The organism is Noviherbaspirillum sedimenti, assembly GCF_003590835.1.
In the GTDB taxonomy this organism is placed as follows: Bacteria; Pseudomonadota; Gammaproteobacteria; order Burkholderiales; family Burkholderiaceae_D; genus Paucimonas; species Paucimonas sedimenti.
Window position 1 is genome coordinate 4,818,157 of the sequence record NZ_QYUQ01000002.1, and the last position, 187,594, is coordinate 5,005,750.

157 protein-coding genes, 3 tRNA genes, 2 other RNA genes and 3 pseudogenes (1 of these 165 cut by a window edge) are annotated in these 187,594 nt (G+C 59.5%); 71 read left to right on the forward strand and 94 right to left on the reverse strand.

Going from position 1 to position 187,594, the window contains the following annotated elements; translation table 11 throughout:
* The 5 genes from putA to D3878_RS22390 form a co-directional block, all read right to left on the reverse strand.
* Nucleotides 1-834, reverse strand: partial view of a trifunctional transcriptional regulator/proline dehydrogenase/L-glutamate gamma-semialdehyde dehydrogenase gene (gene putA, locus D3878_RS22365; RefSeq protein WP_119788090.1) — the beginning only. Its footprint begins 3,144 nt before the window's first position; only the first 834 of its 3,978 coding nucleotides appear in the window; it begins with the start codon at nucleotides 832-834; the stop codon falls past the left edge of the window.
* 416 nt (nucleotides 835-1,250) lie between these two features.
* Nucleotides 1,251-1,991, reverse strand: coding sequence for a beta-ketoacyl-ACP reductase (phbB, locus tag D3878_RS22375; RefSeq protein ID WP_119787477.1), 741 nt, complete (start codon nucleotides 1,989-1,991; stop codon nucleotides 1,251-1,253).
* 205 nt (nucleotides 1,992-2,196) lie between these two features.
* Nucleotides 2,197-2,841, reverse strand: coding sequence for a response regulator (locus D3878_RS22380; RefSeq protein ID WP_119787478.1), 645 nt, complete (start codon nucleotides 2,839-2,841; stop codon nucleotides 2,197-2,199).
* On the reverse strand, nucleotides 2,831-4,873 hold the full coding sequence (locus D3878_RS22385; RefSeq protein WP_119787479.1) for an MEDS domain-containing protein: 2,043 nt from the start codon (nucleotides 4,871-4,873) through the stop codon (nucleotides 2,831-2,833). The genes D3878_RS22380 and D3878_RS22385 overlap by 11 nt, the downstream gene beginning before the upstream one ends.
* A gap of 158 nt (nucleotides 4,874-5,031) precedes the next feature.
* Entirely contained in the window at nucleotides 5,032-5,955 is a 924-nt protein-coding gene (locus tag D3878_RS22390; RefSeq protein ID WP_119787480.1) for a helix-turn-helix domain-containing protein, read from the reverse strand.
* A gap of 1,044 nt (nucleotides 5,956-6,999) precedes the next feature.
* On the opposite strand from D3878_RS22390, the gene D3878_RS22395 reads away from it, so the two are divergent.
* The 5 genes from D3878_RS22395 to D3878_RS22415 all read left to right on the forward strand — a co-directional run bounded on the left by D3878_RS22395 (nucleotide 7,000) and on the right by D3878_RS22415 (nucleotide 15,401).
* Nucleotides 7,000-8,718 carry a DUF1302 domain-containing protein gene (locus tag D3878_RS22395; RefSeq protein WP_233556433.1) on the forward strand — a complete coding sequence of 573 codons (1,719 nt, stop codon included), beginning with the start codon at nucleotides 7,000-7,002 and terminating at the stop codon, nucleotides 8,716-8,718.
* 26 nt (nucleotides 8,719-8,744) lie between these two features.
* Nucleotides 8,745-10,112, forward strand: a complete 1,368-nt coding sequence (locus D3878_RS22400; RefSeq protein ID WP_119787481.1) for a DUF1329 domain-containing protein — start codon at nucleotides 8,745-8,747, stop codon at nucleotides 10,110-10,112.
* Nucleotides 10,113-10,173: 61 nt separating this feature from the next.
* The gene (locus D3878_RS22405; RefSeq protein WP_119787482.1) at nucleotides 10,174-11,253 is read left to right on the forward strand and encodes a WD40/YVTN/BNR-like repeat-containing protein; all 1,080 of its coding nucleotides are present in this window, start codon (nucleotides 10,174-10,176) and stop codon (nucleotides 11,251-11,253) included.
* Nucleotides 11,254-11,259: 6 nt separating this feature from the next.
* Nucleotides 11,260-13,683: an efflux RND transporter permease subunit gene (locus D3878_RS22410; RefSeq protein ID WP_119787483.1), complete on the forward strand. Its 2,424-nt coding sequence runs from the start codon at nucleotides 11,260-11,262 to the stop codon at nucleotides 13,681-13,683.
* A gap of 65 nt (nucleotides 13,684-13,748) precedes the next feature.
* Nucleotides 13,749-15,401, forward strand: coding sequence for a methyl-accepting chemotaxis protein (locus D3878_RS22415; protein WP_119787484.1), 1,653 nt, complete (start codon nucleotides 13,749-13,751; stop codon nucleotides 15,399-15,401).
* 364 nt (nucleotides 15,402-15,765) lie between these two features.
* On the opposite strand, the gene D3878_RS22420 is transcribed toward D3878_RS22415, so the two are convergent.
* On the reverse strand, nucleotides 15,766-16,719 hold the full coding sequence (locus tag D3878_RS22420; RefSeq protein WP_119787485.1) for a PDR/VanB family oxidoreductase: 954 nt from the start codon (nucleotides 16,717-16,719) through the stop codon (nucleotides 15,766-15,768).
* A gap of 4 nt (nucleotides 16,720-16,723) precedes the next feature.
* Nucleotides 16,724-17,761, reverse strand: a complete 1,038-nt coding sequence (locus D3878_RS22425; RefSeq protein WP_119787486.1) for an aromatic ring-hydroxylating oxygenase subunit alpha — start codon at nucleotides 17,759-17,761, stop codon at nucleotides 16,724-16,726.
* A gap of 127 nt (nucleotides 17,762-17,888) precedes the next feature.
* On the opposite strand from D3878_RS22425, the gene D3878_RS22430 reads away from it, so the two are divergent.
* Both D3878_RS22430 and D3878_RS24750 read left to right on the forward strand, forming a co-directional pair.
* Nucleotides 17,889-18,491, forward strand: coding sequence for a TetR/AcrR family transcriptional regulator (locus tag D3878_RS22430; RefSeq protein WP_119787487.1), 603 nt, complete (start codon nucleotides 17,889-17,891; stop codon nucleotides 18,489-18,491).
* A gap of 308 nt (nucleotides 18,492-18,799) precedes the next feature.
* Nucleotides 18,800-19,552 (forward strand): IS4/Tn5 family transposase DNA-binding protein, encoded by a 753-nt coding sequence (locus D3878_RS24750; RefSeq protein WP_119787488.1) that lies wholly within the window; start codon nucleotides 18,800-18,802, stop codon nucleotides 19,550-19,552.
* A gap of 238 nt (nucleotides 19,553-19,790) precedes the next feature.
* Here D3878_RS24750 and D3878_RS22440 read toward each other — a convergent pair whose 3' ends face one another.
* From D3878_RS22440 to D3878_RS22460, 5 genes are read right to left on the reverse strand one after another with little or no spacing between them, the layout of a single operon-like run.
* On the reverse strand, nucleotides 19,791-20,645 hold the full coding sequence (locus tag D3878_RS22440; RefSeq protein ID WP_119787489.1) for a fumarylacetoacetate hydrolase family protein: 855 nt from the start codon (nucleotides 20,643-20,645) through the stop codon (nucleotides 19,791-19,793).
* Nucleotides 20,642-21,061, reverse strand: a complete 420-nt coding sequence (locus D3878_RS22445) for a GlcG/HbpS family heme-binding protein (RefSeq protein ID WP_158592359.1) — start codon at nucleotides 21,059-21,061, stop codon at nucleotides 20,642-20,644. Before D3878_RS22445 ends, D3878_RS22440 begins: the two co-directional genes overlap by 4 nt.
* 4 nt (nucleotides 21,062-21,065) lie before the next feature.
* On the reverse strand, nucleotides 21,066-21,869 hold the full coding sequence (locus tag D3878_RS22450; RefSeq protein ID WP_158592360.1) for an alpha/beta fold hydrolase: 804 nt from the start codon (nucleotides 21,867-21,869) through the stop codon (nucleotides 21,066-21,068).
* A gap of 10 nt (nucleotides 21,870-21,879) precedes the next feature.
* Nucleotides 21,880-23,046, reverse strand: coding sequence for a VOC family protein (locus D3878_RS22455; protein ID WP_119787492.1), 1,167 nt, complete (start codon nucleotides 23,044-23,046; stop codon nucleotides 21,880-21,882).
* 11 nt (nucleotides 23,047-23,057) lie between these two features.
* On the reverse strand, nucleotides 23,058-24,650 hold the full coding sequence (locus tag D3878_RS22460) for a bifunctional 3-(3-hydroxy-phenyl)propionate/3-hydroxycinnamic acid hydroxylase (protein WP_119787493.1): 1,593 nt from the start codon (nucleotides 24,648-24,650) through the stop codon (nucleotides 23,058-23,060).
* Nucleotides 24,651-24,769: 119 nt separating this feature from the next.
* Between D3878_RS22460 and D3878_RS22465 the strand changes: the two genes are divergently transcribed.
* Nucleotides 24,770-25,747 carry a LysR family transcriptional regulator gene (locus D3878_RS22465; RefSeq protein WP_233556434.1) on the forward strand — a complete coding sequence of 326 codons (978 nt, stop codon included), beginning with the start codon at nucleotides 24,770-24,772 and terminating at the stop codon, nucleotides 25,745-25,747.
* Nucleotides 25,748-25,758: 11 nt separating this feature from the next.
* Here D3878_RS22465 and D3878_RS22470 read toward each other — a convergent pair whose 3' ends face one another.
* From D3878_RS22470 to D3878_RS22510, 9 genes and pseudogenes are all read right to left on the reverse strand, one after another.
* Nucleotides 25,759-26,418 carry a flavin reductase family protein gene (locus D3878_RS22470; RefSeq protein WP_119787495.1) on the reverse strand — a complete coding sequence of 220 codons (660 nt, stop codon included), beginning with the start codon at nucleotides 26,416-26,418 and terminating at the stop codon, nucleotides 25,759-25,761.
* Nucleotides 26,419-26,453: 35 nt separating this feature from the next.
* Entirely contained in the window at nucleotides 26,454-27,980 is a 1,527-nt protein-coding gene (locus D3878_RS22475; protein WP_119787496.1) for a carboxylesterase/lipase family protein, read from the reverse strand.
* Nucleotides 27,977-29,251 carry an amidohydrolase family protein gene (locus D3878_RS22480; protein ID WP_119787497.1) on the reverse strand — a complete coding sequence of 425 codons (1,275 nt, stop codon included), beginning with the start codon at nucleotides 29,249-29,251 and terminating at the stop codon, nucleotides 27,977-27,979. Before D3878_RS22480 ends, D3878_RS22475 begins: the two co-directional genes overlap by 4 nt.
* Nucleotides 29,252-29,262: 11 nt before the next feature.
* Complete coding sequence (locus tag D3878_RS22485) at nucleotides 29,263-30,201, reverse strand: VOC family protein (protein ID WP_119787498.1); 939 nt, start codon at nucleotides 30,199-30,201, stop codon at nucleotides 29,263-29,265.
* A 22-nt stretch (nucleotides 30,202-30,223) separates the two neighbouring features.
* Nucleotides 30,224-31,978 carry an FAD-dependent monooxygenase gene (locus D3878_RS22490; RefSeq protein WP_119787499.1) on the reverse strand — a complete coding sequence of 585 codons (1,755 nt, stop codon included), beginning with the start codon at nucleotides 31,976-31,978 and terminating at the stop codon, nucleotides 30,224-30,226.
* A gap of 115 nt (nucleotides 31,979-32,093) precedes the next feature.
* Nucleotides 32,094-32,747, reverse strand: a complete 654-nt coding sequence (gene maiA / locus D3878_RS22495; protein WP_119787500.1) for a maleylacetoacetate isomerase — start codon at nucleotides 32,745-32,747, stop codon at nucleotides 32,094-32,096.
* Nucleotides 32,748-32,759: 12 nt separating this feature from the next.
* Nucleotides 32,760-33,458, reverse strand: coding sequence for a fumarylacetoacetate hydrolase family protein (locus D3878_RS22500; protein ID WP_119787501.1), 699 nt, complete (start codon nucleotides 33,456-33,458; stop codon nucleotides 32,760-32,762).
* Between the two features lie 73 nt (nucleotides 33,459-33,531).
* Complete coding sequence (gtdA, locus tag D3878_RS22505; RefSeq protein WP_119787502.1) at nucleotides 33,532-34,575, reverse strand: gentisate 1,2-dioxygenase; 1,044 nt, start codon at nucleotides 34,573-34,575, stop codon at nucleotides 33,532-33,534.
* Between the two features lie 185 nt (nucleotides 34,576-34,760).
* Nucleotides 34,761-35,433: pseudogene (locus D3878_RS22510) on the reverse strand (sodium:solute symporter family transporter); the annotation flags it as partial.
* Between the two features lie 339 nt (nucleotides 35,434-35,772).
* Here D3878_RS22510 and D3878_RS22515 point away from each other — a divergent pair.
* Nucleotides 35,773-37,536, forward strand: a complete 1,764-nt coding sequence (locus D3878_RS22515) for a bifunctional metallophosphatase/5'-nucleotidase (protein WP_233556435.1) — start codon at nucleotides 35,773-35,775, stop codon at nucleotides 37,534-37,536.
* 101 nt (nucleotides 37,537-37,637) lie between these two features.
* Here D3878_RS22515 and D3878_RS22520 read toward each other — a convergent pair whose 3' ends face one another.
* Nucleotides 37,638-38,687 carry a Fic family protein gene (locus D3878_RS22520; RefSeq protein WP_119787504.1) on the reverse strand — a complete coding sequence of 350 codons (1,050 nt, stop codon included), beginning with the start codon at nucleotides 38,685-38,687 and terminating at the stop codon, nucleotides 37,638-37,640.
* A gap of 85 nt (nucleotides 38,688-38,772) precedes the next feature.
* Between D3878_RS22520 and D3878_RS24520 the strand changes: the two genes are divergently transcribed.
* The 4 genes from D3878_RS24520 to D3878_RS23605 all read left to right on the forward strand — a co-directional run bounded on the left by D3878_RS24520 (nucleotide 38,773) and on the right by D3878_RS23605 (nucleotide 41,773).
* Entirely contained in the window at nucleotides 38,773-40,089 is a 1,317-nt protein-coding gene (locus tag D3878_RS24520; RefSeq protein WP_233556436.1) for a phage capsid family protein, read from the forward strand.
* Between the two features lie 575 nt (nucleotides 40,090-40,664).
* Nucleotides 40,665-40,964, forward strand: coding sequence for a type II toxin-antitoxin system Phd/YefM family antitoxin (locus D3878_RS22540; protein WP_119787505.1), 300 nt, complete (start codon nucleotides 40,665-40,667; stop codon nucleotides 40,962-40,964).
* Nucleotides 40,939-41,196, forward strand: coding sequence for a Txe/YoeB family addiction module toxin (locus D3878_RS22545; protein WP_119787506.1), 258 nt, complete (start codon nucleotides 40,939-40,941; stop codon nucleotides 41,194-41,196). The genes D3878_RS22540 and D3878_RS22545 overlap by 26 nt, the downstream gene beginning before the upstream one ends.
* 349 nt (nucleotides 41,197-41,545) lie before the next feature.
* Nucleotides 41,546-41,773 (forward strand): hypothetical protein, encoded by a 228-nt coding sequence (locus D3878_RS23605; RefSeq protein WP_147384077.1) that lies wholly within the window; start codon nucleotides 41,546-41,548, stop codon nucleotides 41,771-41,773.
* 386 nt (nucleotides 41,774-42,159) lie between these two features.
* On the opposite strand, the gene ssrA is transcribed toward D3878_RS23605, so the two are convergent.
* The 4 genes from ssrA to ompA all read right to left on the reverse strand — a co-directional run bounded on the left by ssrA (nucleotide 42,160) and on the right by ompA (nucleotide 44,725).
* Nucleotides 42,160-42,520: a transfer-messenger RNA gene (ssrA, locus tag D3878_RS22560) on the reverse strand.
* A 92-nt stretch (nucleotides 42,521-42,612) separates the two neighbouring features.
* Nucleotides 42,613-43,275, reverse strand: coding sequence for an HAD family hydrolase (locus D3878_RS22565; protein WP_119787509.1), 663 nt, complete (start codon nucleotides 43,273-43,275; stop codon nucleotides 42,613-42,615).
* 7 nt (nucleotides 43,276-43,282) lie between these two features.
* Nucleotides 43,283-43,978: a bifunctional 2-polyprenyl-6-hydroxyphenol methylase/3-demethylubiquinol 3-O-methyltransferase UbiG gene (ubiG, locus tag D3878_RS22570; protein WP_119787510.1), complete on the reverse strand. Its 696-nt coding sequence runs from the start codon at nucleotides 43,976-43,978 to the stop codon at nucleotides 43,283-43,285.
* Nucleotides 43,979-44,068: 90 nt separating this feature from the next.
* The gene (gene ompA, locus D3878_RS22575) at nucleotides 44,069-44,725 is read right to left on the reverse strand and encodes an outer membrane protein OmpA (protein WP_119787511.1); all 657 of its coding nucleotides are present in this window, start codon (nucleotides 44,723-44,725) and stop codon (nucleotides 44,069-44,071) included.
* A gap of 593 nt (nucleotides 44,726-45,318) precedes the next feature.
* On the opposite strand from ompA, the gene gyrA reads away from it, so the two are divergent.
* From gyrA to cysM, 14 genes are all read left to right on the forward strand, one after another.
* Complete coding sequence (gene gyrA / locus D3878_RS22580; protein ID WP_119787512.1) at nucleotides 45,319-47,931, forward strand: DNA gyrase subunit A; 2,613 nt, start codon at nucleotides 45,319-45,321, stop codon at nucleotides 47,929-47,931.
* Nucleotides 47,928-49,028: a 3-phosphoserine/phosphohydroxythreonine transaminase gene (serC, locus tag D3878_RS22585; protein WP_119787513.1), complete on the forward strand. Its 1,101-nt coding sequence runs from the start codon at nucleotides 47,928-47,930 to the stop codon at nucleotides 49,026-49,028. Before gyrA ends, serC begins: the two co-directional genes overlap by 4 nt.
* Before the next feature lie 36 nt (nucleotides 49,029-49,064).
* Nucleotides 49,065-50,135, forward strand: coding sequence for a prephenate dehydratase (pheA, locus tag D3878_RS22590; protein WP_119787514.1), 1,071 nt, complete (start codon nucleotides 49,065-49,067; stop codon nucleotides 50,133-50,135).
* A gap of 20 nt (nucleotides 50,136-50,155) precedes the next feature.
* The gene (locus tag D3878_RS22595) at nucleotides 50,156-51,052 is read left to right on the forward strand and encodes a prephenate dehydrogenase (protein WP_119787515.1); all 897 of its coding nucleotides are present in this window, start codon (nucleotides 50,156-50,158) and stop codon (nucleotides 51,050-51,052) included.
* 5 nt (nucleotides 51,053-51,057) lie between these two features.
* Complete coding sequence (gene aroA / locus D3878_RS22600; protein WP_119787516.1) at nucleotides 51,058-52,383, forward strand: 3-phosphoshikimate 1-carboxyvinyltransferase; 1,326 nt, start codon at nucleotides 51,058-51,060, stop codon at nucleotides 52,381-52,383.
* A 3-nt stretch (nucleotides 52,384-52,386) separates the two neighbouring features.
* Nucleotides 52,387-53,070, forward strand: coding sequence for a (d)CMP kinase (gene cmk, locus D3878_RS22605; RefSeq protein ID WP_119787517.1), 684 nt, complete (start codon nucleotides 52,387-52,389; stop codon nucleotides 53,068-53,070).
* Nucleotides 53,071-53,185: 115 nt separating this feature from the next.
* Nucleotides 53,186-54,898: a 30S ribosomal protein S1 gene (gene rpsA, locus D3878_RS22610; RefSeq protein ID WP_119787518.1), complete on the forward strand. Its 1,713-nt coding sequence runs from the start codon at nucleotides 53,186-53,188 to the stop codon at nucleotides 54,896-54,898.
* A 23-nt stretch (nucleotides 54,899-54,921) separates the two neighbouring features.
* A complete protein-coding gene (locus D3878_RS22615) occupies nucleotides 54,922-55,227 on the forward strand; it encodes an integration host factor subunit beta (protein ID WP_119787519.1) in 306 nt (101 codons plus the stop codon).
* 131 nt (nucleotides 55,228-55,358) lie between these two features.
* Nucleotides 55,359-55,676 (forward strand): LapA family protein, encoded by a 318-nt coding sequence (locus tag D3878_RS22620; RefSeq protein ID WP_119788093.1) that lies wholly within the window; start codon nucleotides 55,359-55,361, stop codon nucleotides 55,674-55,676.
* Nucleotides 55,677-55,717: 41 nt separating this feature from the next.
* Entirely contained in the window at nucleotides 55,718-56,893 is a 1,176-nt protein-coding gene (gene lapB / locus D3878_RS22625) for a lipopolysaccharide assembly protein LapB (RefSeq protein ID WP_119787520.1), read from the forward strand.
* 164 nt (nucleotides 56,894-57,057) lie between these two features.
* Complete coding sequence (locus tag D3878_RS22630; RefSeq protein WP_119787521.1) at nucleotides 57,058-57,444, forward strand: ComEA family DNA-binding protein; 387 nt, start codon at nucleotides 57,058-57,060, stop codon at nucleotides 57,442-57,444.
* Nucleotides 57,445-57,602: 158 nt separating this feature from the next.
* Complete coding sequence (locus D3878_RS22635) at nucleotides 57,603-58,655, forward strand: glycosyltransferase family 4 protein (RefSeq protein WP_119787522.1); 1,053 nt, start codon at nucleotides 57,603-57,605, stop codon at nucleotides 58,653-58,655.
* Nucleotides 58,656-58,658: 3 nt separating this feature from the next.
* A complete protein-coding gene (locus D3878_RS22640; protein WP_119787523.1) occupies nucleotides 58,659-60,845 on the forward strand; it encodes an amylo-alpha-1,6-glucosidase in 2,187 nt (728 codons plus the stop codon).
* 88 nt (nucleotides 60,846-60,933) lie between these two features.
* Nucleotides 60,934-61,836 (forward strand): cysteine synthase CysM, encoded by a 903-nt coding sequence (gene cysM, locus D3878_RS22645; RefSeq protein WP_119787524.1) that lies wholly within the window; start codon nucleotides 60,934-60,936, stop codon nucleotides 61,834-61,836.
* Nucleotides 61,837-61,887: 51 nt separating this feature from the next.
* Here cysM and D3878_RS22650 read toward each other — a convergent pair whose 3' ends face one another.
* Both D3878_RS22650 and D3878_RS22655 read right to left on the reverse strand, forming a co-directional pair.
* Nucleotides 61,888-62,220, reverse strand: coding sequence for a hypothetical protein (locus D3878_RS22650; protein ID WP_119787525.1), 333 nt, complete (start codon nucleotides 62,218-62,220; stop codon nucleotides 61,888-61,890).
* Nucleotides 62,221-62,639: 419 nt separating this feature from the next.
* Nucleotides 62,640-63,200, reverse strand: coding sequence for a DUF1415 domain-containing protein (locus tag D3878_RS22655; protein WP_119787526.1), 561 nt, complete (start codon nucleotides 63,198-63,200; stop codon nucleotides 62,640-62,642).
* A 149-nt stretch (nucleotides 63,201-63,349) separates the two neighbouring features.
* On the opposite strand from D3878_RS22655, the gene D3878_RS22660 reads away from it, so the two are divergent.
* Both D3878_RS22660 and rnk read left to right on the forward strand, forming a co-directional pair.
* On the forward strand, nucleotides 63,350-63,898 hold the full coding sequence (locus D3878_RS22660; RefSeq protein WP_119787527.1) for a YaeQ family protein: 549 nt from the start codon (nucleotides 63,350-63,352) through the stop codon (nucleotides 63,896-63,898).
* A gap of 157 nt (nucleotides 63,899-64,055) precedes the next feature.
* Nucleotides 64,056-64,457 carry a nucleoside diphosphate kinase regulator gene (rnk, locus tag D3878_RS22665; protein WP_233556437.1) on the forward strand — a complete coding sequence of 134 codons (402 nt, stop codon included), beginning with the start codon at nucleotides 64,056-64,058 and terminating at the stop codon, nucleotides 64,455-64,457.
* 120 nt (nucleotides 64,458-64,577) lie between these two features.
* Here the strand turns inward: rnk and gdhA are convergent, their stop codons facing one another.
* From gdhA to D3878_RS22720, 11 genes are all read right to left on the reverse strand, one after another.
* Nucleotides 64,578-65,930 carry an NADP-specific glutamate dehydrogenase gene (gdhA, locus tag D3878_RS22670; RefSeq protein ID WP_119787528.1) on the reverse strand — a complete coding sequence of 451 codons (1,353 nt, stop codon included), beginning with the start codon at nucleotides 65,928-65,930 and terminating at the stop codon, nucleotides 64,578-64,580.
* Nucleotides 65,931-66,166: 236 nt separating this feature from the next.
* Nucleotides 66,167-66,526 carry a monovalent cation/H(+) antiporter subunit G gene (mnhG, locus tag D3878_RS22675; RefSeq protein WP_119787529.1) on the reverse strand — a complete coding sequence of 120 codons (360 nt, stop codon included), beginning with the start codon at nucleotides 66,524-66,526 and terminating at the stop codon, nucleotides 66,167-66,169.
* Nucleotides 66,523-66,804 (reverse strand): K+/H+ antiporter subunit F, encoded by a 282-nt coding sequence (locus D3878_RS22680; protein WP_119787530.1) that lies wholly within the window; start codon nucleotides 66,802-66,804, stop codon nucleotides 66,523-66,525. The genes mnhG and D3878_RS22680 overlap by 4 nt, the downstream gene beginning before the upstream one ends.
* Entirely contained in the window at nucleotides 66,801-67,286 is a 486-nt protein-coding gene (locus D3878_RS22685) for a Na+/H+ antiporter subunit E (protein ID WP_119787531.1), read from the reverse strand. Before D3878_RS22685 ends, D3878_RS22680 begins: the two co-directional genes overlap by 4 nt.
* Complete coding sequence (locus tag D3878_RS22690; protein WP_119787532.1) at nucleotides 67,283-68,926, reverse strand: monovalent cation/H+ antiporter subunit D; 1,644 nt, start codon at nucleotides 68,924-68,926, stop codon at nucleotides 67,283-67,285. Before D3878_RS22690 ends, D3878_RS22685 begins: the two co-directional genes overlap by 4 nt.
* Entirely contained in the window at nucleotides 68,923-69,267 is a 345-nt protein-coding gene (locus tag D3878_RS22695; protein WP_119787533.1) for a Na+/H+ antiporter subunit C, read from the reverse strand. Before D3878_RS22695 ends, D3878_RS22690 begins: the two co-directional genes overlap by 4 nt.
* Nucleotides 69,267-72,221: a monovalent cation/H+ antiporter subunit A gene (locus D3878_RS22700; protein WP_119787534.1), complete on the reverse strand. Its 2,955-nt coding sequence runs from the start codon at nucleotides 72,219-72,221 to the stop codon at nucleotides 69,267-69,269. The genes D3878_RS22695 and D3878_RS22700 overlap by 1 nt, the downstream gene beginning before the upstream one ends.
* A gap of 133 nt (nucleotides 72,222-72,354) precedes the next feature.
* Nucleotides 72,355-73,482 carry a lytic murein transglycosylase B gene (gene mltB, locus D3878_RS22705; protein WP_119788095.1) on the reverse strand — a complete coding sequence of 376 codons (1,128 nt, stop codon included), beginning with the start codon at nucleotides 73,480-73,482 and terminating at the stop codon, nucleotides 72,355-72,357.
* Between the two features lie 26 nt (nucleotides 73,483-73,508).
* Nucleotides 73,509-75,551, reverse strand: coding sequence for a transglutaminase TgpA family protein (locus D3878_RS22710; RefSeq protein ID WP_119787535.1), 2,043 nt, complete (start codon nucleotides 75,549-75,551; stop codon nucleotides 73,509-73,511).
* Nucleotides 75,548-76,567: a DUF58 domain-containing protein gene (locus D3878_RS22715; protein ID WP_119787536.1), complete on the reverse strand. Its 1,020-nt coding sequence runs from the start codon at nucleotides 76,565-76,567 to the stop codon at nucleotides 75,548-75,550. Before D3878_RS22715 ends, D3878_RS22710 begins: the two co-directional genes overlap by 4 nt.
* Before the next feature lie 27 nt (nucleotides 76,568-76,594).
* Nucleotides 76,595-77,515, reverse strand: coding sequence for an AAA family ATPase (locus D3878_RS22720; protein WP_119787537.1), 921 nt, complete (start codon nucleotides 77,513-77,515; stop codon nucleotides 76,595-76,597).
* Between the two features lie 214 nt (nucleotides 77,516-77,729).
* Here D3878_RS22720 and D3878_RS22725 point away from each other — a divergent pair, with 214 nt between their 5' ends.
* Both D3878_RS22725 and ylqF read left to right on the forward strand, forming a co-directional pair.
* The gene (locus D3878_RS22725; RefSeq protein ID WP_119787538.1) at nucleotides 77,730-78,662 is read left to right on the forward strand and encodes a histone deacetylase family protein; all 933 of its coding nucleotides are present in this window, start codon (nucleotides 77,730-77,732) and stop codon (nucleotides 78,660-78,662) included.
* Nucleotides 78,663-78,737: 75 nt separating this feature from the next.
* The gene (ylqF, locus tag D3878_RS22730; RefSeq protein ID WP_119787539.1) at nucleotides 78,738-79,658 is read left to right on the forward strand and encodes a ribosome biogenesis GTPase YlqF; all 921 of its coding nucleotides are present in this window, start codon (nucleotides 78,738-78,740) and stop codon (nucleotides 79,656-79,658) included.
* Nucleotides 79,659-79,793: 135 nt separating this feature from the next.
* On the opposite strand, the gene groL (D3878_RS22735) is transcribed toward ylqF, so the two are convergent.
* Nucleotides 79,794-81,443, reverse strand: a complete 1,650-nt coding sequence (gene groL, locus D3878_RS22735) for a chaperonin GroEL (protein ID WP_119787540.1) — start codon at nucleotides 81,441-81,443, stop codon at nucleotides 79,794-79,796.
* Nucleotides 81,444-81,486: 43 nt separating this feature from the next.
* On the reverse strand, nucleotides 81,487-81,777 hold the full coding sequence (gene groES / locus D3878_RS22740; RefSeq protein ID WP_119787541.1) for a co-chaperone GroES: 291 nt from the start codon (nucleotides 81,775-81,777) through the stop codon (nucleotides 81,487-81,489).
* 369 nt (nucleotides 81,778-82,146) lie between these two features.
* Here groES and D3878_RS22745 point away from each other — a divergent pair.
* The 4 genes from D3878_RS22745 to D3878_RS22760 all read left to right on the forward strand — a co-directional run bounded on the left by D3878_RS22745 (nucleotide 82,147) and on the right by D3878_RS22760 (nucleotide 86,937).
* A tRNA-Asp gene (locus D3878_RS22745) sits at nucleotides 82,147-82,223 on the forward strand.
* A 6-nt stretch (nucleotides 82,224-82,229) separates the two neighbouring features.
* Nucleotides 82,230-82,305: transfer RNA gene (locus tag D3878_RS22750), tRNA-Glu, on the forward strand.
* Nucleotides 82,306-82,755: 450 nt separating this feature from the next.
* Nucleotides 82,756-83,778, forward strand: coding sequence for an efflux RND transporter periplasmic adaptor subunit (locus D3878_RS22755; protein WP_158592361.1), 1,023 nt, complete (start codon nucleotides 82,756-82,758; stop codon nucleotides 83,776-83,778).
* Between the two features lie 15 nt (nucleotides 83,779-83,793).
* Nucleotides 83,794-86,937: an efflux RND transporter permease subunit gene (locus D3878_RS22760; protein WP_119787543.1), complete on the forward strand. Its 3,144-nt coding sequence runs from the start codon at nucleotides 83,794-83,796 to the stop codon at nucleotides 86,935-86,937.
* 126 nt (nucleotides 86,938-87,063) lie between these two features.
* On the opposite strand, the gene D3878_RS22765 is transcribed toward D3878_RS22760, so the two are convergent.
* The 7 genes from D3878_RS22765 to trxA form a co-directional block, all read right to left on the reverse strand.
* Nucleotides 87,064-87,148: transfer RNA gene (locus tag D3878_RS22765), tRNA-Leu, on the reverse strand.
* Nucleotides 87,149-87,224: 76 nt separating this feature from the next.
* A complete protein-coding gene (locus D3878_RS22770) occupies nucleotides 87,225-88,136 on the reverse strand; it encodes a sugar kinase (RefSeq protein WP_119787544.1) in 912 nt (303 codons plus the stop codon).
* 19 nt (nucleotides 88,137-88,155) lie between these two features.
* The gene (locus D3878_RS22775) at nucleotides 88,156-89,514 is read right to left on the reverse strand and encodes an MATE family efflux transporter (RefSeq protein WP_119787545.1); all 1,359 of its coding nucleotides are present in this window, start codon (nucleotides 89,512-89,514) and stop codon (nucleotides 88,156-88,158) included.
* Nucleotides 89,515-89,517: 3 nt separating this feature from the next.
* On the reverse strand, nucleotides 89,518-91,227 hold the full coding sequence (locus D3878_RS22780) for a glycosyltransferase (protein WP_119787546.1): 1,710 nt from the start codon (nucleotides 91,225-91,227) through the stop codon (nucleotides 89,518-89,520).
* A 143-nt stretch (nucleotides 91,228-91,370) separates the two neighbouring features.
* Nucleotides 91,371-91,637 (reverse strand): type B 50S ribosomal protein L31, encoded by a 267-nt coding sequence (locus D3878_RS22785; protein WP_119787547.1) that lies wholly within the window; start codon nucleotides 91,635-91,637, stop codon nucleotides 91,371-91,373.
* A gap of 149 nt (nucleotides 91,638-91,786) precedes the next feature.
* Nucleotides 91,787-93,052, reverse strand: a complete 1,266-nt coding sequence (rho, locus tag D3878_RS22790) for a transcription termination factor Rho (protein ID WP_119787548.1) — start codon at nucleotides 93,050-93,052, stop codon at nucleotides 91,787-91,789.
* 111 nt (nucleotides 93,053-93,163) lie between these two features.
* The gene (gene trxA / locus D3878_RS22795) at nucleotides 93,164-93,490 is read right to left on the reverse strand and encodes a thioredoxin TrxA (protein WP_119787549.1); all 327 of its coding nucleotides are present in this window, start codon (nucleotides 93,488-93,490) and stop codon (nucleotides 93,164-93,166) included.
* 389 nt (nucleotides 93,491-93,879) lie between these two features.
* Here trxA and D3878_RS22800 point away from each other — a divergent pair, with 389 nt between their 5' ends.
* The 6 genes from D3878_RS22800 to D3878_RS22825 all read left to right on the forward strand — a co-directional run bounded on the left by D3878_RS22800 (nucleotide 93,880) and on the right by D3878_RS22825 (nucleotide 98,547).
* A complete protein-coding gene (locus D3878_RS22800; protein ID WP_119787550.1) occupies nucleotides 93,880-96,318 on the forward strand; it encodes a bifunctional diguanylate cyclase/phosphodiesterase in 2,439 nt (812 codons plus the stop codon).
* Nucleotides 96,281-96,541 carry a DUF904 domain-containing protein gene (locus D3878_RS22805; protein ID WP_338016820.1) on the forward strand — a complete coding sequence of 87 codons (261 nt, stop codon included), beginning with the start codon at nucleotides 96,281-96,283 and terminating at the stop codon, nucleotides 96,539-96,541. Before D3878_RS22800 ends, D3878_RS22805 begins: the two co-directional genes overlap by 38 nt.
* Nucleotides 96,538-96,849: a cell division protein ZapA gene (locus tag D3878_RS22810; RefSeq protein WP_119787552.1), complete on the forward strand. Its 312-nt coding sequence runs from the start codon at nucleotides 96,538-96,540 to the stop codon at nucleotides 96,847-96,849. Before D3878_RS22805 ends, D3878_RS22810 begins: the two co-directional genes overlap by 4 nt.
* Nucleotides 96,850-96,895: 46 nt before the next feature.
* Nucleotides 96,896-97,076, forward strand: a non-coding RNA gene (gene ssrS, locus D3878_RS22815) — 6S RNA.
* A 177-nt stretch (nucleotides 97,077-97,253) separates the two neighbouring features.
* A complete protein-coding gene (locus D3878_RS22820; protein ID WP_119787553.1) occupies nucleotides 97,254-97,715 on the forward strand; it encodes an EVE domain-containing protein in 462 nt (153 codons plus the stop codon).
* 28 nt (nucleotides 97,716-97,743) lie between these two features.
* Nucleotides 97,744-98,547 carry a sulfite exporter TauE/SafE family protein gene (locus D3878_RS22825; RefSeq protein ID WP_119787554.1) on the forward strand — a complete coding sequence of 268 codons (804 nt, stop codon included), beginning with the start codon at nucleotides 97,744-97,746 and terminating at the stop codon, nucleotides 98,545-98,547.
* Here D3878_RS22825 and D3878_RS22830 read toward each other — a convergent pair whose 3' ends face one another.
* The 4 genes from D3878_RS22830 to lgt form a co-directional block, all read right to left on the reverse strand.
* Nucleotides 98,548-100,071 (reverse strand): malonate--CoA ligase, encoded by a 1,524-nt coding sequence (locus tag D3878_RS22830; protein WP_119787555.1) that lies wholly within the window; start codon nucleotides 100,069-100,071, stop codon nucleotides 98,548-98,550. It lies immediately after the preceding gene.
* Complete coding sequence (locus D3878_RS22835; protein ID WP_119787556.1) at nucleotides 100,068-100,892, reverse strand: M48 family metallopeptidase; 825 nt, start codon at nucleotides 100,890-100,892, stop codon at nucleotides 100,068-100,070. Before D3878_RS22835 ends, D3878_RS22830 begins: the two co-directional genes overlap by 4 nt.
* Before the next feature lie 78 nt (nucleotides 100,893-100,970).
* Nucleotides 100,971-101,744 (reverse strand): enoyl-CoA hydratase/isomerase family protein, encoded by a 774-nt coding sequence (locus D3878_RS22840; protein WP_119787557.1) that lies wholly within the window; start codon nucleotides 101,742-101,744, stop codon nucleotides 100,971-100,973.
* Nucleotides 101,745-101,793: 49 nt separating this feature from the next.
* Complete coding sequence (gene lgt / locus D3878_RS22845; protein ID WP_119788096.1) at nucleotides 101,794-102,609, reverse strand: prolipoprotein diacylglyceryl transferase; 816 nt, start codon at nucleotides 102,607-102,609, stop codon at nucleotides 101,794-101,796.
* A 151-nt stretch (nucleotides 102,610-102,760) separates the two neighbouring features.
* Here lgt and ilvD point away from each other — a divergent pair, with 151 nt between their 5' ends.
* On the forward strand, nucleotides 102,761-104,434 hold the full coding sequence (gene ilvD / locus D3878_RS22850; protein WP_119787558.1) for a dihydroxy-acid dehydratase: 1,674 nt from the start codon (nucleotides 102,761-102,763) through the stop codon (nucleotides 104,432-104,434).
* Between the two features lie 64 nt (nucleotides 104,435-104,498).
* Here the strand turns inward: ilvD and D3878_RS22855 are convergent, their stop codons facing one another.
* Nucleotides 104,499-104,726 carry a TIGR04438 family Trp-rich protein gene (locus tag D3878_RS22855; protein ID WP_119788097.1) on the reverse strand — a complete coding sequence of 76 codons (228 nt, stop codon included), beginning with the start codon at nucleotides 104,724-104,726 and terminating at the stop codon, nucleotides 104,499-104,501.
* A 167-nt stretch (nucleotides 104,727-104,893) separates the two neighbouring features.
* Here D3878_RS22855 and D3878_RS22860 point away from each other — a divergent pair, with 167 nt between their 5' ends.
* Entirely contained in the window at nucleotides 104,894-105,202 is a 309-nt protein-coding gene (locus D3878_RS22860) for a c-type cytochrome (RefSeq protein ID WP_119787559.1), read from the forward strand.
* A 60-nt stretch (nucleotides 105,203-105,262) separates the two neighbouring features.
* Here D3878_RS22860 and D3878_RS22865 read toward each other — a convergent pair whose 3' ends face one another.
* Nucleotides 105,263-106,408, reverse strand: coding sequence for a branched-chain amino acid ABC transporter substrate-binding protein (locus D3878_RS22865; protein WP_119787560.1), 1,146 nt, complete (start codon nucleotides 106,406-106,408; stop codon nucleotides 105,263-105,265).
* 122 nt (nucleotides 106,409-106,530) lie between these two features.
* Here D3878_RS22865 and D3878_RS24525 point away from each other — a divergent pair.
* Nucleotides 106,531-106,676 (forward strand): annotated as a pseudogene (locus tag D3878_RS24525) (Lrp/AsnC family transcriptional regulator); the annotation flags it as partial.
* Between the two features lie 47 nt (nucleotides 106,677-106,723).
* Here D3878_RS24525 and D3878_RS22875 read toward each other — a convergent pair.
* From D3878_RS22875 to folD, 6 genes are all read right to left on the reverse strand, one after another.
* Complete coding sequence (locus D3878_RS22875) at nucleotides 106,724-108,043, reverse strand: D-amino acid dehydrogenase (RefSeq protein ID WP_119787561.1); 1,320 nt, start codon at nucleotides 108,041-108,043, stop codon at nucleotides 106,724-106,726.
* A 136-nt stretch (nucleotides 108,044-108,179) separates the two neighbouring features.
* Nucleotides 108,180-108,779, reverse strand: a complete 600-nt coding sequence (locus D3878_RS22880; protein ID WP_119787562.1) for a hypothetical protein — start codon at nucleotides 108,777-108,779, stop codon at nucleotides 108,180-108,182.
* Nucleotides 108,772-109,197, reverse strand: coding sequence for a DNA polymerase III subunit chi (locus tag D3878_RS22885; RefSeq protein WP_119788098.1), 426 nt, complete (start codon nucleotides 109,195-109,197; stop codon nucleotides 108,772-108,774). The genes D3878_RS22880 and D3878_RS22885 overlap by 8 nt, the downstream gene beginning before the upstream one ends.
* A 19-nt stretch (nucleotides 109,198-109,216) precedes the next feature.
* Entirely contained in the window at nucleotides 109,217-109,855 is a 639-nt protein-coding gene (locus D3878_RS22890) for a glutaredoxin family protein (RefSeq protein ID WP_119787563.1), read from the reverse strand.
* A 31-nt stretch (nucleotides 109,856-109,886) separates the two neighbouring features.
* Nucleotides 109,887-111,956, reverse strand: coding sequence for a M3 family metallopeptidase (locus D3878_RS22895; protein WP_119787564.1), 2,070 nt, complete (start codon nucleotides 111,954-111,956; stop codon nucleotides 109,887-109,889).
* Nucleotides 111,957-112,068: 112 nt separating this feature from the next.
* Nucleotides 112,069-112,914 carry a bifunctional methylenetetrahydrofolate dehydrogenase/methenyltetrahydrofolate cyclohydrolase FolD gene (folD, locus tag D3878_RS22900; RefSeq protein WP_119787565.1) on the reverse strand — a complete coding sequence of 282 codons (846 nt, stop codon included), beginning with the start codon at nucleotides 112,912-112,914 and terminating at the stop codon, nucleotides 112,069-112,071.
* 132 nt (nucleotides 112,915-113,046) lie between these two features.
* On the opposite strand from folD, the gene D3878_RS23610 reads away from it, so the two are divergent.
* From D3878_RS23610 to lpdA, 5 genes are all read left to right on the forward strand, one after another.
* A complete protein-coding gene (locus tag D3878_RS23610; RefSeq protein ID WP_147384079.1) occupies nucleotides 113,047-113,244 on the forward strand; it encodes a hypothetical protein in 198 nt (65 codons plus the stop codon).
* Nucleotides 113,220-115,916, forward strand: coding sequence for a pyruvate dehydrogenase (acetyl-transferring), homodimeric type (aceE, locus tag D3878_RS22905; protein WP_119787566.1), 2,697 nt, complete (start codon nucleotides 113,220-113,222; stop codon nucleotides 115,914-115,916). The genes D3878_RS23610 and aceE overlap by 25 nt, the downstream gene beginning before the upstream one ends.
* Nucleotides 115,917-116,019: 103 nt before the next feature.
* Nucleotides 116,020-117,366, forward strand: coding sequence for a dihydrolipoyllysine-residue acetyltransferase (aceF, locus tag D3878_RS22910; protein ID WP_119787567.1), 1,347 nt, complete (start codon nucleotides 116,020-116,022; stop codon nucleotides 117,364-117,366).
* Nucleotides 117,367-117,397: 31 nt separating this feature from the next.
* Nucleotides 117,398-117,970 (forward strand): Ntn hydrolase family protein, encoded by a 573-nt coding sequence (locus D3878_RS22915; RefSeq protein ID WP_119787568.1) that lies wholly within the window; start codon nucleotides 117,398-117,400, stop codon nucleotides 117,968-117,970.
* 15 nt (nucleotides 117,971-117,985) lie between these two features.
* Nucleotides 117,986-119,776, forward strand: a complete 1,791-nt coding sequence (gene lpdA / locus D3878_RS22920; RefSeq protein WP_119787569.1) for a dihydrolipoyl dehydrogenase — start codon at nucleotides 117,986-117,988, stop codon at nucleotides 119,774-119,776.
* 81 nt (nucleotides 119,777-119,857) lie between these two features.
* Here the strand turns inward: lpdA and D3878_RS22925 are convergent, their stop codons facing one another.
* From D3878_RS22925 to D3878_RS22940, 3 genes are all read right to left on the reverse strand, one after another.
* Nucleotides 119,858-120,256 (reverse strand): PPC domain-containing DNA-binding protein, encoded by a 399-nt coding sequence (locus D3878_RS22925; RefSeq protein ID WP_119788099.1) that lies wholly within the window; start codon nucleotides 120,254-120,256, stop codon nucleotides 119,858-119,860.
* A gap of 67 nt (nucleotides 120,257-120,323) precedes the next feature.
* Nucleotides 120,324-120,950: a dihydrofolate reductase family protein gene (locus D3878_RS22930; RefSeq protein WP_119787570.1), complete on the reverse strand. Its 627-nt coding sequence runs from the start codon at nucleotides 120,948-120,950 to the stop codon at nucleotides 120,324-120,326.
* A 544-nt stretch (nucleotides 120,951-121,494) separates the two neighbouring features.
* Nucleotides 121,495-122,574 carry an IS630 family transposase gene (locus D3878_RS22940; protein WP_119783788.1) on the reverse strand — a complete coding sequence of 360 codons (1,080 nt, stop codon included), beginning with the start codon at nucleotides 122,572-122,574 and terminating at the stop codon, nucleotides 121,495-121,497.
* A 444-nt stretch (nucleotides 122,575-123,018) separates the two neighbouring features.
* Here D3878_RS22940 and D3878_RS24755 point away from each other — a divergent pair, with 444 nt between their 5' ends.
* Nucleotides 123,019-123,474: a phage integrase N-terminal SAM-like domain-containing protein gene (locus D3878_RS24755; protein ID WP_233556438.1), complete on the forward strand. Its 456-nt coding sequence runs from the start codon at nucleotides 123,019-123,021 to the stop codon at nucleotides 123,472-123,474.
* 31 nt (nucleotides 123,475-123,505) lie between these two features.
* Here the strand turns inward: D3878_RS24755 and D3878_RS22950 are convergent, their stop codons facing one another.
* The 4 genes from D3878_RS22950 to D3878_RS22965 all read right to left on the reverse strand — a co-directional run bounded on the left by D3878_RS22950 (nucleotide 123,506) and on the right by D3878_RS22965 (nucleotide 129,038).
* Nucleotides 123,506-125,761, reverse strand: a complete 2,256-nt coding sequence (locus D3878_RS22950) for an arginine/lysine/ornithine decarboxylase (protein ID WP_119787572.1) — start codon at nucleotides 125,759-125,761, stop codon at nucleotides 123,506-123,508.
* A gap of 124 nt (nucleotides 125,762-125,885) precedes the next feature.
* Entirely contained in the window at nucleotides 125,886-126,371 is a 486-nt protein-coding gene (locus D3878_RS22955) for a dihydrofolate reductase (protein WP_119787573.1), read from the reverse strand.
* A gap of 80 nt (nucleotides 126,372-126,451) precedes the next feature.
* Nucleotides 126,452-128,113 carry a PHA/PHB synthase family protein gene (locus D3878_RS22960; RefSeq protein ID WP_119787574.1) on the reverse strand — a complete coding sequence of 554 codons (1,662 nt, stop codon included), beginning with the start codon at nucleotides 128,111-128,113 and terminating at the stop codon, nucleotides 126,452-126,454.
* A gap of 88 nt (nucleotides 128,114-128,201) precedes the next feature.
* Nucleotides 128,202-129,038 (reverse strand): universal stress protein, encoded by an 837-nt coding sequence (locus D3878_RS22965; protein WP_119788100.1) that lies wholly within the window; start codon nucleotides 129,036-129,038, stop codon nucleotides 128,202-128,204.
* Nucleotides 129,039-129,338: 300 nt separating this feature from the next.
* Here D3878_RS22965 and D3878_RS22970 point away from each other — a divergent pair, with 300 nt between their 5' ends.
* Nucleotides 129,339-129,989, forward strand: a complete 651-nt coding sequence (locus tag D3878_RS22970) for a phasin family protein (protein WP_119787575.1) — start codon at nucleotides 129,339-129,341, stop codon at nucleotides 129,987-129,989.
* A 91-nt stretch (nucleotides 129,990-130,080) separates the two neighbouring features.
* Here D3878_RS22970 and D3878_RS22975 read toward each other — a convergent pair whose 3' ends face one another.
* The 5 genes from D3878_RS22975 to D3878_RS22995 all read right to left on the reverse strand — a co-directional run bounded on the left by D3878_RS22975 (nucleotide 130,081) and on the right by D3878_RS22995 (nucleotide 135,359).
* Nucleotides 130,081-130,935, reverse strand: coding sequence for a Crp/Fnr family transcriptional regulator (locus D3878_RS22975; RefSeq protein ID WP_119787576.1), 855 nt, complete (start codon nucleotides 130,933-130,935; stop codon nucleotides 130,081-130,083).
* Nucleotides 130,936-131,318: 383 nt separating this feature from the next.
* Nucleotides 131,319-131,963, reverse strand: a complete 645-nt coding sequence (locus D3878_RS22980) for a response regulator (protein ID WP_119787577.1) — start codon at nucleotides 131,961-131,963, stop codon at nucleotides 131,319-131,321.
* A gap of 1 nt (nucleotide 131,964) precedes the next feature.
* A complete protein-coding gene (locus D3878_RS22985) occupies nucleotides 131,965-132,444 on the reverse strand; it encodes a universal stress protein (protein ID WP_119787578.1) in 480 nt (159 codons plus the stop codon).
* A gap of 400 nt (nucleotides 132,445-132,844) precedes the next feature.
* Nucleotides 132,845-133,612: a general secretion pathway protein GspB gene (locus D3878_RS22990; protein WP_119787579.1), complete on the reverse strand. Its 768-nt coding sequence runs from the start codon at nucleotides 133,610-133,612 to the stop codon at nucleotides 132,845-132,847.
* A 4-nt stretch (nucleotides 133,613-133,616) separates the two neighbouring features.
* Nucleotides 133,617-135,359 carry an ExeA family protein gene (locus tag D3878_RS22995; RefSeq protein ID WP_119787580.1) on the reverse strand — a complete coding sequence of 581 codons (1,743 nt, stop codon included), beginning with the start codon at nucleotides 135,357-135,359 and terminating at the stop codon, nucleotides 133,617-133,619.
* Between the two features lie 270 nt (nucleotides 135,360-135,629).
* On the opposite strand from D3878_RS22995, the gene D3878_RS23000 reads away from it, so the two are divergent.
* The gene (locus tag D3878_RS23000) at nucleotides 135,630-136,055 is read left to right on the forward strand and encodes an OsmC family protein (protein WP_119787581.1); all 426 of its coding nucleotides are present in this window, start codon (nucleotides 135,630-135,632) and stop codon (nucleotides 136,053-136,055) included.
* Nucleotides 136,056-136,209: 154 nt separating this feature from the next.
* Here D3878_RS23000 and D3878_RS23005 read toward each other — a convergent pair whose 3' ends face one another.
* From D3878_RS23005 to D3878_RS23020, 4 genes are all read right to left on the reverse strand, one after another.
* On the reverse strand, nucleotides 136,210-136,737 hold the full coding sequence (locus tag D3878_RS23005; protein WP_147384082.1) for a hypothetical protein: 528 nt from the start codon (nucleotides 136,735-136,737) through the stop codon (nucleotides 136,210-136,212).
* 193 nt (nucleotides 136,738-136,930) lie between these two features.
* Nucleotides 136,931-138,130 (reverse strand): EAL domain-containing response regulator, encoded by a 1,200-nt coding sequence (locus D3878_RS23010; protein WP_119787583.1) that lies wholly within the window; start codon nucleotides 138,128-138,130, stop codon nucleotides 136,931-136,933.
* A gap of 14 nt (nucleotides 138,131-138,144) precedes the next feature.
* Nucleotides 138,145-140,169: an acyl CoA:acetate/3-ketoacid CoA transferase gene (locus D3878_RS23015; protein ID WP_119787584.1), complete on the reverse strand. Its 2,025-nt coding sequence runs from the start codon at nucleotides 140,167-140,169 to the stop codon at nucleotides 138,145-138,147.
* A gap of 219 nt (nucleotides 140,170-140,388) precedes the next feature.
* Nucleotides 140,389-141,240, reverse strand: a complete 852-nt coding sequence (locus D3878_RS23020) for a class I SAM-dependent methyltransferase (RefSeq protein ID WP_119787585.1) — start codon at nucleotides 141,238-141,240, stop codon at nucleotides 140,389-140,391.
* 200 nt (nucleotides 141,241-141,440) lie between these two features.
* On the opposite strand from D3878_RS23020, the gene D3878_RS23025 reads away from it, so the two are divergent.
* The gene (locus D3878_RS23025) at nucleotides 141,441-141,644 is read left to right on the forward strand and encodes a hypothetical protein (RefSeq protein WP_119787586.1); all 204 of its coding nucleotides are present in this window, start codon (nucleotides 141,441-141,443) and stop codon (nucleotides 141,642-141,644) included.
* A 33-nt stretch (nucleotides 141,645-141,677) separates the two neighbouring features.
* On the opposite strand, the gene D3878_RS23030 is transcribed toward D3878_RS23025, so the two are convergent.
* Nucleotides 141,678-144,218 (reverse strand): sensor domain-containing protein, encoded by a 2,541-nt coding sequence (locus D3878_RS23030; protein WP_119787587.1) that lies wholly within the window; start codon nucleotides 144,216-144,218, stop codon nucleotides 141,678-141,680.
* Nucleotides 144,219-144,412: 194 nt separating this feature from the next.
* Entirely contained in the window at nucleotides 144,413-145,117 is a 705-nt protein-coding gene (locus D3878_RS23035; protein ID WP_147384085.1) for a hypothetical protein, read from the reverse strand.
* A gap of 207 nt (nucleotides 145,118-145,324) precedes the next feature.
* Between D3878_RS23035 and D3878_RS23950 the strand changes: the two genes are divergently transcribed.
* A complete protein-coding gene (locus tag D3878_RS23950; protein ID WP_158592362.1) occupies nucleotides 145,325-145,483 on the forward strand; it encodes a hypothetical protein in 159 nt (52 codons plus the stop codon).
* A gap of 528 nt (nucleotides 145,484-146,011) precedes the next feature.
* On the opposite strand, the gene D3878_RS23045 is transcribed toward D3878_RS23950, so the two are convergent.
* A complete protein-coding gene (locus tag D3878_RS23045) occupies nucleotides 146,012-146,296 on the reverse strand; it encodes a DUF378 domain-containing protein (RefSeq protein WP_338016821.1) in 285 nt (94 codons plus the stop codon).
* Between the two features lie 241 nt (nucleotides 146,297-146,537).
* Here D3878_RS23045 and D3878_RS23615 point away from each other — a divergent pair, with 241 nt between their 5' ends.
* The 4 genes from D3878_RS23615 (at nucleotide 146,538) to D3878_RS23060 (ending at nucleotide 150,078) form a co-directional block, all read left to right on the forward strand.
* Nucleotides 146,538-146,735 carry a hypothetical protein gene (locus tag D3878_RS23615; protein WP_147384088.1) on the forward strand — a complete coding sequence of 66 codons (198 nt, stop codon included), beginning with the start codon at nucleotides 146,538-146,540 and terminating at the stop codon, nucleotides 146,733-146,735.
* Nucleotides 146,736-146,886: 151 nt separating this feature from the next.
* Nucleotides 146,887-147,114: a hypothetical protein gene (locus D3878_RS23050; RefSeq protein WP_119787591.1), complete on the forward strand. Its 228-nt coding sequence runs from the start codon at nucleotides 146,887-146,889 to the stop codon at nucleotides 147,112-147,114.
* A 287-nt stretch (nucleotides 147,115-147,401) separates the two neighbouring features.
* Nucleotides 147,402-148,991, forward strand: coding sequence for a methyl-accepting chemotaxis protein (locus D3878_RS23055; RefSeq protein WP_119787592.1), 1,590 nt, complete (start codon nucleotides 147,402-147,404; stop codon nucleotides 148,989-148,991).
* Nucleotides 148,992-149,085: 94 nt separating this feature from the next.
* Nucleotides 149,086-150,078: a ribose-phosphate diphosphokinase gene (locus tag D3878_RS23060; protein ID WP_119788101.1), complete on the forward strand. Its 993-nt coding sequence runs from the start codon at nucleotides 149,086-149,088 to the stop codon at nucleotides 150,076-150,078.
* A 20-nt stretch (nucleotides 150,079-150,098) separates the two neighbouring features.
* Here the strand turns inward: D3878_RS23060 and D3878_RS23065 are convergent, their stop codons facing one another.
* On the reverse strand, nucleotides 150,099-151,121 hold the full coding sequence (locus D3878_RS23065) for a hypothetical protein (RefSeq protein WP_119787593.1): 1,023 nt from the start codon (nucleotides 151,119-151,121) through the stop codon (nucleotides 150,099-150,101).
* A 141-nt stretch (nucleotides 151,122-151,262) separates the two neighbouring features.
* Between D3878_RS23065 and D3878_RS23070 the strand changes: the two genes are divergently transcribed.
* From D3878_RS23070 to groL (D3878_RS23080), 3 genes are all read left to right on the forward strand, one after another.
* Nucleotides 151,263-153,053 (forward strand): adenosylcobalamin-dependent ribonucleoside-diphosphate reductase, encoded by a 1,791-nt coding sequence (locus D3878_RS23070; protein ID WP_119787594.1) that lies wholly within the window; start codon nucleotides 151,263-151,265, stop codon nucleotides 153,051-153,053.
* Between the two features lie 10 nt (nucleotides 153,054-153,063).
* Entirely contained in the window at nucleotides 153,064-154,668 is a 1,605-nt protein-coding gene (locus tag D3878_RS23075) for a bifunctional aminoglycoside phosphotransferase/ATP-binding protein (RefSeq protein WP_158592363.1), read from the forward strand.
* A 66-nt stretch (nucleotides 154,669-154,734) separates the two neighbouring features.
* On the forward strand, nucleotides 154,735-156,354 hold the full coding sequence (gene groL, locus D3878_RS23080; RefSeq protein WP_119787596.1) for a chaperonin GroEL: 1,620 nt from the start codon (nucleotides 154,735-154,737) through the stop codon (nucleotides 156,352-156,354).
* Nucleotides 156,355-156,357: 3 nt separating this feature from the next.
* Here groL (D3878_RS23080) and rpoD read toward each other — a convergent pair whose 3' ends face one another.
* From rpoD to D3878_RS23095, 3 genes are all read right to left on the reverse strand, one after another.
* Nucleotides 156,358-158,922, reverse strand: coding sequence for an RNA polymerase sigma factor RpoD (gene rpoD, locus D3878_RS23085; RefSeq protein ID WP_119787597.1), 2,565 nt, complete (start codon nucleotides 158,920-158,922; stop codon nucleotides 156,358-156,360).
* A gap of 323 nt (nucleotides 158,923-159,245) precedes the next feature.
* Nucleotides 159,246-160,475: a nucleoside recognition domain-containing protein gene (locus D3878_RS23090; protein ID WP_119787598.1), complete on the reverse strand. Its 1,230-nt coding sequence runs from the start codon at nucleotides 160,473-160,475 to the stop codon at nucleotides 159,246-159,248.
* A gap of 93 nt (nucleotides 160,476-160,568) precedes the next feature.
* The gene (locus D3878_RS23095) at nucleotides 160,569-160,946 is read right to left on the reverse strand and encodes a PilZ domain-containing protein (protein ID WP_119787599.1); all 378 of its coding nucleotides are present in this window, start codon (nucleotides 160,944-160,946) and stop codon (nucleotides 160,569-160,571) included.
* A 257-nt stretch (nucleotides 160,947-161,203) separates the two neighbouring features.
* On the opposite strand from D3878_RS23095, the gene D3878_RS23100 reads away from it, so the two are divergent.
* On the forward strand, nucleotides 161,204-162,949 hold the full coding sequence (locus tag D3878_RS23100) for a methyl-accepting chemotaxis protein (protein ID WP_119787600.1): 1,746 nt from the start codon (nucleotides 161,204-161,206) through the stop codon (nucleotides 162,947-162,949).
* A gap of 414 nt (nucleotides 162,950-163,363) precedes the next feature.
* Here D3878_RS23100 and D3878_RS23105 read toward each other — a convergent pair.
* Nucleotides 163,364-164,473: pseudogene (locus tag D3878_RS23105) on the reverse strand (PilT/PilU family type 4a pilus ATPase); the annotation flags it as partial.
* 152 nt (nucleotides 164,474-164,625) lie between these two features.
* Nucleotides 164,626-165,495, reverse strand: coding sequence for a Dyp-type peroxidase (locus D3878_RS23110; RefSeq protein ID WP_119787602.1), 870 nt, complete (start codon nucleotides 165,493-165,495; stop codon nucleotides 164,626-164,628).
* Nucleotides 165,496-165,780: 285 nt separating this feature from the next.
* Between D3878_RS23110 and D3878_RS23115 the strand changes: the two genes are divergently transcribed.
* Nucleotides 165,781-166,029 carry a hypothetical protein gene (locus tag D3878_RS23115; RefSeq protein WP_147384091.1) on the forward strand — a complete coding sequence of 83 codons (249 nt, stop codon included), beginning with the start codon at nucleotides 165,781-165,783 and terminating at the stop codon, nucleotides 166,027-166,029.
* 64 nt (nucleotides 166,030-166,093) lie between these two features.
* Here D3878_RS23115 and paeA read toward each other — a convergent pair whose 3' ends face one another.
* The 4 genes from paeA to D3878_RS23135 form a co-directional block, all read right to left on the reverse strand.
* On the reverse strand, nucleotides 166,094-167,401 hold the full coding sequence (gene paeA / locus D3878_RS23120) for a polyamine export protein PaeA (RefSeq protein WP_119787604.1): 1,308 nt from the start codon (nucleotides 167,399-167,401) through the stop codon (nucleotides 166,094-166,096).
* 128 nt (nucleotides 167,402-167,529) lie between these two features.
* The gene (locus D3878_RS23125) at nucleotides 167,530-168,438 is read right to left on the reverse strand and encodes a DUF6999 family protein (protein ID WP_119787605.1); all 909 of its coding nucleotides are present in this window, start codon (nucleotides 168,436-168,438) and stop codon (nucleotides 167,530-167,532) included.
* Nucleotides 168,435-170,351 (reverse strand): StlD/DarB family beta-ketosynthase, encoded by a 1,917-nt coding sequence (locus D3878_RS23130; RefSeq protein ID WP_119787606.1) that lies wholly within the window; start codon nucleotides 170,349-170,351, stop codon nucleotides 168,435-168,437. Before D3878_RS23130 ends, D3878_RS23125 begins: the two co-directional genes overlap by 4 nt.
* Nucleotides 170,352-170,417: 66 nt before the next feature.
* Entirely contained in the window at nucleotides 170,418-171,290 is an 873-nt protein-coding gene (locus D3878_RS23135) for a metal-dependent hydrolase (RefSeq protein ID WP_233556440.1), read from the reverse strand.
* 473 nt (nucleotides 171,291-171,763) lie between these two features.
* On the opposite strand from D3878_RS23135, the gene D3878_RS23140 reads away from it, so the two are divergent.
* Nucleotides 171,764-172,036: a hypothetical protein gene (locus D3878_RS23140; RefSeq protein WP_147384094.1), complete on the forward strand. Its 273-nt coding sequence runs from the start codon at nucleotides 171,764-171,766 to the stop codon at nucleotides 172,034-172,036.
* A 5-nt stretch (nucleotides 172,037-172,041) separates the two neighbouring features.
* Here D3878_RS23140 and D3878_RS23145 read toward each other — a convergent pair whose 3' ends face one another.
* Both D3878_RS23145 and D3878_RS23150 read right to left on the reverse strand, forming a co-directional pair.
* Complete coding sequence (locus D3878_RS23145) at nucleotides 172,042-175,530, reverse strand: ATP-binding protein (RefSeq protein WP_119787609.1); 3,489 nt, start codon at nucleotides 175,528-175,530, stop codon at nucleotides 172,042-172,044.
* The gene (locus D3878_RS23150) at nucleotides 175,527-176,795 is read right to left on the reverse strand and encodes a metallophosphoesterase family protein (RefSeq protein WP_119787610.1); all 1,269 of its coding nucleotides are present in this window, start codon (nucleotides 176,793-176,795) and stop codon (nucleotides 175,527-175,529) included. Before D3878_RS23150 ends, D3878_RS23145 begins: the two co-directional genes overlap by 4 nt.
* A gap of 722 nt (nucleotides 176,796-177,517) precedes the next feature.
* Between D3878_RS23150 and D3878_RS23160 the strand changes: the two genes are divergently transcribed.
* Nucleotides 177,518-178,603, forward strand: coding sequence for an AAA family ATPase (locus tag D3878_RS23160; protein ID WP_147383884.1), 1,086 nt, complete (start codon nucleotides 177,518-177,520; stop codon nucleotides 178,601-178,603).
* 4 nt (nucleotides 178,604-178,607) lie between these two features.
* Nucleotides 178,608-180,824, forward strand: coding sequence for a S8 family peptidase (locus tag D3878_RS23165; RefSeq protein ID WP_119787612.1), 2,217 nt, complete (start codon nucleotides 178,608-178,610; stop codon nucleotides 180,822-180,824).
* 44 nt (nucleotides 180,825-180,868) lie between these two features.
* Here the strand turns inward: D3878_RS23165 and D3878_RS23170 are convergent, their stop codons facing one another.
* Genes D3878_RS23170 through D3878_RS23180 form a run of 3 tightly spaced genes read right to left on the reverse strand, consistent with a single transcriptional unit; the run spans nucleotide 180,869 to nucleotide 182,683 of the window.
* Nucleotides 180,869-181,639, reverse strand: a complete 771-nt coding sequence (locus D3878_RS23170) for an ImmA/IrrE family metallo-endopeptidase (RefSeq protein WP_119784428.1) — start codon at nucleotides 181,637-181,639, stop codon at nucleotides 180,869-180,871.
* Nucleotides 181,623-182,078 carry a hypothetical protein gene (locus D3878_RS23175; protein WP_119784427.1) on the reverse strand — a complete coding sequence of 152 codons (456 nt, stop codon included), beginning with the start codon at nucleotides 182,076-182,078 and terminating at the stop codon, nucleotides 181,623-181,625. Before D3878_RS23175 ends, D3878_RS23170 begins: the two co-directional genes overlap by 17 nt.
* Complete coding sequence (locus D3878_RS23180; protein WP_147383883.1) at nucleotides 182,078-182,683, reverse strand: hypothetical protein; 606 nt, start codon at nucleotides 182,681-182,683, stop codon at nucleotides 182,078-182,080. Before D3878_RS23180 ends, D3878_RS23175 begins: the two co-directional genes overlap by 1 nt.
* Before the next feature lie 225 nt (nucleotides 182,684-182,908).
* Between D3878_RS23180 and D3878_RS23185 the strand changes: the two genes are divergently transcribed.
* From D3878_RS23185 to D3878_RS23210, 5 genes are all read left to right on the forward strand, one after another.
* The gene (locus tag D3878_RS23185) at nucleotides 182,909-184,012 is read left to right on the forward strand and encodes a multiubiquitin domain-containing protein (protein WP_119784425.1); all 1,104 of its coding nucleotides are present in this window, start codon (nucleotides 182,909-182,911) and stop codon (nucleotides 184,010-184,012) included.
* Nucleotides 184,009-185,409, forward strand: coding sequence for a ThiF family adenylyltransferase (locus D3878_RS23190; protein ID WP_119784424.1), 1,401 nt, complete (start codon nucleotides 184,009-184,011; stop codon nucleotides 185,407-185,409). The genes D3878_RS23185 and D3878_RS23190 overlap by 4 nt, the downstream gene beginning before the upstream one ends.
* 10 nt (nucleotides 185,410-185,419) lie before the next feature.
* Nucleotides 185,420-185,743: a ubiquitination-like system serine protease family protein gene (locus D3878_RS23195; protein WP_199688232.1), complete on the forward strand. Its 324-nt coding sequence runs from the start codon at nucleotides 185,420-185,422 to the stop codon at nucleotides 185,741-185,743.
* 229 nt (nucleotides 185,744-185,972) lie between these two features.
* Nucleotides 185,973-186,293: a hypothetical protein gene (locus D3878_RS23200; protein ID WP_119787613.1), complete on the forward strand. Its 321-nt coding sequence runs from the start codon at nucleotides 185,973-185,975 to the stop codon at nucleotides 186,291-186,293.
* Nucleotides 186,294-186,897: 604 nt separating this feature from the next.
* Nucleotides 186,898-187,452, forward strand: a complete 555-nt coding sequence (locus D3878_RS23210; RefSeq protein WP_119787615.1) for a hypothetical protein — start codon at nucleotides 186,898-186,900, stop codon at nucleotides 187,450-187,452.
* The last annotated feature ends 142 nt before the right edge of the window (nucleotides 187,453-187,594 follow it).

Below are 187,594 nucleotides of genomic sequence, written 5' to 3' on the forward strand. Positions count from 1 at the left end.
GGCTTCGTGGCTGCCGGCATTGGCGAGCGCTTCGCCAATGGTTTCGCCAGTGACGAACTGCTCGCCCATCAGCCGCATCGCCATGTCCACGCCCTTGCGGATCAACGGCTCGCCGCTCTTGCCGATGATGCGGTTGAGCGTACTGGACAGGCCGCTTTCATTGTGGGTCGAGACCAGCTTGCCGGTAATGAGCAATCCCCATGATGCCGCGTTGACGAACATCGAAGGGCTGTGGCCGAGGTGCTGCTGCCAGTTGCCGTTGCTGATCTTGTCGCGGATCAAGGCGTCGCGGGTACCCTTGTCGGGAATGCGCAAAAGCGCCTCGGCCAGGCACATCAGCGCCACGCCTTCCTGCGACGACAGCGAAAATTCCTGCAGCAAGCCCTGCACCACGCCGGGACGGCCGCCGGCACTCTTTTGCTTGCGCAGCCGCTCGGCCAGGCCATACGCCACTTTGTTCGTGGCGGCTGCCAGTTCGGCGGGCAGGCGGGCCTGCTCCAGCAGCATCGGCACGAGTTCCTGTTCGGGGCGGCGATACGCGCCGGTGATGGCGGCGCGCAGCACCGATTGTGGCAGGATGCTCTCGGCGAATTCGAGGAAAGGCTGGTGCATGGCTGGCGGCAAGGACTCCACCGCATCGACCTCGCCTGCGGCCACGCGTGCCGCCACGCTTTCCAGTTCGGGCAGGGAAATCCCGCTTTCCACCGATTCGAGGTAGCTGTAAATGGATTGCTTGATTACCCAGTGCGGCGTGCGGTCGATCTTGCGGGCTGCTTCCTTGAGGCGCGCGCGCGTCGCTTCATCGAGTTTTACGCCGAGAGTGGTGGTCGTCATGGGGGTGGCCATTGCCGTTCATTGCCGGTGATTTTGAATGTGTTGCGGGGAATGTCAATGAGGCAAATGTAGCTGAATTCAAAATAAAGTGCAACCAAGTGCAACCGGCGGAGGGTTGTTATGTTGTTGAGTTGCACCTTGGGGTGCTTGCCCCTGCTGTCATATCGGTCGTTCTGGCTGAGCTTCTGCGTGCGCCGCATCGGCGGCTTCATTTTTGCCTACTTCGGCGACCGCATCGGCCGCCTTCTGGGGCCGGGTGCGCGATGCCGGACCCAGCTCAGGCTTTACCAGCGGCAATGAATTGTGCAGCAGATCGTCATGGGGGAAATGAGTTCCGCCAGGCCATCGGACAGATGGCCTGATGCGCTGTCTGCTCAGAAAAACAAGCGTCCGGCGAGACCGGACTGCCTGGCACATCACTGCATGTGCTGGCCGCCATTGATGGCGATATTGGCGCCAGTGACGAAGGCCGCCTCGTCCGAAGCCAGATAGGCAACCAGTCCCGCCACTTCTTCCGGCTTGCCCAGACGTCCCATCGGGATTTGCGGAATGATCTTGCTGTCGAGGACCTCCGCCGGAATCGCCATCACCATCTTGGTGCCGATATAGCCCGGCGAAATGGTATTGACCGTCACCCCTTTGCGGGCCACTTCCAGCGCCAGCGCCTTGGTGAAACCATGCATGCCGGCCTTGGCGGCGGAATAGTTGGTCTGGCCGAAGGCGCCCTTCTGGCCATTGACCGAGGAAATGTTGATGATGCGGCCCCAGCCGCGCTCGGTCATGGCATCGCACACCGGCTTGGTCATGTTGAAAACCGAATCCAGGTTGGTGCGGATGACCGCATCCCAATCTGTCTTGTCCATTTTCTTGAAGGTCGTGTCGCGTGTGATGCCGGCGTTATTGACCAGCACATCGATGGGTCCCAGTTCCTTGGTAATCTGGGTGACGCATGCCTGGGCCGCATCGTAATCAGCGACATCGCATGGATACGCCTGGAAATTGTATCCCTGCCGTTCCATGTCGGCCAGCCATTGCGATGCCTTGCTATTGCCCGGCGAGTAGGTGGTAATCACCTTGTAGCCCAATGCAGCGAGCTTCATACAAATCGCTTCGCCGAGTCCGCCCATGCCGCCAGTTACCAGTGCAATTCGTTTCATGTCTTCTTTCCTTGGTTTCGGTAGTGCGCAAGAACAGGGTCGTCGCATGCGCTTTCCCTGTGTTGCGTTAAGGGAAAGTATCTACAAAGTGAGGAGAGGGGACTATCGGGGAAAAAGCGAATTTTCGTGAGGGAAGTTATGGTTGTTGGTTAGGAAATTTCCTACGCGATATCGCAAACTGCTGATTTGATGGCGAGGCGCATGCTCACATCAGCAGGCCGTTGGCGCGGGCATAGCGGGCCAGTTCGGCATTGGTGCTCAAGTCCAGTTTTTCCAGAATCCGCGTGCGGTAAGTGGTGATGGTTTTCGGACTCAGATGCAGCGTCAAGCCAATCTTGACCAGGCTCTCGCCCGCGGCGATCAGTTTCAGAATCTCCAGCTCGCGATCGGACAGGGTTTCGTGCGGCATCCTGCTTTCATTGCCGAGCATGTCCGCTAGCTTTTCCACCAGGCTCGGGCTGATGTACTTGCCGCCCGCAGCGGCCTTGCGCACTGCGGCAACCATGGTCGCAGCCGGGTTGCTTTTAGTCAGATAGCCGGCCGCTCCCAGCTTGAGTGCCCTGAGCGCATACACTTCTTCCGAATACATCGACAATATCAATACCGCCAGTTTCGGATGTTCAATATGCAATAGCTTCAGCAGGTCCAGGCCATTTTTCCCCGGCAGGGCGATATCCAGCAGCGCAACATCGAATTCGTGCTCGCGCACCAGGCGTATTGCTTCCTCGGCGCTTTCGGCTTCGTATTTCACCTCGATATCCTGCGCTTCGCTGAGCATGAGTCGCACGCCATTGCGCGCGACAGTATGGTCATCCACCAGCAAGACCCTGATCATTTTATTATTTGACATCTTCTTGCTCCAGCGGCAGGCGCAACAATACTGCCGTGCCCTTTCCGAGTGTTCCATCTATATTAATGTTGCCGCCGAAGTGGCGAGTGCGCTCATGCATGCCCAAGATGCCCCATGACTGGCCATCGAGCAGCCTTTGCATATCCATGCCTTTGCCATCATCCCTGATTTCGACGACGATGTCGTCCTGTTCGCGCAGGACACTGATTGTCACATGCGATGCCGCGGCATGGCGCACGACATTGGTCAGCGCTTCCTGAACAACACGGAACAGCATGGTGCTGCGTTCAGGGTCAAGCTCGGTAATCGCCGCGCTATTGCTGACGACGCAACGGCATTGCAAGCCTGTGCGTTCCTGAATTTGTCCTGCATACCAGTCCAGTGCCGCCCACACGCCCAACTGGTCCAGGACGCTGGGACGCAGGTCGGTGATCACGCGGCGCACGGTTTCAATTGCTGCATCGGCCAGGCTGGCGGAATCCACCAGCAGCGGATCGGGGAGGCGACCGGCGCCGGCGGCACGGGCAAGAGACACGGAGATATTGGCCTTGATGCCAGTCAGAACCCCGCCCAGCTCATCGTGGATTTCACGGGCAATGCACTTGCGCTCTTCTTCCTTGATATGTTCCTGATGTGCAGCCAGCTGGCGCAGATCTTCCTGTGACTGTCGCAAGGCAGCTTCGGTGCGTTTGCGCTCCGTGATATCGCGGGCTACCACCACAATGATCCAGTCCTGGCCGGAATGCAGTGCGTGGCGCTGCATTTCTACCGATAATCGTGAGCCATCCTTGTGGCGCATCCAGATCGTTTCCACGCCCCGGTCCTTGCCCCGGACCAGGTCCTCGGACAGTGAACGCAGAACCTCCGGTGAAACTGAGCCAAGGTCTGCGCCGCTCAAGCGCAGCAACTCCTCACGGGTATAGCCTACCAGGCGGCAAGCGGTTGCATTGGCATCGACAAACATCAGGCTGCCATGGTCAACCAGAAAAATGGCGTCGGCAGTTGCGTCCATGGCCGCGCGAAAGCGCCGCAAGTCTTCAATATTGCGCACATGCTCGGTGACCTCCTTGGTGACGCCCTGGTAACCGATGAACTGCCCAGCCGCGTCGAACATCGGTTGCCCACTGCTGCGGAAATGACGCGTGGGGCTGCCAGGAGTGTTCAGGCAGGATTCCAGATCATGATATGGCTGTCTGCTTACCCAGGCGGTCTCGAACGCGAGCTGCTTGGATGCATCCCAATGCGTCGAGAGTTTTATTGGTGCCATTCCCACCATCGACTCGGGTGCGACGCTGGAGGCGCCGGCCCGATGCGCGAAGACGCGCGTAAAACGCATTTGCGCATCCTGTTCCCAGTACCAGTCGGATGACATGTGCACCAGGCTGCGAAAACGCTCTTCGCTTTCCTGCAACAGTTGTTGCGCCTGTTGGCGCCTGGCTACCTCGGTTTCAAGGGCGTGGGTTCTTTGCTGGAGCAACGCAATCGACCGTTGGAGATCGGCCGGGCCGGGCGACTCCTGCTTGCCTGGTGCCGGACAGACCTCGGAATGCGCGGTACAAACGTGAAAGAAGGACTTGCAATGCTCCTCGCCGGAAAAAGCCGCCATCGGGTAAGCGCACAGCAGGGAAAAAGCATAATCTTTGGCGAGATCATTCCACAGTTGTTCGAGGCGGATTGCCGCTGCGTGATTTTCCGTTGCGTACAACAAGGCCGCCATTTCGCCAAAAGCGCGCACGCGACGGCTGCCGTTCGCCGATGCCTGCGTGAGAATGTCGCCCATGACCTCCCTGAAGCGCTGCTCATGCGGCCTGCCGTCAATCATGAATTTTGACAGCAGGCTTTCTGCTTCCAGTGCAATATAATTTTCTTGATCCGAGCTTATCCGCAAGCTTTTCTCAAGCGCCTGCAGATGGACAGCGGTCGCAATGACGATACCTGCGGCTCCGGCATCCAGGCCCGCGCTGATAAAGTCTGAAACTTTTTCTATGAGAAATTGATCATTCTCGTAAAATTGAACGACATGTTCCGCCATCACGCCTCCCGCGCAACTTCACACAGTAACGTAAGTGCCATGCAAAACTCTTCTAACTGGCAAGTATATCTGCAATTTCAAATTTGTGAGTTGCATCCATTCGTATCTTGACCGACAAGACCGGCGAGAATTTTCCGAGATGCCCGGCGCATTTTTAGTTACACAGCTTGTTCACGGAAATTCTTGGGAGTTGTGCCCGTAAGACGCTTGAAAACCGTTGTAAGATGAGCTTGGTCACCGAATCCTAAGCAGGTGCTGAGTTCCCCGATGGACATAGGGCTGTGTGCGAGCAATTCCTTTGCCCGTGCAACTCGACGCTCCATGACGTAGCGATGTGGTGTCAGTCCGGTGCTGAGCTTAAACATCCTGCTGAAGTGGTAGTCGCTAAATCCTGCGACAGTAGCTATGTCCGTGAGACCAAGCTCGGCGCCAATATTTTCCTCAATGAAATCTATCACTCGGCGAAGTCGCCATGCGGGTAGCCCCGTTTTTTCACCGGGCAGATTCAGTGGGTGAGATGAATAGCAGGTGACTAATCTTGCCGCTAGAGCAATAGCCAATGATTCGCCGTAAAGCCGTCCGGACGAGAACCCGCTCCGGCATTCTGCAAGGATGGCAAGCCCAATTTGTCGAATCTGTGCATCCTGCACGTAACTGGAACGCATCAACTCGAATCTTGATGGAACGCTGCGCAGCTCTCCAAGTACTCGCTGGAATGTCGACTCTGAAGGCATGAGAAATAGTACATTCAACGGATCCCTCCAGCGAGCCCCCGTCAATGAACCAAGAGGGTCGATGTGGATCACGCCCTCTACTGAGCCTGTCTCATAGAGACTTCGTGCGCCAAGTCGTTGAACTGCGATGTGTTGATCTACCAGAGGCTGTACGATTGTCGTGCGGCCGATGTAACAGTCTTCCATTTCGCACGGCGCGACCAGTACATGCTCGGCAGACAATGCGTCGTCCCATGGCGCACCGTGGCTTGATACTTTGATATCGAGGCTGTCGATGAAAGGGCGCAATACACCAGATGGAGTGTTGCGCACCTGCACTCGCGTTTGAACTGGGCTGAGTTGCGACATCGAACAGCGTGGAGACGAAAATTGAGATTTTAAGAGTAATGCATTTGCAGGAAAGATGCAATGGACGTGCCTTCTCTTGGATTTTTTGCGAAGCTTCGCTCCACGCCTTCCGGCGAGCTTCACCCGTTTCCCAATCTTGGTTTCTCTTTGGTGCAGCCTAAGTATTTTGCACGCCAGGATTCTTGTACCTGACTGCTGCTACCTGTTTCTTGCATCATTTCGCCGGCGGTGCACGACCGTCGATTGATTGAAGTGCAATTCAGCCGCAATTGGTCGAGTGTTCTTTCCCAACATCGCCATGAGCCGAACACTGGCGCGCTTGCCTCCATTAGTGGCCACCCGCTTTGACAGCGGCAACCCCACCTTCCGTAACTTACCCTACTTGACTCGCACGAAAACCTTCCGGGTGGTGTGGCGCGTGTCCATTCAGCGATGCAGAGAGGTCATGCCGGCATACCAAGGGCGCTATTAACACACAGCAATAGCCCTTTACTCAGGCCGGATACAAGAAAAACCGAGTGCCGTGGAAATGCGCAGTTTTTAGCAAAATAAAACAAGCAAGAGCAAAAATCTGCAAGAGATAGGCGGAGTCAATATGTACTCTCTCCGTTAAGCCATTCGGCGTACTACAAAGAAAAATGGAGATGAGAATTGCCCAAAGGGTCAAAACCATATAGATGAAGACGAATTTCTCGGAAATTCTCACTCATGCCTGAAGGTGACCGCTCGAATGGCTCGACAGGTGACTTGTCGAGCTGGGGGCGAGCATCAGCTCCATGGGGGCTTGTCGCGAACCGTGCCCATTTACCACTCAACATATCGACACTATCGATTTGTCATTGCTGGAAGTGATGACGGTGATATAGCACAGTCGATTGATAACCGGGTGAGCTGGCCATAGGCTTGCATTGTTGGTTGTGAATTAGGGTGCTGGGGAAAACCCTGATCGTAGCAAAAGAAATTTCAGTGCGGGAGAGACTGGACTTAAATACTTTTTCTAACCGGTAGCACATTCTTATAACTAGATAATTAGTAGGAGACAAAATGACAAATCTGCAGTCCCACTACCGCTTCACCACGCACCGTGTAGTAAAGCGGAAGGCAATCGCTCTCGCCATCACCGGAGCCTTTATGAGCATTGGCTCATCCGTCAATGCATTCACCATCGAGACGGATACGCCTGGCCTCAAGATGACATGGGATAACACGATCAAATACAGCAATGCATTTCGGGTCAAGGGCCAAAATCCGGTCCTGCTAGGCAATCCCAATGCAGATGATGGTAATCGCAATTTCAATAAGGGGGTGATTAGCAACAGGCTCGACATTCTGAGCGAATTTGACGTTCAGTATGAGGACATGGGAGCGCGTATCAGCGGTGCGGCATGGTACGACAGTGTGTACAACCGCAGTAATGACAATCCCGGCTTTGCTGGGGGAGCTTTCCCCAATAATAGCTCGCGGCCATACAACAACTTCACTGAACGCACCAGGGATCTCCACGGCCAAAAGGCAGAGCTCCTCGATGCGTTCGTATTTACCCGCTTTGATTTGGGGGATTCCCGGGCATTGGTGCGCCTCGGCCAGCATGGAATGGTTTGGGGGGAGAGCCTCTTTTATGGGGGCAATGCAATTGCCGGGGGAATGGCGCCAGTTGACGTCACGAAGTTGATTTCCGTGCCGGGCACCCAATTCAAGGAAGCGATCCGCCCTGTACCTCAGGTGTCCGGGCAAATCCAACTGACGCCGAATCTCGCATTAGGCGCCTACTACCAGTTCCGCTATCAGTCGAACCGGCTGCCAGCCGTAGGGAGTTATTTTTCCCAGGTCGATACCAATGTCGATGGTGGAGAACAGATACTGCTGGGCCCATTAGGTGCAGCACCGCGGCAGGCAGACCTTCTGCCGAAAGATTCCGGCCAAGGTGGTGTGCAGCTTCGTTTCCGGCATGCTGATACAGACTACGGTCTATATGCAATTCGCTTCCACGATAAATCGCCGCAACTGGTCACGAACCTGATCAATTTGACGCCGGGTGGTGCCCCTACACTTGTTCCGGGTAGCTACTACGTGACCTACCAACAGAAAATCACTGCGATGGGCGTCAGCGCGAGCCGCACATTCGGCCCTGCAAACATCGCGGTGGAGGCGTCAATTCGCAACAATCAGGACCTGGCAAGTGCCGGTCACGCTGTCGATGTGAGCCGTGCTTTTGGGTCCCCGGCAACGAATAACACGAATAATCCTTCTTACGCTGTCGGGCGTACTGCGCACGTCAACGTATCCATGCTCTGGAGTATGGATCCGACGGTTCTCTTTCGAGAAGCCAACGTCGCAGCGGAGCTTGCCTGGAACCGGGTCTTGAGCTGTAAAACCAACTGCTCGGTGTTTGACCCGCAAACTCGTCAAGGCGTGATTGACAATAACGCTACCCGTGATGCTGTGGCGCTGCGCATCTTGTTTGAGCCGAAGTACCGGCAGGCGCTGCCAGGCCTGGACCTGAGTGTGCCGATCAGTATCGGTTTTGCCCCACATGGATCACGGTCCATGGCGCTCGGTTCAGGAGCGTTCCCCGCAGATGGGGGCGGTGATCTGACGATCGGTGTGAACGGCAACTATCTCGACGCCTGGCAATTCAGCCTCGCCTACACGCACTACTACGGGGGCGCGAAGACTTTCCTCGACAGCAATAACTCGTTCAGCTATGGCCAGAGTCTGAAGGACCGCGATTTCGTGGCCTTCTCTCTGCGCCGCACTTTCTAATTACTCACAATATTCACGGAGACAACATGAATAGTAAAAACGTCATATGGCAGGCTGCAGTAGTGGCGCTTGGCGGCGCGCTTTCGTTCGGCGCTTTGGCTGCAGTGCCAGCAAGCGAGGCTGAACAACTGAAAAGCACCTTAACACCCTTCGGCGCAGAGAAGGCGGGTAACAAGGATGGAAGCATTCCTGCCTGGAGTGGGGGCTACACGACGGCCATTTCGGGCTTCAAAAACGGTGGCCGACGTGACGACCCGTTTGCCGAAGACAAACCTCTTTTCAGTATCACTGCGAAGAACGTCAATCAATACGCTGACAAGTTGACGGACGGCGCCAAAGCACTTTTCCAGAAATATCCGGGGACGTACCGCATTGATGTCTATCCCACGAGAAGGACCGCAGCCGCTCCACAGTGGGTGTATGACAACACGTTCAAGAACGCCACACGTGCAAAGATTGTTGAGGGGCCGCTCGGAGCGATACCGGAGGGCGCATATGGCGGCATTCCATTCCCGATTCCCAAGACGGGCGTGGAAGTGCTCTGGAATCATTTGCTGCGCTGGCGCGGGGAGTCGATCTCTTACTTGATGCAAGGCGTACTTGGTACAGCAGACGGCCGCAAAGTCATGACCGTTGATGCGCAAGCCAATCAGCAAATGCCTTACTACGCCAAAGATGGATCAGTCGACAAATTCGGTGGCGATTATTGGACGTTACGCGTGATGAATAGCGGTCCCGCGGTGCGAGCTGGGGAGGGGATTGTTGCCCGGTTCAATGTGAATGGGGAAGAGCAGACCTGGGTTTATCTTCCAGGGCAGCGGCGTGTTCGCAAGCTCCCGAATGCCTGCTGTGATACCCCAACACCCGCGACAGCCGGCGTAATGAGCGTCGACGATATCGAGGTCTTTGCCGGTCCCAACGGGCGTTTTAACTGGAAGCTGTTAGGGAAAAAGGAAATGATCATTCCCTACAACAGCAATAAGCTGTTGAAGCCGACCAAACAGGACGAAGTGCTTAGTCAGCACCACATCAATCCGGACGTCATGCGTTGGGAATTACACCGGGTCTGGGTCGTGGAAGCTGAGCTCAAAGAGGGTAAACGCCACCAGGCACCGAAGAGCAAGTATTACTTCGATGAAGATACCTGGAATGGTGTTTTGGCTGACCGCTGGGACGCTAACGGTCAGTTATGGAAAACGATGTGGATGAGTTCCATCGTCATGCCCGATCTTCCGGCAACTTCATCTGCAACGTTCGGCTTCTACGATCTTGTAACTGGAACGTCCTACACTAACGTGCTGGTTAATGAAAAGTCGACGCAGTTCAAAGTCATGCCGCGCTATCCCGATTCAGTGTTCACACCTGACGGGCTCATCACCGAAAGCATTCGCTAAATTTCCTCTCCAGGCGCCGGCCCCCTGGGCCGGCGCGCGCATCAAATGAGAACGACATAGTATGACTTTTTCACGAATTTTCACGATTGCAGTGTTGTTTGCGATTTTTGCAATCTCGCGGGGGGCGATAAGCGCTCCGCAGTCTTCCACTGATCCACTGCGGCGAGAAGCCACACTCGCGCCGAAGGCGAGTCATGCGGTAATGCTTGCGGTCGCAACCGCCGGCAACCGCATTATCGCTGCGGGCGAGCGGGGAATTATTCTGCTATCGGACAATGGAGCAAAGACCTGGAAACAGGCCAAGGTGCCGGTCTCGGTTACGCTCACCGCACTTGCATTCCCGACCCCATCCGAAGGCTGGGCCGTCGGCCATGGTGGAGTCGTACTGCATACCAGGGATGGCGGACTAAGCTGGGTCCATCAGTTGGATGGACGTGCCGGTGCTGAAATTGAGCTGAAGGCAGCACAGGAAAGCGGAGATCAAGCCCGCTTGAGAGACGCGGAACGGCTCGTGGCCGACGGTCCGGACAAACCCTTCCTGGCGGTGCATTTCTGGGACGCGCAGCGTGGATTTGCCATTGGCGCGTACGGCATGGCCTACGGAACCGAAGATGGCGGCGCGACATGGTCTTCGTGGCGTGCTCGCATGGACAACCCGAAGAGCCTGCATCTCAATGCGCTGTACGTCAAGGGCAGGACCGTCTTCCTGGTCGGCGAACAAGGGCTTATCCTGCGCTCAACCAATGGCGGTACACATTTTAACCCGATACCCACTCCTTACCGCGGCAGTTGGTTTTCCGTTGGCGGAATCGGCGACCGGATCATCATCGCCGGACTCCGCGGTCAAATCTACCGGTCCGATGCTAACGGGGAAGAGTGGACGCCAAGTAGCATTGATGTGCCGATCACAATTGGGCAGACGCTCGTAACCAGGGGCGGTGGAATCCTTTTCGTCAACCAGGCCGGGGCGCTACTTGCCAGCACTGATCAAGCGAACTCATTGAATCGATTGCCGTCATTGGAAGTCGCTCCAATCACCGCAGTCGCACAGTCCCCTGATGGCAGTCTGTTTGCTGCCACTTATGCCGGCCCAGTACGGTTGCCTATCACCGAAGCCAATGGCTTCCGCATTCGTCAATAAATCTCAATGCAAACTTCAGCGTCCACAAAAAACGAGGCGAGCACCGATCTCGCTGCATTCGACCGCCACTCCGGTTCCTTGTTGGAGCGTGCGCTGTTCAACCACCGTCTCATTGTCTTGATACTGTGCCTGTTCGTCACAATCGTGCTCGGCTTGCAAATTCCACGGCTCCAACTGAACGCGAGCTTCGAGAAAATGATCCCGACGGACCATCCGTATATCGCAAACTACCTGAAGTATCGTGGCGATTTGAGCGGCCTTGGCAATGCGGTTCGCCTTGTCGTGGTGGCAAAAAATGGAACGATCTACGACGCGCATTACCTGGACGTTCTACGCAGGCTTAGCGATGATGTCTTTCTATTGCCAGGAGTCGATCGTACATACATGAAGTCGCTGTGGACGCCGACGACAAGATGGGTCAGCGTCACAGAGGAGGGCCTGGAAGGCGGTCCGGTGATCCCTGACGACTACGACGCCTCCGCCAATTCTATTGAGCGCTTGAAGCGCAATGTGGATCGATCCAACGAGATCGGCCAACTGGTCGCGCGTGATCAGCGGTCAAGCATCATTTATGTCCCTCTTCTCGCGAAGACCCAGGACGGCAAGCCGCTCGACTATGCTGCCTTCTCCTTGGGCCTCGAGAAATTGCGGAAAAATTATGGCGGTGAAGTCGTTGATATCAGGATCACTGGCTTCGCCAAGGTGGTCGGCGATCTCATTGACGGATTACGGGGTATCCTCGGGTTCTTCATTGCCGCTATCGCCATTACCACGGGAATGCTTTATCTGTACACCCGCTGCATTCGCAGCACGGTGTTGGTGGTTTCTTGTTCCCTCATCGCCGTTGTCTGGCAACTGGGGCTGCTACCGCTGCTTGGCTATGAATTGGATCCGTACTCGGTCCTGGTGCCGTTCCTGGTGTTCGCAATCGGGATGAGTCATGGTGCACAGAAGATGAATGGCATCATGCAGGACATCGGACGCGGGATGCACAATGTCGTTGCAGCGCGCTTTACTTTCCGGCGCCTGTTTCTGGCGGGGCTTATGGCATTGCTGGCCGATGCAGTCGGATTTGCCGTGCTCATGTTGATTAACATCGAGGTGATTCGCGATCTGGCATTGATCGCGAGTCTTGGCGTGGCCGTACTGATTTTTACAAACCTCATCCTGCTCCCGATTCTGCTGAGTTTCCTCGGCGTGAGTCGCACTGCTGCGGCGCGCAGCTTGCGCGAAGAAGTGGCGGAAGAGAACGGTGCTGCGCAACCGGCGCTCTGGCGCTTTCTTGACCTCTTCACCCGTCGACGCGGGGCGAGTGTGGCGGTTATTCTGAGTGCAGGTTTGACGCTTGCCGGTGTGATCGTCAGCGCTCATTTGAAAATCGGCGACCTTGATCCTGGTGCACCGGAACTGCGGCCCGATAGTAGATACAACCGCGACTCGGCATACCTGACAGAGCATTATGGTGCCAGTAACGACGTGCTGGCTGTGATGGTCAAGACGCCTGAGCAAGAATGCTCGAACGTGGATACCTTGATGAAGGTTGATAGATTGGAATGGGAGTTGGCGCAACTGCCTGGTGTGGAAGCGACCAATTCCCTGGCTCGCTTGAACAGATCGATGAGCGCTGGCCTGAACGAAGGCAATCCGAAATGGTATGACGTGTTGTACAGCCAAAGCATGGCCAATACGATTACAGCGGGTGCGCCGCGAGGCTTGTATAACGAAACATGCAATCTGCTCACCGTGTATGCCTATCTTAAGGACCACAAGGCAGACACGCTCACAAGCGTTGTGGACGCCGTCGAGAAATTCGCCTCCGTGCACAACACTCCAGACGTGCAGTTCATGCTGGCCGCAGGTAATGCCGGGATCGAGGCAGCAACCAATATTGTCGTCAAAAAGGCCAACCGGGACATGTTGCTGTGGGTTTATGGAGCCGTCGTAGTTCTGTGTTTCATCACTTTCCGCTCCTGGAGGGCAGTCATTTGTACGGTTATCCCATTGGCGGTGACCTCAATTCTCTGCGAGGCTCTGATGGTCGCCTTGGGCATCGGAGTAAAAGTCTCTACGTTACCCGTTATTGCGCTTGGCGTAGGGATCGGTGTTGATTACGCCCTGTATGTCATGAGCATTCTGCTTGCACGGTTACGCGAGGGCGCATCTCTGTCCGAAGCCTACCGCACGGCTCTAAGATTCACCGGAAAGGTGGTCCTCCTCACCGGAGTCACGCTTGCAATCGGTGTTCTGACCTGGGTCCTTTCTCCTATCAAGTTCCAAAGCGATATGGGAATCCTGCTTGCATTCATGTTCCTCTGGAACATGGTTGGTGCGCTGGTCTTGCTGCCGGCACTGGCTCACTTTCTGTTGAAGCCGCAACCGCAACCGCTAAAGGAGCTTGGTGTGCCCCGCTTAAGAGAGTTGGCCGTCTAGGTCAAATCGCGGAGGATTTAATATCGTTGCCGCGCGAGTATCTGACAAGGAAGGTGGATAGGAGAATGAACCTTAAGCTCGAGCGACTTACCATTGCGACCCGGCTCAGGATGGGGTTTGCCTTGATGGTTTTCATGCTGGGGATCGTTTCGGTTCTTGGTATCACGCGCATGGCGCAGAACCAGCACCGCATGGACGAAATCACCACGGGCAACAATGTAAAGTCGAAGCTTGCCATAACGATGCGAGAAACCGTCTATGAAAGAATGGTCGCATTGCGCAATATGGCACTCGTCGGCTCGCGCTCGGAGATGGAGCCGGAAATCGAGCGTATTGCGGCAGAGAAGAAAAAATACGCGGATGCCCGTGACCAGCTGGAGCAGATGATCGCCGCACAAAAGGGTGCTTCTACGAATGAAGCATCACTGCTAAGGAGGATCAGGGAACTTGACGGCAAAGCATTGCCGTTGATTGAACAGGCTTCGGAACTGGCGATGGCGGCACAAGCGGATCAAGTCTATACCGTCTTGATCAGGGAATTGCTCCCTGTTCAGACCATATGGATGCGGTCGCTGGGCGAACTGATTTCCCTGGAAGAGCAATTAAGTGCGCAAGCAGCGCGGGACGCGCAGTCTTCCTACGCAGACGCGCGCCTGATGATGATCATCATGGGGATAGCGGCGGTCGTCGTCGCCACCGCAGTTTCACTCGTTCTGGCTCGCGGCATGCTCGCCCAACTCGGTGGCGAGCTATCTTACGCAATGGACATCGCGGAAAGGATTGCCTCTGGCGATCTTGCCGTTGATGTGCGGACCAGGCCCGGCGACGAAAGCAGTTTGCTGGCGGCGATGGGCCGCATGCGCGATAGTCTTGCCGGCCTTGTAGGGCAGGTGCGAAATGATGCCGAGACGATTGCGGCGACTTCGAGCCAGCTTGCGGCGGGGAATGTCGATCTCACGGCGCGAACCATGGAGCAAGCACAAGGCCTGAAACAGACTGCTGCTCTGATGTCGACATTTACTGAAGCGGTCAGGCAGAATGCTGCGAATGCCGAGTTGGCGAATACGACGGTCAGCGCTGCTGCGGAAGGCGCGAAAAAAGGGAGCGCAGTCGTACTGGAGGTCGTCGAAACAATTAACTCCATCAGCGAATCCGCCAACAAGATCGTGGACATTATCAGTGTGATCGATGGAATTGCTTTTCAGACGAATATCCTGGCATTGAATGCGGCAGTGGAGTCGGCGAGGGCTGGCGAACACGGACGTGGATTTGCGGTGGTGGCAGCCGAAGTGCGCGCGTTGGCGCAAAGATCCTCAGGGGCGGCGAAGGAAATCAAGATGCTGATCGGCGATTCATCCGCCAAAGTGCGTATTGGCACAAGACTGGCCTCCGAAGCAGGAAATTCCATGATGCAGATCATGTCGGATGTGGAGCAGGTCACGCAAATCATGGCAAGCATTGCCGCCGCAAGTGCTGATCAAAGAAATGGGATCATGCGCGTCGATCAGGCCGTAGCACAGATGAACAATGTAACGCAGGAAAATTCAGCGCTGGTTGAGAGCGCCGCAGCAGCAGCCCGCTCACTGGAAAGGCACGCTGTTACGCTGGCCGAAGCAGTTCTGGTGTTTAAGCTTGCTACTGACCCCGGGATGAAGAATCGTACTAAAATTCAAGGGGAACACCGCCATGTGGCGCCTATGGCGCCAATGCAGGCGTAACCGGCCCGGCAGATCGTAAACTCCGGTCCGGGCGTTGCTGCAAGTGCATAGGGGCGTCGAGCGATACTGGCGCAAAATGCTGAGTAGCCGAAGCCGTTCAGGTGGTGTTACGTGGGAAGCGTTTCATCAAATTAAGACGCGGTTTCCGTTGATGCGACCAAAGCTGCATTTGCCCTACCGGGCTTTGCAAGCTATCGCTGTACTGTAAATCAACTGCTGAAGAGCGTAGTGCGGGAAATCCGCACGCTACGTTCTGTGGGAACCGGAGGCGGGTGACTGCCTCCGGTGACCCGGTGGGCGCGGTCATTGTGGCCGCCCCCTATCCCGATTAATGCGTTTTTCGCAATATTTGATCTTAGAAAGCTCAAAGAGCCAGGGTCAGTCGATTTGATTTGGATCGCGAGCAACACAAGGTCATCTGGTTGTTGGCGGAACGTTCTTGATCGGTGAGAAATGTGTCTCGATGATCGGGAATTCCGCTAATAACCTTCGTCAAGCATGTCCCACAAATTCCTTGCTCACATGACATCGGAACGTCAATTCCACACTTGAGTAAAGCATCGGCTATCGACTGGCCCGGTGCGACCGGGATGATGCGCCTAGTGCTTGCGATTTCAACTTCAAAAGCGTCATCATCTTTGTCTAATTTAGCAGCTTGAAACAGCTCGCTATGAATGCATCGTTCATCCCATTCCGCTTTGAGGGCCGTGTCGATAACGTAGTCGATGAATCCCACCGGACCGCAGACATAAAGATGGGTCTCTACATGATTCGCTTGAAAGATTTCCCCAAGGTCCATTCGTTGGTGATCTTCTCCGGTATCGTAGTGAAAGTGAACCTTCTCAGCGAAGCTACTGCAGGCGATCCGTGAACGATACGCGACACGATCTGGTGAACGAGCGCAGTAGTGCATCCTGAAAGAAGCGCGGGTTTTACTCAGGTGTTCCGCCATGCTGAGAAGTGGTGTGATCCCAATGCCCCCAGCTACGAGCAAACTGTGCGCGGCAGTTACCAGTGGGAATTGATTTCTGGGAGCACTAATCTCGAGAACGTCGCCCTCTCGTAGCTTCGTGTGCACTGCTGTCGACCCGCCACGCGAGGCCGGGGCAAGAAGGACGCCCAGGACGTAACGATGGGTTTCGTGTGGTGCATTGCAAAGCGAATATTGGCGTATCAAACCCTCACCAAGGTGGACGTCGATGTGCGAGCCCGCGGTAAATGGCGGCAGGCTTCCTCCATCCAGACTCGCCAGTTCGATGCCCATGATTTCCGTGGCTTCGAGCGACATGCGGGCTACTTTAACCGGTATGCGTTCCATGAACTTACCCCGCCGATTGTTCGTCGGCGATCATCCTGTCAATCGCGCGCCGGGCCCGTATGGCAGGTGCATCGCTAGGCAGCAGCACAGGTTTCATCGCCCAGAAATCTGTATTTCCCATCGACTGTTGTTGCGCTTCAAGCATGGGCAAGTCTTCGTTGGTGAATGGACCTGTCACACCACATATATTGAATTCCACCAGCTCGGCGCCGGCTTCACCCGTTTGCCTTGGAAGGGCGACGGAAAACCAATAATGCGTGGTGGTCTCGGATTCAGGAGTGAACAGATGTGCAGCCGAAATTTCGCCGGTTTTTCCCCGTGGTGTGCCGGTCGCCACGGCGCCGGTAAACAAGGCCATGTTCGCTGGCGCATTCCAACGGACATCGATCCATCGATCCACTACCGCTCCCTGTGGTAGTCCGAATGCACGGTAAAGAAAGTCAGGCAAGATTTCGCCGTGAACCAGCCGGTTCGACCAAATGGTATCGCCGTCCTGCTTCAGTTCAATAGTGGCAGTCGCCACATTGTCACTTCCCAATGACCCGGGATGGAGATATTGGATATGGCTCAGGTCCATGATGTTGTCGGTCTCGAGCAGGTAGTTTGCTTTCGCGAGCAGATATCGTTTCCCGACAAAATTAGCTTCCGGATCGTTGAAGCTGAAGTCCGGGATCAGGTCGGGATTCGCTAACGCCGGGTCGCCCATCCAGATCCAGATTGCACTATGGCGCTCGTGAACCGGGAAACTCCTGACGACTGCCGCCTTAGGGATGGCGCCATCGCCATGCGGGTTATGAACACACTGTCCTCGCCCATTGAACTCCAGCCCGTGGTAACGGCACTGGACATTGTCCCCGACGCGCTGCCCCATATGTAGGGGGGCGAATCGGTGCACACAGCGGTTAATAATTGCTTGAACCGTATTTTTGCTGTCGCGAAACAGCAAGATCGACTCGCCCAACAGGATGCGATGAAATAAATTGCTACTGGACACTTCGTGGTCCCATGCTGCAACGTACCAAGTGTTTTTGAGGTAGGGCATCTTGCTTTCTCCTTTGTATCGCATTGCGAACGCGCTTGTTTTAAAAAATTTTCTGCATCAATGTAAGCGGCGCTTACATGTTCGTATAGTGGCATAATTAAATTTTTCTGGCAAATCACATCTACCTATGACCCGCTCCTACCACCATGGCAACTTGCGCAACGAATTGATCCAGGCTGCCCGCGTCATTGTCGAAAGGGATGGCCACGAACTAGTCTCGTTGCGCGGGATTGTCGAGGAGTTGCAGGTGTCGCGCGGAGCGCCATATCGGCATTTTTCCGACAGGAGCGCGCTACTGGCGGAGGTCGCGATACTTGGTTTTCAGGAATTGGAAATGATTCGTCGGAAGTGCGAAGCACTTCCGATGGACGACCTCGGTCGATTGAAGGCAGCATTAAGGGGCTTCTTTAGTTTCGTCGATGCCCACCCGCGCATGTTCATCCTGATATATGAGGGCGGACTACTTGAAGAACCCGGGCGGTATCCCGAAATTGATGAGTGCCAGAAGCAGATTTACGATAACCACTTCCGCATGCTTGGCGCTGCCGTCCCGCATTTGGATGCGCGAGAGCGGCGTTTGCGCATGATTTCTTTGTGGGCGACGTCGTATGGGTACGCCAAAATTCGCCAGTTGAAGATGCTTCAACCATATATGGTTAAGGCCTTGAGCTGGAGCGAGATTGAAAATGCGGTCTTGAAAAGCGCTATCGGACTAACGCCGCACAACTGAACCGGTCTCAAAACCTCGGAGGCCGATTTGATTTTCTCATCGTCTTTTTCGTCAAGGCGGTACAGCCATAACCTGTTCCGCTGTGTTGCGGAGATGCGCGGTGCCGCGCCCACAATGGACAATTGCCAGTACTCACGTCGGGACGAGTCCATGCGGCATACGCGATATAGTCGGTAGGCCGATAAAGGCACCTCGTTATACACAACTCTGCAGCCAACATCTGACGCCTTGAAAAATGTGTTTACATTCAACGGCTTAGCGGCGCACTTGTAAACTGCGCCGAAATCGCGTTTACTCTTGCCTTTTGCATGGCGCAAATGGCAAGTAGATCGACAGCATGGACGGCAACAGAATTCGGACAACTCGATCTGGGCGATGTGCGCCTGAACCGGCGAGCGAGGACACTGATGGAGAGCATGGCGGCGGCACCGACGGCCAGCGTTCCCAAGGCATGCAACGGATGGGGCGAGACAATGGCGGCGTACCGCTTCTTCGACAACGCGAACGTCCAATACGAGTCCGATGCACGCCGTGTTCAGAACGCTCTGCGTAAACGGTTGGAAAAGTTTGGTTTGACCCTTGAACCAAGCAAGACCAAGCTGGTTGCATTTGGTCGATTTGCACCGAGGAATGCAGGCAACAGCGGGCGGAAGAGGCCGGAGACGATCTACTTCCTGGGATTCACCCTGTATTGCACGCAAAACCTGAAGGGCAGATTCAAGGTAGGGATGCGTACAGAGAAATCGCGATTGCGACGTAGTCTGGCAAACCTACAAGACTTGATGCGACAGGCGAGGCACTTGTCGATTCGGGAACAGAGCGAAAAGCTCAACCGGGTATTGCGCGGCCACTATGCTTACTATGGGATCGCCGGGAACTTCCGGGCGTTGCTGCAAGTGCATAGGGGCGTCGAGCGATACTGGCGCAAAATGCTGAGTAGCCGAAGCCGTTCAGGTGGTGTTACGTGGGAAGCGTTTCATCAAATTAAGACGCGGTTTCCGTTGATGCGACCAAAGCTGCATTTGCCCTACCGGGCTTTGCAAGCTATCGCTGTACTGTAAATCAACTGCTGAAGAGCGTAGTGCGGGAAATCCGCACGCTACGTTCTGTGGGAACCGGAGGCGGGTGACTGCCTCCGGTGACCCGGTGGCGGCGAGGGTGACCTCGCTCCCTACTCGATCGCAGCCTTATTGTGGTTGCTGATCTGTCTCCATGCTTACTCACAAATCGGTAAATAAGACGACTTGAATCCTCTCTCGCCGCAGGGAAACGGCTGGAACTGTCGTCTAAGTTGGCGACTCATGAGTAAGCAGTGTCGTCTCGCACGATATTGCGCAGCGTACCGACTTGACCGACTTCCACCTCAATCGTGTCGCCGGGCTTCATCCACAAGGGTGGCGTGCGCTTTCCGCCCACACCGCCTGGCGTACCGGTCACGATGACATCGCCCGGTTCGAGTTCGGTAAACGTGGAACAGTAAGCGATGATTGCGGGGATCGAAAAAATCATGAGCGCTGCACTTGAGCGCTGGACCTCTTGTCCGTTGAGGCGGGTCACAAGGCTCAGGTCAGCGCCATCTGGAATCTCGTCGCGGGTAACCATCCACGGCCCGAATGCGCCCGTTGCCGGAAAATTCTTCCCGGGAATCCACTGGTGAGTATGGCGCTGCCAATCACGAATCGTGGCGTCGCAGTAAGGTGCATAGCCGGCTATATAATCCCAGGCCTGCTCCTCCGAAATGCGCCGGCCGCGGCGACCAATGATCACTGCAATTTCACCTTCAAAATCGAATTGTTCGGACTCACGCGGCCGAAGCAGAGGTTGGCCGTGTCCCACCTGTGAATTAGCGAAGCGCGAAAAAATCACCGGCTTCTCCGGTACCTCGCGGCCAGTCTCAATACGATGATCGTGATAATTTGTTCCGACGCAGAAGATCTTAGGCGGATTTGGAATGACGGCAAGCAGTTCAACCGATTCCAGGCGGTGCTCGGGTTGCCCATTTTGAAGCAAGCCTGCAAGCGTCGGCAGGGCATCGGCTTCGATGGCTTGTTGCAGAGTGGCGAACCCGCTGCGGCGCCCCAAGTCAACAATGCCATCGCCTACGACCGCACCCCAAGAAGTTGTACCAGCAACACGGAAACTAAGTAATTTCATTGATGTTCTCCTGAATTGATTTGAAACAGTGAAATAGCACTCTCGGCAATTTTCGCGTCAAGATGTGGTGGTGCTCCCGCCACACCTACTGCACCGACGCATTCGCCATTGACCATGACGGGAAGCCCGCCTTCAATTGGTGTATGGGGCAGCTTCAACATCGAAAACCGGCCTTCATTGAGAGGTTTTTCGAAGAAAGTCGTCGGGTGTCCGCCTTCAGCGGAAGTACGCGCCTTGTCAAAGGCGCCTTGCGCGCTCATCAGCGGGGCGCCGTCCATCCGCACCATGGCTTGCATATAGGTGCTTGCGTCCACAACAACAATCGATACCGGCAACTTGAGCGCTTCTGCCGCCGATCGTGCCGCGTCCACAAGATAGATGGCGTCCCTTAAAGACAACGAAGTCTTGTTAAGCATGTAGTTATTCCTTGTTTGATGGAGCATGCCCATTCGCGTGCAGGAATTCTTCGACGACGCGGTTATAGTGCTCCGGCTCTTCAAAATATGATGAGTGTCCCGACTCAGTGAAGGTGTAGGCTTGCGCGCCCGGAATGCAGCTTGCTGCCACCATGTGGGTGTTTGGGCCAAGTAGTTTGTTTTGCAATCCTCCCATGACCAATGTAGGAATCTGATAGTCAATGAAGTGTTCCGGCATCAGGCGCAGCTCCGGATCGGTGATGGTGGAAAGATCCAGCTTCTGGTTCATACGGGCTAACATCTGATACAGCGCGATCAATTCCGGATGCTCGCGCACAAAATGCTCGCTGAAACCCAAGTCTTGCGGCGGCACCTTTTCGCCCGCTGCAACGCGCCGGAATCGCTCCGACACTACCTCAAGTACCTTGTGATGCGGCCCATAGGCAGGCGTTGGCGAACCTGACAATACCAATGCGTGAAACCGATCCGGTTCACGGACCGCCAGCGGGAGGCCGGCCCATGCACCCATCGACTGACAAACTGCAACAACTGGTCCATCCACCTCAACATCAAGGATGCGGGCGAGGTCCTCACTGAACTGGCGAGGATGGAAACTCTCCGGATCCGCATATGAGCGGCCAAAGCCACGCATATCGAGACAAATTACCCGGTACTGCTTGTTGAAATGCGCAACCTGCTGAAAGAACACCGTGGAGTTGGCGCCGGCACCATGCACAAACACCAGGGGAAGCCCTTCACCACTCACGTCGTAATACAGTTGTGCGCCAGGTACGTTAAGAAATGACACAGTAATCTCCTTAAGCCATCGGGCCCATGTATGGCAGCTCATACCACCCGGAGTCTCCATGGGCGATAGCGTCTGGCCATGAGTCCGGGGGGAGGGGGGTAGTTGTTGGCTGAGGTGCGCTGCCGTCGCGTTCCACCCGATCCATACCGTAGAAGATCTGAACCGCGATTTGGTCAGGACCCTGTACCCAGAAGCCATAATGAACACCCGGCGAAATCTCGGCGGGGAGGTCAAGGATCCGAATGCCTTGCTGCTGCATGTACTGGTAAGCTTCGCGTAGCTGCTGGTAATTGGCTGCTTCGAATCCGATGGCCGCAGCGAAGCCGAGACTTGCCTTTAACGCCGCAGGCAGCAACATCAGTGTGTGGTGTTCATCGCCGGCTCGCATGACGACGGCAGTGTGTTCGCCTACTTTTACTTTCTCCGATGGCTGCAGGCCCATGACGTCACGATAGAATGCGACCGAAACATCGAGATCTTCCACGAACAGCGTAATCCGGCCCAGGCGGGTGAGCTTGAACGGGCGCGGCATCAGGATCCCATCGACGGAGTAGCTCGCCGTCTGCTCCAGGACTGGCCGGAACCCGGCTAATTGGTCGCCGCTGTCCAGCGCATCCTGAACCTCTTCATATTCCGGGATTTGTGGCAATGACGGGCATTCATGAAATGCCCGGCCATACATTGACTTCGGCTTGCTGTAGCCATCCCAGCCGATCTGCTCCATCCCATAAAATACTTCGTTGATATATCCGTCCGGGTCGTATGCATATGCGTGCCAATTCGAGCCCGGCGCGTCGCGCCCGATCCGTCGAATGCGTGCTTTCCGATCGAGATAGGACACGCCATCGACAACTTCCTGCAGGCTGCCGACCTGCCAGGAAATCTGGCCGACAATAGCCCCCTTGCGATTCGGCTCTCGTGTGTCCACCAGCATCTGGCTGCCGATCACGATGGTGTGGTGATCCGTGCCACACCGCAGAAAGTAACCTGATCCATGCTCTTTTGGCAGCTGCGGGACCTTCGATGAAAAGTCCTCGACATCGCTGATGACGAGTCCGAGATGGCGAGTGAGGAACCCGAGCGTGCCCGCCAGGTCGGGAGTGTGATAGCCGAAATGACCAACACGGCGAATGCGGAATGGTTGGGCCAAGCGTAGCCCGCCGACCTTATATGCCATCGTAGTACTCCTTAAACGGATTCAAGCAACTGGTCCGGGGTGAGTGTGCTGTGGAGGCGTTGTGCCAATTCCTGGAGCAGAGCAGAGACCTGGTCCTGTCTGCCTGCACCGAAGACATAGAAATCCGGGCGGATAATGACCACATCCACGTCGTGGCGATTGAGAAAGTCGCGATAGACACCTTCGACGTCTTCGACTGCGTTGGCAGAATCTGGCTGATCGAAGACAGCAATCGAACAGTCGATCAGCTTTAGCCAGCAGCGCTCGGCGCTGCTCAGGAAACTTTTCGGGTCGCTCCGGCTCCACAGTTGGAACGTGCCGCCGAGAATGTCGTCGCCGCGTCCTTCATGGTCATTGCGACGCAGGATGCCTTGTGGGGCAAAGGTGCCGCTCGGTGCGGCGATGGTTCCATCGCTTTCACGATGCACGACGCCAGTCGACAGGCTGGGTAAATCCGGCGGCTGCGCCTCACCCTTTAGCCGCATATTCATGTTGCGTTCTGCCGCCTTCTCGGGGGCGGTGATATTGACCATGTGGGACAGCATGTCGGATGCCATCACGATAGCTTTGGCATGTGGTTCACGTTCGGCGCGATATTCATCGAGCAAGCACTCCGAACTCCTGCCGGCGAGAACTTCGTTGAGCTTCCAGCCAAGATTGCGTCCATCCCGAATTGCGGAACATGCGCCTTGGCCCATATAGGGAGGCATGGTGTGCGCGGCATCGCCGGCCAGGAACACGCGTCCAACCCGCCATTCCATTGCCAGACGAGTACGGTAGTGATAGACCACCTGACGGAGAATGCGCACGTCCTCCGGGCCAATCCCGTGCTTGCGTGCCATGAATTCCCAGGCGACGGTTGGATTGGTCATCTGCTCGTCATTCTCACCTTCCATCACGCGGAATTCCAGACGCAGCCTGTGCTTGCCTATCGGCATATGCATATGGGGCCGTTCAGGATCCATGAAGATTTTCAGGGACATGAGATGTGGTGGAAGAGGGCGCAGATTCTCGGCATCGAAGTTGAGCCAGCGCTGATGCATATTGAAATCATGCATGCCAACCCCGAGCATCTGACGTACAAAGCTCCGCGCGCCATCAGAACCGACCAGATATCTGGCTTGAATCGTACGAGGACCGGCCCCGGCCGTGGCCCGATCAAGCGGGCTAATCGTCAGGTGGGCAAACTCGTCATCTTGCCAGAGCTCCGCAGCTTCCCAGCCGCGGAGCAATTCAACATTTGGCATCGAATCGACTTTGTCCAATATTGCCTTTTCAAAGTCTGGCTGGAACATCGATACACGGCTTGGCCATCCGCCGAGTTTGCCAGGGAACGGGACTACTAAAACCGGTTCGCCATCTGCATCGACGAATTTGCAGGACTCCTGGACCAGTGTTCCTTCAAATGCGGCGTCGATATTCGTGCTCGTTGCCTGGATAACGCGGCACACTTCGCCATCAAGCGTGGTAAGGCGTGGTAGCGGATAAGGTTGTGGCCAACGTTCCACTATGAGAACGCGCGCCCCTGCAGCGCCTAATGTTGATGCCAGGACCTCACCTGCCGGGCCATAGCCAACAATGGCAACGTCGTAAATTTCTCTCATAGCGCCTTATCTCCTCGTTGTTCGGCTTGTCGAAGGTAATCATGTTAGGTACACTCGCATCATCAATCAATCGACTGAGAAATATAATTATCATCACCAAGGGTGATTACGGAGACACGATGGATATGGCAAGCAAAGCACAGGGGATTCTTTCTGCGGCACCGGCAATGACACGTGAACAGGTTGACCTGAATCTTCTCTATGTTTTTGATGTTGTCATGACCGAGCGCCACGTAACCCGTGCTGCCGAACGTCTTGACATGACGCAGTCCGCAGTGAGCAATGCGTTGAACCGACTGCGCAGGCAGTTTCAGGATCAGTTGTTCGTCAAGGCGGCGCGCGGCGTGAGTCCCACCCCGCGTGCCCTGGCGCTATGGGCCTCGATCCATCAATCCATTAAGGATCTACATGCTTCGATGCAGCCGGAAGTCTTTGATGCCGCGCATGCAAACCAACGCTTCCGGATCGCATTGGTAGACATTACGGCATCCCTGCTGACGCCACATCTGTCGCACGCCGTGCATTCGCTTGCGCCAGGGGTTTCATTCTTCTTTGTTCCCTATGACCCGGCGCTGACCGCTGCACGCTTGATGCGGGGCGAGATCGATTTCGCGATCGGGGTCGAACCCGCTCGCGCAGCTGTATTGCAAACCCTGCCTCTTTGGTCGGATACATTTGTGGTCGCTGCCCGGCGCGGACATCCGCTATTGGATGGCGACCTTTCCCTGGAGGATTTTTGCGCTGCACCGCAGATCGCGATCAACGAACCGGGAGATGAAGATGCGCCTAATATGATCGACGATGCACTTGCCAATTTGGGCCGCAAGCGAAACATACGGCTGTCGGTGAACCAGTTTTCAGTGATCCCCCCCATCCTGCACGACTCCGACCTGATCGCAGTATTGCCGACCCGATTCGTTGAGACCCCGTATGCGCGAGGTGCACTGGCGAGTCGTTCGCTTCCGTTCGCAGTTCCGGAGGTGACCCTTTATCTTAGCTGGCATCAACGGAGTAACACGCTCCCCTCTCACCAGTGGCTCAAGCAGAGGATGATTGAGGCGGCCGGTGCGCTGAATCGAGCCGCGACAGCGCGATAGTCCCCATCTGGTTATTTCTTGTGCTTGTAGTCTTCCGGCTTCATCATTGCGAACCGGCTGGCTTCGATGATCTCGAAGAAATCGGATAGGCCACCGCCGCGAAGTACAGGGCGTCCTTTGACCGTGTCGTAAATACCATCGACCAGCAAATCCTTGCGAATGTGGACGTACACGACTTCACCGTAAACGAACCAGGTATCCACTTCCTTGCCTTGCGAACTCTTGAGCCGGATGATTTCCGAGAGTCGGCATTCAAGACTGACGGGAGATTCCGCTACCCGGGGCGCCTCAACCAGCCGGCTAGGTGCCTTGGTCAACCCGGCCAGCATGAACTCATCCACATCTGGAGGCGCGGAAACGCTGGACTGATTCATTTTTGCCGCAATGTCGCGTGAAACCAGGTTCCAGGTGAATTCACCGGTTTGCTCGATGTTCCGGACAGTGTCTTTGTAGCCAATGCTGGCAAAGCCGAGCAAAGCCGGTTGATGGTTCAGCGCATTGAAAAAGCTGTACGGGGAAAGATTCGAAATTCCCTCTTTCGACTTCGTTCCCATCCAACCGATCGGGCGCGGTCCAACGATCGCTGCGTAGGGGTCGAACGGCAAAGTATTCAAGACGGAATTTTGCTCGTACGAGATGAAATTATCAGCATGCGTGATATTGGTGGTCATGACTTCCTCTTCTTCATCAGTTGGTTACTTTTCAATCACTGCTTCGCACGAAAGTACATCTCGTCGAATATGTCAAAAGCCTCACGGCGTAAGGCGAATCCCGGTTTCGTTGTCGTGCCAAACACCATCAGATGCTCCTCATGCGATGCATCGAACTGATCCCACTTCGGCAGACCATTGCCATTGGGGTCGCCCATGGCAATAAACCTGCCCCAGGTATCTGCGAGATTTTTCGCAATGGCATGATCGGCGTCGCGCCACGCCCACGGTCGGGCAGCGAGCTTGTCCCAGGTATAGGGCAACTCCGCTGTGTGGAACGTCCCGTATTCCTCTTGACCATCAGGCGGAGGCGGCAGGTCATCTGGCAAGGGAAGCCGATGCTCGAATTTGTAGAGCCACGTCGGGGCGCCCGTGGTTTCGGCGTGCGTGCGTGCCCACCGCCATACCGGATAGACAAAGCGGCGATCACCGACCAACGCACATCGATCTGCGTGCCCGTCCATGTCAAAAGCGCGGGGATAGATATGCTTCAGCGTTGTTAGTGCATGCTCGGAATGCGATGTCAGTTTCAGATCGTCCACGGCACGCGAAGAGGCATACAAACTGCCTTCATCCGCGTTCCAACCGACAAGCAGCGGGATCCTGGCCTGGCGTCCTGCCATGAAGACATCGGTGGTGTCTTCGCTCAACAGGCGTCCGTCGATAATGACGCCCTGGGGCGCGATGCGCAGGAATGCCGTCGCAGGCAGGTCGCGAAGCTGTTCAAGCGAAGGCCCCAGCGAAGATACGGCTGCGCAGCCGCGCTCGGCGGCTTCTGCATGATGCGTCATGCGAAGTTCGTGGCGGAATATTCCGGACAAACTCTGGCCGATGGCAGCCCGGAACAGACCACGTGCTGCAGGGGCGGCCATCAGGTGGGTCACGGTCGCGGCGCCCACCGAGTTGCCCGCGATGGTTACACGTGCCGCATCGCCCCCGAACGAAGCGATATTGTCTTGCACCCAGCCCAGTGCAGCAACCACGTCCTGCACACCATAGTTTCCCGATGCGCCAAGCGGATCTTCCGCTGCCAATTCCGGCAACGAAAGAAAACCGAGCGCGCCGAGACGCATGTTGACTGTCACCACGACCATGCCGCGTGCGGCGAGGCGGCTGCCATCGAACAAATCCTGGCCGCCGTGGCCGGTTTTGTACCCGCCGCCATGTATCCACACCAGCACCGGCAGCTTGGCTCCCTGCGAAGGCTCCGGACTCCATACGTTAAGATACAGACAATCCTCGCTCATCACCAACGCACGGGCATCGTCGTTGTTAAGCCGGTAGAACAATGAGGACCGCGGAGGCAACTCCTGGATTGGTGCGGGCCCTGGTTCGAGGGCCAGACGTTCCCCCTCCCAACGCGGCTCGCGCTGCGGCGGTCGCCAACGCAGCGCGCCAACCGGCGGCGTTGCATAGGGAATGCCCTTAAACACACTGACAGGACCGCACCTTCTACCAACGAGACATCCACTGGCAGTCGAAATGCGGACAAAAGCGTCCTCCGTGCTCCCCGCTGCACTCATGCAGCAACCGGAGTTGTGGCACGATCACTGCTGCGCTTGCTCGCCAACTTGTACAGGTTGCCATCCTGCATGATCATCGACAAGTTCCCCGGATCTTGCAGAATCGTGATGTCACTGGTCGGGTCACCTTCGACCAACAGCAAATCGGCCAGATAAGCTTCTCGCACCAGGCCAAGCTCATCGCCCATGCCCATCAACTGACCACCGTATTCGGTCGCGGAGCGCAGCGCCTCAGCCGGCGTCATGCCGAACCATTCCACGAACAGTTCGAGATCCTTCGCGTTCAGTCCGATGGGATTGAAACCGAAACCGTAATCGCTCCCTGGCACGACGCGAATGCCAGCCTTGAGCAGCTTCGGCACCACTTCGCGAATGCTCGCGGTCGCCACATCGACTTCCATGCCTGGCGTCGGTGGCTTGCCCATGTTGTCCATCATCCACAGGCTTCCCGGCGAAGGCGCTATAAAGATCGGATCCTTTGCATTTGCGGCCATTGCGATGGACTCGTCATCCATGTAGGTCGCATGGTAAATGGCGCGAAAGCCGTGGCGAATTGCCATCTGGATGCCTTCCGGCGAATGCGCGTGCGCAGTGAGCCACACGCCTCGCTCGCGAGCGACTTCACCAGCCGCCGCCACTTCTTCTTCTTTGAATTCAAGTATGCGCGAGGTGTATTCGATGAGCGCGCTTTCGCCGGTGATCGGCATCTTGACGATGTCTACGCCGACGTCGGCCATGTCGTGCACGAACTTGCGGACCTGATCGGTAATCGGGGCGCGATCGTTCGCACCGACGTGGCCTTCTATGGAGTTGGGATTGAGCGTGGCGGATGGCGACTTCATCGTGTCCGCGCTGACTTCCCACGATGCCGCGCGCATGCGCGGGCCGGGCATCCATCCTTCGCGGATCGCCTTGCGCAATGCGACTTCCACGCGCGGACGACGATTGCCGCCGGAGTAGATACTGGTGTAGCCGTGGTCAAGCATCACCCGCGCGTTGTGGCTGACGATGAGCGCCTGCTCCTCCTCCGGTTCGTTGCGTGGCGAGCGGTGCTCGACAGTGGAGCCGATGCCAAGGTGGGTGTGCCCGTCCACCAGGCCCGGCATTAATGTGGCGCCGGCAGCGTCGATGACCCGGACATCGCTTCCCTCGGGTCGGTCGATGTGGTCGGCAATGCGCATGATGCGGTTGCCGTCGATGAGCACATCAGCCTTGCGTCGCGGGCTGCCGCTGCCGTCGAAAACCTGTGCGTTTGCGATGAGCGTTTTCATTGTTGCATTCCTTAGAGTGGAGGAGCGACGAACAAACCCTCGTCCGGGGTGTTGAAGTGGCTGCGCATGACGTTTTCACCCCAGGCGTTGGAAGTGCCCCACACATCGAGTACAGCCGGATCGGAGAGGTCACCTTCCGTTGCCGTCCATGAATCGCCGAGCTGGCTCATGCCAGCGGTGTATTCGACCGTATTGCCTGCCGCATCCTGAAAATAGCCATACGCGTTGTCGCCAGTCTGGTGACGCCCCGGGCCCCAAATCAGCTCCTTGCCGTCACGCTGTAAGCGTCCGACGCCACGAAGGAATTCGTCGATGCCACGCATGTCGAATGAGACATGATGCATCGCCACATGCGGCCCATTGCCCACGGCTAACACATGGTGCTGCGGATGGCTGCAACGCATGAACCACATCAGGGTGTTGCCGTGGATGTGCAAGGTCTCCACCACCTGAAAACCAAGACATTTCTCGTACCAATCCACCGTCGCTTGTGGATTCGGCGAATTGATCACGCAATGCGAAAGCCGCGCAGGAATCGACTCGCCCGGCTCCAGGTCGCGGTACTCGCGCGGCGCGACGTCAGCCGAGACTTCGACGACACGACCATCGAGATCGAAAAGACGTACGCCATAGCCGCCGCCAGGTGCGGAAAGTTCGCGCGGCTCATGGATGAGCTGGACGCCATCTTGCTTCAACTGCTTCGCCAACGCATCGACATTCTCCCGGGTGGCGGTGCCGAAACTGATGACGTCCGCACGCTTCTTATCGTCCTTGCGCAAGCGGATGACATACGGCTCCGGCGAACCTTCCGCAGCGAAGTAATGCACACCATCTTTCTCCGCGACTTCGGTAAGGCCCCATTCCTTGCTGTAAAAAGCACGTTGTTCTTCTAGCTGCGGCATCGCAAAACCCACGTGGCGCAGGTGGGTAATCAGATTCGTATTGCTCATGATGTCTCCTTGATCAGTGTGATTAAACCGCGGTCGACCAACCAAGAATGCTGGCCATGGCTTGCGATAGTGCTTCTGTCGGATCACCCGGCAGTTGCTGGTGGCGCCAGCCGACGATCAGATCGGGACGCACGAGTACGCAGCCATCGTCCTCGGTACCACGAACCTTCGACCAGTCCAGGTAGGGGTCTTCGAAATCCAGGCCAGATCCAACCAAGGTAACCCCGATGTCGACGCCGAATTTTTCCGAAACGTTCTTCGCTGCTTGCTTCCATCCTTTGCCACCATGCGAGGAGAAGAGATGGAACTTGCCTTTACCCGCCAGATCCAGCGTCGAAACCAGCGGGCCGGGTTTGCGATTCACCAGCCATCCGTGCGGCAATGCGGAACCTGGCCGCGTCGAAGGCTGATAGTAAAGATCCGGGTCTTGTGCCGGCACGGGTTCCGGCGTGTCATCTCCGACGATGGCGCCCGAATGATAGTTGCGGGTAAGCTCGACGCCATGCGCTTCACCGTTATAACGCGTGTCGAGAAGTTGCTGCCGCAAAGCCTCGCGGCCTTCGCGCGTTGCCAGCTTTCCGTTCACATCGGACTCGGTCTGTGCGCTGAAAAGGCAGGCACCAAGGTAGTCCGCCAGACCGTTCGCCTGCCACATGCTCAAGTTGGCACGTGCAACGATCTGTTTGGCGACCGGTTGGCGTTCCGCGTTGAAGCTATCGAGCAATCGCGGATGCGCCTTGCCTTTCAACACCAGAGCGAGCTTCCACGCCAAATTGAAACCGTCCTGCACGCAGGTATTGGAGCCAAGTGCCGCCGCCGGAGGATGGCGATGCACTGCGTCGCCCATGCAATGCACACGCCCCTCCGAGATTTTCTCGGCATGGATGTCGTTGATCGACCACTTCGATGTGCTCAGCACCTTGATCGGCAAATCTGCCGCCGCCGGGTCGGCGATCGCTTGACGAATGCGCGATACGAGCTGTTCTGTCGTGGCATCGGGGCCGCTGTAGGTAGGCGGGATATAGATTGAGACAAGCCATTTGTCCCAGGCGTGGACCATGCGGAAAACGACGACCCCGGCCCACTCCGCGAGGCCAGGCTGCAGAATCAGGTAAAGCGAGCCCTTGCGGTGCGCGGTATATGCCGATAAATCCATTTCGCACAGGACGTTGTAGGCCGCCCCAAGCCCTTCCTTGCCAGTCAGGGGCAAGCCAAGCTGATTGGCCACACGGCTGTTCGCGCCGTCTGCACCAATCAGGTATTTGGCGCGGACCAAGAATTGCTGCTGACTGACGCGATCCAACAGTGTCGCGGTCACGCCCTCATCGTCTTGTTCAAACGAGACCAGCTCCGTATCGTAACGCACGTTGACGCCCAAGCGTGTGGCCTCGGCGATGAAGATCGGCTCCATCTTGGTCTGCGGAAAATCAACGAAGGAGCAAGGGCTGGCCGTGCGTACGTCGCCCATGCGTGCCGGGTTATTGCCCCAAGCCCACTGGCGGGCCATTTCCTCGCCGGCCAAACCGCGCAGAAAAAACGTATTGGCAATATGCTCGGCAGGGGACGCGACGGCAAGGCAGTCAGCCTCCAGTCCGGCATCACGGAACACTTCCATGGTGCGCTGATTCACGATGTGCGCACGCGGCGTGTCGGCTGTGCCACGATTGCGGGAGATCATCAGCGTGCGGATTCCCTGCTTCCCAAGAAAAACTGCAGCAGAAGCCCCCGCCGGACCTGCACCTACTACCAGGACTTCAACTTGTACTAATTCCGTCATAACTCGTCTCCATTTTTCATTAATAAATACAGTTTTCTAAGCAGGATTACTGGACTACACGTTGTGGTCTGCTTGTTCGCATCGTTTCCCCCTCCTGGAATAGAGCCGATCGCACTCAAGGCGCGATATGGTCAGGTTGGTTCTTTGGTTCTGCCTGGATGAAGGCTGGATGCGCCATTGCATGTACATAAATGGCGTTTGCCAGCGAATACTGGGACAAGTCGCATCCAAAGCGCTTTGCATTGGCGATTTGCGGAATCAGGCAACAATCAGCCAACGTGGGTTCTTTGCCAAAGCACCACGGTCCGCCGTAGTGCTTTTCCGCCAGCAGCAACAGTAGCTCCGTTGCGGCCATGCCTTCGGCTATCCAGTGCTGGTACCAGGCATCTTTCTGCGCGGGCGTCACTCTCAACTCGTCTTGCAGATATTTCAAGATGCGTAGGTTGTTTACAGGGTGTATGTCGCAGGCGATGAGGTAGCTCAACTCCAGTACGCGTGCGCGTGCGTCGGGATCGAGAGGAATCAGTCGAGGCTCAGGAGAATGCGCATCCAACCAGTCGATTATTGCGAGTGATTGACCAAGACTGAAGTCACCATCTTTCAAGGCAGGAACACTTGCCGAAGGATTGAGACTTCCTACATAAGGGGCCTGACGATGCTCGCCCGTTCGGATATTGACAGGGTGGTATTCGAAAGGGACGCCCTTGAGCCCAAGGGCAATACGCACCCGATACGAAGCCGAACTGTTAAAAAAGCTAAAAAGTTCCATAGCAGGCTTTCGTCACACAATGCGTACAGTGAGTTCTCCCAAGCGTTCGATGCCTACCTTGATCGTGTCGCCTGGCTTGACTGGACCGACACCGTCTGGCGTGCCGGTGTAGATCAGATCCCCCGGTTCAAGGCGGAAAAACTGCGACAGGTACGCAACGGTCTCGGCTACCGACCAGATCAGATGCTTGACGTCACTCTTCTGTTTGATGTCGCCGTTGACACTAAGCCAAAGGTCAGCCATTTCGAAGTGACCGACGCTTGTGACCGGATGGATCGGGCCAAGCGGTGCCGAGCGATCAAACGACTTACCGATTTCCCATGGGCGGCCCATTTCCCGCATCTTCATTTGCAGGTCGCGGCGCGTCATGTCCAGACCGACCGCATAGCCCCACACGTAGTCCAGCGCCTGTTCAAGCGGTACATTGGAACCGCTCTTGCCGATCACAGTGACAAGTTCGGCTTCGTATTGATAGTTCTGCGTCTCGGATGGGTAGTCGAGCGTGAGCACTTGGTCATAGGCGACCGGCACCACAGCGTTGTCGGGCTTGCAGAAGAAGAATGGCGGCTCGCGGTCCGGGTCGAAGCCCATCTCACGTGCGTGCGCCGCGTAGTTGCGGCCGACGCAATAGACGCGGCGCACCGCGATCGAATCGCTCGTGCCGACGACAGGCGCGACGATAGGAGCCTCGGGTGGAAAAATGAGTGCCATGTTGTTTCTCTCTATTTAAATAGGGGTTCACGCTGAGCGGAGTGCGCCGCGCGATTGATCCAATGAGGGGCGATTACAAGCGCTCTTCGCGTAGCAGGTCGAGTGCGGCGAGCACGGGGCGGTTCGAGTAACTGAACAGCACAGCATCTTCGTCGGTTTCGAAACGCACCGGCTGCCACGACGGCGCGACAAAGACGTCGCGCGGCGCGAACGCGAAGGTATGCTCACCGATCTTCGCGGTCCCGCTGCCCTCGACTACGCTGAATACGGTCGATTCGGTGCTGCGATAAGCCTTGCCCTTGAACCCCTTCGGCAGCAGTTGCATGAAGGTCGCCATCGTCGGCATCGGATAGCCGCCGGTGGCAGGGTTCACGTAGCGCAGTTTCACGCCGTCGAATGCGTCGAGTTCGCCAGTGCGCTGTAATGTGTCGAGAGCTTGGCGGCTGTGCTCGTACGGGTAGTTAAAGATCGGTGAATTGCCGTTCTTCACTTCGTGGCGTACCGGTAGCATGTTGTAGCCGTAGCGTGCGAAGCTGTCGCCTTCCGGGCGGTTGATCGGTTGGATGTCCTCGGGGAAGTTCTCGGCAAAGCCTGCGTCAAGCTGCTGGAGCAGCGGGATGTCCAGACCATCGAGCCACACGACTGGTTCTCCGCCTGCTTCGATGGCCGGGTTCCCATGGTCGTGCCACGTCCACGAGGGCGTGATGATGAAGTCACCCGGATGCATTGTTGTACGCTCGCCGTCCACGGCGGTCCATGCACCGTTGCCTTCAACGATGAAGCGCAACGCCGACTGGGTGTGACGGTGGCTTGGCGCGATCTCACCTGGCAGAATTAGTTGCAGGCCGGCGTACAGATTCGACGTGATGCTCGCCTTGCCTGGTAGGCTAGGATTTTCGAGGATCAGCACGCGGCGGATCGCTTCGGCCGCACTGATGACCCTGCCTGACTCCATCACAAGTTCGCGCAGTTGTGCGTATTTCCAGATCGCGGGAACGGCCTGCGGGCGCGGTGACTTCGGCACCAGCGCGTGCAGCGATTCCCATAGAGGTGACAGGTTGTGCTTCGCGATCTCTCCGTAATAGGCTTGGCGCGATGCGGGCAAGGTGTTCGACATGCGGTTCTCCTGATGCTACTTTCGTTTTCTGTATTGCTGTCTCTTGGTTGCTGTTTTACGACCAAGGGCTGGAAGAAAGTTAGTGCAGAATATACGCATTGCCAGTTCACGGATCTTGGAGATTTTTGCTTTCTCTTGTCCTTTTTTGCTAATAACAGAGGTGGATTCCAAGAATGCTGAGTCTCGCCGGAAAACAATGCAAGCAAACCCAGCATGCCCAGACCGATGACAATGGAACCGTAACCGATCGTCGCCATAATGAACGTTGGCTTGATCAAGTCCTCGCGTATGGCAAATAATCTTTGCGCAATGGTCTGCTTACCGATGGCATAGGCCAGCACTGCGACAAAGTAGGGCGCGCCTTGTTCAAGTATTGCCGTCTTTGAAAAGAAATCGGCCTGCTCCAGGGTGAGCCTGGGCAGGCCCTGCGCGAAGATTTCCGGCCCACCCAGCTGAAAGAAGTTCGCAGGAATGATGATGACTGCGGCAAGTATCATGGCAATCAATTGCGCGAAGTCCGTCAGCACCGAGGCCCGGAAACCTGACCAGAGCGTATACGACAACACGCCAAGTCCGCTGATCAATACGCCGTGGATGAAACTCAGGGGCGACAGCATGGACACCAGCGCACCGACTGCCGTGAAGTTCACCATCAGGCGATCAGGCTGCCCAGCACGTTGGAGATTGCCAGAATCATCTGGCTGCCTACATGCCAAACCCGATGGAACCGTTCGAGGTCATATAGTTATCGGCGTTTTCATTTTTTCGGCCGATTATCAGGGTCATCAGAAATGAAATTCCGTAAAAACCGAGCAGGAGAAGCAGGACGGTGGTAGGCGAGATCTGGGTCAAAACGATTCTCCAGTGAGTCCTGCATGTGCCGCGGGACGGCACGAATCCGGCGTAGTCGGTCAGTAAAGGTGGATGGGTAACAATCCGGGTGCATGCATATGGCAGTTCGGCAGGCGTGTGCCGAAAAAATGCATGCTGTCTACGGTGAATGATTTGCGCCTTGCCAAACTGATGTGCTTGCCGAGTCATCGCATTGTCACCGGCGCTCGATACAATCCGCGGCAGGTCTACTCCAATTGCTTACTGATGAAACTGTCTAAACATGCATTACGGAAACTGACGATTTTCTGCGCAGCATTGCTGCAGTCCTGCACAAGTCCCGCGCCGGCGCCGGATTGGTTCGAGATGAAAATTATCGGACTTAACGATTACCACGGCCACCTGGAATCGCCCGGGAGCTTTGCAGAAAATACGGCCACGCCTTTTGCCAACCGTACGCCTGTTGGTGGTGCCGATATGCTGGCAGCCCATGTCGCCAGGATTAAATCCCGAAATGCGCTGAATGTCGTGGTCGGCGCTGGCGACTTCGTCGGTGCGAGTCCGCTGGTATCCGGCTTGTTCCACGACGAGCCGTCGGTTGAGACTCTCAACCGGATCGGTCTCGAATTCGTCGCAGTAGGCAATCATGAATTTGACAAGGGATGGCGAGAGCTACTGCGGTTGCAAAAAGGCGGCTGCAAAATGCAAGACGGCGTTCTCGATGCGCATTCCTGCAAAGGCACCGAGGTCGGTACGCCGGTGCCTTTCGAAGGCGCGAAGTTTCAATGGCTGGCGGCAAACGTCTTCAATAAAGCAAGCGGCGAGACGATTCTTCCCGCATATGCTGTCAAGCATTTCCGTGACGTACCAATCGCCTTTGTAGGCATGACGTTGAAGGGGACGCCAGCGATCGTTTCTCCCGAGGGTATCGGCGAACTGGAATTCCGGGACGAGGCGCAGACGATCAATGCCTTGATGCCGCAGTTACGCGCACAAGGTATCGATGCGGTCGTCGTCCTGCTGCACGAAGGCGGCGTGCAGTCGGGCAGCCTGCAAGATATCAATGGCTGTGAAGGTGACCTGAAAGGCTCGCCAGTTGCACAAATTGTCGCCCGGCTGGATGACGCGGTCGATCTGGTGATCAGCGGCCATACACATGCCGCTTATCGATGCCGGCTGCCCAATGCCGTGGGCCGGGCAATTCCGGTGACCAGCGCAGGCGCCTATGGACGCGTGCTGACGGACATCGACGTGCGCATCGACCGAAAATCCCGCGATATCATGCATGTGCATGCGGTGAACCGGCTTGTCGCACGTAATGAAGCCGAATTGCCTGCCGATTCTGCCGTCGCTTCCATCGTCGCAGCGTACCAGCGTCTTGCCGCCCCAATTGCCAATCGTGTCATTGGATCGGTCGCCGCCGATGTCACTAGCGCACGCGTTGATGGCGCATGCAACATGACCGCAGGGAGCATGATTGCTGACGCCCAGATTGATGCGGCTGCCGCGCAAGGCCGGGCTGACATCGCCTTCATGAACGGCGGTGGGGTGCGTCATCCCGGCCTCGTCTTTCGCCAAAGCGGGTCCGAGGGTGATGGCAGCGTGACGTACGCGGAAGCATTTGCGATGCAACCGTTCGGCAACAGCCTGGTGACAATGACACTGACGGCACAAGGGATAAAGGAAGTGCTGGAGGAGCAGTTCGCCGGCTGCGGTGGGCAGTCGCCAAGTGCAACGCGCATCCTGTTGCCGTCGCGTGGCTTCAGTTTTACGTGGAACGGTGCTGCGGCGTGCGGCAGCCGGATCAGCGACGCCAGGCTGGAAGTAAATGGCAAGACCGAGATTCTGGTCGATCCATCTGGCAGGCTGCCGCAGCCCGATGCCTCTTATCGCGTGACCGTGAACAGCTACCTGGCATCCGGCGGCGATGGATTTTCAACTTTCGTCAAAGGCCGTGACCGGACTGGCGGCCCCCAGGATATTGATGCGCTCGTTGGCTACCTGCAGAAATTCAAACTGCCGAATTCGCCATACAAAGTATCAAAAGGCGATGGCTTGGGACAGGGCGCGCGCATACGCCGCATTGGCGACAGTCGCGTATGTCCTGCTGGCGCTGATACGAACCCGTGAGGGTGCTCAATACCCTTGAGCAGAAAAAACGAGGTAAGGCTTTGCATGGTGATTTGGTTCGATTGCGCGATTCACAATCGAACCGGGGTCCGATCTCCTGATCAGCGCAGCTCGTACCAAACACCCCGCCCGCTGCCGTGCTGCCCCAGGTAACCACGCTCTACCAAGTTTCGGAAATGCTGCTTCAAAGTGTTGCGGCTGACCCCGGTGAGCTTGATGGCGTCGCCAATCGTGACGCGGCCGTGCTCGCGAGCCAATTCGACGATTTGCAGTGACAGCACTGGCAAGGCGGCCAGGACGATTTTTTCGCGCTCGACCTTCTTCTCCAATCTGCGCACCTGCTCGGCCAGCGACCGCAGAAAAAACACCAGCCACGGCTGCCAGTTGGGGGCGTCGGTGCGGATCGTGCCTTGTGTCTGTCGCAGGGCCAGGTAATAGGCTTCCTTGTTTATCTCAATCACGCTTTCAAGCGAGCTGTACGGCACGTAAGCATAGCCCGTTTGGATCAGGAGTAGTGTCGTTAGCACGCGGCTAAGCCGACCGTTGCCATCCTGGAACGGGTGGATTTCGAGAAAAACCACCACGAAGATGGCAATGATCAGCAGCGAATGCAGTTGAGCCTTATCACGCTCCTGATTCACCCAGGTCACCAGTTCGGCCATCAGGCGTGGCGTGTCAAACGGTGTCGCCGTCTCGAACACGATACCGATTTGCGCCCCGTTTTCATCGAAGGCGGCCACGCTATTTGAGTTGGTTTTGTATTGGCCCCGATGCCGGGTGTCCTTCTCACTGTGACGTAACAGGATCTGATGCAACTGCTTGATGTGGTTTTCGTTGAACGGGATGTCCCGCCACGAGCTGAACACCAGGTCCATGAGCTCGGCGTAGCCGGCAACTTCCTGCTCGTCACGCGTCTCGAAAGACTGGATCGCCAGGTTGGAGAGTAGCTTTTCCACGTCGCGGTCAGAGAGCTTGCTACCCTCGATACGGGTGGACGAGCCGATGCTCTCAATGGTGGCAACCCGGCGCAATGCCGACAGACGGTCAGGCGCAAGCGTGCCTAGAGCGCGCCAAGCGCCTTTGAACTCGTCTATCCGAGCGATCAGGCTCAGGATCTCGGGAGTAATTTGTAGGGTGTCGGATCGAAGCATGCAACCAATATTACACCCAATAACACCCATTTAGTAGCGTCGCGGCCTCACCGTGGGGAGGCGTTCTCGGTCGTAATGGGTGTAAATGGGTGCGTTATTGGTTTTTCCTGAGCGTGAAAGTCCGGCACCTCTGTCGTCAAATTACACGCTGTACGGCGACATGTCGGGCCGGGTCATGAGCATCCTGCGTGATTTCAGCCCCGAGGTCGAAGTGTATTCCATCGACGAATCCTTCCTGCGCCTGAACGGCTTGGCGGGGTTGTGGGTGGGGCTGTCCCGAGGCCATGGGGCAGGTGATCCGGCAGCGCATTCGGCAATGGACAGGCCTGCCGGTGTGCGTCGACATCGCGCCCACCAAAACGCTGGCCAAGTTCGCCAACCACATCGCCAAGACACATCCTGCGTCAGCCTGGACGACGGCATCCGCGTGATCGGCGTCAATCCCGGCCCGGTGGCGACCGACCGCATTGTGCGCCTGATGAAGCGCCGCGCCAAGGACAGCTTCGGCGATGAAGCGCGCTGGTCGGAATTCTTCGGCAACCTGCCAGGCAAGCGCGCAGCCACGCCCGAGGAAGTGGCCGACTTGTTCGCCTTTCTGGCGTCACCGCTGAGTAGTAAGGGACGCATGACTACACAAACTGATTTTTTCCAAACGCACGCACCTGATGACGTGTTGACTCCTTTACAGGCGGCCGAGTTACTTGAACTGGCCGAGGGCGATACCGGCGCATTGCTGGAAAACGAAGGTGCGCCCGCGCTTTCGACTGCAACGGAAACCAACACCGAGGGCCAGCCAGGCAGTTCGAACGCACCAGCCCAACCGCAGGAGCCTGATCCGGCCAACGCCGTGATTCTGGCCAAAGATGGGAAGCACAAGGGCGATGAAGTGGAATTCCACTTGCTGAACCCGGTTGGCGCCAAGCCGATCATGGGCTCGAAGATTGCCGAAGGCCGCGGCATGGGCATGTCCTACTCCGAAGCCCGTTTGCGCGTGAATCAGGCACGCTTCCCGGTCGACTTGGGCAACGTCATGACCTCGATTCGCAGCCCATACGACTTCCGCAGGCTGGGCCGCCCGGTTGTGCAATCGCTGATGGATCGCTACGTCGACCACTCGATTCTGGTCCACCTGGCCGGCGGCCACGGCTTCCACAACAACATTGAATGGGGCGTGCCTACCGAAGCAGATCTGGATTTCGCTGAAATCCTGGTGAACCCGGTCAAGGCACCGACCAAGAACCGCCACTTCATGGCAGACGGCACCAACGGCATCCAGCCGTTCGGCGTCAATGCCGGCGAAATCGACCTAGCCACCACCGACCTGTTGAACATGAACGTGGTCGACGGCATACCGAGTTGTCCCGCCGCGAGAGCAAACGGACATCGCGCAGCAGCGGTTTGAAAGCGAGGCGCGGAAGGCATTCAAAAAAGCCGCGACAACAATGAAGCATGTCCGCCTGGGCGAGTTGACGGACACGGAAAGAAAGGCCAATTGCGATGCGATCGGAAAGCTTTCCATGTTGCGATGTATGCATCGACGTGCGCTAAAATAATGGCACGGTCAGGTGCGCTGAGATTGGGTGGGGTGTGCTCAGGTGTGGCACGGCCCGGCACGATAGGCTATGGGCTGCGAATGCAGCGGGTCGTCGATTCAATGAGTTGGCTTCCCGGTGCCTTTGGGTACCTTTGGGATGGCGGGGCCAGGCGTGGCCGGGCGAGCCTTGGTGAGGCACGGCAAGGTATGGGTAGGCGGGAAGCCCCTTCGGGGGCTTTTCTTTTGCTTGCAAATAAAGATATGCCGGCCTATACTTGTACAACTTGCTGCACAAGTACATACATACACGACTAAAACTGACCTTAAATTACTCTTGCTAAATACTTAACTAGTTACCAATACTTAAATAGCTAACTATCTAACTACATAATCTTTCTAATTTTATACTCATTTCATAGCAGCAAGCAGTAAAGGAGCACCACATGAGAATCGTAAATTTTTCCGATGCTCGCAACAGCTTGAAAGATGTGATTGATCAAGTTGTTGAGGACGCCGATGTCACCGTCATTTCGCGCCGCGATGCGCCAGATGCGGTCGTCATGTCCTTTGACCACTACTCCAGCTTGATGGAGACGGTGCACTTGTTAAGTTCGCCTGCCAATGCAGCGCACTTGGCGCGCTCAATTGCTCAACTGCGAGCTGGTCAAGCGAAGCCTCGGGATCTGATTGAAGTACCAGAAACCGAGAAAGTAACCGATGAGGAACATACTCTTCACCACTGATGCATGGACTGATTATCTCTTCTGGCAAGGCCAGGACAAGAAAACGCTGCGGCGCATTAATGAATTAATTAAAGCCGCGCAGCGTACACCTTTCGAAGGGATCGGGAAACCGGAGCCTTTGAAAGAAAACTTGGCCGGGTTCTGGTCCAGGCGGATCGATGAAACCAATCGACTGGTTTATGAAGTCACAGACGAGAACATCGCCATCATCTCTTGCAGGTATCACTACTGAAAAAGCCCCTCTTCGGAGTAATGCCGTTCAGTTAAGCTGAACGGCATTTTTTCTTTGGGGTGTTGTAAACGGCGCCGCAGGCTGTTAACCTGCGCCACTATGTTCGATGACGCCATCCATTTTCTCATTAACGCGGCAGAGAAGCCTGATTGGGCTTCGGCTATCGACCCGCAAGCAGCGGAAGCCGCGGCGACCAAAGCGCAGGAATATGGAAGTCTCAACTCGGGGCAGATCGCGCTGGGCGCTGGTCTTGGCTTTGTTGATGCCCTTACTGGCGTCGACAAAGCGGCAACATCCATGCTTAGCAAAGGCGCAAGGGGCGCGGCGGAAGGTAGTCCGCGCGGCATGCTTGCCCGTACCGCATTGGGTAGCCGAGATTCGCCAGGAGCAAGCGCAGGCGCAAGTCACGCAATATAAGGCTGCACTCGATGACCTGACCGCGCCGTGCGCAACGCTTACCGGGCCGGATGCGCTGGATTACGATGTGTGGCAGGAATGGATCGTAGGCACCGTGCTGCGGGCATACGGGGAGTGCGCCGCGAGGCATCGTAAGACGGTTGACGCCTGGCCGAAATAGGCGGCATAACGTGGGCGAAATTTGGGCGAAAATGCAGCCACTTTCAGACTTCGCTACGACTTTCAAAAAAGCTAGACCGTTGATTTCATTGGGTCTGGCGGTGTCTCACGGGGTTTGAAATGGTGGGGCCGGGGCAACTTCCAGATACATCCCATTGGCATCGTACATCTTGATGGGCTTTACGCCAGGCTTGGCGTTATGGATGGCGAGATCGGACAGGGGCATGGGGCAACTCAAAATGAGGTGGGGGCAGTTGCCCCCTATGTTGCCCCCGGCTGGGTTGCGATGTCAATAGATTGGCAGAGACGGCCTGAAACAAAAAAGCCGCAATCTCATAGGAGAATTGCGGCTTTTGAGACATCTTGAGAAAACTTGAAACTTGTTAATGGTGGAGGCGGCGGGAATCGAACCCGCGTCCAGAAGCACTCTACAGACAGTTCTACATACTTAGCGCTGCCATTTGATTTAACCCGGACGACGCGGACGCGCACGCTGCGGCCAGGCGAGTTACCTATTATTTAACTTTCGACCAAGTAACCCGGCAAAAAGCGATTCCCTGTGAATGACTCCACAGCTTTTAACGGCCCGCCCCAGGGAAGAAGCGTTGTGGAGCTAACCGCGATTAAGCGGCTAGTGCGTACGAGTTATCGTTAGCAGTTATTACTTGTCTGGATGTATTTACGAGGTAACCAGTCCTCGGTATGCCCTGCGCTGCTTTGCAACCCCTGTCGAAACCAGGTCGCCCCCAAAACAGAACTACCACTGTAGCACAAAAGGTGGGGACGGGTACGGCGCTTTCAAGGCCTTATTTGCCGGCCTGTTCTGCGAGGCAGGGCGGCTCAGCGGGCTTTTAGCAATTCAAGCAATTGCAGGGGGTGCGCGGCCAGCGCATCGGCCGCCCAGGTTGCTGGTTCGATGTTGCCGCAATAACCCCAGCCGGCGCCGATGGTGGTCATGCCTGCCGCACGTCCCGCCTGGATATCGCGCAAGTCGTCGCCGACATACCAGCATGCCGTGCTTGCCAGGCCGATCCTGCCGGCAGCTTCCAGCAAGGGTTGCGGATGCGGTTTTGCATGCGGCGTGGTGTCGCCGGAAATGACGCAGGCGGCATCGCCCAGGCCGATCAGCGGCACCAGCGCATCGGTGAAGCGGGCCGGCTTGTTGGTCACGATGCCCCATTGCAGACCGGCATCTGTCAATTCTTGCAACAACTCGTCGATGCCGTCGAACAGGCGCGTATGAATGGCAATCGCGGCGGCGTAATTGTCAAGGAATTCGCTGCGCATGGCCTCGAATTCGGCGTCGCCCGGGGCAATGCCGAAGGCCGCGCCGATCAGGCCGCGGGCGCCGGCCGAGGCGAGCGGGCGCAACTGTTCATAAGGCGTTGGCGCCAGGCCACGCACGTTGCGCATGCGGTTGACCGCCGCCGCCAGGTCAGGGGCGGTGTCGGCAAGCGTGCCATCCAGGTCGAACAGGATGGCGTGGGGAGCGGGCAGGTGCATGGGATGGTTACGCAGGACGGCTGCAGGCGACCAGGTAGTTGACGCTGGTGTCCTGGTTGAGCGAATACACCTTGGTCAGCGGGTTGTAGCTCATGCCCTTGAGGGAATCGAGCGTCAGGTCGGCGGCGCGGATGCAGCGCGCCAGTTCCGCCGGCGTGATGAACTTGGCGTAATCGTGGGTGCCTTTGGGTAAGAGCTTCAGCAGGTATTCGGCGCCCAGTACCGCAAACAGGTAGGCCTTGGGGTTGCGGTTGATGGTCGAGAAGAATACCTGGCCGCCCGGCTTGACCAGGGTGGCGCAGGCCTTGACGATGGCGGCCGGATCGGGCACATGCTCGAGCATTTCCATGCAGGTCACCACGTCGTACTGGTCCGGTTCGCGTGCGGCCAGCGCCTCGGCGGCGATCAGCTCGTAGCGCACCTGCACACCGGATTCGAGGCTGTGCAGGTCGGCAACTTGCAACGGCTTTTCCGACAGGTCGATGCCGGTGACGTGGGCGCCTTTGCGGGCCATCGATTCGGCCAGGATGCCGCCGCCGCAGCCGACGTCGACCACGTTCTTGCCGGCGAGGGGCGTGCGCGCATTGATCCATTCCAGGCGCAGAGGATTGATTTCGTGCAGGGGGCGGAATTCGGAAGTCGGGTCCCACCAGCGGTGGGCGAGCTCGCCAAATTTTTGCAGTTCCAGAGGGTCGGCATTCATGGGCGTAATGATAACGGCAAAGTCAATTTGCTGCCACGCACGGGCGTAAAAAAACCCCGCCGCAGCGGGGTTTTGCAGGCGTGAAATCGATTACTTGGTACGGGTACCAACGACTTCGAGTTCAACGCGGCGGTTCGGCTGCTGGCACTTGATCTGTGCTGCACGATTGCCCTTGCAGTCGGCGACGACCGGAGCTGTTTCGCCCTTGCCTTCAGTGTAGACGCGGTTTTCTTCCACGCCTTTTTCAACCAGGTAGCCCTTGACAGCTTCGGCACGCTTGACCGACAGCTTCTGGTTGTAAGAATCGCCGCCGATGGTGTCGGTGTGGCCAACGGCAATGATCACTTCCAGTTGCATGCCGAACAGTTTCAGGAACAGTTCGTCGAGTTGTTCCTTGCCTTCCGGACGCAGAGTAGCCTTGTTGAAGTCAAACAGGGTGTCGGCGGAGAAGGTGACTTTCTCGGTTTGCGGAGCAGGCTTGGCAGCCGGAGCGGCCGGGGCGGCTGCCGGTTTTGCCGGCTCTTCAGCTTTTGCCAGGGCGCCATCGCAACCAGGAACCGACTCAGCCGGGGTCCAGTGGGTGCTGCGCCAGCACAGGCCTTGGGTGTTGCGGGCAACTACGCCACGTCCATCTTGCACATAGGCACTTTTTGGGGTCGCTGCCTTGATGTCCGTGACTTGCGCAGTCGCAGAAAAAGCCATTACTGCAGAAGATGCAGCGAAGATGATTTTTACGTACTTATTCATGTTTCTCCTCTCGGGTGAGATTTCTGCACAGAAACTGCGCAACTATTGACAAAGTTAATGACTTACAAACGGATCATAACATGATGTTCACACCCCTATATGCAAAAACACTATCCATACAGTAAGGGTATAACTTGATGGCATTTTGCCACAGGCTTGACATTGCGACCAATTTGCCAATTCGTTCAGGCCGTTCTTTTGATGCTTTGTTGCGCTTTTGCGACGCTTATGGGACGCATTTGTCAGGAAACTTGGTTTATTAAAATTTTCTTGCTGAAAGCAAATAAGCAAAAAAATCAGCGAAAATATGCTTGCCTCGAAGAGCCTGATCAAATTGACATCTCCAGGTGCCGTCTCCGGCGGTTTAAGGGCGGGTTTGTATTTAGTGTAGTGACGGGATGCGGTTTATTTTTGTTTTTTTGTAAATGTTGTTGTGCTTTTGGTTTGACCATCCCGGCTCGGGCGGAGTGTAAATTGCCTGGTCGATTGCACTTTGCGCATATGCGCGCCATGTCAGGGAGTGCATCGGGGCATGGGACAAGAGCGCCATGTTAGAATCGAACGTTTCTAGCCTACACCTTCTCGACCCGCCAATGGATCAATTCGCAAAAGAAACCATACCGATTTCCCTCGAAGAAGAGATGCGCAAGAGCTACCTCGATTACGCGATGAGCGTGATCGTCGGGCGTGCGCTCCCGGACGTGCGCGACGGCTTGAAGCCGGTGCACCGCCGCGTGCTGTATGCGATGCATGAAACCAACAACGTCTGGAACCGGCCCTTCGTCAAGTGCGCACGCGTGGTCGGCGAGGTGATGGGTAAGTATCACCCGCACGGCGACGCGTCGATCTACGATACGCTGGTGCGCATGGCGCAGGATTTCTCGATGCGCTATACGCTGGTCGATGGCCAGGGCAACTTCGGTTCCGTCGATGGCGACAGCGCCGCTGCAATGCGTTACACCGAGTGCCGCCTGGACAAGATCGCCGGCGAACTGCTGGCCGATATCGAGAAGGAAACCGTCGATTTCGTGCCGAACTACGACGGCAAGGAAAAGGAGCCGTCGGTATTGCCGACGCGTATCCCTAACCTGCTGATCAACGGTTCTTCCGGTATCGCCGTGGGTATGGCAACCAACATCCCGCCGCACAACATCACCGAGGTGATTACGGGCGCGCTGCATGTCTTGCGCAACGCCGACTGCACGATCGACGAGCTGATCGAAATCATCCCGGCACCGGACTTCCCGACCGCCGGCATCATCTATGGCGTCTCCGGCGTGCGCGACGGCTATCGCACCGGCCGCGGCCGCGTGGTGATGCGTGCCACGACCCATTTCGAGGAGTATGGCAAGGAAGGTCGCACGGCGATCATCATCGACGAGCTGCCCTACCAGGTCAACAAGAAGTCGCTGCTGGAACGCATCGCCGAGCTGGTGCGCGACAAGAAGCTGGACGGCATTTCCGACATTCGCGACGAGTCCGACAAGTCGGGCATGCGCGTGGTGATCGAATTGAAGCGCGGTGAAGTCGGGGAAGTGGTACTCAACAACCTGTACAAGCAGACCCAGTTGCAGGATACCTTCGGCATGAACATGGTGGCGCTGGTCGATGGCCAGCCCAAGCTGCTGAACCTGAAGCAGATGCTGGAATGCTTCCTGTCGCACCGCCGCGAAGTGGTCACGCGCCGCACCGTGTTCGAACTGCGCAAGGCGCGCGAACGCGGCCATGTGCTGGAAGGCCTGGCGGTGGCGCTCGCCAACATCGATGACTTCATTGCCATCATCAAGGCGGCACCGACGCCGCCGATCGCCAAGGCCGAGTTGATGACGCGCGCCTGGGATTCCTCGCTGGTGCGCGAGATGCTGGCGCGGACCGGCGCCGAGAACGTCGGCGGCATTGATGCCTTCCGTCCGGAAAACCTGCCCAATCATTACGGCATGCAATCCGACGGCCTGTACAAGCTGTCCGACGACCAGGCCCAGGAAATCCTGCAGATGCGTCTGCAACGCCTGACCGGTCTCGAGCAAGACAAGATCGTCAACGAGTACAAGGACGTCATGGCGCAGATCGCCGACCTGCTGGACATCCTGTCCAAGCCGGAGCGTGTGACCGAGATCATCACCAACGAGATGACCGCCGCCAGGAACGAATATGGCGAAGGCAACAAGGATGTGCGTCGCTCGCGCATCGAGCACAATACTTCCGACCTTGAGACCGAAGACCTGATCACGCCGCAGGACATGGTGGTGACCCTGTCGCACTCCGGTTACATGAAGTCGCAGCCCTTGTCCGAATACCGCGCGCAGAAGCGCGGCGGCCGCGGCAAGCAGGCCATGGCGACCAAGGAAGAAGACTGGGTCGAGCATCTCTTCATGGCCAACACCCACGACTACATCCTGTGCTTCTCCAACCGCGGCCGCCTGTACTGGCTGAAGGTGTGGGAAGTGCCGCAGGGTTCGCGCAACTCGCGCGGCAGGCCGATCGTCAACATGTTCCCGCTGCAGGACGGCGAAAAGATCACCGTGGTGCTGCCGCTGTCGGGCGAGAACCGCACGTTCCCGGAAGACCGTTACGTCTTCATGGCAACCTCGCTGGGCACCGTCAAGAAGACCCCGCTGAATGATTTCTCCAACCCGCGCAAGGCCGGCATCATCGCGGTCGACCTCGATGAGGGCGACTTCCTGATCGGCGCCGCGTTGACCGATGGCGCCCATGACGTCATGCTGTTCTCGGACGCCGGCAAGGCCGTGCGCTTCGATGAAAACGACGTGCGCCCGATGGGCCGCACCGCGCGCGGCGTGCGCGGCATGAACCTGGAAGATGGCCAGCAGGTGATCGCCTTGCTGGTCGCCGGCAACGAGCAGCAGTCGGTGCTGACCGCGACCGAAAACGGTTTCGGCAAGCGCACCCCGATCGCCGAATACACCCGTCACGGCCGCGGCACCAAGGGCATGATCGCGATCCAGACTTCCGAGCGCAACGGCCGCGTGGTTGCCGCCACCCTGGTGGAAGAAAAGGATGAAATCATGTTGATCACCACCGGCGGCGTGCTGATCCGCACCCGCGTGGCGGAGATCCGCGAAATGGGCCGGGCAACGCAAGGCGTGACCCTGATCGCAGTGGAGGATGGCACCAAGTTGTCCGGCCTGCAGCGTATCCTGGAGTCCGACATTGAAGATGAAAGCGGTGCTGCGGAGGAAGAATGACGGTTTATAACTTCTCCGCCGGCCCGGCGGTCTTGCCGAAGGAAGTGCTGCGGCAAGCCGCCGCCGAAATGCTGGACTGGCACGGCAGCGGCATGTCGGTGATGGAGATGAGCCATCGCGGCAAGGAATTCATCTCGATCTACGAGGCGGCCGAGCGTGACCTGCGCGAGTTGCTGGCAGTGCCGGACAACTACAGGATCCTGTTCATGCAGGGCGGCGCGCTGGCCGAGAATGCCATCGTGCCGCTGAACCTGGTCGGCAGGAAGGCGCAACCGGCAACCGTCGACTTCATCGACACCGGTTCGTGGTCGGCCAAGTCGATCAAGGAAGCGCAGAAATACTGCAAGGTCAATGTCGCGGCGTCGGCGGCGTCGAACAGGTATTCGGCGATTCCTGCGCGCGACTCGTGGCAGTTGAGCAAGGATGCCGCTTACGTGCATATCTGCAGCAACGAGACCATCGACGGCATCGAGTATCACTATGTGCCCGACGTTGACGCCGATACCGGTGGTGCGCCGCTGGTGGCCGACATGTCTTCGCATATCCTCTCGCGCGCCGTCGATGTCTCGAAATACGGCGTGATCTATGGCGGTGCGCAAAAGAACATCGGCCCGGCCGGCCTCACCATCGTCATCGTGCGCGACGACCTGATCGGCCACGCCTTGCCGGCTTGCCCGTCGGCGTTCGACTGGAAGCTGGTGGCGGAAAACAATTCGATGTACAACACGCCGCCGACCTACGGCATCTATATTGCCGGCCTGGTGTTTCAGTGGCTGAAACGCAATGGCGGGGTGGCGGCGATGGAACTGGCCAATATCGCCAAGGCCGACCTGTTGTACGACTGTCTTGATGGCAGCCGCCTGTTTGAGAACCGCATTGCGCCGGAATGCCGCTCGCGCATGAACGTGCCTTTCTTTTTGCGCGACGAGTCGCTCAATGACGCCTTCCTGGCAGGTGCGAAAGAACGCGACCTGTTGCAGTTGAAAGGACACAAGTCGGTCGGTGGCATGCGCGCCTCGATCTATAACGCCATGCCGATCGAGGGCGTGCGGGCACTGGTGGACTATCTGAAGGAATTCGAGCGGCAACACGGATAAAAAGCGCTACCTTCTCGAACGACTTCGTCTCAAATCATGGATAACAAACTCAAACCCCTGCGCGAACAAATCGACGCCATCGATGCGCAAATCCTCGACTTGCTGAACCGGCGCGCCCGCGTTGCCGAGGAAGTCGGCCACGTCAAGGCGGAAACCAATGCCCCGGTGTTTCGCCCGGAGCGCGAGGCGCAGGTGCTGCGCGGCGTCGCCGAGCGCAACCCTGGTCCGCTGAATGGCAGCGATGTGCAGACCATTTTCCGCGAAATCATGTCGGCTTGCCGCGCCCTGGAGCGACGCGTCAGCGTTGCCTACCTCGGGCCGGCCGGCACTTTCAGCGAGCAGGCGGTCTACCAGCAGTTCGGCCACGCCGTCGCGGGCGAACTCTGCGTGTCGATCGACGAAGTATTTCGTGCCACTGAAGCCGGTACCGCCGATTTCGGCGTGGTGCCGATCGAGAATTCCACCGAGGGAACGATCAACCGCACCCTCGACCTGCTGCTGCAGACCTCGCTTGCCATCAGCGGCGAAATTTCGATTCCGATACATCACAGCCTGATGACCAAGGGCGGGTCGATGGCGGGCATTACCCGCATCTGTGCCCATTCGCAGGCGCTGGCGCAGTGCCAGGCCTGGCTCAACCAGCATTTTCCGCAGATCGATCGGCAGGCGGTCGCCTCCAATGGCGAGGCGGCGCGCATGGCCAGCGATGATCCGACGGTGGCCGCCATCGCCGGCGAAATCGCCGGCGAAAAGTACGGCCTGCAGGTGGTGCATGCGCATATCCAGGACGACCCGCACAACCGCACCCGCTTTGCCGTGATCGGCCGCCTGCAGACCGCGCCATCCGGACGTGACCAGACCTCGCTGGTCTTGTCGGTGCCGAACCAGCCCGGTGCGGTGCATCGCATGCTGGCGCCGCTGGCCGCGCATGGCGTGTCGATGACGCGATTCGAATCGCGCCCGGCCCGTACCGGCGCCTGGGAATATTATTTTTATGTGGATATCGAGGGCCATCTCCAGGAAGAAAAAGTGGCGTGCGCGCTCGACGAGCTGAAGCGCAACGCCGCATTTTTCAAGGTGCTGGGCTCGTATCCGCTGGCCCTTTAGTTTTTTCATTTCGAACCGTGTTGAAAAAAATCGCAATCTTTGGCGTCGGCCTGATCGGCGGATCATTCGCGCTGGCCTTGAAGGGCGCTGGCGCCGTGCAGCAGGTGGTGGGCGTCGGCCGCACTGCCGCCACGCTGGAGCGCGCCCGCGCGCTCGGCATCATCGATGTGGCCTGCACTTCAGTGCAGGATGCGCTGGCCGGCGCCGAGCTGGTTTTGATCGCCGCACCGGTGGCGCAGACGGGCGCGATCCTGGCCGCGATCGCGCCGCATCTGCAGCCGGGCACGGTGGTTACCGATGCCGGCAGCACCAAAAGCGACGTGGTTGCCGCGGCGCGCGCGGCCCTGGGGCCGAAGATCGCGCAGTTTGTTCCCGGTCATCCGATTGCCGGCGCAGAGCTGAGCGGCCCGGATGCCGCGATGGCCCAGCTCTATCGCGGCAAGAAGGTGGTGTTGACCGCCTTGCCGGAAAACGCCGAGGCCGATGTCGAGCGTGTTGCCGGCGCCTGGCGCCATTGCGGCGCGCTGATCCACCGCCTGGGCGCCGAGCAGCACGACAGCGTGTTTGCCGCTGTCAGCCATCTGCCGCACCTGCTGGCGTTCGGCCTGGTCGACGACATCGCGCGAAAAGCCCATGCCGACCTGCTGTTCCAGTATGCCGCCAGCGGTTTTCGCGACTTCACCCGGATCGCCGGCTCCTCGCCGGAAATGTGGCGCGACATCAGTATCGCCAACCAGGCTGCGCTCTTGCGCGAACTGGACGAATATATGGCGCAGCTTGCGCGCATGCGCGGCCTGCTGGCCGCCGGCGACGGCACCGGGCTGGAAGCGGTCTACGCCAATGCGCAGCAGGCGCGCCACGCCTGGAACAAGACCATTGAAGCCGCCGAGCGGCCAGCCATAGAGGGCGGAAACTGACAGCCATGAAACACTATCCCAACCATCTCGATTTACAGCCGGCGCTACACGCCAGCGGCAGCGTGCGCCTGCCCGGTTCCAAGAGTATTTCCAACCGTATCCTGCTGCTGGCGGCGCTGGCGCAGGGCAGCACGCGGATCCTCGAATTGCTGGCGTCCGACGACACCCACGTGATGCTGATGGCGTTGCAGCAACTGGGCGTCAAATGGGAGCAGGAGGGCGAAAGCCGCAACTATGTGGTGCATGGCGCCGGCGGCACCTTTCCGGTGCACCAGGCTGACCTGTTCATGGGCAATGCCGGCACCGCGATCCGTCCGCTGACGGCGGCACTGGCGGTGATGGGCGGCGACTATACCCTGCATGGGGTGCCGCGCATGCATGAACGGCCGATCGGCGACCTGGTGGAGGCCCTGAATGCTGCTGGCACGCAAATTGAATACACTGGCGTGGAAGGTTATCCGCCCTTGCGCATCCGCCGCGGCCATTTGCATGCCGAACGCATGCGCGTGCGCGGCAATGTGTCGAGCCAGTTTTTGACTGCTTTGTTGATGGCAGCGCCGCTGATGGCGCGCTCGCACGCGGTGACGATCGAGGTGGTGGGTGAGCTGATTTCCAGGCCCTACATCGAAATTACGCTGAACCTGATACGGCGCTTCGGCGTCACGGTCGAGCGCCACGGCTGGCAGGCGTTCACGGTGCAGGCGGGACAGCATTACACGAGTCCGGGGTCGATTCATGTCGAAGGCGATGCTTCTTCGGCGTCTTATTTCCTGGCGGCTGGGGCGATTGCCGGCGGGCCGGTGCGGGTCGAGGGCGTGGGCCGCGACAGCATCCAGGGCGACGTGCGTTTTGTCGAGGCTTTGCAGCAGATGGGAGTGACCATTAGCATGGGCGAGAACTGGATCGAGGCGCAAGGTGGGGCGAGCTTGCACGCCATCGACGCCGATTTCAACCATATTCCGGATGCCGCCATGACGATCGCGGTGATGGCGCTGTATGCCGACGGCACCAGCACGCTGCGCAACATCGCCAGCTGGCGCGTCAAGGAAACCGACCGCATTGCGGCCATGGCGACTGAATTGCGCAAGCTGGGGGCGACGGTGGAAGAGGGCGCGGATTACCTGCGCATCACGCCGCCGGCGCAGTTGCAGGCAGCCGCCATCGACACTTACGACGACCATCGCATGGCGATGTGCTTTTCGCTGGCGTCGCTGGATGGCGCGCTGCGTCGCGGCGCACGGGTGCGCATCAACGACCCGAAATGCGTGGCCAAGACTTTCCCCGACTATTTCGAGGCTTTTGCCAGGGTCGCCCAGAATAAATTATTTTAGCCAATGACCTCAGCTCATCCCATACCTGTCATTACCATCGATGGCCCGACGGCCTCCGGCAAGGGCACGGTCTCGCACCTGGTGGCCCAGCAGCTGGGTTTTCATTATCTCGATTCCGGCGCGCTGTACCGGCTGACCGCCTTGTCAGCCCTGCGCAAGGGCGTAGCGCTGGGGGACGAGCATGCGCTCGCCAAGTTGGCACGCGCTCTGCACTGTTCCTTTGCCGGCGAAGATGTTTTCCTCGGGCAGGAGAACGTGGCGGCGGCGATCCGCGCCGAAGAGGTTGGCAATACCGCATCGAAAATTGCCGCTCTGCCAGCAGTTCGCCAAGCCTTGTTCGGCTTGCAGCTGGATTTTCACAAGGCGCCCGGCCTGGTCGCCGATGGCCGCGACATGGGGTCGGTAATTTTCCCCCACGCACCGTTAAAAGTGTTCCTGACTGCAAGTGTTGAGGCACGTGCGGAAAGACGCTATAAGCAATTGATTGGCAAGGGTTTTCCTGCTAATATGGACGACCTTCTAAAGGATTTGAGGGAGCGCGACGAACGTGATACCAATCGCAAAGTCGCGCCGCTCAAGCCCGCCGAAGGGGCATATGTTCTGGATACTTCTGCAATGAACGCCCAACAGGCGGTCGAGCAGGTGCTCGGATGGTATGCCGGGCTGAAAAAGCAGCACGTGGTCTGAGCGCGTTGCTGCCGTAGTGTGTGGTGCCCGTGCAGGCGCAAGGTCTGTTCGGGATTGATTAACTTAACCCGGTGTTCGTCGCATGTGCGATGGAATCGGCTAACCCTTTATTCTTATGTCTACTGTTGCTACCTCCCCTGAATCCGCTGGTTTCGAGAGCTTTGCCGCCCTGTTCGAGGAATCGCTGTCGCGCCAGGACATGCGCTCCGGCGAAGTGATTTCCGCCGAAGTCGTGCGCATCGACCACAATTTCGTGATCGTCAACGCCGGCCTGAAGTCCGAAGCTTTCATCCCGCTCGAAGAATTCAAGAATGACAACGGCGAACTCGAAGTCAACGTCGGCGATTTCATCTCCGTTGCCATCGAATCCCTGGAAAACGGTTTCGGCGACACCATCCTGTCGCGCGACAAGGCCAAGCGCCTGGCATCGTGGCTCGCGCTTGAAAAAGCGATGGAGTCCGGCGAGATCGTCACCGGTACCGTCAATGGCAAGGTCAAGGGCGGCCTGACCGTTCTGACCAACGGCATCCGCGCCTTCCTGCCGGGTTCGCTGGTCGACACCCGTCCGGTCAAGGACACCTCCCCGTATGAAGGCAAGACCCTGGAATTCAAGGTCATCAAGCTGGATCGCAAGCGCAACAACGTGGTGCTGTCGCGCCGCGCAGTGGTTGAAGCCTCGATGGGCGAAGAGCGCGCCAAGCTGATGGAAACCCTGAAAGAAGGCACCATCGTCAACGGTATCGTCAAGAACATCACCGACTACGGCGCATTCGTGGATCTGGGCGGCATCGACGGCCTGCTGCACATCACCGACCTGGCATGGCGTCGCGTGCGTCATCCGTCGGAAGTGCTGACGGTTGGCCAGGAAATCACTGCCAAGGTCCTGAAGTTCGACCAGGAAAAGAACCGCGTCTCGCTGGGCGTCAAGCAACTGGGCGACGATCCGTGGACTGGTCTGTCGCGTCGTTACCCGCAAGGCACCCGTCTGTTCGGCAAGGTCACCAACCTGACCGACTACGGCGCATTCGTGGAAGTCGAGCAAGGCATCGAAGGCCTGGTGCACGTCTCCGAAATGGACTGGACCAACAAGAACGTGGCCCCGAACAAGGTTGTCCAGCTGGGCGACGAAGTCGAAGTCATGGTCCTGGAAATCGACGAAGAGCGTCGCCGTATCTCCCTGGGCATGAAGCAGTGCAAGGCCAATCCTTGGGATGATTTCGCGATCAACCACAAGAAGGGCGACAAAGTCCGTGGCGCCATCAAGTCGATCACCGACTTCGGCGTGTTCATCGGCCTGTCGGGCAATATCGACGGCCTGGTGCACCTGTCCGACCTGTCCTGGACCGAAGCTGGCGAAGAAGCCGTGCGTCGTTTCAAGAAGGGCGACGAACTGGAAGCCATCGTGCTGGCGATCGATGTCGAGCGCGAACGCGTTTCGCTGGGCGTCAAGCAGCTCGAAGGCGACCCGTTCAACAACTACGCTGCCATGAACGACAAGGGTTCGATCGTCAACGGTACCGTCAAGTCGGTTGAGCCGAAGGGCGCCGTGATCCAGTTGTCCGACGAAGTCGAAGGCTACCTGCGCGCCTCCGAAATCTCCCGCGATCGCGTGGAAGATGCCGGTACGCACCTGAAGGTCGGCGATGCCGTCGAAGCGCTGGTCATCAACATCGACCGCAAGGCTCGCAGCATCCAGTTGTCGATCAAGGCCAAGGACAATGCAGAAACCCAGGAAGCCATGCAAAAGATGGCTTCTGACTCGAGCGCCGCTTCCGGCACCACGAGCCTGGGCGCATTGTTGAAAGCCAAGCTCGACAACAAGCAATAAGCACGCAAAGGTCGAGTACGTAAATGACAAAGTCGGAGCTGATTGCCCGCCTGGCCGAACGTTATCCGCAACTGGTCGCAAAGGATGCGGATTACACGGTCAAGACCATCCTCGATGCGATGGCCGACGCCCTGGCGGGCGGTCAGCGCATCGAGATCCGTGGTTTCGGCAGCTTTGCCTTGAACAGCAGGCCGCCGCGCATCGGTCGCAACCCGAAGTCGGGCGACAAGGTGATGGTGCCCGAAAAACGGGTGCCGCACTTCAAGCCGGGCAAGGAATTGCGCGAGCGGGTCGATGCGATGGTCGGGCAGCCGATCAGGGATGACTGAGTCCTGGCTCGCAAATAAGAAAACGGCATCTTCGGATGCCGTTTTTTTTCATCTACATTCGCGTACAATTTCGGCTGTCTTTGCAAACATCGGGCATGGCAGCGGCGCATGCATCAAGAAAGGGTTTCGCCATGAGGCTGGTTTCGAAAATAATCTGGAGCTTACTGTTCATCATCGTGTTCGTCGTGGCGCTGAAGAACATGGACAGGGAAGCGACCCTGGCGTTCTTTTCCGGCCATGAGGTGCATGCCCCGCTGCCGCTGGTGCTGCTGGCATTTACTGTGATTGGTTTCGTGCTGGGGGTGCTGGCGATGACGCCGACGTTCTTCCGGCAGCGGCGCGACCTGGCGAAACAGCGCAAGGCCATCAAGACCATGCAACAGGACAGCGAAGCGCAGCAGCTGGCGCGTTCGCAGCCGCCATCCGCCGATGCCATCGCCGGCGCCTGAAGTCGCCGGCTTTTGATCACACACCATAAGAATAAAGTTACATGGAATTTCAAATCTGGTGGTTGCTGGGCATGCCGGTCTTTTTCGGACTGGGATGGATTGCTGCGCGGGTCGATATCAGGCAGCTGATATCGGAATCGCGCAGCCTGCCCAAGGGTTATTACAATGGCTTGAATTTTTTGCTCAACGAGCAGCCGGACAAGGCGATCGACGCGTTCATCGATATTCTCAAGCTTGATCCGGAAAGCGCCGAACTGCATTTCGCCCTGGGTAGCCTGTTCCGTCGCCGCGGCGAGACCGAGCGCGCCATCCGGGTCCACCGGAACCTGCTGGCGCGGCCGGATTTGCCGCGCGAGCAGCAGGCGCAGGCGCAATACGAGCTGGGACAGGATTATCTGAAAGCCGGTTTGCTGGATCGGGCCGAGGAAAGCTTCAAGGGCTTGATCGATAGCCAGTACAGTGCGCAGGCGCGTCGCGCCGTGCTGGAAATCTACCAGCGTGAAAAGGAATGGCAGCGCGCCATCGAGGCCGCGCGCGGGCTGCAGGAGTCCGGCGCCGGTTTGCGCCAGACCGAAATCGCCCAGTTCTATTGTGAACTGGCGCAGGACGAGCTGGTGCATACCCATCCCGATGCCGCCCTGGCCTTGCTGGAGCAGGCGCTGGCCACCGACCGCGCCAGCGTGCGCGCCGCCATCCTCTCAGGTGACGCTTATCTCGCCAAGGGGGATGCCGAGGCGGCGCTGCTTGCCTGGCGCCGGGTCGAGCAGCAAAGCGTGCCGCATGTGGCGCTGGTGGCGCAGCGCCTGATGGATGGCTACCGCCAGGTCGGCCGCCCGCAGGAAGGGCTCAACCTGTTGAAATCCTATCTGGCGCAGGCGCCTTCCATCGACCTTCTGGAAGTGGCATTCAAGGCGGTGCTGGAACTGGACGGCGAAACCGTGGCGAACCAGTTGATCAGCGACGAATTGCGCCGTACACCAACCCTGCTGGGCCTGGATAAATTGCTGGAGGCGCGGCTGGCCAGCGTGCCGCCGGAAATGCGCGGTGAGTTGACTCTGGTTAAGAATCTGGTGCACAGCTATACGCAAAAACTGGCGCGCTACCAGTGCAGCCACTGCGGTTTCAAGGCGCGCCAGTATTACTGGCAATGTCCGGGCTGCAGCCTTTGGGAAACCTACCCGCCACGCCGCACTGAAGAACTCAATGTCCTGAATTAAGCCAGCTGCATCGCCACCTGGCGACGGATTAGTTGTCCACAATCAAGAAAATAGCAAAAACATCATTTCATCCCTGATTTTATTGTTAAAGTGTTAATTGAAGTGAGTGCCATCCAGGCTTGCTTCCATTTCCTATTAACAAAACCATCAGGAGAGAAATACAAATGTTGAAAAAAATATTGCTGGTTCTTGGCATGCTGAGCGTAAACCTTTGCTTTGCCCTGGTTCCGGTGGATGTGAACAAGGCGGATCAGGCCGCCCTTGATGGGATCAAGGGCATAGGGCCGACCACTTCCAAGGCCATCCTGGATGAGCGCAAGCGCGCCGGCGCTTTCAAGGATTGGACGGACTTTTCCGCACGCGTGAAGGGTATCGGCGACAAGAAATCCGCAAATCTCTCCAAAGCCGGCTTGACCGTCAACGGCCAGTCGCTGGCAAATGCGCCGGCAGCGGCCGCAGCTGCGCCGAAAATCGCAAGTGCGGTGTCACTGCCTAATGTGCCTAATGGCAAGCCGGACAGCAAGCAGGCCAGGGCTGATGTGAGGAAATAAGTTTAGCAGCCCCGCAAAAAACGTCCTTGAGGCATTCGCTTCAAGGACGTTTTTTATTGCCCAATGGTTCGGCACAGCTTTTGCGTTCTATGCGTGTTTATATTCACATTCCGAACATAGAGAAATGATTGTGTCTTTTATTTCGGATCCTGGCAGCCATGAAAATAGCGCAAGTTGCTCCTTTGTTTGAACGGGTGCCGCCGAAAGCTTATGGTGGTACCGAGCGAGTCATTTCTTACCTGACTGAAGAACTGGTGCGGCAAGGGCATGATGTGACGCTGTTTGCCAGTGGTGATTCCATTACTGCGGCGACGCTGGTGCCCGTCATCGATCAAAGCCTGCGGCTCAATTCGTTTCGCCAGGAATGGCTGATCTATCACACGATGATGCTCGATCAGGTGCTGGCGATGGCCGCGGAATTCGATGTGATCCATTTTCATACCGATTTTTTGCATTTCCCGCTGACCAGGGAATTGCCTGTGGCGCATATCACCACCTTGCATGGCAGGCTGGATTTGCCGGATCTGGTACCGCTGTATCGCCATTTCAAGCATGTACCGCTGGTGTCTATTTCCCAGAGTCAGCGCAGTCCTTTGCCATGGGTAAACTGGCGCGATACGGTCTATCATGGTTTGCCGACCGATTTGTATGAATTCCACGCAAAGCCGGGTGAATACTTTGCATTCGTCGGCAGGATTTCGCCCGAAAAACGCGTGGATCGTGCGATTGAGATCGCGCTTCGCTGTGGTGTGCCGCTCAAGATTGCGGCCAAAATCGATCGTGCCGACCATGCCTATTTTAAAGAGCACATCGAAAAATTGTTTCATCATCCTCTGGTCGAATACATTGGCGAAATCGGCGAGGACGACAAGCGTGGCTTGCTGGGGCAGGCGCGCGCCTTGCTGTTTCCAATCGACTGGCCAGAACCATTCGGCCTGGTCTTGATCGAAGCTTTCGCTTGCGGCACTCCTGTCATTGCGTATCGGCATGGGTCGGTGCCGGAAATTGTGGAAGATGGCGCCACCGGTTTTCTTGTCGGCGACCAGGAACAGGCCGTGCGGTCAGCGCAAAGGATAGCTGACATTGACCGTGCGCGTTGCCGGCGTACCTTTGAGCATCGCTTCACGGCGCAGCGCATGGCGGAAAATTATTTGCAGGTGTATCGCAACGTGCAGGATGCGCGCCGCACACAAAGTAACCAGCCGGAGTAAGCCATGGCTACCAAAATTCAGCTCGACGAGCAATGGTATATCCTGGCGACATCTTCGCCAGCCGATGAACGCAGGCGGGTGCTCAAGCATAACGACACCTTCGGCCTGTTCGACCGCTTCGGCGACATCCAGCCGATCGGCATGGGCGAGGAGGGGATTTACCACGGCGATACCCGATTTTTGTCGCATCAGGAATTGCTGATCGAAGGCGTCCGCCCCATGTTTCTCAATTCATCGGTCAAGGACGACAGCAGCCTGCTGATCATTGAACTGATGAATCCCGACCTGCATCCGGAGGGTGGCGACACGGTTGCCAAGGGCCTGTTGCATATTTTTCGCGCCAAACTGTTGTGGCAGGGCGCCTGCTATGAGCATGTGCGTGTCGTCAACTTCGGGCTGGATGCGGTCAAGGCCGATATCTGCATGGAATTCGGCGCCGACTTTGCGGATATTTTCCAGGTGCGCGGTTACCAGCGTCATGGCCATGGCGAATTGCTGGAGCCGCAAACCGCCAACGGTGAGCTGCTGCTTGGCTATCGCGGTCTCGACGAGGTCACGCGCAGAACCCGCATCAGCTTCGAGCCGCAGCCAGACAAACTGAGCGCCAATCGTGCCGAATTTCGCCTGCAGCTGCCGCCGAAAGGCGAAGTGCATGTGTATGCCACCATTCAATGCGAGCAGGGGCCGCAGGCGGCGCGGCCAGGCAGCGCGCTGTCCGAGGCCGACGCCTATCTGCAGGCCTACAATGATGCCAGCGAGTCGATCGGCACCTACCGCAATTGCCGCTGCAGCATCGTGACTTCGAACGCCCTGGTCAACCAGTGGCTGGATCGCTCCGTTTCCGACCTCGACATGCTGACCTCGTCCATGCCGGAAGGCAGCTATCCATTCGCGGGCGTGCCCTGGTACTCGACCACCTTCGGCCGCGACGGCATTCTGACAGCGCGTGAATGCCTTTGGGTCGATCCGCGGCTGGCCAGGGGGGTGCTGGCTTTCCTGGCGCGAACCCAGGCCACCGAAATCGATCCGGCGCGCGATGCGGAGCCTGGCAAGATCCTGCACGAAGCACGCAACGGCGAACTGGCTGCGCTCGATGAAGTGCCGTTTCGCCGTTACTACGGCACGGTGGATGCGACGCCCTTGTTTGTCGGCTTGGCGGGAGCCTACTACGAACGCACCGGCGACATCGAGTTCATCCGCTCGATCTGGCCGAACGTGCTGCGCGCGCTCGACTGGATCGACCATTACGGCGACGCCGACGGCGATGGCTTCGTCGAGTATGCGCGCAAGAGCGAAAACGGCTTGCAGCAGCAAGGTTGGAAGGATTCGCACGACTCGATTTTTCACAGCGATGGCAGCATGGCGCAGGCGCCCATCGCCCTGTGCGAAGTGCAGGGCTATGTCTACGAAGCGAAACTGCGGGCGGCGCAACTGGCGGAAATACTCGGCGAAGCTGCGCTGGCGCCGGCCTTGCGCGAGTCTGCGCGCTTGCTCAAGCAGCGCTTCAATGAAGCGTTCTGGTGCGAGGAGCTCGGCAGTTATGTCATCGCGCTCGATGGCGACAAGCGGCAATGTGCGGTGGCCTCATCCAATGCCGGCCATGCCTTGTGGAGCGGTATCGCCAGCCCGGAGTATGCCGCCAGGGTGGCCGGGCGCCTGCTGGGCGAGGACTTTTTCTGCGGCTGGGGTATCCGTACCATTTCCAGCAAGGAGGTGCGCTACAATCCGATGGCCTACCATAACGGTTCGGTCTGGCCCCATGACAATGCGCTGATCGCCGAGGGCATGGCGCGCTACGGCCTGACTGACAAGGCGCTGACGGTGTTTTCCGGCATGTTCGATGTCAGCCTGTATGTCGATCAGCATCGCTTGCCTGAACTGTTCTGCGGCTTCGAAAAACGCCCTGGCGAGGGCCCGACGCTGTACCCGGTCGCCTGTTCGCCGCAGGCTTGGGCGGCCGGCTGCGTGTATTACCTGCTGCAGGCGTGCCTGGGTCTGTCCTTCGATCCGGATAAAGCCGAGATCCGCTTCCGTCATCCGCGCCTGCCGCCTTTCCTGGAGACCGTTGAGATCAACGGGCTGTCGCTCAATGACGCCACCGTCGATCTGCGGCTGCAGCGCTACCCCAACAATGTCGGCATCAACGTGGTGCGCAAGGAAGGGCGCGCGGAGGTGGTGGTGATGGCGTGAGGGTGGCTTCCCCCGGGGACGGTTTCGGCAAGCGGATGCTTCTGCCAGTAAAATAGCCGTTTCACCGAGCAATTTTCAAAGCCCCCTTATGCCTTATCTGACGATCGAAGACACCATAGGTAATACCCCGCTGGTGCAGTTGAACCGCGGCCTGGCGGAAGCGGCCAGGCGCCGCAACAACATCATTCTGGCCAAGCTGGAAGGCAATAACCCCGCTGGTTCGGTCAAGGACCGTCCGGCGCTGTCGATGATCAAGCACGCCGAACTGCGCGGCCAGATCAAGCCGGGCGATACCCTGATCGAGGCCACCAGCGGCAATACCGGCATCGCCCTGGCAATGGCCGCGGCCATGCGCGGCTACAAGATGGTGTTGCTGATGCCGGAAAACCTCAGCGAGGAGCGCCGCCAGAGCATGGCGGCCTATGGCGCAAAAATCATCCTGACCCCCCGGACTGGCGGTATGGAATACGCGCGCGACCTGGCCGACCAGATGCAAAAGGATGGCAAGGGCATCATCCTCGACCAGTTTTCCAATCCGGACAATCCGCTGGCGCATTACGAAACCACCGGCCCGGAGATCTGGCGCGACACTGAGGGCAGGATCACGCATTTCATCAGCGCCATGGGCACGACCGGCACCATCGTGGGCGTGTCACGCTACCTGAAGGAACAGAATCCGGCGATCCGGGTGATCGGCGCGCAACCCGAAGAAGGCTCGCAGATACCCGGTATCCGCAAATGGCCGGAGGCGTATTTGCCGAAGATTTACGACAAGTCGCTGGTCGACCAGCTGGAATACGTCAGCCAGGCGGCAGCGGAAAAAATGGCGCGCCGCATGGCGGTCGAAGAGGGCGTTTTCTGCGGCATTTCTGCTGCCGGCGCCTGCGAAGTGGCTTTGCGCATTTCCGAAACCGTCGAGAATGCGACCATCGTGTTCATCGTCTGCGATCGCGGTGACCGCTATTTGTCTACCGGCGTGTTCCCGGCGTAGTCGGGCAGGCAGGGCAAGCCTGGCTTGCCTGCGCTGACGCCTTGGGAACGCTTAGCCGAGATTTACTTCGCCGGCTTCTTTCGGCTTGAACTGCTTATCGCTGATACGGAACTTGTCGCGTCGGTCGCCCATCAGGGAACGCAATTCCCTGATGCTCAGGTCGCTCACTTCATGCATGCGGATCAGCAACGAGGCGCCGACCGGCAGCCTGCGGTGGCGAATCTTGCTGATCACCGGCGGCGCCACTTCCAGCGCGCGCGACAGCGCTGCATCATTTTTCAGGTGCAGCTTTTCGAGCAGTGAATCCAGCAAGTGGTTGGGATCGTAGGCGGCCAGGTCGGCAAGGCGGGTGCTGCTTGCGGGAGTATCCAGTTCGGTATTCATGGTAGGGGCATGTCCAAATTGCAGGTTAATGTAAGAGACAATTGTTTTCTGTTTGCTGGAAATGACAATAGTGTAAGGTGATTTGTTGAAAATATTGCAATTTTTAACAAATATCTGTGTCTATTTAACACGTTTCCAATAAGAAATATTGTTTGCTAATAACATAGTGATTAAATTCGTATTTGCAATGGTCTAATTGCAAATTATCTGAAGTCCCTATATTTCATCCGCATTTATGGTGCCCGCACACAGCTGTCGCTGTGAATCAGTTGGCCATCTATCACACAATTGCAATAGCCCAAAACATTGTAACGTTCAGGTTTAATGTCACTTTGATGGCTCGCAAGCATGCAATTGGCATGGTTTTGCCTGTCTCATGAAGCATTGACCACGCTTGCTGACTGGAATTCGTTTGCCGTTTATTTATCCAGCTTGAGCGCTTTCCAGCCGGCGGGCCCGAGTCTTCGCAAGGTTTCGATGTTCTTTTCGAAAATATCGGCGGCATCGGGAAACGCTGCGACCGCCGCATCCAGGCTGGATTCGCGCAACAGGTGCAGGGTAGGGTAGGGGGAGCGGTTGGTATGGTTTTCAATGGCATCCGGGGCGGCATCGGCAAACTGGTAGTCCGGGTGAAAACTGGCAATTTGCAGCTCGCCTTCCAGGCCGAGATCGATCAGGATGTCATCGGCCAGCCGGAGAAAATCGTTGTAGTCGTAAAAATCGGTGAGTACCCCGGGATGGATCAGCAGGGTGGTGTCGATTTCTTCCGGCGCAGCGGCTTGCAGCAGCAATAGTTCGCGCGCCAGTTCTTCGGCCAGTTGCTCCGGGCTGGTGGCGGGGCTGGCGACGTAGCGGATCAGTTGCTTGACTTGCACGGCCTTGGCGAACGGGCAAAGGTTCAGACCGATGACGGCCTTGTCGACCCAGTTCCGGGTTGCAGCAACGGCTTGTTCCGCGCTCGGCGGGAGTGTGGTGGACATGGTGGATGACTCCGTGAAGACTGGGGCAGTGCGGTATGCCGGGACAACAGGATTGTATCAAGCCTGTAGGCGATCCTTGCCGCATGCGCTATGCTTGCTCGCCGCCGCAGCGAGGGTGGCGTTTTTCTGAAATTGATTGAAAGGTATGCATGGCACTCAAGGCCACCATTTTTAAAATAGACTTGCAGATCGCCGACATGGACCGTAATTACTACGCTGAACATGCGCTGACGATCGCGCGTCATCCGTCGGAAACCGATGAGCGCATGATGGTGCGCGTGCTGGCTTTCGCCTGTCATGCCGATCCGGCTTTAAGCTTCGGCAAGGGCTTGAGCAGCGAGGACGAGCCGGACCTGTGGCAAAAGGATTTGACCGGCGCCATCGACTTGTGGATCGAGGTCGGTCTGCCGGATGAAAAACGCTTGCTCAAGGCCAGCGGCAGGGCTGCACAGGTGGTGGTCTACAGCTATGGCAGCGCGGCGTCGATATGGTGGAAGCAAATTGCCGGGAAAATCGAACGGGCTAAAAATATCTCGGTCCGCCATGTGCCGCAGGAAGCCAGCCTGGCGCTGGCAAAGCTGGCCCAGCGCACCATGCAGTTGCAGTGCACTGTGCAGGACAATCAGATGTGGTTCACGGCAGCGGCGGGGGATGCCGTGGCGGTCGAGGTGCTGGAATGGCGTCATGCCAGAAATTGAAGAATCGTAAGGCTTGCCAGGCTGGCAAGGAGCGTTGGGGGGGGGCTTGCACCCGTGACGCTTCTGGCCTACCATCAGTGTTTTGTTGGCTCGATCGTCCGCTGCGTGCGGATTTTTTTATTTGGGAATCGTGATGAACATGATCATGGAACAATCTATGCCGCCTATTACTGTTTCCAGTCTTGACCTGGAACGGATCGAGGAATTGCTGGATTCGGATTCATTCCGGCGGCTGGCCGGGCGGGATGCGCTGCAGGCGGAGCTGGACCGCGCCAGTGTGGTCGATCCGGAGGAAGTGCCGGCCGATCTGGTGACCATGAATTCGACCGTGGTGGTCCTCGACGAGGATTCGAATATGCAAAGCGAACTGACGCTGGTGTACCCGAATTCGCCCCAGCCCGCCAATCCGGTCTCGGTGCTGGCGCCGGTGGGTAGCGCCCTGCTTGGCTTGTCGATTGGCCAGTCGATTTCCTGGCCGTTACCGGGCGGGCGCGCGTTGCGCCTGCGTGTGCTGGATGTCAAAAACCAGCCTGAAGCCAGCGGCAAATATTACCGCTGAAATTATTACCGCTAAAATTACCGCTAAATCAGATTGGCTGCATCGCCTGGGGCGATGCGAAAAAAACCCCGCAGACCGTTGCCGGCTGCGGGTTTTTGTTTGCCTGATGTGGCAGCGCGCTTACACCACGCCCTGGTCGATCATGGCATCGGCGACCTTGCGGAAACCGGCGATGTTCGCACCCAGCACCAGGTTGCCCGGCTGGCCGAATTCCTTGGCGGTTTCGCTGGCGCTCAGGAAAATGTTTTTCATGATCCGGTGCAGGCGGCCATCGACTTCCTCGAACGTCCATTGCTGCATGCTGGCGTTTTGCGCCATTTCCAGCTGGCTGGTGGCGACGCCGCCGGCATTGGCTGCCTTGCCCGGGCCATAGAAGATGCCAGCTTCAAGGAACTTGTCGACCGCGCCCTGGGTGGAGGGCATGTTGGCGCCTTCCGAAATGAGGGTGCAGCCATTCTTCAGCAGGCAGGCGGCGTCTTCCTCGTTGAGTTCGTTTTGCGTCGCGCTCGGGAAGGCTGCATCACAGGGCACCGACCATACCGCATTGCGGCCGGCAGGGTAATCCGCCACCGGGGTGTACCTGGCGTCCGGATGGTGCTTGACGTACTCGGCCAGCGACGCGCCCTCGACTTCCTTCAACTGTTTCAGGGTTTCCAGGTTGATGCCGGCGGCATGGTAGATCATGCCGCGCGAATCGCTGACGGTAACCGGCTTGGCGCCGACTTCCTGCAGTTTTTCCACGGTATAGATGGCGACGTTGCCGGAGCCCGATACCGTGCAGACCTTGCCTTCGATCGACTGGCCGCGCTCTGCCAGCATGTTTTGCGCAAAATACACCGAGCCGTAGCCGGTGGCTTCCTTGCGTGCCAGCGAGCCGCCCCAGGCGATTTTCTTGCCGGTGAAGACGCCGTCGTAGCGGCCGGTCAGGCGCTTGTACTGGCCGAACATGTAGCCGATTTCACGCGCGCCCACGCCGATGTCGCCGGCAGGCACGTCGATGGTCGGGCCGAGGTGACGATACAGTTCATTCATGAAGGACTGGCAGAAACGCATGATTTCATTGTCCGACTTGCCCTTCGGGTCGAAGTCGCTGCCGCCCTTGCCGCCGCCGATGGCCAGGCCGGTCAGGGAGTTCTTGAAGATTTGCTCGAAGCCGAGGAACTTGATGATGCCGCCATAGACGCTGGGATGGAAGCGGATGCCCCCCTTGTAGGGGCCGAGGGCGGAGTTGAATTCGATGCGGTAGCCTTTGTTGACCTGGACTTCGCCCTTGTCGTCAACCCATGCGACGCGGAACAGAATCTGGCGTTCGGGTTCGACGATGCGGGCAATGATGTTGTTCTTTTTGTACTTTGTGTCCTGGTCGAGCAAGGGACGCAGCGACATCAGCACTTCCTCGACAGCCTGGTAATACTCGACTTGTCCGGGGCCGCTGCGCTTCAATTTTTCGATGGTTTCTGTTACATAGGGCAAAGGGATTCTCCTGATAGGTGGATGCTTGATTGGCGGGTTTCAGAGAAATCCCTTGCGCAACCAAAGAGGTCAAGGTCAAGGCAGCGACTTGTTTGTCAATGCTGCAAGTGCGATTTTGCGGAATAAGATCGGGGCTGAATTTTACGCCAAAATGGTGCGTCTATGCACCGATCTTGTGCGCTTGCGCTGGCGACCGTCGGCAACGGAGGTCGCCAGCGCCTGGCGTGATGGCGGACTCAGGCCGAGTCTTGTGCGCTGCCGTCGCGTTGCGCGTCCTTGTCGACGAGGTCGTGCTTGCGGTAGAGGCTGGCCTGCATCAGTAGAATGGTCGAGACCGGCGAAGTGGTCACCATCAGCACGGAGATCAGGATTTCCTGCAGCACCAGGCGCTGGCCGTGCGCACCGGCCGCCAGTAGCGAGGCCACCAGCACGCATCCCAGTCCCAGCGTGTTGCCCAGCGTGGGTGCATGCATGCGCGAATGAAAATTGGGCAGTCGCAGCAGCCCGCTGGAACCGATCAGGGTCAGCAGGCTGCCGGCGATCAGCAGCAGGGCAACCGGTAGCGCCGCCCAGAGTGGCAGTTCGGTTGCGCTCATGGTTCGATGACCTCGCCACGCAGCAGAAATTTCGCCAGCGCCGCGGTGCCGACGAAGCCGAACAGCGCAATCAGCAGGGCGATATCGAAGTACACCCGCGTGCCCAGGCGAATGCCCAGGGTCAGCATGATCAGCATGGCATTCATGTAAAGCGTGTCGAGCGCCAGTACTCGGTCTTGCGCCGCCGGACCGCGCAACAGCCGCAGGCCGGCGCAACACATCGCCAGCGCGAAACCGAGCAGGGCGAAGGAGGTGGCCCAGTAAAGCAATTGAGTCATTCGAATATCTCCATCAGGGGGCGTTCGTAATGTTGCTTGATCGTGTCGATCCAGACCTGTTCATCCTGCAGGTCCAGCACGTGCAGGGTCAGGGTGGTGCCGTCCGCCGACAACCCCGCCCATACCGTACCCGGGGTGGCGGTAACGATGCACGCCAGCGCTGCCAGTCCGTGCGGGTCGCGCAGGTCGAGCGGGATATCCATGAAGCCGGCACTGGAGCGGCGCCGGGCGTCGCCGAGGATGACGCCGGCGATTGCGAAATTCGAACGGACGATGTCCTTCAGGACGGTCCAGAGCAGCGCTGCGATCGCCAGCGGGCGCCGCACGCGCGAGCGCAGCGGCCGCATCGAGGCGGTCAAGAGCGGCAAGCCGATTGCCAGGAGCAGTCCGAGCAGTGCGTGGCCGGGCGTGAACGAGTCGTTCAGCAGCAGCCAAATGGCGATCAGGAAGGCCGCCAGACGCGGTTCGATTGCGCGTTTCATGGCTTGCCTCCGGCATCCGGTGCGGCTGCCGCCGATGCTGGCAGCACGGCGCGAATGTATTCCTGCGGCGCGTACAAGGCGTCGCCGGTGGCCTGCAGGTAGCGCACCGCAGGGTCTGCCACCAGCGCCAGCATTGCCGACAGCAGCACCAGCACCGCCACCGGTCCTACCTCGATCAGCCGCAGGCGCGGCTTGCTGCGCTCCTGGCTGCCCCAGAACAGGCGGCTGCCCATGCGCGACAGGGCGATGATGCCGGCCAGGCCGGAACCGAGTATCGCCATCATCAGCACCCCCGCCAGCAGCGGTTGCGCGCCTTGCGGCGCCGCATCGAGCGCGGCTGACAGCATCCAGAACTTGGCGACGAAGCCGGACAGTGGCGGCAAGCCGGTTACCAGCAGCGCGCACGAGGCGAAGCCGAGGCCGAGGAAGGCCATCGCCGCCGGAATTGCGATGCCAACCACCTCGTCCGGCCGGTCGGAATACACCGGGTCATCGATGCCGAAGGATTCGAGCGTGATGGCGAGAATGTTGGCGCCGAAGGATTGACTGCGTTCGACCATTTCGCACAGCATGAAGAAGGCGCCAGTGGCCAGCACCGAGCTGACCAGATAAAACAGTGTCGCGCCCGCCATTGCCGGGCCGCCGATGCCGAACCCGGCCAGCAGCGTGCCGGCCGAGACGATCACGCAGTAGGCGACCAGCCGCTGGGGTTTCTGTTCGGTCAGCATGGCTGCCGAACCGAACAGCAGGGTGGCCATGCCGATCCAGAACAGCCAGCGGCCATCGAACGGCGCCGGCGCCGCGGCGCCATCGACCGAGAGCAGGGTCGCCAGGCGCAGCAAGGCGTAGACGCCGACCTTGGTCATGATCGAAAAAATCGCCGCCACCGGCGCCGCCGCCGTGCCGTAGGCATTGGCCAGCCAGAAGTTCAGCGGCCAGACCCCGGCCTTGAGCAGGAAGGCCACGCCGAGGATGGCGCAGCCGACGTCGAACACAGTGCGATCGCCTTGCGTCAGCGCCGGCATCCGCACCGCCAGGTCAGCCATGTTGAGGGTGCCTGCCGCGCCATAGATCAGCGCCACACCGATCAGGAATACCAGCGAAGCGGCCAGGTTGATGGCGATGTAGTGCAGGCCGGCGCGCACCCGCAGCGCGCCCGAACCGTGCAGGACCAGGCCGTAGGATGCCGCCAGCAATACTTCGAAGAACACGAACAGGTTGAACAGATCGCCGGTCAGGAAGGCGCCATTGAGTCCCATGAGCAGGAACTGGAACAATGGATGGAAGTTGGCACCCATGCGGTCCCAGCGCGCCAGCGAATAGATCAGCGAGGCCAGCCCCAGCACGGCGCTCAGCGCCAGCATGACGGCCGCCAGCCGGTCGACCACCAGCACGATGCCGAAGGGCGCGCGCCAGGCGCCGAGCGCATACACGGCGATGCCGCCGGGCCAATATGCCGGCAGCGCACCGTCTGCCAGCGCCAGCAGGACAATTGCCACGGCGACCAGCAGCAGCGTGGTCAGCAAGGCCAGCGCGACGCGCGTGCGGCGCCAGTTGTCCGGCAGCAGCAGCATGCAGGCGCCGGCCAGCAAGGGCAGGAGAATCGGCAGGATCGGCAATTGCTGGATCAGGGCATTCACAGGTCTGGTTCCTCGCCATCGACATGGTCGGTGCCGGTCAGGCCGCGCGCGCCCAGCAGCACCACCAGGAACAGTGCGGTGGTGGCGAAGCCGATCACGATCGCCGTCAGCACCAGCGCCTGCGGCACCGGGTCGGCGTAGCGCGCCGGATCGGCGAGCTGTTGCGGATCGACGATCGGCGCCGCGCCGACAGACAGCCGTCCCATTGCAAAAATGAACAGGTTGACCGCATACGACAGCAGCGACAAGCCCATGATTAGCTGGAATGTGCGCGGGCGCAGCAGCAGCCACACGCCGGAGCTTGCCAATATGCCCACCGCAAGTGCGTAGACGATTTCCATCAGTGGTCCTCCGGGGTTGTCGCCGGCGGCAGGTTGGCGAACGGCTGGATGGTCAGTTTGCCGAGATTTGCGGCACCGGCCGGCAAGCGGTGGCGGCGCAGCGACTGGTGCGCCAGCGCCACCAGGATCAGGCCGGCGGCGCCGATCACCAGCATGTAGACGCCGAGGTCGAACAGCAGCACGGTCGACAGGTGCAGTTCGCCGATCAGCGGCAGTTGCGCATGCAAGGCCAGGGCCGACAGGAACGGCCGCGTCGCCAGCCATGCCGACAGGCCGGCGCCGGCTGCGCACAGCAAGCCGAAGGCGATCCAGTGTTGCGGGCGCAGGCGCGCGCGCGCCTCGGCCCAGATGGTGCCGCTGACCAGGTATTGCAGGATCATGGCGGTTGCCATGACCAGGCCGCCGACGAAGCCGCCGCCGGGCAAGTTGTGCCCGCGCAGCAGGTAAAACAGCGAAATCATGCCGGCGACCGGCAGCAACATGCGCACCAGCAGCGCCGGCACCATCAAGGCGCCAGTCGGCAGCGCCGCGCGCGGATCGGGGGCGGCGGCCGCAGTCCCGGCGCCGCGCTGCTGGTGCGGCAGGGCGATGCTTTCCGGCGCCGGCCGGAAGCGCCGCAACAGCGCATAGACCGTCAGTGCGACGATGCCCAGCACCGTGATTTCGCCCATCGTGTCGAAACCGCGGAAGTCCACCAGGATCACATTGATGACGTTGCTGCCGCCGCCCAGCGGTATGGAATTTTCAATGAAAAAAGAAGCGATGCCGCCGTTGAGCTGCCGCCGCAGCACGGTATAGGTAAGCGCCGCCAGGCCGAGACCGGCGCAGCCGGCCAGCAGCAAGTCGCGCATCCGGCGGGTGCGGGCGCGCAGGCGCAACGGCAGGCTGCGCGTTTCCCAGTCGTCGGCTTCCTTGCGGCGCGGCAGCCAGCGCAGCCCGAGCAGGATCAGTACCACCGTGACCACCTCCACCGCAAGTTGTGTCAGCGCCAGGTCGGGCGCCGAAAACCAGGCGAAGGTGAGGCTGGTCGCCAGGCCCGCGGCGCCACTCATCACCAGCGCCGCCAGCCGGTGGTACTTGGCCTGGACAGCGGCGCCGATGGCGCAGACGGCGCCGACCAGCCAGACCAGCACGAATGCCGGGTCGATGCGCGTCAGCGGCAGGTTGGCTGGCGGCAGGCCGTGCAGGCGCAGTGCGAACAGCGCCGACAGGAAAATTGCCAGCAGCAGCAACAGCAATTGCACCTGCAGGCGAACCGAGGACACAGCATTGGTGAGGCGGCGCGCCAATGCGGTGGCGCGGTCGAGCACGGATTCGAACACGCGCTTGCCATCCAGCTGATAACCCGGCACCACGGCGGCGGCCAGGCGCCGCAGGCGCAGGCGCAGGCCAAAATAGATAATGATGCCGCCGGCCATGGCCAGCAAGCTCATCGCCAGCGGCAGGTTGAAGCCATGCCAGAGCGCCAGATCGTGCGCCGGCATCTGCGGCCCGAGTACGGCGATGGCCGCGGTATCCAGCAGCGGGCCGATGGTCTGCGCGGGAAAAATGCCGACCACCAGGCAGCTCAGCACCAGCAGCGCGCTGGGCAAGAGCATCCAGCGCGGCGCTTCGTGCGGGCTGCGTGGCAAATCCTGTGCCGGCGGTCCGAAAAACACTTGCAGGATGAAACGCAACGAGTAGGCGACGCTGAACATGGAAGCGATCACGGCAATCGCCGGCAAGCCGATGCGCGCAGCCATGTTGCCGCTGACGAATACCGTTTCGGTGAAAAACATTTCTTTCGAAATGAAGCCGTTCAGCAGCGGTACGCCGGCCATCGCCGCGGCAGCGACGGTGGCCAGGGTGGCGGTGATTGGCATGGCGTAGCGCAAGCCGGACAGCCGCGTCAGGTTGCGCGTACCGGTTTCGTGGTCGACGATGCCCGCTGCCATGAACAGCGAGGCCTTGAAGGTGGCATGGTTGGCAATATGGAAAATCGCGGCAAGCAGGGCCAGGGTGCTGTTCAGGCCGAGCAGCAGGGTGATCAGGCCGAGGTGGCTGATGGTCGAGTATGCCAGCACGCCCTTCATGTCCTTCTGGAACATGGCCGCGTACGCTCCCAGCACCAGCGAGCACAGGCCGGCGCCGCCGATCAGCCAGAACCAGGCATTGGTGCCCGACAATACCGGCCACAGGCGCACCAGGAGGAATACGCCGAGCTTGACCATGGTGGCCGAATGCAGATAGGCCGACACCGGGGTCGGCGCCGCCATGGCGTGCGGTAGCCAGAAGTGGAAGGGTACCTGGGCGCTCTTGGTCAGCGCGCCCAGCGCGATCAGGATCAGCACCGCCAGATACCAGGGATGGTTGCGCAGCGTGTCGCCCGAGGCCAGCACCGTATCGAGGTCGTAGCTGCCGACGATGCGGCCGATCAGCAGGACGCCGGCCAGCAGGCACAGGCCGCCGGCGGCGGTCACTGTCAGGGCCATGCGCGCGCCGCGCCTGGCATCGACCCGGTGGTGCCAGTAGCCGATCAGCAGGAAGGATACCAGGCTGGTCAGTTCCCAGAACAGCGCCAGCTGGACCAGGTTGCCGGACAGGACCACCCCCAGCATCGCCGCCATGAAGGCCAGCAGGAATGAAAAGAAGCGCGGGACCGGATCCTGCGGCGACATGTAGTAGCGCGCATACAGCACAACCAGCGTCCCCATTGCGCTGATCAGCATGGCGAACAGCCAGGCATAGCCGTCCATGCGCAGAGTGAATTCCAGTCCCAGCGCCGGCGCCCAGATGAACGCCGTGCGCACCACGCCGCCATTGGCAATTTGCGGATACAGGGTGCCGATGAGTGCGCAGCAGCCCAGCGCCACCGCGCCCGCCAGCCAGGCTTCGGCATTGCGGGAATGGCGCGGCAACAGCGCCGCCAGCAGGCAGCCCATGAGCGGCAGGATGATGATCCAGGCAAGCGACATGAGTGGGGCAATCCTTTCCGTTAAACTGGGGTTTTGCCGAACCGATGGTCGGTGGGTAGTGCGGGCAACATGTTAACAGACCTTGGGAAAATGCGGGGATGACGTTCCCGCATGTCCGCGGCGAACACCGGCATCAGCCGCCGCGCGCAGTCCTGACGGCGCGGCCCAGTTCGACCACGGACATCGCATAAAAGAAGCTGCGATTGTATTTTGTGATTGCAAAGAAATTGGCGGCGCCGAGCCAGTATTCGGTGGCTTCGCTGCCATTCTGCAAATCGACCAGGCCGTACGGCAAGTCGGCGGGGGCCTCGCCATTTGCCGCGATCCCGGCGGTCGCCATTTCGGCCAGCGTGTATTTCGCTTCCAGCCCCTGGCCGATGTAGGCTTCCCAGCGGTTGTCGGGGTTGCCATTCATGCTGGTCGTGGTGACGGTCGCCGGAAAGGCGATCGGCTGGCCGCTTTGCCAGCCGTGCTGCACCAGGAAATTGGCAACGCTGCCAATGGCATCGACCTGGGAATTGCGCAAGTCGATCTTGCCATCGCCATCGAAATCGACAGCAAAATTGCGGATGCTGCCTGGCATGAATTGCGGCAATCCAATCGCCCCTGCGTAGGAACCCAGCAGCGTGAAGGGATCGATCGCGGATTCGCGGGACAACAGCAGGGTTTGCTCCAGCTGGCCGCGAAAGAATTTCATGCGGGCGGTGCGGTTGGGCGTGTCGGGATAATCGAAGCCAAGCGTGGTCAGGGTATCGAGCACGCGGAAATTGCCGGTGTTGCGACCATAGACGGTTTCCACGCCGATGATGCCGACGATGATTTCGGCCGGCACGCCATACATCTGCTCGGCGCGCTCGAGCGCCTGCGCATGCGTTTGCCAGAAGTCGGCGCCGGCCTGGATGCGCATCGGCTCGATGAAGCGGGCGCGATAGGCGCGCCAGTTTTTCGGCCGCCCAGGCGGCGCCGGCTTGACCAGCTGGATCGCGCTATCGACATACCTTGCTTCGCGAAACAGTATTTCCAGCGCCTTGCGGTCGAAACCATGACGCTCGACCATATCGTCGATGAAGGCCGCCACTTCCTGCCATTGGCCGAAGTTGGCAAATTCGCCGGGCTGCACCGCCTGATCAGCGGTTTTGCGCAGTTTGGGCTTGGCGGCTGTTTTTCTGTTGGCGGCATTTTCGGCCTTGACAGGCGCCGCCCAGACATGTGCTGTCACGACAGGTGCGGCCAGGGCGAGGGCGAGGACAAGAGAATGCATCGCGCGTCGCGACGGCTGGAAAAATTTCATCGGCATTGCTTGAGCAGGGATTTGAGGCGCGCGACGTGCACGGTCGCGGGTGAAGCGCTTACCGTACCATATTGCGCGGCTTCGTAACAGGACAGAAAACGTTCGGCAGCGATTTTTTTGTCATTGGAAAGCCCGCAAGACGGGTGCATGAGGCGCAGGCGATATGCGCGCGGCCCTTCATGCGCGGCGCGCGCCAGGCCCTGGCGTGCCATGGTCTTGCAAAAGCGCGAATACACGACCTGCAGCGGATCGATTTTGCGGCGATCGGCCAGCATGGGCCAGGCCAGCAGGGCCGCGATGATGGCGCCGCCTCCCAATAGCAGCATGGCCAGGGTGCGCCAGTCCGGTTCGTTGAAACCAAGCGACTCCAGCAGGCTTTTTTGCTTGTCGGGGGAATAGTTCAGCACCCACTGGTTCCAGCCATTGTTGATCGCATCCCAGTTGAAGCGCAGCGAGGCAAGCCAGGAGCGGGCTGCGGGGTTCAGGTTGATGACCCCGGCCAGTCCGCCTTGCCGCAGGTTGCGCGCGGGATTGACTTCGATCCGGTGTGGCGCGACCGCAGCGGTCGGATCGACGCGCACCCAGCCGCGTCCTGCCAGCCAGATTTCGGCCCAGGCATGGGCATCGGACTGGCGCACCGTCAGGAAACCGTCGACCGGATTGACTTCGCCTCCCTGATAGCCGGTCACTACCCGCGCCGGCACACCGGCGGCGCGCATCAGCACCACGAAGGCGCTGGCGTAGTGTTCGCAAAAGCCGGCGCGGGTTCCAAACAGGAATTCATCCATCGCGTGGCGCCCCAGCGTGGGCGGCTCCAGCGTATAGCTGTAGGGTTGTTCGCGGAAATGCCGCAGCACTGCATTTGCCAGTTGCCAGTCGTCGCTGGCGCTGCTGCGCAGGCGGGCGGCGAATGCCATGGTGGCAGGGTTGTAGCCGGGCGGCAGCGCCAGCCAGCGACGTAGCGAGGCAGGCGCCGCATCGGCTTGCAGCGTGAAATCGACATGGGATACGGCGGTATAGCGGATGCGGTCATGAATCGGCTGTGCTGCCGTCAACGCGCCATTGGCCTGGATCGTTGTCGGCAGACCGGGCATGAGCGGCGGCGACTGCGGCAATTCGAGCGCAAAGAGCCAGCGCTTGCCGTGCGGCTCGAGCGTCACCTGGTGGCGCAACGGCGATCCTTGCGGCTGCATGGCGATGGCAGAAGGCGTCAGCGCGCCAGGTTCGCTCTGCTGCTTCCAGCTGCGGCCATCGTAATCGTCCAGCACGACGCCGCGCCAGTACAGTCGGGACCTGGGCGGCGCCGGATCGATGAACCTGACGCGGAATGCGACGTCGCCGGACAGCGCCAGCTGGGCGATATTCCCGGGCGCCATGATGTCGGACAAGCCGCTGCGACCGGTCTGGGCGTCGCCCGGCAAGCTCCACAGCGGGCCCTGGATACGCGGAAACAGGAAAAACATCAGCAGTGTCAGCGGCGCGGCCAGCAGTACGATCTGCAAACCCAGCCGCAAGCGCTTGAGAAGCGGCGGTGCGGCGCCGGTGTATTGGAAGGAGAGTTGCGCGCTCAGCAGCGTCACCGTGGCGAGCAAGGCCAGCAGCGCCGCACCGATGCCTTGTGAATGGAAAAAACCAGCCAGGATCAGGAAGCAGCCGAGAAACAGGACCACGAACAGATCGCGCCTGGCGTGCATTTCCAGCAGCTTGAAGGCAAGCAGCAATACCAGTGTTGCCACCCCTGCCTCTTGCCCGAGCAGGGTCTTGAAGCTGGTATACACGCCTGCCATCGTCAGCACTGCCAGCGGCAGCAATAGCCAGCGTGGCGGCAGGCGGTTGCCGCGGAAAGTGATCCAGCCGCGCCACAGCAGCAAGGCGCCTGCGGTCAGCGCTATCCACGGCGGCACTTGGGTGGCGTGCGGCGCCAATACCAGGGCGCAGGCCAATAGCAGTAGCAGGGTGTCGGCCTTGTCGCGCGACATCGGCCGGGCGGCGCGCTGCGTTGCCTTTGAAAATGGCAGGAAGAAGATGGGTAGTTTCATCGCGCCTCCGGCTCGCCATACAGGGCAAGTTCGTGCAGGCAGGCGTCCTGGTGCGCCGGGCCAAGTGCCGGTGCCAGGCTGAAGCGCCCCAGGCGGAATGCATACGGCAGGCCGCGCGCTTCGGCTTCCAGCACCCAGCGTGTCATGCGCGACAGCCGCGTCTCCAGCGCCAGGGTAGCCGGCAGGCGGGTGAAGTCGAGCGCCAGTTCGCTGCTGCCGCCGCCTTCGAAATGCTTGCTCACCAATGGCGTGCCGTGCAAGCCATCCATGCGGGCGATCTGGCGCCAGGCCAGTTGTTTCAGGGAGTCGCCGCTCTGGTAGGCGCGGATGCCGGCAAAGTCATCATGGCCGGCGCCGCCAGAACCGTCAGCCTTGCCGCCGCCTTCCAGCGGCAGTGGCGGCGCGTCCATTTCCGGACGCGGGTATACCAGCACCCGCATGTCCGGTTGCCAGTAACTCCAGGCGCGCAAGAGCCCGAGCGGGAAGCGGGTTTGCAGGCGCACGCGCGGCGCTGCCAGCCAGCCGCGCCTGGCGGTGACGAGGCCCAGCAACTGCGTGCGCGTGGCGGCGCCCGGCAGGTCCACCGCTTGCTGCACATCGGGCAGTCCGGCGCCGGTGAAGCCCAGCCAGATGGCATAGCGGTCGCGCTTGCCGCGATTGGCCAGGTGCAGTGTAAATTGCGCTTCTTCGCCGGCATGGACAGGGCGCACGCGGCCCGGCACCAGCGTCAGGTGGGCGAGATTGCGGAAGGTGAAATGCATGTCGACCACGGCGCAGGCGGCCAGCAGAAAAGTCAGGCCAAAGCCCAGGCTGAGGTTGTAATTGACCGAGGCAATGAACAGCACCGCCAGCATGAGCCCGAATGCCAGGCCGGCGCGGGTGGGGATGATGAACACGCGGCGCTGGTGCAGGTGAACTTCGCCGGGCTCGGGCGCGCCGACACGGAACAGCCAGCGGTCCAGTCGTTGGCGCAGGCGCCGTTGCAGCCCGCTGCCGCGCGAAAACAAGAGAGACATTCTCGACATCGCCTGCTGCGCCGCCACTCAGACCGGTACCGACTGCATCAATCGGGTGACCAGGTCTCGGCTGGAAAGGGCTGCGCTGCCGGCGGTCTTCAGCGGACGCAGGCGATGCGCGGCGACCGGCGCCAGCACCGCTTGCACATCTTCCGGAATCACGTGATTGCGCCCCTCCAGCGCGGCCCAGGCGCGCGCGGCATGCAGCAGGGCGAGCGCGGCGCGCGGGCTCAATCCCTCGGCGAACAAGCCGTTCTGGCGCGAGGCTTGCGCCAGCGCCTGTACATAGTCGATCAGCGCGGCGGAAGCATGGATCTGCCTGGCCGCCTGCTGCGCCGTCTCGAGTTCCGCCGGGTGCATGGCCGGCGCCAGCGATTTCAGCAGGGCGCGGCGGTCCTCGCCCATCAGCAGGGCGCGCTCGGCGGCGCTATCCGGATAGCCGAGCGACAGGCACATCAGGAAGCGGTCCAGTTGCGATTCGGGTAGCTGGAAGGTGCCGATCTGGTGGGTCGGGTTTTGCGTGGCGATGACGAAAAACGGCGCAGGCAAGCCGCGCGTGACGCCATCGGCCGTGACTTGCTTTTCCTCCATGGCTTCCAGCAGGGCCGACTGCGTCTTGGGCGTGGCGCGGTTGATTTCATCGGCCAGCAATACCTGGGTGAAGACCGGCCCGGGGTGGAACACGAAGTTGTTTTTTTCGCGGTCAAAAATCGAGATGCCCGCCACATCCGCCGGCAACAGGTCGCTGGTGAACTGGATGCGGTTGAATTTCAGGCCCAGCGAAATCGCCAGCGCATGGGCCAGCGTGGTCTTGCCTACCCCCGGCACATCCTCCAGCAGCAGGTGGCCGCCGGCCAGCAGGCAGACCAGGGCTTGGCGGACTTGCACTTCCTTGCCGATGACGATTTGATTGACCTGGCGGGCGACTGCGTGGACTTTGTCGAACATGAAGATTCCGGTAAAGTGAGAATATGTGATGCGATTGTACGGATGATTTATTCTATGGCAGCATTGCTCAATCGCAAATATAAAAAACGGTGCCATGATGACAAATGTCCGGCATCAGTCTGTTTCTTGATTAAACTGACATGGAAATGCTGGCGTAAAGGCGCTCACAAAAAGCGCAGACAAAAAAGCCGCAGAGAACATTCGAGGATGACAAATGAGTACCGGTTTTTATACCCACGCCGCGTGCAAACGGCATGAAATGGGCGAGTGGCATCCGGAATCGCCGGCGCGCCTGTTGGCAATCGAAGACCAGCTGATTGCCAGCCGGATCGATCCCTTCCTCGTGCACCGCGATGCGCCGCCCGCCAGCCTGGACGATGTTGCCCGGGTACACACCCCTGCTGCCATCGAACGTATCCGCCAGCACTTGCCGGCACCCGGTGCGCCGCATTACAGCCTGGACGGCGATACTTTGCTCAACCCCTACAGCTGGGATGCCGCGCTGCACGCGGCCGGCGCAGCCGTCGCTGCCACCGATGCGGTGCTGGCCGGCGAGCTTGCCAACGCATTCTGCTCGGTGCGCCCGCCCGGCCATCATGCCATGCCAGACGAGGCGATGGGTTTTTGCCTGTTCAATAATGTGGCAATCGCCGCCCGCCACGCGCTCGATGTGCACGGCCTGGAACGGATCGCCATCGTCGATTTCGACGTCCACCATGGCAACGGCACCGAAGCTGCTTTCATCGACGAGCCGCGGGTGCTGATGGTCGGTTTTTTTCAGCATCCCTTCTATCCCTACAGCGGCACTACCGCAATTGGCGCGCATGCCGTCAACGTGCCGGTGCCTGCCTACAGCGGCGGTGATGTGGTGCGCCAGCTGGTCAGCGAGCGCTGGTTGCCGGCGCTGCATGCGCACCGTCCGCAGATGTTGTTCGTTTCGGCCGGTTTCGACGCCCATCGCGAAGACGACCTCGGCCAGCTCGGGTTGGTGGAGGCCGACTATGCCTGGCTGACGCAGCAGATCATGGCAATCGCCGACCAGTACGCAGAGGGGCGCATTGTCAGTTGTCTGGAAGGCGGCTACAACCTCTCGGCCCTGGGGCGCAGCGTCGTTGCGCATCTCAAGGTGCTGGCCCGGCTCGACTGAGCCGCATGCACGCAACGGACGGCGGGCGCCGGCAAACGGGTAGAATAGCGCCTCAATTCTTTCGTAAAGCTTTACATGTCCATACAATGGTTCCCCGGTCACATGAATTCGGCGCGCCGCCAGGCGGCCGAAACCATGGAAAAGACCGACATGGTGGTCGAGGTCCTCGACGCCCGCCTGCCGCAAGCCAGTTGCAATCCGATGATCGAGCAATTGCGGGTATTCCGGCAGCGTCCCTGCCTGAAAATCCTCAACAAGGCTGACCTGGCCGACCCTGTCGCGACGCAAGCCTGGCTGGACTTCTACAACAAGCAAAAGAATGTGCACGCCGTGGCGCTGAGCTGCAAGAAGCCGGTCGATGTTGCAAAAATACCAGGCTTTTGCCTGAAGATCGCGCCGCACCGGGGTACGGCGCTCAAGCCCTTGCGCATCATGATCATGGGCATTCCCAACGTCGGCAAATCGACACTGATGAATGCGCTGTTGAAAAAGCGCGTGGCCAAGGTCGGCGACGAGCCGGCCGTGACCAAGACCCAGCAGCGGCTTTACCTGGGCAACAGCATGGTGCTGGTCGATACCCCCGGCATGCTGTGGCCGAAGATCGCCCATCCGACCGATGGCCTGATGCTGGCCGCCAGCCACGCCATCGGCAGCAATGCCCTGATCGAGGAAGAAGTCGCCACCTTTCTCGCCGGCGTGCTGCTGGAGCGCTATCCTCAATTGCTCGCCGCGCGCTACGGTGTGGCGACTGCCGGCATCGATGCGGTCGACGTGATCGAGGGCGTGGCGCAGAAACGCGGCTTCCGGCAAAAGGGCGGCGAGTTCGACTATGAAAAGGCCTCCCACACCTTCCTGCAGGATTACCGCAGCGGGGCGCTTGGCCGCATCAGCCTGGAGACGCCGGAAAGCCGTCTGGCGCTGCTGGCCAGCTACCAGGCCCCGCAGAGCCTTGGGCTGGCATCCGAACCGGAAGCAGAGACGGATCGCGACGACTGAGTCCGGTTGCGCGCTGCAAATAAAAAGCGACATACAAGAAACGACAAATAAAAAGCCTGCAAGGCGCAAACCTTGCAGGCTTTTTTATTTCCAGGCCGTCAAGAGATTTTCATCTCTTGACGGGCCGGGAGGCAATTACATCATGCCGCCCATGCCACCCATGCCGCCCATGCCTTCCATGCCGCCCATGCCACCGGCAGCTGGCTTGTCTTCCACCATTTCGGCAACCATGCAGTCGGTGGTCAGCATCAGGCCAGCGATCGAAGCGGCGTTTTGCAGCGCCGAACGGGTCACCTTGGCCGGATCCAGCACGCCCATTTCAACCATGTCACCGTAGGTGCCGTTGGCAGCGTTGTAACCGAAGTTACCCGAGCCTTCCAGAACCCGGTTGACGACGACCGAAGCTTCTTCACCGGCGTTGGTGACGATCATGCGCAGCGGTTCTTCGATGGCGCGCAGGACGATCTTGATGCCGGCTTCCTGGTCAGGGTTGTCACCCTTGACGGTGACGCTGTTACGCGCGCGCAGCAGGGCCACGCCGCCGCCGGGAACGATGCCTTCTTCAACGGCGGCACGGGTTGCGTGCAGCGCGTCTTCAACGCGGGCTTTCTTTTCTTTCATTTCGACTTCGGTGGCAGCGCCAACCTTGATCACGGCAACACCGCCTGCCAGTTTGGCAACGCGCTCTTGCAGTTTTTCACGGTCGTAGTCCGAAGTCGCTTCTTCGATTTGCGCGCGGATTTGCTTGACGCGTGCTTCGATGTTGGCAGCCTGGCCAGCACCGTCGATGACGGTGGTGTTTTCCTTGCCGATTTCGATGCGCTTGGCTTGGCCCAGATCGTTCAGGGTGACTTTTTCCAGGGTCAGGCCGACTTCTTCAGCGATGACCTGGCCGCCGGTCAGGATGGCGATGTCTTCCAGCATGGCCTTGCGGCGGTCGCCGAAGCCAGGTGCCTTGACTGCGCAAGTCTTCAGGATGCCACGGATGTTGTTGACCACCAGGGTTGCCAGCGCTTCGCCTTCGATGTCTTCAGCGATGATCAGCAGCGGACGGCCAGCCTTGGCAACTTGCTCCAGTACCGGCAGCAGATCGCGGATGTTCGAGATCTTCTTGTCGAACAGCAGGATGAACGGATTTTCCAGCAGGACGGTCTGCTTTTCCGGGTTGTTGATGAAGTACGGCGACAGGTAGCCGCGGTCGAACTGCATGCCTTCGACGATGTCGAGTTCGTCGTTCAGCGATTTGCCGTCTTCCACGGTGATAACGCCTTCCTTGCCGACTTTTTCCATCGCTTCAGCGATACGCTCGCCGATCGAGGAATCGCTGTTGGCCGAAATCGAACCGACCTGGGCGATTTCCTTGGTGGTGGTGCAAGGCTTGGAGATGTTCTTCAGTTCGGCGACAACGGCTGCAACAGCCTTGTCGATGCCGCGCTTCAGGTCCATCGGGTTCATGCCGGCGGCAACGTACTTCATGCCTTCGCGCACGATGGCTTGTGCCAGCACGGTCGCGGTGGTGGTACCGTCACCGGCGTTGTCGGAAGTTTTCGAAGCAACTTCCTTGACCATTTGTGCGCCCATGTTCATGAGCTTGTCTTTGAGTTCGATTTCTTTTGCGACCGAAACACCATCCTTGGTCACGGTCGGCGCGCCGAACGAGCGCTCCAGCACGACATTGCGGCCTTTCGGGCCCAGCGTGACTTTGACTGCATTGGCGAGAATATTTACGCCTTCAACCATCTTGTGACGAGCGGAATCGCCAAATACAACGTCTTTAGCTGCCATGTTTATAGCTCCTTAATTGGAATATTCGTATGAGGTCCGAAGATTACTTCTGGACGATTGCCATGATGTCTTCTTCGCGCATCACCAGCAGTTCTTCGCCGGCGACCTTGACGGCCTGGCCGGAATACTTGCCGAACAGGACGCGATCGCCGACCTTGACGTCGAGCGGACGGACTTTGCCGTCTTCCAGGATCTTGCCATTGCCGACGGCAAGCACTTCACCTTGATCCGGCTTTTCTGCAGCGGCTTCAGGCAGGACGATGCCGGAAGCGGTTTTGGTTTCCTGATCCAGACGCTTGACGATGACGCGATCGTGCAAAGGACGAAGGTTCATACAAACTCCTTTAATTTCAATAGGTTGTGGTTATTTTCCGCAGGCATGCCACAAACCGTGGAACCCACGATGCAGCCTGCGCGACGTAAAAGTTGGAAGGCCAGGGAAGGACTGTTAGCACTCTCCCCTAACGAGTGCTAAGTATATGGGCGGGTATCCCTTTTTTCAAGTCAAGAGTGATGGATTAATAATGGACTGATGCCATGCTTGCCGAGAGGAACCTGCCATTCGACCAACTACTTGATTTAAGATAATAAAAAAACAGAGGGGCTGGGTAGCGCCGTCGTGGTCGCAGCGGCAAGAAAAATTTCGCTATTTGGAAGATTTGTTGTAGAATTCGGGCCCTGCCAAAAGCAGTTCCACTTCAGCGGAGTGGTAGTTCAGTTGGTTAGAATACCGGCCTGTCACGCCGGGGGTCGCGGGTTCGAGCCCCGTCCGCTCCGCCAGAAAATGTCTCCATCGTCTAGAGGCCTAGGACATCACCCTTTCACGGTGAGTACCGGGGTTCGAATCCCCGTGGAGACGCCAATACCCAAAAAAGTCCCGCAAGGGACTTTTTTCGTTAGCGGCTCCAAGCGCGCACTGCGCGCGCCTGGGATTCGAAGGGTCAGGCTTGCAAGCCAGACCGCGGCCTGCAGTATGTAGGCGAATCCCCGTGGAGACGCCAATATCCAAAAAAGTCCCGCAAGGGACTTTTTTCGTTGGCGGCTCCAAGCGCGCACAAGCGGCTTTTTCATTCACGATTGATCTGTCTCACTCCTTATCCCCAGAACTGCTTTAGCTTAAAAATAAGGGCAATGGCTGGCACTGCACTGTGCTCTGATGCAACGTGGGAGAATTGTGATTGAAACTGGATGCCACTCTGCAATTCGTGAAATGCCTGGGCGATACAAGTTTGTCGGGCTCTTATTGATCCTGTGCGGACTTTTTTCCTGCAATAAAAAAAACAATCCGGCGCCGCAGGCAGCAGCCGTCGCGGTGAGCGAGATCCGCGCGGCCCCGACGCCGATTACGCTGTTCGAAGAGTATGCGGCGCAGACCGAAGCCGTCGAGACTGTCGAGATACGCGCACGCGTTGGCGGCATTCTCGAACGCCAGGCCTTCAAGGATGGTGCAAGGGTGGAGGCAGGGGATTTGCTATTCGTTATCGACCAGCAAACCTATATTTCCGCGCTGGCCCAGGCCAGGGCGAACCTGGCGCAGGCCCAGGCTTCCTATCTGAACTCACGACAAATTCTGGCACGCTCACGGCCATTGCTGGCAGCCCTCGCGATCAGTCAACAGGAAATGGACGCGGCCATCGCCCGCGAGCGCGTCGATGCAGCCGCCGTCGAAGCTGGCAAGGCGCAGGTGCAGCAGGCGCAGCTCAATCTTGGCTATACCACGATCCGCGCGCCGCGTTCGGGTTTGATCAGCCGCGCCTTGATCAAACCGGGTGGATTGGTCAACGCCTCGACCACGCTGCTGACCACGCTGTATTCGGTGGACCCGATGTATGTCAGTTTCACCGTCGGCGAGCAAAAGCTGGAAGGCTTGCTGCGCCAATACAAGGCGGGCAGCACCAACGAGGCAGCGCCGCCGATCCGCATCAAGCTGGCCGACGGCAGCGATTACCAGTATGGCGGCAAGCTCGACTTCGTCGATGCCGCGGTGGACCCGAGAAACGGCACCCTGCCGGTTCGCCTGGTGGTGCCAAACCCGGACGGCACATTGCGCTCCGGGCAGTTCGTGCGCGCAATCGTGGCGAAGCCGGCCAATCCGGCGGCGATCCTGCTGCCGCAGAAAGCCGTGCAGGAATTGCAGGGGAAATATTCGGTATTCGTCGTTGGCCCCGACAACAAGGCGGTCTACCGCGATATCAGTGCCAGCATTCGCTCGGGCAATGATTGGGTGGTGGAGCAGGGCGTCAAGCCGGGCGAACTGGTGATTGTCGAAGGCACCGGCAAGCTGCGGCCGGGCATGCCGGTCAAGCCGGTACTGGCGGCCGGGACCGGAAATTAGGCGGACAGGCCGGGCATGTTCAACTTCTTCATCGACCGTCCGGTGTTTTCGATCGTGATTTCACTGATCATCACGCTCGCCGGCGCGCTCGCCGCCTTGACGCTGCCGGTGGCCCAGTATCCGCAAATCGTGCCGCCGCAGATACAGGTGAGCACCAGCTTCCCCGGCGCCAACGCCGACGTGGTGGCGCAATCGATCGCGGCGCCGATCGAGCAGCAGGTCAATGGCGCCAAGGGCATGCTTTACATGGATTCGAAAAGCGCCAACGACGGTTCCTACAGCCTGGTCGTGACTTTCGATATCGGCACCAACCAGGACCTGGCTGCGGTCGAAGTGCAAAACCGGGTGGCGATCGCCCAGAGCACGCTGCCGGCCGATGTGATCCGACAGGGCATCACCATCCGCAAGCAATCCACCGATTTCCTGGAGGTGCTGGCGCTGACCTCGCCGGACGGCCGCTTCGACACGACCTTCCTGAGCAACTATGCGTTGCTTAACCTGCAGGATGCGCTGGCGCGCATTCCCGGGATCGGCCAGGTGCGTCTGTTCGGCGCGCGCGACTACAGTATGCGCATCTGGCTGAACCCGGACCTCATGGCGCGGCGGGGCGTGACGGCGTCCGACGTGCGGCGCGTGATCCAGGAACAGAACGTGGTGGCGCCGGCGGGCCGCATCGGCGTGCCGCCGGTGCCGGCAGGGCAGCAGATGCAGTATTCGGCGACGATCCGCGGGCGCCTGTCCGATCCCGAACAGTACCGCAACATGATCGTCCGCGCCGCGCCGGACGGCCAGATCGTCTACTTGAAGGACATCGCCCGGGTGGAGCTGGGCGGCGCCGATTACAGCATCAACGTCCAGGAAAATGGCATCGCCGGCGTGTTCATCGGCATTTTCTTGCAGCCGGACGCCAATGCGCTGGATGTGGCAGATCAAGTCAGGCAGAACATGGACCATGCGGCCCAGCGCTTCCCTCCCGGCATGGTGTATTCCGTTCCCTACAGCACCACGCCCTTTGTCACCGAATCGCTCAAGGATGTGCTGAAGACGCTGGGCGAAGCCTTCGTGCTGGTGCTGATCGTGGTATTCCTGTTCCTGCAGACCTGGCGCGCCACTCTCATCCCGATGCTGGCCGTGCCGGTCTCGCTGATCGGCACCTTTGCGGTCTTTGCCGCACTGGGGTTTTCCATCAACACGCTCACGCTGTTCGGACTGGTGCTGGCCATCGGCATCGTTGTCGACGACGCCATCGTGGTGGTGGAAGCGGTGCAGCACCGGCTCGACACCGAGCGCACCACGCCGATCCAGGCGACCAAGGCCGCGCTGGCCGACGTCGGCGGCCCGGTGATCGCCATTGCACTGGTGCTGGCCGCGGTGTTCCTGCCGGTCGCCTTCCTCGGCGGCCTCACCGGCCAGCTCTACCGGCAGTTCGCCCTGACGCTGGCCACCTCGGTGATCCTCTCGGCCGTGGTGGCGCTGACGCTGACGCCGGCCATGTGCGCACTGCTGCTGCGTCCGGCCGCGCATGAAAAGCCGCACGGCCTGCTGGGACGCTTCTTTGATCGCTTCAACCACGCCTTCAACGCGTTCTCGGAGCGCTACAGCGCGTCGGTGGTGCAACTGGCGCGCCATGCGGCGCTGGTCGCCTTGCTGTTTGCCGTCCTGCTGGTGGTGCTGTACGGGCTGATCCGCGCCCGCCCGACCGGACTGGTGCCGCCGGAAGACCAGGGCTATGCGTTTTCGGTGATGCAGTTGCCGCCTGGCGCCTCGCTTGAGCGCACCAGCGCCGCCGTCGCGCAACAGACCCGCATCGCCAACGCCACGCCCGGCGTCGCCGGCGTGGCGACGCTGACCGGATTCAACCTGCTGACCGGGCTGGCAACTTCCTACAACTCGACCGCCTTCATCCGTTTCAAGCCCTGGGATGAACGCACCGGGCCCGGGCAGCGCGCCGAAGACATCGTCGGCAGCCTGACCGGACGCATCAATGCGGAAATCAAGGATGCCCAGGGGCTGGTGCTGAATCCGCCGCCGATCCGCGGCCTCGGCACCACCGGCGGTTTCGACTTCATCCTGCAGGACCGCGCCGGCGGCGATCCGAAACAGTTCGCGCAAGTGTTGCAGAACCTGGTTGCCGCGGCGCGCAAGCGGCCCGAACTCGGCTTCGTCTTTCCCAACTACGACGACCGCACGCCGCAGATCGAATATGAGGTGGACCGCGAGAAGGTGAAAACCTTCGGGATCGCCCTGGATGACGTTTTCTTTACCATGCAATCCATGATGGGGGGCTATTACGTCAACGACTTCAACCTGTTCGGCCGCACGTTCCGGGTGCAGATGCAGGCCGAGTCGCAGACGCGCGCCAGTCCGGCCGACGTGAGCCGCTACTACGTGCGCAATATGGCAGGCGACATGGTGCCGCTGTCGACCGTGCTGACGCCGAAGGCAATCAGCGGACCGGAATTCTACGAACGCTACAACCTCTATCGGGCCGCCACCATCACCGGCAGCGCCGCGCCCGGCTATAGTTCCGGCCAGGCGGCGCAAGCGATGCAGGAAGTGGCGCGCACGCTGCCGCCAGGCTACGGTTACGAATGGACCGGCGCGACTTACCAGGAGCAGAAAACCGGCGGCCAGACCGGCTACATCTTCGCGCTGTCGCTGCTGTTCGTGTTCCTGGTGCTGGCCGCGCTGTACGAAAGCTGGGCCATGCCGGTGGCGATTTTGCTGGTGATCCCGTTCGGCGTGCTGGGCGCTTTCGTCGGCCTGACGCTGCGCGCTTCCGACAACAACGTCTACACGCAGATCGGCCTGATCATGCTGATCGGCCTGGCTGCGAAAAACGCCATCCTCATCGTCGAATTCGCCAAGCTTGCGCGTGCGCGTGGCGTCCCCATCGTCGAGGCGGCGCGGCAGGGTGCGCGATTGCGGCTGCGGCCGATCCTGATGACCTCGTTCGCCTTCATCCTTGGCACGCTGCCGCTGGCGATTGCCAGCGGCGCCGGTGCCGGCGCCCGGCAGGCGATCGGTACGGCAGTGACCTTTGGCATGCTGTTTGCCACCATGATCGGAATTTTCGTGATTCCGGTGTTTTACGTGGTCCTGCAGCGCATCAGCGAACGCAAGAGGCCGTTTCGGCTGGAGGAAGCCGCGCCGGAATGATTCAATCGTGCAAATGAGGTTTCTTGTCAATTGACGGTATCGCATTCATCGGCATCCTGCCGGATTATGCGCTCGGGCGGCTCAAAAACAAAAAACCCCTTGAGCAATCAAGGGGTTAAATTTGTTTGGTGCCCGGGGCCGGACTCGAACCGGCACGCCTTGCGGCGGGGGATTTTGAGTCCCCTACGTCTACCAATTTCATCACCCGGGCATAAGAGCGTTATTATCCCCGATTTGCCCTTCCATAGCAACAGGGCGCGCAGTGCCGGACTGGCAGCCTGTTATTGCTACTTCAGGAAGTCCGCCACTTCGGTGCGGGTCGGGATGCCGGCGCGGCCGCCCCGGCGCGTGCATTTGAGCGCCGCCACCGCGCTGGCGAAGCGCATGGCTTGCGCCACGCTCTGGCCTTCCCCCATCGCTAGCGCATAGGCGCCGTGGAAGACATCGCCGGCGCCGGTGGTATCCACCACTGGCACCGCGAACGCCGGCTGCTGATGGAAACCGTGCTCATCGAGCCATAGCGTCCCTTTGCCGCCGCGCGTCACCGCCGCCACGCGGCAGCCGAGTGCGCGCGCTTTTGTCAGCGCGGCGCGGCGGTTGGCATCATTTTGCAGGCTCTCCGCGCCGGCAAAGGAGCGCAGCCCCGGCTCGGAAAATATCGCATGGTCGGTCCAGGGCAGCACTGCCGAGAATGCCGCCTCGGTGGCGGTTTCGCCATCCAGCACGGTCGGGATACCGGCACGCCGGGCGGCGGCGAAAATGGCGCCGGCGCCTTCTACCCAGCGGATGTCGGCATGGATGGCGGCAGCAGCCGGCACCAAATCCAGCGGCAGCCAGGCGGTGTCGTCCGGTATGCCGGTGCCGCGGAAATTGACGATCATGCGTTCGCCATCCTGCGACACGATCACCGCCGAGATCGATGAGCGGGCGCCGGCAAACAGACGGAAGTGCGCGACATCGACGCCGTAAGCCGCCATTTCGCGCCGCATCGCCAGGCCGGCATCATCGTCGCCGGCGCGGCCCCAGTAGGCGCAATCGGCGCCCAGCCGGGACGCCGCGACGGCTGCATTGGCCGCCATGCCGCCGCCCACTTCAAGGTAATCGCTGGCACGGTACTTGCCGCCGCCGGCCGGCAGCTCGCGCACCGGCCAGACCTTGTCCAGGGTGGTATTGCCAAGACAGATGACGCGTATGCCCATGATGTCTCCTTTCCTGGTTCTACCGCATTTTATGCTGCACACTGCGCAGATGCCACAGCAGGAACACCGCCGCCAGCAGCACGCTGGCAGTGTTGCCCAGCCAAAAGCCGGCGGCGCCTGTCGGCAAGCGGGGCGCCAGGCCCAGCAGGTCGAAGCCCAGCAGGTAGCCTCCGCCCAGGCCGACACCCCACAGCATCAAGGCATAAATGATGGTGGGCACCAGGGTGATCTTGTAGGCGCGCAGAATGTAGGCGGCGCTGACCTGGAGCGCATCGAAAAAAATGTAGACGCCGACGAAGGCATACAACGGCAAGGCGCTGGCGATGATCGACGGATCCGGCGTGTAGGCCCGCACGATGGCGTCGCGCCCCAGCCAGACCGCGACGCCGGCGCCGGCCGCGATGCCGGCCGCGAGACGGATGCCGGCCGTGCCGAGGCGTTGCGCCGCGGCGCGGTCGCGCGCGCCCAGCGCATGTGCCACCAGTGTGCCGCTGGCGCTGGCGATCGATAGCGGCAGCATGTACAGCACCGTGACGAAATTGGCCGTGACCTGGTGACCGGCAACCGCCGTCTCGCCCAGGCGGGCGATGAACAGCGCCATGAAAGTGAATGCCGAGACTTCGATCAGGTAGCTCAGCCCCATTGGTATGCCGAGCCGCAGCAGCGTGCGTTGCGCCTGCCATCTGGGGGCGCTGAAGCCGGCGCCGAACAGGTTGAACACGCGATAGGAAGGTGAGTAGCGCAGGATAGTCCAGCCAGCCGCCAGCGATAGCCATGCGGTCACTGCGGTAGCCAGCGCACAACCCGGCCCGCCCAGCGCGGGCAAGCCCAGCCCGCCGAAAATAAACCAGGCATTCAGCGGCACTTTCAGCAGCAGGGCGGCGAGCTGGATCAGCATGACGGCACGCGGCCGGGCGATGGCGTTATTGAAAGCGCCGTAGATGCGAAAGCCGAGTGATGCCGGCAGCGCCAGCGCCAGGATCTGCAGGTAGCTGCTGGCCTTGGCGTTGAGTTCGGGCGAGGCTTGCGCCAGCGCCAGCAGCGGTTGCGGAAACAGCAGGATCAGGCAGCCGGCCACAGTCAGGAATACCGTCAGCCACAGCCCCTGGCGGATTTCCGCGCCGATCGCTTCGAAGCGGCGCGCACCGTACAACTGGCCGACAATCGGCGCCAGCGCATACAGCACGCCGTTGGCGCTGACGAACACGCTGACGTAGACGGATACCGCGATCGACAGTGCCGCCAGGTCGGTGGCCGAGTAGCGTGCAGTCATGGCGGTATCCATGACGCCGTTGGCGATCACCGCCAGCTGTCCGACCAGAATCGGCCAGGCCAGCGCGGCAATCTGCGCCGCCGGACGCCGGGCTTCTTGATTCATCGATTAATCGATACGCCGGTACAGGCGGAAACGTTCGTTGCGGTCAGCGGCGCGGTGGCCTTCCCAGACCAGCCGCCAGGTGACGCCGGAACGCCTGACTTGCTGCTCGGCCTGGCCACGGCTGGTGCCCGGCAGCAGCAGGTAATCGCAAGGCATGCTGTCCAGGCGCGCAAAGGGGGCCAGGCTGAAATAGGCGAAGGAAGCGCGCTGCGCCGGCGTGATGGTGCTGGCGATGCAATTCCGCGGCGGCAGCTCGGCCGCCATTTCACGGGCGACGGTGGCGTAGCTGCGCATGTAATTCCCCCAGGGCAGCCACAGCGTCATCAGCAGCAGCCAGCACAGGATCACGCCGCCGGACGAGAGGACGACCGCGCGCCACAATACCGACGGCCGACGCGAAATGCGCCAGTGCACCAGCAGGATCCAGGCGGCCGTGGCCAGCACTGCGATGAGCAGGGTTGGCAGACTGAATTCCGGCTTGAAACCCGGCGCCAGCTTGAAGGCGTTTTTGGCGAGCTGGGCCGGCCAGCCGGTCTGCTTGGCGATCCAGCCGAGCCAGATGAAGCCGGCGCAGGTGGTCAGGATCATCACCGAGAACCAGTCGACCGCATTGATGGCGCCGCGCTTCATGGTGGGTAGTCCAAAGGCCGCCAGCACCGCCAGCGGTGGCAGCAGCGGCAGCAGGGCGCCTTCATTCGAACGCGGATACAGCAGCGCCAGCGTGGTCAGCATGATGCAGAAAACCAGCGGCAGGGCAATGTGCAGTGGCATGGCCTGTTTGCGCCAGGCATACACTGCCCAGGCGGCGTAGGGCCAGGCCGGCCAGGAAAACCAGATGCCGTTGGACAGCAGGTATTTCAAGGCGTCCCAGCGCGGCAGATTCAGGTGGTCCAGGTTCCACGCCATCCAGTCTTCGATGGGCGAGTCATTGAAAGGTTGCAGCCACTCTGCAGCAATCGCCCAGGAGCCGCCGACGAGCAGCGCGACCGGCAGGCTCAAGCCGAGCAGGCGCAGCGGCAGCTTCCTGGTGCGCGCCAGGTCGAGCGCCGCCATTCCCAGCCACAAGGCCAGCGGCACGACCCAGCCGCGCGTCAGCGCCAGCAGGCCCAGTACCCCGCCCAGCAGCAGTGTGGTGCGACTGGAGCGGTTGTCGAAGTAGCGCGCCGCCGCATACAGCGCCAGCGCCACCATCGACACCTGCAGGGCATTGGCGCTGGTGGAGTGGCTGTGCACCAGCAGACCGAGACAGCCGAGGTAGATCAGTAGCGCACCGTCGGCCAGGGTGCGGCCGTAATCCGTCGGCTCGGGCTGGCCGCCGAACGCCAGCCGCAAGGGCTGGGCTTCGCTGCGGCGTCCCAGCAGGTAGGTGCCGTGCCAGACGGCGAAGGAGCCGAGCAGGAAGAACAGCACCGTTGCCATGCGTGCCGCCAGCGCATCGCCGAGCAGCCAGCCGAACAGCTGGATGCAGACCGCGCCGATCCAGTACGCCAGCGGACCCTCCTGCGGCATCGGCAAGCCGACAATGTGCGGCGAGAGCCAGTCCTGCCAGCCGCCATTGGCCATGCTCCACATGATGCCGAAGCCGGCGGCATCGTCATTTTTCCAGGGATCGCGGCCGATCAGGCCGGACAGGATGTAGAGCAGGCAAAGCAGCAACAGGCCCCAGCGCGGCAGCGCGTTGGTTGCGGAAGCGGGGAGGCGGACGGGCTTCATGGTGCGTGGACGGATCTACTTGTTGTTATGCGGCGCAAGATTGAGCGAATGAGCAGGTGTATTGTGCCGCAAAGTGCCGGCGGGCAGTCATGACGGCATAAAAAAAGGCAGCCGCGGCTGCCTTTTTGTCAGAAGCGGCTGGATCAGCCGGCGACCTGGGTCTTGGAACCGACAGTGCCGAACTTCTTGCGGAACTTGTCGACGCGACCGGCGGTATCGACGATCTTGTGCTTGCCGGTGTAGAACGGGTGCGATTCAGCCGAGACTTCGATCTTCACCAGCGGATAATCCTTGCCTTCGAAATTGATGGTTTCGCGGGTATGGATGGTCGAACGGGTGATGAATTTGAAATCGCAGGAGAGGTCGTGGAAGACGACTTCGCGGTAATCTGGATGGATGCCTTGTTTCATGGTGTTTCCTCTAAAAGTTTGGTAGCCAATCACCACTTCGGCGGTCGCACTGCTTCTTGACCCGATTGTCGATCACTTGCCAGTTGGTAAAGCGCGAAATTATACAATGAAATCATCGGCTTGCGCCGACGATCGCAATTTTCGTGGGCTTAGCTGCCGCCGCGGCGCATCATGTCGAAGAATTCGGCGTTGTTCTTGGTCGCCTTCATCTTGTCGAGGATGAATTCCATCGCCTCGATTTCGTCCATGCCGTACAGCAGCTTGCGCAGGATCCAGATCTTCTGCAATTGATCCGGCTTGATCAGCAATTCTTCGCGACGGGTGCCGGACTTGTTCAGGTTGATGGCTGGATAGACGCGCTTCTCGGCCAGGCGGCGTTCGAGATGCACTTCCATGTTGCCGGTGCCCTTGAATTCTTCGTAGATCACGTCATCCATGCGGCTGCCGGTTTCGATCAGGGCTGTCGCGATGATGGTCAGCGAGCCGCCTTCTTCGATATTGCGCGCGGCGCCGAAGAAACGCTTCGGACGCTGCAATGCATTGGCGTCGACGCCGCCGGTCAGGACCTTGCCGGATGCCGGGATCACGGTATTGTAGGCGCGCGCCAGGCGGGTGATCGAGTCCAGCAGGATCACCACGTCCTTTTTCATTTCCACCAGGCGCTTGGCTTTTTCCAGCACCATTTCGGCGACCTGGACGTGGCGCGTGGCCGGCTCATCGAAAGTCGAGGCCACCACTTCGCCGCGCACCGAGCGCTGCATTTCGGTCACTTCTTCCGGGCGCTCGTCGATCAGCAGCACGATCAGCGTGGTATCCGGATGATTGGTGGTGATGGCATGCGCAATGTGCTGCAGCATCACCGACTTGCCGGACTTCGGCGAAGCCACCAGCAGGCCGCGCTGGCCGCGGCCGATCGGCGCGATCATGTCGATGATGCGGCCGGTGGTGTTTTCCTCGCCGCGCATCTCGCGTTCGAGCGTCATCACCCGGTTCGGATGCAGCGGCGTCAGGTTTTCAAACAGAATTCTGTGTTTCGAGGCTTCCGGCGATTCGCCGTTGACCTTGTCGACCTTCACCAGCGCGAAGTAGCGTTCGCCATCCTTCGGGGTGCGCACTTCGCCTTCGATCGAGTCGCCGGTGTGCAGGTTGAAGCGGCGGATCTGCGACGGCGAAATGTAAATGTCGTCGGTGGACGCCATATAGCTGGCGTCGGGCGAGCGCAGGAAGCCAAAGCCATCCGGCAGGACTTCGAGAGCGCCGTCGCCGAAAATCTGTTCGCCCGATTTGGCGCGTTTTTTCAGGATGGCGAACATCAGTTCCTGCTTGCGCAGGCGGGCCGCGTTGTCGATTTCCAGGCCGATGGCCATCTCGAGCAGCGCGGAAACGTGTAACGCCTTGAGTTCAGATAAATGCATATGTGTATCCCGGGATGGGAAAGTGATCGGTGGGGGAGGGGACTGCGTGGTGTGAATCAGTTAGTCGTTCAGCGGCGATGCGGGCGCATCGCCACCATGCGGTTCAGGATATCAGATATTGCTGTCGATGAAGGCGGTCAGCTGGCCCTTCGCCATTGCGCCAACTTTTTGCGCGGCCGGCTCGCCGTTCTTGAACAGGATCAGGGTCGGGATGCCGCGGATGCCGAACTTGGCCGGCACAGCCTGGTTGGCATCGACATCCATCTTGGCGATCTGGATCTTGCCATCGTATTCCTTGGCGACTTCTTCCAGGATCGGCGCGATCATCTTGCAGGGACCGCACCATTCGGCCCAGAAATCGACCAGGACAGGTTTGTCGGACTTCAGGACGTCCGCTTCAAAGGAGGCATCGGAAATGTATTTGATATTATCGCTCATGGTTTCCTCAGTATGAGGGAAAAAAGAATTATTGTGCGCCAAGCAACCAGTTTTCGCCGGAGTGTGCCTGTTACGCGGCCGGATTACAACGACGAAATGGAGACGCCTTGCGAGAATTCAAACCGTTTGGAGATCCAGCAAGAGGTAATGCGGCGGAAAATTCAATAAATCATAACCGATTTTCAAGAAAAGTGTGCACTTGCCGGATATTTTTAACGATCCTGTACATAAAATAAGCGCCAGCGCAGTAAAAATGACGTGGATTGCCCTGGCAATCTGATGGTCAATTACGACAGGGCTGGCGCTTGAGGCTAGAATGACAAACAAACTACATGATGACATCACGAGATAAACTTTGCCGCCTTGCCTGATCCGGCCAGGCTCACTCCATGGGCATACGCAGCAATTTTCTGACGATACGCATCCGGCTGGCGCTGATCATCCTGGTGGCAGCCTTACCGGCTGCTGGCCTGTTCGTTTTTGAAAGCTGGCAGGCCTATAAGCGCGCCTATGCGGAAGCCGGGAGGAATCTGCTGGAAATGGCGCAATTGGCCGCCAACAACGAGCGCAATATCGTGCAAGGCGTCAATGACTTGCTGACCGCGATCAGCGAGGCGCCGTTCATCCAGAACCGCGACATGCTTGCATGCAATAGTTATCTTGAAAAAATCGGCCGGCGCTACCCACATTACCACGCCTTTTCCATCATTGATCGAAAGGGGAATGTCATTTGCACGGGTAACAAGCTGGCGCCATCGGTCCGCGTGTTCGACCGTCCGTATTTTGACCTGGTGATGCGGGAAAAAAGGTTTGTCGCCGTCGGCTACCTGGTCAGCCGCGTCACCAATATTCCCGGCGTTGCCTTTGCGCTTCCGATCCTTGACAGCGGCCTCGAGCACGGCCGCGTCATCGGCATGGTAGGGACCGCCGTGCGCCTGGAAGCCTTCACTTCGCTGACCCGCGGCTTGGGCGTGCCGTTGGGCGCAAGGGTTTCGATCGTCGATCACCAGGGCGTCGTGCTGGCGACCGAACCCGGACGGCAAGCCGAGGTTGGCAAACCGCTCGCTTCCAATACGCTGCTCGCCAGCCTGTTTTCTGGCAAGCCACAGGTACTGGAAGCTGTCAGTGCCGACGGCGTGGCGCGCCTGTTCGCGATCGCCCCGGCAATGCACGAGGGGCGCGCCGTCTTTTTTACCATTATAGGCCTGGACAAGGCCAGCCTGGCGGCGCCGGCGCTCAAGTCGCTGTCAATCAATCTGACGGCCCTGTTTTCGCTGGCGCTGCTCTCCCTCATTGGCACCTGGGTCGCCAGTAAAAAGCTGTTGATCCGGCCGGTCAAGCAACTCATCGATACGGCGCAGGAGGTGGCTTCCGGAAATCTGCAGGCACGTACCAATCTGACCTACCGCGGCGGGGAAATTGGCGAACTGGCGCACCACTTCGACAACATGACCGCCGCACTGGCGCGTCGCGACAAGGAAATGCGCGCCAGCAGCCAATACATCGAATATCTGGCGCATCACGATGAATTGACCAAGCTGCCCAACCGGCGCTTCCTGCACATGCGCCTGGCACAATGCCTGGAAGACAACCGCAAAACCGGCCACGTGCTGGCGGTCGTGTTCATCGATCTCGACCGCTTTCGCATCATCAACGATTCGCTGGGACATGCGGCTGGCGACCTGTTGCTGGTGGATGTGGCGCACCGCCTGAAGGAAGGCCTGGAAGCGAAAGACCTGGCCGCGCACCTCGGCAGCGATGAATTCGTTTGCGTGCTGACCGGCCTGGCGTCGTTCCGGCAGGCCGCCGTCATTGCGAACAAACTCCGCGACATCCTTTGCCAGGGCTATGTGCTGGCCAACCAGCAAGTCACACTCGGCGCCAGCCTGGGCGTTTGCATGTGCCCGACCGATTGCGAGGATGCCCCGACAGCCGTCAAATATGCCGAAGTGGCGATGCGTACCGCCAAGGAAAGCGGCAGCGGCGTGCAGTTTTTTTCGCGTGAAATCAATGCCGGCGCGATCAGCCGGCTGACCCTGGAAAACGAATTGCGCAAGGCCCTGCAGCAGGGCGAATTCACGCTCTATTACCAGCCCCAGATCGACCTTGCCAGCAACCGCGTGGTCGGCGCCGAAACCCTGATCCGCTGGCAGCATCCGGAAAAAGGCTTGCTGTCGCCCATTACCTTCATCGCCCTGGCGGAAGAAACCCGCCTGATCCTGGAAATTGGCGCATGGACGCTCGATACGGCATGCATGCAAAGCCGCGCCTGGCAAGATGCCGGCTTGCCGCCGATACAAGTCGCCGTCAATGTCTCGGCGCACCAGTTCCGCCAGGCCGGATTCGCCGCGCTGGTGGGCAGGGCGCTGGCGCACAGTGGCCTGGCGGCGAACATGCTGGAGCTGGAAGTCACCGAGAGCGTGTTGCTCAACGATGTCAACAAGAGCCTGACGCAGTTGCAAGCGATGGGGGTCAGCCTGTCCATCGACGATTTCGGTACCGGTTATTCGAGTCTGAGTTACCTGAAAGATTTGCCAATCAATAAGCTCAAGATCGACCAGTCTTTCATCCGCAATATCATGGAAATCCAGGACAACCAGGCGATTACGCGGGCCATCGTTGGCCTGGCCAAAAGCCTCGGCCTGAAAGTGCTTGCTGAAGGTGTCGACAGCGCACAGGCTTGCGAATTTCTGCGGGAATTGGGCTGCGACCAGATCCAGGGCTATTATTTCGGCAAACCCATGCCGGCGGAACAGTTTGCCTTGTTGTTGAAAAAAAGCGCCCAAGTCATTGAATCTATTGACGGCAATTCGCTTGCGCCACTATAGTGACGGGATGATTTCTGATTTTCAACAACTTTCTGCAAAAGTCGGCGAACTGGCGGCGTTGACGCAATCCTTGCGTCTGGAAAATGCCGTTTTGCGCCAGGCAGCGACCGTCCTCGCGGCGGAAAATGCCGAGTTGGAGCGGAAGATGGATGAGGCGCATCAGCGCCTGGCCGTCTTGCTCGAAAGCATTCCAGAGGTAGTGCAAGATAAGGAATCCGCATGATCCAGATCGACGTGACCCTCATGGGCCAAGCCTACAAGCTGGCCTGCAAGGAAGGCGAGGAAGCAAGCCTGCACCAGGCGGTCGCCTATCTGGATGAAAAAATGTGCGCGATCCGCGACGCCGGAAAAATCAAGGGCAATGACCGCATTGCGGTGATCGCGGCGCTGGGCATTGCTGCCGAATTCCTGTCGACCCGTTCGCCCGAGGGACCGCTGTCGAACATGAGCCTGGCCGAAGTCAAGACACAAATTGCAGCGATGCACACCGTCATTGACGGCGCCTTGGCCCCGCAGGAAAATCTTTTTTAACGCGTGCCAAAAGTGTTTGACAAGCCGCACAATTCGGGTAGACTAAAGTCTCCTGCCGTGTTCGCGATTGTCATATATTCCTTGAACCATTTATGTGCATAGGTCGCGGGATTTTGTTCGATGGGCGTGTTTCGTCGCTAGTCCGATGAACCCGAAATTGAACTAACTGTGACCACCTTGAACCGTAAGGTTCGGGATGCCGGCAAAGCGGCACAGGCGGGTCTTTATTCCGAAGCGGTTGCATTCACATGCAACCGCTTTTTTTTATCCTGCAAATTGCGGGACAGAGTTTTTTTCCTTTGCGGGACAGAATCATTGTGATTGGGGACAGAGTTAAGCGAAGCGGTACTCTGTCCCCAACTGATTAAGGTGAAAGTGGTACTCTGTCCCCAACACTATATAAAATGCAGTACTGGCTGATGAAATCCGAGCCGGACGAAGTGAGCATCGACGATGCACTCGCCGCGCCGCAGCAAACCGTCGCCTGGACCGGCGTGCGCAATTACCAGGCGCGCAATTTCATGCGTGATGCCATGCGCATCGGCGATGGCGTCCTGTTCTACCATTCCAGCTGCGCCGAACCCGGCATCGCCGGCCTGGCCGAAGTCGCCAGCACGCCGTATCCCGATCCCACCCAGTTCGACCCCGCCAGCAAGTATCACGACCCCAAGGCGAAGCCGGAGGCGCCGCGCTGGCTGCTGGTGGATGTGCGCGCCGTGCAAAAGTCGCCGATGATTCCGCTAGCCCTCCTGCGTACCCATGCGGAACTGGCCGAGATGCTCATCCTGCAGAAAGGCAGCCGCCTGTCGATCACGCCGGTGACGCCGGCGCAGTGGAACTTCATCACCGGTCACCTGATGAAATGAGTGTTAACGCGCTTGATGAAAGCAAGAGATGGATATCGGATTGATCATTGCGCTGCTGGCGCTGGGGGCCTTTGTCGGATTCGCCGCCGGTTTGCTGGGCGTTGGCGGCGGCATGATACAGGTGCCGTTCATGACCTATATCCTGGCAACCCAGGGCTTCGCCCCCGAGTATGCCGTCCATGTCGCCATCGCCACTTCGCTGGCGACCATCATGTTCACCTCGCTGTCCTCGGTGCGCGCGCATCACAAGCGCGGCGCCGTCCTGTGGCCGGTGGTGGCGCTGCTGGCGCCGGGCATCCTGATCGGCTCCTGGGTCGGTCCCTGGATCGGCGCGCAGATGAATTCCGCGGCACTGGCGGGGTTTTTTGCCATTTTCGTCGCGCTCTCGGCAACCCAGATGCTGATCGACAAGAAGCCGGCGGCCTCGCGCGAATTGCCCAAGGCGCCGGGCATGTTTGCCGCCGGCGGCGCAATCGGCACGCTGGCAGGCCTGGTGGGGGCCGGTGGCGGTTTCGTCTCGGTGCCGTTCATGACCTGGTGTAATGTGAAAATCCACAATGCCGTCGCCACCAGCGCCGCGCTGGGCTTCCCGATCGCCCTGGCAGGCACGCTGTCGAATGTCGTGCAGGGCTGGAATGCGCCAGGCTTGCCGGCCGGCGCGTTCGGTTTCGTCTACCTGCCGGCGCTGGCGGTGATCTCAGCGGCCAGCGTCATCACTGCGCCGCTGGGCGCGAAGACCGCGCACAGCCTGCCGGTCAAGACCCTCAAGAAAGTCTTTGCTTTGATGCTGTATGCGCTGGCCGCCTACATGGCGTACCACGCGCTGAAGTGATTACCCATTCTTGAACTGCTCGCGCAAGACATTTTTTTGCACCTTGCCCATGGTATTGCGCGGCAGGTCGTCGATGAAATGCACGCGCTTGGGCACCTTGAAATTGGCGATCTTCGATTTCAGCAGGGCGATTACCTCTGCTTCCGTCAGCTGCGTGCCGGGCCTGGCGACCACGACGACCGTCACCGCTTCGCCGAAATCCGGGTGCGGCACGCCGATCACCGCCGACTCGACCACGCCGTCGATTTCATCGATGAAGGATTCGATTTCCTTGGGATAGACGTTGTAGCCGCCGGAAATGATCAAATCCTTGCTGCGGCCGACGATGGACAGATAACCCTTGCGGTCGAACTTGCCGACATCGCCGGTCTTGAAAAAGCCGTCCGCGGTGAATTCTTCGCGGGTTTTTTCCGGCATGCGCCAATAGCCGTGGAATACGTTCGGCCCCTTGACCTGGATATCGCCGATTTCGTCGATTTTGCATGGCACGCTGGCGCCGGCAGGCGTGTTCCTGAGTACGCGGATAGTCACGTCCGGCAGCGGCAGGCCAACCGTGCCGCCGATGCGTTCGCCATCGTAGGGGTTGGACGCCTGCATGGTGGTTTCGCTCATGCCGTAGCGCTCCAGGATGGTGTGGCCGGTGCGCCGTTCAAATTCCTTGAAAGTTTCCATCAACAGCGGCGCCGAGCCGGAAATGAACAGGCGCATGTTGGCGCAGGCCGCGCGGTCGAAGGCCGGTTCGGCCAGCAGCCGCACGTAATAGGTTGGCACGCCCATGAAGACCGTGGCCTGCTTCAGGTGGCGCATGACTTCGGCGGCGTCGAATTTGGGCAGGAAGATCATCTTGCTGCCGTTGAGCAGGGCGCCGTGCGAGGCGACGAACAGGCCGTGCACATGGAATAGCGGCAGCGCATGCAGCAATACGTCGCCCGCCTGCCAGCGCCAGTAATCGTGCAACACCAGCGCATTGGATGCCAGGTTGCCGTGGCTGAGCATGGCGCCCTTGCTGCGGCCGGTGGTGCCGGAGGTGTACAGGATCGCCGCCATCTCGTCGGGCAGCTTTTGTGCGGTTGCAAAACTGTCGGGGAAATGATTGGCCCGCTCCAGCAGGCTGCCGTCGCGCGCCTCGCCCAGCGTGAAGACATGCTTCGTGCCGGCCTGGAAGGCGATCTTCGAGACCCAGCCGAAATTGCCCGGCGCGCAGACCATCACGGCCGGTTCGGCATCGTCGATGAAATACTCGATCTCGGCGGCGCGGTAGGCGGTGTTCAGCGGCAGGTAGACAAAGCCGGCTTGCAGCGTCGCCAGGTACAGGATCAGGGCTTCCGGCGATTTCTCGACCTGCACGGCAATGCGCGCATCCGGCGGCAGGTGCAGGCTGGCCAGCAGGTTGGCCATCTTGGCGGTGGCGCGCTCGATGTCGCGCCAGGAGTAATACAGGCCATCATGGGTTTCGATGGCGCAGGCGGATTTGTCCTGCGGGAAGCGCGATTCGAACAGGGCGTAGAGATTGGCGTTCTTCATAAGTGGCTTTTCAGCGCCGCCTCGTACAGCGGCATGACCTTGGGTAGCAATGTAGTGATTTCCTCGATGCGGGTTGCCGGCGCCGGATGGGTGGAGAGGAATTGCGGCGGGGTCTTGTCGCCGGATTCCACCGCCATCTTCTTCCACAGCGTGACCGCCGCTGCCGGATTGTAGCCGGCGCGCGCCGCCAGTTCCAGGCCGATGCTGTCGGCCTCGCTTTCATTCTGCCGCGAGTTCGGCAGCGTAAACAGGTAATGGGAAAACTGGTTGGCCAGGGCGATTTGCTGCTGGCTGCTGTTGGTGGCGATCATGGCGGCGCCGCTCAGGATGTTTTGCGCATAGGCTTGCGAAATCCGTTCGCGGCCGTGTTCGCGCAGGGCGTGGGCGATTTCATGCCCCATGATGGCGGCGATTTCATGGTCGTCCAGCGCCAGCTTGCGGATGATGCCGGTGTAAAAGGTAATCTTGCCGCCGGGCGCGCAGGTGGCGTTGATCACCGGCGCATCGATCAGGGTCAGTTGCCATTGCCAGGCGCGAGTGTCGTCGCGGAAAATGCCGACCTGCCTGCGCAGGCGTGTGGCGATGCGGTCGAGACGTTCGTATTCGGCGCCGGAACTGATCAGCTTGCCTTCTTCTTTCGCCTTCTGGTTCTGCTGCGCATAACTGAGCAGCGCCATTTTTTCCACCGCGTCCGCCGGCACCATCAGGAATTGCTGGCGCGTGACGCCGACCACGCCGGGCCTGGTGCTGGAGGCGCAAGCGAGCAGCAGGCAAGCCAGCATGGCGGTGGCGAACTGTTGCAGGCATCTTTTTATTGACATTGAATTTTCTCCTCATCCCTGGCGTGAGCGCAATGGATCGATATTGCTATTTATCGTTATTTATCGCTACTGATGGCGCTATTTTCCGATAAAAACCGGCCTGGTCTTGTGCAGGAAGGATTGCACGCCTTCGCGATAATCCTGCGTATCCAGGATCGCAAACGCCTCGGCGTATTCCTGTTCGCGCATGGCTTGCGGCTGCGCAGTCAGGCGCCGCACCAACTGCTTGTGCATGCGCGCGGCCAGCGGCGCCCCGCGGGCGATCCGTTCCGCGCTGTTTTGCGCCTCTGCCGGCACATCGTCGACGATACGGTGCAGCAGGCCTTTTTCGCGGGCTTCGGCGGCGCCGAAAACCCGGCCTTCCAGCAAAATTTCCAGGGCAGTGGCGCGGCCGACCAGTTGCAGGAAATGGCGCAATTCGTCCGGCGCCAGCGCAAAGCCCAGGCGGTTGACCGGGATGCCGAAGCGCGCCTGCGGCGCGGCGATGCGCAAATCGCAGGCGCAGGCGATTTCAAGGCCGCCGCCGATGCACACGCCCTCGATCGCGGCAATGGTCGGATGCAGGCATCCGGCGATCGCATCCAGCGCCCGCGCGATGGTGTCGCGATGATAGTGCATGCCTTGCGCCATCGTGCTGCGCATCTGCGGAAATTCCTCGATATCGGCGCCGGCGGCGAAATTGCCCTGGTCGCCGCGCACGATCACGCAGCGCAATTGCTCGTCCTGCGACAGCCGTGCGAAGACCTCGGCCAGCGCCTCCCACATGGCCACACTGACGGCATTGAGCTTGCCGGGATTGGACAGCGTGACGGTGGCGACGGCGTCGCTTCGTTCGAGACGGATTTCTGGCATGGCGCTGGCTCGGTAGGGGGGCGTATGGGGTCGAATGGGGCGGTATGGGTCAGGGAGGGGCGGATGCCGCCTTGCCCGCGCCACGATAGGCAAGCACAAGCAATGCGATGCCCAGCGCAATCATCGGCAGCGACAGCATCTGGCCGGCGGAGATCGTCAGGCCCGCAAAAACGACCTCGTAATCCGGCGTGCGGAAATATTCCGTGAAAAAGCGCGCGCAGCCATACAGCAGCGAGAACATGCCGGATACCGCCATGGCCGGGCGCGGCTTGCGGGCGAACAGCCACAGCACGATGAACAGCAGGACGCCGTCGACGGCCGCCTGGTACAGCGGCGAGGGGTGGCGCGGCAGGTTGTCGACATTGGGCCAGATCATCGCCCAGGGCAGCGTCGCGTCGGCCACGCGTCCGGGCAGTTCGGCATTGATGAAATTGCCAAGGCGTCCGAATGCATAACCGAGCGGCACCATCGGCGCGATGAAGTCCATCACGTCCATCAGCGGGCGGCGCGCCTTGCGGCTCCAGAACCACATGGCAGCCAGCACGCCAAGAAAGCCGCCGTGGAAGGACATGCCGCCCTTCCAGACCGCGAAGATTTCCAGGGGATGGGAAAGATAATAAGCGGGATGGTAGAACAAGACCTCGCCCAGGCGGCCGCCCAGGACCACGCCGAGCACGCCATAGAACAGCATGTCGTCGAGGTCTTGCTTTTTCCAGCCGGCTGCGGCCACATGCGGCTGGCGCATGCGCAGCCGTCCCAGCGCGATGAACTGGGCGAAGGCGGCCAGGTACATCAGGCCATACCAGCGGATCGCCAGCGGGCCGAGTGAAATGGCGATCGGGTCGGGCATCGGGTGTATCAGCATTGGTTCTGCTTTCGTAAAAATTCCGGGGGCGTGCGTTACCGGCGAGGCATTGTCGCATCGCCAGGCCAGGAATGCCTGCATCATATATTTGACACAGGTGGCGGCGCAAGGCACGGTAGCAGACTACACTGGTATTTATTTGGGAGGTAGCATGGCTTTCAACCGTCGTTCCAGGAACATCACCCAGGGCGTGGCGCGCAGTCCGAACCGCGCCATGTATTACGCGCTGGGCTATGAAAAGACCGATTTCGACAAGCCCATGGTCGGTATTGCCAACGGGCATTCCACCATCACTCCCTGCAATTCCGGTCTGCAAAAGCTGGCTGACATTGCCATCAAGGCGATCAAGGACGCCGGCGCCAATCCGCAAGTGTTCGGCACCCCGACCATTTCCGACGGCATGTCGATGGGCACCGAAGGCATGAAGTATTCACTGATTTCGCGCGAAGTGATCGCTGACTGCATTGAAACCGCAGTCAATGGGCAGTGGATGGATGGATGCCTGGTGATTGGTGGCTGCGACAAGAATATGCCGGGCGGCATGATCGCCCTGGCACGCACCAATGTCCCGGGCATTTATGTCTACGGCGGCACCATCAAGCCGGGCCACTGGAAGGGCAAGGATCTGACCATCGTCTCCGCCTTCGAGGCGGTTGGCGAATTCAGCGCCGGGCGCATGTCGCAGGAAGATTTCGACGGCATCGAGCGCAATGCCTGCCCGTCCTCGGGTTCCTGCGGCGGCATGTACACTGCCAACACCATGTCTTCCTCGTTCGAGGCGCTCGGCATGTCGCTGCTCTATTCGTCGACCATGGCCAACCCGGACGATGAAAAGGTCAGCTCGGCGGCCGAATCGGCGCGTGTGCTGGTCGAAGCGATCAAGCGCGACCTGAAGCCGCGCGACATCATCACCCGCAAGTCGATCGAGAATGCGGTGGCCGTGATCATGGCCACGGGCGGTTCGACCAACGCCGTGCTGCATTACCTGGCGATCGCCCATGCCGCCGAAGTGGAGTGGACCCTGGACGATTTCGAACGGCTGCGGCGCCGGGTGCCGGTGATCTGCAACCTCAAGCCATCCGGCGACTATGTCGCCACCGACCTGCACCAGGCCGGCGGCATCCCGCAAGTGATGAAGCTGTTGCTGAATGCCGGCCTCCTGCACGGCGACTGCATCACCATCACCGGTCGCACCATGGCCGAGGAATTGACGAATGTGCCGGATGTGCCGAGTACCGGCCAGGACGTGATCCGCACCCTTGACAAGGCCTTGTACGCAGAGGGCCACCTGGCGATCCTGAAGGGCAACCTGTCGCCGGATGGCTGCGTGGCCAAGATTTCCGGCCTGAAGAATCCGGTGATTACCGGACCGGCGCGCGTATTCGACGACGAATACACCGCCATGGACGCCATCCTGGGCGACAGGATCAAGGCCGGCGACGTGCTGGTATTGCGCTACCTGGGGCCCAAGGGCGGGCCCGGCATGCCGGAAATGCTGGCGCCGACTTCGGCCATCATCGGCAAGGGCCTGGGCGAGTCGGTCGGTTTTATCACCGATGGCCGTTTCTCGGGCGGCACCTGGGGCATGGTGGTCGGTCATGTGACGCCGGAAGCCTATGTTGGCGGCACGATTGCGCTGGTACAGGAAGGCGATTCGATCACCATCGACGCCCGCCACCAGTTGATCCAGCTGAACGTCGCGGATGCGGAACTGGCGCAGCGCCGCGCCGCCTGGAAGGCGCCTGTGCCAAGGTATACGCGCGGCGTGCTGGCCAAGTTTGCGGCGCTGGCCGGACCGGCCAGCAAGGGCGCAGTAACCGACTGAGGACTATTGCCGGAAATGCAAAAGGCCGGAGCGATCCGGCCTTTTTGATTGATTATTCAGGATGTCAGCGCTTCTTGGTGTCGAATGCTTTTTTTACCCGTTCCTGGCGTTGTTTTTCAAGCTGCTCATGGGCCTTTTGCTTGTCGAGACCGAATATCCGCTCAAGGAATTCGAACCAGATGAAAACGGCAAAAAACAAGCCAATGATCCACCACCACGACAGATCGGCGACAAACGCCACTTCAAAATACTTCAGGGCCGATAGCACTACGATAAGAATAATGGCGGGCATGATGTTCTCCTTGCCGCACAGCATAAAGGGGAATGCCGGATGCGGTCAATTGATCTTGACATGCCGCTTGTCAACCCCGGTGGCCTGGGCTGCGTTGTGGCGACAAAGGCTGTATATTGACACTCTTCAAGATCTATAATGTGTTCATTGTCTAAATGGAGAAAATCATGAAATCTTCCCTGTTGCTGGGCTTTGCAGTGATGGCGCTTGGCTCCAATGCTGCGCTGGCCAATGCCGATCTGGCCAAGGCAAAAAACTGCATGGCTTGCCACACGGTCGCCACCAAGTTGATCGGTCCGGGCTTCAAGGAAGTCGCCGTCAAGTACGCCGGCCAGAAAGATGCCGAAGACAAGCTGGTGAAAAAGGTCATGAAGGGTAGTAGCGGCGCCTGGGGCACGGCGGTCATGCCGGCCAACCCGCAAGTCAGCGAAGCCGAAGCGCATACGCTGGTGAAGTGGGTGTTGACGCAGAAGTAAGCAAACCGCTCATACAAAAAAAGCGCTCATTCGAGCGCTTTTTTATGCGTGTTCCTGGGCTTATTTGACGACCGCGATCTTTTCCTTCTTGCCGGCCTTGTAGGTGTACAGGGTCAATGCGCCATCCTTGATGTCACCCTTGGCATCGAACTCGATCTTGCCGCTGACGCCATCGTGACGGATCTTCGCCAGCACCGGCAGGTACTTGGCCGGCTCGGCCGAATCGGCCTTTTGCATGGCGGCGGCCATGGTCATGGTGGCATCGTACACATAGGGCGCGTACAGCTGCACGTTCTGGTTGAACTTCTTCTTGTAGCGTTCGACGAAGGCATCCATCACCTTTTGCTGCTCGCCCGTGACGCCGCCGGCTTCGGCGCACACCACCTGGCCATCGCTCATGCCGTCGCCGGCAAGCTTGGGGATGGCGTCGGTGCAGATGCCGTCGCCGCCCATCATCTTGGCGTTGATGCCCAGTTGCTTCATCTGCCGCAGCATCGGTCCGGCGACGTTATCCATGCCGCCAAAAAAGATCACGTCCGGCTTCCTGGCCTTGATTGCGGTCAGGATCGCGAGGAAATCGGTGGCCTTGTCGGTGGTGTACTGTTGCGAGGCGATCTTGCCGCCGGCGGCCTTGACCGCTTTGGCGAATTCGGTGGCGACGCCTTCGCCGTAGGCGGTGCGGTCATCGATCACGGCAATGCTTTTCGCCTTGAGGGTCTGGACGGCATACTTGCCGAGCGTGCCGCCGAGCTGGCCATCGTTGGCGACCACGCGGAATGTGGTTTTGTAGCCTTGCTGGGTATATTTCGGATTGGTGGCCGAGGGCGATATCTGCGGGATGCCGGCTTCGGCATAGATCTTCGAGGCCGGGATGGTGGTGCCCGAATTCAGGTGGCCGATGACGCCGTTGACCTTGGCATCGACCAGCTTTTGCGCCACAGCCGTGCCCTGTTTCGGGTCGGCTGCGTCGTCTTCCGCCAGCAACTGGAACTTGACCTTCTTGCCGCCGATGCTGATACCCTTGGCGTTCAATTCCTCGATTGCCATGATGGCGCCATTGGTATTGTCACGGCCGAAGTGGGCCTGGCCACCCGACATTGGCGAAACATGGCCGATCTTGACCACGGCTTCCTGGGCGACGGCGGTTCCGGCAAAAGCGAATACAATCGCAGCACACAGCGGGGTCAATCCTGATTTGCATTGCATGGACACTCTCCTGGGTTTGAAGGGAAAACGGACTTACGGATGCGAATAGGCAAAAAGGTACAGCATTCGGATGGCTTCGCAAAGATATTTTGTGTCGTTTTTATTACATTTTTTCTTTTTCTATGGCCAAGTTCCACACACTCGACAAGCTGGATCGCATTTGCTGAATTTGCTGCAGAAGGATAATCAGCTCCCGACCCGGGTGCTGGCGGAAAAAGTGCATGTCTCCCAGCCGACCTGCCCGCGCCGCCTTCGACGAGAAGGCGGCGGAGGAGCGGGTGCGGGTGGGCAAATAGGCAGGACAGACCGCGACGATCAGGCGGAGGTCGAGGCGATCTGTGTAATGGCGGGAGTGGGCCGACGGCGCGGCATGCCGGTGAAACCGAAATCCACTTCCGGTATCCGTCCCGAAACGATCTCGGCGATCGCCCGGCCAGAGCCGCAGCCCATGGTCCAGCCGAGCGTGCCATGACCGGTATTGAGGAACAGGTTGGCGAAGCGGGTCTTGCCGATGTAGGGCACGTTGGACGGCGTCAGTGGGCGCAGGCCGCTCCAGTAGCTCGGATTGGCATAGTCGCAGGCCGTGGGGAACAGTTCGCGCGTGCGCCGGGTGATGGCTTCGCAACGGGTCGTGTTCAACTCGCGGGTATAGCCATTCAGTTCGCACGTGCCGGCCACGCGCAGGCGGTTGCCCAGGCGTGAAATCACCAACTTGTGGCCGTCGTCGGTGAGCGAAACAGTCGGTGCCGCCGCCGGATCGAGCACCTGGTAGGTCGCCGAATAGCCCTTGCCGGGATAGATCATGAGGTCGACGCCGAGCGGTTTCAGCAGCGGCACCGAGAAGCTGCCCATGGCCATCACGAAGGCATCGGCGCGCAGCACGCGGTGGCGGCCCTGGCCATCGATGATTTCCACGCCGCTCACCCGCGCCGAAGCGCCCGTGCCTTCGGTCAAGAGGCGCGTGACCGTGCTGTTGAACTGGAAATCGACGCCGGCTTCGGCCGCCTTTGCGGCCAGGCCGGTGGTGAACTTGTAGACATCGCCCGATTCATCGGTGGCGGTAAAGTCGCCGCCGACGATCTTGTCGCGCGTGGCGGCCAGCGCCGGCTCGATCCGCACCACTTCATCGGCATCGATGGTTTCGCGCGGGCAGCCGAGATCGCGCATGAGTTTTGCGGCAGGCTGCGCTTCCTCGAATTCCTTCTGGTCGGTGTAAAAGTGCAGGATGCCCCTGGTCAGGCAATCGTAATCGATGCCGGTCTCGGCGCGCACCGCCTGCAAGGTCTGGCGGCTGTATTCGGCGATGGCGACGATCTGGCGGATATTGTCATTGGTGCGGGCCGCCGTGCATTCGCGCAGGAAGTGCATGCCCCAGCGCCATTGCAGCCATTCCGGGCGGAAGCGATACAGCAGCGGGGCATCTTCCTGGCCCAGCCACTTGAGGATTTTCAGCGGCGCGGCAGGATTGGCCCAGGGTTCGGCGTGCGAAACCGAAATCTGGCAGCCATTGGCAAAGCTGGTTTCCTGGGCGGCGCCGGGCTGGCGTTCCAGTACCGTGACTTCATGTCCGGCTTTTTGCAGGAACCAGGCGGAAGCGGTACCGATGATACCCGAACCGAGGACAATGACTTTCATGGCAATTTCCGTTTAGCGATGCTGAGATTGTAGAAAAGGAAAGGTTTTCTGGGTATTCAAATCAGCACCGAAAATATTTATTTATATATATGAAAATTATAATTATGTTTAAAAATAAAAGAATTTTCAGATTTATTTATTTTTTTGTTGATTGCAAGCGCGAAACTTCCTGCGCCACTGCGCGTGTCACCATATCGGTCAGGGTTTCATGCAAGCCACGCTTGATTTCCGCCGCCAGCGCGTCGATTGCGCTATCGACCACGTCGGTCAGGGCGTTGCGCACCCGATGGTCGAGCACGAAATCGATACGGCCAAGCACCTGGCGCGTGATGCGCTGGCGCAGTTCGCTTTCCAGTTCGCCCAGTTCGGCGTCGCTCCAGGCGCTGGCAGCCTGTTCAGTTGGCGCGTTGGCTGGGGGGCTTGCCTGCGGCGCCGCTTCTGTTCGGGCGACCGGCTGTGCTTCCTCAGGCGCAAGCGCCAAGGGGGAGGCATCGGGGGCTGCCGGTGCAGGAGCGGGCGCCGGGGCCGGCTCGCACGCGTCATTTGCTGACACTGGGGCAGGGGCCGCTGCCGGAACGTCAGGCAGTCTGGCCACCGCAGGCGGTGTGAAGGGTGCCGCTGGCTTTGCCTGCGTCGCATTGGCTGTGACGGCGGGACTGCCGTCCTCGGACCTGGCCTGCGGGCCGATGACTTCGGTCAGGAGCGGGATGCCTTGGTCGGCCGGAGGATTATTCATGCGATTCGGCGGGGAAGTGATTCAATTGGTAACCCTGCTTCCTGTAGTAGCTGTAGCGCGTACGGCCGGCTACGGCATCGGCATCGTCGGCGCCGACAATTTCGATCAGGCGCTCGAAGCGGGCAAAATGCGCCGGCAGCGTGCCGGACAGGTTGATCAGGATCTGGTGGTGCGGCAGTTCGACTGCATCGTCATCGGTCAGGATCACCGGCGTCTGTGCCGCGAGGGCATCGCTGGCTTGCACATGTGGCAGGAAATCGGCTTCGGAAAAGGTCCACAGGGCGGCGTCGACCGCCGCCAAGTCCTGACGGTTCGCCATCAGCACGATCTTGCTGTTGGCGGCACGCGCCTTGCGTACCAGGCGGCAGGCGTACTGGAACTTGTCAGGGACATTGCTGTGGAAATCGATGCGTGTCATGGCAACAGGGGGCAACAGGTCAAAAACGGAATCCCGGCGGCGCATTACCGGTTGCCGGCGGCGCGCTTTGGGTGCTGTGAGTGCTGGTTTCGGCGGCGCTGCCGGCAGCCGGCTGGCCGCGCTGCGCAGTTTGTTCCACCTTGGCCCTGGGCGCGACGGCTTCGGTCGCCGGCTGGCGGTAAGTCTTCGGCAGCATGCTGCTTTCCGGGTAGCCGGCGGCGGACAGCGCCGAGCCCCAGGCGTCGCTTGCAAATCCGGCCTGCTTGTTGCGGCCGATGGTCAGGACCGGCAGACGGCTTTGGCTGGTCAGTTGCTTCAGGCGGGCGATATCCTCGTTGCTGGTGACGGTTTTTTCGGCAAACGGCACGCCGCGCTGCTTAAGATAGCTGCGGCCCTCGTCGCAGGGTTCGCACTTTTCACCGGTGTAGAGCGTGACCGGATGGTTGCGCGCGGCTTGCGCCAGTTCGTAGGGCAGCGCGGCGGTGCTGGCCGCGCCATCGCTCAAGTCCTTTTGCTCGACCTGTTTGGCGCTTTTGGGAGGCGGCACATCGCTATAGGTCACCTTGCCGTCCGGGCCGACCCACTTGTACAACTGGGCATGGGCAGCCCCCGCGGCCAGCAGCAATGCCATGACAAAAAACGATGCTATCGGTCTCATTACGCCTCCTTGTTTTGCCTTTGGTTTTATTTTACGCGTTCATGCCATTATGCCGCAGCAGCGCGTCGATATTCGGTTCCCGGCCGCGGTAAGCCATGAAGGATTCCAGCGCCGGGCGCGAGCCGCCCATTGCCAGCACTTCCTGCGAAAACTTCAGGCCGGCTTCGCTCGACAGCACATTGCCGGTGGCTTCGCTGGCTTCCTCGAACATGCTGTAGGCGTCGGCCGACAGGACTTCCGCCCATTTGTAGCTATAGTAACCCGCCGAATAGCCGCCGGCAAAGATGTGGCCGAAGGAGTGCTGGAAACGGTTGAATGCCGGCGGCAGCACGACCGCCACCCGTTGACGCACTTCGTCGACGACTGCCTGCACGGATTTGCCGCTGTTGGGGTCGTAGTCGTAATGCAGGTGCATGTCGAACAGCGAGAACTCGACCTGGCGCAGCATTTGCAGGCCGGCCTGGAAGTTTTTCGCGGCGATCATCTTGTCGAACAGGGCGCGCGGCAGCGGCGCGCCGGTGTGCGCATGCGAAGTCATGTGCTGCAGCACTTCCCATTCCCAGCAAAAGTTTTCCATGAATTGCGAGGGCAGTTCGACGGCATCCCATTCCACGCCGGCGATGCCGGCCACGCCGAGGTCATCGACCTCGGTCAGCATGTGGTGCAGGCCGTGGCCGAATTCATGGAACAGGGTGATGACTTCATCGTGGGTAAACAGGGCGGGGCGCTGCTGGCCGTCGACCGTCACCGGTTCGCTGAAATTGCAGGTCAGGTAAGCCACCGGCGTCTGGATGCGGTCGGCCAGCTTGCGGCGGCCGCGCGCGTCGTCCATCCAGGCGCCGCCGCGCTTGCCATTGCGCGCATACAGGTCGAGGTAGAACTGGCCGAGCAGCGCGCCATCCTTTTCGATGCGGAAGAATTTCACGTCCGGCTGCCACACCGGCGCGCTGTCGGGCCTGATGTCGACTTCGAAGAGTGTTTGCACCACGCGGAACAGGCCTTCGATGACTTTCGGCTCGGGGAAGTATTCCTTGACCTCCTGCTCGGAGAACGCATAGCGTTTTTCGCGCAGCTTTTCCGAGGCGTACGCCATGTCCCAGGCTTCCAGCGACGCCAGGCCGAGTTCGTCGCGGGCGAAGCTGCGCAGCTCGGTCAGGTCTTTATCGGCGAAGGGCCGCGCGCGCTGCGCCAGGTCTTCCAGGAAGCCGATCACGTGTTGCGGCGACTCCGCCATTTTCGGCACCAGCGATACTTCGGCAAAGTTCTTGTATTCGAGAATCGCCGCTTCCTCGGCACGCAACCTCAGCAGTTCGACGATGTTTTGCGTGTTGTCCCATTCAGCTTTGGCGCCGAGTTCGGATGCCTTGGTGGCATTGGCGCGGTAGATGGTCTCGCGCAGGGCGCGGCTGTCAGCGTATTGCAGCAGCGGGAAGTAAGAAGGAAAGTGCAGGGTGAACTTGAAGCCACCCTTGCCATCCTTTTCGGCGGCAGCTTTCGCTGCCTGCTTCACGTCCTCCGGCAAGCCGGCCAGCTCGGCTTCGGTCTCGACGAACAGGGCATAGTCATTGGTGGCGTCCAGGACGTTTTCGGAAAAGCGCGTGGAAATGGCGGCGTGCTGTTCCTGGATTTCGGCAAAGCGCGGCTTCTTGTCTTCGGCCAGCTCGGCGCCGCCCAGGCGGAAGTCGCGCACGGCATTTTCGATGATCTTTTTACGCGCCGATGACAGCGCGGCGAAACCGGGGCCGCTCTGCAGCGCCTTGTATTTTTCGAACAGGGCCAGGCTTTGCGACAGCGCAGTCCAGAATTCGGTCACCTTGGGCTGGTTTTCATTGTAGGCGGCGCGCAGTTCGGGCGTGTCAACCACGGCGTTGAGGTGGCCGACCACGCCCCAGGCGCGGCCCAGCTTTTCAGTCGAGTTTTCCAGCGGTTCGACGAAATTTTCCCAGTTGACCTGTGCCATCGGCGCTTCCAGCTGTGCGACCACGGCGCGGTTTTCTTCAATCAAGGCATCGATGGCGGGCGTGACGTGCTCCGGCTTGATCGCGTCAAAGTGCGGCAGGTCGGAAAAGTCGAGCAGGGGATTGGTGGCGTCGGAATTCATGGCAGCACTTTCATATAGTGTTGGGGACAGAGTAATTCCCTTGATCAGTTGGGGACAGAGTACCGCTTCGCTTAACTCTGTCCCGCAATAAAAAGAACGCTGTCCCAATTTGTTAAACGCGTTCCGCAGCTTCAATGGTATTGACCAGCAGCATGGTGATCGTCATCGGACCGACGCCGCGCGGCACCGGGGAAATAAAGCCGGCCACCTCTTTGGCATTGGCGAAATCGACGTCGCCGCACAGCTTGCCGTTGTCATCCTGGTTGATGCCGACGTCGATGACGACGGCGCCCGGCTTGATCATGTCTGCGGTCAGGGTATTGCGGCGGCCGACTGCGGCCACCACCACATCGGCCTGGCGCGTGTGATAGCCCAGGTCCGGCGTGCCACTGTGACAGATGGTGACGGTAGCGTTGGCTTGCAAGAGCAGAAGCGCCATCGGCTTGCCGACAGTGTTGCTGCGGCCAATCACGACGGCATGCTTGCCGCGCAAATCGACGCCGGTGCTTTCGATCATCTTCATGCAGCCGTAGGGCGTGCAGGGACGGAAACCCGGCAAGCCGGCCATCAGTTCGCCGGCGGAGAGCACCGAATAGCCATCGACATCCTTGGCCGCGGAAATCGCTTCAATGACCTTGTGCGCGCTGATGTGCGGCGGCAGCGGCATCTGCACCAGAATGCCGTGGATCGTCGGATCATCATTGAGGGCGTTGATGCGATTCAATAATTCGGCTTCAGCCAGGTCGCCATCGTATTTTTCCAGCACCGAGCGCAGGCCGGCATCTTCGCAAGCCTTGACCTTGTTCCTGACGTACACATGGCTGGCGGGATCGTCGCCCACCAGGATGACGGCCAGTCCGGGTTGCTTGCCTTGCGCGGTGAGGGCGGCAGCCCGTTTTGCCACTTCAGCGCGGATTTTTTGGGATAGCTGGGTGCCGTCGATGATTTGTGCAGTCATGGTGTGCTTAACAAGAAGATTAGTGGTCAAACCGAGATTATAGAGCCTGGCCTGGCCGACAAGGCTGTTGCGACAGTAATACGTTTGGAGTTGATGCAGGTACCGCTGTTCCGAACAGCTTGATCATTTTCCATGACATATCGCACCACAGATTCCTTGAAAAATTCCATAATGTGGAATCAATTATCGCTATTTGAAAAAACCGAAACCCGTGCTAAACTTTTTAAAAATTCTGCCAACTTAATCAACAACACGCCGGTTTTTCTCCAGCGCGATGCTGCGACCGGCCATACAGGAGACGACAAATGTCAGCCCAACTCGACCAATTGATGGCCCAGGCCGCCAACGATCCGGACATCACGGAAACGCAGGAATGGCTGGATGCGCTGGAGGCCGTGATCGAAAACGAAGGCACCGAGCGCGCCCATTACCTGATGGAACGCATGGTCGACCTGGCGCGCCGCCGCGGCGCCCATATCCCGTTTTCCAGCAATACCGCCTACGTCAATACCATCCCCGCCCATCTCGGCGCGCATTCGCCGGGCAACCTGGAATATGAAGAGCGCCTGCGCTCCTGGATGCGCTGGAACGCCATGGCGATGGTGGTCAAGACCAACCGCGCCGACGGCGACCTCGGCGGCCATATTTCCAGCTTCGCTTCGCTGGCCAACATGCTGGGCACCGGTTTCAACCACTTCTGGCATGCACCGACTGCCGAGCACGGCGGCGACCTGCTGTACATCCAGGGCCATTCCTCGCCCGGCATCTATGCGCGCGCCTTCCTGGAAGGCCGCCTGACCGAGGAGCAATTGCTCAATTTCCGCCGCGAAGTCGACGGCAAGGGCCTGTCTTCCTACCCGCATCCGAAGCTGATGCCGGAATTCTGGCAATTCCCCACGGTGTCGATGGGCCTCGGGCCCCTGATGGCGATCTACCAGGCGCGTTTCCTGAAATACCTGCATGCGCGCGGCATTGCCGATACTGCGGTACGCAAGGTCTGGGCCTTCTGCGGCGACGGCGAAATGGACGAGCCGGAATCGATGGGCGCCATCGGCATGGCCGCGCGCGAGCAACTCGACAATCTGGTGATGGTGGTCAACTGCAACCTGCAGCGCCTGGACGGCCCGGTGCGCGGCAACGGCAAGATCATCCAGGAACTGGAAGCCGATTTCCGCGGCGCCGGCTGGAATGTCATCAAGGTGGTCTGGGGCAGTTACTGGGACGATTTGCTGGCGCGCGACAAGGATGGCATCCTGCAGCGCGTGATGATGGAAACCGTCGATGGCGAATACCAGAACTGCAAGGCCAACGACGGCGCCTACGTGCGCAAGCATTTTTTCGGCAAGCATCCCAAGCTGCTGGAAATGGTGGCGAATATGTCGGACGACGACATCTGGCGCCTGAATCGCGGCGGCCACGACCCGCACAAGATTTACGCCGCCTTCAAGGCGGCCAGCGAGCACAAGGGCCAGCCGACCGTCCTGCTGGTCAAGACCATCAAGGGTTTCGGCATGGGCAAATCGGGCGAGGCGCGCAATACCGCGCACCAGACCAAGAAGCTCGACGACGAGGCGGTGCGCGAGATGCGCGACCGCTTCAACATCCCCATCCCCGACGACCAGTTGCACGAAGTGCCGTTCTTCAAGCCAGCCGACGATGCGCCGGAAATCAAATACCTGCATGAACGCCGCCAGGCCCTCGGCGGTTATCTGCCGCAGCGCCGCATGAAGGCCGACGAAAGCCTGCAGGTGCCGGAACTTTCAGCCTTCAAGGCCGTGCTGGAGCCGACCGCGGAAGGGCGCGAGATTTCCACGACCCAGGCGTACGTACGCATCTTTACGGCACTGCTGCGCGACCACAACCTGAGCCAGCGCCTGGTCCCCATCCTGGTCGACGAGTCGCGCACCTTCGGCATGGAAGGGCTGTTCCGCCAGATCGGCATCTTCAACCAGCAGGGCCAGCTGTATGAGCCGGTGGACCGCGACCAGGTGATGTACTACCGCGAAGACAAGGCCGGCCAGATCCTGCAGGAGGGCATCAACGAGGCGGGCGGGATGAGTTCATGGATCGCCGCGGCGACCTCGTACTCGACCAACAATCGCATCATGATTCCGTTCTACACCTTCTATTCGATGTTCGGCCTGCAGCGAATCGGCGACCTGGCGTGGGCAGCCGGCGACATGCGCGCACGCGGCTTCCTGATGGCCGGCACCGCCGGCCGCACCACGCTCAATGGGGAAGGCCTGCAGCACGAAGACGGCCACAGCCATGTGCTGGCCTCGACCATCCCGAACTGCGTGCCGTACGATCCGACCTTCGCGCATGAGGTGGCAGTGATCATCCATGACGGCTTGAAACGCATGGTGGAAAAGCAGGAGGATGTGTTCTACTACATCACCATCATGAACGAGAACTACAGCCATCCGGGCATGAAGGAAGGGCAGGAAGAAAATATCCTGAAGGGGCTGTACCTGCTGCAGGAAGGCGATGCCGGCCTGAAGCATCGCGTGCAGCTGATGGGTTCCGGCACCATTTTGCGCGAATCCATCTTCGCCGCCGAACTGCTGAAAAACGACTGGGGCATTGCCGCCGACGTCTGGTCGGCGCCGTCCTTCACCCTGCTGGCGCGCGACGGCCAGGATGTCGAACGCTGGAACATGCTGCATCCGGCCGAGCAGCCGCGCGTCTCGCATGTGATGCAATCGCTGCAGGGCAGCAAGGGACCAATCGTCGCAACGACTGATTACATGCGCACCTTTGCCGAGCAGATCCGCGCCTTCATGCCCAAAGGCCGCAGCTACAAGGTGCTCGGCACCGATGGTTTCGGCCGCTCCGACACGCGCGCCAAGCTGCGCGAATTCTTCGAAGTCAACCGCCACTTCATCGTGGTGGCTGCCTTGAAGGCGCTGTCGGACGAAGGCGCGATCTCGGCATCGGTGGTGGCGCAGGCGATTGCCAAGTATGGCATCAACGTGGACAAGCCGAACCCGGTGACAGTCTGAGCAATCTTCACACCAATAAAAACTCCCTTCCCCCTGGCGGGGAAGGTCAATCAACAATAAGAGGTTCCTTCCCTGCCAGGGGAAGGAGAAGAGCGGAGCTAACATGAGCATTATGGAAATCAAGGTGCCGGACATCGGCGACTTCAAGGAAGTCGAAGTCATCGAATTGCTGGTCAAGCCGGGCGATACGATCAAGGCGGACCAGTCGCTGATCACGGTGGAGTCGGACAAGGCCAGCATGGAAATTCCCGCCAGCCACGCCGGCGTGGTCAAGGAATTGAAGATCAAGATCGGCGACAAGGTGGCGGAAGGTTCAATCCTGCTGGTGCTGGATGCCCAGGACGGGGCTGCGGCAACGCCTGCTGCCGCCGCGCCTGCCGCGCCGGCAGAATCGGCAACGGCTGCATCTGCGCCTGCGGCTGCAGTTCAGGCACCCGCCGCGCAACTGCCGGCGATACAACCGCAGCCAACCATGGCCGTGGTCGAGAGCGCGCCGGTGCCGGCATCTGGCGGCCACAAGCCGCATGCCTCGCCTTCGGTGCGCAAGTTTGCGCGCGAACTCGGGGTCGACCTGGCTCGGGTGCCGGGTTCGGGGCCGAAGGGCCGCATCCTGCTGCAGGATGTGCAGGCTTATGTGAAATCGGTGGTGGCGGGCGGTGGCGCGGCCGCACCTGTGGCGGCTGGCGGCGGCGCCGGTGCTGGTGCCGGTGGTTTCAATGTGCTGGCCTGGCCGTCGCTGGATTTCTCGAAATTCGGCGCCACCGAAGTGCAGCCAATGTCGCGCATCAAGAAGATCAGCGGTCCCAATCTGCACCGCAACTGGGTGATGATTCCGCATGTGACGCAGTTCGACGAGGCCGACATCACCGACCTGGAAGAATTCCGCAAGTCCAGCAATGCCGCGCTGGCCAAGTCCGGCGTCAAATTGACCATGCTGGCGTTCGTCATCAAGGCCTGCGTGGCCGCACTCAAGCAGTTCCCCGCCTTCAATGCCTCGCTCGATGAGAAGGGCGAGAACCTGATCCTCAAGCAGTATTACCACATCGGTTTTGCCGCCGACACGCCGAATGGCCTGGTGGTGCCGGTCATCAAGGACGCCGACAAAAAGGGCATCGCCCAGATCGCCGAGGAAATGGGCGCCCTGTCGGCGCAGGCGCGCGAGGGCAAGCTCAAGCCTGCCGACATGCAGGGCGCCAGCTTCACCATCTCGTCGTTGGGCGGCATTGGCGGCACTGCCTTCACGCCGATCATCAATGCGCCGGAAGTGGCGATTCTCGGCTTGTCGAAGTCAGCGATCAAGCCGGTCTGGGATGGCAAGCAATTCGCCCCGCGCCTGATGCAGCCCTTGTCGCTGTCGTACGACCATCGCGTCATCGACGGCGCCATGGCGGCGCGCTTCACGGTGTTCCTCGGCGATGTGCTGGCCGACTTGCGCAAGACCTTGCTGTAGTGCGTGACGAACCCCGTTATGGAGACCATGCATGACTACCTGCGTTGTCGTCAAAAAGGACAGGCAGATTGCGATCGCGGCCGATTCGCTGGTCACCTTCGGCGACACCCGGCTGTCGAACGCCTATGAGGCCAACCGCAAGATCTTCCAGGTGGGCGAATCCTACGTCACCCTGGCCGGGACTGCGGCGCATTTCCCGGTGATGCGCAAGCTGCTGACCGAGATGGGCGAGGATTGCAAGCTGAACAGTCGCGAGGAAGTCTTCGACACGTACTCGAAGGTGCACCAGATCCTGAAGGAAAACTACTTCCTGAATACCAAGGAAGACGAGGATGATCCTTACGAATCGTCGCAGATTACTTCGCTGATCGCCAATCCGTATGGCATTTTCGGCGTGTATTCATATCGCGAGGTATTCTGCTTCGAGCGCTTCTGGGGCATTGGTAGCGGCCGCAATTTTGCCCTGGGGGCGATGCACGCCGTCTATGACCAACCCGGCAGTGCAAGCGACATTGCTTTGGCCGGGGTGCAGGCCGGGGTTGAATTCGACAAAAGTTCGGCGGCGCCATACCAAATCTACAGTATCCAATTGAAACAAGAATAGGTGGGAGATAAAACTATGTCTATGCTGGAAATGAAAGTACCCAATATCGGCGACTTCAAGGACGTCGAGGTCATCGAATTGCTGGTCAAGCCGGGCGACACGATCAAGGTGGACCAGTCGGTGGCCACGGTGGAGTCGGACAAGGCCAGTATTGAAATTCCCGCCAGCCACGCCGGCGTGGTCAAGGAATTGAAAATCAAGCTTGGTGACAAGGTCTCGGAAGGTTCGTCCCTGTTGCTGCTGGAAGTGCAGCAGGGCGCTGATGCGCCTGCCGCTGCGCCGGCTGCGCCAGTGCAGACCGCAATTGCTACGGCGGCCGCTGCGCCGGCAGCATCCGCCCCCGCTGCTGCAGCGCCTGCTGCCGCCAGCTTCGCCGGCCAGGCCGACATGGAATGCGACACGCTGGTGCTGGGCGCCGGCCCTGGCGGCTACACCGCCGCCTTCCGCGCCGCCGACCTCGGCCAAAAGGTGATCCTGGTCGAGCGCTACCCAAGCCTCGGGGGCGTTTGCCTGAACGTCGGCTGCATTCCGTCCAAGGCCTTGCTGCATGCCGCCAAGGTGGTCACCGAAGCCGAAGAAATGGCGCATGCCGGCGTCAAGTTCGGCAAGCCGGAAATCGATATCGATGGCTTGCGCGGCTGGAAGGAAGGCGTGATCAAGAAGCTGACCGGCGGCCTGGCAGGTCTGGCGAAGGCGCGCAAGGTGCAGGTGGTGCAGGGCAAGGGCGGATTCTCGTCGCCAAATACCCTGACGGTGGAAACGCCGGAAGGCAGCAAGACCATCGCTTTCCGCAATGCCATCGTCGCCGCCGGTTCATCGGTTGCGAAGATTCCCGGCTTCCCATATGACGACCCGCGCCTGATCGATTCCACCGGTGCGCTGGAATTGCGCCAGATCCCCAAGCGCATGCTGGTGGTCGGCGGCGGCATCATCGGCCTGGAAATGGCTTGCGTGTATGACGCCCTGGGCAGCCGCGTGACCGTGGTCGAATTCGCCGACGGCCTGATCCCGGCGGCCGACCGCGACATCGTCAAGCCGCTGCAAAAACGCATCGAGAAGCGCTATGAGGCGATCTACCTGAAGACCAAGGTGACGAAACTGGAAGCACGGTCGGAAGGCCTGCTGGCCACTTTCGAGGGCGCGGAAGGCAGCGGCAATGCGCCGGCGGAACCGCAACTCTATGACATGGTCTTGCTGGCGGTCGGTCGCCGCCCGAATGGCCGCGAGATTGCAGCCGACAAGGCCGGCGTGGTGGTCAACGAGCGCGGCTTCATCCCGGTCGACTCGCAACAGCGCACCAATGTGCCGCACATCTTCGCCATCGGCGATATCTGCGGCGACCCGATGCTGGCGCACAAGGCGACCAATGAAGCCAAGGTGGCGGCCGAGGTCATCGCCGGCCACAAGGTGGCGTTCGATGCCATGACCATTCCGTCGGTGGCTTACACCGACCCGGAAATCGCCTGGATGGGCGTGACCGAGACCGAAGCCAAGGCCAAGGGCATCCCCTATGAAAAGGCCGCCTTCCCGTGGGCCGCGTCAGGGCGCGCGCTGGCGATGGGACGCGATGATGGCGTCACCAAGCTGCTGTGGGACCCGGAAACAAAACGCATTATCGGCGCAAGTATCGTTGGCGTGAATGCCGGAGAATTGCTGGCCGAAACGGTGCTGGCGATGGAAATGGGTGCCGACCTGGAAGACCTGGCGCTGACCGTGCATGCGCATCCGACGCTGTCGGAAACGCCCATGTTCGCCGCCGAAATGGGGCTGGGCATCATCACCGACCTGTACGTGCCGAAAAAGTAAAAAATCCTCCCTTTGACGCGGCCTTGCGGGAAACCGGGGCCGCGTTTTTTATTATGGCTGGCGTTGCGCGGCCTTCTGCGTTTACTCTGGGCTACGGACAATCAACTCGTTGAACCCGGTCCCCGCATCGTGCTCGCGCGTAAGCGAGCCATTCGGTAAGAGCGCAAGGAGAACCTCTGCTGTGGTTCTGACCTCGTTGCCGTAGCAAACGTGACCGCCATACACGCGGCCAAATGCATCAGAGACAGACATATGCATATGTGCGCCTGCGGGACAGAGACTGCCTGAAATGCTCAGGATCTCCAGAGGACCCGCGAGTTTGCATTCTGCGGATTCGCCTGCGTAGCGAAGAGTGGCTTCGACCAGGCTGCCAATGCCTGCAACCACGAAGGCTGAGTCTGTGTTTCGACTTCCCACGGCGCCTTCCAAGGCGCGCCGAAGATCAGCGCCTGGCGCGAGTCGGATTGGCAGGAGTTGCATCTGAGTGACCTGGCTTGTGTGCGTGGCTTTGCCGGCCGCAGAATGCATGCCCTTACTGCACTGATCGTTACTCAACATCTTCGAATGTTCCTGTGCGCACCTCGCCGCTGCGCGCGTAGCGGGTGAGCAGCACACCGCCAGGCGTGCTGGTCGAGTGCGCCAGGGTGAAGGCCGACGGTTGTGCGTTGTTGCCGAACAAGTGCTTGCCGCGCCCAAGTACGACGGGATAAATCATAAGCCGAAGCTCGTCCACCAACCCGGCTGCAAGCAGTTGGCGCACCATGTCGCCGCTGCCCCACGTCAATAGGTTGGCGCCGTCCTGCTGCTTGAGCGCGCGTATCGCGTCGGCAAGGTCGCCCTCCAGCGCATGACTGTTCGGCCAGTCAAGCGTATCGGATCGATGCGTGGCCACGTGCTTAGGCACGCTGTTGAACCGGTCAGCGATGGCGCGGCTGCCTGATTCGACCGGTACGCGCGGCCAATACGCCGCGAATATTTCATAGGTGCGACGCCCCAACAGCAACTCGAACGGCTGCGAGAAGAGGTTTTGCAGGTCCTGGCCGATGGCTTCGTCGGCGTAGGGCACTATCCAGCCACCGAGGCGGAAGTCGCCGCTGGGATCTTCTTCCGGCCCGCCGGGGGATTGAAAGACGCCATCTAGACTGATGTGTTCAGCAACGATGAGCTTGCGCATACAGTTCTCCAAGTCGGCGGACCAGAACGGTCCATAGATACGACGAACGCTTTGTATGTGGATCGACAACTAGCCCAACGGCCAGCGCATATTGATCTGATGCTGGCCGTGCCAAGCTTAACGCCGCGTTAACCAGCACGCAGCATGTGCCGCGAAGCGGCAAGCTCTATGCTGCGTGTCTATGTTGAACGATCAGTTTCTTGATTTATGGGAGGAGTCCATATATGAATTGTTAGGCCCTGATGTGACTAACGCCGATCGCATTTGACCTCCTCCTTGAAGGTCTCACGACTGGCCTCCAGCCTGACTTTGCAGGGGCCATCCCAGAACTCGTCCTTCCACTCACCACGCCAAGTCGCACCGCGACCATTCTTGCACTTGATCTCTCGTTTGAACTCGCCAGGTTTGGACTCGAGCTTGACCTCGCAGGGCTGCTCCCAATATGGGTCGCGCCAGGAATCCCGCCACCACCCCTTGTGTGAATCATCGGCATGAGCGATGGCAGGAAGTACCACACAGATGGAGGAAAGCAGCAAAGCTAGTGTCATGAGTTTGAAATTCGCAGACAAAATCGTTCAATACTGGCCATGATGTCATCAGCGGACTTGGTCCAGACAAACGGCTTGGGGGCGGCGTTATTGAGTTTGAGGTAATCGCGAATGGCGTCTTCCAATTGACGGGTCGAACGATGGGTTCCGCGGCGAATTTGTTTTTCGGTCAGCGTGGCGAACCAGCGCTCGACCTGGTTGAGCCACGAAGCAGAGGTCGGCGTGAAATGTACGTGGAAGCGCGGATGACGGGCGAACCAATTGCGGATGGTTGGTGTCTTGTGCGTACCATAGTTATCCATCACCAAATGAATGTCCAAATCGCTCGGAACGGAGGCTTCGATCGTGCGTAAGAATTTCAGAAATTCACTGCTGCGATGCCGCCGGTGCAACTGCCCGATGACTTCGCCCGTGGCAATGTCGAGCGCGGCAAACAAGGTCGTCGTGCCATGACGTTGGTAGTCATGGGTGCGCCGTTCTGCAACGCCAGGAGCCAGCGGCAAGATTGGCTGGGTCCGATCCAACGCCTGAATCTGGCTCTTCTCATCGACGCACAGCACCATCGCCTTGACCGGCGGATCGATGTACAGCCCCACGATGTCGCGGGTCTTCTCGACAAACAGCGGATCGGTGGATAGCTTGAAGGTTTCCTGACGATGCGGTTGCAAGCCAAATGCGCGCCAGATACGGCTGACCGCCGTTTGCGACAGCTTAGCTTCGCGTGCCATGGTGCGCGTACTCCAGTGCGTGGCGTTCGACGGTTTCTCTTCCAGCGTCTTGGCGATCACGGCATCGACGCGCGCATCATCGATCGTGCGCGGCGCGCCCGAGCGGGGGGCGTCCAGCAAACCATCCAATCTCATTTGCACAAAGCGCCCGCGCCATTTCGATACCGTCTGCCCCGTCACTGCAAGTTTGGCGGCGACCGCCTTGTTCTCCGCTCCGTCGGCACATTCCAGCACGATGCGCGAACGCAGAGCCAATGCTTGCGCCGTCTTGCGTCGGCGTGCCCAAGCATGCAATTGTTCTTGTTCTTCTGCGCTCAACACCAACGCCGCTTTCGGTCTGCCTGCCATATCATCCTCACTGTCGAAAACAATAAAACTGGGACAGCGAACAGGCAAAATAATTCAACGAATTTCAAACTCAGGACACTAGGGTTTGGTTGTACATTTCGTTCTCCTCGTCGAAGCAGGAAGAGTATATCGCTTGGTCATGGACCAACTCTTAATTGGGCACCCTAAAAGGTGCTTTGTTTTGCGACAAATCGCCGCTTTCGATCGCGGTGTTCAATGTGTAATCATTGTCAAATCAACACGTTGGCTGACTTTATCACACCCTATTTCAAAAACACAAATGCACCTTGAGACAAATTTGCAACACGGCAAATCTGGCCCCAAGCTGCGGCTGCTGGACCAGATGCGCGAGCGTATTCGCATGCGGCACTATAGTCCCCGCACGGAGGGGCTTATGTCGATTGGGTGCGCCGATTCGTATTGTTCCATGGCAAGCGGCATCCGGTGGAGTTGGGCAAGGAGCACATCGAGGCATTTTTGAATGATTTGGCAAATGTGCAGGGGGTTTCTGCGTCTACCCAGAGTCAGGCAAAGAGCGCGCTGCTATTTCTTTACCGGGAAGTGTTGGCGATCGAATTGCCCTGGCTGGATAATGTTGCCAGCGCCCGTACCCCGAAGCGCCTGCCCGCAGTGCTGACCGTGAACGAGGTGCGCAAGTTGCTGGAATGTGTGGAGGGGGCAAGCGGCTTGATGCTGCGGCTCATTTACAGCCCTGGCCTGCGATTGCGGGAGTGTTTCAGCTTGCGTGTCCAGGATCTGGATTTTGCCCGGCGCGAAATCATGATCCGTCAGGGCAAGGGCGCAAAAGGCCGCATTACCATGCTGCCGCAGACATTGCGCCTGCCGTTGGAACAGCATCTTCTGCGGGTGCGGCGGTCGCGGCGTCACCAGTCCGCTTGACGCGCCGCGCCCGCCTGTATGAGAACGCGCCTCAGTCCTGCTTTACGCAGTCGACGAAATACCCGCGCTTGCCATCCACTTCGCGCGTGACCAAGCCGTGCACGTCGGTTTCGAAGCCCGGGAATTTTTCGTTGAAGTCGCGTGCGAAGCGCAGGTAATCGACGATGGTCTTGTTGAAGCGCTCACCCGGGATCAGCAGTGGAATGCCGGGCGGGTAGGGCGTCAGCAGGATGGCCGTGACGCGGCCTTCGAGCGCATCGATCGCCACCCGCTCGATGTCGCGGTGCGCCATCTTGGCAAACGCGTCCGAGGGCTTCATCGCCGGCTGCATGTCGGACAAATACATCTCGGTGGTCAGGCGCGCGACGTCGTAGGACTTGTACATGTCGTGGATCTGGTGGCACAGGTCACGCAGGCCGATGCGCTCGTAGCGCGGGTTGACGGCGGCGAATTCCGGCAGGATGCGCCAGATCGGCTGGTTCTTGTCGTAGTCGTCCTTGAACTGCTGCAGCGCGGTCAGCAGCGTGTTCCAGCGGCCCTTGGTAATGCCGATGGTGAACATGATGAAGAATGAGTACAGGCCGGCCTTTTCGACGATGACGCCATGCTCGGCCAGGTACTTGGTGACGATCGAGGCCGGGATGCCGGTGTCGCCGAAAGTGCCGTCCAGCGACAGGCCCGGGGTGACTACCGTGGCCTTGATCGGATCGAGCATGTTGAAGCCCGGCGCGAGATCGCCGAAGCCGTGCCAGTCGTCTTCGGCGCGGATGATCCAGTCATCCTGGGTGCCGATGCCATCTTCGGCAAAATGGTCCGGACCCCACACCTTGAACCACCAGTCCAGGCCGAATTCCTTGTCGACCTTTTTCATGGCGCGGCGGAATTCCAGCGCTTCCTGGATGCTTTCCTCGACCAGCGCAGTGCCGCCCGGTGCTTCCATCATCGCCGCCGCCACATCGCAGGAGGCGATGATGGCGTATTGCGGCGAGGTCGAGGTATGCATCAGGTAGGCTTCGTTGAAGGTGTCACGGTCGAGCTTGACCGATTCCGATTCGCGCACCAGGATTTGCGAAGCCTGCGACAGCCCGGCCAGCAGCTTGTGGGTCGACTGGGTCGAGAAGATCAGCGATTCCTTGGCGCGCGGACGGTCCTTGCCGATGGCGTGCATGTTCTTGTAAAAATCGTGGAAGGTGGCGTGCGGCAGCCACGCTTCGTCGAAGTGCAGGGTGTCGATCTTCCCGTCCAGCATCTGCCTCAGGGTCTCGACGTTGTAGACCACGCCGTCGTAGGTCGATTGCGTGATGGTCAGGATGCGCGGCTTCTTGTTGACCGCTTCGCGCGCGAACGGATTGGCCTCGATCTTGCGCGCGATGCTCTCCGGCGTGAATTCTTCCAGTGGGATCGGGCCGATGATGCCGAGATGGTTACGCGTCGGCATCAGGAACACGGGGATCGCCCCGGTCATGATGATCGAGTGCAGGATCGACTTGTGGCAGTTGCGGTCCACCACCACGATGTCGCCCGGCGCCACCGTCGAGTGCCAGACCATCTTGTTCGAGGTCGAGGTGCCGTTGGTAACGAAGTAGCAATGGTCGGCATCGAAGATGCGCGCGGCATTGCGCTCGGAGGCGGCCACCGGGCCGGTATGGTCGAGCAGCTGGCCGAGTTCCTCGACGGCGTTGCAGACGTCGGCGCGCAGCATGTTTTCGCCGAAAAACTGGTGGAACATCTGGCCGATGGGCGACTTCAGGAACGCCACGCCGCCGGAGTGACCGGGGCAGTGCCACGAATACGAGCCGTCCTGGGCGTAATGCACCAGCGCGCGGAAAAACGGCGGCGGCAGGCTGTCCAGGTAGGATTTGGCTTCGCGGATGATGTGGCGCGCGACGAATTCCGGGGTGTCCTCGAACATGTGGATGAAGCCGTGCAGCTCGCGCAGGATATCGTTGGGGATATGGCGCGAGGTGCGGGTTTCGCCGTACAGGTAGATCGGAATGTCGGCGTTCTTGTGGCGGATTTCCTCGACGAAGGCGCGCAGCGATTTCAGCGCCGTCTCGACTTCGTCGTCGCTGCCGCCGCCAAATTCCTCGTCATCGATCGACAGGATGAAGGCGGAGGCGCGCGACTGTTGCTGGGCGAACTGCGACAGGTCGCCGTAACTGGTGACGCCGACGACTTCCATGCCTTCCTGTTCCATCGCGTTGGCGAGGGCACGGATGCCCAGGCCGGATGTATTTTCGGAACGGAAATCTTCGTCAATGATGACAATAGGGAAACGGAACTTCATCGAGGCCTCCAGCCGCTTGCAATCGAGCAGGCATGACAGGCAGGCGCGCGCCGGTATCCGGGCGCTGGCCTGCCGATTTTAAAAAACGGGATTGTCGCAGATATGGGGCGGCAGTGGGGGAAAATCAGGCACGCTCGTAGGTGACAAAGGCGAAATCGCAGGCATTGGCCTCGGAGTGGTGGCGCTCGCGCGCGGTTTCGCGCCACAGGGCGGGGTCGAAGGCCGGCAAGAAAGTATCGCAGGCAAAGGTCTTGGCGATTTCGGTGACGATCAGCCGCTGCACCTGCGGCAGCGCCTCGGCAAAAATTTGTGCGCCGCCGATCACGAAAGCTTCGGCGTCGCCGGCCAGCTGGGCCGCCGCCGCCATCGAGCCGACCGCCTCGACGCCGTCGTGGCGCCAGTCCGGATTGCGGGTAATGACAATGTTGCGGCGGTTCGGCAGGGGCTTGCCGATCGAATCGAAGGTCTTGCGGCCCATGATGATGGGATGACCGGTGGTGGTGCGCTTGAAGAAGGCCAGGTCTTCCGGCAGGCGCCAGGGCAGGGCGTTGTTCAGGCCGATGCCGCGCTGGGCGTCGATGGCGACGATGATGGTCAGGCGTGGTGACATGGGATGAGGGATCGTTGACGTTCAAACGGCAATCTTATGCCATTTTTCCCCTCGATGTGAAACCGCCTGCGGCCAACGGATCAGGTTTCCCTGACGTAGGTGCCGGGCGCGTCGCACAACACCGGATAGTCCGGCAGGCCGACCGGCGGCGACGCCTGCAGCGGACCGCAGCCCTCGCGCAGCCAGGCGCACCAGTCGTTCCACCAGGAGCCGGCCTGCTTGCGCTGGTCGCCCAGCCAGGTGGCGCTGTCGGTGGCGCCGCTGGCGTCACCGGCCCAGAACTCGCGTTTGGAGGTGGCGCCGGGCGGGTTGATGATGCCGAGGATGTGGCCGGAAGTCGACAGCACGTAGCGCACCGGGCCCTGGACCAGGGCCGCCGTCTTGAAGGTGCCGGCCCAGGGCGTGATGTGGTCTTCGGTGGTGCCGACCGCGTACAGCGGCTGGGCGATGCGGCCGAGGTCGAGCTTGTGGCCATCGAGTACGATGGCATCCTTCCGGGCCAGATTGTTGGCGACATAGAACTGGCGCAGGCAGAAAGTGTGCATGGCGCGCGGCACCCGGGTGCTGTCGCCATTCCAGTAAAGGACATCGAGCGAGGGCGGGGTTTCGCCGTACAGGTATTTGTGCACCACGTAGTGCCAGATCAGGCTGTTCGGACGCAGCATGCGGAAGGCCGACGACATTTGCTTTTTGTCGAGGTAGCCCTGTTTTTCCATCAGCTGCTCGATGGTCGCCAGGCTGTGTTCATTGATGAATGCCTCGATTTCGCCCGGGCGCGAGAAATCGGCCAGCGACGACAGCAGAGTCCAGTGCGCCACCGGCATCTGGGTCGGCTTGAACTTGCGATTCAACAACGCCATCAGCGCCGCCAGGGCGGTGCCGCCGATGCAATAGCCGACGGCATGCACCTTCGGCGCCTGCGTGATCGCGCGCGCAACCTCGATCGCCTGCAGCATGCCCTTCAACAAATACTTCTCGAACGTATTGTCCGCCATGTCGGCGCCAGGGTTTTTCCAGCTGATCATGAAGACCGTGAAGCCTTCCTTGACCAGGTGGCGCACCATGCTTTTCTTTTCATTCAAGTCCATGATGTAGAACTTGTTGATCCAGGGCGGCGCGATCACGATCGGCATGGCATGCACTTTTTTGTCCACCGGTTGATACTGGATCAGCTCGATCAATTCATTGCGGAATACCACCGACCCGGGCGTGCTGGCCAGTTCCTTGCCGAGCGTAAAAGCAGCTTCATTGCCCAGCATTTGCACGTCGCCCGCCTTGAGGTCGGCGAGGAAGTGCTCGACACCCTTGGCCAGGCTGGCGCCGCGCGTTTCCATGGCCTTGTTGAGGGCGACCGGATTGGTAAAGAAGAAGTTGCTGGGTGCCAGGGCATTGAACCACTGGCGGGTCCAGAACGCGCCGGCATGGCGTTCCTTGCTATCCAGGTCGGGGGTGTCATAGACGGTGCGTTCAAGCCAGCGGGTGTAGGCCAGATAGTGTTGCACCATGAGCGAATTGCCCAGGCTGGCTTGCCACTCCGGGTCGTGGAAGCGTTCATCGCCGTGCGCCGGCTTTTCGGCAGTTTTCGCGTTGCCGCCGGCGAGCGCCGTCAGCGCATTCAGGTTCAGCATCCACAGGCTGGCTGCCAGTTCACGCTGCGCTTCCATCTGTTGCTGCGGGTGCCGCAGCCAGGCTTGCTGGATCTTGAAGAAGGTATTACCAATGCCAAAAGGATCCAGTTGCATGGCCTGCTCTCGTTTTTTGCTGGAATGGAAATATTACTCCTAATCAAGAACTGTGTTCGGGATTTCAGGTCATGCGTGGTTTTTGTGTTCAATGCGACATCAGGACCGGCACCGTCATCGAGGCAAGCATGGTGCGGGTCACGCCGCCCAGCAGAATTTCGCGGAAGCGGGAGTGGCCGTAGCCGCCCATGACGATCAGGTCGGCGCCGAGGTCGGCCGCCAGCGTCAGCAGGGAGTCGCCAATGTTGCCGCTGGGGCGACTGGGCAGCAGTTCAGTCTTGATGCCGTGGCGGGCGAGATACAACGCGATGTCGCTGCCGAGGGGCGGCTCCTGGCTGGCAGTGCCATCCTGGTTGAAGAGCGCCACTTGCACCAGCTCGGCTTGCCGCAACAATGGCAAGGCGTCGGTGACCGCGCGGGTGGCCGAGCGCCCGCCGTCCCAGGCGATGAGGACACGCTTGCCGATACTGGCGAAAGCGCCGGCATAGGGAATGATCAGCGCCGGACGGCCGCTGGTGAAGACAATGTATTCCGGGAAGTCGGACAAGACGGTTGCCGCCGCTTCGCCGGGGTCAGCCTGGCCGATGACGACCAGGTCGCTGTAGCGCGCCAGCGTGCCAAGTCCGCCGGAAGCATCGTCATCCAGCAGGCGCTTTTCGAGCGTGGACAAGCCTTCCTGCTGCACCAGCGGTTCGGCCTGGTCGAGCGCGCGTTGGGCGCGCTGGCGCAGGTATTCGAGATGGATTGCCAGACTGGGGTCGGGCGGCAGTGTGGCGCCGCCCTGGAACGCATAACGCGAAATACCGGTCGCCGCTGCACCGATCAGATGGGCGTCGTACGCCCGCGCCAGCCTGGCGGCAATCCGGATGCGTTCGGCCGCTTGCCGGGAGTCGTCCACGTGGACCAGAATTGTCTTGTAAGCCATGACCATCTCCTTGCGTAAAAAAATGTGCGAGAAAATCTGCATGTTGGTGTTGTCAGATTTATACATCATTTCCACATGCGGAGCTTGTGCACGCACATCATGACGCATCAATGCTGCATCCGTCGGACACATGATTGGCTTTGCGCGTTCTCAAGGATGGTAAGTGCTGCACTGCCAGAATGGAGAATTTGAAGCGACCTTGGAGGAGGCGCAGTCCGGTTCGCCGCGTGCGACATGCTTGTACGCGGCACCGGGAAGTCTGGCGCCTGATCCAGTGCTCATGAACCGAGGAGTGTAACGATGCCAAATCTGAATGTGCAAACAATGCTTAACCCGATGGCGGCGATGTATCAGACACAGCTGGAAGCGTCGCGCCGGGTTGCCGATACGTTTTTTTCCGGTGTCCAAAAAATGGACCATGTCATGCTGGAGGCATCGCATCGGGCCTGCATCGAGCAGTTGCGATTCGCCCAGTCGCTGGTGGCGGTGCGCGACGCGCAAGGGGCGGCCAGTGCCCAGGCAAGGTATTTTTCGCAGCGTCCCGAGCGCACTATGGATTATCAGCGCGAATTGATTCGTGTATTCAACGAAGTCCAATCGGAAGTCGGCAAGTCGATGCAAAATTACATGGCGCAGCTAGGTGGCGGCGCCATGACTGAATTTGCCACAGCGCTGGCGCCGGAAAGGGAAAGCGGCGAGGCGCCGCCATCCGCCATTCCACTGACGCCAATGACCGGATTGTTTTCCGCCTGGCAGTCTGCGTTCCAGGAAGCGGCTGCCGTCGCCAATCGGAATATCGAGGCGGCCCGCACTACTTTCGAGAATGCCGCCCATAATGCATATGTGAACGCCAATGAGGCGATTGATGAAACTGCCGAGGCGATGGCAGGGGGACGCGAAAGGAAGGCAACGACCTCTGGTGGGCACCACTCTGGCAGTAAGCGAAAATAAATCAGTTCCAAATCGTGCGGCCTTGGGCTGCCTTGCGCTGCAGCGTATGCCCGGACCGCCGCCATGAGCGGCGGTCCGGGCATACACTATTTCAGGCCGATGCCGCCAGTTGTGTGACGCCGGCGGCTTTTTGTTTACGTGCGGCCAGCTGTTTTGCGCGCGAACTTGAGGGCGGCAGGCGACGCAAGGTTTTCAGGGAATCGATGTCCTTGATGCCGATGGAGCGCTGGTCGACGCTGATCAAGCCGATTTCATTGAATGCCGACAGCGTGCGGCTGACCGTTTCCAGCGTCAGGCCGAGGTAACTGCCGATTTCGTGGCGCGTCATGCGCAGGTTGAAGAGTTTGCTGGAGTAACCCATGTCGGCATAGCGATCCGACAGCGAGACGAGGAAACGGGCGACGCGCGCCTCGGCGGAAAGGGCGCCCAGCATACTGACCATGCTTTGTTCGCGTACCAGTTCGCGACTCATTACGCTATACATCGCGTGCTCGAACTCGGCGTGGGTGCGGCCGAGCGCGGTTAGCTTCTTGAATGGCAGCAGGATCAGGTCGCAGTTCGACAGGGCGACCGCTTCCGACGCATGGTGCCTGGTGTGGATGCCATCGACGCCGAACAAATCCCCTTTCATCGGGAAGCTCAGCACCTGTTCATTGCCGAATTCGTCGATCAGGACGGTTTTCAAAAATCCGGAGTGCACCACATACAGGCTGTCAAAGGGCTGGCCGATGGTATGGACGCGCTGACCGGTCTTGAACTGTACGTGCTGGAACAGCAATTCATCGTCGGCCAGCGAGACTGCGGATGGTATGCGCAGCAGGTCGCCTAATTCCTTCAGATTTGACCAGAGTTTTCCCTGGCGTTGCCATCCCGTTTCATGTGGTGAAGAATGTGAAGCTGGATTGGAAAATTCGGTCCGGATCTCGGAGGGGGGCGAGGACAGCATGGCAACTCCTGTTCCAAAAAAACGTTCACTTACTGCGACGAGACAACCCGGGATGAGCTGCCGCCAATCTTGCAGTCGCTACGGAATTTTCTCGGCATCCCTGCAGCGATACGTCTGAAAAAACCATCCGCCACTACGTTCTTTGCGCTCTACGGGAGCGACTCATGCGACGGGTCAAATCCGCAGTCCCTGCATAGGGAAACAAGCGAGCTGCTCCCAGTCAAACGAGAGTGAAAAACCGATTTGCGCGCGCCAATTACACAGGGAAAGTATGCGGCGCAAGGTGTTTATTTGCTATCGGTGTCCGCTGAATAGGGTAGTAGGATAAAGAGGGGGGAGGTAAGAATATTCTTACATTGAAGAATGCAGGATGGCACTGACATTCAAATTTTCAAGGGGGTAAGCAAGCGGTGTTCGACGGCGTATTGCACCATTTCGGCCAGCGAATGCATGTCCATCTTGTAGAGAATACGCGTCTTGTGGGTGCTGACGGTCTTGGCGCTCAGATGCAGGAGGTCGGCAATTTCGCCGATGGTTTTGCCTCCGACCAACAAGCTGAATACTTCGAATTCGCGGTCAGATAATTTCTTGTGGGGGAAATCTTCATTGGATGGCATGGCATCCATCGCCAGTTGTTCGGCCACTTCAATGCTGATGTAGGGGCGGCCAGCAGCAACTTTGCGGATTGCGCTCAGCAATTGCGTGCCGGCGCTTTCCTTGGTCAGGTAGCCACGCGCGCCGGCACGGATGGCGCGAATGGCATACTGGTCTTCTTCATGCATGGTCAGAATCAGGATTGGCAGTTTCGGCGCCTCATCCTTGATCTGGCGGATCAGTTCGACACCGCTGCGTCCGGGCATGGACAGATCCAGCATCAGCAGATCGAAGCCGCCCCGGCGCACATGCGACAGCGCTTCGAAACCATCGACTGCTTCGCCCACCACTTCGATGTCGTCCGCACCATCCAGAATGCGCTTCAAGCCTTCGCGCATGATGGTGTGGTCGTCGGCAATGACGATACGGATCATGTTATTTCACGGTGCCGGTGTCACCGGGTTGTTTAGCCAGTCGATAGACGAGCACAGGAATTTTGCAGGTGGACAATACCTTGGTGGTGGTACTGCCCAATATTGCCTGCCCCCACCCGCTTCTGCCGTGCGAACCGATGAAAATCAGGTCACAGACCTGTTGTTCGGCCGTATGGACGATTTCGCGTGCGGTCGCATCGGAAAAAATCGTGATCCCGGAGGATTGGACGCCAACCGCCTTGGCTGCTTCGGCAATGACTTGCAGATGGATGTCGCCGAGCTTGCGCATCGACGCCAGATACTCTTCTTCCGAGGGGAAATTAGGGGGGATTATTTCGATGAATACCGGGTACTGGTATTCCGGCGCGACAAACAGCCCGATCACTTCTGCCCCTAATTGTTGGGCAAATTCGACACCGGCGCGTGCAGCCGCCTTGGAAATATCGGAGCCGTCAGTTGGAATCAGGATTTTTTTGTACATAAGTCCACCGCATTGCTTCCATTTAAAAATAAAAGCCTACCACAAATCACATCCCTAGATAGGTACGTGGATATTTTATTAATAATAGCAAAAATATCATTCTGATTAAGGCTAATTACGCTTGTCGTCGTGTCCATGTGCGGCAGGCGAAAACCACGCGACTTCCTCCGGGGCGCTTCCGGCCAAGGGTCACAATCGGGAGGAAATATTGACTACTTGGACAATTCACTTTGGCAGAAATGCCCGAAAGTGACGTACACGGAATAGTATTATTGAAAATGCATCAGTACAACTGGCAAATTGGAGAGGAATTGATCTGCGGCATATTTTTGGCGTCATATTTGATTAATCTCAACTAACGCTTGCTGCGGCCGGCTTTGTAAGACTGTGGCCGCGCGATTCAGTAGGCCAGCCGGTAACGGTAGCCCTTGTAATTGAATACTGCGGCTTTGGGCAACATTTTTTCCAGGATCACCCCTGGCGCAGCTTCTTCACCTTCATGCAACAAGCGTTTGTTGACGAGCAGTTGGCGTTCACGCGGATTATCGGAATAGATGTAGCCGCCGATGGTCAGGTTCGGTAATTCGCGGTGTATCTGTTCCGGCAATTCCCGCGGTGAGGATGTACCTGGTTCGGGTGTCAGTGCGGTGCTTAGCTTGAGGTCGGTGTCGCTGGCCGGAACTGGCGTTGCAGGCGCGGCGCGGGGCTTGGCTGCGGCGACGTCGGCGGGAGATTTGCGCGCTTCCCTGGGCGGCGCCGACGATGCATTGCGCGGTTTTTCTGCAATTTTTGCGCTATGGGCCGCCGGCCTTGGCGGTGCCGGCGGCGGGCTGATCGCGACGATTTGCGGGGCCGGGGCAGCTGCGTCGGCCAATGATGGCAGCGCTGGGGGCGTGCCCTTCTCCTTGACTGAAGGCGCCTGGGTCTGTGCGGCAGGCTGGGAGAGGGGCGAAAGGGGCTGCGGCCCTGGCGCTTGCCAGGGCCGCAGCCAGGCCAGTGCGGCGCCTGCGACCAGCAGCGCAGCGGCAGCGGCCAGCCAGGCCCTGTGGGCGCGGGGCTGCGCCGGACCGGACGGCAAGGCGGCGGCAGGCTGCACATGCAGGCCGGGAATCTGTCCGATATGGCGTTCAGCTTCGGCTTTTTTCAGGGCGTCGAGAATATAGGACATCGGCTTACTCTCCAGGCAGGGCCGCAGCCAGGGCCTGGTTCATGTGCAGCCGGGGTTCCGGGATGCCGGCTGCGTCGTTCAGGAACATCAGAGTGCGTGCGCCGGCAATGCCATCCGCCTGCAGGCCGTGCGCTTTCTGGAACTGGCGCATCTGCCTGGCCATGGCATCGCCGTAGGGCTGGCCTGGCACGGCTTCGAGACCGCCATGCAGTCGGGAGAGTTCGCCATTGAGCCAGTCAACCGTCTGGCCCTTGTCGTCGGGGCCGATTTTGCCGGAATAGCCGGGTGGGGCGCGCCAGAAGGTCACGAATTCTCCCTGAAAATGCTGCGCCAATTCCTTCAGGCCGACTTGCCAATCGCGTTCGATGCCGGCAGTCCGCAATGTTGCCGTAGTGTCGCTCAAGCCCACCAGGAGAACATGGTGGCTCGCCAGCTTGTCGTCACGCAGTTTCAGGATGGCCGGACGGTGCAGGCGCCGCAATTCCGCCAAGCCGCCTGTGCTGCGATGGCAGTGAACATTGCGGCTGCGCGCGACGGCGCAAGGATCTTCCGGTCCCAGCGCCATGCCCCATAACTGCCCCAGCAAGCGGAATGCGGACGTTTCGTCGCGCGTGGTATCGCCCAGCACGCCGCCCATGTCGGCGGCAAGCGGCGACTGCGGTGTCGCTGTCCGGGGGCGGGAAAGGGCGCCGCTGGCAGCACCCGGACGCTGCCGGGGATGATCTGTTGCCAGGCTGTGCGACAGCTTGAAGCTTCCCGCATGCGCGGCGAGGACCGCCTGTATGGCCGGATCGGGCGCAGCGTTGCCGTGCTGCCAGGCCCAGCCGATTGCGCCGCTCAGCAAGGCGCCGACGGCACCTGCCGCGCCGAGCCGCCAGCGCTGGCGGTGGGTCGGCGCCGAGCGCCGGCCCGGGCTGGTCGCGGCGTCGGTGCCGAATACCTCGCGGGCCGCCTGCGCCAGGATGGCCGGCGTGACTTCCGTGCGGCTGGCAGCATACGCGCCCAGCAGTGCGCGGTCGCACAGCAGGTTGATGCGGCGCGGGACGCCGCGCGTGAGCCGGTGAATTTTCGGCATGAGCGTCGCGGCAAAGGGGCGTACTGCCGTGGCCCCTGAAATCGACATGCGGTGCAGGATATAGCTGGCGGTTTCCTGCGGCGACAGGGCATCCAGGTGGTAGCGCGCGATCACGCGTTGCCCCAGTTGTTCCAGTTCCGGCCGCGCCAGCATGGCGCGCAGCTCCGGCTGACCGATCAGGATCACTTGCAGCAGCTTGCGTTCATTGGTTTCCAGGTTGGTCAGCAGGCGCAATTGTTCCAGTACGTCGGGCGCCAGGTTCTGCGCTTCGTCGATGATCAGGACACTGTTTTTGCCTTCCGCGTGACTGCGCAGCAGATAGGCGTTGAGCGCGTCGACGTAAGTTTTTATTGTTGCTGTAGCGGCACCCGGCGCAATCGTGTCGATGCGAAATTCTTCGCAGATCGATTGCAGCAATTCGCCGACCGACAGTTTCGGGTTGAAGATGTAGGCGACGTGGCAGTTCTCGGGAATCTGTTCCAGCAGGCAGCGGCAGACCGTCGTCTTGCCGGCGCCGATCTCGCCGGTCAGCAGCACGAAACCGCCGCCGCTGCCGACGCCGTAGAGCAGATGGGCCAGTGCCTCGCGATGCCGTTCGCTCATGAACAGGTAACGCGGATCGGGAGCGATCGAGAAGGGCGCCTGCTTGAGCTGAAAGAATTGGGTATACATGATCAGGATCGCTATTCCGGCCTGCCGGGTTTAAAAGATGCAATTACTTCCGGCCAGCGGCAAGGCTAGCATAAAGATTTGCCCGGCGGCTAGGGTTAAAGCAAACAGTAGTGTGGCTGCGGTTTTCTTTCCAGCGAGCGGAATGTTCCAGGCAAAGCGAGTCTAATCACCATCAACAAAAGGCGAAGGCTGTGCGCGCCGCTGTGTGGTGCGCGTTATCTTGTGCGGCGTTACCGAAATCCCGGATTTTGACAGCGAAGGAGAGCAGCGATGAAACGTACGGCAACGGCAGTATGGAGTGGCGGCCTGAAAGATGGCAAAGGCAACATTTCGACGCAGAGCGGTGTACTCAACAGCACCCAGTACGGCTTTACCAGTCGTTTTGAAAATGGCGTGGGCACCAATCCGGAAGAATTGATTGCGGCAGCTCATGCCGGCTGCTTTACGATGGCGCTGTCAGGGCAACTGGGCGAGGCGGGCATGGTGGCGGAGCGACTGACCACCAGCGCGGCTGTCACGATAGAAAAAGTTGGGGACAGTTTTTCGATTACCGCAATCCATCTTGATTTGCTTGCCAAAATTCCCGGCGCCGATCAGCAAGCCTTTGCAGATGCGGCAGAAAAAGCCAAGGCAGGATGTCCAGTATCCAAAGTGCTGAACGCAGCGATTACGCTGGCGGCACGTCTGGAATCCTAGGCTGCGCTCTTGCGGCGGCCTGTTTGATTCCGTAGATAAAAGCATCGTGTAGAGAAAAGCCAGGGAGAAAACTTATCCCTGGCTTTTTATCGACCCATGAAGTCGGACAATGTCGAGGCCTGTTGCCCTCCTTGTTGTTTAGCGGGAAGGCGGCTTAGCGGGAAGGTGCCCCTGACTGGCTGGCTCTGATTTTCCTCAGGTCTTTTTCATGATGCAATTCTTCGCTGCTCGGAATGGCAATCGGGTCGCTTGCCGGGAACGTCATTTCAATCGCATGATCCAGCGATTGTTCCCCCTCATCGTTGCCAGCCGCGTACTGGTGGCTGCCATGTACTGTCGGCAATTCGGCAACCGGATCGCTGGCCGGGAAAGTCTCGTCCACTGCTTCATCCAGTAAAGCTTCGTCATGTTCCTGGCGATTGGCAGAGGCAATCTTGCGTTCGCATACGTCGGCCCATGAGGCATTCTCGGGCGAGATATCCTTGGGCGTTACTGCTTGCGATGCATTGCCGAACGATGATGGCAATTGCGCGGCACCGGGTGTCTTATTGGCAGACATCACTTTTTTCTCGCTTTTTCTGGATTCATTCATGACATTCCTCCACTGTAAGCATTTCAAATAATGATGGATTGCAGGCGCTGCAATGGCTACCTGAGCCGTGGCAACGAAAACCTGGTTCAACCCAAGGGTCGCGTTGCCGGCAGTGTGCCCCAACGTACCCTTTAACTATCCGACTCTAGGTTCCTCGACAAGTTTCGATGTTTGCTTCATATAAAAATTTGGTTTCCTGACCATTTAATTTTTTCCATTGCCAAGAATCATGAACGTCAGCGTGCTCGTAGCGTTGCGGATGCGGCAGGGCCGTCGCTGATGGCTAAAAGAACTGCGCCCATTCGGCGAGCCAGCTGTTCAACGCTTTGGCGGCCATCGGCTTGGCGATATAGTAGCCCTGGACATTGGTGCAGCCCAGCTTGTGCAGCAGATCCCAGTCTTGCCGCGTTTCCACGCCGACTGCGGTCGATTCGCGCTTGAGCTTGCTGGCCAGTTCCAGGCTGGAGCCGAGTACCAGTTCGAGCGCCTTGTTATGCGCGGCGCCGACCACGAAGGAGCGGTCGATCTTCAGTTCCGAGAAGGGAATGCGCAACTGGTGCTGCATGCTGGCGTCGCCTGTGCCGTAGTCGTCCACTGCCAGCATGAAACCTTTCATGCGCAATCTGGCGAGGTTTTCCAGCACGGCCGGCATTTCGGTCTTGGAAGCCGATTCACTGATTTCGATGGTGATGTCGCCGGGATCGATCCCATGCGCGGCCATGCAGTTGGCGAAATGATCCGCGAATTCCAGTTCCCTCAGGGCTTGCAAAGCCAGATTGATCGAGACGGCGATCGGGTGGCCGGCATCGTGCAAGGCGCGGCAGGCGGCCGCCGACTTGCGGATGATGCTCCAGCTAAGCAAGTCGATCTTGCCGCTGGCTTCCAGCAAGGGGATGAAGGCGCCTGGCGCGATCACGCCATGTTGCGGATGCTCCCAGCGGGCAAAGGCTTCGACGCCCTTGACCTTGCCGCTGGCGATCTCGACCTTGGGCTGGAAGTAGGGGACGAACTGGTCTTCCTGCAAGCCCAGCAGGATTTCCTCGAGCGTCGGCGCAGGGGGGGCGCTGGGCGCGGTCTGGTGCCGCGCCGGTGGCGCCACATAGCGGGCGATCAGGGTTTCCAGTTCTTCCGGCGTGGCCGGTTTGGTGATCGTGCCCAGCATGTTGACGCCGTAGGCCTGGGACATGGATTCGACCGAAAACACCAGCGACGGATCGAGCGCGCTGGCCAGGATGATCGAGACCGGATTGGCGCTCCTGGCCATGTGGCGGATCAGTTCCATGCCGTCCATGCCCGGCATGTTCAGATCGATGAAGCAGAGATCGATGGCTTGCTGCGGATCCTGCAGCAGCGCCAGGGCAGCGATGCCGTCGCCGGCCTCGACGATCCTGCTGGCGCCCCGGTTGGTCAGCATCGCCACCAGCCAACGGCGCTGGAATTCATTATCTTCGACGACCAGGTAGGTTAGATCGGCCAACGGCATTGGGAGGTTTCCTTTCAAGCCGCCGATGCCTGGGCCGCCGCTGGCGGGGCCGGATCCGGCATGGCCGAGTTCGCCGCGCTGGCTTTTTCGTGGATATGCGGCGGCACTTCGCGGTTGGCGAGATCCGGACCGAGCTTGGCGCGCAAGAAGCCGCTGGTGGAGTAGCGGGTAACCGCGGAATAGTACTTGTCGGTCAGGTATTTCACCATATCCGCATAGGCATCCACCGCTTCGAGGTCAAGCGAGAAATTGTCATAGTTGACGACCACAGGTATTTTTTCGCGCACGTCGCGCAGCGCATGCTCGACCTGGCGGCGGATCTGCTCCACATCGGCGACGTTGCGCACGTTGTAGCCCTCGAAGTTGATGAACAGGCTCTTGCGCTGGCGGTCGTAGCGCATGCGCTGCTCCAGCGGCACCGCCAGCAGGATGTCGCGCAAACCCATGCTGTCGGGCTGGAATATCCGCGCATCCATGGTACGCAGGTTGCTCGAGATGCGCGGCGCAAAGGCCATATGGTCGAGGATATCGCGCTGCAGGTCGAGTCCGGGGGCGATTTCCACCAGTTCCAGGCCTGTGCTGGTGAGCTCGAACACGCAACGCTCGGTAATGTAAAGCACATTCCTGCCCTGTTTCCTCGCCAGCGGGCCGCTGAAGGTCAGGTGCTCGACCGCGGCGACGAACTTGCAAGGCCCATCCGGGCCTTCAATGACCAGTTGGCCGTTACGGATCTGGATGCCCGGCTTGCCGGCGCTGAAGGTGCCGACGAACACCACCTTCTTGGCGTTCTGGCTGATGTTGATGAAGCCGCCGGCGCCGGCCAGGCGGCTGCCGAACTTGCTGACGTTGACGCTGCCGTCGGCGTCGGTCTCGGCCAGGCCGAGAAAGGCGATGTCGAGGCCGCCGCCGTCGTAGAAATCGAACTGGTAGGGCTGGTCGACGACTGCCTGGGTATTGACGCCGGCGCCGAAATTTACTCCCGCGGCAGGGATGCCGCCGATCACGCCCGGCTCGGTGGTCAGGGTCAGCAGGTCGATTACGTGCTCCTCGTGGGCGATGCCAGCCACGCCTTCCGGCATGCCAATGCCGAGGTTGACGACGCTGTTGGCCGACAGCTCGAAGGCGGCGCGGCGGGCAATGATCTTGCGCTCGGAGAGCGCCATCGCCTTCAGGGTATTGGCAGGCACGCGCAGCTCGCCGCTGTAGGCGGGGTTGTAGGGCTCGGCAAAGGTTTGCCAGTGGTGACGCGGTTCGGCGACCACCACGCAATCGACCAGGATGCCGGGAATCTTGACCTGGCGCGGATTGAGCGTGCCGCGCTCGGCAATGCGCTCGACCTGGGCGATGACGATGCCGCCGGAATTGTGCGCAGCCATTGCCAGCGACAGCATTTCCAGCGTCAGCGCCTCGCGCTCCATGGTCAGGTTGCCGTCGGGGTCGGCGGTGGTCGCGCGGATCAGCGCGACGTCGATCGGGAAGGTCTTGTACAGCAGGGTATCTTCGCCGTCGATCTGCAGCAGGCGCACCAGTTCTTCTGCGGTTTTTTCGTTGAGCTTGCCGCCGCCGTGGCGCGGATCGACGAAGGTATCCAGGCCGACCCGGGTCAGGTGGCCCGGCCGCTTGGCGGCGATGTCGCGGTACAGGTGCGAGATCACGCCCTGCGGCAGGTTGTAGGCTTCGATCTTGTTGTCGATCGCGAGGCGCTGGATCTTCGGCACCAGCCCCCAGTGGCCGCCGATGACGCGCTTGAGCAAGCCATCGTGGCCGAGGTGGTTCAGGCCCTTTTCCTTGCCGTCGCCCTGGCCGGCGGCGTACACCAGGGTCAGGTCGCGCGGTCCCGCTGACTGGCCATCCTCCCCCTGGTTCGACAGGTAGAGTTCTTCCAGGGCGATCAGCAGTTCCTCCGGCACGCCAATGCCGACGAAGCCGCCGGTGGCGATGGTATTGCCGGAGTGGATGAGACGCACCGCGTCCTGCGCGCTGACGATCTTGATGCGCTTGCCGCTGCCGCGGGTGAATTCGTGGTCTGCCGTTTGCATGGTGCTCCCTGTCGTTATCGTCGTCTCGCTTGCAAATCCAGGCGCTTGTCTCAGGCGCACCTGTTCGCCGCTATCATAGTCTGCCCGGACGCGGATGAACATCCCCGCCAGGCAGGCCCGGCAGGGGATTTTACGAAGAAAGAGGCTTGGCGGCGGTTTTGTGCCGCGCGCGCGACATGCTGCGCCGCGCAAAACGGGCGCGGCGGCATGTCCGGGGGCTTATTCGACCGCTTGCGGCGTAAAGAAACGCTCGCGCATTTCTTCCAGTCCAAGGTTTTCCAGCACCTGCTGCAGGCGCTCGCCAGGTCGGCGGCGCGGCAGGTCCTGATAGCGGGCGATGATCAATTCGTTTTTCATCGAGTGCTCCCAACCTACCAGTTCGGTCACGCTGACGTGGTAGCCATGGGCTTCCAGTTGCAGGCAGCGCAGCACATTCGTGAGCTGGCTGCCGAATTCGCGGGTATGCAGCGGATGGCGCCAGATTTCGGTGAGGGCGGTCCGGCCAAGCGATTTGCCCTTGTTGCGGTTGAGGACGGATGCTACTTCCGCCTGGCAGCAAGGCACCAGCACCATGAATTTCGCCTGCTTGTGCAGGCCGAAGCGGATGGCGTCGTCGGTGGCGGTATTGCAGGCATGCAGGGCGGTGACGATATCGATCGTGGCCGGCAGTTTGTCGGTGACGATCGATTCAGCCACCGACAGGTTGAGAAATTCCATGCCGGAAAAGCCCAGGCGTTGCGCCAGCGCGCGTGATTTTTCCACCAGTTCTTCGCGCGTCTCGATGCCGTAGACGCGCGCGCCGCCCGGCTGCTCCTTGAAAAAAAGATCGTACAGGATGAAGCCGAGGTAGGACTTGCCGGCGCCATGGTCGACCAGGCTGACATCGGCGTGGTCGGCGCGGACTTCCTGCAACAGGGGTTCGATGAACTGGTACAGGTGATAAACCTGCTTGAGCTTGCGCCGGCTATCCTGGTTCATCTTGCCATCGCGGGTCAGGATGTGCAGTTCTTTCAACAGTTCGATCGATTGGCCGGGGCGGATCTCGGGTGCATGCATGGCAGGTGCTTCCATTGTGTGACAGCCGCTATTGTATGCGCGTGGCGGTTTGGCGTGTGCCGGCAAGGAAAAACGAATAAGGATTGCGCAAAATCAAGATTGCCGTTCCCGGGATTTTTGACACTGTGGAAATGCGGTCAAGCCATGGCAGCGCTTTACCGATGCGTACCGCTTAATCGATTCGCAATGATTCGCAATCACCGGCAGGAGGAACCATGCACCCCCAGACCGAACAGGCCGGCAGGCGCTTGCCGATGCAAACGCCGGACGCCATCACCAGCGCCGGCGCAATCCACGATGCCCTGGCCAGGTTCTACGACAGTCCGACGGTTTCCAACAAGGTTGCCGCCGTGGTCGCCCTGCAGGCGCACCTGGCCGCAGTCGAAATGGCACTGGGCGACCCTGCGTTGCGCGCCTGATGGGGGGCTGGCGGTCGCCGCCGCGCGGCCGCCCTAGGGGCTGTGCGCACGGTACCAGTCGGCAAATGCCGCCGCCGGCAATGGCCGGCTGATGTAGAAGCCCTGCGCCTGGTCGCAGCCGTTTTGCCGCAGGTAGTCCAGCGTTTCTTCCGACTCGATCCCTTCGCCGACCACTTCCAGATTGAGTGTGCGGCCCAGCGTGATGATGGCGCCGGTGATGGCCCTGCTGGCGCGGTCATTTGCCAGACGCCGTACGAATGACTGATCCACCTTGAGCTTGTCGAGCGGCAGATGGCTCAGATGGCTCAGGCTCGAGTAGCCAGTGCCAAAGTCGTCGAGCGCGATGCGCATGCCGGCGGCGCGGATGTTCTTCAATATCGCCACCGCGTCTTCCATGCTATCCATCAACGTACTTTCGGTCACTTCTATTTCGATGCAGGCCGGTTCGACTGCCGAATCCAGGATGATGTCGGTCAGCGTCCTGGCGAAGCCACGCTGGCGGAACTGCAGGGGCGAGACATTGATGGCAATCGTCACCGGCGGCAAGCCCTGGTGGCGCCAGGCCTCGTGCTGGCGACAGGCCTCAGACGCCACCCATTCCCCCAACAGCCCGATCAGGCCGGCCGATTCCGCGATCGGTACGAAACGATCCGGGCCGACAATTTCGCCATTCTCGCCAGTCAGGCGCAGCAATGCCTCGACGCCGGTAAGGCGCCGGCTTTGCATGTCGATTACTGGCTGGTAATGCAGCACCAGACCGCCGCGCGTCAGCGCGCGTTTGAGCCGGGCTTCGATGGCGGCTGCAGCGTCGACGCGGGCATTCATCGAAGCTGCGAAGACCTGGGTGCTGCCGCTGCCGTGGCCGCATTGCTTGGCCTGGTACATGGCCAGGTCGGCGGCATGGATCAGGGTATCGACGTCGATACCATGCTGGGGAAAATGGCTGATGCCGACCGAGGCCGAGATCGACAGATCCAGTGCGTCGATCTCGAACGGCGTCGACAGCACCTCCACCACGTGCTGGGCAACGGTGGCCGCCGGATGTTTTTCGTCGGCATGCGGCAGCACCACCACGAATTCGTCGCCGCCCAGGCGCCCGACCAGATCTTCGCCGCGCACGCACTTGAGCAGCCGCCGCGCCACTTCCTGCAACAGCCTGTCGCCGATTTCGTGGCCGTACAGGTCATTGACCGGCTTGAAGCGGTCGAGGTCGATGAACAGCACCGCGCCCTGCCTGTGGCTGCGCTGGGCGGCGGCGACCAGGTGGCTGGCATATTCGAAGATCAGCGCCCGATTGGGCAGGCCGGTCAGGGAGTCGTGCTGCGCGGCTTCCCGCACGCGCTGTTCGGCCAGCTTGTTTTCGGTAATGTCGAGCTGGGTGCCGATCAGCTTCAGGCCCGCCTTGCTGCGGCGGGAGAGCGGCACGCCGTTGGCAATCATCCAGCGGTAACTGCCGTCGCGGTGTCGCAGCCGGTATTCCAGGCGGTAGTCGGATGAGGGATGGGCGAGATAGGCCGCCACTTCGGCTAGTACCCGGCGGCGGTCTTCCGGGTGCAGGCGGCTCTGCCATTCTTCGGGAAGGTTGGCGATTTCGTGGTCCTGGTAGCCAATCTGCTTTTTCCAGACCGGCGAGTAATAGCATTTGCCGCTGGCGACTTCCCATTCCCAGAAGCCGAGGTGGGCGATCGCCACCGCCAGCTGCAGCCGCCGTTCGGTTTCCCTGCGTGCATGTTCCAGGTGCTTGCGTTCGGTGATGTCGAAAAACATCGCGGTGCATTCCCGGGGTGCCGGACTGTAGGCATAGATCGATACCCAGCGTCCACCGGGGTGCAGGGAAAGTGTTTCGAAGCGGCCTTCGCCGCTTTCCAGCCCGATCCTGCCGAAGTTGCCGATGAAATCGAAAGCGGCATCGCGGATATTCGGAAAGATTTCAGTGACTCTTTTGCCTTCGATAGCAGAACGATTGATGCCGGTGATGCGCTCGTAGGCCGTATTGACCTGTTTGACGATGTAATCGACCGGCTGTCCGTGCTGGTCGGTCAGGATCGCGTAGTGCGCGATCGCCATGGTATGGTTGTTGAACAGGGTGGTATAGCGGCGTTCGCTTTCTTCCAGTTTTTCCTGGGCGCGCTTGAGGTCATCGATGTCGGTGCAGACGCCGAACCAATGCGCCACATTGCCGCTGTCGTCGCGCAGCGGCGTGCCGCGCCAGGCAAACCAGCGGTATTGCCCGTCGTGCCGGCGCAGCCGGCATTCCAGACTCCAGGGTTTGCAAGCGAGGACGGCGTCGCGCCATGCGGCCATGACGCCATCGAGGTCGTCCGGATGCAGCACACTCCAGGTTACGCCGTGCTGACCGGTCGGGTCGGAGCCGGTATAGGCGGCCCATTGCTGACTGAGGAAATCGATGCGGCCATCCGCGCTTGCGGCCCAAACCATGCCGGGCAGGCCGAACAGTATTTCTTCCAGATGACGTGCGCGTTCGCGCAAGGCCTGCACTTCATTCGCGGCGCATTGCTGCGGCTTGCCGGCGACGTCCCGGAAGGCGCCCGGACTTGCGGTTTTGGGATTCATGCCATGGTCCTGGATTCTAGGGTATCGCTCCAGTCAGGAAAACCCTGGGAGTTCATGGCCCATGTGGGGGAGGCGTCAGTTTTCGACCTTGGACATGCACCAAGGTTCATGCGGCAACATCGGCGTGGCGATGCTGGCGGGCAAAAAGGAAGATAGGGAAGGAAAAACGGGGAATAATCAGCGCAACGCAACAATCAACGCGCTTGCTCCGCCGGCGCCGGCTCGCCAGCCGCATTCGGGCTGCTGGTCGTGAATTCCTCGAATTTCTCCCAAGATATTTCATGCACATCGACCTTTGGCAAATGCCGATACGGCACCAGACCTTCATTAATATATTCGTCGCTGTCTTTTGCCGGCTGATCTTCGGTGCCAGCCTTGGCGGGCGTTATTTCCTTGATCGGAAAGCGCCAGTAGATCTTGTCCAGCTCCAGCTTGCAGGTTTTTGCGACATGCTCGCGCAAGGTTGTCTCGATGATATGCGACAGGCGAAACCGCTTCATCGGTTCAGATTCGATAAACGCCGTGAAACGTCGGTCTTTACCCAGAGTAACGCTGGCCACAGCGACGTCTACTCCGCTGTGGCGGAAATAGTCACGGATGGTGACGTTGACCAATGCTGCCTGGCGTTGCCGTCGGCTTGCCTTGCGTTGAATGATGGCGACCCAGGCGATGATGGCGGCCAGATTGGCGATTCCTAGGATTAAAAACCAGATAATGTGCGGGACGGAGGCGAATGACATAAGTAGAAAAACCTTGCCGGTACAGGCGTGCTTGTCAGCAAAAAAGTGTTGGCAGTTTGGTTTGTAAATGGAAGAAATGTTAATTTGAAGAAAAGAATATACTGCGGATTGCGGAGCGGGGCTAGTCGGGGCTGCCGCAATGCCTTGATGATTTTGCATTGCAGCAACGCTGTACTCCTGGATGATCAATCCATAAGCAGGTGCCAGGTTTGCATTTTGTCGAAAATGACAGGGAATATTTTATTGGCCAGGATCATGACGCCTGCCAGAAAACAAAAGAAGGAATTTGCTTGTCAGATTCTTGACCTGCTGAAATCTTTGTCTATAATCGACAATCACTATTTGTTGGCGTAAATTGAGGGCAATATGCAGGAAAGAGTCAAATCACTGACAGAAGCCGGTGCCATCAAGAAACCGGTTCAAAAAAGCTTTAACTACAACAAGTTGCAAGCCGTGCTGTGCATTGCCGCCTCTGCTTTACTGAGCATAGTGGTGATCGCCTGGGCCGCGCGGGTTCTGTTCTGAACTGCCCAAACGAATTTTCATTACCTCTTCCCGCTGTCCGCCGGCTTCACGCCACAACTTTAAGTCCGTTCGCAAAACTACCCCTCTCCGCTTTACTGCGCCTGCTCAATGATGCCAAGAAAACTTCTACGTATTGTGGGGCTCTGAGCAATTGAAATTGCTGCAGTCGTCCTGGCAAACGGGAGGGATGAATGAAAAAAAACAATCGCTGGGCGGGCCTGCGCGCCTGTCATGCCGTCATGGCGAATCCAGTGTCCCTGTGCGGTAACTGCGGTAACGCCCAGCCATCCCGGCACGAGCCGATCTCTTTTTTTGCGCTATGGGCAAGACGCTTGACGGTGATTGCCATGCTTCTGGCATTTATTTCATCGTATGCCTATGGGATCGTGCACTATGGCTGGTGGCTTGGCATGGGCATCGGATGGTTGCCTGCGCTATGCCTGGCCTGGTTGATGGCGCAAGCGTTTGCTTGTGTTCTTGGGCAAGCCACCCGAACGAATACGCTTTCATGGCAATGCAACCACGAACTCAAATTTGTGCACGTGCCATCTTGCTGCCGAGGTAGAGTGAGTACAGGGCCGCAATGCCGACGGCAAGATAGATGACTCTCGACACCAAGCTTTGCTCGCCAAACAGGAAGGCAACCAGGTCGAAATTAAACAGGCCGACCAGACCCCAGTTGATGCCGCCGACGATCATCAACGCCATGGCAATCCAGTCAAGGGTTGACATCCAGGATGTTCGCTGTTCGCTACCCATCCTGGCGGCGCGGCGATCCGGCATGTGCCGACGCTCAATAAGAGGGGTGTCCATTGTGGCCATCATATGCTCCTTGAAATTGATCGAACTCCCTGTCACTGCCGGTCATGCAAGCCGGCTTCTTTTTTATTATAGATAAACCTTGCCATTTTGCTTGCCAAGCAGATGATTGCTGGATTGATGCTCCAAAGCACGAAGTTGCAAAGCATGATTGTTGATTTAAATCACTGTCTTTCTCCTTTGAAGATTTATTCTTTTCCCTCCGAGACTAAAAAAATTTCACTGGAGACAAGTGATGAACGATCCCCATTTTCGCTACCGCCATGCCAGGACGAGCGGCGCTTATTCCACATGCTGGTACTGTGACCATCAGCTGGGCGATGGCCGGCGTTTCTGTGACAAGGGTTGCGCCGAAGCATTTGAAGAAGATGAACTGGCCGTTGAAAGGCGGGTATTGGCGCGGGATCGCGAGCTAAGCACAGCAAGCGTATAACGGACACATTGTCTGGTAGTAGATGCCCCTGGCGGAAACCGAGAGCCGTCAGGGGCAAGTTGTTATTAGCGCAAGCAAGGCTGCATTCGTTAAAATTATTGCAATATGTATATAATTTGTTGAAATAATATTATTTCATTCCAGGGGGAAAATGGAAACGACACGTATTCACGAGATTCCCGTTGCGCCGGTCAAAGAGCGGCGTCGCATGTCGCAAGCGGGTTTGCTGGATTCCGCAATCCGCATGGTGGCGCAATTGACGACTTCGAATGACTTGCACACGCGCACGATTGCCAATCGCGCAATGGCTGATTTGCAAAAAATGCGGCATGAGATGCCAAAACGGCGGCAATTCGATAGTACGGCGCGGCACCGCTGAATTTCTTGCCGACGCTCATTGCCGCAGCCGCGGCCCTGTTCTGCTTTTCCTCCCCGTTCCCTTTGTCATAGCTGCTTTACCCAGTGTCATTCCACTAAAACAGGCAAATCGCCCTGCATGTAAGTTATACAAGTTGCTTGAAATCAATTAAGATTTGGGTTCCATCCAAATTTAGCGAATTCAACGCCGGCTGGATTGGCGGCTTGATCTATTTTCATTTCCCCGCGCCCGCCTTGTGCACAAGGCGGGCGTAATCGTTTCCCTTATCCACAGCAATCAAGTATCCCATGCGTACCAATTTGCCCGTCACGAACACTGAATATGTGCTGGAAGAGGGCCGCCCCATCGTTTCCATGACCGACCTGAAGGGCAAGATTACCTTCGTTAACCCGTATTTCATTGAAGTCAGCGGATTCGACGAAGAAGAATTGCTGGGCGCGCTGCACAACATCGTGCGCCATCCGGATATGCCGCCCGGCGCGTTTGCCGACCTGTGGCACAGCCTGAAGCAGGGCGAAATCTGGAATGCGCTGGTCAAGAACCGCCGCAAGAATGGCGATTATTACTGGGTGCTGGCTAATGTCACGCCGATGCGGGAAAACGGCAACATCACCGGCTACATGTCGGTGCGCACCAAGCCCGGCCGTGCGCAGATCGAGCAGGCCGAAAGTGCCTATGCCGAAATCCACAACAATCCACGCACGCGCCTGACCGTTCGCAACGGCCGCCTCGCCAGGACCGGGCTGGGCGGCTGGCTGGCGCGCTGGCGCGAGGTGTCCCTGATGAAGCGCATATCGATCGTGTCCGGGTTGCAGATCGCCAGCTTTGGCGCGCTGGCGCTGATTGGCTGGCGGTCCGCCGCGCCTTCGGGGCCGGACCTTGCCTTCTGGAGCGGCGCCATTGCGCTGACCGGCGGCGTGCTGGCCGCCTACCTGTGGCTGGTGTTGCGCGCTGCGTTCATGCGGCCGTTGCGGCAAGGGCTGGAAATGTCCGCCGCGCTGGCGGCCTGCGACCTCACCGGCAATGTCGGGTCGATGCGTTCCGACGACATGGGGCGCCTGCTGGCAGGCTTGCAGCAAATGAAAGTCAACCTGGTGGCGGTGATGGGGGATGTGCGCGCCAACATCGAGACCATGAATACAGCGACGCGGGAAATTGCCGCCGGCAACATGGATTTATCCGCGCGGACCGAGTTACAGGCCGCCAGCCTGGAAGAGACGGCTTCCAGCATGGAAGAGTTTGCTTCGACCATCACGCAAAACGCCGACAATGCGCAACTGGCCAACCAGCTGGTGATTTCGGCCTCGGCAGTGGCGCTGCGCGGCGGCGACGTCATCGTCAAGGTGGGCGCCACCATGGACGAGATCAGCGCATCCTCGCACAAGATGGGCGACATCCTGTCCGTGATCGACAGTATCGCCTTCCAGACCAATATCCTGGCCTTGAATGCGGCAGTCGAGGCGGCGCGCGCCGGCGAGCATGGGCGCGGCTTTGCCGTGGTGGCGACCGAGGTGCGTCAACTGGCGCAACGCTCGGCGGCGGCGGCCAAGGAAATCAAGGGCCTGATCCAGAGTTCCGTGGAAAAGGTGGACGTTGGCAATGCACTGGTCAGTGACGCCAAGAAAACCATGGATGAGATCGTGGTGTCGGTCAAGCGCGTCACCGATATTGTCGCGGAAATCGCGGTGGCCAGTCGCGAGCAGGCAATCGGCATCCAGCAAGTCAACCAGGCCGTCGCCCACATGGACCAGGTCACGCAGCAAAACGCCGCGCTGGTCGAGGAAGCGGCGGCGGCCTCCACCAGCCTGCATGAACAGGCGGCCCACCTGAGCCATGCAGTCTCGCTCTTCAATACCGGCAAGCAAGGGGCGGCTTGATGTAGCGCACAGATGTCCTTGCGCGCGCGATTGCCGGCCGGGCAAAGTGCCATAATGCCCATGGCATTGGATGGCGATGGAAAAGGCGGCTTGCATGAAGGATACCGACAGCGATTTGCAATTATTCGCGCTGGACGACAGTCTTGCCTTCGGTGAACGCATCGGCGCGCATCTCGGCCTGCCCCTGAGTCCCCATGAGGAACGCGAATTCGAGGATGCCGAACACAAGGCGCGGCCCCTGGTCAATGTGCGCGGCAAGGATGTATTCGTCGTCCATTCGCTGTATGGCGATGGGCGCCAGAGCGGCAACGACAAATTGTGCCGGCTGCTGTTTTTCATCGGCGCCTTGAAAGATGCCAGCGCCGCGCGCGTGACGGCGGTTGTCCCTTACCTGGCATATGCGCGCAAGGACCGCAAGACCAAGCCGCGCGATCCGGTCACCACGCGCTATGTCGCGGCGCTGTTCGAGGCAGTCGGCACCGATGCCGTGCTGACCATGGATGTGCACAACCTGGCCGCCTATCAGAACGCCTTTCGCATCTGTACCGAAAACCTCGAAGCCAACAAGCTGTTCGTCAACTATTTTTTGCCGCTTCTGCGCGATAGCGAAACTGTGGTGGTCGCGCCGGATGCCGGCGGCATCAAGCGTGCCGAGCGTTTCCGTCAGTTGCTGTCGCACCAGCTTGACAAGCCGGTTGGCGCTGCTTTCGCCGAAAAGTATCGCAGCGGCGGCGTGGTCAGCGGCGAGCTGCTGGTGGGCGAGGTGCGCGGCAAGATCGCCGTGATCGTCGACGACCTGATCAGCACCGGCAACACCCTGGTTCGCACCGCCCGCGCCTGCCGTGCGCAGGGCGCAACGACCGTGTACGCTGCCGCCAGCCATGGCTTGTTCACGGTCGATGCGCCCGAGGTCCTGGCCGGCGATGCCATCGACCGTTTCGCCGTCACCGATACCGTGCCGCCATTTCGTCTGGAAGAGGGCGCGGCGCGGCAAAAGCTGGCGCTGCTGAGCAGTGCCGGCCTGTTTGCCGAGGCCATCCAGCGCATGCATGGAGGCGGCTCGCTGACGGCGCTGGCGGAATTCTGAGTTCTGGGGACAGGCCGGCCTCAGCCTGAAGGCAAATACTGTTGTGCCAGCGCCAGGTATTCCATGGCGCGCCGGCGCCATTCGGCCGAGTAGCGGAATTTTTCTTCATGCAGGTGGCGGATGGCGATCCTTGCGCGTAGGCAGGCGCGAAAGCTCTGGTAAAAGCCGAGCAGGGCAGGGGATGGCCAGTCGCCGGAGGCTTCGCTGTAGGCGTTCAGCAGGTGCCGCCCCAGTTCCGGCGCCCCCAGCCGCGCGCATTCCATGGCCAGGAAGCCGAGCTCGTCGACCGCATCGACGATGCGCAGGTCGCGCGAAAATTCCAGGCAATCGATGATCGCCAGCGCCGGGCGCAGGCAAATGTGTTCCGGCCGTAAATCGCCGTGGCCTTCGACGATCTTGCCAGCCGCCAGCCGTTGTGCGAACAGGTCTTCATGGCATTGCAGAAATTTTTTTTGGGTCTGGCAAACCAGCTCAATCTGTTCCTCGGGCAACTGGAATGCCGGCGTGTGCAATTCACGCCGGTTGTGTTCGATATCGTCCGCAAAGCGCTGGCAATAGCCTGCCGCATCGAGGGCAAGCGGTGTACAGGCGGCGTAGAAGCGGCTCATGCGCGCGGCCAGTGCATCAATATCCTGCAGGCTGGCGCTGGCATGCCGGATGGCATAGTCGAGCATGTGCTGCATCGGCAGGCGCTGCATCTGGACCAGCCAGTCGATCGCCGCGCCTTGCCCGAGGCAAAGATGGCCGGCGGCGTCGATCCCCAGCGGCACCACGCCGAGGTAGGTGGCAGGCGCCAGGCGCCGGTTCAGGTGCAGTTCTTCTTCGCAATAGTAGCGCCGCGCGGCCAGCGTGGAAAAGTCCAGGTAATCGTAGCGCACTGGTTTTTTTAGTTTCCATGCATGGCCCTCGGTCAGGAATACCCAGGACATATGGGTTTCGATCGCCTCCACCCGGAAGCAGGGTTCCGGGTAAGAAGTTGCCTGCCGCAGAAATGCCACCTTGGACTCCAGGCTGACTTCGGGAAGCGGGGATGGTGCGCTCATCGTTCATGCAACGTAACAGGAGGCAAGGCACGCGGTTTGCGCGCGCGCAAACCGGTTGATCGGGGCTTGATTAACTTGATAAAGGCAAGCTCCCGCCCAGCAGGTTGTTCACCTCACCTTCCTCCTACACTGGAACAGACCATGCCTGAAACCATTTTCACCGAACCGATTGCCGAACATGCCTGGAAAACCCGGTATCGCCTGGCCGACTCCGGCATCGTGCCGGAGCCTGCCATCCAGGATAGCTGGCGCCGGGTTGCCCTGACGCTGTCAGCGCCGGAACTGCATCAGCGCGACGTCTGGTCCGAACGCTTCAGGAGCGCGCTGGAGCGTTTCCGCTTCCTGCCGGGAGGACGCATCCTCGCCGGCTGCGGCGCACGTCATCGCGGCACCCTTTTCAACTGTTTTGTGACGGGCACGATGCACGACTCGATTGCCGCCATCTTTTCCGTACTGGGCGAGGCCATGGTGACGATGCAGGCCGGCGGCGGCATCGGCTGCGATTTTTCCTTGCTGCGTCCGGCCGGGATGGCGGCGCGCGAGAGCGGCAATATCGCCTCCGGCCCGGTGTCGTTCATGCACGTCTGGGACCAGGCTTGCGCCACCCTGGTCTCGACCGCCAGCCGGCGCGGCGCGATGATGGCCACGTTGCGCTGCGATCATCCTGACATCGAGCGCTTCATCGACGCCAAGCGCGCGCCTGGCGTACTGCAGCATTTCAATCTTTCCGTGCTGGTCAGCGACGCCTTCATGCGCGCGGTGGCGCAGGATGACGAATGGCCGCTGGTGTTCCCCCTGAACGGGCGCCCCGTGCCGCCCGGCGCGATGGTGTGTGAAAGAATCTGGTCCGGCTCCATCGTCCCGGTGGCTTGCGCAGCCCTGACGACGGTTTCCGCGCGCGCCTTGTGGCAGCGCATGCGGGAAGCCGCTTTCGCCTGTGGCGACCCTGGCGTGATCTTCATCGACCGCGTCGACCGCGCCAACAATCTCTGGTACGAGGAAACCATCAGCGCCACCAACCCTTGCGGCGAAGTGCCCTTGCCGCCGCATGGCGCCTGCAACCTGGGTTCGCTCAACCTGACGCAGTTCGTCAGCGAGCCCTTCGGCGCCCATCCGCGGCTGGACCTGGCCGGGATCGCCGGCACCGCGGCGGTGACCGTGAGGATGCTCGACAATGTGTACGATGTCTCGCATTTTCCGCTCAAGGCGCAGGAAAAGGCCGCACGCAGCACGCGCCGCATCGGTCTTGGCATCACCGGACTGGCCGACGCGCTGGCCATGATGGGCGTGCGCTATGGCACCGATGCCGCGGTCGAGATCGCCGAATCGGTGATGCGCACCATCTGCCACGCCGCCTACCGCAGCTCGATCGACCTGGTACAGGAGCGCGGCACGTTTCCTGCCTACCGTGCTGCCAAGTACCTGCAGGGCGGCTATATCCAGTCGCTGCCCCCGGACATTGTGGATGCCATCCGCATGAAGGGCATCCACAACAGCCACCTGACCGCCATTGCGCCCGCTGGCACCATCAGCCTGCTGGCCAACAATGTCTCCAGCGGTATCGAGCCGATCTATGCCTGCCAGGGGCAGCGCGGCGTGCGGGCAGCGGATGGCGGCATCCTCCAGATGCCGGTGCGTGATTACGCCTGGGCGCTGTTCCGTAAAATGCGCGGCGACGATGCACCCAGGCCGGACAGCTTCGTCGAAGCGCACGAGATTTCTCCCTCCGCGCAGCTGCGGATGCAGGCGGCGCTGCAGGCGTATTGCGACCAGTCCGTCTCCAAGACGATCAACCTGCCGGCCGACACCAGCCTCGACAGCCATGGCGACATCTTCATGCAAGCCTATGATCTCGGCCTGAAAGGCTGTACCGTCTTTCGCGCGGGGACAGCGCACGGCGCCATCCTGTCGCACGACGTCGCGCCGCGCTAGCATGTTGTGCATGCCTATGGAACCGCAGGATGCTCCCGATCTTCAGGAAAAACTGGTCCGAGCGCTGGCCGGCACATTGCAGGCGGCGTCGGCGCCGGTCAGTCTGTTTGAAACGCATATCTCCTGGATACTGGTGGCGGGACAATCTGCCTGCAAGATCAAGAAGGCGGTGCGCTTCGATTTCCTGGATTTTTCCACGCTGGCCGCGCGCCGCTTCTACTGTGAAGAGGAATTGCGCCTGAATCGCCGGCTGGCGCCGCAACTCTACCTGGAGGTGCAAGCCATTACCGGCAGCGCCGACGCGCCGCTGCTGGGCGGGTCCGGCCCGGCGATCGAATATGCGCTCAGGATGCGGGCATTTCCCCAGGAGGCCTTGTGGAGCGAGCGCGTGGTCACGGGCGCCATCGCCGCCGGCGAGATCGACCAACTGGCGGCGATCCTGGCGCGATTTCATCATGAGGCACCGGTGGCGCCGTCCGACAGCCGCTGGGGTACGCCGGCGCTGTTGCGGGCGAGTGCCGACGAAATCCTGGACACCCTTGCGCAAGCGCTGCGCGACCCCGCCGACAAGCCGCGGGTGGACGCGTTGCTGGAATGGCATCAAGCGCGCCATGTGCAACTTTGTCCGACCTTTGAGCGGCGCCGGCGGGAAGGGTATGTGCGCGAGGGCCATGGCGATCTGCATTGCGGCAATATCCTCACCGTGGACGGCCATGCCACGGCATTCGATTGCATTGAATTCAGCGAGGGTTTGCGCTGGATTGATGTGTTGAACGATATCGCCTTCGCCACCATGGACCTGCAGGTATGCGGCCGTGCGGACCTGGCTGCACGCCTGCTCGATCGCTACCTCGAAGCCAGCGGCGACTACCTAGATCTGGCCCTCTGGCGCCATTACCAGACCCTGCGCGCGCTGGTGCGCTGCAAGGTATATCTTCTGCGCCTGCAGGAACTGGCGGCGGACGCGCCGCAACGCACCGATTGCGAACGTCGGATGCAAGCCTACCTGGGGTTCGCCTGCGCCAGTATCAGCCCCGCGTCCCCGGCGCTGATGATCATGCATGGCTTTTCCGGCAGCGGCAAGTCGACCGTTGCCGGCGCGGTGGTGGAACTCTGCGGCGCTGTGCGAATCCGTTCTGATGTGGAGCGCAAGCGCATGCAGGGCATTGCCGCCGGCAGTCCGGCAGCGGGCGATCTGTACGCGCCGGCGGTGAGCGACGCCACCTATGCGCGGCTGGGCTTGCTGGCGCGACGCATTGTCGAGGCCGGTTTGCCGGTGGTCGTCGATGCGGCTTTTCTCGACCGCGCCCAGCGGCAGCGCTTCGCTGCGTTGGCGCGCGAACTCGGCGTGCCGTTCCTGATCTTCGATGTGCGCGCCGATGCAGCGCTCATGCGCGAGCGTCTCGCCCGGCGCGCGCGCCAGGGCGGCGATCCCTCGGATGCCGGCGTCGAAGTGCTGGCGCTCCAGCTGGTCAGCCACCATCCTTTGTCCGCCGAGGAAATGCCGCATGTGGCGCCGGTCGACAGCGCCGGCGGCAATGTGGCGCAGGCAATCCGGTTCGCCTGGAATAGCCTGCAGGCGGTGGCGCACTGCAGCGCCAATGCCCCGTCCTGATCTCGATCAACGCGATTGCCGGCTGCGGCGGCATCCTTGTGCGATCCACAATGAAGCGGGGGCGTCATGCCGGCCAAGATATTGCTGTTCCACGAGGAAGCGCGCGCGAAGATGTTCGCCGGACTCAATACGCTCGCCAACGCGGTCAAGGTCACGCTCGGCCCCAAGGGGCGCACGGTGGTTCTCGACAAGCCTTACGGCCCGCCGACGGTAATCAATTCCGGCGTGATCGTCGCCCGTGAAATCGAACTGGCCGACCCGCTGGAAAACGTCGGCGCCAAGATGGTGCGCGAAGTCGCCGCCAAAACCTCGGAAGCTGCCGGCGACGGCACCACCACCGCCACCGTTCTGGCGCAGGCGATGGTGCGGCAGGGCCTGAAGTACGTCGCCGCCGGCTTCGATCCGATGGACCTGAAGCGCGGCATCGATGGCGCGGTGGACGCCATCGTCGCGCGCCTGCACGAGAATTCCCGCCAGATTGCCTCGAATCAGGAAATCGCCCAGGTCGGCACCATCTCTGCCAATGGCGACGCCGCCATCGGCGAGATGATCGCCCAGGCCATGGAGCGCGTCGGCCGCAGCGGCGTGATCAAGGCTGAGGACGGGCGCGGCATGCGCAACGAACTGGAAATCGTCGAGGGATTGCAGTTCGAACGCGGTTACCTTTCGCCTTATTTCATCAACGATGCCGAAGCCGGACGGGTAGTGCTGGAAAATGCCCTGGTGCTGGTGTGCCAGAAGCCGGTTTCGCTGGCCCGTGAACTGGTGCCGGTGCTGGAACTGGCCATGCAGGGCGGCCAGTCCCTGCTGATCCTCGCCGAGGATGTCGAAGGCGATGCCCTGGCGACCCTGGTGGTAAATGCCTTGCGCGGCATCCTCAAGGTATGCGCGGTGAAGGCGCCGGGCTTCGGCGACCAGCGCAAGGCGCGCCTGGAGGATATCGCCATCGTCACCGCGGCCCGGGTCATCTCGCCGGAAACCGGCGCTGAACTGGAGAAGGCCACGCTGGCGGACCTCGGGCGCGCCGTCCGCATCGAAATCGACCGTGACAATACGACCATCATTGGCGGCGCCGGTGATGCCGGGGCGATCGGCAGGCGCATCGCGCAAATCCGCCAGGAAGCGCAACGCAGCGACAGCGATTACCTGCGCGAGCAGCTGGAGGAACGTGCGGCCAAGCTGAGCGGCGGGGTCGGGCTGATCAAGGTGGGCGCCTCGACCGAGACCGAGATGAAGGAACGGAAGTCACGCGTGCAGGATGCGCTGCATGCGACCCGGGCGGCGGTGGAAGAGGGCATAGGCGCCGGCGGCGGGGTGGCGCTGCTGCGCGCGCGCGCCGCGCTGGCGCAATTGCAGATGCCGAACCTGGCGCAGGAATCGGGCGTGCGCATCGTCCATCGCGCGCTGGAAGAACCGTTGCGCCAGATCGTCGCCAATGCCGGCGGCGAAGCCGACGTCGTGATCGAGGCGGTCGCCGCTGGCAGCGGCGACTATGGCTACAACGCCGCAACCGCCGAATACGGCAGCATGTTCGCCATGGGGGTGATCGACCCGACCAAGGTTACCCGGCTCGGCTTGCAAAACGCGGCGTCGATCGCCAGCCTGTTTTTGACGACAGACTGCATCGTGGTTGAGGCGCAGGCGCCGGCCGGGCCGCCACTGGCGGCCGACGGCCTCGGCATGTGAGGCCTAGTGCCCTTCCAGGAAGGTTTTCAGGCGATCGGCGCGCGAGGCCTGGCGCAGCTTGTTCATCGCCTTGAGTTCGATCTGGCGGATGCGCTCGCGCGTGACTTCGAAATGCTTGCCGACTTCCTCGAGCGTCAGGTCGCTGTTCATCTCGATACCGTAGCGCATGCGCAGCACCTTGGCTTCGCGCGGCGGCAGGCTGTCGAGCACGTCCTTGATGACGTCGCGCATGGATGCCTGCAGCGCCGCATCGGCCGGCGCCAGGGTGCTGTCGTCCTGGATGAAGTCGCCAATACTGGAATCGCCATCCTCGCCCATCGGCATGTCCATCGAAATCGGCTCCTTGGCCACTTTCATGATTTCGCGGATTTTCGCTTCCGGCATGTCCATCTTTTTGGCAAGGGTGGCGATGTCGGCTTCGGAGCCGGTTTCCATCAGCACCTGGCGGTTGATGCGGTTCATCTTGTTGATGGACTCGATCATGTGCACCGGCACGCGGATGGTGCGCGCCTGGTCGGCAATGGCGCGCGAGATCGCCTGGCGGATCCACCAGGTGGCATAGGTCGAGAACTTGTAGCCGCGGCGGTATTCGAATTTGTCCACGGCCTTGAGCAGGCCAATGTTGCCTTCCTGGATCAGGTCGAGGAATTGCAGGCCGCGGTTGACGTATTTCTTGGCGATTGAAATCACCAGGCGCAGGTTGGCCTCGGTCATCTCGCTCTTGGCCTGGCGTGCGCGGCGCTCGCCCGCCGTCATTTTCTGGTTAATGGCGCGCAACTCGGACAGCGGAATGGCTGCCGAACGCTCCAGTTCGACCAGGCGCGACTGGTATTCGCGGATCGCGTGGACTTGCCGCGCAAGGCCGGCGCTATGCGGGTAGGCGCAATCGACTTCGCGCTGGACCCAGTCGAGGTCGGTTTCATTGCCGGGAAAGATCTTGATGAAGCGCTCGCGCGGCATGCCGCACTTGTTGACGGCCACATCCAGCACCTGCCGTTCCAGTTTGCGGACGGCGTCGACTTGCTTGCGCAACAGGTCGCACAGGTTGCCCACGGTTTTCGCAGTGAAGCGCATGCTCAGGAATTCCCTGGCAATCGCTGCCTGCGCGGTGCGCCAGGCTTCGCTCGCCTGGCCGCCAGCGGCATGGGCTGCACGCATCGCCTCGAAATGGACGGCACCCGCAGCAAACTTCTTCAGCGCTTCGGCGCGCATCTGCTTGAGCTGATCGGCCGACATGCCATTGGCGCCGCCGGCGGTGTCGACGGCCTCTTCTTCCTCGTCCAGATCGTCTTCATCGTCTGCCAGTTCCGCGCCTTGCAGTTCGTCGTCCGCAGGTGCGGCGGCGTCGGCGCTGACATCGGCGAAGCCGTCGATGATGTCATCGATCTTGATCTGGTCCTGCTCCAGCCTGGTCGCCTGCGCCAGTACTTCGGCGATGGTGGCGGGGTTGGCGGAAATGGCTTGCATCATTTCGGTCAGGCCATCCTCGATGCGGCGGGCGATGGCGATTTCCTGCTGGCGATTGAGCAGCTGCACCGAAGCCATTTCGCGCATGTACATGCGCACCGGGTCGGTGGAGCGGCCGAAGTCGGCGTCTACCGCCGACAGCGCGGTCGAGACCACCGCTTCGGTATCGTCATCGCTGGCCACCGGCATGACGCCGTCGTTCAGCAACAGGCTTTCGCTGTCGGGCGCGCGTTCGGACACCGTGATGCCCATCGAAGTGAAGGTGCCGATCAGGTTGGCGATGGTGTCGGCGTCGGTCAGGTTGTCGGGCAAGTGATCGTTGATCTCGGCGTGCGTCAGGTAACCACGCTCGCGGCCGAGGTTGACCAGCAGCGTCACTTGCTTGCGCCGCGCTTCCATTTCCGCTTCCGATAAATTCTGGCCAGCCAGTGATTTACTCGATGGCACACCCAGCATTTCAGCTTTTTCTGCCGCATTCACGGCTGCAATTTCTTCGGTTTCCGGGTGGTATTCGGAGGGCTTGCGACCGCGCCGCGCGGCTTGCTTGACGCCCGGCATGGCATAGGCGGAAGTGTCGATTGCCGCCAGTGCCGCAGCGTGCGCCTGGCGGCTGCTTATGGGGATGCTGCTGCCGGCCTGGGGTTTTGCAGCCGGCTTGATGACGGTTTTTCCCGGCGCCTTGACAATGGTCTTGCTGACCGGTCTGGCAACGGCAGTTGCGGTCTCCGGTTGGGCGACAGGCATGGCGGTGCTGCCTGCTATGGCAGCATCCGCCACGGGCGCTGCAGTGACAGGCACTGCGGTGGCAGGCGCCGCTGCCAGCCGGGAAAGCGGCTTTTTGACGACAATGACCTTGCTTTTCGGCGGCGCCAGGCTAGCTGCTTCCGCGGTGGATTCTGCCGCCGGCGCAGTCTCCTGGGCCGCTGCGCCGGGCACTACCAGCCTGGAGCGGCGGGTAACGACGGTGACGGGCTTGGCGCCTTCGCCGTCGGCAAGCGGCTGGACCACAACCATGCTCAGGCCTTGCGGCGGCACGGCTGCGGGCGAATTGTTTTCAGCGATTTTTTTGGTAAGCGACAGGGTTTTTGCAGGTTTCGTCATTGCGTCAGTGTTATCGATAACAACCTGTCATCCGGACACGGAAATAGCCAGCCCTGGAAGGGTGGTGGCATCTCGACGTGCACAGGATGGCGAGGGCGGGGCGGGTCGCAGCACGTACCGGCATGCTGCGTCAACGCTGTCTATTCAAGGGGAAAAACGGGAAAGCGGTACGATCACAGGATTCAGGATTGGTTCAAGCAAACGGGCCGCAGGCGCCAGATGATGGCAGGATGCGAAAAAAATGCAGTCGCGCATTATGTTTCATTGCGATAAAGGCGTCAAATCCTGCGAGTGAATATCAGGTATCACGAAAATAAATAATGTCAGCCAAAAAACCAGTAGCATACGCCGATCGAGGCCAGCACCCCGGCGGCATCGGCCAGCAGGGCGCAGCCGACCGCATGGCGGGCGCGCTGGATGCCGACTGCGCCGAAATACACCGCCAGCACATAGAAGGTGGTTTCCGTGCTGCCCTGGACGGTCGCTGCCACCAGCGAAGGGAAACTGTCCACCCCGGTGGTTTGCATGGTTTCGATCAGCATGGCGCGCGCGGCGCTGCCGGAAAAGGGTTTGACCAGGGCGGTCGGCAGGGCTTCCACAAAGCGGCTGTCCAGTCCGGCGATCGTCACCAGGTGGCGCAAGCCGTCGAGCAGGATCTCCAGCGCACTGGAGGCGCGCAGGACGCCAACCGCGCACAGCATGGCAACCAGGTAGGGCAACAGGTTTTTGGCGACCTCGAAGCCTTCCTTGGCGCCCTCGACAAAACTTTCATAGACCGGCACGCGGCGCCAGGCGCCCCACAGTAGAAACAGCAGGATCAGGCCGAACAGCACCAGGTTGCCAAGCAGGGAGGACAGCGCTGCCAGTGCGGTGGCCGACAGGCCGGCGAGAAATGCCATCATCGCCCCCAGCACGAGGGCGGTGCCGCCCAGCCAGGCCAGTACTACCGGGTCGCGCAGTTTCAGGCGCTGCATCAGCGCCACCGCCAGAAATCCGGTCAGGGTCGAGGCGCTGGTGGCGATCAGGATCGGCAAGAATACCAGGGTCGGATCGGCCGCGCCCTGCTGCGTCCGATACATGAAAATTGATACCGGCAAGAGGGTCAGCGAGGAAGCATTGAGCACCAGGAAGAGGATTTGCGCATTGCTGGCCACCAGCGGCAGCGGGTTCAGTTCCTGCAGGGCGCGCATCGCCTTCAGGCCGATCGGCGTGGCGGCATTGTCAAGTCCGAGCGCGTTGGCGGTGAAATTGAGCGTGATCAGGCCGAGCGCCGGATGGCCCGGCGGCACTTCCGGCATCAGGCGGCGGAACAGCGGGGACAGCAGGCGCGCCAGCACCTCGACCAGGCCAGCCTTTTCAGCGATGCGCAAGAAACCGAGCCACAGCGTCAGGGTGCCGAATAGCAGCACCATCACCTCGACCGACAGCTTGGCCATGGCGAACAGGCTTTCCACCATCGCGGCGAACACGCCGGCCTCGCCGCCTGCCAGCCAGCGCACCAGTGCGCTCAGCGCGGCCACCACGAAAAAGCCCAGCCACAGGCCGTTCAACATGTCTTGCTCCCAAGCTCGGTAAAAATGTGGGCATGATCATGCCGTTGATGGCCGGAAAATACAACCGGATGGCCTTGCCTTGTTGTTATTGCTTCACCACCCGACTGGCAAACCGTTCGATGCGCACAACTGCTCGATATGCATTTTGCTGTGGGAGTCATAATCGCGGAAGCGCACGCCGATCCGATACGCATCCTCGGCGAGGGGAACGCAATACACCACCTTTGCCCAGACGTTGATCCGCCTGGATTCCAGGTTCACGTTGGCATCGAAGGCGATTGCGCAGGTATCGCCATGCTGCAAAGCCGTACTCCCCACCAGGCCGATGCCGCCACGGGAAATGTCGGTGATCCGGATTGGCCGCGGGATAGCGTCGTGCCCCAGCATCCGCGCGGTGACATCAAGCGTGTGCCGTGAACTCGCCCGCAGTTCGGGGGGTGGCCGAAAATTTTCCGGTATTTCGGAGGTCATAATGCCTACAGGAAATCAAAGTCGAAACGGCCGCTATTTTGCACCGAAAGTTAAATGCCAAAAGTTAATTTTTGTGACGTTTTATTTTTGCCAACAGTCCACAAGCTTGCCACCTGCGAACACGGCCGGCGGTGGCGCGGCCTCAGCAACCCATCCAGGGAAAATTGGTATCAGGAGCCTCTAGGAAGTTTCCGCAAAGAAATTATACAATGTGGGGCTCTGCTGTTTGCGGTTTTGTTAAAAAATAAGGGAAAAACATGTTATTTGGGAATTTGAAAATCGGAGTCCGCCTGGGTGCGGGGTTCGCGTTAATGCTCCTGATGCTGGTTGCTAGCACAGCGCTTGGATTGCGATCGATGGAACAAGTGGATACCCACATGCAGCAGATTGTACAAAACCACAATGCCAAGATTTTCGCCGCCACGGAAATGGCGGACAATTCCCGCGACATCGAGTCGATCGTCAGTTATATGGTGCTGCTGGAAGATCCTGTTGCTATCCGTCAGCAGCAGGACAAGCTGGCCAAGGCGCGTACGGCTTACATTCAAGCCAAGAAGCGATTGCTCGATACCACGTTGAACCAGAAGGAACAGAAATTGCTGGACAAGCTTGAAGCTGTCCTCAAGGTCGCCGGCCCGTTGACTAACAAGGTCATCGAGCTGGCGACAGAAACCCGTCGTGGCGAGGCCACCAGCGTAATGATGAGCCAATCTGCCCCGGCGACACGGCAGGCGATTGATGCGATTATCGATGTCGTCAACTACGAAAAAGAGCTGGCAAACATTGCTGCGACGGAGGCGAGGGAGCAATACGTCAGTGCGCGCCGAATGACGCTGGGACTTGGCGGGCTTGCCCTGGCATTGGGGGCGCTGATCGCATGGATCATTACCCGATCAATCACCCGGCCGATCAATCAGGCAGTGCGCGTGGCCAAGACCGTCGCGGCGGGCGACCTTGGCAGCCACATCGAGGTCCACTCCAGCGATGAGACCGGCGAGTTGTTGCAAGCATTGCAAGACATGAACAACAGCTTGTCCTCGATCGTAAGCCAGGTGCGCAATGGCACCGACCTGATCGCCTCCGCATCGAGCCAGATCGCCAGCGGCAACCTGGACCTGTCCTCGCGCACCGAACAGCAGGCCAGTTCGCTGGAAGAAACCGCCTCCTCGATGGAAGAGCTGACCTCGACCGTCAGGCAAAATGCCGATAATGCCCGCCAGGCCAACAGCCTTGCGCAATCCGCCTCGGAAGTGGCGGTCAGGGGCGGCGCCGTCGTATCGAGCGTGGTCGACACCATGGGGGCGATCAATGAATCGGCGAAGAAGATCGCCGACATCATCGGCGTCATCGATGGCATTGCCTTCCAGACCAATATCCTGGCCTTGAACGCCGCGGTGGAGGCGGCGCGCGCCGGCGAACAGGGACGCGGCTTTGCGGTTGTGGCGGCCGAAGTGCGCACGCTGGCACAACGTTCGGCGGCGGCCGCCAAGGAAATCAAGAGCCTGATCGGCGATTCGGTCGACAAGGTCGGTGCCGGCAGCAAGCTGGTGCAGCAGGCTGGCACGACGATGGAGGAAGTCGTCACCAGCATCCGCCGCGTCACCGACATCATGGGCGAGATTACTGCCGCCAGCAGCGAACAGAGCGCCGGCATCGAGCAGGTCAACCAGGCCATCGGCCAGATGGACCAGGTCACCCAGCAGAATGCGGCACTGGTCGAGGAAGCGGCCGCGGCCGCCGCCAGCATGCAGGATCAGGCTGACAAGCTGGCGCAGGTGGTCGGCGTGTTCCGGGTCGATGGCATGCGGACGGATGCCGTGCAGTCGCGGCCAGCGAATAAACGGGAGCCGCATGAGCGGCCAGTGACAAGGACGAAGCCCGCCATGCTCGAGCGGCAGGCGCGCGCGACAAATCCGGTTGTGGCGGCGCCGGCATCCGGTGCCGTGACGGCGCGTGACCTGGTGAGCAGGAGCGCCGGCAAGGATGAGTGGGAAGAGTTCTAACGCTGCGTTGCTCGCGCCGCCTGGACTTGAGAACGGCGTCCAGCGCGTTTGTGTGTTTCGATAGCCGCGTCAGGCAAAGGAAGCCTGGCGCGCATTGCAATTTGACGCTGCCTGCCTTGATTTTTATCATGCTTAAAAAACGCATGAAAATCATGTGCTTAGGTAAGTTTGCCTGGGGTTATCCACAGATTTCTCCACGGATGACGGGGATAAGTACGGCGTTACCCAATTATCCGTCTGGCGCGTTTCCGGCTAGGCGGATTTTTTTTGTTCCCGCTGGTTTTTCAGTTCCTGCAATTCCGCCAGTTGCTTCTCTTCCAGCAGCCGCCGCTTTTCTTTTTGTTTCTGGAGCTCCTCAAGCCGGATCGCTTCCAGTTCTTCCTCGGAGGGGCCGTGATCGATCGTCAGCGCCATGGCTGCCGCGGAAGCCGGTTCGCCCCGCTCGCTCCTGAGCTTGATATTCAGGCGCAATTCGTTGGCTGAATCGGCGTTGCGGATGGCTTCCTCGTAAGCGATGTGGCCATCGTTATACAATTCAAACAGCGCCCAGTCGAAGGTGCGCATGCCGAGCTCGCGTGACTTGGCCATGATCGCCTTGATCTCATGAAATTCGCCCTTGAAGATGCGTTCGGCGATGCTGGGCGTATTGAGCAGGATCTCGATGGCGGCCTTGCGGCCGTTGCCGTCGATGGTGCGCACCAGCCGCTGCGAGATAATCGCGCGCAGGTTCGAGGAAAGATCCATCAGCAACTGGTTGCGCCGTTCTTCCGGGAAGAAGTTGATGATGCGGTCGATGGTCTGGTTGGCGCTATTGGCATGCAAGGTCCCCAGGCATAGATGGCCGGTCTCGGCAAAGGCAATCGCGTGCTCCATGGTTTCGGCATCGCGGATTTCGCCGATCAGGATGACATCCGGCGCCTGGCGCAGGGTATTCTTCAAGGCATGGTGCCAGGAGTGGGTATCCACGCCCACTTCGCGATGCGTGATCAGGCATTGCTGCGACTTGTGCACGTACTCCACCGGATCTTCCACGGTAATGATATGGCCCGGCGAGGTGCGGTTGCGATGATCGATCATCGCCGCCAGCGAAGTGGACTTGCCCGAGCCGGTGCCGCCAACCACCAGCACCAGGCCGCGCTTGTGCATGACGACTTCTTTCAAGACTTCAGGCAAGGCCAGTTTCTCGAAATTGGGGATTTCCGAAGCGATGGTGCGGATCACCATGCCGACGTGTTGCTGCTGGATGAAGACATTCACCCGGAAGCGCGACAGGCCCGGAATGGATACCGCAAAATTGCATTCCATTTCCTTGGCAAATTCCTCGCGCTGGCGCGCGTTCATCATCGCATGCGCCAGCACGCGCGTGATCTCGCCGGTGAGCTGTTGCGGGCTCAAGGCTTGCATGGCACCGTGGATTTTCATGCTGGGCGGATATTCATGCGCGATGAACAGGTCCGAGCCGCCGGCGCGACTCATCGCCGCCAGCAGTTTGTGCATGTAATCGCGGGCTTTATCTTCGGTCAGAGTCGTCATGGGCAGTTTTGGCAGAGGTCGGCGCGGTCAATTATAGTTCCTGTAGGAAACTATTGGCAGGCATTTGCAAGTTGCCGAAGAGAAGGGTGAACGCCGTGATACATGCCAATCAGGGCAGCCGCATCTGCGACGGTGTTCGTGCCCTATCGTACGGCGCGCAAGTCCAGTCGGCCCTCTTGCAGCGGCGGGCACCAGTAATAGCCGCCGCTGGTCGCGCGGCTGAAACCGAACAGGGCATCGATAATGCCGTCTTCCAGTCCGGCCATGCGGCGCAGCTGCGCTTCATAGGCGTCGAGTGTATGGCCGAAGGCAAGGAACACCAGGCCGGCCTGGCCACCCTCCGCCCACGGCATCGAGCGGCGCACCACGAAGGCTTCCGGGCTGAAGCTTTCCTGTGCGGTGCGCTTGACGTGGGCCGATTCCGGCGCGTCTTCCAGTTCTTCATTGTCGCTCTTGCGGCGCCCCATGATGTGGTCTTGCGCTTGCTGCGGCAACGCCGCGAAGCGCTCGAGCTCATGCGTCCAGTGCTGCACGGCGGCGAAGCTGCCGCCGGGGCCGTGGCTGGCGATCGCCGCCTGCACGGCGTCCTCGCCCTCGGGATTTTCGGTGCCGTCCTCATAGCCGGTCAGGTCGTGCCCGGTCTTGTAGCGGAAGGCTTCCGTCATCTGCACCAGGCGTAGCGCTGGCGCTAGCGCCGCCTCGATGGCACGGCTACGATGCAGCAGCTCGCCGCGGTCGTCGCCGCGCAGCCAGCACCACAGTGCATGCTGGGTCGAAGGGATATCCACGCTGGCGCCAGCGAGCGCCGGAAACGGCCGCAAGCCGTCGAGCCGGCGGCCCAGCGCCTGCAGCAGCGAATCGCCCAGCCCGACCACGGTCGCCTCGCCATCGGCCAGTTGCACCAGCCGCTCGAGCGCCGCCGGCAAGTCGGCAGCCGATTCGATGGCGAAAAACAGGTGGCGGGCCTGTGGCGGCACCGGCGTGGCGAGGATGCCTGGCTGGAAGTGCGTCATGTGAATTCCTTTTGGAAAAGCATGATTGTATAAAAAAAAACCCGCAGACCTTGCGGTTTGCGGGCTGAATCCAATTCATGAAGATTGGAGGAGACAGGTGCAATATTAATAAAGGGGCGGGGGCATGTCTGCTTTATATTGGCAATAGGAGATATTTGTTTTGTGTATAACATTTTCGCCACGGGCGAAAAGCAGGTGAATGCATGATTGGTGCGCATGGATGTAGCAGGGTGCATTTGCGTATATATACTTAGGCAAGGAGAGCAAATTTGAATGGAGATGTTTATGGACACCAATTCTGTGGAATATCGTGGATTTCAAATCGTTGTTACGCCGATAAAGGACCATGAAGACCTTTGGGACTTTCAATATCACATATCAAAATCCGGGGATCCGGCAGCGACATCCATCGGCCACTCGATTTCGAGAAGGCAAACTTTCGGCGGGTATGAAACTGCGGCCATCGCCTGCGACGCGGGGATTGAAGTTGCAAAAATAGAGATCGACAATCACATTGCGCTGTCTGCAAAGTAAGTCAATGCCTCTGCCGCCAGAATAAATTTCGCCGCAGCCAGGGAATCTCGCAGGTTCGTCGAGATTACTCGACCGGCGTCCCTGGCGCCAGGCGCTTGACCAGCAACTGGTCGATGCGGTAGTGGTCCACATCCAGCACCTCGAACTTGATGCCTTCGTATTCAACACTGTCGGTGCGCTTGGGAACCTTGCGCAGCATGTACATCATGAAACCGGCGGCGGTTTGGTAGTTTTCTTCCTCGGGCAGGGTTTCAAGACCAATGGTGCGCTTCATGTCGCCTGCGGGCGTGCTGCCGTCGATCAGCCATGAGCCATCTTCGCGCTGCAGGATCTGCTTGTCCTCGTCCAGCGGCGTGCCCCAGCTGCCCATCACGGCAATCATGATATCGCTTACGGTGATGACGCCCATGACCAAAGCGTATTCATTGATCACCACGGCAAAACTTTCCTTGGTCGCGCGGAACTTGTCCAGCAGCTCCGACAAGGTCAGCGTATCGGGAATGATCAGCACGGTGCGAATGCTCGATTCATTCAACTGGAACAGCGACTGCTTGTTCAGCAGGCGCACCAGGATATCGCGGGTATCCACATAGCCGATGACATGGTCGATGACGCCATCGCAGACCGGAAACTTGGAGTAGGAGTGTTGCGCGATTTTCTGGCGAATGCTGTCTTCGGCTTCATTCAGGCTGAAAAATACCACGTTGTCGCGGCTGGTCATGGTGGACGTCACTGCGCGCGACTCCAGTTCGAAGACATTCTCGATAAAGTGCTGTTCCTGCTTCTGCAGAACGCCGGCCAGGGCGCCTGCTTTGACTGCGGCGGAGATTTCATCGAAAGTGATACTGTCATCCCGTGTCGTCTCGACCTTGAAAAGGCGGAACAGCAGGTTCGCCACGAGATTCAACGCCCACGAAAACGGCTTGCAAAGACGGATGAACAGCAGGACTGGCTTGATGACTGCTACGGCAATGCGTTCCGGCGCGATCATGGCTAGCCGCTTGGGCATCAGGTCGGAAAACAGGATGAACAGCGAGGTGACGGCAACAAACGCCAGCGTGAAGCCAATGTTCTCAAGCCAGGGGCCGGCATAAAAATAGCTGATCCAGCCAATGAAATAAGGCCGCAAGGCGCCTTCGCCAAGAATGCCGCCGAGGATGGCGATGGCATTCAGGCCGATCTGCGAGGCGGCAAAGAAATCCGCCGACTGCGCCTGCAGTGCCATGACTTTCAGGGCACGCTCATCGCCCGACTCGGCGAGCAGCTTGAGCTTGATTTTGCGCGCGCCGGCCAGCGAGATTTCGGTCAGAGACAGAAAACCGGCAGCCAGCACCAGTACCGCCAGGAGGACAATATGCTGGAATAAACTCACAAAACACCTGCAAAAAATGCGGCATGTTCAGAAATGTTACATCGACAGTATAGATTCGGGAAAAGTGTGTCAAGTACGACGAATTAAAGCTTGGCTTCGGCAACGAGGCAGCGCAGCGGCTGTCTTCACTACATACGCGCAACTTCATGTGAGGTGCTAACTGCTGTATGCTGTTCTGCTTTGGTCCGCGCCAGCAAGGCAAACAGCATTTCGGAAGCCAGGCCATGCAATACCAGCCTGTGACCGGCCCGCAGCGTCGTCAGCGGCACCAGCGGGTGCTTGTTGTTCAACAGGACGAGCTGTTCCGGCATGCCGAGTATCCTCGCCACGTAAATCGCGATGGGCTCATCCATTTGCAACGAATTGGTCGCGCGCCAGAAATCGCTATCGGTCAGGAACAGCGCATACACCGGCGTGAACAGGTCGATGGCCGTCTCAAGGTCGAGGAAATTGGTCCACCTGTTGGGCATGTCTTCAATGGCAAATCCGTCGGGCTGAATATCCTGAAAATCCGGATTGGCGATTTTCTCGATCTCGATATTCCTGGCGCGCAGTTCCTTGTTCAGATTGATCACGAAATTGAATAAATTGATGTCGTGCTTCAGGAACACGTGATCGATCAGATCATCGATCTTTTTCGGATAGAGCGGATTCATCGGCACCGTGACGCCAGGGATATTGCGGGCGATGAATGCCAGGTTTTGCGAGCCGATATGGAAATGGCGCAGGATCAGCCAGTTGGCGTCTGGCCGCACCCAGGTTTTCAAGCCCCAGACAAGCATGCGGTGCAGCAGGGCAGAGGACGTGAATGCCTTTGGCGCAATCACTTTCCATAGCTGCAGCAGAATGATCATGAGCCGCGCCAGCGGCCTTACCAATGGCAGCAGGAATTGGCGCGAGCGCGAACGCAGGTTGTTGATCCAGGCCTTCTTCACAGTATCGAACACGGGCACACTGCCGTCCAGGTACATCGCCAGCCATGGATCAGGATCGGCCGAGTCATGCGCTACTGCTGCAATATCGTCATGGACCTTCACAGTACGCCCCCCATGTGCAGCAGGTACAGGCTGGCGACTTCCCTGGCGGTGCGCACAATCCCGGCAGACGTGGCCGCGGCATCGTCCGACGATTCCAGAGCGATGCCGACGGCGGCAAGCCAGCGTTCGAGATGGTGCGGGTCATTGTCGCCATGGTATTGCAGGAAGCGGAATGCCTGCGGCGGCAAACCAGTTTGCACCTTGATCATGGGCAGCAGGGCAGGAATGATCCGCTGGCCCGTGCCCTCGATGATGTAAATGCCGCCCAACAGGCCGACCGGATTCTTGCGCGCGGCTGCCGCGTGCATATAGGCATTCAAGGCCTCGCCTCCCGGGTTACGCACCAGGGCGTCAAGCGGTAGCTCGCCGCCGGCAGCCAGGTAATCTTCATACAGAATCATGAAGTCGTTTTTCTCGTCATTGCCGTGTTCGGTAATCAGGGCCTTGAGCAGCAGGAAGGGCTCGCCGATGTTGTCGACAGCCTCGAACATCCATTTGCTGCCTTCGCGTACCTGCGGAATCCAGTGTTCCATCCAGCGCCGGTAATCCAGTCCAGTGAATTGCCGCCCGACGAGTTTGTGGATCAGCGGCGTTCTCCAGGCCGCAGAACGATAATCCTGCCAGATGCTTGCCAGTTCCTTGAGCGTATCGCGCATCAAGCCATCTTCCAGGTCCCCCGCTTCCACGGGAGGCGCCGGTAGATGCCGGCTATCGGCGGCAACTGCGGCCTCCTGCCTGAGTGCCTGCGACTGTGCCGGTGCCGGTACCGGTACCGGTACCGGCGCATCGCTGGCGTCCACCGCTTCCAGCAGGGCATAGGACACGGTAAAGCGGCCCGACTCCGGGACAAAGAAGAGGATCTTTTCGCCTTTCTTCAGGCGGCCGGAGGCCAGGAAATCATCCAGCATGATGAAAATGGAAGCCGAACCGGTATTGCCGCGGGACTTGAGGTTGCTGTACCAGCGCTCCTGCGGAATCACAAGTCCGGCCTTTTCCATCAAGTCTTCAACCACGCTCGAAAATTTTTCTGACGAATAATGGCAAAGGAAGTGATCGATGTCTTCCGGCTGAAAAACGCCGGCCTGCACCATCCGGGCATATTCGTGAATGCCGACATCGAACAGGTGCGGCAGCAGACGGATATCCTGGCGCAGAAAAAAGGCGCCATCCTTTTCCGCTTCGGCAAACGACGGGTAATCCAGATAAGACTTCGGCTGGTTCTTTTCCGGGTGCCCCACCTGCATGCACAGCGGGTAATCGCCGGAAAACGATTTCAGGTGCACCCAATGAAGCTTCAGCGACAGGCCCGATGCGGCGGGACGGCTGGCGAGCTGGCAGGCGCCGGCGCCGTCAGACAGCATCCAGCGCAGGAAGTGGCTGTCGAAATCGGTCTGATAACCGCGCGAGGCAAAGCGCGTGCGCTTGAACAGGCGCGACGGAAATTCGGAAGCCACGACCAATGCATGCTCGTGGTCGCCGCGCTCCACCTTCAGCGCGCCATACTGCAACGCCGACATGCCGGATGCGCAAACGCCCTGATGGCTGCTCGTCACCATGGGCTGGGCGCCGAGCTCGCCTTGCACCGCATTGGCAAAACCCGGCAGCACGTTGTCGCCGCCGGAGGTGCCGGTCCCCAGAAAGGAAATGTCCGCCAGACTGGTTCCGGTCCTGGCAAGGCACTGCCTTGCCGCCAACGCCGCCATCTGCGCATTGGAATGGGTGGAATCGCCATTGGCGTCCAGGGCGTAGTGGCGCGTCTGAATGCCGTTCTCTTCGAGGATGCGCTTCTTCAGGCGGGTGCAGCGGGCATTCATCGGCGCGATGAACTGGTCAATCGCTTCATTGTTAACCGGATTTCCCGGCAAGTATTTTCCGGTCCCGGTGATATACACCGAGGCATAAGGCTTAATCATTGTCCACGTTCCCTGGAGACGAATTCAAAAGATGAATGAAGCTTGGGCTTCGTTGTTTTTATTGGCCTAATCCCGGCCCTGCACTACTGAAAAACTGCCCGCATTGGCAAGCAGCCAGCGCTCGGCAAGCGGACTGTTTTCCTGCGCCGGATGGAAGTGCTTGCCCAGGTAAGCGCGCCAGGGGCCGAAAGAATGACGCAACACGCCATCGCTGCCAAACAGGAAGCTGCCGGTGCCAGTCCAGGTCTGGCGCTTCCAGAGGGTGCCGTCGCGCTTGAGGTTGTACAGGGTCTGGTGCAGGGTGTCGGTGGCAAATACCAGCGTGGCGCTCAGAAACCAGAAGGATCGCCAGACGCGCTTGCCGCTTAGCGCCTGGTAGAGATCGAATGCCACCGCCTTGTGCTCGACTTCCTCGGCGCTGTGCCATAGCCACAGGGTTGTCAGACGATCTTCACAACCATCGAAAACGTCCTGGTGTTGCAGCAGCCATTGCGCAAGCAGGGCGGTGAAATGCTCGTATGCGGCCGTCAATGCCAGCATGTGTTTCGGAGCAAAGCCTTCCATTCTTTTCAGCCGGCGCTGCGCCCGCGGGATCCAGGCATTGACCAGGCCATGCCGCTCCAGTTGCGCGTTGAATAAACCATGAATGCGGCGGTGAGTCGCTTCCTGACCAATGAATCCTGCCACCCGGGTTTTGAATTCGGCCTGTTTTTCTTCCGGCAGCAACGGCATGGCCGCACGTACCGAATCGATGAACATCTGTTCGCCCGGGGGGAATCCCATCGACAAGGCATTGAACAGTGCCGTGCGAAAGGCGTCATTGCCGCACCAGTGGCGGTCGATGGGCGCTTCCAGGTCAATCAGAAGGCGTCGCACCGTCAAGGCGGCAGGGGAGGCGGTGTAATCCATGGGACTGGGCGGCGAAGAATGGATTGCCATGATCTGGAATGGTACCTTGTCAACTTGTAGTTATTATTGAAATATAACCTGTGGCTTGAGGTCCGGGTGCTTAAACATTCTCAAAACATCGACCGCTGTTGGGTACCCGCCACGATGGATAACCGCTTTCCTGGCGCTCGGACGCAAAAAAAAAGCCCGCAGACCTTGCGGCTTGCGGGCTGAATCCAATTCAAGAAGAGTTGGAGGAGACAATTAAGATGTTAACCAAATGAACGGGTATCGTCTGCTTTAGATTTCCAATGGGAGATATTAGTTTTTCGTATAACTTACCCCTTTAGACCGCCTGATGTCACCTTTTCCCGAACAGGCTCGCAAAAAATCCACAGTGCGCCTCGGCCTCGCCGTTGCCAGGACTTCCAAACGGATGTGCTGCCTTATGCTGGAATCGGATTTCTTTCATGGCTTATACTACGCAAAAACACCATGTAACCATGTATTCTTGAGGGGATTTAATGAAAAGCAATATGATAGTTGAGCAAGATGGCGAGCAATATCGCGACGTACGCGTCGACTTTGCGCCCAACGATGATTTTAAGAAAGAGGTTTATACGATCAGGCTCTCGCTCGACAAGGAATTCGGCATGATCTCCGAGAGCGACTGGACTTATGTCGCAAGTGAGGGGGCGGCGATTACCGAACTGTCGAAAGGTCCCCCTCCAGATGTATTGAACGCCTATGACACGTTAAAGCCGCAAGCGGAAACTCTTGTGGAAACGGAACGGTAACAAGGCTATAGACTCACCACCGCCAGCAGGCCCCCCGTGACGCACTTTTCCGCGACATCGACCAAATGGCGATGGTGGGTGAACACGATGACCTGGTGTCCTTTCGAAAAATCGCTGATCGCCTTCAGGGCAAAGCCCGCCCTGGCATCGTCAGAGGTCATCAGCACATCGTCCAGCACAACCGGCAAGTCCACGCCGGCGCTGCGCCGGATTTCCAGCGCAGCCAGCCGTAAGGCCAGATACAGCTGGTCGCGTGTTCCTTCGCTCATTTCTTCTACGCGGATATGCGTGCCATTCGATCGCTGCGCCAGCAGGACAGGCTTGGTGTCGGTGCTGTCATCGCTCACCAGACGCACAAAATATCCATCCGTCATCTGCATGAAGTAAGCCGATGCCGCCTGCAGCATCGGTCCCTGGGCGCGTTCGCGGAATCGTTTCAATGCTTCTCCCAGCAGGGCGTGGGCAAGTTTTGAGCGCATCCAGGGTGCGATCGAAGTGCGCACGGTGGCCGCAGCACGTTCCATGTTTTCGCGCGCTGCCGCAGCAGTGTCGGCGCTATCGATCTCTTCAAGCTGGCGTCTGGCCGACTCTTCCGCCTGTCGCGTAGCAAGCATTCGCTCTTCAATGGCTGTCAGCTCCTGCGTTGCGCCAGTTTCCTCCGCATCCATGCGAACGGTGTCGTAATCGTGCAGCAGTTCGCGCAATTCGGCAATGGCACGTGGCGATGCCAATGCGAGGTCTTTGCGGGTGCGGTCGGCGTCAGCCTGGGCCTCGCGCTTGCGGCGCGATCGTTCCTCGGCCTCCGGCAGTTGCGCTGGCGAGGCGACGTTTGCAGCTTCGCACAGGATCGTCAGGGTGCGGGCATGTCTCGCCGCAGTTTCTTCATGTTCTTGCTGGCTGGCGAGGGCCTGGGCCAGATTTTGTTCCGCGATGGCGCGCGCGGTCTCGGTCTCTCTGGCCTTGCGCAGTCTGGCCAACAAGCGTTCGATATACAGTCGCACATCCGCCGGCGGCGCGTCATTCACCGCAATCGCCAGTGTGCCGCACTGTTGCACGATGGCGTTGAGCGCGCCCTGCGCGCGGGATTGCCTGGCAATGCTTGCATCCATTGCGGTCTTGGCAGCCACGAGTGTCTCGAGCTCCACCAGCCGGGCACGGGCGGCTGCCACGCCAATGGCAGGCGGCAGATGAAGGGCCGCGTAGGCCGGTTGTACCTTCTCTTGCGCGGCCGCCAGCGCTGCATTGAACTGCTTTTCGCGTAATGCAAGTTGCCGGACTTGCTCTTCACGCTGCAAGCGCTTGCCGGCTGCGGTATTGAATTCACGCTCGCGCTGCTTGAATTCCTCTTCGATGTCGCTGGCGATGGATGACAGCGCATCCAGGCCGGCATCGGCGGCTGGCGTATAGACGCCGGTGCCGAGGATTGCAGCGTGCATTGCCTTGCTCAGCCGGGTCTCAATGGCAGCGAGTGCCGCCTGTTCGTCCAGCCTGGCCTGCAATGCTTCGCGCAGGGCACAGGCTTCTGCGAACAGGATTTGCCACTCGCGCAGTGCGGCGGGCGCCATGGCAGGCAAATGGTGCGCCGCCAGTTTTTCTGTCCGCAAGCGTTCCTGTTTGGCTTGTCTTGCGTCGATGCTCTCCAGTTCTTGCTGCAGCTTGCCGAGATCGTGTTCCAGTTTGGCTTTTTCACGCAGACATGCCTGCAATTGTGTCGCGCGTTCCCTATCGCTGGCCAGCAGGTCTGCCACGCAATCGGCCTGGCGCACGTCTTCTTCGTACACAGTCACCAACGGTTTGCCGCCTGTGTAGGCATCATCGGACGTGGCCTGGCGATCGACATGAATCGCCCGCACCAGTGACCAGCCAAGATCACGCCGGCTGCGCGCAGCAAGCACCTCGTCCATCGTCGGCACGTCGCCATCGGCGAGCAGCCTTTCGCGCTCTGCCGTCCGGGCATCGAGCGCAGCATGGATCTCGCCAATACGCTGGCGAAGCGCTTGCCGTTCCGTCTCGTTTGTCTCGTGCGATTTTTTGGCCGCCTCGATCTCGCTCTCCAGTAGCGGCCTTGCCAGGCTCAATGCGGTTTCATCGGCAAGCCCAAGGGCAGTCAGGGTGGTCTTGATCGATCGTTGTATCGCCTTGATTTCCGAGGGTAACAGTGCCTTGCGTTGCAGGCCGGCCTCATGACGCGTCAATTCAATTTGCGCGCTACGCAAGGCGGTCCGCACCTCCGGGGCCGGCGGCGCATGCGCCGATGCTTCGGCGCTTGAATCAGCCTGGGCCTGGGCGGCGGCAGCGTCTTTGTGCTGGTCGAGACGATGCTGCGCCAGTTCCAGTTCGCGCAGCAATTGTTCGACCGAAGCTTTGGTCGTTGCTCCTGGCGCCAGCGCCAGCACGTCCTCTGCTGCCATGTCGTGATGGATTGCGGCGGCGAGGGCGCAGATGCGTGATTGATCGGCTGCGACTTCGGCGCCAGCTTCAGCGATATCCTTGCGCAAGGTGTCGATTGTCTCTGCAGATGCGGCAAGTCTCTCGATCGCCGGTGCAACATCCAGCACGGCCGTATCCAGTACCCATTGTTCCAGCTGCTGGCGCAGGCTCGCCGCCCGATCCTTGGCGAGATTGGCATTGTGCTGGGCTGACGACAAGCCGGCTTCAGCGCCGGCGCGTTCGGTGGCGGCCGTCTCGGGCAGCAGCATGACGCTTTCAAGCGCGGCCAAGGTGACATGCGCGGCATCGAGCGCACGGATCAAGGGGGCCACGGCTCGCAACTCGGTCACCTTCCGCAGCTTGCCATGCACTTCACGCTGGCGCCTTTCGATGTCGGCAAGCTGCGTCAGCGCGAGCTGGTGCTGTTTGAATAATTCCGCCCATGCAGCTGGCTTGACCAGCGCAGTCTTGTAGGTCGACATATGATCGCTGTAATGCCGCAGCGCTTCATTGATGCGCGCATTCTTGCCGCGCGTGCCTGGCATGAGATAGGTCCGTGCCGACTGATCCAGCCGTTCCATCACGCTCGCTATGCTGCGAACGCCGGCACTGGCTTCGAACAATGCTGCGCCGATTTCGCCTTCGCCGGCCAACAGCGCTGCGCCGCCCATGCGCAGGCGTTGATGATCGAGCCCGAACATTGTTTCATATTCTTCCTTGGAGAGGCCGCAGGTGAGAAGCGCCTCGACTTCCGGCTGCACAGGAAGCCCGGTGGCGAAAGTGAGCGTGTTGTTGCGTCCCTTGCGTCGCGTGACGCAGTATTCCTTGTTTTGGCGGTTGACGAATACGCCGCCCAGCTGCATGTCGCGATACGCATGAAGGAAATTGTCCCGGCTTTGCTGTGGTATGCCGTAACGCAAATCGGAAATGGCCCGCAGGGTGGAAGACTTGCCCGCCTCATTATGGCCATGAATGAAAACGACACTGTTTTCATGCGTGCCGAAATCAAGTTCGCGGTCTGTGAACGGGCCGAACGCAGTCAAATGCAGCTTCGAAATTTTCATTGCGCCGCTCCGACGGCTTCGGTTGCGCCGAGATGGGCGAGCACGGTGGCTTCGGCGTCGGCGAGCGCGGCGCGCAGTACAGCGGGATCCAGTGTGGTCGGGTCACAATCGGCGAGGCCAAGGGGCAGGGTGCCCATGCCGCTCAGCTGGGCCAATGCCCATTCCTGCAGTCGCAGATCGTCCGCGGCAATCTCGTCCACCAGTCGGACCACCTCGCCAACCGCGTCTTGCCGTTTTGCTGCCGGCGCCCGGTCCAGCGGCGCACGCAATTCGAGCTGGACTTGTTCAATCCATAAGTCTGCCTCGTCGAAATCTTGCGTAGCCGCCTGAATTGCGGCCGCGATGGTGCCGGGTTGCTCGGCTTCGATACGAACCAGATCCGACTCGCCTGTGACAAGCACGCGGAGGGCATGCAAGCGCTCGCGCTCGCCGGCAACAAGTCTGGCCGCCTGTTGCATGAAATTGCGTGCAAAGGCATCGATGCTATCGACGCCTGTAATATCCAGTTGCGCCTGATGCCAGCGCACCACGTCCAGTGCCACGAACTCCGAATGGCTGATCGTGCCCCCGGTGACGGTCACGAGCTCGCAACCTTTGGGGCCGATTTCCCTGGCGTGGCGGCCCTGCAGGTTGCCCGGATAGACAATCCTGGGGTTCTTGTCACGAACGACTTCCCGGGCATGGACATGGCCGAGGGCAAAATAATCGTAGCCTTTTGAACAGAGTATGTCCACCGTGGTAGGGGCGTAAGGGTCATGCCCGGTGCGTCCGGTCAGGCTGGTATGCAGCACGCCGATGTTGAACATGCCGGCCCTGGCCGGCGGATAGTGCTCGACCAGGTCCTCCGGCACGGCGCGGCTGGGAAAGCTGCGGCCGTGCAAGGCGACAGCGAGCTCATCAATGGTGAAGGTTTCACATGACGTCGATTTGAAAACGTGGACGCCGTCTACCGCCGGGAGTTGCTTGGTGATTTGACTTTCGGCGTCGTGATTGCCCTTGACCATATAGACACGAATGCCTGCACGAGTCAGGCGCAGCATCTGCTCACGGAAGAAAAGACCCGTGCGGAAATCCATCCAGTTGCCATCATAGATATCTCCGGCGAGGATGACGAAGTCGACCTGCTGCTCAATTGCCAGTTCGACCAATGCGATTAAAGCCTGGCGGGTGGCGCCACGCAGGCGTTCAACTGGCGCCCCTTCATAGCTGTCGAGCCCGCGCAAGGGGCTGTCGATATGCAAGTCTGCTGCGTGGATGAATTTCAAAACGATGACCTCGATAAGAGCGGCGCCAGGAGTGTATAAAAAAGTAGTCGGCCGACAGAAATCTATAACTCTTGAACCGCCGCGAAGGCCCATGTTAGCGTCACGGCAACCCTGGAAGCTATAGATTTCTGTCGGTTTTCAGTGACACAAATTTATAACCATTTGGCTTAGCGACAGAAATTTGTAACTATTCGATGACCAAAATTAGTTGCGACACAAATATATAACTTTTCGAGAAGTTGGCGCCATGCGTGCAATATTCAGACAACTCGTATGATTATTTAGAGCGCCTGAGGAAGGGCTATTGCCTTCCTGATCCAAGAAATTAGTGGAAGGACGAAGATCTCGCGCCTCCCACTGAACTCATGAATACGTGCTGTGCTATGCGAACAAGGGCTTTTCGTTTGCCAGCACAAACAAGGACACGTCTGCATACTCCAACCCCGATGGCGACCCTCGCAGTGACTGGAACAACGACAATCTGGTCAAGGCGCACAATTTCAAGCAGCGACCTGAAGCGTTCTATTCGATCTACAACCCGGACACTGGAGCTTACTATCCGTGCGACCTTGGTAAAGCCTGACTTAAATTCCCGACCCCGTGAATGAACACAAAGGAGGTGGTACGCGAACTATTCACTTTACCAATGTGGTTAATTTAAATTAAAATACACATGTCATAATTTACCATTTATCTTAAGCTATTGTTTTGTAAAGTGTTTAGTGGAAAATTTTCCTAAAAAAGAACTCGCCAAGGTTATCCAATCTGGCTTGACCGACTCTCCCAGCGCATTTGCGCTTTCCGTCGGTCGCTTGGTTGCGAAATTAAAGCACGTCGACCTGGAGCTGGCCCAAGAATTGTCGGCGATGCTGCCTAATGGCAGCGCGCTCCGAGGCACTGACTCGTTCACGCCGACGCCGGTCGATATCGATTCGCGCATGCAGCTAGTCGAAGTCCTGTCTCCGGTCATTCTGGACAAAAAGCCGGTTTTAGCTGAAAAAATCAAGGCCGTACTCGATGCCTGCCTCAAGGAATGGGCCAGCATAGACCTGCTTCTAAAGGAAGGGTTGGCGCCGGCACACATGCTGCTCTTTTGTGGACTTCCTGGCACAGGCAAGACCCTGGCAGCGCATTGGCTCGCCCAAGAGCTGAAGCTCCCGCTGCTGACTCTAAACCTGGCGACCGTCATGAGCAGCTATCTGGGCAAAACCGGTAGCAACTTGAAGGCCGTATTTGATCACGCGATCTCGCGCCCCTGCGTGTTACTGCTTGATGAATTCGACGCGATCGCCAAAAGGCGTGATGACGGCAGCGATGTCGGTGAACTCAAGCGTCTAGTCAATGTCCTGCTTCAGGCCCTCGATGACTGGCCAGCCAATTCAATGCTAGTGGCGGCAACCAATCACGGCGAACTGCTCGATCCTGCCGTATGGCGTCGCTTTGACGTCGTCATCAACTTTGAAAAACCGGATGCCCCGTTGATTGAGCAGTACCTGCATGATATGCCCATTACCGACGCCTTCCGGCAATCTCTGGCCAAGCTACTGGAAGGGGAGTCGTTTAGCGCCATTGCGGCGTTGGTGCTGTCCGCACGCAAGCGCGCCTTGCTCGAAAAGACCGAGTTGCAGCCACAGCTTTTCAAGCTGGCTGTGCACTCCTGTACCAGCCGCGGCCATATGGCCAAGCCACTCGACGGCGAAATGTTATTGATGCACCTTGAAGGATATTCGAGGCGGGAAATCGCCGCGCATTTTGGCAAAACCCATCCCACCGTTAGCAGTGTCATCAAGCGTTACCTAGGAGAATAATAATATGCAGGGTACGAACATCATTCTGGGCTATGGTGAAACCCTCACCCATGGACACGCACTTAAACGCGGTTCGGGCGAGAAGAAATACCCCTATGGCATCGATGAGCAACGGCCTTGGCTGGGCGCGCAGTTGACGGCGCTACGCCAGGCTAACGCCGCAGTGCCGGCGATCGCCAAGCCGCGAGATCAGAATGTTGCGAAGATAACCCTGCACCCGACGTTTTTGGCAAAAAGCCATCACCCTAGCACGCTGTTTGCCTCCACAGGGCTGCGTTGCATCGGCAGCCGCGCTACCACCGTTACGCCGCGCAAGGAAACCCGCGCGAAGAAGGAGCCTGAACCAACCCACACTGCGGTGCTGTTTGTTGCGGGGAGCGATCAGGATTTCGACCATCTTGGATTGTTCCTGCGCTCCCACAATACCGCCAAGGTACACCAGCAGGCACTATGCCGTCTGGAGCTGATCAGTCCTTTCGCGTCCACCGAAAAGAATTTTCTCGGCCATGACGCACACGGCGAGGCACGGCTCGAAGTCGTGCTGCATGCCGCCGAAGAAGATCAGGATATCGTCGGCTCCTTTGTCGCTTACGTCGCCACCCTGGGCGGCAAAGCGGATACAAAGCGCATGTTGATCGTCTCGGGCCTGACTTTCATGCCAGTCCACCTCGCCGCCGAAAAGGTGGATGTGCTGGGACTGTTCCAATTCGTGCGCGTGGTACGGGCGATGCCATCGCTTCGCATGGGCGGCAAGCCAATGCGCGCCATCGGGGCGCCTGGCACTGCGCTTCCTATCCAGCCTGCAATTGACCAGAGCCTGAAGGTGGGCATCTTTGATGCGGGCGTCGGTCACTCCAGCCTGGCGCCTTGGGTGAACGAGATTATCTTGCCAGGCACACACAATACAACAGCCGAGTGCTTGGGGCACGGCAACGGTGTCACCAGCACAGTACTGTTCGGTCCGCTGAACAAGACCGCACCGTTTGCGCGCCCCTATGCAAATGTGCGCCACTACCGCTGCATCAGCCCCGGCGTCACCGAGGATCAGGGCGTGCAGGATGTGGATCTGTACAGCGTCCTGAAAAATATCGACACGGTCCTCAAAACGCAGCCACTCGATTTCGTCAATTTCAGTCTTGGCCCCTACATGCCGATGGAAGACGACGAGGTCCATCCCTGGACAGCGCTGATCGACAAGCACCTTGCATCGGGTAGCACGTTCGCGACCGTGGCAGTGGGCAATGATGGCGACAAGCCATGGCCGATGTCGCGTGTTCAGCCACCATCGGACATGGTCAATGCGCTCGCTGTTGGAGCCTGCGATAGCGCCGCCGATAAGTGGCAGCGCGCCCCGTACAGCTCGTTCGGTCCAGGGCGCAGTCCAGGTCTCGTCAAACCTGATGGACTGAGTTTCGGCGGTTCCGATGCCGAGCCATTTATTGTTTATAACGCCCTCGCAGGGCAATTGATGGAAGTGCAGGGCACGAGCTACAGTGCTCCAGCGACCATGCACACAGCTATCGGCATCAAGGCTTCGCTCACTTCCCCACTTAATATGCTGGCCTTGCGCGCGCTGATGAACCATCACGCCAGCCGTGATCCTGAAATGGCCATGAGCGAAGTCGGGCACGGACGCTTCCCGCAAACTGTGGACGAGGTGCTGCAATGCCCGGATAACGAGGTGCGCGTAATTTATCAGGGAACGCTGAAGGCGGGTCAGAACATGCGTGCACTCATCCCGTTCCCGACCATTGCGCTCAACGGCCGCGTGACGCTGCGTGCCACCCTGTGTTTTGCCAGCCACACCGATCCAGAGCATGCTGTGAACTATACGCGGGCAGGTCTAACGGTGCTGCTGCGGCCGAAAAAAAATGTCAGCACCACCATGTCCTTCTTCAGCACCTCGAAAATGTACACGACCGAACTCGAAGCACGCGTAGGCGAACACAAATGGGAAACAACGCTACGCCATGAGCACGATTTCAACGCAACCACGCTCAATGACCCGCTGTTCGATATCACTTACGGTGCTCGCGAGGATGGGCAGGCCGTTGATAACAGCACCTTGCCGCCGCTGCCTTACGCCATGATCGTCACTGTGTCTGTCGAAAACACACCGGGGATCTACAATAATATCCGTCAGCGCTACCAGACGCTGCTGCCTCTGGATATCCGCCAAGAGGTGCGAATTCAGGCCACTGGCCAAGGAGGGCAGAGTTAATACCACTACGACCTGGACTGACCATCACGATTCACTAAGCTCGCTCATAGCCGCACAATAGACAGGATGTCATTGCTGGCAAGTTTTACTGACTGCACTTTGACATCGACCATTCGCAGGTTTTCACCAATAAGCCAACGCAGCGCGGGCTCCTTTTGATCCCGCGTTTTCGCCCCGTTTGCGCCTCTGAAGAGCAGATCCATTGATGGGCTGTCGTGATGTACGACGCCAACCGGGTTGACGTAATGAGGCCATGCTGAGTTCTTAATGGCCCATTTGCGCCCATGCTGGCTAAACATCATGATCATCGCAGGCGAGCGGACGAGTCTGGCAATCCGGATGCCAGTGGCTTCACGGCTGGTACGAAATTCCTCTGCCACGTTCAGAATGAGGTCGATGGATGCTTCTTTACCTTCCGTCCTTGTCGAAACCAGGTAAGGCGGAAGGATGAGGTCCGCGCTGAATATGTTGGCTTCGGCCTCGCTATTTTTTGCGATCTGGTTGTGCTGAGCCAGGTCGGATTTAGAGCATAGATTGATGAGTCCATGTTTTCGATCACGTTCCCAGTGACCCAGCTCATGTCCAATAGAAAATCGTTGCCGCTTTTCGCTCGTGGAGGCGTTCACGGTGATGATCCCGGCAGTTGCTGTTGCGACCAGCCGCGCATCCGCACCGTCGAGAGGGCGGCGCCTGATAGAAAGTCCACGGTCTGCGGCAATCGCTTCCAGATCAATTTCGTCCGGCGTGACAATGCCATACTCCCACAGCAACTTTTCTCCCGGTGAAAGCAGGTTCTCGTTAAATTTCAGGATCATCCTTGATGACACCTAAGTCGAGAAGATCCTGGTATAGCGAACTGATGTCACTATCAGACTGCTTGGTCCCGTTTCGATAAGCGATCGCAAGACTGCTGTTATCAAATTCTGGTGTAGTACTCAGGGCTTTTATCCGCGAACGCATGACGTCAATATCTGGTAACGGTGCCGATTTCGTCGGCGCGGCGCCTCGCAAGGCAAAACCCGCACTTGTCGTACTTTGGCGTCTGAATCCAAGCATTCTTTCTTTCTTGGCGGCTCGAATCTTTTCCGCCACTAGATTTTGATATTGTCGGGCGACGGCATCCGGATCCTCACCATTGTCGACCAGCATTTGGGAAATTTCCTCGCTGGTCGGTGTTTCTTCCAATATTTCTGCGCGAAATGCGGACCGCAATGCCTGCGCCATCGCCAGACGCTTCGTATCGTGGTTGCTCATTATCCTGTCCTTTGGCTTTTCAACTTCGCAGCCCCTCGCTTTAGCCGTTTCCGTGCCGCGAGATACTGGGCGTCATCGAGCTTACAATAGTCCTTGATTTCCGCACCAATTAACTCCTGTTCCATCGCCACCAGAATCATCCAGACCTCTTCATCGTCGGCGAAGTAGGCAAACAGCGCATCGTAATCCCTCAACATCGCTGCGTGCTCCTCGGCTTGCTCCAACACGTCTTCAATACTGTTCTTCGGTAAAGTGCCAAAAGAACTGAGAAACGCGTCATCGTCGACTTCGTCATTACCTACGGCGAGGGCCGAAACGTTGGCGATGTGCTTGGCGTGAAAGCCTTTTCGGTCATTGGAAGCGATACTGCCCATGGAGTTACGCAAGAACGTCATGAACGATATGCTTGACGGGCACCATCTGCGCCGCAAATCAACCGCGCGCGCGACAGCTTCGCTGAAAAGTGCCTGGCCTGTCGCATAAATGGTTCCGAATGCCAACCTCCTGCCTTGGTAGTCCAGCTGACGACACTCGTCCGGCGTTAAGCCTGCGAGCGCCTCAAACACTTCGTCTTGGGTCGCATAGATATCGTTTTGTTCCGTCAAGACCCGCCTCTCCATAAAGTGGGTGCGTCAATTCATACCCTGTATAGCTAGTCTGGGCACGGCCGGAATTCGGACAAAAATTTGTGGCCAGCTCTCAAAAAGTAATTTTGGATCCGGACGTGTCCAGATTTGCGCCCAGCTCAGACTATCTCATCAGGTGGGGAGGTTTTGCACAGATTGGCAAAGCTGCCCTCGATCAATCCATTTACTGTTGAGGTAAGTAAAATGAATAATAGCAAATTTATTCAGATTCAGATAAAGCATGATCCAGCGAACGCTGCCCAGTCGCTTGTCTTGGCGAACGGCGAAAGCGCCGTATTGTCGGACATCACACCAACCGGCCGCCAGATCCTGAACGCGGCGCAGTGCCATCCAACGGTCGATTTCGTACTGCTCCAGCTGCTGTCTGGCCACATCTTGGAGGAAATCGCGCCGGAGGAGGTAGCTAGGCTGGATCCCTCGGAAAGCAACTTCTACGCTTTCCGCACCGACCGGCTGTTCTATTTCGTACTCAATGACAACAAGTACCCGTGGGGCGCTACAGTTCCCGAAACCATTTTGCGCCTGCTGGCCAACGAACCGGCGCATACGCAGCTCTGGATGGAGCGCAGGGACGAAACGGACCGACTGATCGCACCGGGCCAGAGCGTCAACCTATCGGGCGAAGGTGTTGAACGCTTCTACACGAAGCTGCTGGCGTGGGAACTGGACGTGCAGGGTGTAGAGATCAGCTCGCCAGCGCCGACGATCACGGTTCGCCACGCGCTGGAACTTGCAAGCATTAACCCAGACCTGCCGTGGACGTTCATTCTGAAGGTGAAAGGACGGCCAAAAGAACAGGTCGATCTGAATACCGTCATCGATCTGACTATGCCCGGAATTGAGCGCCTGCGAGTCATGCCCAAAGTCATCAACAATGGCGAAGGTCCTTGCCCGCACCGTCAGTTCTCCTTGCTCGAAAAGGACGAGAAGTTTCTCGACGCGGCGCCATACCGCTGGGAGACGGCTATCGACGGTGAGCGTCGCTGGCTGCTGTTGCATGACTACCGGCTGCCAAGGGGCTACCAGCAGTCTCACATCGCCCTCGCGATCGAGATTCCTTTGCTTTACCCGTCGGCTGAACTCGATATGTTTTACTGTGCGCCGGCAGCCGTCCTGCAGACCGGCACGCAAATACCGCAGACAGAGGCGCAGCAACCCATCTTCGGTGAGACGTTCCAGCGTTGGTCGCGCCATCGGGAGAACAGGGTGTGGTCGTCAGCCGACGACTCCGTTATCACCCATCTGGGTCTGGTAGAAGAATCTCTGCTGCGTGAGGTGGCGGAATGATCCGGCACGCTAGCCTGGCCTTTTCAGCTCCGCAGCATGCTGCGGTTAAGGCACACCTGTTCCCCGGTGACGGCAAGGAGGCCGCAGCAATACTGCTTTGCTCCCGTGTTGTGGGCACGCGCATCAAGCTGCTGGTCCAGGAGTATCTCCTGGTCTCGCATGAGGACTGCGAGCGGCATCAAGATTTTCTGAGCTGGCCTGGCGACTACGTCGAGCAGGCGCTGGGGCTGGCTGACCAGGACGACTTGTCGATCATCCTGCTGCATTCGCACCCCGGCGGCCTCTTTGCGTTTTCCCAAGCGGACCGTGAATCTGACGCCCAGGTCATGCCGGCCATCTTTGCCGGGCGCGCTAAACGCCACAAGGATACAATCTGGCACGGCAGCGCCATCATGCTGGAAGACGGCGCCATGCGTGCCCAGCTGTACGACGAACATTATCGTGCGATGGCCGTCGACATGGTCGGTGTTTACGGTGACGATCTGCGCTTCTTCTGGGTTCCTGATCGGTTCGTGCCAACAACCACCAGCCGGCCGATGGCCTTTTCCGATGCGATGAGCGATGAACTGGGCCGGTTGTCGGTATGTGTCGTGGGCACCTCCGGTACCGGCAGCATCGTGGCCGAACAGGTGGCCCGACTGGGATTCGGCGAAGTCATACTGATCGACTACGACCGCATGGAGAAGAAGAACCTCAACCGCATTCTGAACTCGACACTGCATGACGCGCAAACACGCCGTCTGAAGGTCGATGTCATCTCCGAGGCCATTCAGTCCTGCCGCTCGCAAGTTTCAGTCAAAGCCATACCGACAGGGATTGGCTGCCGCGACGCGATTCTGGAAGCGGCGATGGCCGATGTGGTCTTCTGTTGCGTCGACAGCCATGAAGGCCGACAAATCTGCGACCTGATGGCGAGTGCCTTCCTGCAGCCGCTGTTCGACGTCGGCGTCACCATCCCGGTACGCCAGCGTGGTCCCGATTTGTTTTCTATCCTGGAGGTCGCGGGCAGGATTGACTATGTCTGGCCTGGAGGCAGTACGCTGGCAGATCGCGGGGTCTTCACGCCCAGTTCCGTGGCAGCCGAATATTTGGCACGGGCAGACGCAGCTGTTCATGCTGCGCGGGTCGGGGAAGGGTACATGCCAGGCTCTCATGAGGAAGCACCATCGGTGATATCGCTGAACATGCGGGCCGCAAGCGCGTGTGTGATGGAATTTATTGCGCGAGCTTTCCAGTTCCGTCATGACCCTAACGCCCTCCGCGCCAGAACGCTATTCAGCCTGGCGGCGTGCGAAGAGGAGTACGCCCCGGAGACAGACTTTGCCAAGGCGAAGAATTTAACTTTGGGCCGCGGAATTAAACGCCCGCTGCTCGGACTTCCTTCACTCGAAGGCTAGGAGATTGACGATGTGGACATGGCTCGCCAATTGGTTTGAGGCGGTACAGGAGTGGTTTTCTCCCCGACGCAAGGTGCTTATCCGTGAAGGAGACACCTTGCCATCTGCGATGCCGAAGCGGGATTTGATACTCCTCCAGGACGACGGAGAGAACTGGTCAGTGGGATTTCGCTGCCCTTGCGGTTGCGGTGATGTGATCGAATTGCTAATACTCCCTAACGTTAAGCCGCGCTGGGATATCAAATCGATCATCGTGGACGCCCAACACTTTTCTCCCTCGGTGTGGAGAGAAACCGGTGCAGATCGCATTTTTGGGTCCGTGACGGGAAGGTAATATGGTTAGCGATACTTAGGCGCAGCCAATACGGCGCGAGACAACCGCAACGCAGTGTCAGCAGACTTAGGCCATTTATGAAGAAAAAGGAACTTGTGTGCCACGTAGATTAGGAAGAGAGAATTGGGTTCAGGCAGCAATAACGGGAGCATTGGAAGTGTATTGCAGCACTGGCGGCCGCCCACAGTTCCGTCAGTTCCCTCCGTTCGCCAACCAGCAAGGCGATCGAATGCGTCAGTATTGCGGTGACCTGATCGGCATGCTCGATAACGCTCAGACTATTTTGCTGGAGATTAAGGAGCGTGAGTGCCAATACAATATTCTCAAAGAATTTGACGAGGTGCAATTTGACCACAACGTTAGGTTCGAAGATTTGGGTGTGCCAATCGCGTATGCCTACAATCAAGTCCCAAACTTGGAGTACAACAAATTACCACGTGCGTCTAATTGGCCCGAGATCACGCTCAGCCAAATCAAGCGAGCCACGCCACGGGAGCTGCCTGGCACGCATCCCGATCTTAGACCACGAGACGCTGCTGGATTGGCTTGAAAATGATAGCGCAGGGGATATCACAGATCTGATCGGCAGGATGCAAGGCGCCATTAGGTGCCCGGGAGACCTGCGCAACGGCGTCTTGGTCCTGCTATACGGTGTTTCTGATAACGCCCTTACGACCCTTACTCCGTCCCAATTGTTGGAGGTTGTGAATTGCGTCAGCAATAACAGCACCTTGAATCAGAGACACTTCCTTAAGCTGCAGCGCATTCTTGGCGCGGAGTCCGCCGTATTCAACGCGTTTAGTGCCTCCCGGCCAATTCCTACGGCTCTGGCACCAGACCCTGACGATGCGCCATCGAAATGACTCTGACGGCCCGTCGCCATAAGGAATACGGCCTCGCCAATAATCTGTAGCTGTCAGTCGCAAGTGCCGACGTTGATGGAGGCAACGCAAAAGGAACACGCCGCTGTTTTTTGCAGGTTACGGTTGCAACAAGTGCCAAGCGCGAGAGGGGGATTCGGGTTGAGCTACGACGTAGCAAGTCGGCAAGTATTGTTCAATCTTCTCCTCTCTTGTAGAAAATCAAAGATGGAATCGGCGGTTCGACTTCTCATCTAAATGTGATTATGCAAATGACGATTCAAGGTCGAGACAATGGCTGTGACCGAAAAACCTCCAGGCAAAGGTCGGCTTGGAACCCGATTCCGCGGTAAGCTCGCGTCCGCCTATGGCCAGCGAGCGCACCATGAAAGCAACCTTTGGTATGTCTACAGCCCAAGAACTAATTCCGACTGGGTATTGCGAGGCGATCTGGAATGGGATCATTTCGTCTTGTCCGAATCTGACGTACGAATCAAGAATATTGATTTTTCTCCCGCACCAGTAGCAGGTGTATTTGACGATGGTACTCACTATCAAACTATCTTAGATGCAGTCGTAACCTATCATGATGGCGCAATCGAATGGCGCGAGGTCAAGCCACTTGATGCGTCCCGGTCACGAACGGAGCGTCAGCACCGTGCGCAGCTTGAGGCGACTCGCGTTGCTAAGGTCGCGTACACGCGCTGGACCGAAGTGGAGTTGCATGCTAATCCGTTGAAGTTGGCCAACTGGCGCCGGGCGATCGCATGGATGGCCGCCGCGCGCGACTATCCATTGGCACTACAACGTACAGATCTAGCGGGTATTTGCACATCCATGAAACAGTGACTTGGGTGATCTTGCACTCTACGTTGGCGATGCCGCCTTCCCGCTGTTTATGGCAGCTGCACTGCGCAGCGTTCAGTCTGGCGACTGCCTCTCCGATCTCGATACCAATCCGCTTTCGAATAGAACTGTCTTGACGAGAGCG

Excerpts from the sequence above, each read along its gene's own strand:
- D3878_RS23030 (WP_119787587.1), bottom strand. The coding sequence starts at position 144,218 with ATGAATCCCAAAACCGCAAGTCCGGGCGCCTTCCGGGACGTCGCCGGC.
- D3878_RS22565 (WP_119787509.1), bottom strand. The coding sequence starts at position 43,275 with ATGCACCTGCCCGCTCCCCACGCCATCCTGTTCGACCTGGATGGCACG.
- D3878_RS23075 (WP_158592363.1), top strand. The coding sequence starts at position 153,064 with ATGCCTATGGAACCGCAGGATGCTCCCGATCTTCAGGAAAAACTGGTC.
- D3878_RS22720 (WP_119787537.1), bottom strand. The coding sequence starts at position 77,515 with ATGTTCGACAAAGTCCACGCAGTCGCCCGCCAGGTCAATCAAATCGTC.
- D3878_RS22885 (WP_119788098.1), bottom strand. The coding sequence starts at position 109,197 with ATGACACGCATCGATTTCCACAGCAATGTCCCTGACAAGTTCCAGTAC.
- D3878_RS22470 (WP_119787495.1), bottom strand. The coding sequence starts at position 26,418 with ATGACCACCAATATCACGCATGCTGATAATTTCATCTCGTACGAGCAA.
- D3878_RS23015 (WP_119787584.1), bottom strand. The coding sequence starts at position 140,169 with ATGCAAACGGCAGACCACGAATTCACCCGCGGCAGCGGCAAGCGCATC.
- D3878_RS23145 (WP_119787609.1), bottom strand. The coding sequence starts at position 175,530 with ATGAAAATTTCGAAGCTGCATTTGACTGCGTTCGGCCCGTTCACAGAC.
- D3878_RS23035 (WP_147384085.1), bottom strand. The coding sequence starts at position 145,117 with ATGCAAAATCATCAAGGCATTGCGGCAGCCCCGACTAGCCCCGCTCCG.
- D3878_RS22925 (WP_119788099.1), bottom strand. The coding sequence starts at position 120,256 with ATGCAACTCCTGCCAATCCGACTCGCGCCAGGCGCTGATCTTCGGCGC.
- D3878_RS22875 (WP_119787561.1), bottom strand. The coding sequence starts at position 108,043 with ATGAAAGTCATTGTCCTCGGTTCGGGTATCATCGGTACCGCTTCCGCC.
- lapB (WP_119787520.1), top strand. The coding sequence starts at position 55,718 with ATGGAATTTCAAATCTGGTGGTTGCTGGGCATGCCGGTCTTTTTCGGA.
- D3878_RS22800 (WP_119787550.1), top strand. The coding sequence starts at position 93,880 with ATGGGCATACGCAGCAATTTTCTGACGATACGCATCCGGCTGGCGCTG.
- D3878_RS23185 (WP_119784425.1), top strand. The coding sequence starts at position 182,909 with ATGAATAATAGCAAATTTATTCAGATTCAGATAAAGCATGATCCAGCG.
- rpoD (WP_119787597.1), bottom strand. The coding sequence starts at position 158,922 with ATGACGAAACCTGCAAAAACCCTGTCGCTTACCAAAAAAATCGCTGAA.
- phbB (WP_119787477.1), bottom strand. The coding sequence starts at position 1,991 with ATGAAACGAATTGCACTGGTAACTGGCGGCATGGGCGGACTCGGCGAA.
- D3878_RS24520 (WP_233556436.1), top strand. The coding sequence starts at position 38,773 with ATGGGTGCGTTATTGGTTTTTCCTGAGCGTGAAAGTCCGGCACCTCTG.
- D3878_RS23140 (WP_147384094.1), top strand. The coding sequence starts at position 171,764 with ATGAAAAGCAATATGATAGTTGAGCAAGATGGCGAGCAATATCGCGAC.
- ubiG (WP_119787510.1), bottom strand. The coding sequence starts at position 43,978 with ATGAATGCCGACCCTCTGGAACTGCAAAAATTTGGCGAGCTCGCCCAC.
- D3878_RS22545 (WP_119787506.1), top strand. The coding sequence starts at position 40,939 with ATGAGGAACATACTCTTCACCACTGATGCATGGACTGATTATCTCTTC.
- D3878_RS23070 (WP_119787594.1), top strand. The coding sequence starts at position 151,263 with ATGCCTGAAACCATTTTCACCGAACCGATTGCCGAACATGCCTGGAAA.
- D3878_RS22460 (WP_119787493.1), bottom strand. The coding sequence starts at position 24,650 with ATGAGAGAAATTTACGACGTTGCCATTGTTGGCTATGGCCCGGCAGGT.
- D3878_RS22975 (WP_119787576.1), bottom strand. The coding sequence starts at position 130,935 with ATGCTGTCCTCGCCCCCCTCCGAGATCCGGACCGAATTTTCCAATCCA.
- D3878_RS23010 (WP_119787583.1), bottom strand. The coding sequence starts at position 138,130 with ATGCCGTTGGCCGATCTAACCTACCTGGTCGTCGAAGATAATGAATTC.
- trxA (WP_119787549.1), bottom strand. The coding sequence starts at position 93,490 with ATGAGCGATAATATCAAATACATTTCCGATGCCTCCTTTGAAGCGGAC.
- D3878_RS22710 (WP_119787535.1), bottom strand. The coding sequence starts at position 75,551 with ATGAAACTACCCATCTTCTTCCTGCCATTTTCAAAGGCAACGCAGCGC.
- D3878_RS22685 (WP_119787531.1), bottom strand. The coding sequence starts at position 67,286 with ATGAAACGCGCAATCGAACCGCGTCTGGCGGCCTTCCTGATCGCCATT.
- D3878_RS22390 (WP_119787480.1), bottom strand. The coding sequence starts at position 5,955 with ATGTCGCAACTCAGCCCAGTTCAAACGCGAGTGCAGGTGCGCAACACT.
- pheA (WP_119787514.1), top strand. The coding sequence starts at position 49,065 with ATGGATAACAAACTCAAACCCCTGCGCGAACAAATCGACGCCATCGAT.
- D3878_RS22515 (WP_233556435.1), top strand. The coding sequence starts at position 35,773 with ATGAAAATTATCGGACTTAACGATTACCACGGCCACCTGGAATCGCCC.
- D3878_RS22650 (WP_119787525.1), bottom strand. The coding sequence starts at position 62,220 with ATGAATACCGAACTGGATACTCCCGCAAGCAGCACCCGCCTTGCCGAC.
- D3878_RS22430 (WP_119787487.1), top strand. The coding sequence starts at position 17,889 with ATGACCCGCTCCTACCACCATGGCAACTTGCGCAACGAATTGATCCAG.
- D3878_RS22395 (WP_233556433.1), top strand. The coding sequence starts at position 7,000 with ATGACAAATCTGCAGTCCCACTACCGCTTCACCACGCACCGTGTAGTA.
- D3878_RS23060 (WP_119788101.1), top strand. The coding sequence starts at position 149,086 with ATGAAGGATACCGACAGCGATTTGCAATTATTCGCGCTGGACGACAGT.
- D3878_RS23130 (WP_119787606.1), bottom strand. The coding sequence starts at position 170,351 with ATGATTAAGCCTTATGCCTCGGTGTATATCACCGGGACCGGAAAATAC.
- D3878_RS22865 (WP_119787560.1), bottom strand. The coding sequence starts at position 106,408 with ATGCAATGCAAATCAGGATTGACCCCGCTGTGTGCTGCGATTGTATTC.
- D3878_RS23100 (WP_119787600.1), top strand. The coding sequence starts at position 161,204 with ATGTTATTTGGGAATTTGAAAATCGGAGTCCGCCTGGGTGCGGGGTTC.
- D3878_RS22540 (WP_119787505.1), top strand. The coding sequence starts at position 40,665 with ATGAGAATCGTAAATTTTTCCGATGCTCGCAACAGCTTGAAAGATGTG.
- lgt (WP_119788096.1), bottom strand. The coding sequence starts at position 102,609 with ATGCTGATACACCCGATGCCCGACCCGATCGCCATTTCACTCGGCCCG.
- D3878_RS22455 (WP_119787492.1), bottom strand. The coding sequence starts at position 23,046 with ATGGCATATAAGGTCGGCGGGCTACGCTTGGCCCAACCATTCCGCATT.
- D3878_RS22890 (WP_119787563.1), bottom strand. The coding sequence starts at position 109,855 with ATGAGACCGATAGCATCGTTTTTTGTCATGGCATTGCTGCTGGCCGCG.
- D3878_RS22895 (WP_119787564.1), bottom strand. The coding sequence starts at position 111,956 with ATGAATTCCGACGCCACCAATCCCCTGCTCGACTTTTCCGACCTGCCG.
- D3878_RS22715 (WP_119787536.1), bottom strand. The coding sequence starts at position 76,567 with ATGTCTCTCTTGTTTTCGCGCGGCAGCGGGCTGCAACGGCGCCTGCGC.
- mnhG (WP_119787529.1), bottom strand. The coding sequence starts at position 66,526 with ATGAGCGCAACCGAACTGCCACTCTGGGCGGCGCTACCGGTTGCCCTG.
- gtdA (WP_119787502.1), bottom strand. The coding sequence starts at position 34,575 with ATGTCGAACACCTTGCCCGCATCGCGCCAAGCCTATTACGGAGAGATC.
- D3878_RS22985 (WP_119787578.1), bottom strand. The coding sequence starts at position 132,444 with ATGTACAAAAAAATCCTGATTCCAACTGACGGCTCCGATATTTCCAAG.
- D3878_RS22830 (WP_119787555.1), bottom strand. The coding sequence starts at position 100,071 with ATGAAGAACGCCAATCTCTACGCCCTGTTCGAATCGCGCTTCCCGCAG.
- D3878_RS22640 (WP_119787523.1), top strand. The coding sequence starts at position 58,659 with ATGGCTACCAAAATTCAGCTCGACGAGCAATGGTATATCCTGGCGACA.
- D3878_RS22880 (WP_119787562.1), bottom strand. The coding sequence starts at position 108,779 with ATGAATAATCCTCCGGCCGACCAAGGCATCCCGCTCCTGACCGAAGTC.
- D3878_RS22405 (WP_119787482.1), top strand. The coding sequence starts at position 10,174 with ATGACTTTTTCACGAATTTTCACGATTGCAGTGTTGTTTGCGATTTTT.
- D3878_RS23110 (WP_119787602.1), bottom strand. The coding sequence starts at position 165,495 with ATGACGCACTTCCAGCCAGGCATCCTCGCCACGCCGGTGCCGCCACAG.
- D3878_RS22950 (WP_119787572.1), bottom strand. The coding sequence starts at position 125,761 with ATGAAGTTCCGTTTCCCTATTGTCATCATTGACGAAGATTTCCGTTCC.
- D3878_RS22400 (WP_119787481.1), top strand. The coding sequence starts at position 8,745 with ATGAATAGTAAAAACGTCATATGGCAGGCTGCAGTAGTGGCGCTTGGC.
- D3878_RS23115 (WP_147384091.1), top strand. The coding sequence starts at position 165,781 with ATGGACACCAATTCTGTGGAATATCGTGGATTTCAAATCGTTGTTACG.
- D3878_RS22415 (WP_119787484.1), top strand. The coding sequence starts at position 13,749 with ATGAACCTTAAGCTCGAGCGACTTACCATTGCGACCCGGCTCAGGATG.
- serC (WP_119787513.1), top strand. The coding sequence starts at position 47,928 with ATGACGGTTTATAACTTCTCCGCCGGCCCGGCGGTCTTGCCGAAGGAA.
- D3878_RS22915 (WP_119787568.1), top strand. The coding sequence starts at position 117,398 with ATGACTACCTGCGTTGTCGTCAAAAAGGACAGGCAGATTGCGATCGCG.
- mltB (WP_119788095.1), bottom strand. The coding sequence starts at position 73,482 with ATGCATTCTCTTGTCCTCGCCCTCGCCCTGGCCGCACCTGTCGTGACA.
- aceF (WP_119787567.1), top strand. The coding sequence starts at position 116,020 with ATGAGCATTATGGAAATCAAGGTGCCGGACATCGGCGACTTCAAGGAA.
- D3878_RS22825 (WP_119787554.1), top strand. The coding sequence starts at position 97,744 with ATGGATATCGGATTGATCATTGCGCTGCTGGCGCTGGGGGCCTTTGTC.
- D3878_RS23020 (WP_119787585.1), bottom strand. The coding sequence starts at position 141,240 with ATGGAAGCACCTGCCATGCATGCACCCGAGATCCGCCCCGGCCAATCG.
- D3878_RS22725 (WP_119787538.1), top strand. The coding sequence starts at position 77,730 with ATGAGTACCGGTTTTTATACCCACGCCGCGTGCAAACGGCATGAAATG.
- D3878_RS22965 (WP_119788100.1), bottom strand. The coding sequence starts at position 129,038 with ATGGCTTACAAGACAATTCTGGTCCACGTGGACGACTCCCGGCAAGCG.
- D3878_RS22620 (WP_119788093.1), top strand. The coding sequence starts at position 55,359 with ATGAGGCTGGTTTCGAAAATAATCTGGAGCTTACTGTTCATCATCGTG.
- maiA (WP_119787500.1), bottom strand. The coding sequence starts at position 32,747 with ATGGAACTTTTTAGCTTTTTTAACAGTTCGGCTTCGTATCGGGTGCGT.
- D3878_RS22655 (WP_119787526.1), bottom strand. The coding sequence starts at position 63,200 with ATGTCCACCACACTCCCGCCGAGCGCGGAACAAGCCGTTGCTGCAACC.
- D3878_RS23065 (WP_119787593.1), bottom strand. The coding sequence starts at position 151,121 with ATGAGCGCACCATCCCCGCTTCCCGAAGTCAGCCTGGAGTCCAAGGTG.
- D3878_RS23610 (WP_147384079.1), top strand. The coding sequence starts at position 113,047 with ATGACATATCGCACCACAGATTCCTTGAAAAATTCCATAATGTGGAAT.
- aroA (WP_119787516.1), top strand. The coding sequence starts at position 51,058 with ATGAAACACTATCCCAACCATCTCGATTTACAGCCGGCGCTACACGCC.
- rpsA (WP_119787518.1), top strand. The coding sequence starts at position 53,186 with ATGTCTACTGTTGCTACCTCCCCTGAATCCGCTGGTTTCGAGAGCTTT.
- D3878_RS23210 (WP_119787615.1), top strand. The coding sequence starts at position 186,898 with ATGGCTGTGACCGAAAAACCTCCAGGCAAAGGTCGGCTTGGAACCCGA.
- D3878_RS23050 (WP_119787591.1), top strand. The coding sequence starts at position 146,887 with ATGGAAACGACACGTATTCACGAGATTCCCGTTGCGCCGGTCAAAGAG.
- cysM (WP_119787524.1), top strand. The coding sequence starts at position 60,934 with ATGCCTTATCTGACGATCGAAGACACCATAGGTAATACCCCGCTGGTG.
- D3878_RS22480 (WP_119787497.1), bottom strand. The coding sequence starts at position 29,251 with ATGAAAACGCTCATCGCAAACGCACAGGTTTTCGACGGCAGCGGCAGC.
- D3878_RS22485 (WP_119787498.1), bottom strand. The coding sequence starts at position 30,201 with ATGAGCAATACGAATCTGATTACCCACCTGCGCCACGTGGGTTTTGCG.
- D3878_RS22500 (WP_119787501.1), bottom strand. The coding sequence starts at position 33,458 with ATGGCACTCATTTTTCCACCCGAGGCTCCTATCGTCGCGCCTGTCGTC.
- D3878_RS23170 (WP_119784428.1), bottom strand. The coding sequence starts at position 181,639 with ATGATCCTGAAATTTAACGAGAACCTGCTTTCACCGGGAGAAAAGTTG.
- D3878_RS23000 (WP_119787581.1), top strand. The coding sequence starts at position 135,630 with ATGAAACGTACGGCAACGGCAGTATGGAGTGGCGGCCTGAAAGATGGC.
- D3878_RS22930 (WP_119787570.1), bottom strand. The coding sequence starts at position 120,950 with ATGCGCAAGCTCATCGTTGCTGAACACATCAGTCTAGATGGCGTCTTT.
- D3878_RS23095 (WP_119787599.1), bottom strand. The coding sequence starts at position 160,946 with ATGACCTCCGAAATACCGGAAAATTTTCGGCCACCCCCCGAACTGCGG.
- D3878_RS23950 (WP_158592362.1), top strand. The coding sequence starts at position 145,325 with ATGCAGGAAAGAGTCAAATCACTGACAGAAGCCGGTGCCATCAAGAAA.
- D3878_RS22980 (WP_119787577.1), bottom strand. The coding sequence starts at position 131,963 with ATGATCCGTATCGTCATTGCCGACGACCACACCATCATGCGCGAAGGC.
- D3878_RS22840 (WP_119787557.1), bottom strand. The coding sequence starts at position 101,744 with ATGCCAGAAATCCGTCTCGAACGAAGCGACGCCGTCGCCACCGTCACG.
- groL (WP_119787596.1), top strand. The coding sequence starts at position 154,735 with ATGCCGGCCAAGATATTGCTGTTCCACGAGGAAGCGCGCGCGAAGATG.
- D3878_RS23090 (WP_119787598.1), bottom strand. The coding sequence starts at position 160,475 with ATGTTGAACGGCCTGTGGCTGGGCTTTTTCGTGGTGGCCGCGCTGAGC.
- D3878_RS22855 (WP_119788097.1), bottom strand. The coding sequence starts at position 104,726 with ATGCCCGCCATTATTCTTATCGTAGTGCTATCGGCCCTGAAGTATTTT.
- D3878_RS23045 (WP_338016821.1), bottom strand. The coding sequence starts at position 146,296 with ATGGACACCCCTCTTATTGAGCGTCGGCACATGCCGGATCGCCGCGCC.
- D3878_RS22835 (WP_119787556.1), bottom strand. The coding sequence starts at position 100,892 with ATGTCAATAAAAAGATGCCTGCAACAGTTCGCCACCGCCATGCTGGCT.
- D3878_RS22490 (WP_119787499.1), bottom strand. The coding sequence starts at position 31,978 with ATGACGGAATTAGTACAAGTTGAAGTCCTGGTAGTAGGTGCAGGTCCG.
- D3878_RS23025 (WP_119787586.1), top strand. The coding sequence starts at position 141,441 with ATGCACCCCCAGACCGAACAGGCCGGCAGGCGCTTGCCGATGCAAACG.
- cmk (WP_119787517.1), top strand. The coding sequence starts at position 52,387 with ATGACCTCAGCTCATCCCATACCTGTCATTACCATCGATGGCCCGACG.
- D3878_RS22960 (WP_119787574.1), bottom strand. The coding sequence starts at position 128,113 with ATGCAACTGGATCCTTTTGGCATTGGTAATACCTTCTTCAAGATCCAG.
- D3878_RS22660 (WP_119787527.1), top strand. The coding sequence starts at position 63,350 with ATGGCACTCAAGGCCACCATTTTTAAAATAGACTTGCAGATCGCCGAC.
- D3878_RS22785 (WP_119787547.1), bottom strand. The coding sequence starts at position 91,637 with ATGAAACAAGGCATCCATCCAGATTACCGCGAAGTCGTCTTCCACGAC.
- D3878_RS23615 (WP_147384088.1), top strand. The coding sequence starts at position 146,538 with ATGAACGATCCCCATTTTCGCTACCGCCATGCCAGGACGAGCGGCGCT.
- D3878_RS22775 (WP_119787545.1), bottom strand. The coding sequence starts at position 89,514 with ATGAATCAAGAAGCCCGGCGTCCGGCGGCGCAGATTGCCGCGCTGGCC.
- ylqF (WP_119787539.1), top strand. The coding sequence starts at position 78,738 with ATGTCCATACAATGGTTCCCCGGTCACATGAATTCGGCGCGCCGCCAG.
- ilvD (WP_119787558.1), top strand. The coding sequence starts at position 102,761 with ATGGCTTTCAACCGTCGTTCCAGGAACATCACCCAGGGCGTGGCGCGC.
- D3878_RS22615 (WP_119787519.1), top strand. The coding sequence starts at position 54,922 with ATGACAAAGTCGGAGCTGATTGCCCGCCTGGCCGAACGTTATCCGCAA.
- aceE (WP_119787566.1), top strand. The coding sequence starts at position 113,220 with ATGTCAGCCCAACTCGACCAATTGATGGCCCAGGCCGCCAACGATCCG.
- D3878_RS22955 (WP_119787573.1), bottom strand. The coding sequence starts at position 126,371 with ATGTCACCACGCCTGACCATCATCGTCGCCATCGACGCCCAGCGCGGC.
- D3878_RS22420 (WP_119787485.1), bottom strand. The coding sequence starts at position 16,719 with ATGGAACGCATACCGGTTAAAGTAGCCCGCATGTCGCTCGAAGCCACG.
- D3878_RS22770 (WP_119787544.1), bottom strand. The coding sequence starts at position 88,136 with ATGGGCATACGCGTCATCTGTCTTGGCAATACCACCCTGGACAAGGTC.
- groL (WP_119787540.1), bottom strand. The coding sequence starts at position 81,443 with ATGGCAGCTAAAGACGTTGTATTTGGCGATTCCGCTCGTCACAAGATG.
- D3878_RS22425 (WP_119787486.1), bottom strand. The coding sequence starts at position 17,761 with ATGCCCTACCTCAAAAACACTTGGTACGTTGCAGCATGGGACCACGAA.
- folD (WP_119787565.1), bottom strand. The coding sequence starts at position 112,914 with ATGACTGCACAAATCATCGACGGCACCCAGCTATCCCAAAAAATCCGC.
- D3878_RS22760 (WP_119787543.1), top strand. The coding sequence starts at position 83,794 with ATGTTCAACTTCTTCATCGACCGTCCGGTGTTTTCGATCGTGATTTCA.
- D3878_RS22700 (WP_119787534.1), bottom strand. The coding sequence starts at position 72,221 with ATGTCGCTTGCCTGGATCATCATCCTGCCGCTCATGGGCTGCCTGCTG.
- rnk (WP_233556437.1), top strand. The coding sequence starts at position 64,056 with ATGCCGCCTATTACTGTTTCCAGTCTTGACCTGGAACGGATCGAGGAA.
- D3878_RS22695 (WP_119787533.1), bottom strand. The coding sequence starts at position 69,267 with ATGGAAATCGTCTACGCACTTGCGGTGGGCATATTGGCAAGCTCCGGC.
- D3878_RS22780 (WP_119787546.1), bottom strand. The coding sequence starts at position 91,227 with ATGAAGCCCGTCCGCCTCCCCGCTTCCGCAACCAACGCGCTGCCGCGC.
- D3878_RS22475 (WP_119787496.1), bottom strand. The coding sequence starts at position 27,980 with ATGAGTGCAGCGGGGAGCACGGAGGACGCTTTTGTCCGCATTTCGACT.
- gyrA (WP_119787512.1), top strand. The coding sequence starts at position 45,319 with ATGGATCAATTCGCAAAAGAAACCATACCGATTTCCCTCGAAGAAGAG.
- D3878_RS22520 (WP_119787504.1), bottom strand. The coding sequence starts at position 38,687 with ATGCTTCGATCCGACACCCTACAAATTACTCCCGAGATCCTGAGCCTG.
- rho (WP_119787548.1), bottom strand. The coding sequence starts at position 93,052 with ATGCATTTATCTGAACTCAAGGCGTTACACGTTTCCGCGCTGCTCGAG.
- D3878_RS23195 (WP_199688232.1), top strand. The coding sequence starts at position 185,420 with ATGTGGACATGGCTCGCCAATTGGTTTGAGGCGGTACAGGAGTGGTTT.
- D3878_RS22940 (WP_119783788.1), bottom strand. The coding sequence starts at position 122,574 with ATGGCAGGCAGACCGAAAGCGGCGTTGGTGTTGAGCGCAGAAGAACAA.
- D3878_RS23200 (WP_119787613.1), top strand. The coding sequence starts at position 185,973 with ATGCGTCAGTATTGCGGTGACCTGATCGGCATGCTCGATAACGCTCAG.
- D3878_RS23135 (WP_233556440.1), bottom strand. The coding sequence starts at position 171,290 with ATGGCAATCCATTCTTCGCCGCCCAGTCCCATGGATTACACCGCCTCC.
- ompA (WP_119787511.1), bottom strand. The coding sequence starts at position 44,725 with ATGAATAAGTACGTAAAAATCATCTTCGCTGCATCTTCTGCAGTAATG.
- D3878_RS22680 (WP_119787530.1), bottom strand. The coding sequence starts at position 66,804 with ATGACTCAATTGCTTTACTGGGCCACCTCCTTCGCCCTGCTCGGTTTC.
- D3878_RS22630 (WP_119787521.1), top strand. The coding sequence starts at position 57,058 with ATGTTGAAAAAAATATTGCTGGTTCTTGGCATGCTGAGCGTAAACCTT.
- D3878_RS22810 (WP_119787552.1), top strand. The coding sequence starts at position 96,538 with ATGATCCAGATCGACGTGACCCTCATGGGCCAAGCCTACAAGCTGGCC.
- groES (WP_119787541.1), bottom strand. The coding sequence starts at position 81,777 with ATGAACCTTCGTCCTTTGCACGATCGCGTCATCGTCAAGCGTCTGGAT.
- D3878_RS22410 (WP_119787483.1), top strand. The coding sequence starts at position 11,260 with ATGCAAACTTCAGCGTCCACAAAAAACGAGGCGAGCACCGATCTCGCT.
- D3878_RS22635 (WP_119787522.1), top strand. The coding sequence starts at position 57,603 with ATGAAAATAGCGCAAGTTGCTCCTTTGTTTGAACGGGTGCCGCCGAAA.
- D3878_RS22380 (WP_119787478.1), bottom strand. The coding sequence starts at position 2,841 with ATGTCAAATAATAAAATGATCAGGGTCTTGCTGGTGGATGACCATACT.
- D3878_RS22385 (WP_119787479.1), bottom strand. The coding sequence starts at position 4,873 with ATGGCGGAACATGTCGTTCAATTTTACGAGAATGATCAATTTCTCATA.
- D3878_RS22820 (WP_119787553.1), top strand. The coding sequence starts at position 97,254 with ATGCAGTACTGGCTGATGAAATCCGAGCCGGACGAAGTGAGCATCGAC.
- D3878_RS23165 (WP_119787612.1), top strand. The coding sequence starts at position 178,608 with ATGCAGGGTACGAACATCATTCTGGGCTATGGTGAAACCCTCACCCAT.
- D3878_RS22995 (WP_119787580.1), bottom strand. The coding sequence starts at position 135,359 with ATGTATACCCAATTCTTTCAGCTCAAGCAGGCGCCCTTCTCGATCGCT.
- D3878_RS23055 (WP_119787592.1), top strand. The coding sequence starts at position 147,402 with ATGCGTACCAATTTGCCCGTCACGAACACTGAATATGTGCTGGAAGAG.
- D3878_RS23175 (WP_119784427.1), bottom strand. The coding sequence starts at position 182,078 with ATGAGCAACCACGATACGAAGCGTCTGGCGATGGCGCAGGCATTGCGG.
- D3878_RS22440 (WP_119787489.1), bottom strand. The coding sequence starts at position 20,645 with ATGAAATTACTTAGTTTCCGTGTTGCTGGTACAACTTCTTGGGGTGCG.
- D3878_RS22860 (WP_119787559.1), top strand. The coding sequence starts at position 104,894 with ATGAAATCTTCCCTGTTGCTGGGCTTTGCAGTGATGGCGCTTGGCTCC.
- D3878_RS22445 (WP_158592359.1), bottom strand. The coding sequence starts at position 21,061 with ATGCTTAACAAGACTTCGTTGTCTTTAAGGGACGCCATCTATCTTGTG.
- D3878_RS23190 (WP_119784424.1), top strand. The coding sequence starts at position 184,009 with ATGATCCGGCACGCTAGCCTGGCCTTTTCAGCTCCGCAGCATGCTGCG.
- D3878_RS22465 (WP_233556434.1), top strand. The coding sequence starts at position 24,770 with ATGGATATGGCAAGCAAAGCACAGGGGATTCTTTCTGCGGCACCGGCA.
- D3878_RS22990 (WP_119787579.1), bottom strand. The coding sequence starts at position 133,612 with ATGTCCTATATTCTCGACGCCCTGAAAAAAGCCGAAGCTGAACGCCAT.
- lpdA (WP_119787569.1), top strand. The coding sequence starts at position 117,986 with ATGTCTATGCTGGAAATGAAAGTACCCAATATCGGCGACTTCAAGGAC.
- D3878_RS22970 (WP_119787575.1), top strand. The coding sequence starts at position 129,339 with ATGCCAAATCTGAATGTGCAAACAATGCTTAACCCGATGGCGGCGATG.
- D3878_RS24750 (WP_119787488.1), top strand. The coding sequence starts at position 18,800 with ATGGCGCAAATGGCAAGTAGATCGACAGCATGGACGGCAACAGAATTC.